Origin of the sequence: Nocardiopsis sp. EMB25, assembly GCF_026797795.1 — a bacterium.
GTDB lineage: Bacteria > Actinomycetota > Actinomycetes > Streptosporangiales > Streptosporangiaceae > Nocardiopsis > Nocardiopsis lucentensis.
Map to the genome: position 1 here is coordinate 2,588,446 of NZ_JAMTDN010000001.1, position 230,686 is coordinate 2,819,131.

The window sequence follows — 230,686 nt, forward strand, 5'->3', positions numbered from 1 at the left end:
GTGGCCGCTCGGCTCCTTCGGGGAGGTCGGAGACCGTGCCGTCCGCGCGAACCGCCACGGAGCGCCCGTCCAGTTCACCGAAGACCTGGTCGCCGACGGCGATCTCCGCTGCGAAGCCCGGCACGACGGAGCCGTCGCCGCTCTCCAGGTCGACCACGGTCGGGCCGTAGGAGGCCGTCCGTGTGCCGATCGGCCAGGACGCGTATCCCGCACCCTCGAGGTCGGAGGCGTCGACCTCGATCGCGGCGACCACGGCGCCGTTCTGACCGTCGTGGAAGGCCATGTGGCTTCCGTCGCCTTCGGCGGAGCGCCAGAGGACGATGACGTACTCCCGCAGGGCGGTGAGCACCCGGTCCATCTCGCCCGCCCCTTCCGGACGCTGGGCGTGGACCTCGGTCGAGCCTCCGTCCGGGTCGACCCACACCCAAGGGCCGTCCACGACCGCGGTGAGGACGCGATCACCCTCGGCCAGCATGGAGGCCGCGCCCCCGGGAACCTCGACCTCCCGGAGCTCACCGCCCACGGGAACGAAGTCGTCCTCGTCCGTGCGCACGAGCACGGACTCACCGGCGTACTGAGCCACCGCGTCGTCGGGCAGGTCGACGCGATCGGGGGCGCCGCCCTCCTCCGACCAGAACAGCAGGGCGTCGGCGGTCTCCAACACGACGGCGGGGGCACCGTCGTATCGCACGATGTGCGGGATGCCCAAGGACTCTCCCGTCTCCACGGGGAGGTCGGCCGCCCAGAGGCGCTCACCCTCGGCGTCGTACAGATGGAGTTGGTCCCCGGGAGCGATCACGGACAGCAGTTCGCCGTCCCTGCTGACCCTCGGCTCGGTCCCGGGCGCCACCTCGGCGTCGAACACGACGGTCCCGGCGAAGCCGGGGGGCGCGGGCCACGGCAGTGGTTCGGCGGCCTCCTCCGTGCCCCCGCTCGCGGGGGTGGCCGGTGCCTCCGGAAGGAAGCGCAGGGTCAGGGCGCCCGCGCCGACGATCAGGGCCAGCGCGAGTACGGCGGCCCCGGCGATCAGCGGGACCCGCCCGCGCCGACCGCGCCGTCCCTCCTCGGGGCGGGGGGCCTGTGGACGGCCGGGTTCGACCGTGTCGGCGGCCTGCACCACACCGTCGGGGGTGGCGACCAACCGCCAGAAGCCGTTGGCGTCACGGGCGTCGACGAGCACCGGCCGTCCGATCCCGGCGGCGTAGCCGGTGGCGACGTCCAGCGCCGCGCGTCTGGTCTCCCGAGGTGCCTGACCGGTGACGATCTGGCGGTGCCCCTCGATGGAGATCTCCGCGCTCCGCTCGTCGGGAGCGATGACGATGACGACGGTGGGCCGGGAGTGCTCCGGTCGGGACGCCCGGCTCATGGTGCCTCCGAAGGCATGGGAAAGGTGAACCTGTTCGTGTGACGGGTGACGGGTGACCTCGATCAGCTATGACGGTGGCTCGCGGCCTGGGGCCGCCAGGGGGCGCGTGTTGGTGAACACGTCGTCACTGCTGCACGAGATGATACTGACCGCCGGTGACCGTGCCGGATCGGGATGTGGATGGGGAATTCGGTCAATGGTGGCCGCGACAGCGGAGGCGCGCCGCGCATTTCTGCCATGACCTGCACATTCTCCTCTTCCCGGGGTCCAACACACGCCTCCAGAACATCCTCGACAGTGGATTGGACACCTGGGGAGGGCATTTGGTTCACACCGAAAATGGCCGGATCCGGCCAGCCCGTCAGCGGCCGTTCGCCTCGGAGATGGTGTCGATGACCGCCTTCTCCCGCCGCCGGACCAGGCGGTCGGCGCGTTCGAAACCGCGGTCGGCGATCTCCGCCCGCGCCGAGGCGGTGCGTACGGTCGGCCACATCGCGTCGATCTCGGAGTTGAGCGAGGAGCCGGCGAGGACCGCGACGGCCATGACGTAGAGCCAGGCCAAGATGGCGATCGGCGCGGCGAGGGACCCGTAGATGCTCACATCCCCCAGGGAGGCGTCCAGGTAGGCGCGCAGTCCGGCGGAACCGCCCATCAGCACGACCGTGGCGAGTAGCGCTCCGGGCAGGTGGCGCCACGGGGGTGTGCGCACCGGGACGCTGAGCGCGTACAGGAGTGTGACGGCGGTCGTGGCGAGCAGGCCGACCACCGGCCAGTAGAAGTGGTTGAGCCGCCCCACCGTCGCCGGGAGCAACTGGTGGACCAGGTCGGGGCCGGCGACGAGGACCGGTAGCACCAGGACCGCGAACAGCAGGCCGCCCAGGTAGGCGACGAAGGCCAGGATGCGCTGGCGCAACCACCCCCGGAGTTCGTCGAGTCCGTAGGCGATGGTGATGGAGCGGATGAACACGTTCATCGCCCGCGACCCCGACCACAGCGACACCAGGAAGGTCACCGACAGGAGGCCGCCACGCACCCCGCCGAGGAAGTCGTCGACGAGCGGTTCCACGACCGTGCTCACGGTGTCCGGGGTCAGCGCGCGGGCCGCCAGGTCCAGCATCCACAGGCGGATCTCCTCGACCATGTCCGGCCCGAGCACCGCCGCCAGCGGCCCCAGGGCGCCCAGGAGGCACAGCAGGAGCGCGGGCAGGGAGATCAGGGAGAAGAAGGCGGACTCGGCGGCCAGGCCGAACACCCGGTACCGGGAGAACGAGCGGATCGTGCGCAGGAACAGCAGGATGGCACCATGCGTGAACGAGTGCCGACGCAACCACGCGTCGATCGCGCCCCACAGGCTCTCCCAGAATCCCACCACGGGAAGAACGTTAGCGGCCGCGTGGGCTCGGGCGCCCGCCCCGGCACCGCCCGGGAGTGACGTGACTCACGTGCGGACGTGGCGAACGTGCCTGGACAAGGGGCCGGACCGCGTGCCATTCTCGATGCATGATCGCTGCTCTGGACCCCATGCTCTGCGTGCGCCGCCACGTGGACTTCCTTCGGGTCCGTAGCGCCATCTGTTGCAGCGTCGGTTGATCTCGCCGCCTTTGTGACGCACCCGTTATTCAGGGGTGCGCGCGGCCCCGGCGCTCGCCCTCTTCGATTCCCACACCCGTGGTTCTCCACCCGTCCGCCCAGCACGACGACGTGCGGCGCGATCGGGCCAGCGGTGCGGGCGCCGGGCCCGTGAGCACTCCGCGACCCTATCGGAGACACCCGCGATGCCTCCCTCTTCCGCGCAGCCAGGCAAGTCCGCGACGGCGGCCAAGCCCCGCCGCCGCCGTGGCGAGGGCCAGTGGGCCCTCGGCTACCGCGAGCCGCTGAACAAGAACGAGGAGAACAAGAAGAACGACGACGGGCTCAACGTCCGCGACCGGATCATCAACGTCTACTCCAAGGCGGGATTCGACTCGATCGATCCCGCCGACCTTCGCGGGCGGTTCCGCTGGTACGGGCTCTACACCCAGCGCGCCCCCGGTATCGACGGCGGCAAGACCGCCGTGCTGGAGCCCGAGGAACTCGACGACCGCTACTTCATGCTGCGGATCCGCATCGACGGCGGTCAGCTGTCGGTGGCCCAGCTGCGCGCGGTCGCTGAGATCTCCCGTGACTATGGGCGCGACACCGCCGACATCACCGACCGGCAGAACGTCCAGCTGCACTGGGTGCGGGTGGAGGACGTCCCCGCCATCTGGGAGAAGCTGGAGTCGGTGGGCCTGTCCACCACGGAGGCCTGTGGCGACACCCCGCGCGTGATCCTGGGCTGTCCCCTCGCGGGCGTGGCCGAGGACGAGGTCCTGGACGCCACGCCGGAGGTGCACCAGGTCTACGACGACCACATCGGCAGCCCCCTGTTCTCCAATCTGCCGCGCAAGTTCAAGTCGTCGATCTCCGGGTGCTCGTCGTACTGCACCAACCACGAGATCAACGACGTGGCCTTCGTCGGTGTGCGCGACGAGGCCGGTGAGGCGGGCTACGACCTCTTCGTGGGCGGCGGCCTGTCCACCAACCCGATGTTCGCCAAGCGCCTGGGCACGTTCGTCCGCCCCGACCAGGTCAGCGAGGTGTGGGCCGGGGTCTGCTCGGTCTTTCGCGACTACGGCTTCCGCCGTCTGCGCACCCGCGCACGGATCAAGTTCCTCATCAAGGAGTGGGGCCCGGAGAAGTTCCGCCAGGTACTGGAGGAGGAGTACCTGGGCTACGCGCTGGCGGACGGCCCTGCGCCGGAGCTGGACCCCGGGTTGGAGCGCGACCACGTGGGCGTGCACCGCCAGCGTGACGGGAAGTTCTACGTCGGCTTCGCACCGAAGGTGGGCCGGGTGTCGGGCAGCACGCTGCTACGCGTCGCCGACATCGCCGAGGCGCACGGGTCGGACCGCGTCCGCACCACCGCCGACCAGAAGCTGGTCATCCTCGACGTGGCCGAGGACCGGATCGACTCGATCAGCGCCGCTTTGGAGGCCGAGGAGCTCCAGGTCCGGCCGAGCACGTTCCGCCGCCAGACCATGGCGTGCACGGGCATCGAGTTCTGCAAGCTGGCGATCGTGGAGACCAAGGGCCGCGCCGCGTCCCTCATCGACGAGCTGGAGAAGCGGCTACCGGACTTCGACGAGCCGCTGACCATCAACGTCAACGGCTGCCCGAACTCCTGCGCGCGCATCCAGGTCGCCGACATCGGGCTCAAGGGCCAGTTGGTGATGAACGAGCGCGGCGAACAGGTGGAGGGCTACCAGATCCACCTGGGCGGCGGCATGGGGCTGACTGCGGCCTTCGGCAAGAAGGTCCGCGGCCTGAAGACCACCGCCGACGAGCTGCCCGACTACGTGGAGCGCGTGCTGCGCCGCTTCCAGGTTCAGAAGGAGGACGGGGAGTCCTTCGCCGCCTGGGTCGGACGGGCCGACGAGGCCGACCTGAAGTAGGACACGGACACCCGGCCCCGGAAGCGGGGCCGGGCCGACCACCAAGGAAGAAGAGGTGCGCCATGTCCGAGAGGGCCGCGCCCTACTACTGCCCGTACTGCGGTGACGAGGACCTGGTGCCCGAGGAGGGCGCCGCGGTCAAGGGCGAGGGATACCCCTGGGCCTGTCTTTCCTGTGCCCGGGTGTTCCGGGTGAAGTACGTCGGGTTGCGCTCCGCGTCGTTCTCCGCGGGAGGCGCCCCCTCCAGACCGACGGAAGGTAACGCATGAACGCCACCACCACCCCTGTGGGCGGTCCCGAACTCGCCGAGCGGGCCGCGCGTGAACTGGAGGAGGCCTCCACCCGGGAGATCATCGCCTGGGCCGCGGAGACCTTCGGCGACGGCCTGTGCATGACCTCGTCCATGGCCGACGCGTTGATGGTCGACCTGGCCTCCCGGGTCGTACCGGGGATCGACGTGATCTTCCTAGACACGGGGTACCACTTCGCCGAGACCCTCGGCACGCGCGACGCGGTCGAGTCGGTGTACGACATCAACCTCATCAACGTGGAGCCGAACCGCACGGTGGCCGAGCAGGACGGGGCCCTGGGGCCGCGCCTGCACGGACGCAACCCCGAACTGTGCTGCCACCTGCGCAAGGTCGAACCGCTCAAGCGGGCGCTGGCGCCGTACTCCGCGTGGCTGACCGGGTTGCGCCGGGAGGACTCGGTGACCCGCCGCGACACGCCGATCGTCCAGTGGGACCGGCGCCGCCGCATGACCAAGGTGAACCCGATCGCGCGGTGGACCCAGGACGACGTGGACTCCTACATCGCCGAACACGGTGTGATGGTCAACCCCCTTCAATACGACGGATATCCGTCCATCGGCTGTGAGCCGTGCACCCGGCGCGTGGCTCCGGGCGAGGATCCGCGCAGCGGCCGGTGGGCCGGGCTCGGCAAGACCGAGTGCGGGATCCACGTGTAAGCCGTGAGGCCACGGTGGCGGGACGACGCATCCTCGTCCCGCCACACCCAAGACCCAGAGAAGGAGGCGAGAGCTTCCTTCCCAGCCTGAAGGACGGGCTATCCGCCCCGAGAGGTCCATGAGCACGGAGATTCAGCACCGAGTGGAACGTGGAGCGATCCCGCTCCTGGCAGTGGCGCACGGCAGTGCCGACCCCCGGTCGACGACGGCCGTGTCGGCGCTGTTCGACCGGGTGCGCGCGTCGCGCCCCGACCTGGACGTCCGTGTGTCCTACCTGGACCACGTGTCTCCCGGCCCCGAGGACGCGCTGACCGACCTGGCCGCGGGTGGCGTGGGCGAGGTCGTGGTGCTGCCGACCCTGCTCACGGCGGCCTACCACAGCAAGGTGGACCTGCCCCGGGTCCTGGCCAAGGCCCGGGAGGAGAGCCCCTGGTTGCGCGTGTCCTACGCCGACACCCTGGGACCGCACCCGCTGCTGTTGGACGCGGTGGAGCGGCGCCTGGCCGAGGCCGGCGCGCGTCCCGCCCCGGACACGGCCCTGGTGCTGGTCTCGGCCGGTTCCAGCGACGCCGAGGCCAACGCGACGGTGCGGTCCCTGGCGGCCCGGTTGGCCGAGCGCGGGCCGTGGCGGGAGGCCGTCGCGGCGTTCGCGTCGGCGCAGTCGCCCGGTCCCGGCGAGGCGGTCGCCGACCTACGGGAGCGGGGCGCCGAGCGCGTGGCCGTGGCCAGCTACCTGCTGGCGCCGGGTTTCTTCTCCGACCGGGTCCGCGACCGGTCGACGGCGGCTGGTGCGTCGGTGGTGTCCGAGGCACTGGGTGACGCGCCCGAGCTGGCCAGGGTGGTGCTGGAGCGCTACGACGCCGCGGTGGCCGCACGGCACGCCCGCGTCTGACACGGCCGGGACAGGGGCGGACGCCGGGTCGTCCGCCCCGTCCACAGATCGCGGATTGGCACTTGTGACGGCCCGTGGCGCGAAGAAGAATCGTTGGCGCGGCGACCCGTCCGGGCCGCCGAAGCGATGAGAGCGAGCGGGGGCCGAGGTGTCGGAGCACGGTGATGAGCACGGGGGGATCCGGGAACTGCTGCGGGGGCTGCCCGTCTTCGCGGGTCCGATCGCGGAGTTCGACCCGTCGGCCGCGCCGGAGGATCCGGCACGGCTGTTCACGGACTGGTTCGCCGAGGCGGTGGCGGCCGGGGTTCGAGAGCCGCACGCGATGACGGTGGCCACGGTCAACGAGCGGGGGGAGCCGTCCTCCCGGGTGGTCATCATGAAGGACTTCACCCTCGAGGGATGGTGGTTCGCCACCACCACGGGCTCGCGCAAGGGGCGGGATCTGGCCAGGAACCCGGCGGTGGCGCTGTCGTTCTACTGGGGTGAGCAGGGGCGGCAGATCAGGGTGCGCGGGTTCGCGGAACTGGCCGACCCCGACCGGTGCGCCGCCGACTACCTGGCCAGACCCCTGGAGTCGCGGGTGGCCGGTCTGCACGGACGGCAGAGCGAGCCCCTGACCGACCTGACCGACATCCACCGCGCGGCCGACGAGAGCCGTGCGCGACTGGAGGCCGACCCGGACCTGGTGCCGTCGGACTGGGGACTGTACCGGGTGGCGGCGACCGAGATCGAGTTCTGGCAGGCCGACCGGGACCGACGGCACACGCGCCTGCGCTACACGAGGCCCACCGTCGATTCCGGGTGGGACCGCGAACTGCTGTGGCCGTGAGGCGCGGGTGATCCGGGTGGGTCGTGTTCCCGGTGTCGGACCGGGCCCGGGCGGGTGACGCGAGTACCGGGCCCGGGCAGTGCCTGTTCCATCGGTCGTGCACGTCGCGCCGGATGCCGCATCACCCCTCAACCGAACCCGGTTCGGTTGGAGCCCGGTGGCACAGGTTACGATTCCCGCACTCCCACCGCCGACCCACGGACGGAAAGGCAACGATGCCCGCCACACACAAGGTGTTCAACCAGGCCATCCCGCTCGGCGACTACGCCGCCGCGGACGATCCCGCGCTCCTGGAGGGGCTGCGCCGCGAGGGTGCCGGGTGGGCCGAGGCGGAGGTGCGCGAGGTCGGCACCGCCGCGGGCACCGAGCGAGTCCGTTCCTGGGGCGAGTCGGCCAACGCCTATCCGCCGGTCCTGCGTACCCACGACCGGTACGGCCACCGCGTGGACGAGATCGACTACCAGCCCGCCTACCACGTGCTCATGGAGCAGGCGGTGGAACACGGACTGCACGCGGCCCCCTGGGCGGACGAGCGGGCGGGCGCGCACGTGGCGCGCGCCGCCAAGTTCTTCCTGTGGTCGCAGCCGGAGAGCGGCCACGGCTGCCCGGTCTCGATGACCTACGCGGTGGTCCCGGCGCTGCGCCACGCTCCCGAACTGGCCGAACGATACGAGCCGCTGCTGACCTCGCGGACCTACGACTTCGGGCTGCGCCCGCCCCTGAGCAAGCGGGGCCTCATCGCGGGCATGTCGATGACGGAGAAGCAGGGCGGCTCCGACGTGCGCGCCAACACCACACGCGCCGTGCCCACCGCGGAGGGCCACCACCTGCTCACCGGGCACAAGTGGTTCACGTCGGCGCCCATGAGCGACTTCTTCCTCACCCTCGCCCAGGCGCCGGAGGGGCTGAGCTGCTTCCTCGTCCCCCGGGTGCTGCCCGACGGCACCCGCAACGCGCTGTACGTCCAGCGCCTCAAGGACAAACTGGGCAACCGGTCCAACGCGTCGGCCGAGCTGGAGTACGACGGCGCGGTCGCGCACCTGGTGGGCGAACCCGGCCGGGGCGTGCGCACCATCATCGACATGGTCAACAGCACCCGGCTGGACTGCGTGATCGGATCGGCGGCCGGGATGCGCGCCGCCGTGGTGCACGCCCTCCACCACGCCGAACACCGCTCCGCGTTCGGAGCGCGCCTGATCGAACAACCGCTCATGCGCAACGTCCTGGCCGACCTGGCACTGGAGTCCGAGGCGGCCACCACGCTGATGACCCGCCTGGCCGGGGCCGTGGACCGCTCGGTCCGGGGGGACGAGGCGGAGACCGCCTTCCGCCGTCTGGGGGTGGCCGTGGGCAAGTTCTGGGTGACCAAGCGCCAGCCCCCGCACGCGGCCGAGGCCCTGGAGTGCCTGGGCGGCAACGGGTACGTCGAGGAGTCGGGGATGCCCCGCCTGTTCCGGGACTCCCCGCTCAACTCCATCTGGGAGGGGTCGGGGAACGTGGCCGCGCTGGACGTACTGCGGGCGATGGGCCGCAACCCGGAGTCGGTCGAGGCGCTGTTCACCGAGTTCCGTGCCGCGGCGGGCGTCGACGACCACTTCGACGCGGCACTCAAGCGGCTGGAGCAGGCCCTGTCCGACCTGGACGAGGCGCAGTACCGTGCCCGATCGGTGGTCGAGCTGATGGCCCTCACCCTCCAGGCCTCGCTACTGCTGCGGCACGCACCGGCCCCCGTCTCGGCGGCGTTCACCGCCAGCCGCCTGGGCGGCGACTGGGGGCACGTGTTCGGCACCCTGCCCCGCGGGGTGAACACCGAGGCGATCCTGGAGCGCGCCCGGCCGCGGGGGTAGGCGGTGTTCTCCGGGGTCCGAGCCTCGGCCCGGGTACGGGCGGCCCGGCGGTGGCCCCCGGGTGGCCGCTCCGAAGAACGCACCCCGTGGCCGTGGTCGGGGCCACGGCCGCGGTGGTGTGTCGGGGTCGAGATCCGTGTGAGAACACACCGATAATTCCCACGAAAAGCCACAAATCGAGACAGTGCGCGAATGATCATCGCTCCTGGTCGGCATAATCCGGCGATCGGAGCGGAAGGAAGAAGGCGAAACCGACCGACCGCTTTCGGGCCGGGGTGGGACGCGGCACGGGCCCTTCGAGCTGGGAGGATCCCCGAACGCCCCCGCACCGGTCGGCGAAGGCCCCGACACCAAGAGACTGACGACGCCAATGGTGGAAGTCTGGCCCGGTAGTTCCTATCCGCTCGGTGCGACCTTCGACGGGTCCGGCACCAATTTCTCCCTCTTCTCCGAAGTCGCCGAACGGGTCGACCTGTGCCTGTTCGACGACGAGGGGGAGGAGACCCGAGTACCCCTCACCGAATACGACGGATTCGTCTGGCACGGGTACCTTCCCGGTGTCGGCCCGGGACAGCGGTACGGATACCGCGTCCACGGCCCCTACGCGCCCGAACACGGTCTGCGCTGCAACCCCAACAAGTTGCTCACCGACCCCTACGCCAAGGCCCTGAACGGCGAGCTCACCTGGCACGAGTCGCTGTTCAGCTACCATTTCGCCGCCCCGACGCGCCGGAACAACGCCGACAGCGCACCCTACGTGCCCAAGTGCGTGGTGGTCAGCCCGTTCTTCGACTGGGGAAACGAGTCCCGGCCCAGCACCCCGTACCACCGGACGGTGATCTACGAGGCGCACGTGCGCGGCCTGACCATGCGCCACCCCGGCATCCCGGAACACCAGAGGGGCACCTACTCCGGCCTGGCCCACCCCGCGGTGATCGACTACCTCACCTCGCTCGGGGTGACCGCGGTCGAGCTCATGCCCGTCCACCACTTCGTCCCCGAGCACGCCATGGTGGCCCGCGGACTGACCAACTACTGGGGGTACAACACCCTCGCCTACCTCGCCCCGCACAGCGGATACGCCGCGCTCGGTTCCCGGGGACAGCAGGTCCAGGAGTTCAAGGCGATGGTGAAGTCGCTGCACGAGGCCGGGATCGAGGTGCTCCTGGACGTGGTGTACAACCACACCGCCGAGGGCGACCACATGGGCCCCACCCTGTCCCTGCGCGGGATCGACAACCTGAGCTACTACCGCGTCAGCGACGAGGACCAGCGCTACTACCTCGACTACACCGGCTGCGGCAACAGCCTGAACGTGCGCCACCCGCACTCGCTCCAGCTCATCATGGACTCGCTGCGGTACTGGGTCCTGGAGATGCATGTGGACGGGTTCAGATTCGACCTCGCGTCGGCGCTGGCACGGGAGTTCCACGACGTGGACCGGTTGAGCACGTTCTTCGACATCGTCCAGCAGGACCCGGTGATCTCGCAGGTCAAACTGATCGCCGAACCCTGGGACGTCGGTCCCGGCGGCTACCAGGTGGGCAACTTCCCGCCTCTGTGGACGGAGTGGAACGGCAAGTACCGCGACACCGTGCGCGACTACTGGCGGGGTCAGCCGGTGTTGGGCGAACTCGCCTCCCGCCTGGCCGGATCCAGCGACCTGTACCAGGACGACGGCCGGCGCCCGGTGGCCTCCATCAACTTCATCACCTGCCACGACGGTTTCACCCTGGCCGACCTGGTCTCCTACGACCACAAACACAATGAGGACAACGGCGAGGACAACCGGGACGGCACGGACGACAACCGCTCGTGGAACCACGGTGTGGAGGGGCCCACCCGGGATCCCGCGATCATCACCCTGCGCCGCCGCCAGGTGCGCAACTTCCTCACGACCCTGTACCTGTCCCAGGGGGTCGTGATGCTCTCCCACGGCGACGAGGTGGGCCGCACCCAAGGCGGCAACAACAACGCCTACTGCCAGGACAACGAGATCGCCTGGATCGACTGGAAGGACGCCGGTCTGGACGGGGAGGACCCCGACAACGACCTGCTCGACTACGTCCGGGTGCTCGCCCGTCTGCGCCGCGACCACCCGGTCTTTCGGCGGCGCAGGTTCTTTCGCGGCAGCCCCGTCGAGGGCGGCCGGGGCGACGGGCGCGGACTTCCCGACATCGTGTGGCTGCGGCCGGACGGAAAGCCGATGTCGGGGCCGGACTGGAACTCCACGGGTCAGGCACTCGGTGTGTTCCTCAACGGCGACGCCATCACCGAGCCCGACCCGCGCGGGCGCAGGATCCGCGACAGTTCGTTCCTGCTGCTCCTCAACAGCGGCGCGGACGCGGTGGACTTCACCCTGCCCGGGACGGAGTACGGAATGGCGTGGGAGACGGTCCTGGACACGGCCGAGCCCGATGTGTCCGGGCGCCCGTCCGCGGCGGCCTCCGACCCCGTCAGGGTGATCGACCGGGCGCTGGTGCTGCTGCGGAGGGTCTCCCACCGGCACGGACGGCTGCCGTAGGCGCGGTGGAACCCGTCCGGGTCGGGAGGATGCCAAGCTAGGACATCATGGCTTCGAACACCGCACCGCCCGACCCCGACCCGTTCCACCAGCTCCTGCCCCACGGCGGCACGGACGTGGACCTGGCCTCCCTGTACGCCTATCCCGACGACCTGGACCGCCCATGGGTGCGCGCCAACATGGTCTCCAGCGCCGACGGGGGCGCGATCGGCCCGTCCGGGCGTAGCCGCGACCTGTCCTCCGCCTCGGACCGGAAGATCATGGGCATCCTGCGCGGCCTGTGCGACGTGGTGCTGGTGGGCGCGGCGACCGCCCGTATCGAGGGCTACGCGCCCGTCCGCCCGCGTGCGGCGTGGGAGCCGCTGCGGCGCGGACGGCCGCGGACACCGCCGATCGCGGTGGTCTCACGGACCCTCGACGTCCCTGAGCGGCTGCTGGCCCCGGGGCCCGAGGAGGCGCGCACCATCGTGTTCACCACGGCCTCCGCGCCCAGGGAGCGACGCGAGCGGGTCGGCGCGTGCGCCGACCTGGTCGTCGTCGACGGTGTCTCCGTGGGACCCGAGCACATCGTCAACGCCCTCGGCGAACGGGGCCTGTGCCGCGTGCTGACCGAGGGCGGCCCGCACCTGCTCGCGGAGTTCGTCGCGGCCGGGCTGCTGGACGAGCTCTGCCTGACCCTCAGCCCCCACCTGTTGGGGGCGGGCTCCCCCCGCGTGGTCACCGGGGGTCCCGGGACCCCGGGCGCCCCGACGCGGGCCTCGGTGAGGAACACACCCGTGCGCATGGCGCACCTTCTGGAAGCAGACGGAAACCTCTTCGCGCGTTACCTCCGAGAATAGGGAGGTTACTGGGGTTCGGCCGGATCCGGCCGGTTTCGGCTGCCCCACAACCACGCATGAACCGCCCCGCAACCGGACATACCCGATGTGTGCCATCCACTGGAAACACCCCCACTGGACACACCGCATTGACGGGGCTTGCCGGCTTGGCCCCCCGGGCGAGAGGATGAACGAGAGTGCCGACGTCCGACAACGGGTCCCCTCCGGTCTACCGGGAGATAGCCGAGGAACTACGCGGACAGATCCGCTCCGGGCGGTACGCCGACGGCGACCGCCTTCCCGGGGAGAACACCCTGATGGAACGCCATGGCGTCGCACGGGCCACCGCACGCCAGGCGCTCTCCGTACTCATCAACGACGGCCTGGCCGTGGCCGTGCGCGGCTCGGGCATCTACGTCCGGCTCTTCCGGCCCGTCCGAAGACACGGCGCGCGCCGACTGTCCCAGGAGCTCTGGGGCAACGGTCGGGCGATCTGGCAGACCGACAGCGCGGACCGCGGTTACGAGGTCGACTCCATCGACGTGACCGAGGCCGTGGCCCCCGACCACGTGGCCCGTGCACTGGAACTGCCCGGGGGAGCTCGGGTCCTGCGCCGCTCCCGCCGCTACCTCGTCGACGGCCGACCCGTGCAGAGCGCCGTCTCCCACCTTCCGCTGACCGTGGTGGAGTCCCGGACCGGCTCCCTCGCCGCGCGCCGCGTCCGCGAACACGACACCGGACCCGGCGGGATCTACGCGCGGTTGGCCGACCTGGGGTACGCGCCCGCCCATTTCACCGAGGAGATCCGGGTGCGCATGCCCACCCCCGAGGAGAGGTCGGATCTGGCGATCGCGGCGGGCACGCCCGTCCTGGAGGTGGCCCGCACCGCGCTGACCGGGGAGCATCGCCCGGTCGAGTTCAACGAGATCACCATGGACGGTTCGGCCTACGTGCTCCAGTACGACTTCGACGCCTGAGCCTCGAGCCCCGGCCCCACCGGTACACCACGATGGGAGGGGCGCGAACGCGACCCCTCCCATCGTTCTTCGGTACTCAGCGACCACCCCGCCTTGAGGCGAACACCAGATATGCCAGGACCAGGTACGCCACACCCACCGCGACCGCCCCTGCGGCTGCGAAGGGCAGGCTGTCGGACGCCGTCATCGCCCATCTGGCGATCCCGAGGCCGAGGACCAAGGCCACTCCCAGCGCGCACACCGCCACGACGGTGATGAAGGCGAGCAGCTTGCGGTCGTTCCACGGCTCCGGTCTGGCGGCGTCGATCCGCGCCGCGGTGGCGCGAGCGGTGAGCTCCGTCGCCCACCGCAGTTCCCGGCCGACGGCGACCGTTCCCATGGCCGCCGTCCTGGGCCAGCCCCGGACTCCCGCGGTGGCCTGATCGAGCCACCACAATCCGTATCTGATTCTCCCCACGCGCAGTGGTCGTCTGCGCACTACGAGTGATTCTTGTGTCGTAACTGCCATGCCACCTACCTCGGCGCACATCGACCACTGACCCTGTTCAAGGCCTACCCGCGGGTTAAGCAACCGAACGTAACAACGAGGGAGGTTAGGGCTTTGTGACACTACGGGATGATTTACGCCCCTAAACCGGGTGATGTGCATTCCATCCGGAACGTGGTCGAGACGGCACTCCAGCCGAAATACCGGTAGCGTCGTCAGCATGGCTGACGCAGCGGAGCAGAGCACCGGAGACGGAACCCCGGGGATTCCCCGGACCGACGCGGAATGGCGCGAGCGGCTCAACGCACAGGAGTACGCCGTGCTCCGGCAGGCGGGCACCGAACGCCCGTGGAGCGGCGCCCACGTCGACACCAAGACGGAGGGTGTCTACCGGTGCCGGGGGTGCGCGACCGAACTGTTCCGCTCCAACGAGAAGTTCGACTCACACTGCGGCTGGCCCAGCTTCTACGACCCCGCCGACGCCTCCGCGGTCACCCTGCACGAGGACTCCTCGCTCGGTATGGTCCGGACCGAGGTGCGGTGCGCCACCTGCGAGTCCCATCTGGGCCACGTCTTCCGCGGTGAGGGGTACGCCACTCCCACCGACGAGCGCTACTGCATCAACTCGGTCGCCCTGACCCTGGAGCCGACCGACCCGACGGAGTAGGTTGGCGTACCATCCTGGTTCCGGACAGGTACGCGGAGACCGTCCCCGACCATCCGAGGGGCGGTACCCGCGACTCGTCCACGACGTATCGGGGATAATCGCATCCAGCGCACCAACGGTCGGCTCCGCCAACCCGCGGAGCGCCGCGCGGCACAAGGCCCCCGGTCTTCGCGCACCCGCCCCGAGTCCGAGGGCAGCCCCACCATAGCGCCCGCAAGCAGGGCGAACCGACCCAAGCCGTGACGAAAGCGCTCGATGACCGACGACTCACCTTCCACCGCCGCCTCCCCCCGTCCTCCGGCCCGGCCGCGCCTGGGCATGGCCCAGGGGTCGGCTCCCTGGCTGCTGCCCGCCCTCGGCGCGGCGGGTGCCGCGGCCCTGGCCGCCCGGGGATCCCGCACACGCGGGGCGGCCGCCGTCCCGGTCATCGCCCTCGCCGCGGGCATGACGTGGTTCTTCCGCGACCCCGAGCGGGGTCCGGCCACCGGACGCGTGATCTCGGCGGCCGACGGCGTCGTCCAGAGCCTCGACCTCCAGACCGACGGCCGGACCCGGGTCGCGGTGTTCATGAACCCCCTGAACGTGCACGTCAACCGTGCGCCCCTCGCCGGAGTGATCACCCGGGTCGAGCACCGCCCCGGGGGTTTCCGCCCCGCATTCGACAAGGACAGCGAGCGTAATGAGCGCGTCATCTGGACCCTTGAAACCGAGATCGGTGAGATCACGGTCGTTCAAATCGCCGGCGCGATGGTCCGGCGTATCGTCCCGTATCTCGCTGCGGGGCAGAAGGTCGAGCAAGGCGAGAGGATCGGTCTCATCCGGTTCGGGTCGCGGGTCGACGTCTACCTTCCGGCCGGGGTCGCCCCGGCGGTGGAGGTCGGCCAGAAGGTCCGTGCCGGAGAAACCCGTCTTGACGCCGACTGAGCGGTCCGTCCTGGGCCCGGAGCACACGACCCCCCCGGACACCGGCGCCCCCCGGTTGCGCCTGGGGGTGGCGGACTACCTGACGCTGGGCAACGCCCTGTGCGGCTTCCTCGCGGTGTGGGCGCTCGCGACGGCCCAGTCCGCGCACGCGGCCTCCGGCGCCGCGGGACCCCTCCCCCGTGCCGCCATGGCCACGGTCGTCGGGCTGATGCTCGTGGCCGCGGCCCTGGACGTCCTCGACGGCCGCGTCGCGCGCAAGCTCGGCGGCAGCGGGATGGGCGCCGAACTGGACAACCTCGCCGACGTGATCAGCTTCGGGTTCGCCCCCGCGTTCTTCTTCGTGGTGTGGGGCATGTTCTCCGGGGGTCCGGCGATACTGCCCGTCGTCGGCGGGGGCGCCGTCCTGTTGGCGGTCATCGTGCGCCTGGCGCGCTTCTCCTGCCAGGCGCCGGGGTCCAGCTACTTCACCGGGCTCCCCTGTCCGTTCGGGGCGATGGCGGTGGTGACCGTGGTTCTGATGGACCCGCCGCTGTACGCGGGCGTCACCGCCGTGCTGCTCATCGCCTGGCTCATGGTGAGCCGCATGGAGTACCCCAAACCGCGCGGGCGCAAGATCTACGCGGTGCTCGGATCCCTGGCCACCGGTGTGGCGCTCATGGCCGCCTGGGGTCTGGGCCTGCCCACGGGCGACGTGCTCATCTACCTCATGAGCGCGGTGGTCCTGGGCTTCATCGTCACCATCCCGTTCTACGTCCGTTACGTGAGGGCGCGACCGGCCTCGGACTGACCGCAGGACCGACGCGACCGTGCCCCGGGCGGAGTCCCGCCCGGGGCACGGTCGCGTCGGCGCCGGTTACGGCAGGGCGTCGACGAGCTCGGCGACACTCCGACGGCGTCCGGTGTAGAAGGGGATCTCCTCGCGGGTGTGCAGGCGGGCCTTGGCGCCGCGCAGGTGGCGCATCAGGTCGACGATCCGGTGCAGGTCGTCGGCCTCGAAGGCCAGCAGCCACTCGTAGTCGTTGAGGCCGAAGGAGGACACCGTGTTGGCGCGCACGTCCGGGTACGGGGCGGCCATACGGCCGTGTTCGGCGAGCATCGCGCGGCGCTCGTCGTCGGGCAGCAGGTACCACTCGTAGGAGCGCACGAACGGGTACACGCACAGGTGGTCGCGCGGCTCCTCACCGGCGAGGAAGGCGGGCACGTGGCCGCGGTTGAACTCCGCGGGACGGTGCAGGCCCACGACCGACCACACCGGGGCGCTGGCGCGGCCCAGGCGGGTACGGCGGAAGGCGGTGTACATCTCCTGGACCTGCTCGGAGGTGTCGGCCACCCACCAGAACATGATGTCGGCGTCCGCGCGCAGGCCCTGCACGTCGTAGCTGCCCCGAGTGACGATGCCGCGCTCGGCGGCCTTGTCGAAGAGGGTCTGGAGCTCGTCGGCCGCCGCTGTCCGGTCGACTCCGTCGAGGCCCTCGACCTTGAAGACCGACCACATGGTGTAGCGGATGAGCGCGTTCAGGTCGGTGCCGTCCTTGTCGACGGCGGTGTTCTGCTGACCCGTCACGGGTTGACTCCTTGTTCTGTCGTTCCCGCGGCGTCGCCGCCGGGGGTGGTGTGACTGTCTCTGGGGAGGGTCTGCGCCAACCGCTCGGCCGCGCGGCCCGCGTCGGCCACGCACGCGGGGATGCCGACCCCACCGTAGGCGGCGCCGCACACCCCCAGCCCGGGACGGCGGTCGACGGCGGAACGGATCCGGTCGATCCGCGCGGTGTGCCCGACCCCGTACTGCGGAATCCCGTCCCGCCACCGGGTGACCCGGGTCTCCACGGGGGCGCCGGCCAGACCGGTGACCGTGGCGAGGTCGGCGACGGCCACCGCGGCGAGCTCCTCGTCGGAGCGCTCCAGGGCCGCGGTGTCGCCGCCACGGCCGATCGAGCAGCGCACCACGACCAGGTCGTCGCCGGGGTTGGCCGCACGCAGCGCGTCGGCGATCCAGGGCCACTTGTTGCTGGAGAAGGTGGCCGCCTTGATGGTGAGTCCCTCTCCGGCCGGGGCGAGGAAACCACTGCCCGTCAGCGGCTCGGGGAAGGCGGAGGCGGGAAGCGCGAGGGTCACCAGGGCCATGCTGGCGTACTCCACCCCGCCCAGCTCGTGGGCGGCCTCGGGCACATGCTCGGCGAGCAGGCGGGCCGCCTCGGGCGCCGGGCAGGCCAGGAGGACCGCGTCGCAGTCCAGCCGGTCGCCGGTGTCCAGGTGGACACGCCAGCCCTGGGGCAGACGGCGCAGGGAATCGACCCGCGTGCCGGTACGCACCCGGTCGCCGTGCCGGTCGGCCAGGGCGCCCACGAGTTCGGCGATCCCGCCGCGCAGCGAGGCGAAGACCGGTCCCGCGGAGGCGGACACCGCGCCGCGGCCCGCCAGGTCGGCGTGTACCGCGCGCATGAGGGAGCGGTCGTCACGGGCCATGGGGGCGATCTGCGGCAGCGCGGCGTCGAGCGAGAGCCGGTCGGCTCGGCCCGCGTACACACCGCCCAGCAGGGGTTCGACCAGGCGGTCGACGACCTGGCGCCCCATGCGCATGCCGACGTAGGTGGCGACCGGCACGTCCCCGCGCACGGGTGTGCGCGGCCAGACCAGGTCCAGCCCGGCGCGCAGGGTCCCCGTCCAGCTCAGCACTCCGCTGCGCGCGAGCTCGCGCAGGCTGCCGGGAACTCCCATGAGCTGTCCCTTCGGCAGTGGTCTGACCCGTCCCCGGGTGTAGACGCCCGCGGAGCCGGGCCCCGGGTGCACGATCCGATCGGCCAGACCGAGTTCGCGGATGAGGTCGAGTGCCTCGGGACGGCGGGCGAGCACTGACTCGGCCCCCGCGTCGACGGGAACACCCGCCACGGGTGAGGCGTGCAGTTTGCCGCCGGGTGTGTCCGCGGCCTCCACGACCGTGACGGCGGTCCCGAGTGCGGTGAGGCGGTGCGCGGCGGTGAGTCCGGAGACCCCTCCCCCGACCATGACCACGTGCGGTGCTTGTGCCATGCCACCAGCTTTCCAGATGCCCTGGGTCACACGGACCCACCGTCCCCGAAACACACCCGTGCGGCCACTCCCCGCGTGCCCCGTGCCCCACACGCCGGTTCCGGTCCGCGACCACCTCGTTGCCCGGTCGTTACCGGGGAACCGCAACGCCCACGGAACGGCCCACGTCGAAGGCACATGGCTACTACCACTTTCCCCCAGCGGTGGCGCGTCGCCGGGGCCGCTCTGCCACTCGGCCTGGCGGCCCTCGTACTGACCGCCTGCGGGGCGACGACCCAGTCCCTGACCGAAGGCGACGACGCGGGCGCCGCGTCCGTCGAGCGCGCCGATTCCGCCCAGACGGACGAGGGCGCCCTGGCCGAGGAGGAACCCCAGGGCGAAGGCGGCGGAGGGGCCCTCGGAGCGGACGTCGAGGCCGCCGACCGCGACCTCATCCACACCGCCACCATGAGCGTGCGCGTGTCGGACGTGCCCGAGGCCGCCGAACTCGCCAAGGAACTGACCATCGAGGCGGGAGGCTACGTGGCCTCCGAACAGCTCAGGACCCCGGCCGGTCGGGTGCCCACCGCCCAGCTGGCACTGCGCATCCCCAACGACGGCTACGAGGACGCGCTGGCCGATCTGGCCGAGCTCGGAGACCGTTCCGACCTGGAGCGCTCCGTCGACGACGTCACCGACGAGGTGGCGGACGTCGAGAGCCGCATCGAGACCGCGCAGACGTCGCTGGAGACCCTGCGCGGCTACCTGGAGGAGGCCGAGGACGTCGACGACCTGCTGCGGATCGAGCAGGAGATCCAGACCCGCCAGTCGGAGTTGGAGTCCTACCAGGCGCGGCTGGAGACACTGACCAACCAGACGACCTACTCCACCGTCCACCTGAGCCTGGACACCCCGGACACCTACGTCGAAGCCCCTTCCGGCGACGCCGTCGGGTTCCTGGAGGCCCTGAGGCAGGGCTGGGGCGCCCTGGTGGCCGTCACCCTGTGGATCGCCGTGATCGCGGGCTGGGCGCTGCCGTTCCTGGCGGTCGCCGCCGTCGTCGGTGTGCCGGTGTGGTGGTACCTCAGGAAGCGCACCCGCCGGACGCGCGGCGACTCGGCTCGGGACGCCGACCGCTCCGCTCCCGTCGCCGCGGCCGTCGGCGGCGGTCCCGAGGCAGGAGGCGACGGCGGGACCGACTCCGACGACAGCGGAAGCGGTCCCGGGAACGAGGACGGTTCCGAGGGCGCCCCCGGGCGGGACGGTTGACGGCACCACGTGTCGCGGACCGGCCCCGCCCCGGGTCAGCCCGCGGTCTGCTCGTGGACGAACGCGGTCAGGCGCGTGAGCATGTCCGGGTCCGTGCTCGGCAGTACGCCGTGGCCCAGGTTGAAGATGTGGCCCTCGGCCGCACGGCCTCGGGCCAGGATGTCGCGTGTCCGCTCGGCGACGACCTCCCAGGGGGCGAACAGCGTCGCCGGGTCCAGGTTGCCCTGGAGGGCCTTTCCGGGCCCGACGCGCCGGACGGCCTCGTCGAGCGGCACGCGCCAGTCCACACCCACGACGTCGGCCCCGGCCTCGCCGAGCAGACCGAGCAGCTCACCGGTACCGACGCCGAAGTGGATGCGCGGGATCTCGTACTCGGCGAGCTGACCGAAGATCCACGAGGTGTAGGGCAGCACGGAGGCGCGGTAGTCCTCCGCGCTGAGCGCACCGACCCAGGAGTCGAAGAGCTGCACGGCACTGGCGCCCGCCTCGACCTGGGTGCGCAGGAAGCCCAGCGTGATCGCCGCCAGACGGCGCATCAGCTCGTCCCACAGCTCGGGCTCGCCGTACATGAGCGCCTTGGTGTGCTCGTGGTTCTTGGAGGGCCCGCCCTCGATGAGGTAGGAGGCCAGTGTGAACGGGGCGCCCGCGAATCCGATGAGCGGCTTGTCGCCCAGTTCACCGACGAGCTGGCCGACCGCCTCGGTGATGTAGGGCAGATCGTCCGGCTCGATCTCGCGGAGCCGCTTGAGCCCGCCCGCGTCACGGATCGGCTCCGCGACGACGGGGCCGACACCGGGCTTGATGTCGAGGTCGATACCGATGGCCCGGAGCGGCACGACGATGTCGCTGAAGAAGATCGCGGCGTCGACGTCGTGGCGCCGGACGGGCTGCATCGTGATCTCGGTGATCATGTCGGGGCGCGAGCAGGCCTCGAGCATGGGGACGTCGGCGCGTACCCGGCGGTACTCGGGCAGGGAGCGACCCGCCTGGCGCATGAACCACACCGGGGTGTGGGGCACCGGGAGCCGTCGGCAGGCGCGGAGGAAAGGAGAGTCTTGAAGCGTCACACCTCGATCGTGCCATGCCCGTCCCGGTGCTCTCGCGCGAACCGGTCGGAGCGGAGTTCCACGGGCGCGGGTCGCGGTGGTTTCGGCGGCGCGCCGGTCCCAAGATCATCACAAAACACCGACACGCCGTGCTAACTCCGTACCGACGAAGGTGACTCGTGCCACGGTCGGTTCCGTTCCCATCAACCGACCCGCGCTCGGGTGTCGGTCGGCTGGGTATGCCCGAACGACCCCGGGACGTGATCACCACAAGATGAAGGCTGACGTTTCCACCATGCCTGATGTCGGTAGCGCCGAGAACGCGCACGAGACGTTCCGGCGAGCGGTCCAGGCGCTGCACGGCCCCTCCGTGCGCCCGGAGATCGCCGTGCGGGAGATCCCCGCTCCCCAGAGGTTGGCCCCCCACGCGGCCGCCGTGTCGGCCGAGGTCACCGTGCAGGGTGAGGAGGTCGCCTGGGGGCGGCTCATCATCCTGTACGACCCCGAGGGAACCCGGTCCTGGCCGGGTCCGTTTCGGGTGGTGTGCCAGGTCAACTCCGAGCTGGAGTCGGAGATCGCCACCGACCCCCTGCTCGGTCCGGTCGCCTGGAGTTGGCTCACCGACGCCCTGGACGCGCACGACGCCGCCCACCACACGCTGAGTGGCACGGTCACGCGCGCCACGACGGAGGGGTTCGGCACCAAGGCCGGCGAGGGCGCCACCACGGAGGTGGAGATGCGCGCCTCGTGGACACCGGAGTCGGACCGGTTGTCGGGGCACGTCGGTGCGTGGTTGGCGCTGCTCGCGTCGGCTTCCGGGCTTCCTCCGCTGGACGTCACCGACATCACCCAGCAGCGCTCGCGGTCCTGACCCCGGCCGGGCCCCGCGCTCCGGCGCCGGATCCGGCCCGTGTTCCGCGTCCGGTGGCCACAGCGCATACCGTAGTGGTGTGGCGAACGCGTTGAACTCCAAGACAGAACACCACGAACCGGGAAACGACGACGCTGAGAGGGCGCCTCTGCTGCGGGATCCGCGGGAGGGCTTGCCCGACGTCACCTCCGACGCCGACGCACTCGCCGACGTGGTCACGGCCGTGTCCGCCGGTACCGGACCGGTGGCGGTGGACGCCGAACGGGCCTCCGGGTACCGGTACGGCCAGCGCGCCTACCTGGTCCAACTACGCCGGGAGGGCTTCGGTTCGGCGCTGATCGACCCGATCGCCTGCCCGGACCTCGGCGCCCTCGACACCGCGCTGGACGGGGCCGAGGTGGTGCTCCACGCGGCCCACCAGGACCTGCCGTGTCTGTCGGAGGTCAACCTGCGCCCCCGAAGCCTGTTCGACACCGAGCTCGCCGGTCGGCTGCTCGGCTACCAGCGTGTCGGGCTGGGGTTCATGGTGGAGCGTCTGCTGAACGTGCGCCTGGCCAAGGAGCACTCGGCCGTGGACTGGTCCCAGCGCCCCCTGCCCGAGGACTGGTTGCGCTACGCCGCACTGGACGTGGAGATCCTCATCGAGTTGCGTGACGCGCTGGAGGAGGAGCTGGCCGAGACCGGGAAGCTGGAGTGGGCGCGCGAGGAGTTCGCGTCGGTTCTGGCCACACCGCCCAAGGAGCCGCGGCCGGACCCGTGGCGCCGCACGTCGGGGATCCACCGCGTGCGCAACCAACGGTCCCTGGCCGCCGTGCGCGAGCTGTGGTACGAGCGGGACCGCATCGCCCAGGAGCGGGACGTCTCCCCTGGACGGGTCCTCCCGGACGCCGCGATCGTGGAGGCCGCCGCGGCGATGCCGCGGACCCCCGGTGAGTTGTCGGGGATCCGGCAGTTCGGGATCAAACTGGCGCGCCGTTACCTCAACACCTGGATCCGGGCGGTCAACCGGGCGCGGGACATGCCGCAGACCGAGCTCCCCCGCCCCAACGCCCCGGGTGACGGCCCACCGCCGGTGAACCGGTGGGCGGACCGGGCACCGGAGGCCGCGCGGCGGTTGGAGGCGGCACGGGCGACGGTCACGGGGATCGCCGAGGACGTGGTCATGCCGACCGAGAACCTGCTGCTGCCGGACACGGTCCGGCGGTTGGCGTGGACGCCGCCCCGCGCGCTGGACCCGGACTCGGTGGCCGCGTTCCTGCGCGATCGGGGAGCGCGGAACTGGCAGGTGGGACTGACCGCGGAACCCCTGGCCACAGCCCTCCTGGGAGCCGAGAAGGCGTAGCTTTTACCCCGGCTTCACCCACTTAACCCCAACGTGACTGAACTCACCCCGATCCAGGGGTGGTTCATGCCTGTTCCCAGGCCTCGTGTCCGATTATGTTATGGAAATGTGCCCTGGAACCCCCGGGCATGTTCAACGAAGGCGAGGTTCCGCGGCGATGGTCGCCGCGGGAGGCGATCAGGGAGATGTGGTGAGTCTGCTGGCGTTCTGGCGTGCACTTCTGCGCGAAACCGGTCTGTCCCGCGCGGCCGGGACGCGTCCGGTGGATACCACCGCGCCCGCTCCCGTGGACCCACGCGGTGAGCCCGTGGAGGAGTACGTGCGGGTCCGGGTGGCGAGCCCGTCCGGAGCCGCCTCCGCTGACGCTCCGGCCGTGCCGGAGGCGTCGGCCGCCCCGACCGTGCCGGAGAGCGGGGCGGGCTCCGTGGCGACCGCCGACACGGCCGTCAGCCCCCTTCCGCGCCGGCCTGTCGCTCGGGAGGGATCCGCCGGGCGCAACGGGGGGTCGCGTGCCGCGTCGCTGGAGCGGACCCTCCAGTCGTTGGTGGAACGGCACGGCACCGAGCACCCGGACACGATCACCGCGCGCAACAACCTCGCGACCAAGTACGCGCAGATGGGCCGCCGCCTGGCCGCCGTGCAGCAGTTCGAACTGGCGCTGACCGAGGCCGTGTCGGTGCACGGGGACGAGCACCCGCGCACCGAGATCATCCGTGAGAACCTGGCGTGGGCGCTGGAGGACGCGGGACAGCCCGCGGAGGCCGCCGCCCAGTGGGAGGTCCTGCTCCGTGAACGCGAGGAGCAGTTCGGCCCGGCCGACGAGGACACCGTGGAGGCGCGCAGCCACCTGGCCGCGTGCTACCGGCGCGACGGCCGGTTGGACGCGGCGATCGCCCACTACGAGCGGGCGATCGAGGACGTCGCCTCCACCGAGCGGCGTGAGGAGCTGCGCCTCGGCCTGAGCATGGCCCTGAGCCAGTCGGGGCGCTGCGAGGCCTCGATCAGCCAGTTGCGCACGGTGCTGATGGCGCGTCGCCGCCGCCTGGGCAAGGGCCACCTGGACACGCTCGGCGTGCACCACCGGTTGGGCCGCGCCTTCACGCAGGCGGGACGGGCGGACGAGGCGGTCGAGGTGCTGCGCGACGCCTACCGCGTGGCGATGAACTCCTCGGGCGATCCGGAGGTGCGGCGGCTGACGCTGCGGCTGCGCCGTGACCTGGCCGGCGCCTACAACGCCGCGGGACGCCCGCGCGAGGCCAACGCCCTGCTCTGAACCCCGCACCGCTCCCGGGCGCGCGAACCCACCGGTCCGCGCGCCCTTTCCCGTGTCCGGACCAGCGGTGGAGCGGGTCGGGAGACATCGGGACGAAGGCCGGTGGCGACCCTCTCGGCGGACGCCTTCGACGTCATGCTCCCCTGGCGCTCGCGTTATTTGTTACTGGCGAGTAGCATGAGCTTGACAAGTCCGTCCCACCGCCTGAGAAGGAGGGCCCATCGTGCCGCGAACCGCACGCGATGTCGTGTTTGTCGACGGGGTCCGCACCCCGTTCGGCAAGTCTGGCAAGGGCCTCTACGCCGAGACGCGTGCCGACGACATGGTCGTCCGCGTCATCCGCGAGCTGCTGCGCCGCAACCCGGGTCTGCCGCCGGAGCGCGTCGACGAGGTCGCCATCGCCGCCACCACCCAGATCGGCGACCAGGGCCTGACCATCGGCCGCAGCGCCGCCATCCTTGCCGGGCTGCCGCAGAGCGTCCCCGGCTACGCCATCGACCGTATGTGCGCCGGTGCGCTCACGGCCGTCACCACCTCTGGCGCGGGGATCTCCTTCGGCGCCTACGACGTGGTGATCGCCGGCGGTGTCGAGCACATGGGCCGCCACCCCATGGGTGAGGGCGTCGACCCCAACCCCCGTTTCCTCTCCGAGAAGCTGGTCGACCCGTCGGCCCTCGTCATGGGCAACACCGCGGAGAACCTCCACGACCGCTACCCGACCATCACCAAGGAGCGCGCCGACGCCTACGCGGTGCGCAGCCAGGAGAAGGTCGCCAAGGCCTACGCCGACGGCAAGATCCAGCAGGACCTCGTCGAGATGGTCGTCCGCTCCCTGGAGAAGGGTTGGGGACTGGCCACCGAGGACGAGCCGCCTCGGCCCGGCACGACCATGGAGTCGCTCGCCGGTCTCAAGACGCCGTTCCGCTCCCACGGCAACGTGACGCCCGGTAACGCCGCCGGCCTCAACGACGGCGCCACCGGCGCACTGCTCGCCGCCGAGGACGTCGCCGCCGAGCTCGGCCTGGACGCGCGCATGCGCCTGGTCGACTTCTCCTTCGCCGGTGTCGACCCGGCGGTCATGGGCGTCGGCCCCGTCCCCGCCACGGAGAAGCTGTTCGCGCGCCAGGGCATCTCGATCGACGACATCGGCATCATCGAGATCAACGAGGCCTTCGCCGTCCAGGTGCTCGCCTTCCTGGAGCACTTCGGCGTCGCCGACGACGACGCCCGCGTCAACCCGTGGGGCGGCGCGATCGCGGTCGGCCACCCGCTCGCCTCCTCCGGCGTGCGCCTGATGATGCAGCTCGCGCGCCAGTTCGCCGAGCGCCCCGACGTCCGCTACGGCCTGACCACCATGTGCGTCGGCCTGGGCATGGGCGGGACCATCCTGTGGGAGAACACCAACTACGAGGGGGGCAAGTGAGCACCGCGATCGAGCAGGCAAGGGAACTCTTCAGCTCCGAGATCGTCACCAACGCGATCTCCCGTGACGTCCAGCTCCCCTACGGCGCGGGCACCGCGGTGCTGATCACCCTGGACAACGGGCACGACCACACCAAGCCGAACACCTTCGGCCCCGGTGGTCTGATGAGCCTGGACGCCGCGATCGAGGCCGCCAGGGCGCGCACCGACATCGTGGCCGTGGCCGTCACCGGCAAGCCGTTCATCTTCGCCGTCGGCGCCGACCTGACCGGCGTGCCCGCGCTCCAGAACCGCGAGCAGGCGCACGCCATCGGCAAGCTCGGGCACGACGTGTTCCGCAAGCTCGGCGAGCTGGACGTACCGACGTTCGCGCTGGTCAACGGCGCTGCCATGGGTGGCGGCGTCGAGGTCGCGCTGCACTGCACCTACCGCACCGTATCCTCGGGCGTCCCGGCGTTCGCGCTTCCCGAGGCCTTCCTGGGCCTCGTCCCGGGCTGGGGCGGCACCTACCTGCTGCCGAACCTGATCGGCGCCGAGAAGGCCTTGAAGCTGATCGTCGACAACCCGCTCGCCCAGAACAAGATGATCAAGGGCAAGCAGGTCTTCGAGATGGGCATCGCCGACGCCATCTTCGAGCCCGCGGACTTCGTCGAGGAGTCGCTGCGCTGGGCGGCCAAGGTCGTCAAGGGCGACGTCGAGGTCGAGCGCCCCGAGGTCGACAAGGGCGAGGCCTGGGACAACGCGGTCAACATGGCCCGGTTCGTCGTCGAGGGCAAGCTGCACGGCGCCGCCCCGGCCCCGGCCCGCGCGATCGAGCTGGTCGCCGAGGCCAAGAACCGCACGCGCGACGAGGGCTTCGCCGCCGAGGACGACGCGCTCGCCGACCTCATCATGAGCGACGAGCTCAAGTCCGGCCTGTACGCGTTCGACCTGGTGCAAAAGCGCGCCAAGCGGCCCGCGGGCGCGCCGGACAAGCAGCTGGCGCGCAAGGTCACCAAGGTCGGCGTCGTGGGCGCCGGTCTGATGGCCGGGCAGCTGGCGCTGCTGTTCGCCCGCCGCCTGGACGTTCCGGTCGTCATGACCGACCTGGACCAGGAGCGCCTCGACAAGGGCGTGGCCTACGTCCACGGCGAGGTCGACAAGCTCCTGAAGAAGGGCCGGGTCAGCCAGGACAAGGCCAACCGCCTCAAGGGCCTGGTGTCCGGTTCGCTGACCAAGGACGCCTTCTCCGACGCCGACTTCGTGATCGAGGCCGTCTTCGAGAAGATGGAGGTCAAGCAGCAGGTGTTCGCCGAGGTGGAGGCCGTGGTCTCCCCGGAGGCGATCCTGGCCACCAACACCTCCTCGCTGTCGATCAACGAGATGGCGGCCAAGCTCCAGCACCCCGAGCGGGTCGTGGGCTTCCACTTCTTCAACCCGGTCGCCGTCCTGCCGCTGCTGGAGATCATCCGCGGCGAGAAGACCGACGACGCCGCGCTGGCCACGGCCTTCGCCACGGCCAAGAAGCTGAAGAAGACCGCGGTGCTGTGCAAGGACGCCCCCGCGTTCGTCGTCAACCGCCTGCTCACCCTGTTCATGGGCGAGGTCCTGGCGGCTGTCGAGGAGGGCACCGAGCCCGAGGTCGCCGACCGCGCGGTCGCGCCCCTGGGCCTGCCGATGTCGCCGCTGATGCTCCTCCAGCTGGTGGGTCCGGCGGTGGCGCTGCACGTGTCCGAGACGCTGCACGAGGCCTTCCCGGAGCGCTTCGCGGTGTCCCAGCAGCTGGCCGAGGTGGTCAAGGCCGGCAAGACCCAGATCTTCGCGCCGGACCTCACCATCGACCCGGAGGTGAAGGAGCTGCTCAGCGGCGGGACCAACCCGTCCGAGGAGAGCGCCATCCTGGACCGGGCGCTGCGCGCGCTGGCCCGGGAGGTCCGGATCATGCTGGACGAGGGTGTCGTGGCCGAGCCCGCCGACATCGACCTGTGCCTGATCACGGGCGCTGGCTGGCCGTTCCACACCGGTGGTATCACGCCGTACCTGGACCGCTCGGGCGTGTCCGAGGCCGTGAACGGCAAGCCGTTCCACGAAGGCGCGCTCAAGGCGCTCTGACGGTCGTAGGACCCTGGACGGACCCCGCGGGCCCGGTCGCCGAGAGGCGGCCGGGCCCGTTCTTTCGTGTCATTTCCGCACGAAACCGAATTCCCGAATAATTCGATCACTCATTCATACTTATCAGTAACCCTGTGTAATATCTGGTGCGTGGCAATCTCCCCAGAACACCAGATCTACGCGGAGTTGTTCTCCGACTCCCCCGACATGGCCGTGGAGTTCCTGCGCGAGCGCGGTGTCCGCGTCCCGGACTACGAGCGCAGCGAGATCACGTCCTGCGACCTCGGGCACGTCGACCCGGTCGAGCGCCGCTCCGACGTCGCGATCATGCTCCGCGGCGAGGGTCCCGACGGCCCCCTCGACTCACTCATGGGCGTCATCGTGGAGGTGCAGCGAGACGGGAAGGAGCGCAAGCGTTTCACCTGGCCCGAGTACGTGGCATGCCTGCGGTCCCGGCACGAGTGCCCGGTCACCCTGTTGGTGATCTGCCCTCGTCAGCCGGTGGCCGACTGGTACGCCGACCCGATCCCGCTCGGCCACCCCGGCTTCGTCCTGCACCCGCTCGTGGTCGGGCCGAAGGACATCCCGGTGGTCACCGACCCGGCCACCGTCGCCGCCTCCCCCGCCCTGGGGGTGCTGTCGGCGGCGGCGCACGGGGCCACCAAGAAGGACGTCCTGGACGCCCTGCACACCGGCCTCGACGAGATCGATCCCGAGAAGGCGGCGAAGTACATTGGTTATTCGCTGCACCTGCTCGACGCCACCGACGGACAGAAAGCACTGGAGAAGCTCATGATGGCGGACACGTTCGAGTACACCAGCGCCTGGACCGAGAGCCTCCGGGCCGAGGGCGAGGCGAAGGCGATCCTGCGCTTCCTCTCCAAGCACGGTGTCGAGGTTCCCGAGGAAGCGCGTGAGCGCATCAGCCGGTGCCAGGACGCGGACACCCTCGACACCTGGTTGGAAAGGGCGATGACCGCGACTACGATCGACGAGCTCTTCGACGAGTAGCGAAGTCCCGGTGAGCCCGGCTCCCCTCTGGGACGCCGGGCCCGTCCGCGCGTCCGCCACCGATCGCTCCGCATTCCCTATGATCGTGTGCACCGACGATCGAGCTGGTGAGGGTGACCGATGACGGAGAATGCGGCCGGGTGGGACACCCCCATGTGGAACACCACCGGCTTCCGGTTGATCAAGCTCGGGGAACTGGCGCAGGCCACGACCGCGCGGATCTTCGAGCCGCTGGGGATCAGCGCCCGCCAGTTCCACGTCCTCGCGGCGGCCGACTCCATGGCCGCCCCCTCGCAGAAGGAGCTGAGCCGGGTCCTGGGTATCGACCCCAACGTCATGGTCGGCCTCATCGACGACCTGGAGGAACAGGGGCTGGTCGCCCGGGAGCGCAACCCGCGTGACCGCCGCCGGTACATCGTCACGCCGACCGAGCGGGCGCGGCGACACCTGGACGAGGCGCGCGAGGCCGTCTCCCGCGCCGAGGCCGAACTGTTCGCCCCCCTGGCCGCGGAGGAGGTGCGGGCGCTGCACGACCTGTCCGGCCGTCTGCTCACCACGCACCCCCGCGTCACCAAGGACGCTTAGTCGGACAGGCCGAACCGGGCATGGAACCGCGCCAGCGGCGCGGGCGCCCACCAGTTGGCGCGCCCGGCCAGGCGGGTGAACACCGGCACCAGCACGCCTCGGATCAGGGTGGCGTCCACCAGGATCACCGCCGCCATGCCGATCGCCAGCATCTTCAGGTACAGCACGTCGGAGAACGCGTACGTGGCGAAGGACGCCGCCAGGATCACCGCGGCCGCCGTGACCAGCGGACCGCTGCGCTGCAGACCGGCCGCCACGGCCGCGGTGGTGTCACCGGTACGGTCGTACTCCTCCTTGATCCGCGACATCATGAACACCTCGTAGTCCATGGACAGCCCGAAGGCGACGCAGAACATCAGGATCGGGAAGCTGACCTCCAGGGTCCCGTCGGCTGTGAAGCCCAGGGCCCCGGACAGATTCCCCTCCTGGAAGATCCAGACCATCACCCCGAACATCACCGCCAGACTCAGCACGTTGAGCACGATCGCCTTGGCCGGGAGCAGGATGCTTCCCGTCATCAGGAACAGGATGACGAAGGTGACCGCGAGGACGAGCCCGAACACCAGCGGAACGCGGTCGAGGAGCGCCTCACGGAAGTCCGTGAGGTCGGCCGGATAGCCACCGATCCGCGCCTCCCCGGGCGCCGGGACCGCTCGGATCCGCTCGATCAGGTCTGCGGTGTCGTCCAGGGCCCCGGCCTCGGGGACGGCGGAGAACCAGGTCTCCTCGAAGGATCCGAACCGGTCGGCGGCCCCGGGCTCGGGCGCCAGGATCCGTTCCCCGTCGGCGTAGCGCCCGGTGAGCGCGTCCACCTGGTACACACCCTCGACTCGTGAGAGGTCTGCGGCGTAGGCGTCGACGACCTCCTCGTCACCGCTCGGCAGGTCCACCAGGACCTGGACGGCGTCCATCTCCTCGTAGGAGAAACCAGCCTCGATCCGGTCCTGGACGTCGCGGCTGGAGACACCCTCGGGCAGGACCCGGGCGTCGGGCAGGCCGAAGTTCAGTCCGAGCGCGGGAGCGGCCAGCAGCAGGACCGCCGCCAGGGCGGGCACCCCGTACATCAGGGGGCGGCGCGCCATCCGCAGCGAGAGCCCGTGCCAGAACCCCGCGTCCGGCCCGGGCTCGCGGCGGGGGCGGACACGGTGGCCGAGCAGGGACAGAGCCGCGGGCAGGACCACCAGCGCGGCGAACACGGAGGTCGCCACGGTCGCCACACCGGCGTAGGCGAAGGACCGGAGGAAGGGGAAGGGGAAGAGCAGCAGGCACGACAGGGCCACCGCGACCGCCGCCCCGCTGAACGCCACGGTGCGCCCGGCCCTGGCCACGGATGTGGCGACCGCGTCCGCGACGGCGCTCCCCCGCGCCAGCTCCTCGCGAAAGCGCGTGATGACGAACAGGCCGTAGTCCACCCCCAGCCCGATCCCCATCACCAGGCTCAGGTTGGCGGCGAACGTGGACACCTCGGCCAGGTACGTGACCCCGCGCAGGACGGCCAGGGCGAGGACGACCGCGTACACCCCCGCGCCCAGCGTCAGGGCCGCCACCGACACCCGCCGGTAGAGGGCCAGCAGGAGCGCGAACACCAGGGGCAGGATGATCGCCTCGGCGAGGAGGAAGTCGGCACGCGCCTGTTCAGCAGCCTGACGGAAGATCTCGTCCCCTCCGCCGGCCTCGGCGCGGATGGTCCCGTCGTCGCGCGCGAGGCCCGGTGAGAGGTCGGCCAGAGCCGTCCGGGCTTCGGTGACGCTTCCGTTCATGCGGACGGTGATCAGGGCCTGGGACCCGTCGTCGGAGCGCATGGCCGGTGAACCGCCGCGCGACCAGTAGGAGGCGGCCTCCGCCACGGCGGGGTGGTTGTCCAGTTCCGCCTCCAGGTCGCTGGCGGCCTCGGCGACCTCGGGGTCGTCCACCGACCCGGAGCGCGCGGTCACCAGGACCAGGAAGTGGTGTTTCCCCTCGCCGAACGTCCGTTCGAGTTCCCGTTCGACCCGCAGGGACTCCGACCCGGGACTCTCGAACCGGCTGAGCAGCAGCCGTTCCATGGCGCCGGGGGCCAGGAGCAGGCCGATGGCCCCGAGGAGGGCCGCCGCGAGGAGCACGCGCCGGGGGTGGCGCGCGATCACGGCGCCGAGCCCGCCCAGCGGTCCGGCGCCGTTCGGTGGAGAGGCGTCCTGGGGCGCGCGGAGAGCTGTGGTCGGTGGTGTGGCCATGGTGTCCGCCTTCCGGTGCCGGGGGTCCGCGTCGGCACAAACGATAGGTAATTCATACGATCGATGAAAAAGATAGTATGAACTGCATATGATTTTCCACCGGTACCGCGCACACGACGAGGGGCCGCCCCTTCTGGGACGGCCCCTGTTCTCGGCTTCGGTGTCGCCGCGGCCCTACACGCGCTCGGGCACCCGCAGCGGCTCGGTCGGGGCCGCGGGTGCCTCTCCGTCGTCCTCGGCGCCGCCCTCGGAGATGCCCACCCGGTCGTGCAGCCAGCGCAACGGGCGCGGCAGCCACCAGTTGAGGTCGCCGAGCAGCCGCATGGTCGCGGGCACCATCACCGCCCGGACCAGGCTGGCGTCCACCACCACGGCGATGGCCAGGCCGACGCCGATGATCTTCAGGAAGAGCAGGCCCGAGGTGCCCATGGCCAGCAGGACGACCACGAGCAGGAGCGCGGCGCTCGTGATGATGCGCGCCGTGCGCTGCAGGCCCGTCGCGACCGCGTGCGTGTTGTCCCCCGTCCTGAGGTACTCCTCCCGCACCCGGCTGAGCAGGAACAGCTCGTAGTCCATCGCCAGGCCGAAGGAGACGATGGTGATGAGCACCAGGTAGGTCGGGTCGATGGTGCCCACGGCGTCGAAACCCAGCAGCCCGCCGAACGCGCCCTCCTGGAAGCCCAGGACCACCACGCCCAGAGAGGCGCCGAGCGACAGCGCGCCCATGAGCACGGCCTTGATCGGCAGCACCACGGAACCGAAGGCGAGGAAGAGCAGGACCAGGGTGGCCGTGGCGACGAAGACGACGGTCGTGGGGGCCGCGTCGACGATCGCCGTGACGTTGTCCAGTTGCCGGGCGGCCACCCCGCCCACCAGGGCCTCCTCGGCACCCTCGGGCAGCGGTTCGGCCCGGATGTCGCGCACCAGCCGCCCGGTCTCCGGGGCGTCGATCGCCCCCTCGTAGGCGACCAGCACGTGCGCGACGTCCTCACCGGTGCGCTCGACGCGGGAGAGCGCGACCCTGGACGACAGTCCCTCCAACCGTTCGGCGTACTCGGTCAGGTCGTCTTCCGCGACCTGACCGACGACGGCCACGTGCAACCGCCCCAGCCCACCGGCGGGGAAGTCCTCCTCCAGCGCCTCGGTGGCGATCCGGCTGGAGGCGTCCTCGGGCAGGTAGCGCTGATCCGTGGAACCCAGCTCGGTCGCCCACAGCCCCGAGCTCAAGACCAGCAGCACACCGCCGACCGCGACCAGGGACACCGCCGGGCCGCGCATCACCGTGCGGGCCAGACGCGCCCACGCGCCGGCCCCGTCGCGGACCGCCCCGGTGACGGTACGGGTCGGCAGGGGCAGCCGCAGCCGGTCGATGCGCCGCCCGACCACGGACAGCAGCGCGGGCAGGAACACCAGGGCCGCGAGCAGGTCGAACACGACGACGGCGATACCGCCCCAGCCGATCGACTTCAAGATCGGCTGGGGGAAGAAGAGGAGCCCGGCGAAGGCGATACCGACGGTGACGCCGGAGAAGGCCACGGTACGTCCGGCGGTGTCCACGGTGCGTCCGACCGCGTGGGGGATGGACGCGCCCCGGTCCAGCTCCTCCCGGAAGCGGCTGACCATGAACAGCCCGTAGTCGATCGCCAGCCCCAGACCGAGGATGGTGGCGACGTTGACCGCGAACACCGACACCTCGGTGACATGGGTCAGGGCGCGCAGCAGGGTGAGGGAGCCGAGGATGGCCAGGCCGCCGACGCTGAGCGGTACCAGCCCGGCGACGAGCCCGCCGAAGATGAGCACGAGCAGGAACAGCAGGACCGGCAGGGTGAACAGCTCGGCGCGGACGATGTCGCCCTCAGCAGTGGCCGACAGTTCGTTCTCGACGCCGACGGGACCGCCGAGGCGGGTCTCCAACGGCCCGGACTCCAGGACCTCGGCGACCTCCCCGTACTGGTGGAGCCGCTCGGCGTGGGTCTCCCCGCTCAGGGTCACGGGCACGTAGGTGGCGTGCTGGTCCTCGGAGACGAGCATGCCGCGCTCGATGTCGCCGAGGCTCTCGTCCGTGTAGACGTCGTAGGAGGCGACCAGGTCCTCGGGAAGGTCGTCGGTGACGCGCCCGACCGCGGCGGCGAAGGTGGGGTTGGTCACCCGCATCTCGTCACTGCGAAAGACGGCGACGATGTCGATGTCGTCGTGGCCGAGCTCCTCCTGGAGCAGTTCGGTGGCGCGTGAGGACTCGGCGCCCGGGTCCTCGAACCCGCTCTCACTGACGTCGGAGAAGACCCCCGCACCCCAGACGACGGCGAACGCGGCGAAGAGGCCGGTGGCCACCAGCACCCACCATCGCCGCCGGTGTACGGACAGGCCCAGTCGGCCGAAGAGGCCCGGGTGTGTCGGCATGCGACGCCCTCTCAGTGAACATGCTTCATGGTGGTGAACGGCGTTTGCTAACGGTGTTCACTAAAGCGTGCGCCCATTACGATGTCAATATCGCCGATGAGAACCACAGCGCCACGGACCTGGCGCCCTGAGACGGGGTGTAGTGCAGCACATGACGAAACCGCAGGTCGCCCGAGGCCGCGCGGAGCAGAGCACACTGAGCCGCCGCGAACGTGTGCGCGAAGCCACACTCGCCGAGATCAAGGCGATCGCCCGACGCCACCTCGTCGAACACGGCCCCTCGGGGGTCTCCCTGCGCGCCATCGCCCGTGAGATGGGGATGACCGCGCCCGGGCTGTACCGCTACGTGTCGGGGATCGACGCCCTGCTCATCGCCATCACGGCCGATATGTTCGACGAACTGGCCGACGCCGTCGCCGCGGCCGACGCCAGCGTCCCCGACAAGGACACCGACCGGCGCATCCTCACCTCACTGCGCGCCTTCCGTTCCTGGGCGATCGACCACCGGAGCGAGTTCGCGGTCATGTTCGGGCCGAGGGCCAGGTTGGATCCGAACGCGGACATCACCCCGGGGCTGGAGGCCGCGCGGCGCTTCGCCGCCACCTTCTACACGCTCTTCGACCGACTGCTGGTCGAGCGCCGCTTCACCCTGCCCGACAGCGAGCACGTCACGCCCGAGCTCGACCGTGAGCTGCGTTCCTTCGCCGAGAGCTGCGGGTTCTCCGCCCCGCACATCCCGGTGGAGGCGGTCATGGTGCTCACCTCGTGCTGGGTCCGACTCTACGGAGTGGTGTGTATGGAGGTGTTCGACCACATGAGCATCGTCATGAGCGACCTGGAACCACTCTTCGAGTCCGAGCTTCACACCGTGTTGGCGGACCTGGGCGTGCGATACGAGCCGCCGGGGGATAGCTCACCCTCCACCCTCAGCACTCCCGGTTAGACCCCATACTGGAGGTTCGCCGTGCTTGCCGGATTCGCCCGGGCGGGTCCGGCCATCTCCAGCGCGCGTCGGCACGAGAGGGAGGACGGACCCGTGGAGAACCAACCCGGCGGTGACGGCCCCGGGAGCGAGGAACCCCCGACCGAACGGCCCCACCCCGCCGACACCGCCCCCACCGAGAACCCCCAACCCCCCACTCCGGAGCCCTCCCCGAACCCCGCCGCCCCCGCACCCCAGACGCACACCCCCTTCCCCGGCCCCACACCACCCGCTCCCCCAACCGCTCCGCCCCACACCCCACCGACCGCCACAGGCGTCCGGACGCCCCCCGGCCCGCCGGCGCCACCCACGACCGCCCCCGGCCCCCACCCGCCGGTCGGCTACCCCCACGGCGCGCCCCAGGTCCTCCAGCCGACCCCCCACCCGTGGCCGGGCCCGGCTCCCCACCCGGGCGCCTACCAGGGTTTGGGCGCTTCGCACCCGCAGGGAGCTCCCCCCCATGGGGGGTGGGCACCGCAACAGGCCTGGGCTCCGCCGCACATGTGGGCCGCGCCGCAGCCTCCCCCGCGTCACCGCGGCGGTACGAGCGTGCTCTTCGGAACCTCCGTCGCGGCCGCGGTCGCGCTCGCGGCGCTCGCCGCCAGTGTCGTGACCGTGGTCAACACCCCCCGGGAGGACCCGTCGGCGGGCGGCGCCGACCTGGGGGCGTACTACGACACAGCGCTGGTCGCGGCCCCGAACCCGGTGGAGGTCGACCTCGTCGACCACCCCCTGTACGCGGTCGCGACACCGACCGCGGTCGAGTGCGACACCCCCGAGTTGGACATGGACTCGGACGAGTCGTGGGAGGAGTTCGCCAACGCGACCGGAACATGTCTGGACGCGCTGTGGAACCCGGTCATGGACGAGCTCGGGCTCTCCCCCGAGACGCCGGAGATCACCGTCACCCTCGAGTCACCCGACTCCGGTGACGAGGAGGGCTACACACTCGCCTACTACGAGGGCGACTACACGCGCATCACCGTCGTCCTGCCCAACGTCCGCGAGCTCGGCGCGTTCATCCCAGCGGAGGACCAGGAGGAGGTCTGGGTCGCCCTGATGGGGCACGAGTACGGCCACCACGTCCAGTTCGCGACCGGCATCCTCGACCTCTCCTACGACATGCGTGTCAAGGCCGAGGACGAGAACGAGGAACTGGACGCGCTGCGCCGCACCGAACTCCAGGCCGAGTGCATGGCCGGGGTCGGCCTGCGAGCGATCATGGACGGGGACGCGGACGCCCTGGACGTGGTCGACGAGCACTTCAACAGCGGTGGCGACCTGGACACGCACGGCAGCGCGGTCAACCGGTCGTTCTGGCTGGAGGAGGGCTGGTCGCGCGGGACCGTGGAGGGCTGCAACACCTACGGTGCGGACGAGGACCGGGTCTCCTGAGCGGAACCGCCGCCCCGACCGCCACCGCGGTGGCGGTCAGCCGCCCCCGATGACGTCGCGGTAGGCCCCCCAGCCGTGCAGTTTGACCCGTTCGCCGCGGTCCAGCTCCTCGGCCTGCTCGGCCTCGGCGCTGTCGATGCGCAGCCAGTCGCCGTACCCGCTGTGGACGATCCCGAGCTCGTCCAGCACCGTCTCCAGGGGGACCAGCTCGGACGCGCCCGACCGCAGCGCGGACGCGTCGTCGAGCAGGGAGCGGACGGTTCCGGCCGCGTCGGACTTGTTGGTCCCGATCACCCCGGTGGCACCGCGCTTGATCCACCCGGCCACGTAGTCTCCGCGGACCGGCCGACCACTCGGGTCCAGTACGCGGCCCTCCTTCTGCGGAACGGTCCGCTCGACCGGGTCGAAGGGCACGCCTGGCAGGGGGACCCCCGCATAGCCCACCGAACGCAGCACCATCCCGGTGTCGAGGACCGTGGTCTCCCCCGTCCCCACCAGATGCCCGTCCGCCCCCAGACGGGTGTGCTCCAGGCGGACGCCGGTGACCCGGTCAGTGCCCAGGATCTCCTCCGGGCGCACCCAGAAGTGCAGGTGGACGCGGCGCTCGCACCCGCGTGGAGCGCGCCGCGCCTGGTCCGAGAGCAACCGCAGGTTGGTGCGGGCCGCGCGGGCCACCTGGTGCAGTTCGGGGGCGGGGCCTCCCACGTCGGCGGGGTCGATGGCGACCTGGTCGGCGGGGACCATCACGTCGACGTCCGGTAGTGCGAGCAGGTCACGCAGTTCGGGCGCGGTGAACTTCGCCTGGAGGGGGCCGCGCCGGGCGAGCAGGTGGACGGTGCGGACGCGGCTGGCCGCCAGGGCCTCCAGGACGGGCTGGGGGATGTCGGTGTGCCGGAGTTCGTCGGCGGTCTTGACCAGGATGCGTGCCACGTCGAGGGCGACGTTGCCCGCCCCGACGACGGCGACCTCCTGCGCGCCCAGGACGAACCGCTCCAGTTCGCTGTCGGGGTGGCCGCAGTACCAGTTGACGAAGTCGGTGGCGGCGACGCTGCCGGGCAGGTCCTCACCGGGCACACCCAGGTGGCGGTCGACGCTGGCGCCGGTCGCGTAGACCACGGCGTGGTGGGTGCGGGCGAGGTGGGCGCGGGTGAGGGTGTCCCCGAACTCGACGCCGCCGACGAAGCGTACGTGCGGGTGTTCCAGGACCTTGCTCAGGGCGCGGGCCACGCCCTTGATCCTGGTGTGGTCGGGGGCCACGCCGTAGCGGACCAGGCCGTACGGGGTGGGCAGCCGGTCCATGACGTCCACCCGGACGGGGACGCGGTGCTGCCGGGTGAGCGCGTCGGCCGCGTAGATGCCCGCCGGGCCGGAGCCGATCACCGCCACCCGGAGCGGCTCGGTGTCCTCGGTGCGCTGCTGGTCGGGTTCGGGAGCCGTCATGCGCCCATTCTTGCAGCTCCGGGCCCGGTGGTCCGCACACGCGAAGGGCGCCCCGGCGTGGGGGCGCCCCTACGTCTGATTCCGGTGAGGCAAGCGGTCACCCCGAAGCGCCCGCCCCGCCGCGGAGCGGCCCCCGGGCGGTGGCGGGCGACGAAGCGGGGGGTACCGGAGCCGAAGGCTCTCCGTCGAGGGTGGTGGCGGGCGACGGGCGGGCAGGCATCCCTGGCCGCGTGGGCGCCCGAACACGGTCCGAGGCGAAGCGGCGAACCCAGGGGGTTTGTCGTTCGGGCGCCGCCAGGGTGCTGCAAGACGAGGCAAGCCGCGAGCGAGGAACGAGCGACAGGCGCCGCCGAGGATGAAGCATCCCTGGCCGCGTGGGCGCCCGAACACGGTCCAAAGCGAAGCGGCGGACCACATCAGGTACAGCCTAGGCCTTGTCTCCGGTCAGCGCGCGGCCGTCGGAGTCCTCAGCGGACTCGGTGTGGCGGGAAACGGTCTCGGTGAGCTTGCGGGACAGCTCCTGGGGGGTCAGGCCCTGCTGCTGGAGGATGCGGTCGCGCTTGGCGTGGTCGAGGAACTCCTGCTCGATGCCGAACGTGCGGACGGGCACGTCGACGTCGTGGTCGCGAAGCAGGCGGGCGACGGCGTCGCCGACGGCACCGGTACGGCCGTTGTCCTCGATGACCGCGACGACGCTGTGCTCGGCGGCCTCGGCGACCAGGGCCTCGTCCAGCGGTTTGACCCACATCGGGTCGACGACGGTGACGCCGATGCCCTGGTCGGCCATCCGGTCGGCTACCTCACAGGCCACCTGGGCCATGCTGCCGACACCGACGACGAGCAGATCCTTGGAACGGCCGCCCTCGGTGGCCCGGCGGAGCAGGTCCATGGAGCCGACCCGGCCGATCGCGTCCAGGTGCTCGGCGACCGCGCCCTTGGGGTAGCGCACGACCGTGGGGGCGTCCTGGACCGCGACGGCCTCGCGCAGGAGGCGGCGCAGGCGCTCGGCGTCACGCGGGGCGGCCAGGCGCAGGCCGGGCACGACCTGGAGGATCGACATGTCCCACATGCCGTTGTGGCTGGCGCCGTCGTTGCCGGTCACACCGGCGCGGTCCAGGCAGAAGGTGACGCCCTGCCGGTGCAGCGCGGCGTCCATGAGCACCTGGTCGAAGCACCGGTTGAGGAACGTGGCATAGACGGCGACCACGGGGTGCAGGCCGTTCATGGCCATGCCGGTGGCGGCGGTGGCGGCGTGCTGTTCGGCGATGCCGACGTCGAAGCAGCGGTCGGGGTAGGCCGCGGCGAACTTGTTCAGACCGGTGGGGTAGAGCATGGCGGCGGTGATGGCGACGACGTCCTCGCGCTCGGCACCGATCTCCACCATGGTCTCGCCGAAGACCGAGGTCCACTTCTCGACCTTGGGGCCGGGTTTGGCCTGGCCGGTGCTGACGTCGAAGGGGCCGGGGGCGTGGAACTGGTCCTCGTCGTGGTTCTCGGCGGGAGCGTAGCCCTTGCCCTTCTGCGTGATGCAGTGGACGATCACGGGTCCGCCGAAGTCGCGGGCGCGGCGCAGCGCCTTCTCCAGGGCGGGTTCGTCGTGGCCGTCGATGGGGCCGAGGTACTTGAGACCGAGGTCCTCGAACATCATCTGCGGCTGGATGGCGTCCTTGACGCCCTTCTTGAGGCCGTGGAGGGCCTCGTAGAGCGGCTGGCCGACCACGGGAGTCCGGTTCAGCGTGGACTTGGCCAGGTCGAGCGCCTGCTCGTATCCGGGCGTCAGACGCAAAGAGGCCAGGTGGTCGGCGATCCCGCCCCGGGTCGGCGAGTAGGAACGGCCGTTGTCGTTGACCACCACGACCAGGCGCCGGTTCTTGCGCTCCGCGATGTTGTTGAGCGCCTCCCAGGCCATACCGCCGGTGAGGGCTCCGTCGCCGATCACCGCGACGACGGTGCGGTCGTCACGGCCCCGGACCTCGTTGGCGCGGGCCATGCCGTCGGCGTAGGACAGGGCGGTGGAGGCGTGCGAGTTCTCGATGAAGTCGTGCTCGGACTCGGCACGGGAGGGGTACCCGGACAGACCGCCCTCGGACTTGAGGTTGGAGAAGTCGTGGCGACCGGTGATGACCTTGTGCGCGTAGGCCTGGTGACCGGTGTCGAAGAGGATGGGGTCCTTGGGTGAGTCGAAGACCCGGTGCAGGGCGATGGTCAGTTCGACCACGCCGAGGCTGGGTCCGAGGTGGCCGCCGGTCTGGGCACAGGAGTCGACCAGGAAGTCTCTGATCTCCCGCGCCAGCACTGGAAGCTGGTCGGCCGGGAGCTTCTTGAGAGCTTCCGGATTGTGTATCGACTCGAACAGTGCCACTGTCTCGTCAGTCCCCTCGTCCAACGTGTTCGCCTGAGTTTGCCGACCCCGGCCGCTGACCTGGCCAGAAATTGGCTACCGGCAGGTATACATACCCGAGTTTATGAGGCTGTGTCCACGGGTCGTACCCCGGATGCGGATGGGACAAGACCCTTGTCGCAGCCGGGTGCGGCCCCGGCACGCTCCGGGCGGACGATGTGTACGGGACATCGGCCCCACACGGGTTTTGGCGTAGATTACTCGCTCCGGAGCGGAGTATTGCCCTCCCCCCCACGACGCTAGCCAAGAAAAGCCTGCCCGAGCAGGCCGATCGCCGAGACCGTCACCACACAGAGCATCGCCACGCGCAGCCTCGCTCCGTCGATCCGACGGCGCACGACGTTGCCGAGGGCGAAGCCGGCTCCGACGAACGGGAGGGCGGCCACACCCACGACGGCCGTCCGGACGTCGAGCTGGCCGCCCGCCCCGAGCGCGGCCAGGGAGACACTCGCCCCGAGCAGGAAGAAGGCCGCCAGGGTGGCCCGCACGCGCGAGGGTGGCTCGTGCTGGTAGACCAGCGCCATCGGAGGCCCGCCCACGGAGGTCGCCGTGCCCGCGAACCCGGACAGACACCCCGCGACCACGAGGGAGACCGGGGTGACGCGCACCCGGAAGGACCACACCGACAACACGACCGCGGTGAGCACCATGGCGCCGACCAGTCCGGCCAGAGCCCGGGGTTGGAGGGTGGCGACGACCCACACACCCGCCAGCGTTCCGGGCAGGCGGGCGGGCAGGCCCCAGGCCACCCCCCTCCAGTCCACGTGCCCCCACTCCTGCACCAGCGTGAGCACGGGGAGCAGGACCGCGGCGATGAGCATCGCCCCCGGCATGAGGGTGGGGTCCAGGAAGGAGATGACCGGGGCCGCGACCAGGCCGAGACCGAGGCCGACCGTACTCTGCACGGCCGCGCCCGCGAGGACCGCGGTTCCGGCCAGGACGACGAAGACCCAGGTGTCCGCGTTCCCGAGGGGTCCGGCGGACACGGGTTCCAGGAGATCTGTGTACATGAGGGGGCTGACGCTACATGTCCACCCACCAGGTCGGAATTGCGAGGTCGGTTGATGGGATGATCAAGCGCGGCTGAGGTGGCGGACCCCGTCCGCGTACTCCATGGCCCGCTCCGGGTGCAGGAACCACTCGATGAGACCGCTCGGATCGCTGAAGGAGTTGGCGAACCGGTCGGCGGTCGCCTGGTCCTCCTGCGCGAGGCGGAACAGCTCCCACACGTGCCGGGGGCCGGAGAGCATGACCCTGCTCCACGCGGTCACGTGCCGCGCGTGGCGCCAGTAGGAGGCGAACGTGTCGCGCATGAACGCCTCGTCGAACGGCCGCGGACCGTGGTCGACGATCGCGCGGCGGTAGACGTCGGCGCACAGGGAGGCCATGTTGGCGCCCTGCGCGGTGACGGGGTCGTTGGCGACCACCGTGTCGGCCATCCCCAGGACCGCCGTGCCGTGGGGCAGCCGGGCGACCGGTTCGCGCACGACGGGCGCGTAGAAGGCGCGCAGAGCGGCCCTCGGGTCGGCGGGGACGGCGTCGGCGAAGCGCTCGTACTCCCAGGGCGCGTACCGACGGAGGACGTCCAGCAGACCCACGAGCACCGCCCCGGCCGAGGCGCCGGAGGGCACGGGCCGGTCCATGGGGCCGCCGGGCACGGCCTCGACCATCACCGCGTGGCAGGGTCCGGCGAGCGAGTACACGGGCAGGCTGACCACCTCGCCGAGCCCCGGAACCGCGCTGCGGCTGAGGACCGAGCCGTCGGGGTGGGGGTGGACCCCGGTGGCGTAGGCGACCGTCAGAGCGCGCTGGGGCGCGTCGAAGCGCGAGCGCGTCGTGTCACGGGGGAAGATCCGCGCCAGCTCGCCCCGTCCCGCGGCGACGACGGCCAGGTCGTGCTCCCGTGCGAGCTCCTCCAGTCCGTCGACGTCGACGCGGTGGCGAAGGAAGCGGCCGCCGCGCGCGACGAACAGGTCCAACCAGGCGGACAGCGTGAGCCGCTGGTCCACCGACTGGGCGGGTTCGTCCAACCGGCCCACCCAGGAGACGTCGGGGACTCCTCCCCCCGCGGGGTCGGCGACCCGGACGCCGACGCCCTCGACGAGGGGGGCGCGGTCGCGCCAGAGCGACAGGCCGTGCCGGCGTTCGCGCCGCAGCGCTGGTCCGAACAGGCACTGGGTGGACAGTACGGGCCCCGCGCGGAGTTCCTCCGGCCCGCTGGCACCGACCAGGGTGACGTCGTAGTCCTCCGCGAGCAGACCGAGGGCGAGTTGGAGGCCGGACTGTCCGGCGCCGACGACGAGGATCCTGCGCATGCTCTTCAATCTCCTGGAACGGGCGTCCCCCGTGACCCGCCGGATGGGGACGAACGGTATCCGGGCATGGTCGGGAGCCGCCTCGTGGGCGGGTGGTTCTTGGACTGGGTGATCGATCGCGACGAACCTAGCAGCGGCTTCGCGGGGGCCCGATCCACCCCGGGGAACGGGCCGACGGACCCTCGGGGCGGGCGCCTCAGCCCTCAGCCGGCCGTCGGCCGCGCTTGGTGTCGCGCGATCCCACCGGCACGGCGTCGGCGCAGTTCACGGCACCCGCGCGGCGGCGCCCCGCCGTGCGGACGCGGAGCGGACTCCAACGCCTCACCCGTCGGCCACCGACCCGACCGGCCGCGTCCGCGCGGCGTTCACCGCCTCGGACGCGGGGAGACGGAGTTCACAGAAAGGGGTGGGCCCCGGCCCGGCGGGAGCGGCCGGGCCGGGGCGTGGGGCGGCCGGGAGTGGAGTGAGCCGCCCTGGGGAGGGGAGGAGACGAGGCTCCTCCCGGAGGAATGGTGGGCTCGGGCGCGCCGGCCCCTTCTATGCGCCGCCCCGCGCGTGGGTCTTGCGGCCCCGTCGGGAGACCGCGTCCAGGATCACCGCGATGAGCAGCACCGCGGCGGTGATCATGAACCGGACCGAGGTGTCCATCTGGAGCAGCAGCAGACCGGAGGTGATCGCGCCCAGGACCAGCCCGCCGAGGAGGGCGGAGTAGGCGTTGCCGCGCCCGCCGAAGAGGCTCGTGCCGCCGATCACCGCCGCCGCGATGGCCATCATCAGCTCCGCGCCGCCACCGGTGGACACGCTCGCCGCGAAGTTGCGCGACGCCAGCATGATCCCGCCGAGCGCGGCCAGCGCGGAGGCGATACCGAACACCGACACGCGGATGAGGTCCACGTTGATGCCCGCGCGGCGGGCCGCCTCGGCGTTGCCGCCCACCGCGTAGACCATGCGGCCGTAACGGGTCTTGCGCAGGACCAGGTCCAGCACCGCCACGAAGCCGACGAAGATGAGGAAGGCCAGGGGGACGCCCTTGTACTGGTTGAGCATCCACACACCGCCGACCAGCGGGAGCGCCAGCAGAGCGGTCCGGGCCAGGACCTCGACCGGCGCCCGGTTGGGCAGCCCCGACCGGCGCCGCTTGCTCTCGACGGTCAGGACGGAGAGCAGGTACAGGGCCAGGACCACCAGCACGATGGCCCAGCCGACGACCGGAACGAAGTAGGTCTGGGTCAGGAGCGCGATCGGACCCGTCGAACTGGTGTTGATGGTCCCGTCGTTGCCCATGAGGTAGAGGTGCACACCCTGCCAGCCCAGCAGACCGGCGAGGGTGACGACGAAGGCGGGTACGCCGACCTTGGCGAAGATCACCCCGTGGATGAGGCCGATCACGAGGCCCACCCCGAGGGCCGCGAGGATCGCCAGCCATTCCGGGAGTCCGTACCGCACGGCGAGCACCGCCAGCACGGCGGCGGCCAGACCGGCGACCGATCCGATGGACAGGTCGATCTCGCCCAGCAGCAGGACCATGATCACGCCGGTGGTCATCAGGCCGATGGCGGCGATCTGCACGGTGAGGTTGGACAGGTTCTGTGGGGACAGGAACCGGTCGTTCATCGACTGGAAGACGATGCCGATCAGGATCAGCCCGATGACGACCGGGATCGGCCCGAGCTCGCCGCCGCGCACGTTGCGTCGCAGGACCTGGAGCCAGCCGCGCGGCGAGGCCGCGGTGACGAGCAGCCGGGGGTCGCGTGCGGCCTCGGCGGGGGCCCCTGCGGTGGTGGTGTCCTCTTGTGTGAGGTGTGTCTGCTGGGTCATCAGTGGTCCTTCGTGGCCACGGCGGAGGCGCCGGTACGTTCGGAGCGGCGGGTGACCGGGTTGTCCGCGGCGCCGGTGATAGCGGCCACGATCTCCTCGTAGCTGGTCTCCGCGATGGGGAAGTCCCCGGCGTTGCGGCCCAGCCGCAACACCACGGCACGGTCGGCGACCGCGCGCACGTCGGCCATGTTGTGGCTGATCAGTACCACTCCCAGGCCCTGGTCACGCAGGCGCTCGATGAGGTCGAGGACCTGCGCGGTCTGGGCGACTCCCAGCGCGGCGGTCGGCTCGTCGAGCATGACGACGCGGGGCTGTCCCAGCAGGGAGCGGGCGATGGCGATGATCTGGCGCTGACCGCCGGACAGGCCGGAGACGGGGACGCGCAGGTCGGGGATGCGCACCGAGAGGGAGTCCAGGAGTTCCCGGGCCCGGCTCTCCATGGCCACCTCGTCGAGGGTGCCCGGGAAGTGCAGCCGTTCGTTGCCGAGGAACAGGTTGCCGACGATGTCCAGGTTGTCGCACAGGGCGAGATCCTGGTAGATGGTCGCGATGCCGAGCCGCTGGGCGTCGGAGGGCGAACCGATGGTGACCGGCTGCCCGTCCCACGTGATGGTCCCGCCGCTGTCGGCGGGGTGGGCCCCTGCGATCACCTTGACCAGGGTGGACTTACCGGCTCCGTTGTCGCCGAGCAGGGCGACGACCTCTCCGGCACCGACGTGGAAGTCGACCTCGCTGAGGGCGCGCACGGCCCCGAAGGTCTTGGAGATCCCGGACAGTTCCAGGACGGGTGTGCTCATCGTGCTCGTGTCTCTTTCCTCGCCCCGGGGAGCGGGGCGGGCCGGTCGGCCCGCCCCGTCCTCCGCGGCGTCGCACCGTGGGTCTACAGGGCTTCTTCGCAGAACTCGGTGTCGGCGTAGTCGTCGGTGCAGATCTCCTCGATGCTGTAGACACCGTCCGAGACGACCGTGTCGCCGATGTTCTCCTCGGTGACCGCGATCGGGTCGAGCAGGATCGCCGGAACGGTCTCACCGTCGGCGTCCTCGACCTCGGTGAGGACGTACTCGCCCGCCTCGAGGTCCTCGCCGGTGGCCAGGGAGACCGCCATGGCCGCGGCGATCTGGGCCTCGGGGCGGATCGCCTTGTACACCGTCATGTACTGCTCACCGGCGATGATGCGCTGGATACCGTGCAGCTCGGCGTCCTGGCCGGTGACAGGCGGCAGGTCCTCGGTCTCCACGCCCGCGCTGCGCAGGGCGGAGATGATGCCGGAGGCCATACCGTCATTGGCGGAGTAGACGCCGATGATCTCGTCCACGCCCAGGGAGGTGATGGCGCCCTCCATCTGGCTGTTGGCCTGGTCGGGCGACCAGTCCGGGGTGTCGAACTCCTGGCCGATCTCGATCTGGTCGTCGAGGATCTCGTGGGCGCCCGCCTTGAAGTCGGCGGCGTTGGGGTCGGTGGGCGAGCCGTTGATCATGACGATCTGCCCGTCCCCGGAGGTGCCGTCCTGCTCGATGGCCTCCAGCAGGGCCTGGCCCTGGACCTGGCCCACGCGGACGTTGTCGAAGGACACGTACATGTCGGCGCCGCCCTGGGCGAGGCGGTCGTAGGCGACCACGGGCACGCCCTGGGACTGGGCCTCGTTGATCGTGCCCGCGGCGGCCTCGGAGTCGACCGCGCCGAGGACGAGAACGTCGACACCGTCGGTGAGCATGGCCTGCGCCTGCGTCTGCTGCTCGTCGACGTCCTGGTCGGCGTTGGCGTAGGAGAGCTCGCAGTTGGGGCACAGCTCCGCGAGGGCCTCCTCGAAGTAGGGCCGGTCGAAGGCCTCGTACCGGGCTGTCTGAAGCTCGGGCAGGAGGAGTCCGACGTGGAAGCCCTCTTCCAGGCTGTGGGTCTCCCGCTCGGCGTCGTCACCGGAGGTGGTGAGGGAGCCGCAGCCGGAGACGAGGAGTGCGAGGGCGGCGGTGGCCGCCGGGAGGGCCAGGGCGGCCGCTCGTGACGTGGAAGGGCGTCGTGTGCTCAACGCGGGGTGCCTCTCTGGACGGGGGATCGGTGTGGGAACTCGCGAGTGGTGGTGTGAAGTCAAACCTCACCGACGGCTTGCCGTCAACTGATGAACACATAACCGAAACATCACGAGCGTTGCGTTCACCCGTTAAAGATATTAAAAGCCCAGGTCAGAGCAGCAAAGAGGGCGTGTGACGCCATGTGAAGAATATTGCGAACGTTCCCGCGTTCACCCGGCCGAAGCGGCCCTGACCTCGTGCTTCACCGTATGCGAGACGAGGAGTGGGCGTCGCGTGAAGGCGGCGGAGGCGTCGGGGACGGCGACGGGGCGGATCCGGACGGCGAACGATGGGCGAAGGGGAAGTGCCGCAAGGGCTCGAAGACGGGGTCTCACAGGGCGACGTGCGCCGCGGTCCACAGCGCCCCGTACAGGGCCGCGTCCCGACCGAGCGCACCCGACATCAGGATCAGGTCCTCCCGCGCGCTGCCCAGGGCCCCGAGCTCCATCGCGCGCGCCATCGGATCGAGGAGCAGCTCCCCTGCCTCAGCCAGGTCGCCGCCGACGGTCACCCGGTCCGGGTTGAACAGGTTGGCGGCGATGGCCAGCCCCTGGCCGAGCGCCGTGCCCGCCTCCGCGATGACGCGCCGGCTTCCCAGGTCGCCGGAGCGCGCGGCCGCGACGACGTCGGCCACCCGGGGCCCGCCCGGGCCCCGCGCGACCTCGGAGTTCTGGGGCAGCATGTCCAGCAGGTAGCGCGCCCCGACGAAGGTCTCCAGGCAGCCCCGGTTGCCGCAGCGGCACACCGGACCACGTGGGTCGAGCGTGATGTGCCCGATCTCGCCCGCGGTGCCGCCCGCGCCGCGGAACAGCTCCCCGGACAGGACGATCCCCGCGCCGACCCCCTCCCCGATGACCAGGTGGATGAGGTGGCCAGCGCCCTCACCAGCACCGATCCGGCGTTCGGCCAGGGCCGCGAGGTTGGCGTCGTTCTCCGCCACCACGGGGACGCCGAGGCGTTCGCCGAGGGCCTCGGCCGGACGGAAGCCCGTCCAGCGGGGCACGCACGAGATCCGCCCGACCTCTCCCGTGCCCGGGTCGACCGGGCCCGGAACGGAGGCCACGGCCGAGGACACCGTGCGCAGGTCGATCCGCGCCCGTTGGAGGGTGATCTCGGCCAGCCACGCGGCGCGGCGCACCCCGCGCTCGGGGTCGGCGGCGACGTCGTAGCCGATCTCCTCGCGCGCCAGAAGGTTGCCGTCGCTGTCCCCCACACCGACCGCGACGCCGTCCACGGTGAAGTCGACCGCCAAGACCGCGCCCGGCGGGCGCAGCAGGGTGACCGCCCTGGCCCGCCGGCCGTTGGAGGCCGTGTCACGGACCGAGACCGTGCCCGCCGCGCGCAGCCCGCGCACGATGTTGGACACGCTCGCGGCGGACAGGCCGGTCGCCCGGGCCAGTTCCGCCTGGGTACGCGTCCCGTCCCGGCGCAGGACCTCCACGACGCGCCGTTCGTTGGCCTGCCGCAGGGCGGACTGGGATCCGGGCGTCACGGTGGCGTCGGTCACCCGGCTCCCCCTCGTGGTCGATCATCGGTCAGCGCCCCGCGCTGCTGTGAGGCATGCTACAAGCAGTGAACGCAAGCCGGAACACGGGGAGGCTGCTAGGACGTGGTCAGCGGCCATGGCCTAGGGTGCGGGATGTGTCAGTGGAACGTGTGCGGACCAGCGACGACCGGTGGGCCGACCGCCTGGCCTCGGCCGTGCTGGCCCGGGGCCGGAGGCGGCCTTTGCGCGTGGTCGCGGTCGAGGGGCGCTCGGGCTCGGGCAAGAGCACCGTCGCGGAGCGGCTGAGCGCCGCGCTGGCCTTGCGGGGCGAGCCGTCGGCGGTGCTGACCATGGAGGATCTGTACCCGGGGTGGGACGGGCTGTCGCTCGCCCACACGTTCCTGAGGGAGTGGGTCCTGGAGCCGCTCGCGCGTGGGGAACGCGCGGCCTGGCGGCGCTACGACTGGGAGCGCGGCGGTTTCGAGGAGGCCTGGACGGTGCTCTCCCCGGAACTGGACGACGGCGGCACCCTCATCGTCGAGGGCTGCGGGTGCGGGGCCCGGCCGGTGCGTGCGCACCTCGACCTGCTGGTGTGGGTGGCCGCGACCGACGCCGAACGGGGCCGGCGGCTGGACCTGCGTCGCGACGCCGCCCTGTACGCCCCCTACCGGACCCTGTGGGCACGGCAGGAGGACGAGTTCCACGCCGCGCACCGCCCCCGGGAGCACGCCGACCTGTGGGTGGACAACTCGGGGAGCGGCGCGCCCGCGCGGTGAGCGGCGGAGGGACACGCGGTCGGCGTCGTCGCGCAGGAGCGGGAAGGGCTGGCCGAGGGTGTCCGCGGCGTGGATGACCACGTCCCGGCGGCCCCCGCGGATCAGTCCGCGGTGCCGCCGTCCCGGTGCTCCCGGGTGTGGGCCCCGACGTACATGCCGACGAGCCTGGCGATCACGGTGGTGAGGAAGAGGGTCCCGGTCACGGCCTCGAGGGCCGCCAGGGAGCGCGTCCACGGAGCCACGGCGACGATATCCCCGTAACCCAACGTGGCCAGGGTGACGTAGGAGAAGTACACGAAGCTCTGCCAGGCCATCGGTTCATCGGGGTTCGCGCTGTCGGTGAAACTTCCGGGGACGAGGAGTTCGACCGCGCTGAACCACGTCGCGAACACGCCCCCGATGAGGAGGTAGGCGCTGATGGCGGCGACGATCACGTTCAGGCTGCGCGCCGGGCTGCGCCGGTAGACGAACTTGAGCAGTGAGTAGACGACGCCGGACTGAAAGGCGAAGAGCGTGGAGAACAGCCCGAGCAGCGCCACGCCGCGCAGAGGATCGACGGCGACCCACAGGGCGAAGAACGTCAGTGCCACGCCGACGACCAGGACGGGCAGCACCCGGTCGCGCTGATCCCGCACAACGAGCAGGCCGAAGCCGATCATCCCGACGTAGAGCAGCGTGTACAGGAGGGTCCAGCCCTGCCCCTGCAGCGTCATCGGGTAGCCGAACTGGAGCATCACCACGAAGAGCAGGAACAGGCCGAGGTTCGGACCGCGCTCGTCCACGCTCCCCTCCCCTCCCCGCCGTGCCTGCCGCCCGCCGCCGGCTCCGCCGCCGCACCACGATGATGCGGCAACGGTTCCGGTCACGTCAGCGCGACACCCCGGTGTGGTCGGGGGAGGTCACCCCCGTCGGCCTGGGGCCCGACCGCTGATCTCCTGGGCACGTCGCGGGTCGGCGTTGACCACGCCCGGCCCCGCGTGGAGCGTGGGCATCATCCCCGGCAGCTCCCCGAGCCGGTCCACCCCGCGCGTGCGCATGGTCCCGTCACCGTGCTTGTCGACGTCGGCGACGGTCAGGGCCACCAGGGCCGCCCCGAGCCGAGCATGGGGCACGTCGGGAAGGGCGGCGGACTGATGTCAGAGCCGGGCGTCTGCGACGTGACCACGGCGAGAAAGAGCATGGACCCGGCCTCCAGCCCCGCACCGACCCTCAGGCATCGGAACATGGTCCGCGCGCGCGGTCTCCTTCAGGGACGACGCGGTCCAGATCCGCCACGGCCCTCCCTCTCCCGTCGTCGTCGCGCGCCGGTCAGAGACCGCAGATCTCCCGCGCCCTGCGCAGATCGCCCCGGATACGCTCGACCCCGGCGGACAGATGCGGCAGCTGGACACTGGACTGTTGAAGCTCCCAAGCCCGTCGGGCGCGGCGCGGCGGGGAACCGCACACCACCCTCAGCGCGATGCCGGAGACCACCGCGCCGACCAGGCCGAAGACGCCGATCCAGACCAGGAGGTCCAGGACCCCGTCCGGGGCGAAGTCGAGGGAACCCAGGGCCTCGGCCATGATGAGTCCCGCGCCGACCGGAAGCGCGGAGAAGGCGAACCGGCAGTACCGCGCGGTGGTGTGCAGGCGTGTCTGGAGCGTGACCCTGCTCGCCAGTGCCCCGTGCTTCTCCTGAGCCGCGGCGAACCGCCCCTCCCAGTCGCGCCTCTGCGCCGCCAGGGCCCGCATCGTCGGCAGGGCACCGTAGACCGCGGCCGCGCATCCGGCGTTGACGGGGAGCGGGCTCCCCTCGACCCGGGTCCACAGGATCTCGACCCAGGCCGACAGTTCGCTGTCATCACCGGTGGCGGGGCGCACCATCCGCTCCGGGTGGAGCAGGAAGGTGAGGATGAGCGCGGGGTTGGCCTCGGCCCGGGACGCGTTCCATCCGGCCAGGTGGTCGACGAGCTGGCGGTGGAAGTCGATTCCGGCGCGTTCGGCCTCCTCCAGGTGGTCGGCGAGCTCGCGGAGCCGCCCGGGCTCGTCGGTGCGGTGTGCGTTCATGACACGCAGAACCTCGGGGCGGGCGAGCAGCGCCATCTCGTTGGCCAGGGGCGCACCGGTGAACAGCGGCCGAGGGTCGTTGAACAGGTCGCCGAGCTCGGCCGGCGTGGCTCCCCGGCCGCGAAAGACCGGGGGCAGTTCGGGGCACAGCTGGGCGATGAAGGAGGCGATGGCCAGGTTGGCGTCGTCGACCTGGCGACGGAACAGGGACCGGTCCACCGACGTGTCACCGAGGTCGTCCATGATCCACGCGCCCAGTGCCGCGCGCTCCTGGGGGTCGCTGAACACCCGGACGGCGGCGTTCCAGTTCTGCTGCATGGCGGTGGCGAGGGACCGGGTGTCGGTGAACCGAACGCCGACGAAGTGGTACGGGGGCACACCGTCGCGAAGGGGTGCGTCCGGCGGGTACCGCGCCCCGGTCGTCGGTCCCGTCGCGGGCGGCGGGGCGGTCGGGGCGGCGCGGGTGTAGGCGCGGGTGGGATCGGCCGTCGCGGCCGGGGCGACGCGGGTGGGGTCGATTCCCCCGGAGGGGGCGACGCGGGTCGGGTCCACCGGAACGGGTCGTTCGACACGGGTGGGGTCGACGGTGACGGGTCGCTCGACACGGGTGGCGGTGTCCGCCTCGACGCGCGCGGGCTCGGCGGCCGCGGGGGGCGGGGCCGGCCGGGACCCGTCGGAGGGCACCGCGACCAGCTGGTTGAGCAGGGTGGCGGCGTCCGGGCGACGGGCGGCGTCCTTGTCCAGACAGGTACGGACGATGTCCCGCAGGGCCCCGGTGAGCGCGCCGAGTTCGGGTTCGGCGCTGAGGATGCGGGCGATGCGGGAGGCCTGGGTCGGGCCGGGGAAGGCCTCGTGCCCGGTCGCGGCGTAGACCATCACCGAACCCCACGCGAAGATGTCCACGGCCGAGGTCAAACGCATGCCCTCAAGCTGTTCCGGGGCCATGTACCCGATGGTCCCGATCACCCCGCTGGCCGTCACCGACGTCGACTCCACCGCCTTGGCGATCCCGAAGTCGATCACCCGCGGCCCGTCCGGAGCCAGCATGATGTTCTCCGGCTTCAGGTCCCGATGCACCACACCGGCCGCGTGGATGGCCGCCAGCGCCGTGGCCGTGGAGACCGCCAGGCGGTGCAGTTCCACACCGGTCCGCGGGCCGCCCTGGGCCACCGCGTCCTGGAGTGTGGGGCCGTCGATGTACTCCGTGGCGATCCACGGCTCCTCCGCCTCGGGATCGGCGTCCACGATCGCGGCGATACAGAAACCACTCACCCGCCGCGCCTGCTCCACCTCCGCGGTGAAGCGGCGGCGCATCTCGGCGTCCCCGGCCCAACTGGCGTGCAGCACCTTGACCGCCGCACGGGTCCCGTCACCGGACTCGCCCAGGAACACCTCCCCGAACCCGCCGCGCCCCAACGAGCGCACCAGCCGGAAATCACCGACGACGTGTCCGGCCCGGTTTCGTTCCGATCCCGGCCCGTCCTGGTGCTGGGGGTCGTCCACATCCGCCCCGTTCCTTGGTTGATGGTCACATGGCCCTGGTCTCTCCCCATGACAGGCCCCAGGGAACTATAGCCACGTCACGCAGCCCGGGACGTGGCGGATCACATCGAGTCCGGAACCGGCCACGGAACCCGGTTCGATACGTTATCCGTCCGTCACCGCCCGCGCATGGTCAGCGGTGGTCACCGCGCTGGATCCGCTCGACGAGGTCGTCGGTGAGGGTACCGAAACCGGTGGCCGCCCACACGCTCTCCTCCGCGGGCACCTCGAAGTAGGGCACGGTGCGGTCGCCGTGCTCGACGGGCAGGGCGTTGGGCCGCATCCGGGCGCGCACCGCCTTCGCACACGTCCCGCACAGGGGCACCCGTACGGCACGCCTCGATCCCGTCTGCCGCCAGTCGGTGGGCCTGGTGTCGGTGCCGTGCAGCGGGTTGGCGTAGCAGTGGCGGCGCCGGAGGCCGCCGCGCCCGCGCCGGGCCATGCGCTCCTCGGCCAGGTCCAGCAGTACGAGGACGCCGACGACGTCGGCCAGGGAGCCGCCGTCGAGCCGGTCGTGGATCGCGCGGGCCGCGGCGTGCGCGTCGAGGGCGCCCCTCAGGGCCTCGGCCTCGGCGGCGGACCGGTGCTCCATCGCGCCCAGCCGTTCGCCGAGCTCGACCAACTCCTGGCCGGCCCTCCGCTCCAGCGTCTCCCGGTGCGCCTGGTCGACGTTGTCGAAGGCCGCGTGCTGACGGAGGGCCGGTACCGCGCGCGGCCGGGTCCACAGCAGGTAGCCGCCGCCGAGGAGGAGCAGGACCGCGACACCGCCGACGGCCCACGGCAACCACGCGGTCCCGGCCGCCCGCTCGGCGCCGTCCGCCGCGGCCGTGCCGTCCTCCGGGGCCGGGGGCGCGTCCTGGGAGTCGTCGCCCTGTTCCTCCTCGTACGCGCGCATCTCGCGTTCGTAGACGGCCTCCGGGTCGTTGGAGACCGCGGCGTCCACCGCCACCTCCACGAGTTCGGACAGGGGCGCGTCGTAGTCGGTCGCGTACGACGCCGCCAGGGCGGCGTAGTGGGCGCGGTCGGAGTAGGAGACGGCGCCCGAGGCGTCGAAGTCGCTGCCGCTCAGGCGGGGGCTGTCGAGGACGAGGTAGTGGCCCGCGCCGCCAACGCGGTCGTGGACGGCGGTGGCCAGGTTCCCCGGATCACCGCCCCACGTGTCGCCGTCCACCAACGGCACGAGGATGACGCGGACGGGCAGCCCGCTGTCCTCGATCGTCTCCTCCACCCGCGCGCGGGTCTCCTCGGGGAAGGCGCTGTCGTAGGCGGGGTCGACCACGACGGGAGAGGACTCCAGAGCGGTGGCGATCTCCTGGGCCGGACTGGGCGCGTCGGCCCGCGCGGTCGCGGGCGCGGCCAGGACGAGGCAGAGCCCGAGCGCCGCGAGCGGGGTCGGGCGGATGTCAGGACGCATGGGTCTCCTTCACGAGGGAGTCGGCGTCGAGTCCGCCCTGGGACCCGTAGCGCGTGCGCACCCAGGAGCGGTTCAGGGTCAGGTGCGGTACGCGCCGCCGCCCGTCGCGCACACGCAGGGGGAGGCGGGCCCGGTCCGCGGTCGTCAGGCACGACGCGCACATGGGGAGGCGGCTCTGGGACAGGGCGGTGGCGTCCTCCCCGACGGCGGGGCCGTGCAGGGGGTCGACCATGCACACGGACGCCTCCTGCCCGGAGTCGGATCGGAGCCGCCGCGTGACCCGGCGGGCCAGCACCGTGGCACCCACGAGGTCCAGTTCGTCGGGGTCGCCGTTGAGGACCAGCAGCGCGGTGTCGGCGTCGCGCATGGTATCGGCGGCGTTCGGGTGGTCGGCCGGAGCGGCGTCGACGGCCGCGACCATCCGGGCGGCCGCCCTCCGGGCGATCGGGCGCAGACGGCGGCCGGGCACCGCCCGGACCCGGCGCGTGAGCCAGGCGGCCAGGGCGAGAACGGAGTAGACGAGGGCACCGAAGAGCGGGCCCAGGAAGAACAGCGCCGGCCAGAAGTCCTCGCTGAGGAAGCGGTCCGTGCGCGACTCCGGCGGCTCCTCGTCGGCGCGGTACTCCGCCTCCCGGGGGACGGTGTCCTCGGCGTCCGGGTCCGGGCGCGCACCGTCGAGCCGGCCGAGGACGGTGAGGGTCGGGCCCCGCACCACGTCCTCGCTGTCCGGGTCCCAGGTGAGGCCCGTCAGGTCCCACGTGTCGACGCCGAGGTCGACGCCCAGCGCCGCGATGCCGACCTTCCCGCCGCCGACGTCGGCCACCAGGTAGAGGCCGTCCTCGTCCCTGGTGTGGGCCAGGGCGTGGGCGAGCACCTCCGCGTCCCCTCCGGCCTCGTCGGAGTCCGCCATGAGCACCACGGCGGCGTGGACGGGCACGGATGCCCCGGCGACGGCGTCGGACAGCTCCGCAATGGACGCGCCGTCCACGGGTGCCAGGGGGTCGACGTACACGGGGTCGTCCTCCCACGCCGCGACGACGCGGTCCACGCGCACGGTGGAGGCGACGTAGGGCGGGGCGGCGAGCGGGTCGGCGGCGTCCGCCCGCTCGTCGGGGCTCGCCGGGGGCCGGAGCACGTGGACCGCTCCCGCGCCGACGGTCGCGACGGCGATCACGGCGCACACGGCCAGGAACCGCACGGAGCGGCGCAGGGCCCTTCGGCGGACGGCGACCACCGGCGCGCCCGGTCGGCGGGACGCCGGCACGCGCCGCCCGCCACGCACGGGCGCCTGGGCCTGCGCAAGGCGGTACCCGCGCACGATGACGGCGGTGAGGCCGAGCCCCAGGAACCCGCCCCCGACCATGGCCACCAGGAACCCGGTGTTGGCCGGTCCGTTGTACGACAGGGGGTCCAGCTCCTCGACGAACTCCGCCCAGCCGGACGGCTCCTCCTCCGCCCTCTCCTGTCCGAAGGAGTCCCGCGCCGCGTCCGCGCGGGCGGCGATCTCCGGGTCGAGCAGCAGGTCGACGTAGCCCGCGGCGACGTCCTGGAGGCGCGAGGTGTGGTCGTAGGACTCGTCGCCCATGAGGGCCGTGGTGGCGTCCCCGGTCCTCAGGTCGACGCCGGGCGTGGTGAACGCGCGGACGACCGTGTGCCCGTCGTTCATGTGCACGTACAGGCCGTCCTCGCCCACGCGGTCCTGGAGGGAGGCCAGGAAGGTGTCGCTGCCCAGGTTTCCGGCCAGGTAGGGGGTGACGACCACGTGGTAGGGCGTGTCGAGGCGGTCGAACTCGGCGCGCAGCTCCTCCTCCAGGGCCGCCACGTCGTACTCCCCCGCCAGGAGCTCGCTGACCACGACCTCCCGCCCGTCCGGCTGCTCGGCCAGGAGGTCCGCCAGGTGGGCGGCGGCGGTGTCGGCGGGCGCGGTGTCGGCCCGGGCCGCGGGAGCGGCGCCGGACACCACCGCCACCGCGGCCACCAGGGCGACCAGGGCGAGGAGGAGCGTTCGGGGGGTCGACGTCCTCACGTGGAGGGGATGGGGCATGGGGCGAGCATATCGATTCGGTTCGTCCCCTCGCGCCCGGTGTGAACTGGGCCGTCGAAAGAAGGCGGGGCCGCCACCGTCGGTCGGACGGTGGCGGCCCCGTTGAACCGCGCTGCGCGCCGTGTGGGCGCCGGCGGAGTCCTGGGACTACTTCGCGATGAGCTGGCGCAGCACGTACTGCAGGATGCCGCCGTTGCGGTAGTAGTCGGCCTCACCCGGGGTGTCGATGCGCACCACGGCGTCGAACTCGACGCCGGTGTCGGTGCTGACCTTCACCGTGCTCGGGACGCGGCCCTCGTTGAGCTCGGTCACACCGGTGATGGAGAAGGTCTCCTCGCCGGTCAGGCCGAGGGAGTCGGCGGACTGGCCCTCCGGGAACTGGAGCGGCAGGACGCCCATGCCGATGAGGTTGGAGCGGTGGATGCGCTCGTAGGACTCGGTGATGACCGCGCGCACGCCCAGCAGGCGGGTGCCCTTGGCGGCCCAGTCACGCGAGGAGCCGGAGCCGTACTCCTTGCCGCCCAGGACGACGAGCGGAATGTCCTGCGCCGCGTAGTTCTGCGCGGCGTCGTAGATGAACGAGACCGGCGCCTCGGGCTGGGTGAAGTCGCGGGTGTAGCCGCCCTCGGTGCCCGGCGCGATCTGGTTGCGCAGGCGGATGTTGGCGAACGTGCCCCGGATCATCACCTCGTGGTTGCCGCGGCGGGAACCGTAGGAGTTGAAGTCGCGGCGCTCGACGCCGTGGGACTTGAGGTACTCGGCCGCCGGGGTGCCCGGCTTGATCGCACCGGCCGGGGAGATGTGGTCGGTGGTGACCGAGTCGCCCAGCTTGGCCAGGACGCGGGCACCGGTGATGTCGGTGACCGCGGACGGGGTGGTGGCCATGCCCTCGAAGTACGGGGGCTTGCGGACGTAGGTGGACTCGTCCTCCCACTCGAAGGTGTTGCCGGTCGGCGTGGGCAGCGAGCGCCAGCGCTCGTCACCGGCGAACACGTCCGCGTAGGCGCTCTCGTACATGTCCGAGGCGATCGCGGCGTCCATGACCTCCTGGATCTCCTCGGCGGAGGGCCAGATGTCGGCCAGGTAGACCGGCTTGCCGTCGCTGCCGACGCCCAGGGGCTCGGTGGTGATGTCCACGTCGAGGGACCCGGCCAGCGCGTAGGCGACCACCAGCGGCGGCGAGGCCAGGTAGTTCATCTTCACGTCCGGGTTGATCCGGCCCTCGAAGTTGCGGTTGCCGGACAGGACCGCGGTGACCGCGAGGTCGTTGTCCTGGACCGCCTTGGAGATCTCCTCCGGCAGCGGACCGGAGTTGCCGATGCAGGTGGTGCAGCCGTAGCCGACCAGGTTGAAGCCCAGCTTGTCCAGGTACGGGGTCAGGCCGGAGCGCTCGTAGTAGTCGGTGACGACCTTGGAGCCCGGGGCCATGGAGGTCTTGACCCACGGCTTGCGGGACAGACCCTTCTCCACCGCCTTCTTGGCCAGCAGGGCGGCGCCCAGCATGACCGAGGGGTTGGAGGTGTTGGTGCAGGAGGTGATCGCGGCGATGACGACGGCGCCGTGGTCGACCTCGGTCTCCGTGCCGTCGGCCATGGTGACCTTGACCGGGCGGTGCGGGCGCCCGTTGGCGGTCGTGGCCGGCGCGTCGGAGGCCGGGAAGGACTCTTCGCCCGCCTCGTCGTCGGAGACGTAGTTGTGGACGTCGTGGCGCCAGGTCGGCTTGGCCTCCGACAGGGCGATGCGGTCCTGCGGGCGCTTGGGGCCGGCGATGGACGGGACGACCTCGGCCAGGTCGAGCTCCAGGTACTCGGAGTACTCGGGCTCCACGGCCGGGTCGTGCCAGAAACCGTTGGCCTTGGCGTAGGCCTCGGTCAGGGCGACCTGCTGCTCGGAGCGGCCGGTCAGGCGCATGTAGCGGATGGTCTCGTCGTCGACCGGGAAGATCGCGGCGGTGGAGCCGAACTCCGGGCTCATGTTGCCGATGGTGGCGCGGTTGGCCAGCGGCACCGAGGAGACGCCCTCGCCGTAGAACTCGACGAACTTGCCGACCACACCGTGCTCGCGGAGCTTCTCGGTGATGGTGAGCACCAGGTCGGTCGCGGTGGTGCCGGGCTTGAGCTGACCGGAGAGCTTGAAGCCGACCACGCGCGGGATGAGCATGGAGATCGGCTGGCCGAGCATGGCGGCCTCGGCCTCGATACCGCCGACGCCCCAGCCCAGGATGCCCAGGCCGTTCTGCATCGTGGTGTGCGAGTCGGTGCCGACGCAGGTGTCGGGGTAGGCCTGGCCGTTCCGGCTCATGGTGACGCGCGCCAGGTGCTCGATGTTGGCCTGGTGCACGATGCCGGTGCCGGGCGGGACGACCTTGAACTCGTCGAAGGCGGTCTGGCCCCAACGCAGGAACTTGTAGCGCTCGTAGTTGCGCTCGTACTCGATCTCGACGTTGCGCTCGAAGGCGTCCGGGCGGCCGAAGAGATCGACGACGACGGAGTGGTCGATGACCAGCTCGGCCGGGGCGAGCGGGTTGATCTTGTCCGGGTCGCCGCCCAGGTCGCGCACGGCCTCGCGCATGGTGGCGAGGTCGACGACGCAGGGGACGCCGGTGAAGTCCTGCATGATCACCCGCGCGGGGGTGAACTGGATCTCCTGGCTGGGCTGGGCCTTGGCGTCCCACTCGCCCAGCGCGCGGATGTGGTCGGCGGTGACGTTGGCACCGTCCTCGGTGCGCAGGAGGTTCTCCAGCAGCACCTTCAGGCTGTAGGGAAGCCGGTTGGCGCCCTGGACGGCGTCCAACCGGAAGATCTCGTACGACTCGTCGCCTACACGCAACGTGTCACGGGCGCCGAAGCTGTTCGCGGACACGGTGTCTGCCTCCTGATCTCGCCACTGATGTCCCCGGCATCCTGCCCGATGGGCGGGTGCGGGTCCTACTGAGGCCGCCCTCACCGGATTCCGGGGCCTCGGAGAGCCACGGGGCTGCCCTCCGCCGCCACCGGCATCCTCAGGTCCACGCTGACCTGCGGCGACACCACTCGCCGCCGACCAGGCGGTCCGTTGACCGCGGGCGTCCACGATGTTTGGGGCCGGGCGCCGACAAGCGGTCACGTTCACACGCCCGAACCGGGAGCGGGCCGGGGGGAGTCCCGCTGTTATCTTGACGTCAAGGTATCCAACTTGTATCTCGATATCAAGTTATCGGGCGGTGGTCCGGCCCCCGCGGCCACCCCCCCGGGAAGGCGTCCGCCCTCAGTCGAGCTGCGGGACGACCTTGTCAGCCACCAGTTCCAGGTGGTCCAGGTCGGACATGTCCAGCACCTGGAGGTAGACGCGCTCGGCCCCGGCCTCCCCGAAGGCGCCGAGGCGGTCCACGAGCTCGTCCGGGGTGCCCGCCAGGCCGTTGCCACGCAGCTCGGGAACCTCACGGCCGATCCGCTCGGCACGCCGGGCGACCTCCGCCGCGTCGCGGCCCACGCACAGGACCTGCGCCGCCGAGTAGACCATGGGTGCGCTCCTTCCGGAGGCGCGCACCGCCGCCCGGGTGCGTTCGAAGGCCGCCGAGGTGTCCTCCAACGAGGCGAACGGCACGTTGTACTCGTCGGCGAACTTGGCGGCCAGCCGCGGGGTGCGCTTGGGACCGGTTCCGCCGATCAGCACGGGCGGGTGCGGTGCCTGCTCCGGTTTGGGCAGGGCGGGGCCCTCCGCCAGGCGGTAGTGCTTGCCCTCGTAGCGGAAGGTCTCCCCGACGGGGGTGGACCACAGGCCGGTGATGATGTCCAGCTGCTCCTCGTAGCGGTCGAAGCGCTCGCGGGCCGCGGCGGGGAAGGGGATCCCGTAGGCCGCGTGCTCCTCCTCGTACCAGCCCGCACCGAAACCGAAGTCGACCCGTCCGCCGCTCATCCGGTCGACCTGGGCGACGGAGATGGCCAGGGGCCCGGGGTAGCGGAAGGTCGCGGCGGTCATCAGCGTGCCGAGCCGGATACGGGAGGTCTCCCGCGCCAGTCCCGCCAGCGTGATCCAGGCGTCGGTCGGCCCGGGCAGCCCGCTGACGTGGTCCCCCATGTGCAGATAGTGGTCGGAGCGATAGACGGCGTCGAAGCCCAGCTCCTCCGCCGCGCGGGCGACGGCGAGCTGGTCCTCGTAGGTGGCCCCCTGTTGGGGCTCAAGGAAGATCCTCAGGCGCATACGCCCCATTTTCTCCCACGGCCGCGGGCGCGCGGACAACCGGCGCGCGGATACCGTCGAAAAGGCCTGCCCAGCGGCCCCGCCCCCATGAACCGATCACCTCCGCCGTCCCGATAGCCCCACCGTGAAGCTGTTCCGCCGCACGCGCCGCCGCGTGCCCCCCTATGGTCCCGAGAGCTCCGACCCGGAGTTGCTCGCCGCCGTCGCCGCCGGGGAATCCGACGCCCTGGAGATCCTGCACCGCAGACACGCGCCCTGGCTGCGCGCCCGCCTGCGCTACCGGTGTTCGGACTCGGACCAGCTCGACGCCGCCCTTCAGGAGACCTTCCTGGCGGTGTGGCGCAACGCCGGATCCTTCACCCCGCGCCCGGGCGACACCGATGCCGGAGCGTGGCTGTGGACCATCGCGATCCGCCAGTTGATCTCCCAACTGCGCAAACGGTCCAACCGCTGGATCGCCGACAGCGATCCCGAACCCTACGAGACCATCGGCGACGCCTCCGCTGAGGACACGGTCCTGCTCAACATCGAGCACGGCCCCCTGGGCGCCGCCCTGCACTCCCTCTCCCCTGAGCTGCGCGCCGCCATCCAGGCCACCGTGCTGGACGGGCTCACCGTACGGGAGGCGGCACAGATACTCCAGATCCCCGAAGGAACCGTGAAGACACGGGTGATGCGCGCCAAGGCGCGCCTGCGGGAGGCCCTGACATGACCTGGCACCTGACCCCTGCCCAAGTACACGCGTACGCGTCCCACGCCGTCGACGACGTCACGGCGATGTCCGTGGAGGCACACCTGATGCACTGCGCACCCTGCCGAACCCTCGTCCCCGCCGACGAGGAGTGGATCGACCGCGCCTGGGCCGACCTGCGCGACGTCGTCGACCGGCCGCGACCGCACCCGGTCGAACGCCTGCTGCGCGCCCTCGGGCTGCGCGACGGTACGGTCAAGCTGTTGGCCGCCACCCCGAAGCTGTACCGGGCGTGGCTGGTGTCCACGGTGCTCGTCCTGGTCTGTGCCCTGTTCGCCGCGTACGCGCTGCCGAAGGGATCACTGGTGTTCTTCCTCACCGCGCCGGTCATCCCCCTGGCGGGGGTCGCGCTCGCCTACGGACGCGGGGTGGACCCGGCGCACACCCTGACCTCGATCACGCCGATGGCCGGGCAGCGGCTACTGTTCCTGCGGACGTGCGCGGTACTGGTACCCGCCGTGGCGTTGTGCACCCTGGCCGCGTTGATGATGCCCGCACCCACCACCCCGTGGACGGCGGTCTTCTGGCTCCTGCCCTCGCTGACCCTGGTCGCCGGTTCGCTCGTCCTGTGCCGGTGGGTCCACCTGAGCCTGGCCAGCGGTGCCGTGGGGCTCCTGTGGCTGGTGTCCCTGGCCGTGCTCGGCTCCGGCGACCACCTCGCCCCGCTGGCGGCGGTCGCGCCGCACACCCAGCCCTGGTGGGCGGCGGCGCTGGCCGCCCTGACCGGCATGCTCCTGTTCCGTCTCCGTGTGAGGACCACGTGACCGACCCGACCGCTCCCGCCGTCCACGCGCGCGGTGTGACACGCCGCTACGGCAGCCGCACGGCGCTGGACGCCGTCGACCTCGACCTGGGACCGGGGGTGACCGGTCTGCTGGGCCGCAACGGAGCCGGCAAGACCACCCTGTTGCGGTGCCTGGCCACCGATCTGGAGGCCAGCCGGGGCGAACTGCGGCTGCTGGGCCGCGACCCCGGCCGCGCCCCCGAGCGAACCGAGATCCGGCGCCGCCTGGGGTACCTGCCGCAGAACCCCGAGTTCTACCCGCACTTCACCGCGTTCGGCCTGGTGGACTACGTGGCGGTCCTCAAGGAGATGGGCGGGCGCCGCGAACGCCACGACGAGGTGCGGCGCAACCTGGACCGGGTGGGTCTGTACGACCGCCGCCACAGCCGGGTGCGCCGCCTGTCCGGCGGGATGCGGCAGCGACTGGGGCTGGCCTGCGCCCTCCTCGGCGACCCCGAACTGCTGCTGCTGGACGAGCCCACCATCGGTCTGGACCCGGAACAGCGGATCCGCTTCCGCGACCTGGTCTCGGAGCTGGCGACCCGCAGCACCGTCGTCCTGTCCACCCACCAGATCGAGGACGTGGCGGCGCTGTGCCGCCGTGTCGTCTGCCTGGACCGGGGGCGTGTGGTCTTCGACGGCACGCCGGGCGACCTGGTGGAACGGGCGAAGGGCCGGGTCTGGGTACAGCGCGAACGCCCTCGGAGGGGAGTGACCACCTGGCGGCTGGCGGACGGCCGCCACCGCGTGCTCACCCCCGACGGGACGGAACCGTCGGGCGCGGACGGCGAGCGTGTCGAGGTCGATCCCACCCTGGAGGACGCCTACCTCCTGCTCACCGGTGTGGAACAGGGCGCCCGGTGAGGCGCGCCGTCGCCGTGACGCGGCTGACCGCCCTCAACGCCACGCGGATCGCGGCCAACCCGCTGCTGTACGTGGGGCTGGGAGCCACCGCGCTGTTCGCCCGCCACGCCCTGGGGCTCTTCCCCTACACCACCGCTCTGGACGTGCAGAACTCGATGGAGACGGCGGGGATCTTCGTCGCGGCCGTGATGTTCGTGGTGACGACCTTCCCCGCGGTCCGCGAGGCGCGTTACTCGCGGGTGTTCGTCGCCCCCGTGAGCCGGACCGAACGGCTGTGGTCCCTGCTGGCCGCGGCCGCCCTGGTGACCCTGGTCTCCCAGGCGGGCGTGGCCGCGGCCTGCCACTGGTTCGCCGACGGCCCCACGCACGGAACGGTGAGCCCGTACGCCCGCGCCGCGCCCTTCGTCCTCGCCCTGTGCGGCCCCACCGCCTCGGTCGCGGTGGCGGCGTGGACCCGCTCCTACGCCCAGCTGATCATCCCCGTGGTGCTCGTCCCGGCCTACTACCTGTACATGGGTACGGCGCTGAGCTCGATCGGTCCGCAGGTGGTCCACCGGGTGGAGAACCTGGCCCTCATCACGCTGGATCCGTTCGAGACCAGGTCGCCCCAGATCACGGTGCTCTCCCTCCTCTACCTCGTCTACCTCCTGCTGGTGTTCGGGGCGCTCGTCTCGGTCGCGCTGGCGGCGCGCCCGCGGCGGGGCCCGGCACGGGGCGCCGCGATCGGGGCGGCCGCCGTGTTCCTCTCCGGAGCGGTGGCCGCCCCCGCGTACGCCAACACCGCCTACGGGTGGGAGCACCGCTTCCCGGACGACGCCCTGTACGGCGGGGAGGACACCGAGTGCCAGGTCAGGGAGGGGATCACCTACTGCCCGCTGCCGGGGTTCGAACCGTGGGTGGACAGCTGGCACGAGGCGCTCAGCGCCCCCGTGGAAGTGCTGCCGGAGCGGGCCCGGGACGGACTCCCGGTGGTCTGGCAGGACGGTGGGGGCTTCACCCGCGCGACGGACTTCCCCCAGGAGCGCGGCATCAGGGTGTTCGTGTTCGGCGGCCCCGAGGACGCCTTCCTTCGGCTCGACCTGCGAAACCAGGTGTCCCAGTCGGCCTTCGGGCTGCGTGCGGAGTTCGAGGGCCCGTGCTGGGCCACGGGACAGGCCCGTCTCCCCCTCATGTACTGGCTGACGACGGTCGGCGCCGAGACCGTGACCGGGGGCGATGACCCGGTCCGGCAGACCGGCTACCACCTCGCCTCCTTCGGCCCCTCGGCGACCGACCTGGAGGTGGCTCGCGCCTTGGAGGAGACGCCCTCCGCACGGGTCGCGAAGATCCTGGCCGAACACTGGGAGGTGCTCACCGCACCGGAGACGCCCACGACCGACCTCGCGGAGCTGATCGGCCTCCCGCTCACCACGGACGCGAACCGGGTGGCCACCGCGACCGACTGGCACGAGCGCTACCCCCGATACGCCTTCGACCCGGAGTACGACCTCCCGATGGAGTCCGCGCCCACCTGCGCGTGACGGCGCCCCCTGTCGAGCCGGCCCCCGGGACGCCGCCGGTAGGTGACCCAGGTGACGGCGGCGCACAGGAGGTAGAAGGCGCAGAAGAGGACGAAGGCCGGGACGGCCGAGTCCATCCTGCCGAAGGACTCCCGCAGCGCGAGGTTGACCGCCACCCCGCCCAGGGCGCCGACCGCGCCGATCAGCCCGAGCAGGGTCGCCGAGGTCCGGTTGGTCTCAGCGCGCGCCCGCTCGGGGGAACGGCCCGCCGCCATCAGGTCCTGGGCCCGGGCCGCGTAGACGGCGGGGATCATCTTGTAGGTCGACCCGTTGCAGAGCCCGGTGAGGGCGAACAGCACGGCGAACACGGCGGTGAACAGCCCCACGTCAGACCAGGCCAGAGTCGGCACGACCAGGACTCCGGCCAGGGCCATCCCGAGAAAGGCGAGGATCGTGACGCGGGCTCCGCCGAGCCGGTCCGCGAGCCATCCGCCGAGCGGGCGGACCAGGGAGCCGACGGCCGGGCCGAGGAAGGCGATCGAGGCGGCCTCCAGGGGTTCTCGGCCGAACTCGCTCTGAAGCAGGACCCCGAACGCGAAACCGAAGCCGATGAACGAGCCGAAGGTGCCGACGTAGAGCAGCGAGAGGATCCAGAAGTGGCGTTCCCGCAGCGCGCGCACCTGGTCCCGGACCCGTGCGCGCGCGGGTGCCAGGTTGTCCATGAACCGCCATGCCACCCAGACCCCCAGCAGCAGCAACGGCAGGAAGAGGAGCGGCAGGGAGCGCCCGGCGTGGACGCCCAGGACGGCGAGTACGGCCAGACCGAGGAACTGCACCGTGGCCACACCGATGTTGCCGCCCCCGGCGTTCAGCCCAAGGGCGAGGCCCTTGTGGTGTTCGGGCCAGAAGTGATTGATGTTGGCCATGGAGGAGGAGAAGTTCCCTCCTCCCAACCCCGCCGTCGCCGCCAGGGCGAGCAGGACGGGGTAGGGCGTCTCGGGGCGGGAGACGAGGACGGCCGCAACCACGGTGGGCACCACGAGTAACGACACCGAGACCACGGTCCACGTGCGCCCGCCCACCAGGCCCGTGGCCAGCGTGTAGGGCACCCGGAGCACGGCGCCCGACAGCGCCACGGCCGAGAGCAGGAGGAACTTCTGCTCGGCGGTGAGCGAGAACCCGGCCTGGGGTGTCATGAACAAGACGAGTACCGACCACAGGCTCCACACGCAAAAGCCCAGGTGTTCGGTGAAGATCGAGGACCACAGGTTCCGGCTGGCCACGGACAGACCGGTCCGTTCCCAGAAGGCGGAGTCCTCGGGGTCCCAGCGGTCGATCCAGCGCGGACGGCGGTCGCGTACTTCGCGGTTCACGGGGGTTCCTCTCGCGGGGGTGCGGACGCCGCCGACGCTAGAAAGGCGCCGTTGCCCGGAGACTGCCCGTCGGTGACACCCCCGCTACGGGCCACTCACCCGTGCGCGGTCCCGTGGTGAGTTCGGACACCCGTCTGTAGTCGGGACATTCCGGTCAGCCCGGGGCTGGTTAGGATGGCATCCGTGAACACTCACCGGCACCGCGTGCTTCCCCCTCCGTGCGCCTGAACGGGCGCACGGACCGAGCCTGACCCACCCGACGTCCCCTGCTCGAGGGCCGGGACGTCCCTCGTCGCGCGCCCGTCGCCGATCCCCGATCCATCGACGACGGAGAGTTCACGACCGTGCCGAACCACACCACCCTGCCCGCGCGGCGCCGCATGGCCCGCGGCCCCCTGCCCGTCCTGGGCGCCGCCGTCCTGTGGGGCACCACGGGCACCGCGAGCTCCCTGGCCCCGGACGGCGCCCACGCCGCGGCCATCGGGGCGGCGGGGCTGACCCTGGGCGGTCTCCTGCTGTTCCTGACCGGGCGCGGGTCGCTGGCCCTGGTCCGCGCCACCGACACCCGCACCCGGTGGGTACTCGCCCTGGGCGCCCTCGCGGTCGCCGGATACCCGCTGTCCTTCTACCCCGCGGTCGACCAGGCCGGGGTCGCGGTCGCGACCGTGATCACGCTGGGCAGCGCACCGGTGTTCTCCGGGCTGCTGGCCTGGTGGACCGAACGGGTGCGCCCCACCCGCCGCTGGTCGGCGGCCACCGTGGCCGCCGTGGCCGGATGCGCGGTCCTCGTGTTCGGGTCCGAGGCCGCAGGAGACGGCGCAAACGCCGCGGGCGTGTTCCTGGCCCTGACCGCGGGGGCCTCCTACGCGCTGTACGCGGTCATCGCCGGGGCGCTGATCCGGCGAGGCCACCCGTCCGGCGCGGTGATGGGCGCGCTGTTCGCCGGTGGCGGGCTGGTCACGCTCCCGGTCCTGTTGTCGGCCGACACCGCGTGGCTGGCCACGGCCGGCGGCGCGCTGGTCGCCCTGCACCTGGCGGTGCTCACCGTGTTCGTCGCCTACCGGTTGTTCGGGATGGGACTGCGGCACACCCCGGCGTCGGTGGCCACGACCCTGACGCTGGCCGAGCCCGCCGTCGCCGCCCTGCTGGGCGTGGTCGTGGTCGGCGAACGCCTGTCCGCGGCCTCCTGGGCGGGGATGGCGGTGCTCGCGCTGGGGCTGGTGATCCTGCGGGCGCCCGAACGGCGGCGTTAGGGGCCGTCCGGGCCCGGGGGACGCGCCCCGGGCCCGGACGGCCGCGCGCGGTGGCGGCGCACCGGATCGGTAGGCTCGCGCGCATGGGTGAGGCGTGGGACGCGGTCGCGTGGTCGGAACTGGAGCACAACCACGGGTCCGCGGAGGACGTGCCGGACCTCCTACGGCGGTGCGCGGCCCCGGACCCGGACGACGCCGACGAGGCGGCGTTCGACCTGTTCGACCACCTGTTCCACCAGGGCGGGTGGATCTGCCCCGCCGCCTCGGCCGCGCTGCCGTTCGTGGTGCGCCTGGCGGCCTCGCCGCACGTCCCGGCGCGGGACACCCTGATGGAACTGGTCGCCCGACTGGTGTCGGAGTCACGCCTGGTGGAGGAGGGGTTCCTCGATCCCGCCTGGCCCGCCGCGTGGGAGAGGGCCCTGCCGAAGGTGCTGGACCTGCTCCGGGATCGGCGACCACGCATCCGGCGGGCGGCGGCCGAGGTGGTCAGGGAGTGCGCCGACCCCGGCGAGGCCGTACTGGAACCGCTGCTGCGCTGTTGGGAAGCGGAGACCGACCCCGTCACCCGCCTCGACCTGCTCCTCGCCCTGGGCGCGGCGGCGCACCGGGAGCCGGTCGGTGAGCACGGCGGGCGGGTGCTGGCCCTGTTGGACGGATTGCTCGACGCACCGGACCCCCAGTCCCGGCTGGCGGCCGTCCACGCGCTCGCGCCCGGGGACCCCGATCTGCCCACCCGGAAGCTGGAACAGGTCCTGACGGCACTGCGGGATTCCAGCGTCGGGATGTGGCGGCACACCACGCTCGAGTGCGGTGCGCGCGGTCTCCAGCTCCTGACGGCGGGTCTGCTGACCCCGCCGTCCACCGCCTACGCGCTGGGGCTGCTCGCCGACCACCCCGACGAGGAGCAGCGGGTCGGCGGTCTGGCCCACGCCGCCGAGGTCCTCGGGGAGTGGCGCTCCCCAGTACCCGACCTGCTGCCCGCGATCGCCGCGCGACTGGACGACCCGACCCCCGAGGTCCGGTACCGGTCCGTCGAACTCCTGGCCTGCCTGGGCACGGCCGCCGCCCCGTACGCCGACCGGATCGCCGCCCTGCTCGACGACCACGCGGTCCGGGGCACACGGGTGGGGCAGACCGTGGGCGAGGCGGCCCTGTGGGCGCTGGCCCGCCTGAACGACCCGCGCTGCACGCCCAGACTCGTCGACTCCCTGCACGCCGAGCGGTCGGGGTTCTCCCGGGCCTTCGACCACTACCCCGCCTCGCCCCACACGGCCGTCCTGCCCGCCCTCCCGGAGGTGCTGGCCCGGCTCCCGGAGCACGTCGACGCGCTGCTGCCCGCCGTACGCGAGCTGCTGCTGTCCAGCTCCGACCAGCAGAAACGCGCCTCGTTCTGCGAGACGCTCGACGTGTGGGGCGCGGCGTCCGCTCCGGCCCTGCCGGAAGTCCTCGACCTGCTGGCCGATGGCGATGAATGGGCCGTGCGAGCGGCGGCGTCGGCCGTGGCCGCCACGGGAACGGCGGCCCGGGACGCCGCCGAGGCGCTGCTGGCCAGGGCCTTCGACGACGACCTCGGCGGAACGCACGCCGCTTGGGCCCACTGGCGGGTCACCGGCGACCCGGACCCCGCGCTGCGGGCACTGGCCTCCGCCGTCGCCCGCGACCACCCCCACCCGGCTCTGCGCCTCCTGGCCGAACTCGGCCCCCTGGCCTCCGGGTTCGCCGACTCCTGCGTGTCCCTCGCCGTGTCCGGCGCGCCACCGTCGGACTGGACCCGGGTGGAGGCGGCGCACGCCCTGTGGCGGATCACCGGCGACCCCGAGCGCGCCCTTCCAGTCCTCCTCGGAGCCGTCGGGGAGCTGCCCCGGGGGCGGTACCTCCCGGTCCACCTCACGGCGGTGCGGTACCTGGCTCGGATGGGTCCGGCGGCCCGTCCGGCCGCCGACCTCCTGCGCTGTCTTCCGGACATCGACCGACGCCTGCGCTACTTCGGCGCCTGGCGCGGTTTCATCGAGGACGAGGAGATCCGCGCCGCCGTGCGGGACCTGCGTGCCGCCGTCCACGGCGGGGGGCCATCCGGTTGAAGCCTCAGAGTGCCCCGCCCCACCACGAAGCGCCAGGTGGAGGGGCCAAGGCCCGCCCTACTCCGCCTCGCGGTGGCGGCGCGCCTTGCGCACCGGTTCCAGGACCGCCAGGCACTCGACGTGGTGGGTCATCGGGAAGGCGTCGAAGGCTCGTAGATCCACCAGCGCGTACCCGGCCCGGTCGAACTCGGCCAGGTCCCGCGCGAGCGTGGCGGGGTCGCACGACACGTACGCGACCGCGCGCGGCCGGGTGCCCGCGATCAGGCGCACGACCTCAGCGCCGGCCCCGGTGCGCGGCGGGTCCAGGGCGACCACGTCCGCCCGCACGTCCGCCCACTCCCGCAGCTGGGCGGCCACGTCGCCCTGCTCGATCCGGGCCTGCTCCAGACCCTTGAGGTTGTACCGGGCGTCGCGCACGGCCTCGGCGCCGCTCTCCACTCCCATCGTCCGCCCCTGCGGGCCCACGGCCTCGGCGAGCGGCCGGGTGAACAACCCGGCACCGCAGTACAGGTCCAGGGCGGTCTCCCCGAGCTTGGGCGCCAGGGCGTCCATGACCGCGGTGGTCAGCGTCTCCCCCGCAGCCGGGTGCACCTGCCAGAAACCGCCCGCGCTGACCCGGTACTCGTGTCCCCCGACGGTCTCCCGCACCCCGCGGCGCCCGCGCACGGCCTGGACCCTGCCCCCCTTGAAGCGCCGCAGGACGGCACTGGAGGCCTTGAGTTCGGGCAGGGGACCCAGCTTCGCGCGGGTCGGGGTCACGACGACGGCGCGGTCGGCGCAGGTCGCGGAGGCCACCGCCTCCACGTCCCGGACGTCCTTCCAGACGGCGTCGGTCACCCCCAGTTCGGTCACGCCGGGGTGGGCGATCAGGCACTCGTCCACCGGCTCGATGTCGTGGGAGCGGTGGCGGCGCAGACCGGGACGACCGTCCCGGTCGACGGCGAACCGGACGCGGGTGCGCCAGCCCAGGCCGTCAGGGTGTCCGGGCAGTTCCTCGACCGTGATCTGGCGGTCGATCCCGGCGATGCGGTGCAGCTGGTCGGCGACGACCTTGGCCTTGATCCGGCGCTGGGCCTCCAAAGAGGCGTGCTGCCAGTCACAGCCGCCGCACTTCCCGGGGCCGGCGAACGGGCACGGCGCCTCGACCCGGTCCGGGGAGGCGGTCAGGACCTCGACGGCCTCGCCTCGCAGGAAACGCGAGGTCTGCTCGGTGACGCGTACCCGGACGCGCTCACCGGGCAGGGCGTGGCGGACGAACACCACCTGGTCGTGGTGGCGCCCCACGCACCACCCGCCGTGCGCGACGTCGTCGACGGTGAGTTCGAGCTCGGTGCCCACACGGGTCATCAGGGAGTCCTCGGAGAGTGTCTGGGGTTCGGGTCACGGGTGACCCTGCGCGCACAGCCACCAACCGCACCCAATCTAGCCGACCTGAGCGGCCGCCCGGACGGCTCCGACCTCGCGCGCCGGTTGACCGGGGCGGTCGCGCGTGTCGGTGCGATCTGTGCCAAGGTGTGACCGTGGGCGCACGACGCCCACCGGGTCGAACGGCGATCTCGACGGGAGTACGGGCGAGGTGCACATCGTGATCATGGGGTGTGGACGCGTGGGTTCCACCCTCGCGCACACACTGGTGGACCTGGGGCACACGGTCGCGGTGATCGACCAGGACCCCGAGGCGTTCCGGCGGTTGCGCGGCACGGTGGCCAAGCACGCCGTCCGCGGCGTCGGACACGACCGCGAGGTCCTGCTCGCGGCGGGAATCGAGAACGCCGGGGCGTTCGCCGCCGTCAGCAACGGTGACAACTCCAACATCATCGCCGCCCGGGTGGCGCGTGAGACCTACGGCGTCGAGCACGTGGTGGCGCGCATCTACGACCCGCGCCGTGCTGAGGTCTACCAGCGCCTGGGTATCCCGACCGTGGGGACGGTGCGGTGGACCGCCGACACCATCCTGCGCCGGATGGTCCCCGGCGACGAACGGCTGGCGGCCGGCCCCGAGTGGCACGACGCCTCCGGCACCCTGGCCATGAACGAGATGACGCTCCCCCGCGGCTGGGCCGGGCGCCGGGTGGCCGACCTGGAGTCACGGGCTCCGGTGCGGGTCGTCTACCTGACTCGGGACGGTGGGATCCTGCTCGCGCGTTCCGACGAGGTCCTGGCCGAGGGCGACGTCCTGCACGTGGTCGCGCGTGGCCGCGACCTGGACGCGCTGCGGTTCGACAACGGCGACGAGACGGGACACGAGTGAGATGCGGATCGCCATCGCGGGAGCGGGCAGCGTGGGCCGCTCCATCGCCAACGAACTGGCCGCCAGCGGCCATGACGTCCTGCTGATCGACCGGGACACCCGGGCGATCGGGGTCGACGACCTTCCCCAGGTGGAGTGGCTGCTCGCCGACGCCTGCGAGCTGGCCAGCCTGGAGGACGCCCGGTTGGGCGACGCCGACGTGGTGATCGCCGCCAGCAGCGACGACAAGGTCAACCTCGTGGTGTCGTTGCTGGCCAAGACCGAGTTCGGGGTGGACCGGACGATCGCCCGGATCAACGAGCCCGACAACGAGTGGCTGTTCAACGAGTCGTGGGGGGTGGACCTGGCGGTCTCCCCGCCCCGGCTCATCGCCGACCTGGTGGAGGGCGTCACCGACGAGGAGCTGGCCGAGGAGGGTGCGCTTCCTCCGCTGCCCGGCGCGGAGATCGCCGAGTCGGTGCTGCACGCCGAGAGCCCCTTCGTGGGCGGGCCCGAGAGCGTCCTCAGCGCCGGCCTCCCCGAAGGTGTGGCCCTGGTGGCGGTCGTCGGCCCGGGAGGCGTGCGCCCGCCGGACGCCGAACGGACGCTGTCGGTGGGCAACACCGTCGTCTTCCTGGCCGAACCGGAGGCGCTGGGCCCCCTGGAGGAACTGCTCGGCCGCGTCGACGCCACGGCCCCCGGCGAGGACGCCTGACCGCGCGGCCGGCGCGGCTCAGCGGTCGTCGTCGCCCGCGGCGCCCTCGGCGGTGTCCCCGGTCCCGCCCTCTCCGGACCGTGCCGGGGCGTCGTCGCCCAGGGGGGTGCGGCCGCGCGCGAGCAGCCACACCATGGCCGCGAAGGCGGCGACCTGGAGCGGCCAGCCCATCGCGATCTTGGACAGGCCGAGCAGGGCGAAGGTGTCGGCGACGTCGAGGTCGTTCAGCAGCCACAGCGGGTACTGCACGAGCACGCGGATGACGCAGGGCAGCACCAGCAGCCACGTGAGTCTGGAGGCGAGCCGGACCACGGCCGGGTTGGCCCGCCAGGAGGTGAAGTCCTCCTTGTTGCCGATGAACGGCCCGATCATCAAGCCGATCGCGGGCCAGCGCACCAGCACCGACAGGGTCAGCACCACCGCGTAGACGGCGTTGTAGATGATGCCCGGGAGGAACGCGTCGGCGGCCTCGCCGCTGCGCATCGCGAAGATCGCCGCGATGCCGATCCCGAACAGGCTCGTGACGACGTACTGCACGGATGAGCGCTGGAACAGCCGCACCGCGCCCAGCACCAGGGCGGCGACCACACCCGCGATGATCGACTGGCGCAGGTCGGACAGCACGATGTAGGACACGGTGAAGGTCAGGGTGGGCACGGCCGCCTCGACCATGCCGCGCTTGCCCCCCAGCGCCTTGGCCAGCTGCGAGCGCACGAGCGCCTCGACGGTGTCCTCGGTGACCCTGGGCGTGTCCGCCCCGTCGCCGTTCCCGGTCGGCCGGGCGCTCTCCTGCGAGGCCCGCTGCTGCTCAGTCATCCCGCTCCCGGGGTCGGTGCTCGTCGTGTCCGGTCGGAGCCGCCCGCGCTCGGGTCCGGCGTCACCCGTCCAGCCTAGTCGACACCGCGCCGGGGCCCCTGGGCGAACAACGGACACGGCCGGAACCGCGCGCTCCCGACGCCCCCTCCCATCCCGGTTCGTCCGCCCTTGACCTGTGCCCGGTGTCACACATGGCGATCGTCGTACGAAGTCCGTACGCTGGCGCCGTCGTCCACGTCGTGAGGAGCCCCCATGCGGTTGTCCGTCCCGCCGAGACCCGACCACCTGGAGTTCGCCGCAGCCCTGGACCGGATTCTGGCCGCTCCGGACGACTCCCACGTGTGGTCACCCCACTCGGTGGGAATGGCGCTCGGCCTCCTGGCCACGGCCGCGGTGGGCCGGACCCGGGACGAGTTGGAGGGGTTGCTCGGTGAGGAGGTGGCGACCCACCTGGACGTCCTGGACGAGGCCGTGGCGACCGCGACCGGCCTGGACCTGGCCACCCTCAACGGCCTGTACGTGCCCGACGACCTGCGGATACGTCCCGAGTTCGCGGACCGGACGCGCGAACGTCCCGGTGCCGAGGTGGAGAAGGCCGACTTCGCCCACGATCCGGAGGCGGTGCGCCAGCGGGTCAACGGCCGCGTGTCGGAGGTGACCCGGGGCCTGATCCCCGAACTACTGCCCCCGGGCGCGATCTCCGCCGCCGTGCGCATGCTCCTGGTCAACGCCCTGTGGGTGCGGATGGTGTGGACGGAGCCCTTCGAGGCACACGCCACGCGCCCCCGCGTCTTCCACGCCCCGCACGGCGGCCGCGAGGTCCCCACCATGCACTGCCGGAGGGACATGCCCTACGCCGAGGCGGCGGGGTGGCGCATGGTCGGGTTGGCGGGTGAGCACGGCCTGACCCTGGACGTGCTGCTGCCCGACGACCCCGCGTCCGCGCCGCCCGGGCCGGACGCGGCGGCGCTGGCCGACCTGTACCGGGCACGCCGCTTCCGCGAGGTGCGGCTGGCCCTGCCCCGGTTCTCGGTGGAGACCGACACCCCCCTCCTCGATCCCCTGGCCGAACTGGGCGTCACCGAGCTCGCCACCGCCGGCGCCCGGTTCGACGGGATCAGCCCGGAGCCGCTCAGGGTGGACAGGATCCTGCACCAGTCGGTGTTGCGGGTCGACGAGAAGGGCGCCGAGGGCGCCGCGGCCACCGCCGTGATGATGCTGAGGTCGACGGTGGTCACTCCCGAGCCGATCCCGTTCACCGTGGACCGGCCGTTCGTGTTCGTCCTGCGGCGGGGCGAGGCGATCCTCTTCCTGGGCCGCGTCACCGACCCCGCCGACCCCGGCCCCGCCACCTGACCGTCCCACCCCGACCCGCGAAGGACGAGCATGACCGCACCAGCCTCCCCCGCCACCCATCGCGACCACGCGTTCCTCGCCGCCCTGCTGGACTGGGCGGTGACCGCCCCGGGACGCTCGCACGTGTGGTCGCCCCAGTCGGTCGGCACCGTGCTGGCCCTCCTCGCCTCGGCGGCCGGGGGTCGGGCACGCGACCAACTGTGCAACGTGCTCCTGGCCGACAGCACGTTCCCCGCACCGCCCGGGGCCGACGCCGCCGTGGCCGCGCACCTGGACCTCCTGGACACGGCCGTGCGCGTGGGGGACACGGAGAACATCGTGGCGACCACCGCCCTGTACACCGCCGAGGGGCTGCGGTTGCGGCCGGAGTTCGAGGAACGGATGCTCGGGCTGGTCGGCTCCGAGGTGGCCACGGCCGACTTCGCCCGCGACCCCGAGGGAACCCGGACCGCGATCAACGCCGCGATCGCCGACGCGACCCAGGGGCTGGTCCGCGCCCTCCTGCCCCCGGGGTCGGTCACCCCGCAGACCCTCGCGGTGCTGGCCACCACCCTGTGGGTCCGTCTGCGCTGGGTCATGCCCTTCGATCCGGAGGAGACACGCCCCCGCGTCTTCCACGCGCCCGAGGGCGACCGGGAGGTGCCGATGATGTGGTCCGACGCGTACCTGGAGCACGCCCGTGCCGCCGGGTGGAGCATGGTGAGCCTGGAGGGCGACCAGGACCTGACCCTCGACGTGCTCCTGCCCGACGACCCCTCCGGTGAGCTGCCCGCCCTGACCCCCGACACACTGGCCGAACTGCGTGGGAACACCGTCGACCGCCCGGTCGACCTCTCCCTGCCGCGCTTCCGGTTGGAGCACAGCGTGGACGTGCTCACCGCCCTGCGTGAACTGTCCTTCGACGCGCTGGCCGAGGCCGCCCCCGACCTGCCCGGGATGTGCGACCGACCGGCACGGTTCGACCGCATCCTGCACCGGTCCGTGGTCACCGTGGACGAGGCCGGGGCCGAGGCGGCGGCCGCGACGGCCATGGTGGCGGTTGCAGGGGTGCCGGACGCGCTGCCCGAGCCACCCCCGCCCGTGGAGTTCACCGCGGACCGGCCGTTCGTGTTCGTCCTGCGGCGGGGCGAGGCGATCCTCTTCCTGGGCCGCGTCACCGACCCCGCCGACCCCGGCCCCGCCGCGTCCTGAGCGGCGGACGGGCTCAGGCGTCGAAGACCTCGAACTCGGTGGCCAGCGCCGTCCCCACGCGGCCGCCCGCCTCCGCGGCGGCCTTGGACAGGAAGGACTTCTGGTCGAAGCCGTCGAGGTTGGCCAGGTACACCTCGTGCGCGTCCAGGGAGGCGATCCCCGCCGCCAGGTCGGCCTCGCCCAGCTCCACGTAGTGCGTCGGCCTCGGCGAGGCGCCGAAGGCCACGAACCGCACCCCGGACCACGGTTCGACGCCGTCGCCGAGCTGGTCGGTGAACACCCACCGGTTGGCGGCGTCGCGCACCGCGTCCAGCAGGGCGGGGCCGAGCACCCGGTGGTCGGCGTGGTTGAAGGACGTTCCGCCCGGGAAGGCCTCGCGGAAGTTGATGGAGACGATGACGTCCGGGCGGTGCCGCCGGATCGCGTCGGCGAGCGCGCGCCGCAGCGGCAGGCCGTACTCCAGGGCGCCGTCGGCGAAGTCGAGGAACTCCACCGCCTCGGCGCCCACGGCGGTCGCCGAGGCGCGCTGTTCGGCCATACGCAGGGGGCCGCACTCCTGCGGCGGGAGGCTGTCGATGCCCGCCTCGCCCCGGGTGACCATGAGCTCGACCACGCTCTTGCCCTGGCCGGTCCAGCGGGAGAGCGCCGACGACACCCCGAATTCCAGGTCGTCCGGGTGGGCGACCACCGCCAGGGCACGGTTCCAGTCCTCGGGGAGGGGCCGGGGGGCGCTGTTTTCGTTCATGTCCGTCATGGCATTCACCCTAGAGCGCGCGCCTCCCCGGCACACCGAAAGACGGCCTCAGGAACCGGTGGCACCGCCGGGCGCCGACCCGGCCTGGCCGCCCGGCGCCGAGCCGTTCGGGGAACTCCCGGCACTGCCGTTGCGGGCCGCGCGCTGCTGCGCCGCGCGCGCCTTGACGGCGGCGGCCATCTGCTCCTGGAGCTGCTTGGGCACGGTGATCTCCAGCAGCTCACTGGGCGGTACCGGCTGTTCGCCGCGGACCACCACGATGTTGGCGAACAGCTGCTCGGCCTCGGCCATCACCTCGGGCTTGACGGCGCCCTCTCCGCGGATCACGCCGCGCAGCACCCAGCGCGGACCGTCCACGCCGATGAACCGCACGCGCTGGCCCAACTGCCTGCCGTCCTCGGTGGTCTTGCCCTTGACCGGGACGACCGCCTGGAGTTCGGGGCCGAAGGTGCCCTCGTGCTCCTCGCTCTTGCCGCCCTGCTTGGTGACCTGCTCGCGCAGCTCCTCCCGCATCTCGTCCCACAGCCCGGAGGACTTGGGGGCGGCGAAGGGCTGCACCTGGAGCGCGGTCTTGCCCCTGACGAGGGTCACCCCGATGATCTTCTGCTTGCCCTGGGCGTCCTGGGCGACGTTCACCTGGATCTCGGTGCCCTGTTCCATCGGCAGCCGGATGCTGCCCAGGTCCATCCGCCGCGCCTCGGGGAATTCCTCGGTGGAGTCCCACGGGCCGGTGGCACGGTACCGGTCCGCGTCCTTGACGATCCGCTCGGTCGGTTTGGCGGGCTCGACCTCGTTGTCGAAGGAGACCTCGCCCGCGGCACCCGTCCTCCGGGGCGCCGCCCCGGTCTCCGCGCCTCTCCCGGCCTTGTCGTCCCGCTTCTTACGGCGGCGTCCAAACACGCCCTCACCTCTCCGCTTCCGTTGATCCCGGGTCGCGCCGGGGTTTCGGGGCACCGTCACCGCAGCGCGGCGTGGCCCCCGGTCGAACCGAAACCGCCCACACCGCGCACCGACTCGGGCAGGGAGTCCGCCTCGACGAACTCGACCCGTTCCACGCGCTGGACGACCAGCTGCGCGATGCGGTCACCACGGGACAGCCGCACGGGGGTGTCCCTGTCGGTGTTGATGAGTGTCACCCTGATCTCGCCGCGATACCCCGCGTCGACGGTGCCCGGAGCGTTGACGATCGTCACCCCGCAGCGCGCCGCCAGACCCGAGCGCGGGTGCACGAAGGCGGCGAACCCGTCGGGCAGGGCGATCGCCAGGCCCGTGGGGACCGTGGCCCGCTCCCCCGGCGCCAGGTCGACGTCGACGGCGGTGTACAGGTCGGCGCCCGCGTCACCGGGATGCGCGTATTCGGGCAGGGGAAGACCGGGGTCCAGACGGCGGACCGTGATCGGGATCCGGCCGTCTTCCAGGGATGAGGTACTCACAAGCGTTGAGCCTATCGCTCCCGGGAGGCGGGTCCTGTGTCCGACGGCACCGAGGCGTGGGACGGCGCTCCGAAGCGCGCCGGCGGTACCCGAACGGTTCGTTCGAGTGCCGCCGGCGCGTCGGTTCACTGGTCCTCGGTCGGCTCCGGCAGCGTCACCTCGACGGTGAGTTCGGCCTCGTCGGTGGCCTCGAAGTCGATCCCGGCGGCGCGACCGGCGGCAGCGATGTCACCGCTGGCCGCACGGGCCGACTCGACCTGCTTGCCCGACACCCGGACGCGCTCGACCTCGGCGCGCATGGACAGCTTGGCCTCGGACTTGGCCTTGCGTACCGCGCGCAGGACCTCGGCGGTGGCGGCGAGCACGGCCGGGTCGCCGTCGGCGGCGGCGGTGCGGTACTCGGCGGCGTCCGGCCAGGGCTGGGTGTGCACGGACCCGTCCTGCCACCAGCTCCAGACCTCTTCGGTGACGAAGGGGACGAAGGGCGCGAACAGCCGGTGCAGGGCCCCCAGAGCGATGAGCAGGGCCGCGCGCGCCGAGGCGCCCTGGGGCGACTCGGTGTCGTAGGCGCGGGCCTTGACCAGCTCCAGGTAGTCGTCGCACAGGTCCCAGAAGAAGCGCTCGGTGCGCTCCAGGGCCCGGGTGTGGTCGTAGGCGGCGAAGGCGGCGGTGGCGTCCTCCACCACGTCCGCCAGGGTGGCCAGCATCGCCCGGTCCAGGGGCTCGGTGACCGCGGCCGGGTCGGTGACCGCGCCCTCGCCCGCGACCGACATGACGAACTTGCTGGCGTTGAGGATCTTGATGGACAGCCGTCGGCCGACCTTCATCTGGCCCTCGTCCATGGCGGTGTCGGTGCCCAGACGGCCGCTGGCCGCCCAGTACCGGACCGCGTCGGAGCTGTACTTCTCCAGCAGCGCGATCGGCGTGACGACGTTGCCCTTGGACTTGGACATCTTCTTGCGGTCCGGGTCCAGGATCCAGCCGGAGATGCCGGTGGTGTTCCAGGGCAGGGTGCCGTTCTCGAAGTGGGCGCGCACGACCGTGGAGAACAGCCAGGTCCGGATGATGTCCTGTCCCTGGGGGCGGAAGTCCATCGGGAAGACGCGCTCGAACAGGTCGGGGTCGCGTTCCCAACCGGAGGCGATCTGCGGCGACAGGGAGGAGGTCGCCCAGGTGTCCATGACGTCGGGGTCGCCGATGAAACCGCCCGCCTGGCCGCGCTGCTCCTCGGTGTAGCCTTCGGGCGTCTGCGAGCTGGGGTCGACGGGCAGCTGGTCCTCACCCGGGACGATCGGCTCGTCGTAGCGCGGGTTGCCCTCGGCGTCAAGCGGATACCAGACCGGGAACGGCACGCCGAAGAAGCGCTGGCGGCTGATCAGCCAGTCGCCGTTGAGGCCGCCGACCCAGTTCTCGTACCGCGAGCGCATGTGCTCGGGGTGCCAGACGAGCTCACGGCCGCGCTGGATGAGCTGTTCGCGCAGGTCCTCGTCACGACCGCCGTTGCGGATGTACCACTGGCGGGTGGTGACGATCTCCAGGGGCTTGTCGCCCTTCTCGTAGAACTTCACCGGGTGGGTGATCGGGCTGGGCTCGCCGATCAGGTCGCCGCTGGCGCGCAGGAGCTCGACCATGCGCTCGCGCGCGGTGTGCACGGTGGCGCCGACGAGTGTGGCGTAGGCCTCACGCCCCTCGGGGGACTCCAGACCCTTGGGCGGGTCGGCCATGATGCGGCCGTCCCAGCCGATGATGGGGCGGGTCTCCAGCTGGAGCTCGCGCCACCAGGTGACGTCGGTGATGTCGCCGAAGGTGCAGATCATCGCGGCGCCGGAGCCCTTCTCGGGATCGGCGAGGCGGTGCGGGCGGACGGGGACCTCGACGCCGAAGACCGGTGTGCGCACCGTGGTGCCGAACAGGTCCTGGTATCGCTCGTCGTCGGGGTGGGCGACCAGGGCGACGCAGGCCGCGAGCAGCTCGGGACGGGTGGTCTCGATGTGGACCGGCTCGCCGTCGGGCTTGTGGAAGGCCAGCTTGTGGTAGGCGCTGGGGCGCTCCCGGTCCTCCAGCTCGGCCTGGGCGACGGCGGTGCGGAAGGTGACGTCCCACAGGGTGGGCGCCTCGGCCATGTAGGCCTCGCCGCGGGCCAGGTTGCGCAGGAAGGCGCGCTGGGCGGCGGCGCGGGAGTTGTCGTCGATGGTGGCGTAGGTGTGCCGCCAGTCGACGCTGAGCCCGAGGCGGCGCCAGATCGACTCGAAGACCTTCTCGTCCTCTTCGGTGAGCTGGTCGCACAGCTCGATGAAGTTGCGGCGGGAGATGGGGATCTGCCGCTTGGGGTTGGGCTTGGCCGGGGGCTGGAAGTCCGGGTCGTAGGGGATCGACGGGTCGCAGCGCACGCCGTAGTAGTTCTGGACGCGGCGCTCGGTGGGCAGACCGTTGTCGTCCCAGCCCATCGGGTAGAAGACGGCCTTGCCGTTCATCCGCTGGAAGCGCGCGACGGTGTCGGTGTGCGTGTAGGAGAACACGTGGCCGATGTGCAGCGAGCCCGAGACGGTGGGCGGCGGGGTGTCGATGGAGTAGACGTCCTCGCGGCTGCGGGTGCGGTCGAAGTGGTAGACGCCGGACTCATCCCATACGTCGACCCACTTCGCCTCGATACCGTCCAGCGAAGGCTTGTCGGGCATGCGGAAGGAATGAGAGCGGTTGGTCATGGGGCAATGGTAGTCCGCCGACGACCGTGATCGTTCCGCTTCTTCGCGCCTTCCACAATGACGTCAATACCCCGCCGGGGTGTCATGCGTGCGGGGGGCGTCCGTGAAAAGATCCCCGTACGGATACGACGCGCGCCGGTCGCGCGTCGTCGAAGCCCAACGGAAACGGTGAACGAGACAACATGGCCAAGAAGGACGGCGGTGAACTCGCCCCCGCGCTGCTCGGATTCGTGGCGGGGTTCGCCGCGGAGTACGTCACCCGCAAAGCCCTGACCTTCGCCTGGACACGCGCCACCGGAGAGGAGCCCCCGACGGACCTGGAATCGCCCGAGGTCGGTCTCGGCCGCGCGCTGGGGTGGGCCGTGGTGGCCGGCGTCGGCGTGGAGGTCGCCCGGGTACTGGCCGTGCGCACCGCGCGCAAGGGGCTGGCCCGGTCCGACCGTGACGAGATCGAGGCCTGACCACGCTCCCGGGGCCGTTCGGGCTCCGCCGGGGTTTCTCAGGGCGCGCCGAGCCGCGAGCGAGCGACGAGCGTCAGGCGAGGACGAGCAATCCCCGCTTTCGGGGCGCCCGACTGGAGCGGGCGCCGCGCCGCGGTCGTCCGTTGGTGGCGACGGTCGGGGCGGGGCGAGGCGGCGGACCCGAAGCGAGAACGCCCCGGGAGAGCACGCGGTGGACGGCCCACCGCACGCTTCTCGCGTGTGGTCGGCCGTCCACCGCCGTGCACGTCGTCAGCACCGCCGTGCGGGCCCCAGAACGGGGAGCGGCGGTGTCGCCGCGGACGGGGACGGTGGTCCGCCCCGTCCGGTCAGACGCATTCCTTGCAGATCAGCTGCCTGTCGCGCTGTTCGGCGAGCTGACTGCGGTGGTGCACCAGGAAGCACCGCGCGCAGGTGAACTCGTCGGACTGGCGCGGGAGGACGCGGACCGCGAGCTCCTCGCCGGACAGGTCCGCGCCAGGCAGCTCCAGACCCTCGGCGACCTCGTCGGGGTCGGCGTCGATCGGCCCGGCGCTCTTGTCCGCGCGCCGCGCCTGCAACTCCTGGAGACTGTCCTCGTTGATTTCCTCGTCAGTCTTGCGCGGGCTGTCGTAGTCGGTGGCCATCTCTGCTAACTCCATCCCCCTCGTTCAGTGCCTCGTCGCGCGGGTGTAACGCTTGAGAGACCTTCGTTGTGCCCGGTTCGGCCAATGAGTTTTTCCGACCCCGGCGAACCGTGCCCCCTCCCGGGTCACCGTCCACAGGTCAGCAGCACTCCCGTGGAATCGTGGCCGAAGACGGCCACAGCGGCCGCGCGTCGGCCGGTTCCCCGTGTACTACCCAGCGTCGGGGTTCCCGATAGACCTGAAAACCCTGCTTCCGCCCATCACGGACGAGCGCGGAACACTCCCCCACCGGTGGGCAAGAACCAAGACATGCCCACGTCAGGAGGGATTCCCTCCGTGTCCACGCCCGGGGAAGCATACCCACCCGGAGTCGACGCTCGTGACAGGGGTGGGCGTGTCTTCGGACACGTATAGATACCACGAAGCGTGGCCACGCGCAGCTCGGGTCCGGACCTCAGCGGCGGTCGGCCACCTCACCGGGAGGAACCGGCAGGCACACGGTGACGACGAGTCCGCCGCCCGCGCGCGGCCACGCGGTCACGACGCCGTCGTGGGCGCGCACCACGGACCGGACGATGGACAGTCCGAGGCCGGCGCTGCGCCCCGACCCGACGCGGTCACCGGAACCGCGGCGGAACGGTTCGAAGAGTCCCTCGATCTCGTAGGCGGGGATCACCTTGCCCGAGTTCTCCACCTGGATGGCGGGCCTGCCCTCGTACATGCCGCTGCGGACGGTGATCTCACCCTCGGCGACGTTGTACTTGAGGGCGTTCTCCACGAGGTTGCCCACGAGCCGTTCCAGAAGGACCGGGTCGCCCTCCACAAGCGCTGGGCGCAGGTCCAGGCGCAGCTGGAGGGCTGACTCGGACAGGTCTCCGGCCAGTTGGCTGAGGACCGTCTCGGCGACCTCTCCGAGGTCGACGCGGGTGCGCGACTCCAGTTCCCGGTCGCTCTTGGCCAGGAAGAGGAGGCCGTCGATGAGTCGTTCGTGCCGCGCGTTGGTCTCCAGCAGGGTTTGCCCGACGCTCTTGAGGTCAGCGGAGACGTCCGGCGCGCTGAGCGCCACCTCCAGGAGCGTCCGGTTGATCGCCAACGGGGTGCGCAGCTCGTGTGAGGCGTTGGCGACGAACCGGCGCTGGCCGTCGAAGGCGCGGTCGAGCCGTTCCAGCATCCCGTCGAAGGTGTCGGCGAGTTCGCGGATCTCGTCGTCGGGGCCGGACAGGGCGATGCGTTCGTGCAGGGAGCGTTCGGACAGCCGCCGGGCGATACGGGTGATCTTCTGGAGCGGGGAGAGGGCCCGACCGGCCACCGCGTACCCGAGGGCGACCGCGAGCAGCCCCACCAGGAACAGGGCGAGCAGGGAGAATCGCGTGACGTGGGTGAGCACCTCCTCGATGAGGTAGCTCTGCGTGGCCAGCTGCGAGGCGCTGTCCTCCGCGAGAAGGGCATTGAGCAGGACGGTGACGATGAGGTAGTTCACCAGGACCAGCACCGAGCCCGCGGCGAAGAACAGCATCCCGTAGATGAGGGTGAGCCGCGAGCGCAGGCTGAGGTTGTCCGTGAAGCGGTGCACCCGCTCGGCGGCGGCGGAGCGCTCCGTCCCCTCACCGGAGGGGGCGACGGTGTTGAGCCTGCGCCACGTACCGGTGTCCCCCGGGCGGGTGGGCTCGACCTGGCCCGGTTCCGGCCGTTCCGCCGGTCTCACAGCCGGTACCCCGCACCGGGGACGGTCTGGATGACCGGTGGGTCGCCGAGTTTCTTGCGCAGGGTCATGACCGTGACCCTGACGACGTTGGTGAACGGGTCGGCGTTCTCGTCCCAGGCCTTCTCCAGCAACCCCTCGGCGCTGACCACGGTGCCCCGGGCGCGCATGAGCACCTGCAGGACGGCGAACTCCTTGGGGGTGAGCGGCAGTTCGCGGCCTTCCCGGTAGACCCGGTGGTTGGCGGGGTCGAGCGTGATGCCGTGCCGTTCCAGGACGGGGGGTAGCGGAGGGACCGCGCGGCGGCCCAGGGCGTGCACACGGGCGACGAGCTCGGCGAAGGCGAAGGGCTTGGCCAGGTAGTCGTCGGCGCCCAGGGTCAGCCCGTCCACCTTGTCCTGCACACCGTCGGAGGCGGTGAGCATGAGGATGCGGCCGGTGTAGCTGTCGCCGACCAGTGAGCGGGCGACGTCGTCGCCGTGGGTCCCGGGGAGGTCGCGATCGAGGACGACCACGTCGTAGTCATTGACCGCGACGTACTCCAGGGCGGTGTCACCGTCGTAGACCACGTCGACCGCCATCGACTCGCGTCGGAGCCCGACCGCCACGGTGTCGGCCAGGATCCGTTCGTCTTCGACCACGAGTACGCGCACGTTGACCTTGACCTTCTCAACCTCTGCTGCATGGGAAAAGAAGAGGGGCCGCTGCCGGCGCATCCCCCAACACACCGGCAGCGGCGTTCGTGGCCCCGGCCGCGTCATCCGTTCTCCCACACTCGGGGTAAGGAGGCGGTAAACCCGCCGCGGAATCCGCCGCGGAGGTCCACCTTCCTCACCCCGTGGAGACACGGGCGCTGGGCCGGGGGCATTGCTTCCCTGCTTCGCACGGGGAGCCGCCGCCGACGAATCCCCCAACCGTCGGCGGCGGCCCAACCCCGCACATCTCAAATCTGACACATCAAGAATAAGAAACAAGTAAGCCCCAGGCCCACAAGGAAAATGTGTCATGTGACACCCGCCTGTGCACCGTCATGGGGTCGTGCCCGGGACACGGACTCCGATGACGCGAAACCGGGGGTGGTGGTTTGGTTTGGCTTCCGGTGCGGTAGGGGTAGTAGACGCACGCGTGGACACCGGCCCCGGGCCGGACCGCGACGGGCACCGCGCCACACCGATGTGGCGTCATCGCATCGCGCGGACACGCTGTCGTGCGCTGACGGCTTTCCACCAGGGCATCCGTATGCCCTGGTGCCGACCCCTGAAAGAGGTGTCATGGGCGAGTTCCTCGCAGAGATCAAGGTCCGGATCAACGAGACCTCCCGGTCGCTCCGCTCGGCTCAGGCCGCCGGGGACGACTTCCTCGCCGACACACACGCGTCGGAGCTGGAGGACCTGTACCGGATCGCGGCTCGCAACGGCATCGACACCCGCTGCTGACGCGGGTTCGACGGCCCTGAACCGGACCCCCCGGAAGGGCCACGTACTCGGGGCGGGGTGGACCGCGGTCCGCCCCGCCCCTCGTGTGTCGCCCCGGGGCCGGAGCGCCCCCGGCCCCGGACCCCTCAGCCGTCCGTGTCGGCGCCCAGCGGGGCCAGCAGGCGGTCGAGGGCCTCGTACAGCTCGGGCCGCGCCGCGATCACCAGATCCCCGCTGGGCGGCCCGCCCGCGACCCCGCCCACGCGCACGCCCGCCTCACTGGCGACCAGCCCGGGCGCGGCCCAGTCCCAGGGGTTGAGCCCGCGCTCGTAGTAGGCGTCGCAGCGGCCGGTGGCCAAACCGGTCAGGTCCACGGCGGCCGCACCACAGCGCCGGATGTCGCGGACCCGGGGAAGCACCTCCAGCAGGACCCTGGCCTGCTGGGCCCGCCGCTCGGGGGAGTACCCGAAACCGGTGGCCACCAGGGCCCGGTCGAGCGGAACCGCGTCCGGAGCGCTCAGGGCCACCCCGTTGCGGCGGGAGCCGTGCCCGAGGACCGCCTCGAACATCTCCGCGCGCGAGGGCACGTTCACGGCCCCCGCCACGACCCGGCCGTCGACCTCCGCCGCGATCGCCACCGCCCAGTCGGGGCTCCCGTACAGGTAGTTGACCGTCCCGTCGATCGGGTCGACGATCCACCGCACACCGCTGGTGCCGCTCTCGCCACCGCCCTCCTCGCCCAGGATCGCGTCGTCGGGGCGGGCCTCCAGCAGACGCGTGCGGATGAGCTCCTCAGTGGCCCGGTCCATCTTGGTGACGACGTCGGTGGGGCTGGACTTGGTGTCGAGTACGGTGACGCCCTTCTGTCCCTCGGCGGCGAGCTCTCCCGCCTCGGCCGCCACGCGCACGGCGAGTGCGCGCAGCTCCTCGGGGTCGGGCGGATGGTGGGTGGTACTCACGTGTGGTCCCCCGTTCGTGGGTCGCGTGCGGTGTGGAGCGCGGTCGGGGCGTGCGCGGGCACGCCCCGGGGTCGGGCCGCGGGCCACGTCCTACAGGAGTCCGGGCCTGGTCCACTCCTTGCCGTGGACGTGGTGGTCCAGGAAGGCGAAGATCGTCTCGTACCAGATCCTGGCGTTGCCGGGTTTGAGGATCCAGTGGTTCTCGTCCGGGAAGTAGAGGAACTTGGCGTCCACCTCGTGCAGGAGCAGGTCGCGCCACAGCCGCATGCCCTCCGAGATGGGCACGCGGTAGTCCTTGTCGCCGTGGATGACGAGCATGGGCGTGCGGATGCGGTCGGCGTGCAGGTGCGGTGAGTTCAGCGTGTAGCGCTCGGGTTGGGCGAGCGGGGTCCCGAACTCCCGCTCCCACGCCGCCGGGTGGTCGGTGACGCTGCTGAAGCCGTCCAGTGCCCACAGGGAGGCGTGCGAGATGATGGCCCGGAACCGGTCGGTGTGTCCGGCGATCCAGTTGGCCATGTACCCGCCGAAGGAGCCGCCCATCATGGCGGTGCGGTCGGCGTCGATGTCCTCGCGCCCCTCGGCGGCGTCGGTGATGGCCATGACGTCGGCGTGGGTGCGCGGCCCCCACGCCCCCCAGGCACGGCGCAGCATCCGCTGCCCGTACCCGGTGGACAGGGCCGGGTCCGGCAGCAGGACCGCGTAACCGCGCGCGGCGAGCAGCCACGGGTTCCAGCGCCAGGACCATCCGTTGAAGCTCATGTAGGGACCGCCGTGCACCCAGAGCATCAGCGGTGCGGGGGATTCGGCCGAGGCCTCCTCGGGAAGCACGAGCCAAGAGCGGATCCGCTCGCCGTCGTCGGCCGTGGTCTCGATCTCGGTCAGGGTGCCGGGCATGGTCAGCTCGGATCCGGGCGTGCGCAGGGGCTCGGGGGCGCTGTCGGTGGCCGCCGCGTCCAGGCGCACGGGCGCGGGCGGCGCGTCCCAGGCGTCGCGCAGCGCGAACACGTGGCGGCCGTCTGGCGAGGGGTTGAGCGCGCTGTAGGCGCCGTGGTCGCCCGTGAGGCGGGTCAGGGCACCGGTGTCCAGGTCGACGCGGAAGACCGGTCTGCGGCCGTTCTGGTCAGCGACGAGGAAGACGGCCCGGGAGTCGGGCGCCCACGCGTAGTCGCGCGGCCAGAGCTCGTGGTCGGGCAGCAGGTCACGACCCTCTCCCGTGGCGAGATCGACCAGCCAGAGGGTGTGGTCGCGGGGTTCGCCGTCGTAGCTGCCCGCCGAGCCGCGGGTGAGGAGGACGTGGCGGCCGTCCGGGGAGACCCGTGGTCCGTCGAAATCGTACTCGGGGTCGCTGGCCAGGACACGGCGCTCGCCGGTGGCGGTGTCGACGGCGACGACGTCGGTGCGGTCGGTGCCCCGTCCGGTGGGGACACACCACTCGGTGATCAGGGCCGACCCGTCGGGGGTGAGCTCTCCGGAGGCGTTCAGCAGGGCCATCCCGGCGTCAGGGGTCAGGTCCCGGTGCTCGCCCAGGCCCGACTCGTCGTCGGCGGGCGGTCCGGCGACCAGGTAGCGGGGGTGGTCCGGGCCGATGTCGCTGTCCCAGTAGCGAATGGGCAGGGCCTCGTGGAGGATCGCGGTGACCCCGGCTTCCTCACGGGCCTTGCGCGCCTCCCGGTCGGCCTCGGCGGTCTCGCTGCCGGGGTGGACGTCGGCGGTGAAGGCCACCAGGCCGGAGTCGCGCGCGACGGTGAAGGAGGAGACACCGCCGGGGCGGGAGGCGACCTGACGGGCCTCGCCGCCCCCGGTGGGCAGCAGCCACAGCGCGGCGCCCGGGGCGCTGTCGGAGGCGGCGTCGGGGTCGGGGCGGCCGGAGGTGAACAGGACGGACCCGTCGGGGAGGAACCCGGCGGCGCTCTCTCCCTTGGCGGAACGGGTCAGCCGCCGGGGCGCGCTCCCGCCCTCGGACTCGGGGGCGACGTCGATCTCCCACAGGGCGCTGTGGAAGGACGTGCCGTCGGGGGCGAGCCCGCTGACGGGCGCCACGAGGCGGGTGCCGTCCGGGGACAGGCGCAGCCCGTTGACACGGCGGAGACGGACGTATTCCGGTAGTTCATACCAGGAACGAACCAAGGCGAATCCTCCTGAACCGTCGACTTGTGGTCTGGAGCCGACCCTATCGGGCGTCTCCCCGCCGACGGCTGGGGCGATCGCCGAACCCGCCCCAGGGGGCGGTTCGGGCGCCGCCGGGGTCCGCGAGACGAGGCGAGCCGCGAGCGAGGAACGAGCGGCGGGCGAAGCCAGAGGGGAGACCGCGCCGCAGGCGTCCGTTGGGGGCGGTGGAGGGCGACGAAGAGGGAGGTACCGCGCCGCAGGCGTCCGTGGAGGGTGACGAAGAGGGAGGTACCGCGCCGCAGGCGTCCGTTGAGGGCGGTGGAGGGTGACGGGCGGGCAAGGATCCCTGGCCGCGTGGACGCCCGAACAAGCATGGCCGGGGCGGAGGACCGGGGCCCTCCGCCCGCGTCGGATCAGCGCTGCCGGCAGCAGGCCTGACCGCCCTCCACGCACCGCGGCAGACCGCTCATCCGCACCACTTCCCCACGGTCGGTGTACTCGCGGACGAGCTCGGTCACCATGGACACGAAGCGCGGGTGGGTTCCGGGGCTGAGTGCGCGCTCGTAGCCGATGCCCAGCTTCTGGGCGGTCTCGCGGGCCTCCACGTCGAGGTCGAACTTGACCTCCATGTGGTCGGAGACGAAGCCGTGCGGGACGACCACGACCGCGGGGACCCCCTCCTTGGCCAGCTCGTCGATGCGGTCGTTGACGTCCGGCTCCAGCCAGGGCTGGCTGGGCGGGCCGCTGCGGCTCTGGTAGACGACCTCGTAGGGGTACTCGCCGTCGAGCCGCTCCGCCACCAGCTGCGCCACCTCGGCGAGCTGGGCCCCGTAGGCCCCCTCGGGCCCGAACCCCTGGTCCGGGCCGCCGCTGGCCTCGGCCATCGCGGTGGGGATGGAGTGCGCGGAGAACAGCAGGCGCGCGCCCGCGCGCTGATCGGCGGGGAGCGCGGCCAGGGCGGCGGCGGTGTGCTCGACCAGCGGCTCGATGAAGCCTGGATGGTCGTAGAAGGGACGGATCAGGTCGATCTCGGGCGCGTCGTCGCCCAGCGCGGCCCGGGCCCGGTCGATGTCCTCGTGGTAGGCGGTCCGGCTGGACCAGTTGCAGTACGCGGAGGTGGGCAGAGCCAGCACCCGGCGCACGCCGTCGTCCCGCATCCTGGCGAGGGTGTCGGTGAGCATCGGCTCCCAGAACCGGTTGCCCCAGTAGATGGGCAGATCCACCCCGTTCGCGGCGAAGTCATCGGTGATCGCGGCGATCAGGTCCCGGCACTGCTGGTTGATCGGGCTCACGCCACCGAACAGGAAGTAGTGCTCTCCCACCTCGGCCAGCCGCTCGCGGGGGATGTTGCGCCCGCGGGTGACGTTCTCCAGGAAGGGGATGACCTCGTCCTCGCCCTCCGGTCCGCCGAAGGAGATCAGCAAAAACGCGTCGTAAGGCCTCATGGGACCTATCAAACCAGCCCTGCGGGCACCCCCTGGACCGCCCCCGCCGCGGCGCCCCGTGTTCTTCGGCTCGCTTCGTCCCGCCCCCCTCTGGCCACATAAGTGACTGGTGGGTAATGTCACGTCGCATGACTGACGTGTTGTGGACCACATGGGCGGGTACTCACCAGGCGCGCCCCCGGCGGACGGCGGCCCCGAACAACACCGAGGAGGTCGCCGCGGCCGTCTCCTCCGCCGCGGCGGAGGACCTGCGGGTCCGGATGGTCGGGTCCGGCCACTCCTTCACCGACGTGGCCGTCACCGACGGCCTCCTCCTCTCCCCCACCTCTTTGACCGCCGTGCGCTCGGTCGACCCGGCTGCTGGGACGGTCACGGTCGAGGCGGGGCTGCCCCTGTGCGACCTGAACGACGCTCTGGCGGAGCAGGGGGTGGCCCTGTCCAACATGGGCGACATCGCCGTGCAGACCGTGGCGGGAGCCGTGCAGACCGGCACGCACGGGACCGGGCGCGACGCGGGCGGGCTGGCCAGCCAGGTGGTCGGGTTGGAGATGGTCCTGGCCGACGGGTCGGTCGTGGAGTGCTCGGCCGAGCGGGAACCCGACCTGTTCCACGCGGCCCGGGTGGGGCTGGGCGCGTTCGGTGTGGTCACCGCCCTGACCATGGCGGTGCGCCCCGCTTTCCTGCTGCACGCCCGCGAGGAGCCGATGCCGCTGGACGAGGTCCTGGAGCGGCTGCCGGAGCTGCGCGCGGGCAACGATCACTTCGAGTTCTTCTGGTTCCCGCACACGGGCAACACCAACACCAAACGCAACAACATCACTGAGGGCCCGGCCCAGCCGCTGTCGGACTTCAAGGCCTGGCTGGACGACGACTTCCTGTCCAACACGGTCTTCGACCGGGTCAACCGGCTGTGCAGACGCTTCCCCTCCCTCGTTCCGGGGGTGAACCGGATCAGCTCGCGCGCTCTGTCAGCACGTACCTACACGGACGTGTCGCACAAGGTGTTCGCCTCGGTGCGCGACGTGCGCTTCGTGGAGATGGAGTACGCGATCCCGGCCGAACACGTGGTGGACGTGCTGCGCGAGGCGCGGTCGATCGTCGACCGGGGCGACCACCGGGTGAGCTTCCCCGTGGAGGTGCGGTTCGCCCCGGCCGACGAGGTGTGGCTGTCCACCGCCCACGAGCGGGAGACGGCGTACGTGGCGGTGCACATGTACGCGGGGATGCCGTACGAGGCCTACTTCGCCGACCTGGAGGCGGTGTTCACGTCCGTGGGCGGCCGTCCGCACTGGGGCAAGATGCACACCCGTGACCGCTCCTACCTGGAGAAGGTGTACCCGAGGATGAGCGACGCGCTGGCCGTGCGCGACCGGGTGGACCCGCACCGGCGGTTCGGCAACGCCTACCTGGACAGGGTGTTCGGCTAGGGCCTGTTTCCTGGAACGGTCACCCGAGGGGGTTACCGTTCGGGCGCCGGCGGGGTTCTGCGAGACGAGGCGAGCCGCGAGCGGGGAACGAGCATGAATCGGGCCGCGCCGTAGGCGTCCGTTGAGGGTGGCGGCGGGCGACGGGCGGGCCGAAGCGAAACGGAGGACCCCGAAGACACCGCCTAGGGATTCGTGCCCGGGGAGTCGTCGGCGGTGGGCGCCTCCCCGTCCGGCGCGGTCCCCTCCGAGGTGCCGCCCTCTCCCTCCGCGGGCGGAGTGGGCTCGGTGGTCTCCCCGCCCGTGCCGGTGTCACCGTTTCCGGTGTCACCGGGGTCGGGTGTGGGGGTGACGGGGAGCTGACCGTCTCCGGCCCCCTCCTCCGTGCCGGTCTCCCCCGTCCCGTCGGTCCCCTCCGTGGCCCCCGTGTTTTCCGGGCCGCCCGTGGTCCCCTCCGTCCGCCCGTCGGCGTCCTCGGGCACGTCCACGGTGGTCTCGGGGGTCTCGGGCTCCTCCTCCTGCGCGGGTGGCGCCGAGGTTCCGCCGCCGAGGATCGAGGGTGCGGTGGGTTCGTCGTAGCCGTTCATCCACGCGGTCATGGAACGCCCGGTGAACAGCTCGAACGCCAAGATCACCAGCATGACCAGGGTGAACACGACGATGGCCGGGATGAGGACGGCACGCCAGCCAAGCTTTGTCGGTCGCTTCGCCGCCTCGCCCTCCCCGTCCTCGGTCACCGTGGGCAGGGCCATCGTGCGGGTGGGGTCGGTGTCCCCAGGCTCCGCGCCGTCCGTTTCCACGGCCACGCGCGCGATCGCCATCGTCCGAGTGGCGTCGGCCGCGCCCTCGTCCGCGTCGGGGGGCGGTACGGGCGCGGCGACGACCGTGACGCCGACCGCCCGCTCCGCCAGGTGCTTGGCCTGCTCACCGCTGCGGGAGAACCAGTGCTGGAGCAACGGGCTGGCGACCGTGCTCAGCACGGCGATCACGGCCGCGCCGATGACCGTGCCGTACACGTTCAGGTAGGAGGCCGCCGTCGCCGCGGTGAGAGTGGCGGCACCGGCCCCGGCGACCTGGGACACGCTCAGATCGATCCGCTTCTTCGCGGGTGCCTCCCCCTCATCGTGTGACTCGTGGTGTCCGGTCCGACCCATCCGGTCGTCCCCCCTTCTCTGGCCGCGCGGGGGCGCGGCGGGAACTCGATGGTGATCGTGAGTCGGGCGGCGGATGGACTCCAAATCCTCAATTCATCACAAACCGCCCATAAGTGAAGAACTTAGACTAAGCGCGCTCAGTGCCCGATAACGCCAGGAGTTAAGAAGGGTCACTGGACGGTGGACGTCGGCGTGTCGAGTTGCGCATCGAGTCATCCTGTGCATGGCCCAGGTCCGAGATCGGAGTTTTCCACAGCCCTGGGGTGATTCGGCACCCGCGGGATACCATCGCGGCGGAGCCTTGGCGCGGGAGAGAAGACATTCCGCGAGCGACCGCTCCCGGTCGGAGCAGGGTCCGCGTGTCAGGATTGGCACCGGAGACGACCGTGAGGGCCCCGGGCCTCCCCGGGGCGGCTCCCAGCCGCGGCGAGACCGCGGACGGGAGGCGGGCACACAGTTCGGACATGCCAAGCGCGGTACTGGCCGAACCGTTGTCGGCCGACCAGACTTGGAGAACGCGGGGGTTGGCCGCCGAACCTGCCCTCGACGGGACACGAAAGGGAGGGCGATGCACGAGCTTCGCCTCGTGGCCGTGAGCGAGGACGGCACCTACCTGGTGCTCGCCAGCACAGGCCGTGGAACCCGCTTCATGCTGCCCGTCGACGACCGCCTCCGCGCCGCCGTACGCGGCCAGTTCTCCCGGCTCGGCCAGTACGAGATCGAAGTGGAGAATCCGTTGCGCCCCAAGGAAATCCAGGCCCGCATCCGGTCCGGCGAGACCGCGGAGGCCATCTCCGAGATCTCCGGGATCCCCATCGAACGGGTGCGCTGGTTCGAGGGCCCCGTGCTCCAGGAACGCGAGTACATCGCCCAGCAGGCCCAGCGCGCCACCGTGCGCGCCTCGGGCGACGCCACCCCCGGCCCCTCCCTGGAGGAGGTGGTCACCAAGCGGATCGGCGCCCACCAGCTGGAGACCGGTGACGCCTCGTGGGACTCCTGGAGGCGTGAGGACCGGACCTGGCAGATCAAGCTCGTCTTCCTCCACGGGGGCGACGAGCGCGTCGCCCACTGGCTGTACGAGCCCAGACACAACAGCGTCACGCCCGCGGACGAGGAGGCCGCCCGGTTCTCCGAATCCCCCTCCGCCGTCCCTCTGGCCCCGCCGGACGCGACGGTCACGCCGTTCTCTCCCCGACGTCCCGAGGGGGCGGTGGAGCGGCCGCGGCCGGCACCCGAGCCGCCCTCGGAACTCCGAACCGACCCCGCCCCGCCCGCCCGGCGGCTGTCCTCCGCACCGGACACGCTCCCGGACGAGCCGCTGCGCGCCGCGGACCGGACCCGACCCGACCCCTTCGACCCTCCCGTGCGCGACGAGCGCCACCAGCGACCGCAGAACCCGCTCCCGCCCCGGGAGGCCCCGCGGGCCGACCCTGCCGCGAACCACCGCGCACCGGAGCGGCGGGACAGGCTCGTCCCCGACCACCTCACCGGGCGTGCGGCCCCGGCGCACACCTCCGGCCCCGCTCCCGCCGCCGAACCCGACAGCGCGCCCCCGCCGGCCGAACCGCCCGCCCAGCCCCGTCCCGCGCGGCGGCGCCGGGCCACCATCGACCTCTCCGACGCCGGACCCACGCGTCGCGCCGCACCCGAGCCGCCCTCGGCCCCGGCCGCCGCGGGCGGTGCGGGCGGTGCGGGCGACCACACCGCATCCAAGCGCAAGGGGCGCGGCCGCCGTGCCTCGGTCCCGTCGTGGGACGAGATCATGTTCGGCTCCAAGAAGGGCGATTGACCGGACCGCCGTGGTGACGGGCACGCCACCACGGTCCGGCCGACGCGGCCGCGGCGGGGAGTGACCCCGCCGCGGCCGTTTCGTGTCCGGAGCGCTCCATGCCTCCCCGAGGCCGCGTGTCAGCGTTCTGTCAGACCGGATCGGCACACTTGAGACCGAACGGTAGAAACGGAGGCATGATGACTGACGCCATCCGCGCGGAGGGCCTGGTCAAACAGTTCAAGGGCAAACGCGCCCTGGACGGGGTGGACCTGACCGCAAGGACGGGGGCCGTGCTGGGCGTCCTGGGGCCCAACGGATCCGGTAAGACCACGACCGTGCGCATCCTGTCGACACTGCTGCGGCCCGACGGGGGCCACGCCGAGGTCGGGGGCTTCGACGTGGTCAGGCGGCCACACGACGTGCGCCGCCTGATCGGGCTGACCGGACAGTACGCGGCGGTGGACGCCGAACTGACGGGCACCGAGAACCTGATACTCATCGCGCGCCTGCTCGGCTTCGGCCGCGCCGCCGCGCGCGCCCGGTCAGCCGAGCTGCTGGAGCGCTTCGAGCTCACCGACGCCGCCGGACGCCCCGCCAAGACCTACTCCGGCGGCATGCGTCGGCGCCTGGACCTGGCCGCGAGCCTCGTCGGCCGCCCCTCCCTGCTGTACCTGGACGAGCCGACCACCGGCCTGGACCCGCACAGCCGCAACGGCCTGTGGGACGTGGTGCGCGGACTGGTGAACGACGGAGTCACCGTGCTGCTCACCACCCAGTACCTGGAGGAGGCCGACCAGCTCGCCGACGACATCGTCGTACTGGACCACGGCAGGGTGATCAGCCGGGGCACGCCGGAGGAACTCAAGAACCACGCGGGCAAACAGGTTCTGGAGCTGCGCACGGTCGACCCGGAGCAGCTCGACCTGGCCGTCCGGATCGTCGAGGCGGTCACCAGCAGCCCGGTGACCGCCGACGGACTGGGCGCGAGCGTCCCTGTCACGGACGCGGCCGTCCTGCCCGAGGTGGTCCGCCGCCTCGACGAGCAGGAGGTCGCCCTCGCCGAACTGTCACTGCGCAAACCGAGTCTGGATGAGGTCTTCCTCGCGTTGACCGGCCACTCCGCCGAAGACGAGCCCGCGGGCGAGACCGTGGCGAAAGGGGTCTCAGCATGAGCGACGCGACCACCCTCAAGTCCTCCGCCGGGAGGCGTGAGGACGCGGCCGTGCCGGAGGCGCCGCGCGGGATCGACCCGCTGACCACGGTGAGCAACGGCCTCCAGCTGGCCTGGCGCAGCGTCCTGAAGATCAAGACGAACCCCGAGGAGGTCCTCGGGCTCCTGTTCATGCCGATCATGTTCGTGACGCTGTTCGTCTTCGTCTTCGGGCAGGCGATGATGGGCGACTGGCAGACCTACCGGGACTTCCTCATGCCCGGCATCATCGCCCAGTCGGTGGTCTTCGCCACGCTGGGCACCGGGTTCACCCTGTGCCAGGACGTGGAGAAGGGCATCTTCGACCGCTTCCGGTCCCTGCCCATCGCCCGTTCCGCTCCACTGATCGGCGCCATCCTGGGTGACCTGGTCCGGTACACGATCACCGTGGTGATGGTGCTGCTGGTCGGCCTGGCCATCGGGTTCCGCCCCGACGGAGGTGTGGTCGGCGTGGTCGCCGCCGCGGCGCTCATCCTGCTGTTCGCGTTCGCGCTCTGCTGGATGTCGGCGTTCGTCGGCATGATGGTGCGCACCCCGATGGCCGTGCAGAGCTTCGGAATGATCCTCATGTTCCCGCTGACCTTCGGCAGCTCGGCCTTCGTCGACCCGCAGGCCATGCCCAGCTGGATGCGGGTCGTCGCGGAGAACAACCCGATCACGCACGTGGTGAACGCCATGCGAGGTCTGATGATCGGCGGCGACGTCGCCGCCCCGGTGACCTGGACCCTCGTGTGGACCGCGATCTTCATCGGGATCTTCGGTCCGTTGGCCGTGTGGGCCTACCGGCGCCGCACCTGACCCGCGCGACCACCGACGGGCGATGTCGTCTCCGCACCCCCGGAGGCGGCACCGCCCTGGTCGGGCCGGCCGACCGGCTCCGCCTGACCGGACGACGGTACCCCGGTCACAACGTCCATCCGAGGTCCTCGACGTCGTCGGGCACGATCGGGGCCAGCCACTCGCTCACGCGGGCACGGATGTCCACCGTCCGCTCCTGCCCCGCCACGGCGACCAGGCGAGCGAGCTCCGCCCCGCCCAACCCCTCCGTGAGCTCCTCCCTCGCCCGGCGCACCAGCGGGCTCGCCACGTCGGACATCCCGCGCAACGCCCGCGCGTAGCCGAGCAGTGTGGCGGCCCACTCGGGGTCCCGCGCGGTCGCGAACGGGCCCAGGACCTCCAGCACGTCCGCGCAGATCGGATCGAGCCCGCGTACCGCGCGCCACCAGGCCCGCCCCGCGTCCCGCCAGGCGCGGTCGGTGTCCCCCGCCCTCCAGGCGACCGAGGCGGACACCAGCAGCCACTGCGGTTCCACGTAGACCGGCGCGAACCCGCCCAGCCGCGTCACGAGCGGCCCCAGGTCGTCCACCGCCTCCCGAGCGCGCTCCAGGTCACCGGACTCCCGCAGGAGTCGGGCCTCGACCAGGCGCGCGATGACCATGTGGTCGTCCTCACGCGGTGGGCCGTGCTCGGCCGTCGACTCCAGGTCGCGCCGGGCCCCCTCCGTGTCCCCGAGGCCGATGAGGACCTCGGCGCGCTTGATCCGGAGCAGCATCGCGATCGAGACCAGGCCCGACCGGTCCGCCAGTCGGATCCCGTCCGCGAGCAGGACACGGCAGCGGTCCAGGTCGTCGAACCGGTGCAGGTCCGACAGCTGGATGAGAGCCTGGAGCTCGCCCCAGCTGTCACCGACGTCGCGGAAGCCCTCCCGTGCGTGGAGCGCGCGCTCCATGGCCCGCTTCGCGTCGCCGAAGACGGCGTCGAGCAGGGCCAGCATCAGCAGTACCATCGCGCGCGTCCAGGGGGCGCGCTGGTCGGCGGCGCGTTCCACGCGCTCGCGCGCGGGCCCGTCGGGGCCCTCGGTCAACGCCTCGTAGACGAGACCGTACAGGAGCGCGGGATGGTCCTCGGGTCGTTCCCCCGCCTCCCGCAACACCTCCCGGACGGCGCGGAAGTTGTCCAGGACCGTCTCGGGGGTGAGTCCCCCCTCGGGGTGCGTGTGGAACAGGCAGCTGGCGTAGGCGATGGCCCGCCCCTCCGGTACCCGGCCGCCGACCAGCGACAGCACCTCCGAGCACCAGCGCCCGAACTGGTGCCAGCCGCCCTCCAGGATCCAGTACCACTGGGTGTACTCGACCAGGTCCAGAGCGAGGTCGACGTCGCCGCACCGCACCGCCCAGCGAACGGCGGCCCCGCAGTTGTCCGACTCGGCGTTCAGCCGAACGACCCACTCCGTCTGGCGGGGCCCCCGCAGCAGCGGGTCGCCCTCACGCCACAGATCACGCACGTAGCACGCGTGCGCGTCGCGGATCAGGTCCTCCTCACCGCTGTCGGTGAGGCGTTCGGCGGCGTAGGCGCGAACGGTCTCCAGCTGGCGGTACCGGGGCGGCGCGTCCTCGCGGACGGGGTTCTCCGCGATCACGAGAGACTTGTCGACCAGCGTGAACAGCACGTCCCACGCGTCGCGGCCCCCGACCGTGCCCTCCTCGCCCGGATCGGCGCAGATCTTCTCGACGGCCTCCAGAGTGGCGCCGCCCGCGAAGATGGACAGGCGACGCAGGAGCCGACGTTCGGGTTCGTCGAGCAGTTCCCAGCTCCAGTCGACGACGGCGCGCAGCGTGCGGTGGCCCGGGCGGGTGGAGCGGCCGCCCCCGGTCAGGAGACGGAAGCGGTCGGAGAGCCGGCGGACGAGCTGGGCCGGGGTCATCGACCTGAGGCGGACCGCGGCCAGTTCGAGGGCCAGGGGCATGCCGTCCAGGTCCCGGACGATACGCACGACGTGTCCCACGTTGTCGGGGGTGACCGCGAAGTCGGGGCGCACGGCGCGGGCGCGTTCGGTGAACAGTTCGACCGAGGCGTATCCCGCGGCCCGCTCGGCGGTGGCGCCCTCGGGAGGCAGGGACAGCGGGGGGACGGGGATGAGCCGCTCGCCCTGGACCCCGAGCGGTTCCCGGGACGTGGTGAGCAGCCGCAGCCCTGGGCAGCGGGCGAGAAGGGGTTCGACCACGCGTGCGACCTCGGCGACGAGGTGCTCGCAGTTGTCGAGGACGACCAGGGCCGGGCGGTCGGCGAGGAAGGCGGCGACGCGGTCCTCGGCCGGCCCCGCGGGCGCGCTGGAGCGGGCCTGGACGATGGCGTGTTCGCGCAGGTCCAGGGCGGCGGCCAGCGCGTCGACGATGTCATCACCGGAGCCGATGGGGGCGAGTTCGACGAACCAGCCGCCATACGGGAGCAGCTCGGGTGCGCGGTCGGCCAGGGCCGTGACGGCCTCGATGGCCAGCCGGGTCTTGCCCGCCCCTCCGGGGCCGATCAGGGTGACCAGCCGGGATCCGGTCAGCTGCGCCACGGCGGTGTCCACCTCCGCCTCGCGAGGGACGAAACTGGTGAGTGACGTGGGCAGGCGGAGTTGGGGGGCCGGTGTGGCGGCGCGCCGGACGCCGCTGGTGGAGTGGTCGCCACCGTCCTTCCGGCTCGGGGGTCCCTCGACGGTGAACTCCCCGCGCAGCACGCGCAGGTGGACGTCGGCCAGTCGTGGTGAGGGGTCCAGGCCCAGTTCCTCGGCGAGCCGGTCGCGAAACCCGTCGTGGACGTCCAGGGCGTCGGCGGTGCGGCCGGTTCCGGCGAGCGCACGCATGAGGAGTTCGACGGGGCGTTCACGGTGCGGTTCACGGCGGGCCAGGGCCTCGGCCTCGGGCAGGGCGTCGTCGGCCCGGCCCAGTTCGAGCAGGGCGGTCAGATGATCCTCGACGAGCGCACCGTGTGTCTCCGCCAGCCGAAGCGCCGTGTCCTCCGCCACACCCCGTGACGTGAGCTCGGGGAGGGCCGGTCCGCGCCACAGGGCCAGGGCGTCGCCGAATGTGGTGACGGCGGCAGCGTACTCACCCGCGGCGAGCTGGGACCGGCCGCGCTTGGCCAGGGTGTCGAACTCCGCCAGGTCCACCTGTTGGGGGTCGATGGCCAGCCGGTAGCCGGAGGCGTCACCCTGGATCTTCGTTTCCGGTCCCAGGGCCCGACGCAGCCGCGAGACCAGGGCCTGGAGCGCGTTGCCCGCAGATGACGGCGGCCCCTCGGCCCAGATGGCGTCGGTGAGTTGTTCGGTGGGGACCCGTTGGCCGGGTCGGAGCAGGAGCAGCATCAGCAGGGTGCGCAGGCGCGTGCCCCCGATGGTGACAGGCCGTCCGGACGCGTCGTGCACCAGGAGAGGACCGAGGATGGAGAACCGCACGGGTCCATGATCACCCATCCGGTCACCTGGTGCCCGGAATAATCCGTCCGAACAGAGCGTCGGGCGGGCACGGGCGAGGATCAGCGACGGATCAGGACGCGGACCGCAGTAGGGTTCGCTCAGGAACGCGCGTCGGCGAACCCCGAGGTGTCCGCGCACGCCCCCGCGGGTGCGGTACGGGGTCGCTTTCGACGCCGTTCCCCCGTACGTCAAGTTGTGCCCCACCGGCACGAAAGCCCAGCAGGAGTTCCATTGTTCCCGGCCCTCCCTTCCTCTTGGATCACCAGCGCGCGCAGCGCGTCCCGCAGGTCCGCGCTCCGGGGCGCGGGTGTGGTCGGAGCGGGCGCCGCCTTGGCCCTGGCCACCGGGTGCGGCGTGCTCTCACCCGGGCAGAACGGCGACATGCCCACCGACATCAGCGTCACGAGTGCGCTGATGCAGCAGGGAGAGCCGCTGCCGGACGCCTACGTGTGCGGCGGTGAGGAGTCGGAGGGTGACGGGGAGGCCGTGTCCCCGCCGGTGCGCTGGTCCGGCCTCCCGAACGGGGTGGGTTCGATCGCGCTCGTCGTGGACGATCCCCAGGCGGCTGAGGTGTTCTGGGTGGTCTTCGACCTGGACCCGCAGCTGGTCGAGTTGCGCCAGAACACCGTTCCGGCCGACGCCAAACAGGCCCTGAACAGTGCGGGGGAGGCACGGTACGGGGCCCCGTGCCCCACCGACGGCGACGTCCACGAGTACCGGTTCACCGTCTATGCCCTGGACGCCCCCTTGGACCTGCCTGACGGCGCCGAGCTGAGCCGGGCGCTGGACGCGATCGCCGACCAGGCGGTCGCGCGGGGGTCGCTGGTGACTACCAGCGAGTAATCGGGGCATCGGTCGGATGACGCGCCCCACAGGCGGTTTCGCTCCCCGTCGGCTCCTGACGCACCGAGTTCGACACGAGGAAGCTCGTATCGCCCTCTGCACACGGAGCACGACAAGGCATACAGTGGGGCCGTGCCCCTCACCCCGTTTCAGATGACCGTTATCCGTCCGCCCGCCGCTCAGCACCCCGAACTGAGACCGCACCGGATCGCCCGCGTCGCGTCAGGCGCGCGGGCCTGGCAGCCCGGACGAACGCGGCCCCGGGCAGCCGCCGTCTCCCCTCGGCCAGCCCTCGCCAGGGCGGTCCACGGTGTGCTCCGGGTGCGGCCGACCTCTCCAAGGTAGTGCGTACAACATGACCGTCACCGTCATCATCATCATCGCCATCATCGTCGTGCTGGCCGTGCTGGTGCTCCTGCTCTTGGGCATGCGCGCGTTGAGCACGGGCTCGTCCGAGGACGCCCGCGGCGACGACCACGAGTACGAGGACCGCGAGGACGCCGAGGCCGAGGACCGGGGTCGAGGCCGCGGGGGCGAGGCGCCCCGTCGGTCCCGGCGCGCGCGGACCGACGGGGACGGCGGATCCGGACGTCGTCCGCGGAGCGGGCGGCGGCGCGGTGTGGCCTGGGACGACGACTCCGACCTGGCCGACAACGGATTCTGGTCGAGTCTGGACGGTGAGGGCCGGGACGAGCGTCTCGACGACGAGACGCCGGATCCCCGTGCGGCGAAGGCCGAGGCCTACGACGATGTCGACGCCTACGGGGACGGCTACGACGACGGTTACGAGGACGGATACGACGACTACGACGAGGGGTACGAGGACGAGCGCGGCCCCGCTCCGGAGCCGGTGCGAGGCGCCGGGGGGAGCGGCGCGGACGCGGCGGCGCACCCGTCGGACGTGACCGCTGGCCCCACCGACGATCTCGCCGTCCTGGCCAGTCTCGGGCAGAGTGCGGGACCGGTTCCCGCCGAGCCCCGGGAGAGCGAGCCGCGCCCCCGGGCCGAGTCGGCGGGGCCCGAGGCTCCGCGCGACGACGACCCGCTCGGTACCGGACCGTGGACACCCAGCCGGGGGCTCCCCTCCGCGGCCGCCCCGGAGCCGTGGTCCGGGGCCACCGACCGCGATCCACGGGGCGGCGCGGGTTCGGTCCCCCCGGGTTCGTTCGGCGGTCACGGCACGGGGGACCCGCTCAGTTCCCCGTATCCCGGCACCGCGTCTCCGGGGACCCCGTCCCACGGCACTCCGGGCTCCTCGTACACCGGTTCCCACTATTCGGGTTCCTCCTTCGCGGCACCCTCCGCCTCCGGGGAGGCGTCGAACGGTGCACCCGCCCAGGGCGACCCGCTGTCGGGACCGTCGGGGTACGGCTCGGGCGCCCCCACGTTCGGCGACCCCCTCGGATCGCCCCGATCGGACCGCGCCGGGTCCAGCGACCCCCTCGACCCCGGCTTCCGGCCCTCGCCCTCCGGCGAGGACGCGGGCTCACCGATATGGTCCAGCATGGACACGGGAGCCCACCAGCGTCCGGCCGCGCGGCACCCGCTCGGTTACGGGCAGCAGGACGGCCCCGGAGCCTCCGGCGGCCACGACACCGGCACGCACCGGCGACCGGCCCACGACACCGGGGCCCACGCACACGGGAACCACGGCGCACCGCCGCGCCCCGAGTACGACACCGGAGCCCACAGCGCCCCCGCCCCCTATCGGCCCGAGTACGACACCGGCTCCCACGCACACGGGAACTACGGCACACCCCCGTTCCCCCAGTACGACACCGGAGCCCACAGCGCCCCCGCCCCCTATCGGCCCGAGTACGACACCGGCTCCCACCGGCACCGGTCCCACGACACCGGATCCCACGCACGCGGCTCGTACTCGGGCGACGCCCTGTGGGGCGGGACCGATGCGGGACTCGGCGGGCCGAGCGCGCCCACCGGCCCCGGGTCCGGCTACGCGTCCGGTGGTTTTGGCGGCGACCACACCGCTCCCACCCCGCCCGGCCACGCGCCGTTCGACACAGGGGGGGACTCGCGGTTCCCCGTCGACCCGCCCGCTCCGGGCGGCGCCTTCCCCGGGGGGCCTCAGGGCTTCCCCAGCGGCGGTTATCCGGTGGGACCGTACTCCGGGGACCACCCGGCGCCGAGCCGTCCCCCGGCCGACCACGGCGCCCGGCCACCCCGGTTCCCCGAGCCCTACGGCGGTGTGCCCTCCACCTCCGACGCCCTCCACCCCGATATGCTGGACGGCCACCCCCAGCAGCCCGGCCACGGAAACGGCTACCCGCCCGCCGACGAATGGCAGCGGTGGGAGAACGGGCGCAACGGGACCCCGCCGCCGCCCGGCCACCCGAACGGCGCTCTCCCCGGAACACCGTACGGGCCCCCTCCTTCTTCTCCCGACACGCTTGACCCACGCGGAACACGTGACCCGTACGGCCGGGAGTACTACGAGGGCGGATACGAGGACGGCCGTTTCCTCTGAACCGGAGGGCGCCGCGAGTCGGCGCCGTCCGTGACTCGGCGTAGCGACATATCGGGACCTTCCGGTCCGCCCGCCTGACCGTTTCACACCGCCGGGGCGACGAAACACCACCGTCGCCCCGGCGGTTCTCCTTTCCCCGCGCCCCCGCGCGGTGTGAAACCAAGAAAACGGTTACCAAAACCGCGACAGTCCGTCACATCGCATGCCCCGCGTTGACTACAGTTGGTGACTAACTGCGGACTCTTCGCGTCCACAGTGCCGTTTCGCGTTCTCACGCGCATCCCCCGTCCGGACACCGACGTCCGCGTGCACCGCCACCCGACCGCCTGGTCCGACCCGAACGGAGCAACCATGCGCACCGATACCCAGGGAACACCGACCGCGTCGCCGCCCCCCACGGCCTCCCCCCGGCGCCTCCCCGACCGGAGAGCCGTCATGGCCGACGTCGGGGCCTCCCTCGTCGTCTTCCTGGTCGCCGTCCCGCTGTCCCTGGGCATCGCCGTCGCCGCGGGCGCGCCCCTCATCGCCGGTCTGACCGCGGCCATCGTCGGCGGTATCGTCGCCGGATTGTTCGGCGGGTCGATGGTGCAGGTCAGCGGGCCGACCGCGGCACAGACGATCATCGTCGCCGAGCTGATCACCACCTACGGCTGGCGGGTCACCTGTCTCATCACCGTCCTCGCCGGACTCCTCCAGGTCGCCCTCGGCGCCGTCCGCATCGCCCGCGCGGCTCTGGCCGTCTCCCCCGCGGTCATCCACGGCATGCTCGCCGGCGTCGGCGCCACCATCGCCCTCGCCCAGCTGCACGTGGCGCTGGGCGGGGCGCCACAGAGCTCGGCGCTCAGCAACATCACCGACCTGCCGCACCAGGTCGCGCACAACCACACCGCCGCCGTCGCGGTCGGGGTCATCACGATCGCCATCATGTTCGGCTGGGGCAAGCTGCCGTCGATCGGCCGGATCCGCCCCTCGGTCGTGCCCGCCTCCCTGGTCGCGGTGGGCACGGCGACCGCCATCGCCACCCTGGGCCGCTGGGAGGTGCAGACCGTCTCCCTGCCCGACTCCCTCGTCGACGCCTGGTCCGGCCCCGCCCTGCCCGAGGCCGGACAGTGGCACGGCGTGGCCATGGCAGTGGCCGCGGTGGCGATGGTCGCGAGCGTGGAGTCCCTGCTGTCGGCGATCGCCGTGGACCGCGAGCACGGTGGGCGCCGCGTGCGGCTCAACCGTGAGCTGTTCGGCCAGGGCGCGGCCAACACCGTCAGCGGGGCCCTGGGCGGGCTGCCCGTGGCGGGCGTGATCGTGCGCAGTACGACCAACGTGCGCGCCGGAGGCCGCACACCCCTGTCGGCGGTCCTGCACGGTGTGTGGATCCTGGTGTTCGTCGCCCTGTTCGCGCGCGTGGTCGAACTCATCCCGATGGCCGCGTTGGCCGCGCTGCTGGTCTTCGTCGGGGCACGGATGGTCTCCATCGCCCACCTTCGCGACCTGCGCCGCCACCACGAGGGCAGCGTCTACCTGGTGACCCTGTTCGGTGTGGTCTTCCTGGGGCTCCTGGAGGGGGTGTTCCTCGGGTTCGCCCTGGCGATGATCGTGTCACTGAGGCGTCTGACCCGGTTCACCGTCCGCACCGAGGAGCACGGCGGTCGGGTTCACGTGTCCGTGCACGGGTCGCTCACCTTCCTGGGCGTGCCCCGGCTCGCGCATGTCCTGCGCACGATCCCGTCGGGGGCCCGGGTCGACCTCGACCTGCACGTCGACTTCATGGACCACGCGGCCTTCGAGTCCATCCACGCCTGGCGTGTGGACCACGAGCGCGGCGGGGGCAGCGTCGACATCGACGAGACCCACGAGCAGTGGTACACGCGCAGCTCCGCACGGACCGCCCCGGCCGCCAAGACCTCCCCTCACGGGCCGGGGCGGTGGTGGGCGCCCTGGGAGATGCGCGGGGAGGCCGACGGCGAGGTGAACGCGCTGGGACTGCTGACCGCCGGGGCCCGTGAATACCACGCCAGCACGGCCGACCGGATGCGGTCGGTGATGAGTCGGCTCGCGCACGGCCAGTACCCGACCGCGCTGTTCGTCACGTGCGCCGACTCGCGGGTGGTGCCCAACGTCATCACCTCCAGCGGCCCCGGTGACCTGTTCACCCTGCGCAACGTGGGCAACCTGGTGCCGCCCTCGGGCACCTCCGGGGACGGGTCGGTGGGAGCCGCGGTCGAGTACGCGGTCACGGTGTTGGGGGTGCCCTCCATCGTCGTGTGCGGGCACTCCCACTGCGGTGCGATGAAAGCCCTGCTGGAGGGCGCCCACACGGACGCGGAGGAGGCCGGCACCACGCACATGTGCCGGTGGCTGGCCAACGCGGCGCCGAGCCTGGCGCGTATCGACGTTCCGGAGAGCCCTCCGGAGAGCACGCCGACCTCGGAGACCCTGTGCCGCCTGGCCCGGGCCAACGTCGAGGAACAGCTCGGCAACCTCATGAGCTACCAGGTGGTGAGGGAACGGGTGGAGTCGGGGACGCTGACGCTGACGGGGATGTACTACGACCTGGAGACGGCCAGGGTGCACCTGTTGGACGCCGAGACGGGGCGCTTCTCCCCCGTGCGCGGCCTCCAGGACGTCACCGGTCCCGTCCCGCCGCCGCGCACGGGCGGGGGTCAGCTGATCGACGAGTCGTCGTCGGGGGCGTCGTCACGACCGTCCTGCTGAACACCCGAGGCCTGGTAGGCGGCGAGCGCGATGATCACGACGATCGCCAGGCCCGGCAGGCCGAAGAGGATCACCCAGAAGATGGTGGAGTCGAACAAGAGTCACCCATTCCCGTGGACGCCGATGCCCGTTGGGCCGCCGACCTCGCGGCCCACGGGCGGACGCGCTCCGGGCACCGCCCGGGCACGGAGCGCAGAGCCAATCTTCCCACGGACACGGGGATTCAGCCATCACCCGAGGGCTGTAGCGCCGTACCGGCGGCGGCCTCGCGTCGGACCTCCAGGACAACCGCCGTTCCCGCCACGGGCCGGGCTTCGTACACGGTGATCATCCGGCCGGGCCGAAGGCGCCGCCACCGCGAGGCGTCGCGAGGAGCGGGTCGCGCCGTGGCTCGCGCACCGGGTTCCAGAGAGGCGGCTTCCAGCGACGCGGGGGCGTCCACGCCCTCGATTATGGGCCACGGCCCCACTCCGCCGACCGGCCCGGAATCCGGAACACGGCCGACTCTCGGACGCTGAGCGCCTGGTCAGGAGGGTGTGAGGGAGGGAGTCGGCCGGTAAGCCGGATTCTGTCGGTCCGAAGGGACCGGACGGCCATCCATCTGGGACCGCCGTTGCCGACGGCCTCGGTGCGGTCTACCCGCGAACTCGGGCGGGCCGCCCTCGAACATCCGCGCGGGAGCCCGAAGGCTCCTTTTTTGACCTTGCTCCGGGTGGGGTTTACCTAGCCGGCCGGATCACTCCGGTCGCTGGTGGTCTCTTACACCACCGTTTCACCCTTACCACCGCGAGCGGTGGCGGTCTGTTTTCTGTGGCACTGTCCCGCGGGTCACCCCGGGTCGGTGTTGCCGACCACCCTGCCCTGTGGAGTCCGGACTTTCCTCGAACCCGTACCGCTGGCACGGGGCCGCGACCGTCTGGCCGACTCCCCCTCACCCCGCATTCTACGCCCGTTCGCCGGGGCTTCCGTCCAGATGGGCGGTGTCGTTCAAGGAACGCACCACCATGGGTCCGTCCGCGTAGCAGTCCACCTCGGTCAGGCAGGCCGTGTCCAGGAACATCCGGTACAGGGCCGTCACCGGAGCGAGCATCGCCTGCTGCACGACCACCTTGATCGGGGTCACGTGCGTGACCACCAGGACGGTACGGCCCGGGTACCGGTCGAGGAGGGCCGCGCGCGCGGCGCCGACCCGCTCCGCCGCCTTGGCGAAGCTCTCGCCTCCCGGCGGCGCCGTCTCCGGGTCGGCCAGCCACGCGTCGACGGCGCCGGGCGCCCGCTCGCGCGCCTCGGCGAAGGTCATACCCTCCCAGTCGCCGAAGTCGGTCTCCACGAAGCCCTCGTCGACCTCAATCGGCAGTCCGAGCTCCTCGGCGGTGTAGGCGGCGGTGTCGCGGGCCCTCCGGAGCGGAGAGGAGACCACCACGTCGATCGGCCAGGCGGCCAGGCGGCGAGCCGCCGACCGGGCCTGGGCGTGACCGTGGTCGGTCAACGGGAAGTCGCCTCGCCCGGCGAAGCGGCGCTCCACGGACAGCGGGGTCTGCCCGTGGCGCAGCAGCACCAGTCGGGTCGGGTGCTCCTCGGCGGACGCCCAACCGGTACTCACTGCGCGGTCTGGGCGCCCAGACCCGACTCCTCGGTGCGGACCAGGATGCGGCGGCAGTCCTCGCAGCGAACGACCTCGTCGGCGGGGGTCGCGCGGATCTCGTTGAGCTCCACCGTGCTCAGGGCGAGCTTGCACCCACCGCAGCGCCCGTACCGCAACGGCGCGGCGGCCAGCCCGTCGTGCTGCCCGCGCAGCTTGTCGTACAGGGCCAGCAGGTCGGCGGGCACGTCGGCGGCCACGCGCTCACGGTCCTGGAGCACCCGGGTCCGGTCCCACTGGATCTCGGCGGCGGCGGTGTCGCGTCGAGCGGTGGCCGCGGTGTACTCGGCGGCCTTCTCCTCGTGCTCGGTGACCAGGCGGGCGGCCTCGGCCTCCAGGCCCTCGGCGCGCTCCATCACCTCCAGCACGACCTCCTCCAGCTCAGCCTGGCGACGGCCCAGGGAGGCGATCTCCGACTGGAGGTTCTGCAGCTCCTTGGCGTTGGTGATGACGCCCGACTCCAGACGCTGGGAGTCGCGGTCGGCGCGCGCCCGCACCTGGTCGACGTCGCTCTCGGCCTTGCGCTGCTCGCGGCCCACGTCGGAGATCCGTGTCCGCACGGCGATCAGTTCGGCGTCGATCTCGTCCACGCGCTCCTTGAGCTCCGCCGCCTCGGAGACCTCCTTGAGGGTCCGGGCACGGTGGTCCAGACGCTGGAGCTCGGTGTCCAGGGCCTGGAGGTCGAGCAGTCTGGCCTGTGCGGCGGGTTCGGCTTTCACTTGTCACGTCTCCTGGAGTGGCTGGGGAAGGCGGGGTCGCCGTCCGCGCCCGTCTCTGTGCAGTTGGGTTCGACCGCCCGGTGGGACGGAAGAGGGGTCTTCAGATGTGGGAGAAGGCCCGCGACCAGGTGTCCGTCACGATCGTCGACACCCGGATCTCCACGTTAGCCCCATCAGAGCCGTTCGCGCGCGCGAGTGCGTCAGCCAGGTGGATCGCCCCGTCCGCGAGCCAGGGCCACTCGCTGGCGAAGTGCGGAGTGTCGATGAGGGCGGGACCGGGGTCCTCGACGAACTCCGAGGCCGGGTGGTGGCGCAGGTCCGAGGTGACGAACACGTCCACACCCGCCGCCCGGGCGGCGCCGAGCAGGGAGTCACCGGCCCCGCCGGACACGGCGACGGTGGTGACCAGGCGGTCCAGGTCACCCGCGACGCGGATCCCGGGAGCCGTCGCGGGTAGCCCCTGGGCCACCTGCGCGGCGAAGTCGTGCAGGATCATCGGCTGGTCCAGGGTGCCGATCCGTCCGATGCCGCGCCGCCCCTCGGGGTCGGTGGTGTCAGGGTCGAGGGGGCGCAGATCCCCGTTGAGGCCCACCGCGCGCGCCAGGGCGTCGGACACCCCGGGCGCGGCCGTGTCGGCGTTGGTGTGCGCCGTGTACAGGGCGGATCCGGCGCGGATGAGCCGGTGCACGACGTTGCCCTTGGGGGTGTCGGCGGCCACGCTCGTGACGCCGCGCAGCATGAGCGGGTGGTGGGTGATGATCAGGTCCGCGCCCCACTCCAGGGCCTCGTCCACGACCGCGGCGACCGGGTCGACGGCGAACAGGACACGTCGCACGCTCTGTCCGGGGTCCCCGCACACGAGACCGACGGCGTCCCAGGACATGGCCCAGCTCGGTGGGTACATCCCCTCGAAGGCGGAGATCACGTCGGCCAGGCGGTGGGGTGGCGTCGCGGTGTTCACGGCCCCGACACTAGCGCTTCGGCGGACCGCCGCGCGCGGGAGGGGAGATCCGCGAGTCGACCGCCCACGGAGCCGAGACGATCCACGACCTCCGGCGGCGCGTCGAGGTCGAAGTCGGCGTCGAGGGAGAGCACGGCCATCGTGTACTGGCAGACCAGGTCGAGCGAGTCGGCGCTGATCCGCACCGCGCAGGAGTCCGCTCCCGTGGCCTCGATCGCGCCCGGGATCGGCCCGTACAGCCGGGAGCGCACGGTCTCGGCCGACAGCCCGAGGACGATCCGCGCGGTGTGGCGGTGGATCGCCCCGGCGAAGGAGCGCACGACGTACTCGGCGGGGTCGGCGGCGGGCAGCTCCCTGGGCGTGAAACGGCGGTGGGTGCGCCGGATGCCGTCCATCCGGTCCACCCGGAAGGTGCGCCAGTCCCCACGGCCGGTGTCGTGCGCGACCAGGTACCAGTGTCCTCCGTGGTCGACCAGGTGGTGGGGCTCGACCCGGCGCTCCCCCGTACGGCCCGCGCGGTCGCGGTAGTCGAAGTCCACGACCGCGTACTCGCGGCAGCACGATCCGAGCATCGCCAGATCGCGGGGGCTCACGCTCGGGACTCCGTCACGGCGCACCGCCATGGTGGTGCCGCTGACCGCGGTCAGCCGCGGACGCAGCCGGGTGGGCAGCACCCGCTGGAGTTTGGCCAGGGCCTGCGATGCGCTCTCCTCGACGCCGGAGACGGTCACCAGGCCGAGCCCGATGGCCACCGCCTCCTCGTCGTTGAGCAGCAGCGGCGGGAGGTCGTGTCCGGGGACGAGCCGGTAGCCGCCCGCGACCCCGGGGACCCCCTCCACCTGGTAGTCGAGCGACCGGAGCCGGTCGACGTCGCGGCGCAGGGTGCGGGCGCTGACGCCGAGGCGTTCGGTCAACTCCGCGCCCGCCCACTCGCGTCGACTCTGCAACAGGGACAGCAGGCGCAGCAGCCGCTGCGGCATGCCCTTGCGGACCGATGCGTCGTACATGCGCTCAGAATGCCAGGAATCGCGGCCATGGTGTGGCCGCATCGCCTCCTAGGTTGGCCGCATGACGCAGACGACGCAGGATACGAACGTGATGCGGGCGCTGGTCACGCGGGTCTCCGGACCGGTGCTGTCACCGGCGCGGGACGGATACGACGCGGAGCGCACGGGGCTCCAACTGCTGGGCGGGCACCGGCCCGCGGCCGTGGTCGGCGCGACCGACGCGAAGGACGTCGGAGCGGCCGTGGCCGCGGCCGCGGACCATGGGCTCCGGGTCGCGGTCCAGGCCAGCGGCCACGGTGTGGGGGTTCCTCTGGACGGGGGCGTGCTGATCAGCACCCGCCGCCTGGCGGAGGTGCGGGTGGACCCCGACCGGCGCACGGCGTGGGTGGCCGCGGGCGCGCCCTGGGCCCGCGTCATCGCGGCCGCCGCCGAGTACGGGCTGGCTCCGCTGTCCGGGAGCGCCCCCGGCGTCGGCGCGGTCCCGTACACGCTGACCGGCGGTGTGGGCCTGCTGGGCAGAACCCACGGATACGCCGCCGACCACGTGAGACGGCTCGACGTGGTGACCGCGGACGGACGGTCGCGCCGCGTCTCGGCGGAGGAGGAGCCGGATCTGTTCTGGGCCGTGCGCGGCGGTGGCGGCTCCTTCGGCGTGGTCACGGGGATGGAGATCGCGCTCTTCCCGGTCGACCGGTTCTACGGCGGCAGCCTGTACTTCGACGTCGACGGGGCTCCCGAGATCCTGGACGCCTGGCGGGAGTGGACCGCGACGGCCCCGGAGGAGCTGACCTCGGGCCTGACGAAGCTGGTCCTCCCCGACGTGCCGGGGGTGCCCGAACCGCTGCGGGGCAGACACGTCGCACAGGTGGCCCTGGCCTGGGCCGGCCGACCCGAGCGGGGACCGGCCGTGGTGGAACCGCTGCGCGCCGCCGGGCCGATCCTCATGGACACGCTGGGCGAGATCCCCTACGCGGAGTCGGGCGGGGTCTACGCCGAGCCCGACCATCCGCACGGCTACCGTTCCCGCAACCTCCTGGTCGACGGACTGGACCCGGCCGCGACCGCGCGACTGACCGAGCTGACCGGCCCCGGTCTGCCGTTCACCACGGTGGTCGGGCTCCGCCACCTGGGTGGCGCCCTGGCACGGCCGCCGGAACATCCCGACGCGGTCGGCCACCGTGACGCCGCCTACTCGGTGACCGTGCTCACTGTCGGCGGAGACGACGGGGCCGAGGCGCGTGCGCTCCGGGACGGGGCCGCGTCGCTGTTCGACGGCCACGTGCTCGGGCGCTCACTCGGTTTCAGCTTTGGTCCGCTCACCGACGCCGAGGTGCGGGAGGCCTTCGCTCCGGAGGACTTCCACCGCCTGTCCCGGATCAGGGCCGCCCACGACCCGCATGAGGTGGTCCTGGCCAACCATCGGATCCCGCCGCTGGTGTGAGTCACGGGTCCGGTCGCGCTCCGCCCGGCGCGACCGGACCCGTGCCCACCTGCGTCTAGGCTGTTCACCGCTATGAACAAAGAACAACAGCGGCCCGAGTCCCCGGTCGGCGCGCACGTGCCGGTCGCGGGCGGGATGGCGACCAAGGGTCTGGCCTACGCCGAGGAGATCGGCGCCGAGACAGTGCAGGTGTTCGTGTCCAACCCGCGCGGGTGGGCGACCAACGGGGGCGACCCGGAGCAGGACGCGCGCATGCGCGAGCGCACCGACCTGCCGCTCTTCGTGCACGCTCCCTACCTGATCAACCTGGGCACGCCCAGCGACGAGACCGCGGAGAAGTCGGTCCGGTCCTTGGAGCACGCCCTGGTCCGAGGTGGTGAGATCAACGCGCGCGGCGTGGTCGTGCACACCGGGTCCGCGGTCTCGGGCGGCCGGGAGGCCGGTTTGGAGCGCACCCGGGACCGGCTGACGCCGTTGCTGGAGCGGCTCGGCGACGACGTCCCGCCGGTACTCCTGGAGCCGATGGCCGGGCAGGGGCAGGTGCTGTGCGCCACCGTCGACGACCTGGTTCCCTACTTCGAGGCCCTGGACTGGCACGAGAACGTGGGCGTGTGCCTGGACACGGCGCACATGTTCGCCGCCGGACACGACATCTCCACTCCGAAGGGCATGTGTGAGGCCCTGGACCGCTTCGGCGAGGTCGTGGGCGGGGACCGGTTGCGGGTGATCCACGTCAACGACTCCAAGGAGCCGTGCGGGAGCAAGAAGGACCGCCACGAGAACATCGGTGCCGGCCACATCGGCTCCGAGCCGTTCGGCGAGCTGTTCACGCACCCGGTGACCGCGGGGGTTCCGCTGATCCTGGAGACGCCCGGCCCGGCCAAGCCGCACGCGGCCGACGTGACCACGCTCAAGGGGCTGCGCGCAGACCGTTCGTAGGCGCCGCGGGGGAACGGGACCGGATTCCCGTGCGCCCAAGGATGGGGGACAATGGTGGCGCCCGTGGCCGGGCGCGGTGTGGGACGAGGGAAGGGAGCCGCCCGATGGAGCCGGTGTCAATGGTGGTCGGAGCGGTCATCGCGGTGGTCGGGTTCGTCGCCGGACGCCAGGTGACGAGGCGCCAGGCGCGTGCCTCCCTCACCCAACAACGCCAACACGAACAACAGCGGGCCGTGCAGGGCGGACACCAGCAGCCGCAGCCGCTCTGCGGATGCGGCCACCACCTGGTCTTCCACGACAAGTCGACCAAGAAGTGCCAGACCCAGGTGGTCATCCCCGGCCGCTGGACGGGCCAGGCCGGTTCCACCTACCGCCAGTGCATGTGCCAGGGCTACCGGGGCCCCATCCCCCTCGACGAGTACTACGCCCCCGACCTGACCGAGGGGAACAACCCGTAGGGCGGCGTCTCCCCCTCGCTGTGCCACGCACGGCACCCACCCTCAGGCCGCCGCCCTCCGTGGCACCGAGGACCGGGCCGTGTGCGGGAAGCTGGGACACGGACCGCTCCGGGATGACAACCGTCCGTCCCGCCGCGACAATGGCCCAGCACCGAAAAGCCAGAGAGTGGACGCTTACCAGTGACGACCCCTGCGACACCCACGATCGACCAGCGCATCGCCGAGGAAATCGGCGTGGGCGCGCACCAGGTCACCTCCGCCGTCGAACTCCTCGACGGCGGATCGACCGTGCCCTTCATCGCCCGTTACCGCAAGGAGGTGACCGGCGGGCTGGACGACGCCCAGTTGCGCACGCTGGAGGAACGCCTGCGCTACCTGCGTGAACTGGCCGAACGCCGGACCGCGATCCTGGAGTCGATCCGGTCCCAGGGCAAGCTGGACGAGGAGTTGGAGGCGCGCATCAACGCCGCCGACTCCAAGGCCCGTCTGGAGGACATCTACCTCCCCTACAAGCCCAAGCGTCGCACCAAGGCCCAGATCGCGCGTGAGGCCGGGCTCGAACCGCTGGCCGAGGGTCTGCTGGCCGACCCGTCGCGGGACCCGCAGGAGTCCGCCGCCGCCCACGTGGACGCCGACAAGGGCGTGCCCGACGTCAAGGCCGCCCTGGACGGAGCCCGCGCCATCCTCGTCGAGCGCTTCGCCGAGGACGCCGACCTCACCGGCCTCCTGCGCGAGCGGTTGTGGAACCGGGGCCGCCTGGGATCCGCCGTCCGCGAGGGCAAGGAGGAGTCGGGCGCGAAGTTCTCCGACTACTTCTCCTTCTCCGAGCCCCTGACCGAGCTGCCCTCGCACCGAGTCCTGGCCCTGTACCGGGGTGAGAAGGAGGAAGTGCTCACCCTCAACCTGGAGCCGGAGGAGGCGCCCGCCGAGAACCCCGACGGCACCACTCCCCGCAGCTCCTACGAGGACGCGATCGCCCACCACTTCGGCGTCGTCGACCGCGGCCGCCCCGCCGACCGCTGGCTTCAGGACACCGTCCGCTGGGCCTGGCGCACGCGCATCCTGGTCCGGCTGGACATCGACGTGCGCATGCGGCTGTGGCAGCGGGCCGAGGACGAGGGCGTGAACGTCTTCGCGGCCAACCTGCGCGACCTGCTGTTGGCCGCGCCCGCGGGCACCCGCCCCACGCTGGGCCTGGACCCGGGTCTGCGCACGGGCGTGAAGGTCGTGGTCGTCGACGGCACCGGCAAGGTGGTGGTGACCGACACGATCTTCCCGCACGCGCCGCGCAAGGACTGGGAGGGCTCCCTGGCCACGCTGGCGCGCCTGTGCGCGGCACACGGTGTGGAGCTCGTCGCCATCGGCAACGGCACGGCCTCGCGCGAGACCGACCGCCTCGCCGCCGACCTGCTCAAGCGCCACCCCGAGCTGAAGCTCACCAAGGTGATGGTGTCGGAGGCGGGCGCGTCGGTGTACTCGGCCTCGGCCTACGCCTCCGAGGAGCTCCCCGACCTGGACGTGTCCCTGCGCGGCGCCGCCTCCATCGCCCGCCGCCTCCAGGACCCGCTGGCCGAGCTGGTCAAGATCGACCCCAAGTCGATCGGCGTCGGCCAGTACCAGCACGACCTGGCCGAGGCGAAGCTGTCGCGCTCGCTCGACGCGGTGGTGGAGGACTGCGTGAACGGTGTGGGCGTGGACGTCAACACCGCGTCGGTCCCCCTGCTGACCCGGGTGTCGGGTGTGACCTCCACACTGGCGCGCAACATCGTCGCCCACCGCGACGCCAACGGCCCCTTCCGGAGCCGCGAGGAGCTGCGCTCGGTCCCCAGGCTGGGTCCCAAGGCCTTCGAGCAGTGCGCGGGCTTCCTCCGCGTCCCCGGCGGCGACGACCCGCTGGACGCCTCCGCCGTGCACCCGGAGGCGTACCCGGTCGTGCGGCGCATCCTGGACCGGGTCGGCACCGACCTGCCGTCCCTGATCGGGAACAAGGCGGCCCTGTCCAAGGTCCGCCCCCAGGACTTCGTCGACGACACGTTCGGTCTGCCGACCGTCACCGACATCCTCGCCGAACTGGACAAGCCCGGCCGCGACCCGCGCCCCGCGTTCACCACCGCGACCTTCAAGGAGGGCGTGGAGAAGCTGGAGGACCTGGAGCCCGGCATGATCCTGGAGGGCGTGGTCACCAACGTGGCCGCCTTCGGGGCGTTCGTGGACGTGGGCGTGCACCAGGACGGCCTGGTCCACGTGTCGGCGCTCTCGCACAAGTTCGTCGAGGACCCGCGCGACGTGGTCAAGCCCGGTGACGTGGTCCGGGTGAAGGTCCAGGACGTCGACATCCAGCGCAAGCGCATCTCGCTCACCATGCGTCTGGACGACGGGACGGGCTCCGGCGGCCCGCGCGGTGACCGCGGTGACCGCGCGGGCCGGGACGAGCGCGGCGGACGCGGTGAGCGGCGCCGTGGGGGCGGCGGCAACGGCAACGGCCGCCGGGGAGGCGGCGGCCGCGGCAACCGGAACGAGCGCGACAACGCGCCGTCGGGCGCGATGGCCGACGCCCTGCGACGCGCCGGCCTGACCAAGTAACCCCCTCCGCTCGGTGACCGGGACCGCCTCTCGGGGTCCCGGTCACACGTGGTCTCGGGGGATCACCGAGGCGAAGATCCTCGTCATCACGCGCCTGTCGCCCTCATAGGCGTCGAGTGTGGCGTGCACGTGGAAATCGGTCTCCGTCGACGTGAGCACCGTGCGGGTCCTCGTCTCCACGGACCAGTCCCCGCGGGCGAAGCCCATCGTCCAGTCCGTCTCGCCCCTGACGGTGCCGTAGTCGTCGCCGACCCAGCTGTAGATCTCCTCCGCCCGCCGGGTCACCTCCAGGCCGATGTCGTCGAAGCGCACCGTCCCGAGGTCCTTGACCACGTTCAGCGAGGCCCGGTAGTGCACGAGGTCATGAGCCAGGTCCCACCGGTGCTCCGGCGGCGAGAGCTGGCTCGTCGTGACCGGGGCGGTGCCCTCGGGCTCGCCGAAGGCCGCCACCGGAGGATCCTCGACGCCGGTCAGGCGCACCGGGAGCAGCACCCTCGTGTACGTGCCCGGGTACACGGCGAGCCGCACCGGCTCGGGCGAGGGCCAGGCGAGCGGCCAGTACGAGGTGGAGACCGAGATCCGGATCCGGTGTCCGGGCGGGAACGCCTGCGCGACGCCGTTGAGGGTGACCGAGACCCGGTACCTGCGCCCGGGCACGAGTTTCCCGGGCGCCTCGTGGCCGTCGGCGTGCGTGAGGTTGAGCAGCCCGTAGGTGACGCGGGTGGCCTCCCCGCCGGGGGTGACGTCGTTCAGGCGCACCGCGACCATCGCGTCGGGCCGGTCCACGGAGAGTTCGAGGTCGACCACCGGGGACCCCAGGATCTCCAGCCGTTCCGGGAGCGGCACGCTGTCGAAGACGATCGAACCGCCGTCGTCCTCCCTCTGGTCGTGGGGCAGGTCCGGAGGCGCGTTGTAGGAGCACCACTTGCCCGCGTGCTGCCCGGTGGACAGTGGTGAGGACAGGGTCAGGACGGTACCGTCACCGGGCTCCTCCCCCTCGCCCAGCACCCGGCCGTGCCCCAGGGAACGGGACACGGGCACGATCGCCGACGAGGGCCACTCCTGCGCTCCGACCCAGCGCCCCGGCCGCTCGTCGTAGGAGGTGGAGGGCGGCACGCTCTCCTGCATCCACGCCCGCAGCATGGGCACGTCCATCACATCGTTGTCGATGTCCTTGAGCCAGCGGTCCCACCAGCGCACCACCTCCTGGAGGAAGCCGATGGCGGGTCCGGGCTGACCCAGGTGGGGGTACTTGTGCGACCAGGGACCGAGGAGTCCGAGCCGCGGCACGCGCAACCCCGACAGGAGTCGGAACACGGCGTTGGAGTAGCCGTCGGCCCACCCGCTGACGGCCATCACGGGCACCTGGACCGCGTCCAGGTCCTCGGCGACCGACCCGTGCCTCCAGTAGTCGTCACGGTGCTGGTGGCGCAGCCACGTCTCCAGCCAGAGCCCGCTGTGCTCCAACCGGTCGTGCCACATGCGCCGCCACCGCTCACCGACCAGCGCCGGGTCGGGAGGGCAGGAGTTGTAGGCGAACATGGTGGAGGCCCAGGAGAGGTTGTCGACGAGCAGGCAGCCGCCCATGTAGTGCACGTCGTCGGAGTAGCGGTCGTCGGTGGAGCAGGCGGTCACGATCGCGCGTAGGCTCTCGGGGCGCCGTGCCGCGACCTGGAGGGCGTTGAACCCGCCCCAGGAAATCCCCATCATGCCGGTGCGGCCGTCGCACCAGGGTTGGGCGGCGAGCCAGGCGAGCACCTCCTCAGCGTCCAGGAGCTCCCGTTCCAGGTACTCGTCGGTGAGCACGCCCTCGGAGTCGCCGCTGCCGCGCAGGTCCACCCGGGCGCACGCGTACCCGTGCCCGGCCATGTAGGGATGGTGCACCGAGTCGCGCTGCGCGGTGAGGTCGCGTCTGCGGTACGGGATGAACTCCAGGACCGCGGGCACGGGGCGCTCGTCGCTGTCCGCTGGGCGCCAGAGGCGCGCGGCGAGCCGGGTGCCGTCACTGAGCGGGATGAGGACGTGAACGTCCTCGCGCACCTCGTTGGGCAGTTCGCTGACGGTTCTCATCGTCTCCGGGTCCTCTCCGCGGTCGGTCCTCTTCCTCGACGCCCACGATGGTGAAGGACAGTTCCCGCGCACAGGCGTGGAACTCGCGCTCGCACTCCTCGGCGTCCCGCCCCACCACGAAGACGTCGGCGAGTTCGAAGCTGTAGCTGTCCTGTATCGGCAGCTCGGAGAGCCAGCGGCCCGCACGCGCGGTGACCTCCACCCTCGCCCCCGGGACCCGTGCCTCGGCGCGCGCGACGTCTTCCGGTGCGGGGACGGCGGACAGGAAGCCGTCTCGGAAACTGCGCACGAACCACTTGGCGGCCATCGCGCCCCTCCCCTCACGCTCCAGGACGGGTTCCTCTCCGAGCGCGATCCGCAGGGCGATCTCGTGGTTGGACACCCCGCGGACGAACTCGAAGAGCCGGGCGTGTGACTGGGAGTGGCGGGGGTTGATCTCCAAGAGCGTGACGGCGTCGGTCTCCGGGTCGTGGAAGTACTCGACGTTGAAGGTCGTGTCGTCGAGCCCGACCCGGGTGATCACCCGGTCGGTCAGATCGAACAGGCGGTCGCGAACCCACTCCGGCGCCCGTGACGGGTACTCGTAGCACAGGAAGCTCGGCGTGCCGGGGTAGAGGAGGGAGTCGACGAGCGCGTAGGAGTGGGGCACCCCGTCGCGGACGTAGCCCTCGACGGTGAGCTGGTCGCCCGTGGCCTCCTCCTCCGCGAGCCCGGCCGTGCCACCGACGGAGCGGATCGCCGAGGGCGCCCGGATCTGGTCCATCACCCATTGGAAGGGCGCGCCCACCCGTGCGGCGCCCTCCCTGATCCGCCCGACCGCCGAGGCGTACTCAGCGCTGTCGGTGACGCGGAACGCGAGCTCGGACGAGAAGGACTTCACGGGCTTGACCCACAGCGGGTAGGAGAGGCCCTCGGGCTCGACGGGGGACCGGAGGTCGATCACGGCGAACCTCGGCACCGCCTCGGGTACGGCGGCCCGCTGCTCCAGGCGGCTCCAGTACTTGTGCTCGCAGCGGACGACGGCCTCCAGGGGCGCGCACGGTAGTCCGCGCGGTCGGCACAACAGGGGTACGAGTGAGCTGACCGGGAAGTCCCAGAGGCCGATGATCGCGTCGACCGGGCCGTCGAAGGAGTCCAGGCGCCGGGAGGCGAGCGAGAGCAGAGCGGGCATGTCCATCTCCCGCTCCTGGCCGATCTCGTCGAGATCGAGCAGGGTCAGGAACCGATAGTCCCCGGCTCCCGGCAGTGCGCGTAGTATCTCGCGGTTCGGCTCGTCCAGCCCCACGACAAAGACGTTCGCGGTCATCGCTCACCTCCGGTGGACGCTGCGATCCCCGACCGTCCTCATCAAGCGTCCTACCGGGGATCCGGCGCACCGAAACACCGTCGTCGCCCTTCTCGACGGCGGCTTCACCGGAACCCGCGCACCCGCGCGCGTGGTGCGCGGGCACTTTCCACAAGCTTTGCCCGGCGCCGTGGCGCGCCAGCCGCCGGAGGCGCGTCCGGCAACGCCCCGGGGGGCACGGCTCCCCGGGGCCGCACGGCCTACCTGGGGTCGAAGGACACGTCCGCCCACAGTCGGCGCACGGGCGAGACATCGTCCGGGTGGAGGTCGTCGACGAGGTCCCACACCCTGACCGGTGTCGCGTCGGCGGTCACCCGGGGCCAGCCGGGGTCGCCGGAGGAGGCGAAGGCGCTCCAGGCTCCCGAGAAGCGATCCGACAGCGACCGGTGGGCGTCGGTGACCGTGTCGTCCAGCAGGAACCGGGCCAGGTCCGACTCGAGCGTGCCGAAGGCGAAGGGCAGGTCGAAGGCGTGACACGCGCCGAGCCTGCCCTCCATGACGGTCGTCTCGGCGGCCAGGCGAAAGACGTGCGACCGCCCTCCCCCGGCGGCGTGGGCCTCGGCGAAACGCACCGTGTACCGCGAGAACAGGGCGTCGCCCATGATCTCGTCGTAGAGCTCCGCCACCGAGGCCTTGGGGTGGATCGCCCGGTAGTCGTCCACCGCGCCCTCCGGCAACCCCGCACCGACGGCGGCCTTGGCCAGTGCGGCCTCGTCGTCGGCTCCGGCACCGCCCAGACCGGTGAACAGGCGGTATTCGTGCGTGTTGTGGCCGATCAGCAGGTCCACGCCGCGTGTGACGCCTTGGGCGGCCGCCCTGAGCGGAGCGACCGGGAGGTCCGCGCCGCCGACCACGGGCGCGTAGCACGTGAGCGTCCCCGGACGGCGGCGCAGGACCTCGTCGGTGGCCGCCAGGATCCGTTCCGGTGGCAGGGCGGCCAGGGCTTCGGGGTCCAGCGGCGCCCCCGCCGCGTCGGCGACCCGTTCGGAGACGGCCAGCGCGGACGCCCGGCTCACCATGTCGGAGGGGACGCTGTGCGCGATGGCCCGGTGGAAGAGCCCCCGCGCCAGGGGCGAGGTCATCAGGCACACGACCGCGCCCGCGCCCGCGGACTCCCCCGCGACCGTGACGTTGTCCGGGTCCCCGCCGAAGGCGGAGACGTTGTCGCGGACCCAGCGCAGGGCGGCGATCTGGTCGAGCATGGCCCGGTTGTCCGGACGCCCGGGCACGTGGCCGTAACCCTCGAAGCCCAGACGGAAGTTGACGCTGACCACGACGAGACCGCGCTCGGCCAGCCGGGTTCCGTCGTAGATCGGTTCGGCGGCGGAGCCGACGATGTAGGCGCCGCCGTGGAACCACACGAGGACGGGCGCGCCCTCCCCCGGGCGGGCGCCGGTCCACACGTTGAGGGTCAGGCAGTCCAGTGAGGTCTCCGAACTCCAGGGGCGCGCGCCCACCATGCCGGGGGTCTGCGGAGCGGGCGGACCGAAGTCGGCGCAGTCGCGCACACCCTCCCACTCCGCTCTGGGGCACGGTGCGGCGAACCTGTTCTCCCCGAAGGGCGGGGCCGCGTAGGGCAGCCCCCGGAAGACGGTGACGCCCCCGTCCGCGGAACGGGGTGAGGGTGTGCCCCGGACCCGTCCCGCCTCCGTCGTCACGATCCGCTCGTCGTCCACGTGTGGCCTCCCGTTCGGCGTTCGACCCCACTTTCCTAACAACGTCAGGTTTAGTGCGCAAGGGTCGCGTGGGCACGATGCCCATCCCGGGGGTGACGTGCCCACCCATGCGACGCGTGACATACCATCCGGTCGGTACGTCCCTATGAGCGGAGGCCATCATGCGCGCCATCCAGATCACCGAGTTCGGCGGACCCGAGGTCCTGACCCCCACCGAACTGCCCGACCCACAGCCGGGTCCGGACGACATCCTCGTCGAGGTGTCCCGCGCCGGGGTCAACTACGCCGACACCCACCAGGCGGAGAACAGCTACCTCGCCCCCTCCTCACTGCCCATGGTCCCCGGCGGGGAGATCGCCGGACGCACCGCCGACGGGCGCCGCGTCGTGGCCCTGACCGCGTCGGGAGGCTACGCCGAGCGTGCCCTGGCCACCCCCGGCACGACCTACGACATCCCCGACGACGTCTCCGACGAGGCCGCGCTCGCGCTGATCGTCCAGGGGGCCACCGCGTGGGTCCTGCTGCGCAGGAACGCGCGGATGGAGCCGGGCGAGTCCGTGGTCGTGCACGCGGCGGCGGGCGGGGTCGGCACGCTCGCGGTCCAGCTCGCCAAGGCCTTCGGGGCGGGCCGCGTCATCGCGGTGGCCAGCAGCGAGGCCAAGCGCGACCTGGCCCTGGAACTGGGCGCCGACGCCGTCGTGGACTCCGCGGCGCCCGACATGACCGAGGCGCTGATCGCCGCCAACGGGGGCCGCCGCGTGGACGTGGTACTGGACATGGTCGGCGGCCGGGTGACCGACGAGAGCGTCCGGGCCCTGGCGCCGTTCGGCCGCCTCGCCTTCTACGGCATGGCCTCGCGTGAGGAGCCCAAGGCCGTGAGGCTGCCCAACCTCATGCGCTTCTCCACCACCGTGAGCGGGATGTGGCTTCCGCACGCCTGGCTCCTGCCCGGCGACGTGGTCGGCCAGGCCATGGCGGACATGTTCGCGATGGTGGCCGACGGACGCCTCCGGCCGATCCTCAGCGGAACCTACCCCCTCTCCGAGGCGCGCCGCGCGCACGAGGACCTGCGGTCGCGCGGCACCGTCGGCAAGCTCACCCTGGACCCGTCGAAGTAGCGTCCGGGCGCGGAGGCCGGCCCCCGTGACGGGGCCGGCCACGGCGGCGGACGAAACCGGGGTGACGGCCCGCCCCGCTCACCCCCGCTCGGCCCGCACGGCCTCGCGGACGGCCGGGACCACCTCGGCGGCGAACCGCCCCACCTGGGCGACCGGGTCCGTCGCCGGGCCGAACACGAACGTGTCCATGCCGTACTCGACCACCAGCTCGGTGAGCTCGTCCACCCACTGGTCCGCCGGCCCCTCCAGGAACCCTCCGGAGGGGCCGGCGGTGATGGTGCCCCAGACGTTGTACGCGCGCCGGATCGACGCCGGGTCGCGACCGGCCTCGGCCGCGCCCGCGTCGATCCGCGCGTGCATGTCCCCGAGCTGGTCGGGGCGGGCGTAGCCGCTGGAGGGCAGCCATCCGTCGGCCACCCGGCCCAGTTCACGCAGCAGCCGCGGCCCCAGGACGCCCAGCCAGATCCCGACGTCGTGGGCGGGCGCGGGCCCCGGCCGCGCCCCGGAGAGCCGGTAGTGGTCCCCCTCGAAACGCACCGACCGGCCGCCCGACCACAGCAACCGGATCACCTCGACCGCCTCCAGGAGGGCGTCGGCCGCCTCGCGCGGTGAACGCCGCCCGCCGCCCATGGCCTCCACCGCCTCCCAGAACGCGCCCGCCCCGAGCCCCAGTTCGAAGCGTCCCCCGGAGAGCACGTCCAGGCTGGCCGCCGACTTGGCGATGATCGCGGGCGAGCGCAGGGGCAGGTTGGCCACGTCCGGGAAGACCCGAATCCGCTCGGTGCGGGCCAGCACGGCGGCCATGAGGGTCCAGGTGTCCAGGTGCGCGCGCTGGTAGGGGTGGTCCTGGATCCCCACGAACTCCAGTCCGCCGTGCTCGGCCGCGGCCACGACCGCCCACAGGGTCCCCAGGTCGGCGGCGTCGGGCGTGGGGAAGACCCCGAAGGAGACGTCGCGCCCGTAGTCGGTCACCTCTCCCCCTCCTCCTCGGGAGCCCGGTAGACCAGGTCCGCGTACTCGCGGTGGCGGGCGATCCAGCCCTTGACGAAGGGGCACAGCGGCAGGACCGACAGCCCGCGCGACCGGACGTCGTCCAGCGCCCCGCGCACGAGCTCCCCACCGACGCCCCGCCCCTCGAAGGCCGGATCGATCTCGGTGTGCGTGAAGGTGACCAGGTCGCCGGTGCGTATGTACTCGGAGAACCCCGCCACCTTCCCATCGACCCGAATCTCGTAGCGGCGTTCGTCCGGCGCCTCGGACACCTCGGTTGCCATGGAATCCCCATTCCCGCGTTGACGTTCGTGTTCCGGACCGGCGCGGCCCAGCGCCATTGTCGCCCGGCGCCCCGAGACGCCCCTTGCGGCGCGCCCGGGAGTCCACGTAGAGTCCCCCACATACATACCGACCAGTCGGTCTAAGGAGAACGAGATGACTTCCCGGTTCGGCGGACGCACCGCCATCGTCACCGGTGCCAGCCGCGGCATCGGTCTGGCCATCGCCCGGCGCCTCGTCGACGAGGGCGCCCGGGTGTGCGTCACCGCGCGCGGGGCCGAGGCCCTGGACGAGGCGGTCCGCACCCTGGGCGGCCCCGACCACGCCATCGCCGTAGCCGGCAAGGCCGACGACCCCGAACACCAGGACGCCGCGATCGCCGCCACCCTGGAGGCCTTCGGCGGCGTGGACCTGCTGGTCAACAACACGGGCATCAACCCCGTCTACGGCCGCATGATCGACCTCGACCCGGCCGCCGCGCGCAAGATCGTCGAGGTCAACGTCCTGTCGGCGATCGGCTGGGTCCAGCGGGCGCACAAGGCGTGGATGGGCGAGCACGGCGGCGCGATCGTCAACGTCTCGTCCGTGGCCGGGATCAAGCCCGCGCCCGGCATCGGCTTCTACGGCGCCACCAAGGCGATGCTCAGCCACATCACCACCGAGCTGGCGCTGGAGCTCGCCCCGAACGTGCGCGTCAACGGGGTCGCTCCGGCCGTGGTCAAGACGAAGTTCGCCTCCGCCCTGTACGAGGGCCGCGAGGAACAGGTGGCCTCGGGCTACCCGCTGGGCCGCCTCGGCCTCCCCGAGGACGTGGCCGGAGCCGTGGCCTTCCTGCTGTCCGAGGACGCCGCCTGGGTCACCGGCCGCACCCTGGTCCTGGACGGCGGCAACACGCTCACCGGAGGTATCTGACATGGAGCTGAAGGGACGGGGAGCCGTCGTCACGGGCGCGGGCAACGGGATCGGCGCGGCGCTCGCCCGCCGTCTGGCCGAGGCCGGGGCGCGCGTGGTCGTCAACGACCTGGACTCCGCCGCGGCCGAGGCCGTGGCCGCCTCGGTCGGCGGGGTGGCCGTGCCCGGCGACGCCGCCAGCGAGGAGGGCGTCACGGCGCTGATCGCCGAGGCGGGCGCCCACCTGGGCGCGATCGACCTCTACGTGGCCAACGCCGGTGTGGGCACCGGGTTCGGTCCCGAGGCCCCCGAGTCGGACTGGGAACTGTCCTGGCAGGTCAACGTGATGGCGCACGTGCGCGCCGCGCGCGAACTGCTGCCGGGCTGGCTGGAGCGGGGCCAGGGGCGGTTCGTGTCCACGGTCTCGGCCGCGGGACTGCTGACCATGCTCAGCAGCGCGCCCTACTCGGTGACCAAGCACGCCGCCCTGGCCTTCGGCGAGTGGATGTCGGCGACCTACGGGGACCGCGGCGTCACCGTGCAGTGCGTGTGCCCGATGGGAGTGCGCACCGCGATGCTGGAGGCCAGCGGGGACACCGGGAAGGCCCTGATGGAGGACGACGCGATCACCCCCGAGGAGGCCGCCGACGCGGTCATGGCGGGGCTGGCGGACGGGCGCTTCCTCATCCTCCCCCATCCGGAGGTCGCGCAGTACTACGCGGCCCGGGCCACCGACACCGACGGCTGGCTGTCGGCGATGCGGCACCTGAGGTCGAAGGTGTTCACCGAAGAGGGAGAGGCATGACCGGGGAGCTTCCGGGGCTGGACCCGGAGCGGCTGCGCGCGTACCTGGACAGCGTGGTGCCCGGACTGGTCTCGGGCCCGTTGGAGGGCCGCGTCATCGCGGGCGGCAAGTCCAATCTCACCTACGTCGTCACCGACGGCGCGGGCAGCTGGGTGGTGCGCCGACCGCCCCTGGGACACGTGCTCGCCACGGCGCACGACATGCCGCGCGAGTACCGCGTCATGACGGCGCTGCGCGACACCCCCGTCCCCGTGCCGCGCACCTACGCCCTGTGCGAGGACGCCGACGTGCTCGGAGCCCCCTTCTACGTCATGGAGCACGTGGCGGGCACCCCCTTCCGCACCCGCGACGAGATCGCGGTGCTGGGCGCCGAGCGGGTCCGCGCCGTGGCGGAGTCGCTGATCAGCACTCTGGGCGCGCTGCACGCGGTGGTGCCCGAGGAGGTCGGGCTGGGGGACTTCGGCAGGCCCGCGGGCTTCCTGGAGCGCCAGGTCCGCCGGTGGGGCAAGCAGCTGGACGCCTCGCGCAGCCGTGACATCCCCGGGATCGACGAACTGCGCGACGGGCTCGCCGGGACGATCCCCGAGCAGTCGGCCCCCGCGATCGTGCACGGCGACTACCGGCTCGACAACGTCCTGGTCACCCCCGAGGGCGATCTCACGGCCGTCCTGGACTGGGAGATGGCCACCCTGGGGGATCCGCTCGTGGACCTGGGGCTGATGCTCGTCTACCGGGAACAGGCCGCCGACGTGGGCGGCGACTCCGCTCCCGCGACCTCAGCCGAGGGCTTTGCGACCTCCGCCGAGCTGGTCGAGCTGTACACGGCGGCCACCGGTCGTGACGTGTCCCGGCTCGCCTGGTACGTGGCCTTCGGCTGCTTCAAGCTCGCGGTGATCGCCGAGGGCATCCACTTTCGGCACAGCCGGGGCCTCACCGTCGGAGCGGGTTTCGACCGGATCGGCGCGATGGTCGCGCCGCTGGTCGAGCGCGCCCACGCCACCCTGAAGGAGCAATGATGGATTTCACCTTCGATGAGGAGACCGAGCAGCTGCGCGCGCGACTGCTCGCCTTCATGGACGAGCACGTCTACCCGGCCGAACCGGTGCTGAAGGCCCAGCTCGCCGAGCGCGACGACCCGTGGTCGACCGCGCCGGTGGTCCGCGAGCTCCGGGAGAAGGCCCGCGCGCAGGGTTTGTGGAACCTCTTCCTGGCGGGCCACCCCGAACACGGGGGCGTGCCCAACCTCACGTACGCGCCGCTGGCGGAGATCACCGGCCGCAGCCCCCGGCTGGCCCCCGCCGCGCTCAACTGCGCCGCCCCCGACACCGGGAACATGGAGGTGCTGACGATGTTCGGCACCGAGGAGCAGAAGCGGCGCTGGCTGGAGCCGCTGCTGGAGGCGCGGATCCGCTCGGCCTTCGCGATGACCGAGCCGGACGTGGCCTCCTCCGACGCCACCAACATCGCCACCACCATCACCCGCGACGGGGACTCCTACGTCGTCAACGGCCGCAAGTGGTACATCACCGGGGCGCTGAACCCGGACTGCGCGATCCTCATCGTCATGGGCAAGACCGATCCGGACGCCGAACGCCACCGGCAGCAGAGCATGGTACTCGTGCCGCGCGACACCCCGGGGGTGACCGTCCGGCGCGGCATGGGCGTGTACGGCTACGACGACAGCGACCACGGCGGCCACGCCGAGGTCGTGTTCGAGGACGTGCGCGTGCCCGCCGACCACCTCATCGGCGGCGAGGGCGACGGGTTCGCGATCGCCCAGGCCCGCCTCGGTCCCGGACGGATCCACCACTGCATGCGCGCCATCGGCATGGCCGAACGGGCCCTGGAGCTGACCTGTCGGCGGGTGTTGGACCGGGTGGCGTTCGGGCGTCCGCTGGCGGACCAGGGGGTGGTGCGCGAGTGGATCGCCGAGGCGCGTGTGCGCATCGAGCAGCTGAGGCTACTGGTGCTCAAAACCGCCTACCTGATGGACACGGTGGGCAACCGGGGCGCCCACACCGAGATCCAGGCGATCAAGATCGCCACGCCGCGCACGGTGGAGTGGGTCCTGGACCGCGCCATCCAGGCGCACGGGGCGGCGGGCGTCAGCCAGGACCTGCCACTGGGCGAGTGGATGGCGGGCGTGCGCTCGCTGCGGCTCGCCGACGGCCCCGACGAGGTGCACCTGCGCTCCCTGGCCCGCGCCGAACTGGCCCGGTACCGGTAGGGGCCGGGGCGCGTGCGCCCCTACCCCGCCTCCGCGGGGCCCGGACACCCGGTCGGACCGGGCGTTCGGGCCCCGCCCGTTCTCAGTCCCGCGGGCGCAGGCCGCTGATGAGCATGTCGGCGAAGTACCGGGCGACGTCCTCCCCGGACAGGGCGCCGTCCTTGCGGTACCAGGTGCCCAGGTGGTGCACCGAACCGAAGAAGTAGTCGACGACCAGGTCGGCGGGCACGTCGTCGCGGAAGGCGCCCTCACGCTGCCCCTGCTGGACGAGGTCGCGGAAGTGCTCGTGGTAGCGGCGCCGCTCGGCGCGCACGGTCCGCTGCTTGTCCTGGTCCAGCTGGTGCATGGAGCGGAAGAAGATGACGGTGTCGTCGAGGTTGGCGACACTGGTGACGATGACGTCGGCCGCCGCCTCGCGGACGCGCTCGACGACCGGAGTGTCCTTGGCCGCGATCCGGAGCAGGTGCTCGGTCTGCATCCGCAGCACACGCGCGTAGACCTCGTAGAGCAGGTCGTCCTTGGAACCGAAGTAGTGGTACATCGCGCCCTTGGTGACCCCGGCCGCCGCGACGATCTCCTGGACCGAGGTCCCCTCGAACCCCCGCTCGGCGAACAGCCGTGTGGCCACCCCGAGCAGGCGTTCGGGCACGGCTCCGCGTTCAGGCGCGGCCCCGTCTCCGGAGTCCGTTCCGACCGTTCGCTGTACTCGCGCCATGTCCAGCCTCACTTCGCGTCCCCGCCTCCGGGGACGAACCGCAACCGACCAGGACAGCATACCGACCGGCTGGTACCTCCTGCACGTGCCGACGCACACCCTCCCCGGGACTCAACCGCGTAGGAGCTCCCGGGCTCGGGCGTACTTGGCGCGCAGGCGCGCGGCCCGGTCGGGAGGGAGCGCGGCCAGGCGGCACTCGTCGGAGTTGTGGGCGTTGTCGGCCAGTTTGACGAGCCGGCCCAGGGGGTCGGCCGCCGCGCGGCGCACGAGGTCGTCGTAGGACTCCTCCGGCCCGCGCGTCACCGACTCCACCGCGCGTACGACCGCCTCGGGGACCCCGTGGCCACGCAGGTCGTCGGCGGTCAGCGGGGTGTCCTCCAACACGTCGTGCAGGACCCCGGCCATCTGGGCGTGCTCTCCGTGCCCCGCGAGCAGGTCGCGCACGGCGAAGACGTGTTCGGCGTAGGGCCGCCCGGCCTTGTCGGTCTGTCCCGCGTGCGCCCGTTCCGCCAGCCGCGAGGCCTCCTCCAGTCGCATGCGCGCCTCCTTTCCCTCGTGTGGCCCTCGGAGCCATTGTGCTCCGAGCGCCGCGGCCGCCGCCGGGCCCGGCCCCCTCAGCCGCCCGTGTACTGGTCGGCGAACGCGGCCGAGGGTTCGATCGGCGTGATCACGTCGACGAGGACGCCGGCGGGGTCGGCCACGATGAAGTGCCGCTGACCGAACTCCTCACTGCGCAGGGGCAGCTCCGGGGTGAGCCCGCCCCGCTCGACCAACCGCTCCCACTCCGCGTCCACGTCCTCCACCTCCAGGTTGAGCAGCAGGCCGCGCACGGGGGCACGGTGGGCCTCGGGCAGCGTGGGGTGGGTGTGGTCGAGGAGGGCGAGCTCGTAGGCGGGCGGACCGGGGCGGCGCAGACTCACGTACCAGTCGGCGGCGAAGGTCACCTCGAAGTCGAACAGATCCGTGTAGAAGGCGCGCGTCTCCTCGATCCGGGACGTGCAGATCACCGGGTAGAAGCTGGTCAGGCGCATGGTCGACCCCTTTTCACATACTCTTGGTATGTGAAGGTACGCTATTGGCGTACCGAAGGTATGTCAATAGCGGGGAGGGAACCGATGGCCGCGACCGCCCGTGCGCACCAACGCGAACGGACCCGGCGGGCACTGCTCGGGCACGCCCGCCGGCTGTTCGCCGAACACGGATACGCCGAGGTGGGCCTGGCCGAGGTCGTGGCCGCGGCCTCGGTGACCAAGGGCGCCCTCTACCACCAGTTCGACGGCAAGAGCGACCTGTTCCGCGCGGTCCTGGAGGAGGTACAGGCCGAGGTCTCCGCCCGTGTGGCTAAGGCCGCCGACGCCCATGACGATCCCTGGGCCCGGCTCACCGCGGGGTGCCGGGCGTTCCTCACCGCCAGCACGGACCCGCGTGTACAGCGGATCATGCTGGTGGACGGCCCCGCCGTACTGGGCTGGGCCGCCTGGCGGGCCATGGACGAAGCCGGATCGGCCCGCCACCTGACCGAGGCGCTCACCGAGCTCGCCGAGGCTGGACTGCTGCGCCCGCAGCCGATCGCCCCGCTCGCCCACCTGCTCTCCGGCGCGATGAACGAGGCCGCCCTGTGGCTGGCCGCGTCTGGAGCGGACGGCGACCCGGAGGAGGTGTGGACGGCGCTGTCGGGGATGCTCGAGTCGCTGCGGGCCGACCCGGCGGCGACCACGCGCGGTGAGCGATAGGCTGGCCCGCATGTCGGAGAGCGAACGGGAGGAGCGGGAGTTCAGGGCCGACTTCGTCCGGCGCTTCTCCGAGTACTGGCAGTCGCAGGGCCGCCCCCGCGCCGAGGGGCGCATCGTGGGCTTCCTCCTGGTCGCCGACCGCGAGGCGGTCACCGCCGAGGAGGTCGTCGAGGGCGCCCAGGTCAGCCGCGGTTCGGTCTCGCAGTCGGTGCGCCGCCTGGCGGACCTGGGCTTCGTCACCCTGACCGAGGCGCCCGACCGACGCTCGCGGCTGATCACCATGGACGAGGACGTGTGGGGCGGGTTCCTGCGCAACGAGCGCGGCTACCTCAGGCAGCAGCGTGATCTGGCCAGGTCCGCCCTCGACCGGCTCCCCGCGCTGAGCGCCCCGTCCCGCAACCGCCTGCGCAACATGTACGACTACATGACCTGGCTCGACGACTACCACGACACCCTCCTCGCCCACTGGGAGGAGTACAAGGCGCGGCGGGACCGCTGAGCCGGGCGGGTGCGGGCCGGGCGGTCCGCCACCCGGCCCGGGCGTGCGACCCGCGGCGCGGCTCAGGGCCGCTCGTGCGGGATGACCAGCGGAGTCCTCGTCCGCGGGTCCGGCACCACATCGCAGGCCAGCCCGAAGACCTCCCCCACGAGCCGTGCGGTGACCACGTCCTCGGGCAGGCCGTCGGCGACCACACGGCCGCCGGACATCATCACCAGGCGCGTGGCGAACCGGGCCGCCTGGGCCAGGTCGTGCAGGACCGCCACGATGGTGCGGCCCTTCCGGTGCAGGTCGGCGAAGAGCTCCAGCAGCTCGTACTGGTGCGCGATGTCCAGGTAAGTGGTCGGCTCGTCCAGCAGCAGCACACCGGTGTCCTGAGCCAGGACCATCGCCACCCACGCTCGCTGGCGCTGCCCGCCCGACAGCGATCCCACCTGGACTCCGGCCAGGTCGGCCATCCCCGTGAGCTCCAGCGCCTCGTCGACGGCCTCCTCGTCACGCGGGCTCCACTGCCGCAACAGGGTGTGGTGCGGGAAGCGTCCGCGCGTGGCCAGGGCGCGGACGGTGATGCCCTCCGGCGCCAGCGGGCTCTGCGGGAGCAGTGCCAGGCGGCGGGCGACCGCCTTGGCACGCTGGGCGCGGATGTCGCGGCCGTGCAGCAGCACCCGACCCGACACCGGCGGGTTCACCCGGCCCAGCGCTTTGAGCAGGGTGGACTTACCGCACCCGTTGGGGCCGACGATGACGGTGAACTCCCCCTCCGCCACCTCCAGGTCGAGGTCGCGCACGACGGGGTCGGACCCGTACCCCAGGGTGAGGCCCTCCGCGGCCAGCACCGGACCGTTGCCCTCACTCACAGAACACCCTTTCGCCATTCACGAACCAACAGACAGCCCAGGTACACGCCGCCCAGCGCCATGGTCAGGATGCCGACCGGCAGACCCTCCGCCGCCGGGGCCTGCTGCACGACCAGATCCGCCGCGGCCAGCAGGAGCGCCCCGACCAGCGCGGACACCGCCAGGTTCGGGCCTGGCGCCCCGGTGGTCCGGCGCGCGATCTGCGGGGCGGTCAGGGACACGAAGGAGATCGGCCCCGCGACGCTGACCGCGGCGGCCGACAGCACCACCGACAGCGTGATCGCACCCGTACGGGTGCGTCCGGCCCGGGCCCCGAGGGAGTCGGCGAGCTCGTCGCCCATCTCGTTGACCGCGACCGGTCCGGCCAGCGCCGCGGCGAACGGCACGGCCAGGGCGACCGCGATCCCGATGGTGGCGGCGTGGTCCCAGGAGCGGGCCCCGAGGCTGCCGTAGATGTAGGAGTGCAGGACGGAGGCCTCGTCCCTGGCCAGCACCGCGACGACGTACTGGGTGAAGGCGTGCGCCATGGCGGCCACACCGATACCCGCGACGATGAGGCGGCCTGGGTGGCGCAGCCCGCTGCCGGTGGCCAGGGCCACGGCCGCCATGGCCAGCGCCGACCCGGCCAGGGCTCCGAGCGGGACGGGGACGGCGCCGGGCAGCAGCAGGGCCGTGACGGCCGCTCCGGCCCCGGCGCCCGCGCCCAACCCGATCACGTCCGGGCTGCCCAACGGGTTGCGGGTGACGGACTGGAACAGGGCGCCCGCGATGCCCAGGGCGGCTCCGGCTCCCAGGGCCACGGCCAGGCGCGGCCCGCGCAGCCGTTCCAGCACGAAGGTCTCGGTGCCCTCCCCCGCGCCCGCGATGACGGCGGGCAGCCGGGTGAGCGGGACGCCGAGGCGGCCCAGCGTGAGGGTGAGGGCGGCGATCCCCACCAGCAGGAGGACGTACAGCGCGGCCCACAGGAGGGCGCGCGGGTGGAGCGGCAGTGCGATCACGCGCCCGACCCTCAGCACGGGACCCGCCGGCCCCCGGCTTCGCGCCGACCCGCGGCTCACGCCGTGCCCCGCATCCGGCGGACCACGTACAGGAGCACGGGCGCGCCGACGAACGCGGTGACCACGCCGACCATGAGCTCGATCGGCCGGGCGATCGTGCGGCCCACGACGTCGGAGAGCAGCAGCAGCGTGGGGCCGACGAGCAGGGCGAAGGGCGCTTGGAGGCGAAAGTCCACGCCGACCAGGCCCCGGACGATGTGCGGCACGGCCAGTCCCACGAACGCGATCGGCCCCACGGCCGCGGTCGCCGCGGCGGCCAGGACGGTGGCCGCGACGAGGGCGCAGGCGCGTACCAGGACGGTGTTGGCCCCGGTGGACACGGCGGCCTCCTCTCCCAGGGCGAGGGCGTTGAGTCCTCCGGTCGCGAGCAGGGCCGCGACCGTCGCGGCGGCCACGACGGGAAGCACCGTCACGGCGACGTCGAGGTCCCGTCCGGCCAGGGAGCCGACGACCCAGTAGCGGTAGGTGTCGAACACCTCGGGCATGCTCAGCGAGACCGCCTGGACGTAGGCGTTCAGGACGGCCGAGACCACCGCGCCGGCCAGGACGAGGCGGGCCATCCCGCCGTCACCGCCCCGGCTGCCCACGGCGTGGGCGGTCAGTCCGGCCAGGAGCGCGCCGGGCAGTGCCCACCACAGGGCTTCGGAGGTCGAGAGCGATCCGAACAGGGCGGTGGCCGTGACCACCGCGGCCGCCGCTCCGGCGTTGACGCCGAGTAGTCCGGGATCGGCGAGCGGATTGCGGGTGACGCCCTGCATGAGGGTTCCCGCCAGAGCCAGCGCGGCCCCGACGAGGACGCCCACGGCGGTGCGCGGGACGCGGTTGGCCACCACGGCGGCGGTGAAGTCGTCCGCCTCACCGGTCAGGACCGCCCACAGTTCGGCGGGTGGTGTGGGCCGCCCGCCGAGGACGAGGCTGAGGACGACCGCCCCGGCCAGGGCCGCCGCACCCGCGCCGAGCGCGACGGTGGTGCGTGCGGGACCCCTCCGGGGCGGCGCCGGGAGTGTGTTCACGATCGGTGCTTCGGTCGGGTCAGCCCTCGGCCTTCTCCGCGGCCTCCTGGATCAGGGGCACGTAGCGGTCGATGACCCAGGGGACGGTGAGCGGGTTGATGATGGAGGAGGCGGTGACGAAGGAGGTGTCGTCGCTGGCGACCACGGAACCGCGCTCGATGGCCGGGATCGCCGCGTAGAGGTCCTGCGCCTCGATTTCGGCGCGGGTCTCGGCGTCGGTGTAGAAGGTGAAGATCAGGTCGCTGTCCTCGAGCTGGTCGGCGTTCTCCAGACCGATGAGCGCCGAGTCGGTGCCCTCGGTCTCGGGGAGGGTCTCCACGACCGGGTCGACGGTCAGACCCATGTTGCTGACCATGGCCACGCGCTGCTCGGTGGGCATGAGCACGCCGAGGGTGCCGGGGCCGTCGGTGTAGACGTAGGAGAAGACCAGTTCCTCGAACTCGGGGTGCTCCTCGGCGACCGCGGCGAACCGGCCCTCGATGTCCTCGATGAGTCCCTGGGCCTGCTCGGGCCGGCCCAGCGCCTGGCCGATGACCTCGATCTGCTCGTCCCACTCGGCGTTCCACGCCTCCTCGGCGTAGGCGACCGTGGGCGCGATGTCGGTGAGGATGTCGTACTGCTCCTGGGTGATCCCGGACCAGGGGGCCAGGATGACGTCGGGCTCCAGTTCGATGACGGCCTCGAAGTCGATGTCGTCGGCTCCGGTGAACTGGGTGGGCAGCTCGTCGCCCGCCTCGGTGACGGCCTCGTGGATCCACGGCAGGTAGCCGGTCTCGTCGCTGCCCCACTCATAGCTCTCGATGCCGACCGGGGTCACGCCGAGGGCGATCGCGGTCTCGGCCGATCCCTGACCGAGGGTGACCACGCGCTCGGGCGCCTCGGGGATCTCAGCCGAGCCGAGGGCGTGCTCGATGCTGACGGGGAAGGCCCCGTCGCCCGGGGCGGTCTCCCCGCCGTCTCGACCGGCGGGCTCGGCGCCGCAGGCGGCCAGGCCCACGGCCAGGAGGGCGGTCGTTCCGATACCGCCCAGGCGGCGGAGAGTGGAGTCCATGCTGACGCTGCTTTCTTCGTGACGGGGAGGAGGTCGCCTCGTGTCCGGGAGGCCGCGCGGGGTGGGGACCCCAGGGGTGTCGCGGAGGACAGAACAGGACAATCCTGGTGAGAACCAAGGTTAGTCTAACCTCACTTCTCACCTATTTCAAAAAATCTGAAACCTCTGGGCGCGCCAACTCCCCACCTCAGCGACGTTCCACCCGCCACACGGGGACCTGTGCCAGGGTGGATCCGGACAGGCCCGCGGCGCGCGGCCGGGCCCGGGACGGACGAGGGGGAGACATGTGCCTGTGTGGAACCGGTGAGACCGTTCGCTCCCGTACCGGCGAGACGGCGGCGGACGTGCCGCCGTCGGCGGCCCCGGCGGTTCCCCGCCCCTGGCCGAGCGGCCACCAGCGGGTCGCCGACCTGAGCCACGTGGTCTCACCGACCATGCCCACGTTCGACGTCGAAAAGCCGCACCGGGAGCCGACCGGCCCGCCTCCGGCGGAGGGCGAGTTCGGCTTCTGGTTGCAGCGGTGGACGTTCACCGAGCACACCGGCACCCACCTGGACGCGCCCGGGCACGTGATCGGCGGAGGCAGGACCGTCCCGGAGATCCCGCCGCACGAGCTGGTCGCCCCCGCGGCCGTCATCGACGTCCGGGACCGGGCGGCCGAGGATCCCGACACGGTGGTGACGGTGGACGACGTGCTGGCCCACGAACGGGTCCACGGGCCGATCCCGCCCGGGGCGGCGGTGCTGATGAACTCCGGCTGGGACGCCCGGTGGACGCGGGGCGACGAGGCCGTCCGGGGCGTCGGCGAGGACGGGAGCTGGCACTTCCCCGGGTTCGGTCCGGAGGCGTGCGAGTTCCTCGTGGCGCGGCGCGGCGTGGCCGGGGTCGGGGTGGACACCCTGAGCACCGACCCGGGGAACTCGACGGAGTACCCGGCACACGAGGTCGTCGGTCGAGCCGACCGCTGGGGCCTGGAGTGCCTGCGGGGTCTGGACCAGCTGCCGCCGAGCGGGGCGACGATCGTGGTCGGCGTGTTCCCCGGCCAGGACGCCTCGGGCGGCCCCTGCCGGGTCCTCGCGCTCTGGTGAGTCAGGCCAGGCGGTCAGCCGGTGTGCTTGTGGTGCTTGCCCGTCACCGGCTTGGCGCGCGGCGGCGGCGCGCGGCGCGCGTCCGACCGGCCCGCCTCGAAGGCCCGGCGGTCACGCGCCAGCCGTACCAGCCCGCCGCCGACGACGAGGGCGGCGGCACCCAGCAGGATGTGGAACACGATATCGACCCACAGCGCGGCGGCGCCCCCCACACCGGCCGACGGGCTCAGCACGGTGTACAGCCACGGGGAGCCGAGCAGGACGACCAGGCTCGCGAGGACGGCGACGGCCATCCCGGTGGACTGGGCGAACACCTCGCGGGCGTACCGCCAACCGAAGACCGCGACGGCGGCCGCGGCCCCCAGCATGAGGGCGTCCCACACGGTGAGCACCGTCAGCAGCCCTGGACCGGCCGCCGCGGGCGCGGAGACGAACAGCATCGAGGCGAGAAGATAGGCCAGGAGCGCCACGACGGCGACGACGGCGACGACGGCTCCGGCCCTGAGCAAGCGCGGCACGGGAACTCCTCCTCGGGCAGGGCGCGACCGGGTGGGAACGGCCTGACCCGACACTCGACTCATACCCGTTGACCTGGCCCGTCATCCGTGTTGGGCTCGCATCATGGACAGCTTCGTCCCCGTTGAGACCGACGCCTGGGCGGTCGGCGCCCCCGGACCGATCGGCACTCGCCCGCTCCGCCGGGTGCGGCGGACGGTCGGACCGCCCACCGGGCGTCGGGTCGTGGTGCGGGTGCGGGTGTGCGCCGTCTGCCGGACCGACCTGCACCTGGCCGAGGGCGACCTGCCGCCCCGTGCGCCCGGCACGGTACCGGGCCACGAGGTCGTCGGAGACGTCGTGGCCGTCGGGGAGTCGGCGCGGCTCCTGACCCCGGGCACCCGCGTCGGCGTGGCCTGGCTCGCCTCCACCTGCGGCGAGTGCCGCTACTGTCGGCGCGGGGACGAGAACCTGTGCCCCGACTCCACCTACACGGGCTGGGACACCGACGGCGGGTACGCCCGGTACCTGACCGCCGACGAGCGCTACGTCCACCCCCTGCCGGAGGGGCTCGCGGACCGGACCGCCGCGCCGCTGCTGTGCGCGGGCATCATCGGGTACCGTGCGCTCGCCAGAGCGGAACTGCCCGGGGGCGGGACCCTCGGAATCTACGGGTTCGGGGCCTCGGCCCACCTCACGGCACAGGTCGCGCTCGCCGCCGGGGCCCGGGTCCACGTCATGACCCGCTCCGAGCGGGCACGGGAACTCGCGCTGCGGCTGGGCTGCCACTCGGCGACCGGAGCCCGCGGAACCCCGCCCGAGCCGTTGGACTCGGCGATCCTGTTCGCCCCCGTCGGCGACCTGGTCCCCACCGCCCTCTCGGCGCTGGACCGAGGCGGGACACTCTCGATCGCGGGGATCCACCTCACCGACGTCCCACCCCTGAACTACCAGCGGCACCTCTTCCAGGAGCGCACGATCCGCAGCGTCACCGCCAACACCCGTACCGACGCACGCGAGTTCCTCGCCCTGGCCGCCGAGCACCCGCTGACGGTCGAGACCACGCCCTACCCCTTCGAGCGGGCCGACCACGCTCTGGCGGACCTGGCCGCCGACCGGGTCGACGGCGCCGCCGTCCTGACCGTGGGAGACAGTTGACGACGGCTCCCGGGAAGCCGGGCTCAGACCCGATGGGCGACCAGGACCGGGCACGGCGCGTGGTGCAGCAGCGCGTGCGCGACCCCGCCCAGGGCCAGCCGGGCGAACCCCCGGGTGCCCCGGGCCCCGACCGCGATCATCCGCGCGCCCGCCGCGGCGTCGATCAGTGCGTTCGTGGGCTGCCCCCGTACGACCCGGCGGACCACCTCCACGTCCGGGAAGTCGGACAGGTGACGCGCCAGGACCGCGTCCAGGGCCGCCCCCTGCGTCTCGGACATCTCCTCGTCCACACGCGCCCACGGGCCGAGCCCGGAGGAGGAGAACACGGGAGGCGACCACGCCCACACCGCGCAGACCCGGTCACCGTGGTAGGACGCCGTACGCAACGCCGCCACCACGGCGCAGTCCGCGTGCCGGGATCCGTCCACGCCCACCACGATCCCGCTGGCCTCCGGGGCACTCCCCTCCTCCCCCACGACCAGCACGTATCCGGGGGCGTGCGCCGCCACCTGGTAGGCCACCGATCCGATCCGCATGCCGGGGAAACCGCCCCGGCCGCGGCTTCCGACGACGATGACGTCGAACTCCCGCCCGTGCCTGAGCAACTCCTCCGCGGGCGATCCGGTGACCACACGCACGTCGACGTCCAGGTCGGGCCAGTGCTCGCGCACGTACGCACCGGCCACATCAGCCGCCGCCACCGCCTCACGCTCCAACAGGTCCGAGGGCCAGCGCGACGCCGAATCGGCCAGGCCGACTTCGTAGACGGTCATCAGCGTCAGTCCGCCCGCCCGGTACACCGCTTCCCGGGCGGCGCACTCGACGGCCCGCAGACAGGGTTCCGAGCCGTCCACCCCTACCAGGATCGATCCCACGAGCGTCCCCTCCGTCGTCCTCGGCTCTCATCGTCTCCCGGGCACCGCGCGCCCGTCACCGCGACACGACGGCGCCCCGGACGTCGAACCCTACCCAGAAACGGCACACGTGGCCTCCCCTTTACCTACGACACGGCCACCGGCGCGTATCGTCGAACATGGGGCCGTGCCACTCGACGTGACATGGGGAGGGGCCGTGTCCGACACGACCGCGCGGCGTGAAGACACCTCAGACCGCGCACCGGGGCTCGGGGACCTGGGTGAGGAACTGCTCCGGACGATCCGGGCGGTGGGCGCCCACGCCGGAGCCGTCTACCTGTGCGAGCCCGACGACTCCACACTCGTGATGTCCGTGCTGTCGGGGGTGGCGCGCGACCTCGTGCGCTCCTGGTTCCGGGTCGCCCTCACCACCGGCCTCCCGGTCGCCGAGGCGGCCCGGGAGCGGCACCTGGTGTGGCTGCCGAGCGGCGAGGAACTGGCCCAGCGCTTCCCACGTGCGGCGATCACCGTTCCCTACGACTTCGCGACGATCGCCTACCCGCTGGTGAAGGACAAGGAGGTGCTCGGCGGGTTCTTCACGATCGGACGGTCCGACCGGCCGGGGTTGTCGAGCACCGAACGCCAGGCCCTGGCCGAGAACGCGCGGGCGATGGTCGACGTCCTGGAACGCGCCCGGTCCATGGGGCAGCCGATCCATCCCACGCCCTCGCCCTACATGCTGCGGCCCCCTCCCCAGTCCTCGGACCCCGGCGAGGCGCTCGCCGCACTGGTCGAGCGGCTGCCCGAGGGGATGTGCTCCCTGGACGTCAACGGCCGTGTCACCCTGGTCACCGACGCCGCGGCCAAACTCCTGGGCAGGCCCCGTGAGGAGATCATCGGCCACCGGCCCTGGACCGCGCTGCCGTGGCTCGACAACCCCGTCTACGAGGACCGGTACCGGGCGGCGGTGCTCAGCCACCGGTCGACGGAGTTCGTGGCGTTGTGCCCGCCGGACCACTGGCTGTCGTTCCGGCTCCACCCGGGTGAGACGGGTATCAGCGTGCTGATCGCCCCGACGGAGGTCGAGTGGGAGGGCGAGGAACCGCACGCCCGGCAGGCGCCGACTCGGGCCAGCGTGCTCTACCACATCCTCCACCTGGCCTCCGCGCTGACCGAGGCCGCGAGTGTCAACGACGTGATCGACCTGGTCGCCGACGAGATCGTCCCGGCGGTGGGCGCGAGCGCGCTGGCCCTGTTCACCAACGTCCACGAGCGGCGGCGGCTGCGCCTCATCGGCCAGCGGGGGTTCGACCCCGCGTTCGTGGCGGGCATCGACGGTGAGTCCGCCGACGCCAGCGCCCCCGCGGCCCGGGCGGCGACCACCGGTGTGCCCGGGTTCTTCCGCTCCCTCAAGGAACTGGAGATGGTCTATCCGTCACCTGACGTGCACGTCCAAAAGGACATGGAGGGATGGGCGTTCCTGCCGCTGGTGGCGTCGGGGCGCCCGGTCGGCGCGTGCATGCTCGGCTTCACCCGGCCGCACAACTTCACGGTGCAGGAGCGGGCGGTGCTCAACTCCCTCGGGGGCCTCATCGCCCAGGCGCTGGAGCGGGCCCGGTTGTACGACCTCAAGCTCGACCTGGCGCGGGGCCTCCAGGCCGGGATGCTCCCGCGCTGGCTCCCGCGGGTCGACGGGTTGGCGAGTGCCGCCCGCTACCTTCCGGGGACCGAGGGCATGGACATCGGCGGCGACTTCTACGACCTGATCCCGCTCAGTCCGGGCCGCGTCGCCGCGGTGATCGGAGACGTGCAGGGACACAACGTGACCGCGGCCGCTCTGATGGGGCAGCTGCGCACCGCGGTCCTGGCCTACGCGACCGCCCGGGACGGGCGTCCGGGAGAGGTGCTCACCCAGACCAACCGACTGCTGTGCATGATGGAGTCGGAGCTGTTCGCCAGCTGCCTCCTGCTGCGTCTGGACATGGTGTCCGGGCAGGTGTGCATGGCGCGGGCAGGACACCCCGAACCGCTGGTGAGCGGCCCCGGAGGGGGCCGTGTCCTGGAGTCGCCGGACGGGCTGCTGCTGGGGATCGACCCGGACGCCGAGTACCCGGAGACGGTGTTCGACCTGCCCACCGGTACGACGCTGGCGCTGTACACCGACGGGTTGATCGAGGCGCCGGGCAGCGATCTGGACGAGGCCAAGACGGAGATGGCCGAACGGCTCGCGACGCTCCACCAACTGCCGGTCGACCAGGCCGTCGACGAACTGACCTCCGACGTGAACGCCGTCGCCCACCGCAGGGACGACACCGCGCTGCTGCTCCTGCGCGCCATCCCGTGAGCGCGTGCGCCGGCGCCGCGGACGGCGCCGGTCAGCCCGCGCCGCCGCCGATCCGGCGCCGCAGCCAGTCCGGCGTGTGTTCGGCGTCGCGGGGGAAGTACAGGGCGTCGGCGACGTAGCCGGCGTCCCCGGGATCGAGGCCGAAGGCGGGTTCGTCGTCGTAGGAGTAGCGCACGCGGTAACGGCCCGGGCGCGTGACGACGTACTCCGCACCGAACCAGGTGCCCCTACCCGGGGTGTACACGCCCTCCCGCAACCGGGACAGGGCGCGGTGCGCCCGGTACGGCCTCGGGAGCGGTGTGACCTCGCCGGACGGGCCGACCGCGCGGTACTCCACGCCCTCGTATCCCAGCAGGGTCCGATAGGAGAGGCGGAGCTCGCGCCAGTCCTCGGGAGCCTGCTCGACGAGTTCCCGGCCGATCTCGACCAGGACCTCCTTCTGCTCGTCCGGGGACAGGGACCGGAGGGGGGCGCTGGGCGACCCGCCCGGCTCCACCGTGAGGGCGGGCGGGGACCAGCGCGCCTCCTCCGTGGCGAGACGCGCCCACTCCGGGCGCCATCGGGGTGCGCGTGCGCGCACCTCCTCGACGACCGTGTCGGGCCAGACCCGGCCGCCCGACGGATCACGTGGCGGGTGCCAGTGCGGCCAGTGGTCGTAGGCGCGGTCCACCTCCACGGTCTGCGCCGTGACGACCATCCGGACGAAGAACCACCGTCCGTGCTCGGGGTGGGCCTCCGCCTCGCGCAGGGCCTTCAGGAGTGGGAGCAGGTCAAAGCCCATGACCTGCTCACCGGACTCCCTGGTGATCCGCCAGCTGGCCAGTAGTGAGTAAGTGAGCGTGGTGCCGGCGCCAGGGTCGAGCGCGTTGCCCCGGATCCAGTCCGCGACCCGGTCCAGCTCCGGGCTCGGCGCGGGGGTAGGCCGCTCCGTCTCCCCCGCGCGGCGCATCGCGTCACCGATGAGCAGCCCCCACTCGAAGTCACCGATGGCCCGAAGCGCGGGCCGTTCGGGCCTGCTGAGCCCGGCGGCCATGGCGGGGCGCTCCGTTCCCGGCGCCAGTCCGGTCCGCCGGGCGATGTCCATGGCGGCGTCCACGTCGTGCTCGTCGGGTGCGACGAGTTCGCGAACCGCCGTCACGTCAGCGCGGTCGATCGCGCCGGACTCCGCGCCGAGCAGCACACGCCGGACCGCCGCGCGCACGGCGTCGTGGGTCGCCTCCGACGACCGTCCCCTTCTCAGATGGTTCGTCAGAGCGGCCACGGCCTCGTCGGTGGCGACCAAGCCCCCGAGGAGGATCGCCAGTCCGTCGTCGCCCAGGTCGTCCGGATAGGGTGCGCGCGCCCACACGCCGTCCCACCAGTAGACGAACCCGACCTGTTCGGCGGCCTCCAAACCGCCGACCCACTCCCAGGGCAGCCAGGCCGGGGCTCCCCGGAGCAGATCGAGGGAGTCCGGCAGGAGTTCGAGGGTGTCACTGCACTCGTGGTCGTAGCCGACCAGGACGGCGCGGTTCCCCTCCACCCAGGTCAGACGCCAGGTGTTACCGCCGCCGTCGTCGTAGAACAGAACGCGTCCGTCGAGGCTCAGGGGGGTCCAGCAGCCGACCTCGGCCAGGGCCGCCATCGCCGCGGCGCGCGCCCACAGCAGGTGGGCAGGGGGGAGGTCGTCAGGGCGTCCGGGGTAGTGGAACGGCACGGGGGCTCTTCCTGTCGTCGGTTCTCCGGGAAGAGTAGGGGCGCGGAGGGACAAACCGCGCGGACCCTTCCGTACCGTGGGCGAGGGCGGCGGCCGTCAGTCCGTACGGGTGAACTCGAACGTGGCTCCGTCCGCGTTGTGGGAGACGTACTCGACCGAGTAGGTCATCAGCTCCGCGGACTCCCCGGGGCGCAGGGTGGCCGACTCCTCCTCGTCCCGGCGGGTGCGCTCCTCCTCCCGCTCCACGGTGACCTCGGCGCTCTGGTCGTCGGCGACCGCGATCTCGAACTCGAAGTCCACGCGCTTCGTGTCACGAAGGTCACCGGAGTACTGTGCGCCGACGACCACCACGGTGCAGTCGCCGTTGCGGCACTGTCGGCTGTTCATACCCGAGCAGGAGGTCGAGGCGAGCGCCACGAGGAGGGTCACGCCACAGGCGGCGAGTGCGCGCGGCTTCATGTCTGTCATGCCCTTCCGATCCGGTGCCGGGGGATTCCCGGTCGATGAGCGGGGCCAGGCTAGCAGCACGGGCGGGAACGCCATCTCACGAACGTCCGGATCTCAGCGCGCGATGACGGCAACGCGAAGCGCCTCCCCCTCATGTCCTGGGTGAGGGGGAGGCGCGCGGGACTTCGACCGTCTCGGCGGCTCAGGGACGCTGCGGCGGACCGGTCAGGGGCGCCTTCACCGGCGCCGCCAGCCCGACGAACACCACCATCTCGTGACCGCCCGGGTTGGTCAGACGGGGCCGCATCTGCCAGTTGTTGGCCAGCCAGACGTTGCCGGACGGGTCGATCTGGATCCCCGTGTTCCGCAGGAGCGCGTCGCTGGTGTAGCCGGTCTCCGCGGGGGAGATGGGTTGGCCGGTCCGGTGCCCGGGCGGGCAGGCGGAGGTGTCGGCGCCGCACAGGTGGGCCACCCGCTGACCCCCGAAGTTGGCGACCCAGACGTTGTCGTCGCCGTCGACCGCGACGCCCCACGGGATGTGCAGACCCCCGTTCTCGAAGGGGCTGTTCGGCGTACGTCCGTTCGCGTCCACCATGGTGACGGAGGGGTGCTCCCCGGGGTCGAGGATCGACTCGAGGAAGTCCTCGACGCTGACGTCCCCGCAGGGCGGCTGGATGATGTCGGAGTTGGCCACCCAGACGTTGCCGAGGCTGTCCGAGGCGATACCCATGGGGGCGTCGATGCCGCCGCCGTCGACCGAACCGACCGGGGTGCCGTCCGGGGCGAGCACCAGGACACTGGAGGTCCTGTTGCTGGTCACCCAGGCGCGACCGCGGGTGTCGACGGCGATGTCGAACGGTTCGGCCAACAGGTCGGAGCCCGGGTCGATGTTCTCCGCCGCGCGCGGCTCCCCGCCCGGGATCCGGGTCACGGTGTCGTTGCCGCAGTTGGCGACCCAGATGCCGCCGTCCTCATCGGACACGGTGCCCTGGGGGCGGTCGATGTCGCCGAAGCGCCAACCGTTGGGCGGGGACAGGGGACGTCCGGCGGGACCGAACTGCGAGACGCTGCGGGAGAGCCGCTCCTGGTCCTTGTCACACCCCCGCCCCTGGAACCCGAAGTTGCCGACCCACACGTCGCCCTCCGGGTCCAGGGTGACGCCGTAGCCCGCACCGTAGACACCGCCGCCGGAGAACGGGGCGCCGGGAGCGTCCCGCCCGTCCGGGGTGAGCTTCGAGACCTGTTCACCGCCGCAGACCGTCTCGGTGGGGTCCGCGCCGAACTCGTAGTTGTTGATGATCCAGGCGTTGCCGTCGGCGTCGAAGGCGACGTTGCCGGGCCCGTCGAGCTCGCGCCCGTTGCCGACGTAGCTCAGCGCCAGTGTCCACGCGTCCGGCGCCGACCCCAGGTCGGGAGCGAACACGTCCTGCGTCCGGGAGGCCTCGAACAGGGCGTCGACGCGATGGCCCGGGGCGCGGGCGATGTTCAGCGCGGCCTGGAGGGTGTCGCGCGCCTGGGGCCGTCCGTCGGGGCTCGACAGACGGAAGAGCTGTCGGCACGAGGGCTGGTCGGCGCAGACGGCCAGCAGGTTGGCCAGCGAGTTGAAGCTCCGCAGGGTGGAGGTGCGGTCACCGTTGGGCGGTGCGGCCAGGACCCGGGCGATCCCGCCGGTCCTGACGTCGGCGAGGTTGTGCGAGGTCAGAGCCGCGTTCTGCGGCCCGGGGTAGGGGCCGGCGATGTGCGGCCCCTCCATGAACTGCGCCATGGCGAAGGCGGTGGCCACGGTCGTCCGCTCGTTGACCACCACGCGGGAACGGCCGGAGGACGGCATCACCGCGCTCATACGGACCGGCTCGTGGCCGTCCGTGCGGTAGCCGTACCCGTCGCCCCTCGCAGCCCCCTCGGCCACCAGGTAGAGCACCGCGTCCGGGTCTCCTGGACGGTGGTAGGAGATGCGGAAGCGCCCATCGGAGTCGCTGCGCGCGGACCCCAGCACGGTGGCGCCGGCCTCCCACCCGTCTCCGGCCTGGTAGAGCTTCACCTCGGCGCCGCCGAGGGGTTCTCCCCCGTTGGTGATCGTCCCGCGTTGGTGGACGCTGCTCCGGTCCGGACCGTCGTCATGGGTGCTGGCGGCTGAGGTGGTGGTCAACGCGGCGAGGACCGCCCCGGCCACGAGGACACAACGACGACGCATCCGGACTCCGATCCACGGCGGCGACTTCCGGGTGTCTCCTGCGGCCAGGAACACCCAGCGACGACCGTACACCGAGAGTCTTTGTCTAATTACTAATAGTAGTATTCCGGAGTGGCGACACCCAGGAAGGGAAACCCGTGGCCGAATCTGGGGGAGCGGAACCGGTGTCAACGGCCGGAGCGGCCGACCCGCCCGGTGAGGGCGGGCGGGTCGGCCGGCATCCGGCCGGTTCTGTCACTGTTGGCCGGATCGGTTACAGGTCGACCTCCCTACCGCCGATGGTCACCACGAGGCGGCCGTCCGAGTCGAAGCGCCAGTCCAGGGCCCCGGAGTACTGAGAGCACCGGGAACCGTTGGAACCGTCCCAGAACTGGTTCGAGTCATCGGCGTCGCCCCTGGTCCGGTCGGTCGAGCCACCGTCGCAGGAGGTGTTGTCGCGAAACACCGAGTCGCCACCGTCGAACTGGAAGTTGCGCTCCTCGTTGCCGACGCCCAGGTTGTTCGAGACCGTCATGCCGCCGGGGTTCGAGTTGTAGGTGAACCCGTGCTTGCCGTTCTCGAAGGCGATGCTGTGGTGAATGTGGTGGTCCACCTCGATGCCCGAACCGCCGAGCTTGAACCCGTTGCGGTCGCCGTCCGAGTGCTGGGAGCCGTCCGAGAGCGAGCCGTTGCCGAACGCCAGCGAGTGCTCGATGGTCACCTCGCCGATCGGGCCCGTGTCCGACTTGGTGAACAGGTCGTAGCCGTCGTCGATGTTGTTGTACGCCACGGTGTACCGGAACACGTTCCCGTCCCCGACGGTGAGCTTGGGGGCGAACCCGTCGGCGTCCTCACCGTCGGAGTCGGCGTTGTCGTGCGAGACCGTGCTGACGATCAGATTGTTCGAGGGCCACTGCGACCGGGGAGCCCCGGCGGTGTACCGCGACAGCTGCAGCCCGGTGTCGTGGTTGTACCGGGTGGTCACCCGCTCGATGATGTTGTCGTTGCCGCCCAGCAGGATTCCGTTGTCGCCGGCGTGCTCGACGATGATGCCGTTGATGTGCCACCAGTCGCCGCCGACGGCGAGTCCCCTGTTGGAGGAGTCCTCGCTCTGGGCTGAGAAGTTCAGCACGGGGGTCTCACCGGGGTGGGCGAACAGCTCGTTGCGGTCGCTCGACAGACCATCGTTCCCCGGCGCGATGTGAACCGTCTCGGAGAAGTCGTAGGTACCGCCGCGCATGTAGATCGTCCCGCCGGGCTCGATCCGGTCGATCGCCGAGGTGAGCGTCGTCGGGTCGGACTCGGTTCCGGGGGCGCTGTCGCTCCCGTCCGGAGCCGCGAAAAGCTCGTCGCCCGAGGGCGGCGGGGTGTCGCCTCCACCGTCGGGCGGCGAACCGGCGTAGGTCTCGAACTCGGCGACGCGGGGGGTGCCGTTCGAGCTGGTGATCTCGAAGTCGATCTTGCGCAGCGCCGTCGCCTCGAAGGCGATCACACCCGCTCCGCTACCGCTGGTCAGGACGGCGCCGGTGTCGTGGTCGACGACCTGCCACGAGCCGATGTCGCCTTCGGCTCCGGCCGCCTCGCGGATGTTGATCGCGGACACCGTGGTGTCGGAGCCCCACTTGACCGAGATGCGACCGGTCGAACCGCTCGGCGACCAGTAGGTGCTCATGTCGCCGTCGACGACATTCCCGTAGCTGGTCCCGCCGGCCTTGCTGGAGCCGTCGGCGCCGGCCCCGATGCTGAGGTTGGTCCCGTCGGGAGGATCAGTCGGATCCGGGTCACTCGGATCCTGCGCTTCGCAGTCGCCGTCCGAGACCCGGTTGCCCTGGCCCGCGCCCGCGGTCTGGTCCAGCACCTCCGGCACGCAGCCGGCGTCGTCGAGCTCGTAGGAGTACGGAATGCTCACCGACGTGTTGGACCGCGGGTCGGGTCCGGCGGGGTGGTTCTCGTCGCCCTGGCCGGACCAGGTCACGTTGTCGAAGATGTTGCCGCTGACCTCCCAGAAGCCCCTCTCATTGGTGTAGAAGGTGCCCAGGACGTCCTTGGAGTCCTCGAAGTGGTTGTTCTCCACCTTCGCGCTGGCCCCGGCCCGAGAGTTGATGCCGGACTTGTTCAGCCCCACGTAGTGGTTGTTGTACATGTGCCCCGTGCCGCCGCGCAGCAGGGGGGCGCGCGAGTCGATGTTCTCGTACCGGTTGTGGTGGTACGTGACGTAGCCGTTCGAGAGGTCGCTCTCGCTGGACCCGACCAGGCCGCCGCGTCCGGAATCGCGCAGGACGCTGTAGGAGAGGGTCACGTACTGGGTGTTGTTCTTCAGGTCGAAGAGGGCGTCATAGCCCTCCGACTCCCCGCCCGACGCCTCCAGGGTGACGTGGTCGACCCAGACGTTGCGGACGTCCTTCTCCATCCCGATGGCGTCACCGCCGTTGGACGTGGGCGAACCGGACTTCTTGACGTTCCGGACGGTCACGTTCTGGATGATGATGTTGCGGGACTCCCGGATGTGGATGCCCAGTTGGTCGAACACGGCTCCGCCACCGCTGCCGACGATCGTGACGTTGCTGATCTTCTTGAGCTCGATCACGTCGTCGGACGTGTCGCAACCATCGCCCGACACCTTGGAGGTGTTGCCGTGGTTGATGGTCCCTTCCACCTCGATGATGATCGGAGTGCTGGTGCTGGGCCGGTCGCACAGGGCCTGGTGGATCTGGGTTCCGGTCGTGGCCCGTACCGTCTGTCCGCCCGCGCCGCCGGTGGTCCCGCCGTTCTGAGTCGCGTAACCCGTAGCGCCATCGGCCTGCGCCGACGCCTGGTACATCGGTAGGGCCAGACCAGCCGCCACCACGGCCGCAGTGGCCAGCGTCGACACGAGTCGACGCACGATTGATCGTCTCACCGCTTACCTTTCCTCGTAGAGGATGAGCGCTGACGCGCTCTCACCCGAGAGTAAAGAAAGCGCTTTCCATGTCAAGAGGGGTTCGTGCCGCCATTTCCGGAAGGCCGAACACTCCGACCGCCCCTCATCCCTGTGTCCTGCGGCTTCATCGGCATGCGACGTCGATTTCGGAATCGGGCGCCTCAAGGCGCGCGGCCGATGGGACCGTCCCGTCGACAACGCGCCGGTCGGCCACAGGCGCCCGTCGCGGTCGGGGAAGCGCCATGGCGAGGCGGGGAGAAGACCTTCGGCCGCACCAGTGCGCACGCACCCCTCCCCCACTCTCCGGACGCCTCCCCGCCCCGGACGGCGGATGCTCCAAACCGCGGCGAAACGGGACGGTCGTGCCGCCACGGGCGACCGAGGAAAGCGCTCTCACATGGGTGGCGCGCCCTGGACGAAGAGGTCCTTCCCGGTCCAGCGCCCAGACCTTCCGACGGGCCCGGAAACGGTGACGTCCCGCCCGACCGAACGGGTCGGACGGAATGTCACCGCCGACACACCGCCGCGTGCGCGCGATCGGATCGGAATCGGCCAGGTCTCCCGGCTGGCCTGAACGCGGGAGCGCGGGCGGCGCCGCCGGCACCGCACCGGCCAGCCCCCTCCGTGCCCCGGGTCACAGAACGTCGTCGAACGTGTGACGCGCACCACTGCGCAGAAAGCGCCTCGCGTCGAACCCCGTTCGACGACAGCGCGTGTTCTCCGCACCGTGAGCAGGGTCTGTTGAAGCGTGCCGTCGATGTGTCAACCATGGCCCGCCAGCGGAAGCACGCTCTGACGACCAGCTGTGAAGCTACGTCGTGCCTGCGAGACGACCCCGGCATCCCCCGCGTGCCCGCACACGACAAGGAGCAAACGTATGGATGCGCTGAACAGTGCCATCGGTAGCCTGAACGACGCCTTGTGGGCCTACCTGGTCATTCCCCTGCTGGCCATCGTCGGCATCTACTTCACGGTGCGCTCCCGCGCCGTCCAGCTCAGGCTGGTGCCCGAGATGCTGCGCACCCTGCGCAGCCACCCGGAGTCGGCCCCCGACGGCCGGAGGGCCATCTCGGCGTTCCAGGCGTTCTCGATCTCGGCGGCCTCCCGGATCGGGACGGGCAACATCGTCGGAGTGGCGGTCGCGATCGCCCTCGGCGGCCCCGGGGCGGTGCTGTGGATGTGGCTGATGGGCATCGTCATGGGCTCGGCCGCGTTCGTCGAGTCCACCCTCGCCCAGCTGTTCAAAGTCAAGGACGAGACCGGATTCCGCGGTGGTCCGGCCTACTACATGACGCTCGGGCTCAAGGCTCGATGGATGGGCGTGCTGTTCGCCGTCGCCATCATCTTCACCTTCGGATTCGCGTTCAACGCGGTGCAGGCCAACAGCATCGCCAGTGCCGTGAGCGGTTCGGTGTCGACCGCGACCGGCGCGCAGGCCCCGGGGTGGATCGCGCCCACCGTGGGTGTCGCGCTGGCCGTCCTCGCCGCGCTCGTGATCTTCGGCGGCGTGCGCCGCATCGCCCACGTCGCGCAGACCGTGGTGCCGTTCATGGCACTGACCTACCTCGTCATCGGCCTGGTCGTGGTCGGAATGAACGTCGACCAGATCCCCGTCGTGCTCACCGACATCGTGAGCTCGGCGTTCGGCCTCCGCGAGTTCGGCGCCGCCGGCGTCGGCACGGCGATCATGATGGGCATCCGCCGCGGCCTGTTCTCCAACGAGGCGGGCATGGGCTCCGCCCCCAACGCGGGGGCGACGGCCTCGGTCAGCCACCCGGTCAAGCAGGGCCTGGTCCAGACACTCGGTGTCTACTTCGACACCCTCGTCATCTGCTCGGTCACCGCGTTCATCATCCTGGTCTCCAAGCCCGTGTACGGCGACGAGGTCGGCGCCGAGCTCACCCAGAAGGCGCTGGAGGCGAACCTCGGCGCCTGGTCCCTGCACCTGCTCACCGTGATCATCTTCCTGTTGGCGTTCACGTCGCTGGTCGGCAACTACTACTACGGCGAATCCAACCTCAGGTTCCTGACCAGCCTGCCGACGGCCCTGCCGGTGTACCGCGCGGTCGTGGTCGCCATGGTGTTCCTGGGCGCCGTCGCCTCGCTCGACCTGGTGTGGAGTTTCGCCGACACCACCATGGGGTTCATGGCCGTGATCAACCTGGTCGCCATCGCCCCGCTCGGCACACTCGCCCTGCGCCTGCTCCTGGACTACCAGCAGCAGCGTGAGCAGGGACTGAACCCCGTCTTCACCCGAGACCGGCTGCCCGATGTCGAGGGCATCGAGTGCTGGGAGCCCCAGCCGGCCGACGAGCACGATCCGCGGTCCGCTCCGGGCGTTCGTTGACCCGGTCCCCCGGGCGAACCCCACCGACCGCTGCCGGGACGCGGTCCGTACCCGCCACGAGCGGGTCCGGTCCGCGTCCCGACCCAGGACTCTCCGAGGCGAGAAGGACACGATGAGCCAGATCGTACTGATCAGCACTGGCGGGACGATAGCCAGTCGCCGAACCGGGAGCGGGTACACCGCCACGCGGACCGGGCCCCGGCTCCTCGATGGGACCAGCGTCCCCCACGGCCTGCGGGTCCAGGTGCGGGACCTGTTCACGGTGAACAGCTCAGCGCTCACCACGGCCCAGCAGCTGACCCTGCTGGGCGCCGTGCACGAGGCGCTGGCCGATGACCGGGTCGACGGCGTCGTGGTGACCCACGGCACCGACACGTTGGAGGAGTCGGCGTTCCTGCTCGACCTGCATCACCATGACCGCCGACCGGTGGTGTTCACCGGCGCGCAGCGACCGCCGGACCACGACGACAGTGACGCGCCGACCAACCTCCGCGACGCCCTGGCCGTCGCCGCCTGCGGACACGATCTCGGTGTGCTGGTGGTGTTCGACGGCTTGGTGCACGCCGCGCGCGGCACCGCGAAACAGCACACGCTCGCCGTCGACGGGTTCGGCGACCCGTCCGGCCCGCGGATCGGCGACGTCTCCCAAGGCCGTGTGCTCGTACGGCGTCGGCCCCCGCGGCGGCCGACGCTCGCGTTGCCGTCACCCGACGTCCCCGTGCCTCGGGTCGACATCGTCACGCACCACACCGGCGCCGATCCGCTGCTGCTGCGGGCGGCTGTCGCGGCCGGGGCCCAGGGCGTCGTGCTGGCCGGTACCGGCGCCGGCAACGCCACCCCGGCGTTCGTCGGCGCCGTGGCCGAGGCGGTCTCCGCCGGGGTGCTCGTCGCGCTCACCAGCCGGGTGCCCGCCGGCCCGGTCACCGGGATGTACACCGGCGGCGGTGCGGTCGACCTGATCGCGGCCGGAGCGGTGCCGAGCGGAACACTGCGCGCCCCGCAGACCCGGATGGCCGTGCTCTCCGCCCTGCTGCACCACACCGATCCAGCGGAGCGCACCGCGACGATGCGCCGACTGCTCTCCGACGGACCGAGATCCTCACACCTACCGACGACGGACGGAGCCCTCCGATGACCCCGACCCCGAGAAACGGGCACCGTGCGGAGCACGACCTGCTCGGATGGCGCGAGGTGCCCGCGGACGCCTATTACGGCATCCACACCCTGCGCGCGGTGGAGAACTTTCCCATCACCGGTATCCCCCTGTCAGCCCACCCGGAGCTGGTGACCTCGCTCGCGGCGGTGAAGCTCGCGGCCGCTCGCGCCAATCGCGACCTGGGACTGCTCGTCGGCGACAAGTCGGCCGCGATCGAGAAGGCGTGCCTGGAGATCCTGGAGGGCCGCCTGCACGAGCAGTTCGTCGTCGACGTGATCCAGGGCGGGGCGGGCACCTCGTCCAACATGAACGCCAACGAGGTGATCGCCAACCGCGCGTTGGAGCACCTCGGCCATGCCAGGGGCGACTACCGCCACCTGCACCCGCTGGAGGACGTCAACGCCGGTCAGAGCACCAACGACGTCTATCCGACCGCCGTCAAGATCGCCCTGCACCTGTCCGCCCGCCGGTTGTCGGACGCCATGGAGCACCTCGGGTCGGCCTTCGGCGCGAAGGCCGCCGAGTTCGGCGACGTGCTCAAGGTCGGCCGGACCCAGCTCCAGGACGCCGTACCGATGTCCTTGGGCCAGGAGTTCGGCGCCTATGCGGTGATGCTCGTCGAGGACCGGTCGCGGCTCTCCGAGGCGTGCTCCCTGCTGCACGAGATCAACCTCGGCGGGACCGCGATCGGCACCGGGCTCAACGCCCACCCCGCCTACCCCGCAGCCGCCTGCGAGCACCTGGCCGCGCTGCTGGGGATCCCGTTGACAGTGGCTCCCGACCTGGTCGAGGCCACCCAGGACGCCGGAGCGTTCGTGCAGCTGTCGGGCGTGCTCAAGCGCATCGCGGTGAAGCTGTCCAAGACCTGCAACGACCTGCGGCTGCTGGCCTCCGGCCCGCGCGCGGGGCTGGGCGAGATCACCCTGCCCGCGGTGCAGGCCGGATCGAGCATCATGCCAGGCAAGGTCAATCCGGTCGTCCCCGAGGTGGTCAACCAGGTCGCGTTCGAAGTGATCGGCGGCGACCTGACCGTCACCATGGCCGCCGAGGCCGGTCAGTTGCAGCTCAACGCCTTCGAGCCGATCATCGCGCACCGCCTGCTGTCCGGTCTCGCCCAGATGGGCGCTGCCTGCCGGACCCTGGCCGACCGCTGCGTCGCGGGGATCACCGCCAACCGGGAGCACCTCGCCCGGCAGGTGGAACAGTCCATCGGCCTGGCCACCGCGCTCAACCCGCACCTCGGCTACGAGCAGGCCACCGCCATCGCCACGGAGGCGCTGACCACCGGAGCCAGCGTGCCCGAGATCGTGCTCGCCAAGGGCCTGCTCACCGAACCGCGGCTGCGCGAGATCCAGACCGGCTTCACCGCGACCGGGACGTCCACCGCGTCGTCTCCCCAGTGAGAGCCGCCCCGGGCGTCCCGCGCCCTGTCCCCCATCACGCGGGTCCCGTCCCCTACGTGGTTCGTATCATAAGGAGTTATGGCCGCCGCAATCGAACTGGACGCGATCGACTGGGCCATCCTCGAACAGCTCCAGAAAGACGCCACCATTCCCAACAAGCAGCTGGCGGAACAGCTGGGGATCGCCCCGTCGACCTGTCTGCTGCGCGTCCGTCGGCTGCGCGAGAGAGGCGTCATCACCGGGATCCACGCGCACGTGTCGTCGACGGCCATCGGGCTGGCGATGAACGCGATCCTCGCGGTGCAGGTCCGGACGCACACCCGTGAGGTGTTCACCCGGTTCGTCGACTTCGCCGTCGCCCTACCGGAGACCCGTTCGCTCTACCACGTCAGCGGCGCCGAGGACTTCCTGATCCATGTGGTGGTCAGCGACGCCGAACACCTCCAGCAGCTCGTGCTCGACGTGATGTCGCAGCGCTCCGAGGTGACCCGGGTCCAGAGCTCGATCGTCTACGAGCAGACGGAGTTCCACGGTCTGCGCTCACCCGACTCGCGTCAGCGCCGACCACCTCTGATCGCGCCCCGCCTCCGCGCCCGTCCCAGCGCGCGCCAGGACACTCCGCCAAGGTAGTCCCCGACGGGCCCGGCCCCGGAACGCACGGGCATTTGGAGAGCCCCGGCGGAGACGACGGAATGCCCCGGCGAGGCGGCCGAAGGCCCCGAGCCGGGTCGTTCCGGGGTGCGGTGGACCCCGGGCAAACCAACGACACCCCGGTCCGGCTCGCCACCGAGCTCGAAGCCGTCCTCCGCGAGCTGCCCGCGCCGACGGTACCCCTCCCCGAGCTCAAGAAGCCCACGAAGAAGCCGGGCACAGCGAAGCGCCTCAAGCCCCATGAGATCAACGAGCTGATCGCCGCCTACCAGGCGGGCACGAACGTCTACAAGCTGGGAGAGCGCTTCGGCATCACCCGGCAGACGGTGAGTGCCATCCTCAAGCGCCACGGTGCACAAATCCGCAAACGTGGCTTGAGCGAGGAAGAGATCGACGAAGCAGTACAGCTCTACAGGCAGGGCTGGTCACTGACGCAGATCGGGAAGCACTTCGAAGTGGATAGCCGAACGGTGAGGAGTCGGCTGCTGGAACGAGGGGCGAGAAGACACACAAACTAGAGCGGTCTACACAAAGCCCTGGCATACTGAGATGATCTCAGCGATCCTGAATCAGGAGATAAAAGCCGAAGAGGGCAAGCGTTGCATCTGGGGGGCGAAATCCCGTTCCCCCGGCACAGGCGTGGAGCCCCAGGTAGAAGGCGAGGCACCGGATCTCCGCCGGACCACCGTGAAAGGCTCCACGTGGCTCCCGATACTGCAATCCTTGACGTGCCCCGGGACACCGTTCTTCACCTGTCAGCACTTCTGGCTACCGAACGCTCACGCCGCGGCACCCGCACAGGTACCCGAGCCCTGACCTGTTGCAGGCAGGCCGTCCTGGTGCTGCGCTGGTTCCGCGACAACACCACCGTAGGTGCTCTGGCCACAGACAACCTCATCTCCCGCGCCACCGGCTACCGCTACATCGACGAGGGCATCGCGGTGCTCGCCGCCCAAGTCCCCGACCTGCACGAGGTCCTCGAACAAGCCCGCCACACCCCGGACGGGTTCCTGGTCCTGGACGGCAAACTCTTCCCCAGCGATCGCTGCGCGGAACCGGGCCCAACCGGCCGAAGCGACCTGTGGTGCAACGGCCACAAACGCCACCACGGAGGCACTGTCCAGTTCTTGGCTGATGCTATCGGAGAGCCCTTGTGGGTGTCCGATGTCGAACCCGGCTCCACATCAGACATCACCGCCGCGCGTATCCACGTCCTTCCCCTGCTGCACAAGGTCACGGCCGAGGGACTGGTGGTGCTGGCCGATCTCGGCTACGACGGTGCCGGGGTCGGGGCCCGTTCCCCGATCAAACACCCGCCCGAGGTGGACGAGTACCGCTGGGACGCCGACAACAGGTCCCACAACCTGCTCCTACGCAGCCTGCGGTGCGTCGGCGAACGTGCCATGACGGTGTTCACCGGCAGGTGGCGGGTACTGCACCACACCGCGATGAGTCCGTCCAAGATCGGGGTGATCGTGCAAGAAGTGTTGACCTTGACCGTTACCGATAAAAATCGCTGAGATCACTCACTGGGTTTGTATTGTGGCATCTACAAAAAGAGAGAGGGTAGAGAGCTGAGATCAAAAGCTTTACTAGCTGCCATAATAGCGCTCGTAGCGATTATGGCTAGCGGCTGTACACTGACGGGAATGGGCCGTACTAGGCTCACCGACCCAGACACTGGCGTTGTCGTTGAGGGGGACGCCAGCGCAGTGGAGGGCGACATCACGTCGTCCCAAGTCGCTGTCGCTGACATGCCCGAGATGCCGGCTCCGTTCGAGCCCATCGGACCGCTGACCCACATGGAGGGGGAGCTGTCTGGCACGGTGACGGTAACGTTGCCGATTCCGTCATCTGTCGAAGATGATGCTATCGACGCGCTGATGGTCATGCGCTACGACGAAGTTGAGGGAGCGTGGCGGGCAATTCCGCCGCAGGTCGACCGCCAGGCTCGCACGCTGAGCGTGCCTACGACCGAGTTTTCCACCTGGGGGATCAGTTCCTGGGAGCTCGAGCAGGCAATTGCCGACTTCGAGACGTGGCTGGGTAACCAGCTGAGTACTGGAAGCAGTATTTGGCTAGTCGATCGTGTTGCTCGCATCACGACCAACGTCTCTCGGCCGGAGTGTCGCTACGACAGCCTGACGCTGGACCTCGATACCGACGAGTTTGTGGACAACAACTATTTCTGTGTTAAGTACGCAGAAGAGGTGCCTACTGTCGGGGGACCCGACGGGAGGACTGAAGGTCAGAGGCCGTATCGGCTACATATCAGCAACGGGATGAACTTCCCGGTGAGGCTGGAGCTGCCTGAGGGCGTACGGGTTATTCAGGTTGTGCCGCAGCCTGCAAACCCAGTGAGTCAGCTGTTGTCGCAAATCGTGGGGCCGCAGCAGGGCTTTACGATTTTACCCGGAGCCGCCCAACTGGTACTTGAGGTCGATCCCGAGGTTATCAACGACCGGGGAACACTGCGTGTCACGGGGACGCTGGACTTCAGTGGTGTGGTCATGGACCTGAGTTTGGGTGTGATCCAGAATGTCACCGGGTTTTTCCCCGAAGACACGGCGACACTCGCGGCCTCGGCCAGCTTCATGACCCTTGCTGGATGTGTTGCAGATAAGTCTGAGGCGATTGCCAACGACCCCAAGCTCGCAACGATGACCGTGGGCGAGCTGATGAGCACCCTGGTGGTCGCGGCACAATCTTGCATGTCAGACGATGTCGTCATGGCGGTGATTGGCGAGATCTATGACAACCACCGCGCTTCTGGTGACTTCACGGAGAAGGTCGAGCAGGTGGCGAGGCGTGTCATCACAGTTGCGGGTTCGCTCGGGTATCTTACCGAGGCGATCTCAACGGTGATCGCGGTAGCGAGTGGAGACATCACCTATCGCCTGGACATGACGGTCGACAACCCCACGAGCCGACTGCCAGAGGCGTTGCCTGAGCCTGACAGCGGCGGGTTTGACGACGCCGGCTCCGCACCTGCCTTCGGTGGTTATTTGGATACCGTGGGCACTCCCTGCCACTATCAGCAACAGCCTCCGCCTTGGGTAGTCGCATTGTCACAGCCAGGCGAACACCTGGCGCAGGGCCAGTACGACTACCAGGGTTCGACCGCCATGGTACGGGTTGCGTACGTGGGGGAGTACAAGTCGGAGGTTCGCGACACTTTCGAGTTTGTGCACAGAAATGCCGAACGGTGCGAGAGTGGTCGAGCGGGTGTCGACGCTCATTTTATTGACGTACGCCCCGTGAGGCTTGACCTGCCCTACGGAGTGCGATTCACTGCGTACAGCGGCCGTTCTGGCTGGCTCGACGGAAGTGATGGTGCGCCGATTGCACATGTATCGGTGTACGATTCCGCCCAGGGGGTGGTTACGCAGATAATGCTTCTGCGCACGAGTGGTGCAGATGATATCCCTGACGGCGATGTTGAGGATGCGCTGGAGTACGTCTTGAACAAGCTGGACTTGACGCTGGGCACGTCATACACGATCCCTCGTTGAAGTACAGACGATAAGGTGTGCGTTCAGAAGGATAAAAAAACTGGATAAGTGAGCCTTTTTCATCCTGTCTCGCGTAGCTGAAGCACGAGCACGGCCCGGGTGATCGCTCCTGCTCGTTGTGGACAGCAGCGGAGCTTGCGCAGGATGCGCCAGTTCTTCATCTGGGCGATGGCACTCTCACCGGGGCTGCGGTGCCGGGCGTGCTCGGAGTTGGCGTCGTTCTTCCACTGCGGCTTGCCCCGGCCCTTGAACGGGCAGAACACCACGTCCGAGAGCCCTACGTAGCCCTTGTCGGCCAACGCCACCAGGTCGGCGGCGGCGATGCGCTCGGCGACCCTCCAGGCCCGGGCGGCTCTGACATCGTGTACCGCGCCGGGCAGGGACCAGGAGGTCCATAGCAGTGACCCGTCGGGAGCGGCCACGATCTGGATGTTCATGCCGTGCTGCTTGTACTTGCCCAAGTAGAACGGGCGGTCGGCCGCGACTCGGTCGCAGGCGAGCAGGGTGCCGTCGATGATCACGTATTCCGAGCCCTTGCGGCGCGCGCGGCGCAGCGCCTGTTCGAGGGTGGGCGCCTGCTGGGCGAGGAGGCGGATGGTCTCGCGCACGTACCGCCTGGCGGTCGTGGTGCCTACCTCGAAACCGGCCGCGATCTGGGCGAACGGTTCGCCTTTGTACAGGTGGACTCCCGCGAGCAGGGCCTGGGCGGCCGGATCGAGCCGCCGCCACCGGGACCCGGTCTTGCTCCGGTGGGCGCGGATGGTGCGGGCGGCCAGGTTCAGGGTGCGGCGTGACAACGGCACGGCGGCACGGTAGAACAGCATGTGGAGCCTCTGGTGCTGGGTTTTCTTGGTCGTTAACTCCTCTACCAGGGGCTTCTTGCTGTCCGGGGTGGTTCCGTCAGGCCGGTACGGGGCTGTGACCTGCATCCTCAGGATGAAAAGGCTCAGTACATGTACTTCTTCTGTATCGCCAACCAGACCGACCGCTGCCACACCCCACACGTGAACGTGGTGCGTCTGGAGGAGGCGGTCGAAGCCCATTACGCCACCGTGGGATTCACGCCCGCCTTCCTCGAGGAGGTACGCGCCCACCTGGAACAGGCCATCGCCAAGCAGCAGGAGGCGACGCGCCTGTTGCACGACCAGCTCCGCCAGCAACTCCGAGAGGTGGACGTCGCCGAGGACAACCTGCTCGCTTTGGCCGGCGACGCGGAGATCAACCGCGACAAGATCCGCGAGCAGTTGCGCAACCTCCAGGCACGGCGCCGCCGCCTGAACGCGCGCCTCGAACACACAGAGGAAGACCTCTCCGGGGCCGCGCGCCTGGTCGAGGTGGCACTGCGCCTGCTGGAGAACCCCCGAGCGCTCTACCTGCGCTGCGACGAGGAACATCGGCGGACGCTCAACCAAGCGATCTTCCGCGCGCTGTACGTCGAGGAGGGCAGGGTCACCGGCCAGGACCTCAAGCCGCCCTTCGACGGGCTGCACGCCCTGCAGGATGGCCGCACACGCCTTGTCACCACCGAGGGCATCGGTACACCCCCAAGCAGCCCGGAAGCCCCCTCCGATAGCGGAGAGGGCTTCCTATCGCTGTCCTCGGTGGACGAGCTTCTCGAATCCCTGGCATTGGGTAAGGGTTCTAGTAAGCCGTCCAGGGTGGGCGCGAAGGGACTCGAACCCCTGACCTATTGCTTGTAAGGCAATTGCTCTAACCAACTGAGCTACGCGCCCCGCGTCGCAGGCGATCATACCGCCTCACAAGGGTCGTCGCTCCTCAGTTTCCGGTGAGCGAACGCAGCTCCCGAAGGTAGGCGTCCACGTCGCGGGGCTCGGAGACCGCAGTGGTGACCGTCCAGCGGACGACCCCCTCGGCGTCGACGAGGAAGGTGCCGCGCCGCGCGGTCCCCCGGGCGGCGTCGAAGACCCCGTAGGCGTCGGCGACGGCGCCGTGCGGCCAGAAGTCCGACAGCAGCGCGAACGGGAAGGACTCCCGGTCCGACCAGGTGCGCAGGGAGAACACCGAGTCCACGGACACGGCCAGGACCCTGGCTCCGAGATCTTCGAACTCCGCGTGCCGCGCGCTCAGCTCGGCGAGCTCGCCCGAGCAGACGCCGGAGAAGGCCAGCGGGTAGAAGACCACCAGGACGGGGCGGCCCCGCAACCCGCTCAGGGTCGTGTCCTGCCCGTACTGGTCGTGCAGCGTGAAATCGGGCGCGTGGGCGCCCTCGGTGATGATGTCGTTCATGTTCGTCGGCGGGCGCTTCTCAGCGCCGCGCGCCCTCCTTTGGGACGCGCGGCACCGGATGCCCCCACCCCGTCGGGGTGGAGTCCGTCACCGCTTGGGAACGACCATACGGGTGCACGACCAGTCAGAGCCGACGCTGATCGCACTGGTCTGCGACAGGCCGGACGTGGTAGCCGCTTCGGAGACGTCGCCCGGGGACACGTGCAGTTCGCGCCCCGCCTTCGGCGTCAGCACCAGGATGATGCCGCCGTCGGCGATCAGGGGCACCGTGTCCATCAGGGCGTCGGTGAGATCCCCCTCCTCGTCGGACCGCCACCACAGCAGTGCCGCGTCGACGTCACCGTCGAAGTCCTCGTCGACCAGCGCCTCGCCCGTGAGTTCGGCGATGGATGCGCGCAGTCCCTCGTCGACGTCGTCGTCGAAACCGAATTCCTGCACCACCTGACCCGGCTTGAATCCGAGTCGGTCAGCCAAGCCGCGTTCGCTCTGTGCCTGGCCCGCGGTCGCGCTCACGAAAGTTCTCCTCCACAGATGATTTTTCTCAATCTTGCCTGCACGAAGCAGTTGTCACAACGATGCCGGGCCATTCGAAACGCCCGTCCCGTGGGTCCGTAACCATCGTTGATCGCCTAGTTCACACGCTAGTGGCATCTCCCGTCAACGCACCGCCCAACCCGGATCCTTCCTGGTTCCCGTCCTCATGCCGACGTCAGGAACGACAACCGCACCTGCCGGTCGGGGTTGTCGATGTTGAGGTCGACCACCGCGATGGACTGCCACGTCCCCAGTTCGAGCCGTCCGGACAGCACCGGGACGGTGGTCTGCGGTGCGACGTAGGCCGGCATGACGTGGGAGCGCCCGTGGCCCTGGGAGCCGTGCTTGTGCCGCCACCGGTCGTCGGCGGGCAGCAGGTCGTCGAGCGAGGCCAGCAGGTCGTCATCGGACCCGGCGCCGAGCTCGATGATGGCCACACCGGCGGTCGCGTGCGGGACGAACACGTTGAGGAGCCCGTCGCCTCCGTCGGCGACGAGGTCCGCGCACTCACGGGTGATGTCCGTGATGCTCTCTGAACCTCCTGTGTGCAGCTCAAGGATCTGTGTCCGCATAGCGCCACCTTCGCGCAGCCGGGGCGCTCGTGCAACCATCTTCGGCCGAGCTGTGGATGACGGTGGGGCTCCGAAACGCCATACTCGTCCACGACGTGTGAGAACCTGGGGCAAAAGAGGGGGAACGATGACTGTCTCGTTACGTCTGGGGCCCCTGTTGCGACATGTGGATCCGACCAGCGCGACGGTATGGGTGGAGACCGACGCCCCGTGCCGAGCGCGGATCCTCGTCGACGGCCGCGAGGCCGCTTCGGCGCCCACCTTCACCGTGCACGGGCACCACTACGCCGTGTGCGAACTCACCGGTCTCCAGCCAGGATCACGGCTGCCGTACGAGGTCCTGCTCGACGACACACCCGTCTGGCCCGAGCCGGACAGCCCCCTTCCGCCCAGCGTCGTGCGCACTCCGGCCCCGGACGCCCCCACCCGTCTGCTGTACGGCTCCTGCCACACCCCCACGGGCGACAGCCCCGAGGGCCTCGTCCGACACGGGCCCGACATGCTCCGCGCCACCGCCCGGCGCCTGGCCCGCGAACCCGTCGAGGACAACCTCCTGCTGCTGCTCATCGGCGACCAGGTCTACGCCGACGAGGTCCAGGAACCCATGCGCGAACTCCTGCGCCGGGTGCGCGAGGAGGATCCCGCCGACGGCGCCCCCGACGACGAGGTCGTCCGGTACGACGAGTACGCCGAGCTGTACCGGCAGGCCTGGAGCGACCCGCAGGTGCGCTGGCTGCTGTCGACCGTCCCCACCCTCATGGTCTTCGACGACCACGACATCCGCGACGACTGGAACACCTCCGCCGCCTGGCGCCGCGCCATGGACGCCCTTCCCTGGTGGCACACGCGGATCACCAGCGGCCTGGGCGCCTACTGGGTGTACCAGCACCTGGGCAACCTGTCCCCCGCCGACCGCGACGCCGACCCGGTGTGGGCCCGGATCCGCGACCGCGGTTCCGACGCGGGCGACGTCCTGGACGCGTTCGCCTGGCGGGCGCACGACGAGCCCTCGTCCTACCGCTGGAGCCACCGCGTCGACGCGGGGTCCGTCCGCGTCCTGGTCACCGACACCCGGTGCGGCCGCGCCCTGGGCGGGCAGGAGGGGCCGGAGCGGTCCATACTCGGTCCCGACGGGCACGCGTGGCTGGACGCGCACCTGACCGGCGGCCACGAACACGTCGTGGTCGCCTCCACGGTTCCGGTCCTTCTCCCCCCAGCGGTGCAGCACCTGGAGGCGTGGAACGAGGCGGTGTGCGAGGGCGCGTGGGGCGGCTGGGCGCGAGGGCCGGCGGAGCGGGTGCGCCAGGCCCTCGACCTGGAGCACTGGGGCGCCTTCCAGCACTCCTTCCGCCGTCTGGGCGAGGGGGTCCGCGCGCTGTGCGGAGGTGAACGCGGCCCGGCGCCGTCCACGGTCCTGTTCCTGAGCGGCGACGTCCACTTCTCCTACCTCGCCCGCACGGACGGCGCGGAGGGCGACCTTCCGGCCGGGAGCCCGGGCGGCGCCGCGCCCGCGCCGGACGAGCGCCGCACGCGCGTCGCCCAGCTCGTCTCCTCGCCCTTGTGCAACCAGCTGCCGCTCCCCCTGCGCCGGAGCGCACGGCTGTCCGCCAGCTGGCCGTTCACCGCCGCGGGGAGGGTGCTGACGTGGTTGGCGCGGGTTCCCCGCCCCTGGCTCCGCTGGCGCCTGGACGGTCCCCCGTACTTCGGCAACACGATCGGCGAGGTGGTCTTCGACGGCCCCGACGCCGAAGCGGTCTGGTACCACTGCCCCGAGGCGGGGCAGGACGTCCTGCCGCACGTGTACCGGCGCGTGGCCGTGTGACGGGTCGCCGCGCGCCGACCCGTGGACGGTCCGCGCCTGGACGCCTCAGCGCTTGGGCGTGCTCGGACGCCGCGTCGATCGCGCGCCGTGGCGCTCTCGGCCGACGGTCCGCAGGGCGCCGCCGCTCTCGATGACGCGCCGCGCGGCGCGGTGCACGGTGCCCCCCGTGCCGCTGGCGGTGATCAGCCGTCCCACGGTGCCGCTTCCGGTACCGGCGCCGGTACCCCTGACGGCCTCCTGAGCGGCCGCCGGGTCGTCCGGGGAGGTGTCCCGGCCGTTCTCCGACCCGTCGGCCCCGGCCTTCTCCTCCTTGCTCTCCTGCGCCGCGCCGCGCGCCCGGTCGCGCTCGTCGCGCCACCGCCGCCAGGCGCCGGCCAACGGTGTGGCCACCGGCCAGGTGACCTTCGCCGGGCGCGACAGGGCATGCCACAGGTAGGCGGTGGTGCCCCACGCCTCCATCGCGCGGCGTGCCCGCGTGATGGTGAAGAAGGTGGGCATGGCCATCAGCATCTGCGGCCAGGACAGTGCCAGTGCGGCGAGGAGCGGGTACAGACCGCCGCCGACGAGCGACGCGGTCGCGCCGAGCGCCACGGGAACGAGCGCGAGGCAGACCCGCAGATGGGTGAACTGCCGGAAGCGGTGCAGGGACCGGCGGGCGGAGACCTGGGGCGAGAGCCCCTCCGGCAGCGGTGTGGGCTGGACGACCAGCGTGAGGAGGAGGGTTCCCACTCCCATGGAGGTGGCCAGGAGTATCGTCCATCCGGGCGCGGAGAGGTCGCCCCCGACCGCGAGGGAGACCAGCGCGAGTACCGGGATCGGTACCGGGACCCAGAACAGGACGCGTCTGCGCAGCTCGCCCTCCTGTGTGGGTTGGAGAGCGGCCTCGGTCACCGTCTCGATCAGCCGGAAACTCTTCCTCGGTCGCTCGACCACAGCCTTGACCCCCCAAGAACGTCGTGTCGGAGCGGTGCGGGGACCTCGCCCGAGGCATGCCCTTCCTCGCGGTCCCACAGGCGTCCCGCCCACCACAAAGCTATCCCTTTTGGTGCGGTCCCCGGGCGCACACGGTCAGTTACAGACATACCCGACCGGCGTGAAACATCCATAAGTAGCCAGGTACGACACACAACGATCAGGTTACGGATAGGTTCGTGGCGCTGATCACGCCGTCCCTTCACCGTCGACGGCGGTCGCGCGAACGGCCCCTACTCCGCTCCCGCCAGGCGCCCCAGGGCCACCGCCACCCTCAGCACGAACGACCCGCGCCCGTCCGCGGGCATGTGCCCGGTCAGCTCGGCGATCCGGCTGAGGCGGTACCGGACGGTGTTGGGGTGGACGAACAGCATCCGGGCCGTGGCCTCCAGCGACGAGGCGTGCTCCAGGTACACCGACAGTGTGTCCAGGAGCGGCGACCCCGCCCCGGCCAGCGGGACGTACACCTCCTCGACCAGCTCCCGGCGCGCGTCGGCGTCCCCGTGCAGCGCGCGTTCGGGCAACAGGTCGTCGGCGCGTACCGGGCGCGGCGCGTCGGGCCAGGCCACCGCCGCCCGCAGGCCGCTGACCGCCGCGCGTGCCGAGGCCCCCGCGGCCCTGAGGTCGGGCACCGCCGGGCCGACGACGACCGGGCCCGGTCCGAACAGTCCGGCCAGCGGCTCGGCGGCGGCGAGGGGCAGCTCCTCCCGCGGGTAGCGGTCCCCGACCCCGACCACCACGACCACCCGGGAACCCTGGCGGCCCGCGAGGACGTCGTGTCCGAGACGGCGGGCGGCCGCGCGCAGGTCGTCCAGGACCTTGGCTCCGGACTCCCCCTCAGTCCCGCCCGCGACGGCGATCACCGGAGTGTGCGACCACCCCAGGGCCGACCCCCAGGTCTCCAGCCCCTCCTCCCGGTCACCGTGCAGCAGCGCGTCGACGATGAGGGCTTCCAGGCGGGCGTCCCAGGCCCCCCGGGCCTCGGCCGCGCGCGCGTAGACCTTCGCCGAGCTGAACGCGACCTCCCGCGTGTACCGCAGCACCGCCTCACGCAGCTGCTGGGCGCCGCCCGGCGCGGCCAGTTCGTCGACCTGGGCCTCGACCACCTCGATGACCACGCGGATCATGTCGACGGTCTGCTGCAGCGACACCGACCGCGTGAGTTCGCGCGGAGCCGTGCCGAAGACCTCCACCGTGATGGCCGGGCGGCCGCGCACCGGGTTGCGGAACCAGTCGACGAAGGCCGCCACCCCCGACTGCGCCACCAAGCCGATCCACGACCGGTCCTCCGCCGACATCCGGCGGAACCAGGCGAGCCGCTCCTCCATGCGCGCCACGGCCGCCGTGCCGAGCGCGCCCATGGAGCGCTCCAGTCGTCGCACGGTCTCCGCGCGCACGCGATCCTGCTCGGCCTGGCCCGTGTCCTCGCCGTCGGAGTCTCGGGCATCCTGGTGTCGGGTGTTCACACCCCCAGGGTCTCATCCCGGGTCCGTCCGGGAGGCGGCCCGTTCCACGTCGGAGGCCCGCGAGGGGGCGCGGCCACCCCTCTCCGCCCCTGCTGGCGCGCTCCCGCGGCCCCGGAGAGTGATCTCCCCCACCCGGGGTACGGGCGAAGACCCGACCCCGACGCCGCCTTTGTGGAGGGCCTACAAACGACCCCGAGGTAACTTCGTGTGCCTCCCCCTCTGACTGGTGATCTCCTACAGGGCAAGGTTGATGCTGTGCTTGTAATCGTTGCTCCCGGCCAAGGCGCCCAAGTCCCCGGCTTCCTCTCCCCGTGGCTGGAACTGCCCGGTGTCCCCGAACAGTTCGCCGCGTGGTCCGAGGTGACCGGTCTCGACCTGGTCCGCTACGGCACCGAGGCCGACGCGGACGAGATCCGCGACACGGCCGTGGCCCAGCCCCTGCTGGTCAGTGCCGGCATGGCCGCCGCCTCCGCCATCCTGGGCACGCTCTCCGCCCCCGGTCCCGGGCTACCCGCCGACCACTCCTTCGTGGACGCCGTCGCCGGCCACAGCGTCGGTGAGTTCACCGCCGCGGCGGTGACCGGTGTCCTGTCACCGGGCGACGCGCTCGCCCTGGTCGCCGAGCGCGGTCGTGGGATGGCCGACGCCGCCGCCCGCACCGAGACCGGTATGACCGCCGTCCTCGGCGGAGTGCGCGAGGACGTGCTCAAGGCCGTCGCGGACGCCGGGCTCACCCCCGCCAACGACAACGGTTCCGGGCAGATCGTGGCCGCCGGGACCACCGAGCAGCTCGCCGCGTTCGCGGAGAATCCGCCCGCCCGCGCCCGGCTGCGCTCCCTCTCGGTCGCCGGGGCGTTCCACACCGAGCACATGGCCCCGGCCGTGGAGCGCGTCCGGGCCGCCGCGGCCTCCCTGTCCCCGCAGGACCCCTCGACCCGGCTGCTGTCCAACGCCGACGGCGCCGTCGTCGGGAGCGGGTCGGAGTACCTGGACCGTCTGGTCTCGCAGATCTCCTCCCCGGTCCGATGGGACGCCTGCACCCGGACCCTCGCCGACCTGGGCGTGACCGCCCTGATCGAGCTGACCCCCGCCGGAACCCTCACGGGGCTGGCCAAGCGGGCCCTGCGCGGTGTCGAACTGCTCGCGGTGAAGACGCCGGACGACATCGACCGCGCCACCGCCCTCATCAAGGAGCACGCCGGGGTCACCGCCCCGGCGGGCGCCGACCAGGAAGGCTGATCATGTTCAAGACCCCGAGCGCTCCCGTGGGCGCGACCATCGTCGCCTTCGGTGAGCACCAGCCCTCCAGGGTCGTGACCAACGCCGACCTGGAGGCTCGGGTCGACACCAACGACGAGTGGATCCAGAGCCGCGTCGGTATCCGTGAGCGCCGCATCGCCGGTCCCGAGGAGACCGTGGAGAGCATGGGCGTGGCCGCGGGCGGTAAGGCACTGGCCGCCAGCGGGCTGTCCCCCAAGGACATCGACCTCGTGATCGTCGCCACGTGCACCGTGACCGACCAGATCCCCAACGCCGCCGCGACCGTCGCCGACCGGTTGGGGATCACCGCTCCCGGCGCCTTCGACGTCAACGCCGCCTGCGCGGGCTTCTGCTACGCGCTGGGCGTCGCGTCGGACGCGGTGCGCGGCGGCAGCGCGCGCAACGTCCTGGTGATCGGCTCCGAGAAGCTCAGCGACTGGGTGGACTGGGACGACCGCTCCACGTGTGTGATCTTCGCCGACGGAGCCGGGGCCGCCGTGGTCTCCGGAGCCGAGGAGCACGGCATCGGCCCCGTGGTCTGGGGATCCGACGGCGGCCGCGCCGACAAGATCTACCTGCGCGACCACAAGTACCTCTACCAGGAGGGCCAGGCGGTGTTCCGCTGGACCACCACCGAGCTGTACAAGGTCGCGCTGGAGGCCCTGGAGAGGGCTGGGGTGGAGCCCGGTGAGCTGACGGCCTTCGTGCCGCACCAGGCCAACCTGCGCATCGTGGAGTCCATCGCACGAAAGCTGGGTGCGCCCCAGGCACTCGTGGCCCGCGATATCGTCACCGCTGGCAACACCTCCTCCGCGTCCATTCCCCTCGCGCTCTCGCGCATGGTCGGACGCGGGGAACTGCCCTCGGGGAGCACCGTGCTCACCCTGGGCTTCGGGGCGGGACTGGCCTACGCCGCTCAGGTGATCCGCATCCCCTGATCCCGTCCCTCGGCCCGCGGTCACACCCACGAGCCGACCCCGTACCGCGGGGACGTCCCCGCGACAGAAGCGTCAAGCAAGGAGATACACGACATGGCTCACAGCGAGCAGGAGATCCTGACCGGCCTCGGCGAGATCATCGAGGAGATCGTCGGGACCGAGCCCTCCGAGGTCACCCCGGAGAAGAGCTTCGTCGACGACCTGGACATCGACTCGCTGTCCATGGTGGAGATCGCCGTCGCCGCCCAGGACAAATTCGGCGTCGAGATCCCCGACGACCAGCTCAAGGACCTCAAGACGGTCCAGGACGTCATCACCTTCATCCAGAAGTAGCGTCTCCGGGCCGCCGGGGCCACACGCCCCGGCGGCCCGAACCGCGTACCGCGGCGGCCACCCGCCGCCCGGTTCCGTCCAGATATCCGCCAACGCCTCCCGGCACCCCGCGGCCGGGTACGACCCACGAGAAGGGCGATCGGATCATGTCCAAGACCGATGTCGTCGTCACCGGCCTCGGTGCCACCACCCCCCTCGGGGGTGACGTCGCGACCACATGGTCCGCGCTCCTCGACGGCCGGTCCGGTGTCACCATGCTCGACCCCGACTGGCACGAGACGCTCCCGGTGCACTTCGCCGGGCGTATCGCGCAGGAACCCTCCGAGAAGCTTCCCCGCCCGAGGCTGCGCAGGCTCGACCGCACCCAGCAGTTCGCCCTGATCGCCGCAGAGGAGGCCTGGGCCGACGCGGGCAGCCCGGAGGTCGACCCCATCCGCCTCGGTGTCGTCGTCTCCAGCGGTATCGGTGGCATCCTCACCATCCTCGAGCAGTACGACACCTTCCGTGAGAAGGGCTGGAAGCGGGTCTCCCCGTTCACCGTGCCCATGCTCATGCCCAACAGCCCCGCCGCCGCGGTCTCCCTGGAGTACGGCGCCCGCGCCGGTGCGCACGCCCCGGTCAGCGCCTGCGCCTCCAGCGCCGAGGCCATCGCCAACGCCGTCGACATGATCCGCGACGGCCGCGCCGACGTCGTGATCGCCGGCGGCACCGAGGCCGCGATCCACCCGCTCAACATCGCCTCGTTCGCGTCCATGCGCGCCCTGTCCACCCGCAACGACGACCCGCAGGGCGCCTCCCGCCCGTGGGACAAGGACCGTGACGGGTTCGTCATGGGCGAGGGCGCCGGGATCGTCGTCCTGGAGTCGGCCGAGCACGCCGCCAAGCGCGGTGCCCGCGTGTACGCGCACGCCGCCGGCGTGGGCTACACCGCCGACTCCTACGACATCGTCCAGCCCGACCCCGAGGGCGCGGGGCAGGCCCGGGCGATCGACCTGGCCCTGGCCGACGGCGGCCTCGCACCGGACGACATCGTGCACGTCAACGCGCACGCCACGTCCACGCCCGCCGGGGACGTCGGTGAGACCCGTGCGATCCGCACGGCGCTGGGTGAGTCCGCGGCCGACCAGGTCGCCGTGACCTCGACCAAGTCGATGACCGGCCACCTCCTGGGCGGTGCCGGAGCCGTGGAGTCGATCGCCACGATCCTGGCGCTGCACGACGGCCGCATCCCGCCGACGATCAACATCAGCGAGCTCGACCCGGAGGTCGTCGTGGACATCGTCCGCGACAAGCCCCGGGACATGCCCGCCGGTGACGTGGCGGCCATCAACGAGTCCTTCGGCTTCGGCGGCCACAACATCGCCCTGGCCTTCCGCCGCGCCTGAACCGGCGTCCCACGGACGTCACGGTGTCCCCGTGGCGTCCGTCCCCTCCGGTGGTCCCCGCCCCTCACGGCGCGGACCACCGACCCGTTTCGGCCGGGGCCTGCGAGGGGCGCGGAGCATGACCGTCGTCGCGGTGTCCACGACGACATTCCGCTCTGGTCAGGGCCGGACCTGGTTTCGGGCCGTTTCGGCGCGAGGTGACCGTCCGTGCCGGGGCGGGTCTTCGCGCAGGTGAAGGTCTGCTGAACAGCAGCGCACAGACCTTTTTCCCGGGTTCCGGGCCCGCCACCATGGACACGTGTCTGTCCACTCGCCCCAGCAGCTCGCCGAGAGCCCCCGAACCGACAAGAGCGCTCCGGCGCCCCGACGTCCCTCCGGCGCCGTGACCTACCGGCCCGTCGTGGACCTGGACTCCGGTGCCGTCGTGGCCGTCGAGGTCGTCACGTCCCTTCCGCCTACCAGCCGAAACGGCATGGCCGAGGTGACCGCCCGTGAGCAGATGGTGGTCGCCGAGTGGCTGTTGACCCTGGTCAAGGAAGCAGCCAGCACGGAGAGCCTGCTTCCGCTCGTTCTGCCCCTGCCCGCACGCACACTGACCGCGGGCGACGAGTTCGTCTCGCTGCTCGACAGCCGGCTGCGCCAGGCGGGCCGACGGCCGCGCGACATCACGTTCATGCTCACCGCCGACCTGGCCGACCTGCCCCGCCAGACCGTCACCTCCGGGGTGGCCCGGCTGCGGGCCACCGGGTTCCGCTGCGGCTTCGGTACCGCGCTGATCCGCCCGGACCTGATCCTGGAGACCACGCCGTTCCTCATCCGGCTCGACCCCACGATCGTGTCGGACGTCTCCTCCGACCAGCGCAGGACCACCATCGTCGAGGGCTTGGCCCGGCTGGGCCGGGGCAGCGGCGTCTACGCGATGGCCGCGGGCGTGTCGAGCGTCGAGGACGTCATCCGTCTGCGCCGCTGCGGCCTGCGCGTAGGGACCGGGACGTTCTTCGCCGACGACGGCTGGCGGCCGGGCGAGCGCGTGACCCAGGTGCCCGAACCCGCCACCACCGACCAGGACGCGAGTGAGTCCGGTCCGCAGATCACCGAGTTCATGCTTCCCCCGGTGGGTTTCGACTCCGACTCCACGGCCGAGGAGATCCTGGACGCGTTCACCGGGGACCCCGCGCTCAACAGCGTCATCCTCATCGACCACCGCGACCGTCCGCTGGGGGTGATCGACCGGACCCGGTTCCTGCTGTCGGTGACCGGACGGTACGGGCACGCGCTGCACGCCAAGAGGCCCTCGATGCGGCTGGCCGAGCCGCCGCGGACCGTGCCCTCCTGGATGTCGGCGCTCGCCGCGCTGCGGGTGGCCGGTCAGGACAACAGCCGCGTCTACGAGGACCTGATCGCGACGAACTCCTACGGGCAGGTCGTCGGCGTGGTCCACGTGTCCGACCTGATCCAGTCACTGTCGCGCAGCTGACCGGGACCGGCGGGCCCGCCCGCGCGATCGCTCCCGCGTGGACCGGCCCCGCCCACGCCCCCGCTAGTGGCTGGGTGTGGGTCCCTTGGTGCCCGAGGGGCTGCTGGTCGGGGCGCCCCCGTCCACCGGATCGAACCGGCCGGGTTCCACGCCCCGTTCGATGTCCCGCGCCATCCGCGCCCGCGTCGTCTCGTCGTGCAGGTAGTCCAGGGTGGGGCGCTTGGGCAGGCGTCCGTCACCCGAGGAACGGCCCAAGGCACGGCGGCGCAGCCACGGCACCAGGTACTGGCGGGCCCACCGGCGGTTCTCCCGGCGGCGCAGAATGCGCGGCAGCTGCCGGGGAGGGGTGCTCCAGGGATCGGTCCACGACTCCCGGGGACCCATCGGGAAACCGAGCAGGTCGGCGACGCGGGCGGCGACGATCTGGTGGCCGGTGCCGTTGAGGTGCAGCCGGTCGTCGCTCCAGGCGCGGGAGTCGGTGAGCGCGTTGAGCGCCCACAGGTCCACGATCTCGGTCCCGGTGCGCTCGGCGACGGCGCGCATGTGCATGCTGAACACCGCGATGCGACCGCGGTAGTAACGCAGGACGGGGATCCATCCGGTGTCGTGACCGGACAGGATCACGACGCGGATCCCGGCGTCGCTCAGGCGGCGGATACCCTCCTCGAACTGCTCGGCGAGCTGGTCGAGGTCGCCGCCGGGACGTAGGACGTCGTTGCCGCCCGCCAGGACGGTGACCAAGTCCGGCTTCCACTCCAGGGTCTGGTCGAGCTGCTCACCGAAGATGTGCCGCATCCGGCGACCGCGCACGCCCAGGTTGGCGTAACGGAAGTCGGGCGTGTACGAGCCGAGGTGCTCCGCGAGGCGATCGGCGAAACCGCGGTACTCGCCGCCGGGGCCGCTGTCGTCCTCCATCCCCTCGGTGATGCTGTCGCCGATCGCGACGTAGGACCGGATGGCGTCCGGTCTGATGGCTCGCGCGGCCGCTGGGGGATTCGTCTCTACGTCTGTCACGTCAACCAATCGTCCGGCTCGACCGTCCCACGCTCGCGAGGCGCCGAGGGCGCGCGGGAACGGAAGTCTGGCAGGGGCCGCGATGCCGCCACCCCGATCCGAACACCGTCGACCCAGGTCGGCCGCTGGGCGGCCACCCGACCGAAGGGCGTTCGGACGAGGACAGTGCCCGCCCAGCATACCGTTCCCATGGGTGTTGGCCGAGGTCGACCACATCACCCCGAACCAGTCCGTTCCGGTGGCCCCGCGTACTCGTGGGTGGCGACGGCGAACGGCAGGACAGGGGCGGCTCCCGACCCGTGTCGGCCCCGGTCCCGAACGGGATACACACACCGTCGGACTGATATGAGGTGGATCACACACGAAGCCGTCGCCTCGTCCGTGATGGCCCTTGTCACCGTCACCACACGAGCGGGTCACAGACATGTCCGCCGAGACCGGGGCGTCCTGGGGGTACCCATGTGGCTCCCGGCCACGTACGATCTCCGACAAGTACTCACGGCGCCCCTGTCCCCCGGCATGCCGTGCCCACTGGCGGTGCAACCGATCGGCGCCGCCGGTCCGGCCCCCGATGGGTGAAGGGCGCGTACTGTGGTGCATCGAACCGAAGGCCCGTGCGGTTCCTCCCCAATTCACGTGCAGTCACCAGGAGGTCGAGGTCCCCAGCGGATGAACGCCGTCTCCCCGATCTGCCTCGTCGACCTCGCCCCCGCCCTGCGGTGGTCGCGTTCGCCGGACGTGGCACCCCTGCTCCACCACGACCGGCTCATCGACGGCTGGTGGCACTCGTTGCCCGTGGCCCGGGTGCTGGACATCGCCGGGCCGCCCTGGCTCGCGCACGGCATCGCCCGACTGGCCACCGAGCAGTGGAGCCACGTCCCGCTCGGCGAGTTCCTGCCCAGCCTGCGCACTCAGTCGGTGGACTGCTCCGACCTGGCCGAACCGGTACGAGGCGCGATCACCTCCACCGCGGGCGACTGGGACCACCTCATCTCCGCCACCCCCCAGGAGATCCGTGCGTGGCCGATCCCCGGCTGCGGTGTCCTCGACATCGTCAGCACGGTCGCCTGGCGGGCCCTCCAACCCTGCTGCGAACTTCCCGGCGGCCCCACCCCCTCCCCCGCGCTGATGCTCGAGGCCGTCCGCACGGTCTCCCACTGGCTTCCGGACTCGGCCCCCGAACACGTACGCAACGCGCTGGAATACCTCACCGCCGCCACCGGCGTGGCCGACGGGTCGGAGGTCTCCGAGGGTGCCGGACTCGACCCGGCACCTCCGCAGACCCCGGCGACCCGCGCCATCCGCACCCTCAGGGCGCTGCGCGCCCAGCGCGCCGAGGAGCACCCGGGCCCGGAGGTGAGCGGCCCGGCCGAGACCTCCGCCGTCGGCCACGACGCCGCGCCCACCGGTATGGTCAGCTCCGCCGCGATGATCCCCGGCGGTGCCCAGGGCGCCGAGGCCACGGCCGCCGAACCCGTGACGGCGGAGGGGGTCGGGGACCTGCGGTCGCAGTTTCGCAGCTCCCTGCTGGGCCCCGGCCGCACCCTGCGCCGGCCCTCCTTCGGCCCGCCCAAGGCGATGCGGTCCGAACCCGTGGAGGAGCCCCCGGCTCCCGCCCTCGGCGAGCATCCGCTGGTGGACCTGGTCGACGGCATGTTCCGCTCCTGGCCCGACCTGGAGCGCACGGTGGCCGCCGAGCGCCTCTTCGCCACCGACCCCATCAGCATCCGGGTGCTCTCGGAGCAGATCACGGTGGACGTCACGGAGATCCGCGCGGCCCAGCGCAGGGTCGAGGAACGCCTGCTGCAGTGGCTCAACTCGCCAGAGGGCGCTCCGATCACCAAACACCTGCGCGAGCTGTCCGAGCAGCTGGGGTCGGCGACCACCATCGACCGGCTGATCAACGCCCACGCCGACCACCCGGTGAACGTGCCCACGCTGCACACGCCCCTGTGGCGGGTGGTCATCACCCTGTTCACCGACCGGCGGATGCACAACGGCTGGCTGATCGCCGACGACCCCAACCGCCTGCGCTGGCAGACCCGCGAGCTGCTGGGCGACGGGCCGAGTCTGACCGACGCGGGACTCCGTCTGAGCCGGATCGGCATCCGCCAACAGGAGCTGCGAGCCTGGCTGCTGAGCACACCGGGCGTGAGCCTCAAGGACGGGTACGTGTTCGTCGACCCGTCAGTGCCGATGGAGGCGCCCACCAACCAGTCCGGCGCTCCGGACTCCTCGGGGGCGCGGACCGAGAACGGGCTGCCGATACGGCGCCGCCCCGACGGCCCCGCGCACGAGGAGACTCCGGCCCCCCACCAGTACAGACCAGCGCACGACCGGCCTCCGACGGCCGCGGTCCCCGACCCCGTGCCCTCCGGTCCGATCCCGACCGTCGCGCCGCCCCCGCCCCCCGCGGCCTCGGGCGACCCCGCCATGGCCGCGCGCTGCTTCCGCGCCCCGGACGGGCGCTGGTGGCACCGGGTCGACATCACGGCCGACCACCTCAACGGCGCGCCCGTGGCGGTCCCGGCGGGCTACGCGACGCACCTGGGCCTCCAGCCGGGTCGGCTGCTGTGTCTGACCGCCCCCGGCGCGGACCTGCTCGTGCTGGTGTGGCGCGACCAGCCCGCGTTCGACTCGCTGCGACCGCTCCTGCGCCGGCAGGCGGCCCAACCCGGCGACCGGGTGTTCATCACCGTCTCCGGAGACCGGCTCGACGCGCGCAAGCTCCCGGCCTCCGACCTGAGCGGCTTCTCCCCCGCCGCGCGGGCCCTGCACCTGAGCGGCTACACGGCGCACGCCTCCACCGAGGATTCGCTGCGGATCCTGGCCCGCCGGATCAGCGACGACGACGCGGCGTTGCTGGACCCGCAGGCGCTCGTCGACCGGCTGGAGCTGCGCGGGGACGCCGACATCGCCGGGGAGCTGCGCTCCGGGCTCTTCGCCGCCCGCTGACCACCCCACACCGTCACCTCATCAGGCCCCCGGGCTCTTCCCCGGGGGCTTCGTCGTATCGGAAGCGTCCAGGACTACCACCCCCAACGGAAAAGCATGTAGGTTAGCCTTACCTAAGAGAGTTGAGGTGATCCTCATGCGTGCGTCCCACCGTGCCCTGGAGCCGTCCCCCGCCGAACGGGCGCGTTCGGTCCTGGCCCGACCCAACCCCGCGACCGTGACGGCCTCCGAGCTGTCGCTGGACCTGGCCGCCCCCGTCTGCCATACCGGCCCCGGCGACGAGATCACGCTGCTGGTACCCGACGACCACCGGCTCCTGGTCGAGATCGGCCCGGACCCGCTGGAGGCGACCGTCGAGTTCGTCGACACCGCCCCGCTGGACCTGCGCGACCCCACCCGCTCCCTGCTGTGGATCAGCGGTGCCCTGAGCGTCCCGGAGCCCGACGAGGCGCGCGACCGCGCACTGGAGGTACTGGCCAGGGACCCGGACGAGCGCCTCCTGGACCTGGGGCACGGACACACCATGGTCGTCCTGGTGCCCCACCTGGTCGTGCACTCCGCGCAGGACGGCTGTCATCTGCTCCACCCCGGCGAGTTCGGCCGCGCCCACGCCGACCCGTTCGGCCGTTGGGAGGGGCCATGGCTGCGCCACCTGGAGCAGGATCACCCCGACGTCCTGTACGCCCTGGTGGACCGTTGCCCCCTCCCCCTGCCGGACGGCCGCCCCCGCCCGCTGGGGGTGGACCGCTTCGGTCTGCTGCTGCGGCTGGAGTCCGCCGACGGCGACCACGACGTGCGCATCCCGTTCCGCCGACCGGCCCGGACGCCGCACGACGTCGCCCACGAGGTCCACGTCCTGGCCGGGATCGACCACCGCCACTGAGTCGCCCCGCCCTCAGGTGACGGCGGGCCATCAGGCCGAACCCATGATCGGGAGGTTCTCCTGGCGGGATCGTCCGTCAGGCCGGTCCGATGATCGGCGCGACGACGAAGGCCGTGACCCCGCAGCCGACGAGGAAGAGCACCACGGCCCAACCGAGGACCCGCCCCAGCACACGCCGGAGGCGGCCGGACCGCCCCAGGCAGACCAGTACCAGGTGGACCGGGGCCACGACGGCGGCGACCGCGGCTGCCGCGCCGTGGATCCCCAGGAACGCGTACATGACGGGGTCCGTCGCCCCCGACATGACGAGGACCAGCCCGGCCAAGCCCAGGGCCCAGTACCCCGTGCACACCACGACCACGGCGGTGGCGAACCAGGCCGCGATCCGCCAGGCGGCGGAACCCTCCCAGGGGGAATCCATGCCCGCATCGTCCCGTGCGGACGGCGGAGCCCGCATGAGTACCGCCACTCAGCGCAGGATCCCGGCGAGCACCCGCACCCCCTCGTCGATCTCCTGGGGGCCCGCGGTGGCCGCGAAGCTGAGCCTCAGGTGCGGCCCGGTCGGTTCGGCCGGGAAGTAGACGTGGCCCGGGGCCACGGCGACTCCCGAACGGAGCGCCTCCGTGACGACCTCGGCCTCGTCCGTCCCCTCCGGCAGGGGAAGCCACAGGTGGTAGCCGCCCAGACGCGAGACCGGCTGCTCCCGGTCGGGGAGTTCCCTCAGCAGGGCGGTGCTCATCGCGCAACGGCGCTCGGACAGGCCCGCCGCGAGAGCGCGCAGGTGGCGATGCCAGGAGGGGGAACCGACCAGTTCCAGGGTCGCCTCCTGGAGGGGGCGCGGCACGAAGAAGCTGTCGACCACCTGGATGGCGCGCAGACGGCGCAGCACCGGCCCCCGGGCGGCCAGGGCGCCCACCCTCAGGCTCGGCGAGGTGGACTTGGTCAGGGAGCAGACGTGCACGACGGTGCCGTGTTCGTCGTCGGCGACCAGCGGCGGTGGCAGGGGGCCGGCGTCGGCGTGGGCCAGACGCCGGGCGAAGTCGTCCTCCACGACGAACGCGCCCGCTTCCCGCGCGATGCGCAGGACCTGCGACCTGCGTTCGGGCGCGAGCACGGCCCCAGTGGGGTTCTGGAAGAGCGGCTGGCAGACCAGCACACGCGCTCCGGTGGCTCGGAAGGCTCCCTCCAGCAACTCCGTGCGCAACCCGTCGGTGTCCACGGGCACGGGAACCGGACGCATCCCGGAGGCGCGCGCCACGGCCAGGAGCCCCGCGTAGGTGGGCGACTCCACCAGGACGGATCCGCCGGGCGGGGCGAGGGCGCGCAGCGCGGTGGTGAGCGCGCTCTGCCCTCCCGCCGTGATCAGGACGTGGGAGGCGTCCAGGTGCCCGGTGGGACCGGTGATCTCGCGAGCGAACCAGCCTCGCAGCTCCTCGATCCCCCCGATCGGCGGCTGCTCCCACACGCCCGGTCGGCGCGCGGCGCCCGCCAGGGCGGAGGCCAGCGCCCGGTCGGGCCGGAGCGAGGGGTGCAGGTAGCCGCCCTGGAAGGAGATCGTGCCGGGCGGCGGCGCGGCGAGCGTCGCCAGGACCCCGGCGTCCTCGACGGAGCGGGGCACCGAACCGCCCGGTCCGGTCGCGGTCTCCGCGCTGAGCGCGACCTCCTGCCACGAGGTGTCCCCGCCGGGCCGGACCGGCGCGGACCGCTCGGCCCGGAAGGCCCCAGCCCCGGGCCGGGTGACCAGCACCCCCTCGGCCGCCAGCTGGGCGACGGCGCGCGAGACGGTCACCGGCCCCACGCCGTAGCGCTCCACCAGCGCACGGCTCGACGGCAGCTTCTCCCCAGGCTGGTAGCGCTCGAAGTCGCGACGCAGCGATGCGACGAGAACACCCACACTGCTACTCTCATTCATGAGAGTACAGAATAGCGCTACCAGTACGAAGCCGGTAGCGGTCCGCACCGGCACCGCACTCGCCGCCCTGGGCGTCCTCGGCTTCTCGTTCAGTTTTCCGGCCACAGCCTGGGCGCTGGACGGATTCGGCCCCTGGACCGTGACGGCCGTGCGTTGCGCCCTGGCCGGACTGCTGGCCGCCGTGGCGCTACGGGTGGCACGGGTACCGCTACCCGACCGCCGACAGATCGCACCGATCCTGGTCGTGGCCCTGGGGTGCGTGGTGCTCTTCCCCCTGCTGAGTACGCTCGCCCTCCAGACCACCTCCACCGGGAACGCCGCGGTCATCGTGGGCGCCATGCCCATCGCCACCGCCGCCTACGCCGCCGTGAGCACGGGCGTGCGCCACTCCCCCGTGTTCTGGGCCGCCGCGGTGGCCGGGACCGCCGTGGTCGTCGCCTTCACGTTCCTGCGCAGCGGCGGCGTCCCCTCGACCGGGGACCTGTACATGATCGGCGCGGTCGTGGGCGGCGCCGCCGGGTACGCGGAGGGCGGACGGCTGGCCGCACGGACACCCGGGTGGCGGGTCATCGCCTGGGCGCTGGTGTGCTCGCTGCCGGTGTCCGTCCCGGCCTCCGCTCTCGCCCTGGCGCTGGAACCGGCGCACCCCACCCCGACGGCGGTGACCGGACTGGCCTACCTCGTGCTCATCAGCCAGTTCGCCGGGTTCGCGGCCTGGTACGGCGGGATGGCGATCATCGGTGTGGCCCGAGGCAGCCAGCTCCAGCTCGCCCAACCCGTGCTCACCCTGTCGTGGGCGGTGCTGCTGCTGGGCGAACCCCTCACCCCCAGCGCTCCGATCGCCGCCGTCGCCGTGCTCGTCTGCATCATCGTCACCCAGAGAGTGCGGTAGGTGAGAACACGAAGCGGGCCGGTCCCCCGAAGGGGTCACCGGCCCGCCCGTAGACTCCGCTCGTTCCTCAGACGTTGAAGCCCAGCATGCGCAGCTGGTCCCGTCCGTCGTCGGTGATCTTGTCCGGACCCCACGGCGGCATCCAGACCCAGTTGATCCTGACCTCGCGCTCGAACTCGTCCAGGGCGCTGGTGGCCTGGTCCTCGATCACGTCGGTCAGCGGGCACGCCGCACTGGTCAGGGTCATGTCCAGGGTGATGACGTCGTCATCGGCGTTCACCCCGTACAGCAGTCCCAGGTCCACGACGTTGACGCCCAGCTCGGGGTCGATCACGTCCTTGAGCGCCTCGCTGATCTCCTCGACCAGCTGCTCGGCTTCCGGGGACAGGGGGGCGGCGGTCTCGGCGCCCTCGTCGGCCCCGGCCTTCACCGTCTCGTTCTCGCTCATCGGGCGCCTTCCTTCTCCAGGGACTTCGCCACAGCGTCCTTCCAGGCCATCCACCCCAGCAGGGCACACTTGACCCGCGCGGGGTACTTCGACACGCCGGCGAACGCCACGGCGTCCTCCAGCACGTCCTCGTCGGGTTCACCCTGGCCCTTGGACTGCATCAGCTCCGTGAAGGCCTCCAGGGTACGCATACCCTCGGCGACCGTGCGCCCGATCAGCAGGTCGGTCAGCACCGAGGTGCTGGCCTGACTGATCGAGCAGCCCATCCCCTCGTAGGAGACGTCCTCGACGACCGCCTGGTCGTCGAGGGCCGCCCCGTCGGCCGGGGCCAGCGCCACCCGGAGCGTCACCTCATCCCCACAGGTGGGGTTGATGTGGTGCGCCTCCGCGTTGTGCGGGTCCCGCAGCCCCTTGTGGTGGGGGTTGCGGTAGTGATCCAGGATGATCTCCTGGTACATCGCGTCCAGCTGCATGGTCAGGCTGTTCCTCGCTCGCTTCAGGGCCGGGTTCCGAAGAACCGCTGCGCGTCCTGGATCGCCGACACGAGCGCGTCCACGTCCTCCAGGGTGTTGTAGAGGTAGAACGACGCGCGCGTGGTCGCCGGGATACCGAGCTTGCGGTGCAGCGGCCAGGCGCAGTGGTGGCCCACCCGCACCTCCACACCCCGGTCGTCCAGGACCTGGCCCAGGTCGTGGGGGTGGATGTCGTCCACCACGAACGACACCGCGCTCCCGCGGTCCACGGCCTCGGTGGGGCCGACGATCCGCACGCCCTCGATGGCGCCCACCCGCTCCAGCGCGTACTCCGTGATCCGGTGCTCGTGCTCGGCCACCCGGTCCATGCCCACCTCGCTGAGGTAGTCACAGGCCGCGGCCAGACCGACCGCCTGCGGCGCCATGGGCACCCCGGCCTCGAACCGCTGCGGCGGCTCGGCCCAGGTGGAGTACTCCATGTGCACGACACCGATCATGGAACCGCCGGTGATGAACGGCGGCATGGCCTCCAGCAGCTCCCGCCGGGCCCACAGGACACCGATCCCGTTGGGGCCGAGCATCTTGTGCCCGGAGAAGGCCAGGAAGTCCACATCCAGCTCGGCGACGTCCACCGGCATGTGCGGGACCGACTGGCAGGCGTCCAGCAGCACCAGCGCGCCGACCTCTCGGGCACGGGCGACGATGGGCGCCACCGGGTTGACCGTCCCCAGCACGTTGGACTGGTGGGCGAAGGCCACCATGCGGGTGCGCTCGTTGACCAGGTCGTCCAGGTCGGACAGGTCGAGACGGCCCTCCTCGGTGACCGGGAACCACCGCAGCGTCGCGCCGGTGCGCTGGCACAGCTGCTGCCAGGGCACCAGGTTGGCGTGGTGCTCCATCTCGGTGACGACGATCTCGTCCCCGGGCCCCACCTGGAAGCGGCGGAGCCCGTCGTCGGCCGTGGCCGCGTTGCTCATCGCGTAGGCGACGAGGTTGATCGCCTCGGTGGCGTTCTTGGTGAACACCACCTCACCGGGGGCCGCCCCGACGAACCGGGCGATGGTCTCCCGGGCGGCCTCGTAGGCGTCGGTCGCCTCCTCCGCGAGCTGGTGGGCGCCGCGGTGCACTGCCGCGTTGTGGCGCTCGTAGAACTCGCGTTCGGCGTCCAGTACCCGTCTCGGCTTCTGGGAGGTCGCCCCTGAGTCGAGGTACACCATGGGGCGCTCGTCGCGGACGGTCCGGGAGAGGATCTCGAAGTCCTTCCGGATCGCCTGGGTGTCGAGCAGACCCGTCTCGGGCCGACCGAACTCGCGGAGGGTCACGGTTACGCGCCCGCCTTCACGAACCGCTCGTAGCCCTCGGCCTCGAGCGTGTCGGCCAGCTCCGGACCACCGGACTCGGCGACACGGCCGTTGGCGAAGACGTGGACGAAGTCCGGCTTCACGTAGTTGAGGATGCGGGTGTAGTGCGTGATGAGCATGACGCCCATCTCACCGCCGGCCTTGGCGCGGTTGACGCCCTCGGACACGACCTTGAGCGCGTCGACGTCGAGGCCGGAGTCGGTCTCGTCGAGGATGGCGACCTTCGGCTTGAGCAGCTCCAGCTGGAGGATCTCGTGGCGCTTCTTCTCACCGCCGGAGAAGCCCTCGTTGACGCCGCGGGCGGCGAAGGTCGGGTCGATGGACAGGTCCTTCATCGCGCCCTGGAGCTCCTTGGAGAACTGGCGGAGCTTGGGAGCCTCGCCGCGCACCGCGGTGACGGAGCTGCGCAGGAAGTTGGACATGGACACGCCCGGGACCTCGACCGGGTACTGCATGGCCAGGAACACGCCGGCGCGGGCGCGCTCGTCGACGCTCATCTCCAGGATGTTCTCGCCGTCGACGAGGACCTCGCCCTCGGTGATCTCGTAGCGGGGGTGACCCGCGATCGCGTAGGCGAGGGTGGACTTGCCGGAGCCGTTGGGGCCCATGATGGCGTGCGTCTCACCGGAGTTGATGGTCAGGTCGACGCCCTTGAGGATCTCCTGCCGCTCGTCCTCTCCGATCAGGACGTCGGCACGCAGACCGCGGATTTCGAACTTCGTCATATCAAGCCTCAGGAATTCTTCTCATCCAGCGACACGAGCACGTCGTCGCCGTCGATCTTCACGTCGTAGGTGGGAACCGGCTGGGTGGCGGGCGGGTTGATCGGCGCCCCCGAGCGCAGGTCGAAGCAGGAACCGTGCAGCCAGCACTCGATGGCGCCGTCCTCGACCTCGCCCTCCGACAGGCGGACCTCCGCGTGCGAGCACACGTCCCGCACCGCGAAGACCTCGCCCTCGGAGCGAACCAGCGCCAGAGGGGTCTGGTCGTCGAGCTCGATCCCCAGGGCCCCCTCTTCGGGGATCTCGGCGAGCTCGGCGACCTTCACCCACTGCCTGGTCTCACTCATGGGCCGCCAGCTTCCGCTCGACCTTGGCCATGATGTCGTCGCGCAGCTGCTCGACCGGGATCCGGTTGATGAGCTCCAGGAAGTAGCCGCGGATGACCAGGCGGCGGGCCTCGTCCTCCGGGATACCGCGCGAGCGCAGGTAGAACAGGTGGATGTCGTCGAGGCGGCCGCTGGCGGCGGCGTGCCCGGCGCCCTCCACCTCACCGGTGAAGATCTCCAGGTTGGGCACCGAGTCCACGCGGGTGTCGTCGGTGAGCTGGAGGTTGCGGTTGTGCTCGTAGGAGTCCGTGCCGGTGGTGCCCTCGCCGATGATCACGTCACCGATCCAGACACCGTGCGCGTCCTTGCCGCTGAGCGCGCCCTTGTACTCCACACGGGAGCGGGTGTGCGAGAGGTTGTGGTCGATCAGCGAGCGGTGCTCGTGGTGCTGACCGTCTCCCGTGAAGTACAGGCCGTGCAGCTCGGCGTTGCCGCCGCGCCCGGTGTAGGCCACCTTCGGGGAGAGCCGGACCAGGTCACCGCCCAGCGTGACCACGATCGACTTGAACGTGGCGTCCTTGGCGACCTGGGCGTTGTGCTGCGTGACGTCGACGGTGTCGCCGTCCCAGTCCTGGACGCTGACCAGTGTGAGGCGGGCGCCCTCGCCGACGTGGACGTCCACGCTGCCCGCGCGCACACCGGTGCCGGTCTGGTTGAGGACGATGACCGCCTCGGCCAGCGGCTTGACGTCGATGACGTACTGGTCGAAGCGGGTCCCGCCCTGGGCCTCGCGGTCGATGGTCACGTGCCGGTCCAGGGCCTTGCCCTGGGCGACGGTGACGACCGTGGCCTCCTCGAAGGAGGTGTGGGCCTGGGCGACCACGCGGTCAGCGGGGAAACCGGCCTTGCCGATGCGGGAGTCGTCGCGGCCGACGCGCTCCACCGTGACGCCCTCGGGGGCGTCGACGTCGAGCTTGTCGGTGCCGTCGGCGACGGCGCTGCCGTCGTGCAGGCCCTTGAGGCGGCGGATCGGGGTGAACCGCCACTCCTCCTCGCGGCCGTTGGGGACGGGGAAGTCGTTCACGTCGAAGGACCCGTGGGTGGCCAACTTGGAGAACGGGATGTCCCCGAGACCGTGACTGTGGGCCTTGGGTTCGATGCTCGGGCTGGTCAACTTAACCAACCGCTCCTTCCATCTGAAGCTCGATCAGCCGGTTCAGTTCCAGCGCGTACTCCATGGGCAGCTCGCGCGCGATGGGCTCGACGAACCCGCGCACGATCATCGCCATGGCCTCGTCCTCGTCCATCCCCCTGCTCATGAGGTAGAACAGCTGGTCCTCGCTGACCTTGGAGACGGTCGCCTCGTGCGCGAGCTCGGCGTCGTCCTCGCGCAGGTCGTTGTAGGGGTAGGTGTCCGAGCGGCTGATGGTGTCGATCAGCAACGCGTCGCACTTGACGGAGGACTTGGCGTGGTCGGCGCCCTCCTGCACCTGCACCAGACCCCGGTAGGAGGCGCGACCCCCGCCGCGTGCCACCGACTTGGAGATGATGGTGGAGGAGGTGTTGGGCGCGCAGTGCACCATCTTGGAACCGGTGTCCTGGTGCTGGCCCTCACCCGCGAAGGCGATCGACAGGGTCTCGCCCTTGGCGTGCTCGCCCATGAGGTAGACGGCCGGGTACTTCATGGTGACCTGGGAGCCGATGTTGCCGTCGATCCACTCCATGGTGGCGCCCTCTTCGGCGACGGCACGCTTGGTGACCAGGTTGAAGACGTTGTTCGACCAGTTCTGGATGGTCGTGTAGCGGCAGCGCGCGTTCTTCTTGACGATGATCTCGACGACCGCGGAGTGCAGCGAGTCCGACTTGTAGATCGGTGCGGTGCAGCCCTCGACGTAGTGGACGTAGGCGCCCTCGTCGACGATGATCAGCGTCCGCTCGAACTGGCCCATGTTCTCGGTGTTGATCCGGAAGTAGGCCTGGAGCGGGATCTCCACGTGCACGTTCTTGGGCACGTAGATGAAGGATCCGCCACTCCACACGGCGGTGTTGAGCGCGGCGAACTTGTTGTCGCCGGGCGGGATCACCGAGCCGAAGTACTCCTCGAAGATCTCGGGGTGCTCCTTGAGGGCGGTGTCGGTGTCCAGGAAGATGACACCCTGCTCCTCCAGGTCCTCACGGATCTGGTGGTAGACGACCTCGGACTCGTACTGCGCGGCGACACCGGCGACGAGGCGCTGCTTCTCGGCCTCGGGGATGCCCAGCTTGTCGTAGGTGTTCTTGATGTCCTCGGGCAGGTCCTCCCAGGAGGCCGCCTGCTTCTCCGTGGACCGCACGAAGTACTTGATCTTGTCGAAGTCGATCCCCGACAGGTCCGCGCCCCAGTTGGGCATGGGCTTCTTGTCGAAGAGCCGCAGAGACTTGAGGCGGAGCTTGGTCATCCACTCCGGCTCGTCCTTCTTGTCGGAGATGTCGCGAACGACCTCTTCGTTGAGACCGCGACGGGCCTTCGACCCGGCCTCGTCGGAGTCGGCCCAGCCGTACTCGTAGTTGCCGAGCCCCTCGAGCTCGGGGTGCGCGATAGACGTCATGCGCGGACTCCTCCTGGACTCAGACGTCCTTGTGGTGTTCCGAGCCGCCCGCCCCCTGGCGGACGGCGTTGGTCGCGGGGGTGCCGTCGCCCCCGTCCGCCCCGTCTCCCCTGGGGGTGACGTGCGTGGTGCACACACCGTCGCCGTGGGCGATGGTGGCCAGCCGGCGCACCGGGGTGCCCAGAAGCCGCGAGAAGGCCTCGATCTCGGCCTCGCAGAGCTGCGGGAACTCGGCGGCGACGTGGGCGACGGGGCAGTGGTGCTGGCACAGTTGGTCGCCGCCCCCGGGTGCGGGCGCCCGGCCCGCGGTGGCGGCGTAACCGTCGTTGGACAGGGCCTCGGCCAGGAGCCGGACGCGCTGTTCGGGAGCAACAGCGTCGAGCTGCGGCTTGTAGCGCCTCTCCAGGTCGGCGACCTGACGCTGGGCGAACTCGCCGACGGCCTCGGGGCCGGCGGTCTCCGCCAGGAAGCGGAGCGCGCTGGAGGCGAGGTCGTCGTAGGCGTGGACGAAGGCGTCCCGCCCGGCCTCGGTGATGGCGAAGACGCGTGCCGGGCGACCCCTGCGCCGGCGTCCGCCGACGGGTCGTGCGTCACGGGCCTCGACCATGCCCTCGCTGGTCAGGTTGTCGAGGTGGCGGCGGATGGCCGCCGGGGTGAGTCCGAGCCGTTCCCCCAGGGAGGAGGCGGTGATCGGACCCTGTTCGAGGATGAGCCGCGCCACCCGCGCGCGGGTGCCGTTCTCGCCCCCGCGATCGGGGCCGGACATGGGACGGGGCACACTGGACGCGTTGGGCACAGCGTTCCCCTCCCTTCTCCGGACGCCGCTCGTGTTTTAGACAACATCAGTGTGGCCTAAATAAGTCCGCGTAGGCAAACCCGCATTCATGCCCTTCATCACGAAGGTCAGCCTTGCCTAACAGCGGATTCACACGACGGCCATCGGCACACCACAACGCCGACCGGCGCCACGACAGTCCCAATTCCCACATTCTGAGACGCGCGACCGCGATGCGGACACCTCGGGTGTCCGTTCCCGCATCCGCGCGCGGACCCGCCGTCCCGGGCCGGTGACCCGCCTCGCCGGGCCGCACGTAGACTCATGGCCCATGGACACAGCCGCGGTCGAGGTCGTCGACCTGGTCAAGCGCTACGGCACAACCACCGCAGTCACCGACCTCACGTTCACCGCGCGCAGGGGCGCGGTCACGGCGCTGCTCGGCCCCAACGGAGCGGGCAAGACGAGCACCATCGAGATCTGCGAAGGGTTCCGCCGCGCCGACGGCGGACGGGTGCGTGTACTGGGCATGGACCCGGTCGCCGACGCGTCCGCGCTCAAGCCCCGGGTCGGTGTGATGCCCCAGTCGGGAGGCGTTCCCACCGGCGCCCGCGCGGGCGAGTGGCTGCGACTGATGGCCTCCTTCCACGCACGGCCGATCGACCCCGACCTCCTGCTGGAGCGCCTCGGGCTGACCTCGGCCGCCGCCACCCCGTTCCGCCGCCTGTCCGGAGGCCAGCAGCAGCGCCTCTCCCTGGCCTGCGCCGTGGTCGGACGCCCCGAACTGGTCTTCCTCGACGAGCCGACCGCCGGGCTCGACCCACAGGCGCGCATGGCCACCTGGGACCTCGTGGCCTCCCTGCGGGCGGCCGGGGTCGCGGTGATCCTCACCACCCACCACATGGACGAGGCCGAGCGGCTGGCCGACCATGTGATCGTCGTCGACCGGGGCTCCGTGGTCGCCGAGGGGAGTCCCCGCGAGTTGACCGGCGAACGGCGCGAGGTGCGCTTCGCCGCGGCCGAACCGCTGGACGCCGAGGCGCTGCGAGCCGCACTGCCCGAGGGCAGTCGGGTCGGGTCCGCGACCGCCGTGGGCGGCGGGCACGAGTACGTGATCAGTACCGACGACCCCGACGCCCTGGGGCCGGAGTTCCTGGCCACGGTCACCGCCTGGTGCGCCTCGGCCGGGATCCTCGCCGAGGACCTGCGCGTACGGCGGCGTACCCTCGAAGACGTCTTCCTCGAACTCACCGGCCGGGAACTGCGCGACTGATGACCGAGCACACCTCCAGCACCCCCGCGGCCGCCCTCGTCGGCCGCTCCGCCGACGGCGACGCCGACCTGTTCCGCCCCGATCCGGGGGCCGCCCCGACCTGGCGGATGGTCGCCGCCCAGGCGGGGATGGAGCTGCGGATCATGCTGCGGCACGGTGAGCAGTTCCTGCTGACCATGGTCATCCCGGTCCTGCTGCTCGTGGGCTTCAGCCTCACCTCCGTCCTGGATGTGGGCGGTGGAGCCCGCGTCGACGCCCTCACGCCCGGCGTGCTGGCGCTGGCGGTCATGTCGACCTCGTTCACCGGGCTGGCCATCGGAACGGGCTTCGAGCGCCGCTACGGGGTACTCAAGCGTCTGGGCGCGACCCCGCTGTCGCGCTTCGGGCTGCTGGCCGCCAAGACCCTGGCCGTGCTCGGCGTGCAGGCGATCCAGGTCACGGTGTTGTGCGTGGTGGGCCTGCTGCTGGGCTGGTCGCCGTCGCTGGACCCGGTCGGCGCGGTGGCCGTGCTGGCCCTGCTGCTGCTGGCCACGGCCGCGTTCAGCTCACTGGCGCTGTTGATGGCGGGCACCCTGCGCGCGGAGGCGACGCTGGCCGGGGCCAACCTGGTCTACGTGCTCATGCTGGGGATGGGCGGGGTGCTCTTCCCGACCAGCAGCTTCCCGGGGCCGTTGGAGCAGGCGGTCTCGGTCCTGCCGATCACCGCGCTCACCTCCGGTCTGCGGACGGTACTGGTCGACGGCTCCCTGCCCGGCATCGCCGCCTTCGCGGTACTGGCCGTGTGGGCCGCGGTGGGCGCCCTGCTGGCGAGCCGTCTCTTCCGCTGGGAGTGAGCCGCGTTCGTCGCGGGCCCCACCACCCTCGACGGACGCCTACGGCGCGGCCCCATCCATAAGAACCCCGCCGACGCCCGAACCGTGTCCGCCTTGGTCCTCCGCTCCGCTTCGGACCGTGTCCGGGCGCCCTCAAGGCAGGGATTCTTCCTCCTCGGCCACGCCTACCGCTCGTCCCTCGCTACACGGCTCACCTCGTCGTGCAGAACCCCGCCGACGCCCGAACGGTGACCCCTGGGGTGACCCCCGCCCCTCAGCTCAGGGGGAGCAACCGCCACTGCTGGTGGGCCTGGCCCGCGTCGGCGGCCTGGGTGACCAGTGTGCCGTTGTCCGGCGCGCCGCCCTGGCCCTCCAGGGCCTGCCCGGTCGCGCGGTTGACGATGCGGATCACCCCGGCCCCCACCTCGACCAGGGACCACTGCTGGTTGGGCTGTCCGGTCCGGGTGAGCAGCGACGCTCCGGGCCCCGCGTCCGGTCCGGTGGGGATCTCCAGGAGCTTGTTGGCACCGATGGCCTCGATCTCGTAGAACCCGCCCTCCACGGGAACGAAGCGCCAACGCTGGTTGTCGCCGTCGTGGCGGTCCCACAGGTGCACGGGGGCCCCGTTGGCGGTGGCCGCCTGGGCGACGTCCATGACGCGGCCGCCGTGGACGTTCTGGAGGACGTAGACGGTCTCGGGGTCCAGGCCCGCCGGGTGGGTGGGCTCGGCGGAGGGCTCCTCGCTCGGTTCCTCGGAGGGCTCCGGTTCCGGGGCTCCCGGAGGCTCGACGAGGATTCCCGAGGCAACGGTCATCTCCGGTTCCTCCACCGGCTCCCCTCCCGGGAACAGGAGGCCGCCCGTGTACCCGGCGATGATGACGACCAGGACGAGTGCCAGCGCGCCGACCGTGATCGGCCAGCGGGGGACGTGTCGGTCGGACAGGGAGTCGGTTCGAGGGGACATGCGTGGGTGCTCCAAGGCGGCGGGAATCGGGCCGTCTCGGCGACGACCCCGAACTATTTCACACCACACGCACCGATTCGCGCATGTTGGCCGGTCGACGCGCCCCTCGCACGGTTCCCGATAGTGTCGGCCGCCATGGAGGCCATCGGAGTTCCCTGGTTCATCGTCGTCCGCCACCTCGGACCGCCCTTGTTCCTACTCGTCGCGGGTGGGGCCCTCCTGCTGTGGCGGCGCCCGGCGCGGCGCGCTCTGGCCTGGGCCGCGCTGGCGACCAACCTGGTCGCGGCGGCGCTGCCGTACGCGTGGATCGGCGCGCAGGCCCTCACCGAACAGGCCGAGCGGACGGTGTACGGACTGGTCATGACACTCCTCCAGCCGGGCCTGGTGGTCGTGGCCTGGTCCCTGCTGCTGATCGCCCTCGTCGCGCCGGGGCGCCGCGAGGGGGACGGGAGACGGAGTCACCGGGAGGGCGACGGGAGGAAAGCGGCCGTCGACCGACGGGACTCCGAAAACGTAGGATGACTGTCCATGAGCTCCTCGTCGGATCGTGCGGGCCTCTCCCCGCGCGCCGCGGTGGCGTCCGTGCCACCGGTCTGGTTGGTCCTGGTCAGCATCTCCTCCGTGCAGATCGGCGCGGGGGTGGCCAAGAACCTGTTCGAGGCGCTTCCCCCCGCGGCCGTGGTCTGGTTGCGACTGCTCACCTCGGCGGTCCTGCTCGTCCTCGTGGCGCGGCCCGCCCTGCGGGGACGCGACCGCACCGACTGGACCGTGGTCGTCGGCTACGGCGTGGCGCTGGCGATGATGAACTTCTTCATCTACCAGGCCTTCGCCCGGATTCCCCTGGGGATCGCGGTGACCATCGAGTACCTGGGCCCCCTGACCATCGCGATCCTCGGCTCCCGCCGCCGCGTCGACCTGCTGTGGGCCGCGCTGGCCGGGCTGGGCGTGGTCGCGCTCGGCCTGGAGTCGGCCTCCCTGGACCCGTGGGGCATCGTGTTCGCCGTGCTGGCCGCCGCGTCGTGGGCGGGCTACATCCTGTTGAGCGCGGCCACGGGCCAGCGGTTCAGCGGCGCGTCGGGACTGGCGATCGCCAGCGTCGTCGGCGTCGCCCTCCTGGCGCCCGTGGGCGTGGCTCAGGGCGGCGCAGCCCTGCTGGACTGGCGCCTGCTCCTGTTCGGCCTGGCCGTCGGCGTCCTGTCGTCCGTGGTGCCCTATTCGCTGGAGCTCACCGCCCTGCGCAGGATGCCGCCGCGCGTGTTCGGCGTCCTGATGAGCCTGCAGCCGGCCGCCGCCGCACTGGTGGGGCTCGTACTGCTGGGCGAACTGCTCACCGTGTGGCAGTGGCTCGCGGTCGCCTGCGTCATCGTGGCCAGCGTCGGGGCGACACGCACGTCGACCCGGCGGGGCAGGGGTGATCGTGAGGCCGATTCCTCCCCCTCCCCGCCGCACCGGAGCGAGTGAGGCCCCTCACACGAGGCCTCGGGAACATCGGTGGAACCGGACACATCTCACGCATGTCATCCGATCCCCACTCCGTGTCACCCGTTTGGAGCCCCATGTACCCCCACCAGCCCCACGGCCACCCCCAACCTCCCAGGAGGGGGATGTCCACCGGAGCCAAGATCGGTATCGGCTGCGGTGTCGCGGCCGGAGCGGTGGTGGCCCTCCTCGTCGCGCTGGTCGTCGTCGGCGGGATGCTCGTCCGGAACGCCGAGCCCACACCGGCGCAGCCGCCGGAGGCGTTCGACCCCAGCGACTTCCCGACACCCGACGTCCTCAGCGACGAGACCGTACCCGCCAGCGACACCACGGTCGGCCTGACCGCCGCCCCCGGGACCCTCGAGCCCAGCTTCATGTTCGACGACGGCGACTACGTCACCGTGGAGGTCACCGTCGTCAACAACACCGACGAGCCCGTCAGCGTCGCCAGCATGTACTTCACCCTCGTCGACGACGGCGGTGAGGAGCACGTCGCGGGCGCGGGCCTGCTGATGGACGCCGACGACATCGACGTCGTCGAACTGGCGCCGGGCCAGGAGATCACCGGCAACGTGAGCTCCTCGGGCACCTTCACCCCCGTGACCGTCCAGTTCCAGAGCGGCTCGTTCGGCACGACCTACACCGCCCCCGTGGCGTGACTCCGGGGCCCCGGGGGCCGATCGGCCCCACCCCCGGCCGACGGGCCCCGACGCAGGTCGCGCCGGTCGACCGGGGGTGAGCACCGGTGGCCGGAACCATGTACTACGCTCTGTCGTATGCTTGCGCTCCCGGCCACCGCGACCACGGCCCCGCCCCCGCTCCCCGCACTCGCGACGGAGACCATCGAGATCCTCGGCGCCCCGCTGTGGGCCTGGCAGATCGCCTTCGCGGCCGCCGGGGTCCTGGTGCTCGTCCTGTTGGCCCGCACCATCTGGACACCGACCCCGCGGTCGTTGCGCGCCTGGGCGCTGGGCAACGTCGTGGTCAACGCGGGGATCGCCGTCACCGGCGCCACGGTGCGCGTCACCTCCTCCGGGCTCGGCTGCTCGGAGTGGCCGCGGTGCACGCCCGACAGCTTCGTGCCGCTCGAGACCGAGCACGCGGCGCTCAACGCCGCGATCGAGTTCGGCAACCGCACGCTCACGTTCCTCGTGCTCGCGGTCGGCCTCATCACCCTGCTGGCCGTCCTGCGGTCCCGGCCCCGCCGCCGTGACCTGACCCTGCTGGCCGTGATCATCCCGTTCGGCGTGCTCGGCCAAGGGGTGGTCGGCGGCATCACCGTGTGGACCGATCTGCACCCGGCCTCGGTCGCCACGCACTTCCTGCTGTCCATGGTGGTGACCTTCCTGGCCGTGGCGCTGTACGTGCGCTGCCAGGAGCCCGAGGGAACGCCCCGGGTGTCGGTCGGCCCGATGCTGCACGCGCTGAGTATCGGCCTGGTGGTGATCGGGTTCCTGCTACTGGTCGCCGGGACCGTCGTCACCGGCACCGGCCCCCACGGCGGCGACGCCGAGGCCCCGCGTTGGGACCTGGCCCTGAGCGCGGTCACGCGGGTGCACTCCGCCCTGGCCTGGCTGACCCTGGCCGCCGCGGGCCTGGCCGCCGTCATCGCGGTCCGCGGCGGTGCGCGGCGTCCCGTCAAGGTCAGCGCCACGTCCCTGGTCGTGGTGGTGCTCCTGCAGGGGGTCCTGGGCTACACGCAGTACGCGCTCGCGCTGCCCGAGGGCCTGGTGGTGCTGCACGTACTCGGTTCGACCCTGACCTGGATCGCGATCTGCCGCCTGTACTTCTCCACCACGCGGCTCGTCCCGGCGGCCGAGGGCCTCACCGGACCGGACGCTGACCGTGACGGGGAACGTAGTCCTGTTGAGCCCGCGCCTGGGCGATGACGTGCGCGAAGTCCGATCTGCGCAGGAAGCCTGAGTCCGTCGGGCTCTCCGCCCAGCCGGGGGACACCGGCTGGGGCAGCCGCCCCAGGAAGGTGTCGCGCGCCACGTGCATGAGAGCCAGGAACGAGTCCCGGCGGACCTTCCAGTCGTCGCGCGGCAGGCCGGCGTCCAGCTTCTTGTGCAGGAGCGCGAGCTCGGTCGCGGCCAGCTGGTACTCCTTCATCGCCCTTCGCCCGCGGCGGCCCGCGTTGCGCGAGGCCCACTCACGGGCCTGACGCCGCCCGCCCATGGTGCCGAGCATGGTGATGTCGGCCGGCGTCACCAGCCCGGTGGGGATGTACTGGGGTAGGTAGTGGGCGATGGCGCTGATCTGGGCGTGCCGGTCGCGCACCGTCGTGGCCAGGAGGCAGAGGAGCACGAAGAAGAGCACCAGGTAGGCAGCGCCGAGCCCCAGCCAGCCATAGCGGGTCGAGGCGTTCCACATACCGTGCAGAACGACCGCCAGCCCCCACCCGGCGATGGGCGCGAACAGGCGGACCACGCCCGTGTTCATGGCCGCGTAGGCGACGCCGACGCCGATCATCGCGGTGTAGATGGGGTGCCCGAAGGGGGCGACGAGCCCGCGGATGGCGAAGGTGGCCACGAGGGTGTCGTCGAAGAACGCGCTGAGGAAGTACAGGACGTTCTCGGTGAAGGCGAAGCCGGTGGCGACCATCGCGCCGTAGATCACGCCGTCGGTGAAGGTGTCGATCTCGTGGCGGCGGCGCCACAGGAGGATGAGCAGGACAGCGCCCTTGGCGCTCTCCTCGACCACGGGCGCCACCACGGAGGTGGCGAGGTAGTCACCCAGGTCCTGGCCGTACAGGGGGACGGTGAGGTTGTTCATGCCCCAGGTGTTGAGCAGGAGCGACGCCACCACGGCGACGCCCGCGCCCCAGACGAAGGCGAAGAACAGGACCCAGCCGGGTTCGGGCTCGAACCGGTCCAGCATGAGGATGAGGGGCACGAGGACGGTGACCGGGATGACCGCGGCGATCAGGCTGACGACGAAACCCACCGCGCCGTCGATGCCGGCGGCCGCACCGCCCGCCATGGCCAGCAGCCACAGGTACACGAACATGCCGAACAGGCACACCACGCTGACCGAGATGCCCACGATGAGGGTGAGCGAGTAACGGGAGCGACGACCCTGGAGGATGGCCTTGCTGTCGAGACGGGGCATGGGCACCGATCGTATCCGGCCCCGGAGGGTGGAACGCGCCGTCGTCCACAGGCATCGTCGCTGATCTCCCGCAGTGCCGCGAAATACGGCAAGATCGTGGTGACTCGCCCGGTCGGCTCCCGACGGACTCGAGCGCCGCCTCCGGAGGACCGACGCCCCACCCCCAGACCGGAAGGCCCGACATGAACACCACCACTCCCCCTCCGACCGCCCTGTGGGCACTGCGAGCGACGGTGCTCCTGCACCTGGCCGCCGTGCTCTGGGAGGGCGCCACCGCCGGACAGCTGGTGACCTTCAACACCGAGGCCCTGCCCCTGCACTACTACGGCGCCTTCGGGGTCCACCTGGCCGCGGGTGCCCAGGTCCTCGCCGCGTGGTGGGTGTGGTCGGGCACCGGCCGTGGCCCGGAGGCGCCCCGGACGGTGCTGGCGGTGAGCCTGGTCGCCTTCGTCCTGGGCTTCGGGCAGGCGGCCATGGGCAGCTACGGACCGCTCCAGGCCCACGTGCCCGTCGCTCTGGTCCTGACCGGGCTGGTGGTGTGGGCCGCCGTCCTGTCCTGGTCGCGCGGGCTCCACAGGGTGCCCGTGGTGGGCTGACACCCGCCACCGGGACGAACCCCGGCGCGGTCGCGCCCCGGGAACGCGTGTGGCGGCGTCTCGCGCGAGGCGCCGCCACCACCGTGCTCCCGCTGGATCAGCCCAGCAGGTTGGCGATCAGCGGGTCGACGGTGACCGCCACGAACAGAAGCGCCAGATAGGCGTTGGACAGATGGAAGAAGCCCATCGTCTTGAGCTTGGCCCCGGTCACCCCGGCCATCGAGCGGCTCAGCAGGCGGTGCGCCTGACCCACCAGCAGCGCGCCCAGCACGAGGGCGACCACACCGTAGAACCAGGTGGCGTCCGCCACCGGCCAGAAGATCAGCGACACGGCCACGGTGGCCCAGCTGTAGAGCACGCACTCCAGCAGGACCCGGCGGTCGCTCGCCACCACGGGCAGCATCGGAACCTTGGCCGCCGCGTAGTCCTCGCGGTAGCGCATGGCCAGCGCCCACGTGTGCGGGGGCGTCCAGAAGAACACCACGAGGAAGAGCACGAACGGCGCCCACGACAGCCCGTTGGTGACGGCCGCCCAGCCGATGAGGACCGGCATGCACCCCGCGATTCCGCCCCACACGACGTTCTGCGCGGTGCGGCGTTTGAGCAGCATCGTGTAGACGAAGATGTAGAACACGATCGCGAAGACCGACAGCGCGGCGGAAAGCCAGTTGACCAGGACCGCGAAGCCCACGGTGGACCCGACCGCGAGCACCAGCCCGTAGGTGAGGGCGCCGCGTGGGGTGACCAGGTCCATCGCCCCCGGACGCTGGCGGGTGCGACGCATCTCACGGTCGATGTCGCGGTCGATGTAGCAGTTCATCGCGTTCGCGCTGGCCGCCGACATGGTGCCGAACAGCAGGGTCGCCACCGCGGTCCACAGCGGCGGGACGCCTCCGGCGGCGACGAACATCACGGGGATGGTGGTGATGAGCAGCAGCTCGATCACGCGGGGTTTGGAAAGGGCGACGTAGGCGCGCACGTGATCGCCGAAGGAGGCCTCGCGGGGGGCCTGGGGAGCGGCGGTGTCGGCGGCGCCGGTGTGCGGGGAACGGTCGGCGAGGGCCATCAGCACCGTGCCCCCGGTCGGCTCGCTGGCGTCCCCTGGTGGGGTACCGGCTCGATTTCGGACACGCGGATACCTCGACAAGTCTAAGGGTCTCGACACTGCTCGCCATGCGGGGTCGAGCGGACCGACAAAGCGTCTGGATCGGCGGAAACCCCGTCAACGACATACTGTAGTACTTCCTCGCGGACCCCGAGGACGAGCCCCCGAACAACGGAAAGCGCCAGGCCCACGCCGTACCTGGCGGCGGGGGCCCGCCAGGTGTAAGCAGGGTCGCACACGCCCGCGCGCGCTGCCAGCGTGCCACGCTCCGCCCCGCCCCGCGCGCCGGCGGCCTCCGTCAGCACGGCACCACCTGGACGTCGACGCCCTGGTCACGGATCCTGCCCAGTTCGGCCCGGGGGATGCCGTCGTCGACGATGACGTGGTCGAAACGCGTCAGCGGAGCGAGCGCGTAGAGGCCCTCCCTGGCGAATTTGGTGTGGTCGACCAGCAGGACCCGGCGGGCCGCCGCGTCCATGAGAGCGCGCTTGACGTGCACCGTCTCCTGCGACTGGTGATAGCAGGTGCCGTGCGTGATCGCGGTCGTCGACATGAACAGCACGTCGGCCCGGAACGAACTCACCGCGTCGGCGGTGTGCATACCCAGGAAGGCGTCGTAGGCGGGGTAGTAGGCACCGCCGAGCGCCACCACGTCGATACCGGGCACCCCGGCCAGCGACTTGAGCGCGGTCAGGAAGTTGGTGATGACGGTCAGCGGCGCCCGCCGGGGCAGCCGCTTGGCGACGTACAGGGCCGTCGTGCTCTCGTCGAGCATCACCGACTGCCCGGGCGAGACGAGCCGGAGGGCGGCGGCGCTCAGCCGGTTCTTCACCTCGGACATCGCGGCCCTGCGCTGTTCGAGGTCGCCGTGGAACACGGCCGAGGTCTGGGTCGTCGCACCGCCGCGGACCTTGCGCAGCCATCCCTGCGACTGGAGCAGGTCGAGATCGCGGTGGATCGTCATGGGGCTGACGTCGAACTCCTCGGCGAGCGCCTCCACACGCACGAACCCGGCGTCGGCGACCCGCTCCCGGATGGCCAGCTGTCGCGCGTGGCGTCCGCCACCGCGTGCCCCGGTGTCGCGGTCGGTCGATGCACGGTGCGCCATCGCGCCCCTCCTCGCACTCCTCCCCATCGCCCTCACGACCTCCGCGTCGCGCGCCTGGAAGCGATGTGAGATCTCACAGTATCTAACACTGGAGAAATCTCTGGGAATCCCCATTTGACAGCGGCTGATTCCCGCGACCGTCACACCCGACCGCGGCATACGTGTGATGAGTCTGCGACAAAGTCTTGTGGCCTATAACACGCTGACTCTTTCATGGGCCTTGTAAGCGATACCGCACCAGGTCCGACGGTCGGCCCCTGAGGACCGTCCACGACGAAAAGAGGTGACCTCGATGTCCGGCACGCAACACGATCCGCGTCCGGTGGCGGAGCCCGCTCCCCGCCACTGGACCGAGCGGATCGGCATCCCCCGACCGCTGGCATGGGGCTTCTTCGGCGTACTCATCTTCATGATCGGCGACGGCATCGAAGCCGGCTATCTGTCGCCCTATCTGCTGGGCGAGGGCATCCCCGCCCAGCGCGTGGCCCTCGTCTTCAGTGTCTACGGGGCCACCGCGAGCGTCGCGGCCTGGTTCTCCGGCGCGCTCTCCGACATCTGGGGACCCCGACGGGTGATGTGGCTGGGCCTGTCGATCTGGCTGGTGTGCCACGCGCTCTTCCTCACCGTGGCCCTGACCACGGTCGACTACCGTCTCATCCTGCTCACCTACGGCCTGCGCGGATTCGGCTATCCGCTGTTCGCCTTCGGGTTCCTGGTGTGGGTCTCGGCGGTGACCCCGCGTCAACGACTGGGCACCGCCGTGGGCTGGTTCTGGTTCGCCTTCACCGGCGGCCTGCCGACTCTGGGGTCGCTGGTCGCCAGCGGCCTGGTGCCGTGGATCGGCGCCTACTCCACGCTGTGGGTCGCCCTCGGGCTCATCTGCGTCGGCGGCCTGATCACGCTGCTGCTCGTCCGCGAACCCACCGGTGCCCGGCGACTGGCCCCCGAGGGCGAGCGCCCACTCATCACGCTCCTGGGCAGTCTCACCATCCTGTGGCGGCGTCCGCGGATCGGGGTCGGCTCCGCCGTCCGCGCCATCAACACCGCCTCGCAGTTCGGGTTCCTGGTGTTCCTGCCGGTCTTCTTCACCGAGACCGTGGGCTTCTCCCTGGAGCAGTGGCTGCGGCTGCTCACCGTCATGTTCGCCACCAACATCGGATTCAACCTCGCCTTCGGTGTCATCGGCGACCGGCTGGGGTGGCGTCGCACGGTGGCCTGGTGCGGTGGCGTCGGCTCGGCGATCAGCGTTCTGGCCCTCTACTACGTTCCCGTCGCGGCCGGCCCCCAGTACGCGCTCGCCCTCCTGGTCGCCGCGTTCTACGGCGCCACGCTGGCCGGATACGTGCCGCTGTCCGCGCTGATGCCGTCCCTGGCCTCAGAGCACAAGGGCCAGGCGATGGCCGCGCTGAACCTCGGCGCCGGCGTCAGTGTCGTCGCGGGCCCCGCCATCGTCGCCGTGTTCCTCGGCCCGCTCGGCGTGGTCGGGGTGATGTGGATCTTCGCCCTCCTGCACCTGGCGAGCGCGCTGATGACGGCCTTCCTCAAGCTGCCCGACACGGAGAACCCGGACCGGACGGCACACACGCGAACCGAGGGGCAGCAGTCCGACACGCCCGCCACACAGCGGGAATGACCTGCGGTAACAGGCACCACCCCTACCGATTCGCCCGATGAGAGAGCGCCGGCGCCCCCCGGGGGGGCGCCGGCCAGACCACCGACAGGAGGACCCGATGGCGGTCATCACCGTCGATGTCGGCACCTCGATGATCAAGGCCGTCGTCTTTGACGATGACGGAAACGAGGCCGCCGTCGCCCGCCGCGCCACGGAGGTACGCCGCCCGCGGCCCGGACGGGCCGAGCAGGACATGGACGACGTCTGGCGCATGGTGGCGGCCGCGATCCGCGAGGTCCTCGAGCGCACCCGCGCGACGATCGACCTCCTGGCCGTCACCGCCCAGGGTGACGGCTGTTGGCCCGTGGACGACACCGGCCGACCGACCGGACCGGCGATCCTGTGGTCGGACGGGCGCGCGGCGGCGATCGTCGAGGAGTGGCGCGCCGACGGTGTCCTCGACACCGCGTTCCGCCGCAACGGCTCGCTCACCTTCGCCGGCCTGCCCAACGCACTGCTCACCTGGCTGTCCCGCAACGACCCCGACCGGCTACGGCGCACGGCCGCCGTCCTCACCTGCGGCGGTTGGATCTTCCACCAGCTCACCGGCGCCATCGCCGTGGACGAGTCCGACGCCTCGGCCCCCTTCCTCGACCTGGGCTCCCGTGGCTACGACCCCGCCTGCCTCGATCTGTTCGGCCTGGGCTGGGCGGCCGACCTCCTGCCCGAGGTTCGCGGCGACGACCGCCGTACCGGTGGGCTCACCCCCGCCGCCGCGACCGAACTCGGCCTGCCCGCCGACCTCCCGGTCGTCATGGCCCCCTACGACATCGCCGCCACGGCCCTGGGCATCGGCGCCGTCACCGACGGCCAGGCGTGCAGCATCCTCGGTACCACCCTGTGCACCGAGGTGGTCACCAGTGCGCCCGACACCACCGGCGACCCGAGCGGGCTGACGATCGCACTCGACTCCTCCGGGCACCTGCTGCGCGCCTTCCCGACCCTCGCCGGAACCGAGATCCTCGGCTGGGCTGCCGCGCTCCTCGGCACGGACGGCCCGGCCGAGCTGGGCGACCTCGCGATGGCCGCCACCCCGGAGCCCGGCGGTCCCCTCTTCCTCCCCTACCTGTCCCCCGCCGGGGAGCGGGCGCCGTTCCTCGATCCCCACGCGCGGGGCACGTGGTGGGGGCTGTCCTTGGAACATGACCGGGCGCGGGTGGCGCGTTCGGTGTTCGAGGGGCTCACACTCGTGCTCAAGGACTGCCTGACCGCCTCTCGGATGCCCGTCACCGAGCTGCGGCTGAGCGGAGGCGGAGCCAACAGCGATCACTGGTGCGCGCTGATCGCCGACGTCACCGGTGTGCCCGTGGTCCGGTCCGCCGACACCGAGGTCGGCGCCAAGGGCGCTTTCCTCAGCGGCCTGGTCGCCACCGGACGCGCCCCCGACCTCGCCACGGCCGCCGCGGACCACGTCCGTCTGCGCTCCGTCCGCGAGCCCGATCCCCACCTGGCCACGTTCTACACCCACGCCTACGAGCGATTCCTGGACCTGCGCGACCTCGCCCGGCCCGGGTGGCGGCGGACGGCCTCCGGCCCCGCGATCACATCCACCGGGAAGGAGAACCGACGTGGCTGACACCCCGACCGACCCCGTGTGGGTCGGCATCGACCTCGGCACCCAGAGCGTCCGGGCACTGGCCGTGGACGACACCGGGAACGTTCTCGGCGCGGCCCGTGAACCCATGCGCGGCCACCGGGACGGCGGCCGTCACGAACAGGACCCCGAACGCTGGTGGACCGCGGTCGCGGACGCGTGCCTCAGCGCTCTGCGCACCGTCGCGGCGCACCGGGTCGCGGGGGTGGCCGTCGACGGCACCTCGGGAACCATCCTGCTCGCCGACGGCCACGGCACACCGCTCACCCCCGGGCTGATGTACGACGACCGGCGTGCCGCCGCCCAGGCCGTGCGGGCCGACGAGGCCGGCGCGAAGGTCTGGGCGGATCTGGGGTACCGCCGTATGCAGGCGCCGTGGGCACTGCCCAAGCTGCTCTGGTTGCTGGACCACGACCGCCGCGCCCGGTCGAGAGACGCCGTGCTGCTGCACCAGCCCGATCTCATCACCTGGCGGTTGGCCGGGCGCCGCACCGCCACCGACGCCAGTCACGCCCTCAAGACCGGATACCACCTCGTCGAGGAGCGCTGGCCCCGGGAGGTGATGGCCGAGCTCGGTGTGCCCCCGGCGCTGCTCCCCGACGTCGTACGGCCCGGCACCGTGCTGGGGGAGGTGTGCGCGGAGGCGGCCGAGCGCACCGGCCTGCCGCGCGGCGTCCCGGTCATCGCCGGCATGACCGACGGATGCGCGGCACAGCTGGGAGCGGGGGCCCTGGCGCCCGGCGCGTGGAACTCGGTGCTGGGCACCACCCTCGTACTCAAGGGCGTGACCCCGCACCTCCTGCGCGATCCCGGCGGTGTGGTCTACTCGCACCGCTCTCCGACCGGGGACTGGCTGCCCGGCGGAGCGTCGAGCACCGGCGCCGGGGCGCTCACCCACGCTCTGCCCGGCCGCGACCTGGACGAGTTGTCCGCCCGCTCCGCCGAACGCGGCACCACGTCCACCGTCGCCTACCCGCTGGTCTCGGCCGGGGAGCGGTTCCCGTTCAGCGCTCCCGAGGCGGAGGGGTTCCTCCTCGACGCTCCCGTTGACGAGACCGACCACTACGCGGCCCTGGCGCAGGGTGTCGGCTACATCGAACGGCTCTGCTTCGACTACCTGGACCTCCTCGGCGCCCCCGCCGACGGCCCGCTGAGCCTCACCGGCGGAGCCGTGCGCAGCCGCTACTGGTGCCGGCTGCGCGCCGACATCCTGGACCGCCAGGTCACCGTGCCGGCCAACGCCGAACCCGCGCTGGGCATGGCACTGCTCGCCGCCTGCCGAGAGCGCGATCCGGTACGGGTCGCCACCGAGATGGTGCGGGTGCGCGCGACCATCGATCCCCGCGACGACCCCCACGAGGCCGAGCGCCTGCGCGAGGGCTACCTGCGGCTCGTCGCCGAACTGCGGGACCGCGGCTGGCTAACCCACCACGTGGCCGAGCACGCCGAGGCCCGCGTCCGGTGAGGAAAGGAGGTGAACGGTCCATGGGACGCACCGGGTAGCTCCGAGGAGACCCACCCTGAACGGCGAAGACGCGCTGCGGACAGCGGCGCGACCACGGACCCGTCGGGCACACGACCCGATCGGGCGGCGAGAACGGAGTGCGAAGTGACCGACCTTGTTCTGGCGCGGCACGGAGAGACGACCTGGCACGTGAACAACCGCTACGCGGGCTCCAGCGACATCCCGCTGTCGGCGCGTGGCCGGGCCCAAGCCGAGGCGCTGGCGGCCTGGGCCGGCGACGCGGGGTTGGACGCGGTGTGGTGCTCCACGCTCTCCCGCGCCCAGGAGACCGCTCTGCCCAGTGCACGGGCCATCGGCGCCGAGCCCCGCCCGGACGAGCGGCTCCGGGAGATCCACTTCGGGGAGGGGGAGGGCAGGACCGCCGCCGAGATGGAACGGCTCTTCCCACAGCGCCGGGCCGCGTTCGTCACCGACCCGGTGACACACCACCTTCCCGGAGGTGAGGATCCGCACCTGACCGTCAAGCGTGCTGTGAGCTGCTTCGACGACATCATCCACAGCCACCCGGAGGGACGTGTCCTGGTCGTCACCCACACCACGCTCATCCGCCTGGCCCTGTGCCACCTGCTCCACCTCCCGTTGCGGGAGTACCGCCGTCTCTTCCCGAGCGTGCGCAACACCGGCCTGACGACTCTGCGCCTCAGCGGGGGGCATGCGTCGTTGATCGACTTCAACGTCCCGCCGGGGGCCGCCGCCGCGCACCCGCTCGTCCCGCGCGAGCCATGAGCCGACGGCGGTGTCCTGCGGACCCGCGCCGACCCTGACTCCACCCAGACGAGGAAACCCAGAGGAATCCCCATGACCACCACCGTCCTCGCGGCAGGCGACCGCTTCGTGCTGCCCAGGCTGCTGTCCGACGCCGTCCGTGCCCGTGCGGACGCCGACATCGGCGTGCGCGAGCTGGAACTGCCGTGGCCGCACGTGCCCTTCGGCCCCGTCGCCGAGGTCCAGGAGGCGTCGGGCACCGAGGAGGAGCTCATCGCGGCCCTGAGCGGTGTACGCGTCTGTGTCACGCAGATGGCGCCGCTCACCGAGCGCGTCCTGGCGGCCTGCCCCGACCTGGAACTGTTCTGTGTCAGCCGGGGCGGCCCGGTGAACGCGAACCTCGACGCGGCCACCCGGCACGGCGTCGCCGTCTGCTTCGCGCCCGGACGCAACGCGGCGGCCACGGCCGAGCACACCCTCGGCCTCATCCTCGCCGCCGCCAGGCACATCCCCGACCTGCACACCGACTTGAGGGAAGGGCGCTGGCGCGGCGACTTCTACGACTACGACAACTGCGGCGTGGGGATCGAGGGAACCGCCGTCGGGCTCGTCGGCTACGGCGCCATCGGCCGCCGAGTCGCCGCGGCGCTGTCCGCGCTCGGAGCTCGGATCCTCGTGCACGACCCCTATGTGACCGAGGACGCGCTGCCGGAGACGGCCACCAAGGTGACCCTCGACGACCTGCTGGCCCACGCGCGGATCGTCTCGCTGCACGCCCGCCTGACCCCCGAGACCAGGGGCATCATCGGGACGGACGAGATCGCCGCGATGCGACCCGGCGGTGTCCTGGTCAACTGCGCGCGCGGTGGACTGGTCGACTACGACGCCGTCCGCCGCGCCCTGGAATCGGGTCACCTACACGCGGCGGCGTTCGACGTCTACGCCGAGGAACCCGTCCCGCCGGACTCCCGACTGCTCAAGGCTCCGAACGTCGTCCTCACCCCGCACGTGGCCGGGGCGAGCCGCCAGGTCGCGCACAAGGCGGCCGACCTCGTCGCGGCCGAGGTCCACCGCTTCCTCGACGGACGACCGCTCGCGCACTGCGCCAACCCGGCCGTCCTCGACACCGATGGGGTTCTTCGAGGAAGGAAGGGGCGCGGGGAATGAGCGATGCGGCTCCCCACGGGCCGCCGCGGTTTCGGATTCGACACGAACCCCGCCGACGAGATCTCAGCCACGTCGAGCCGTTCGACCAGCCCGCGACGAGGCTCGCCCCGCCCCGGCGAGGTGTGGAGCACACCCCCGACGAGGCCGGACCTGACCGGTGGTGTTACCAGACGGTGATGAACGGTGTCGGGTGCCGCCCTACCTGGGCGTGGACGATAGGCTCACAGTTGGCCGAACCTGTCGGGATTCCCTCGGCCGTCGCGACCGTTGCAATGGGTGACCTCGCGGCCGGGGGCACCGCACGCCCCGCTCCGACACCCTGGGTGGTCCGTCCCCCCGCCAGGTCACCGGTCCGCCCCCTCGGCGGGCCGCGCCGGACACCGCCGGTGCCCGGCGACAGTACGCCAACAACCTTGCGCACACCGTGTCGAACGGGTGCCCGAGAAGGAGAACGAAAGTCCGTGAACGCCCACACGCCGCACGAACTTGAGTGGTCGGACCTCGACCTCCGCGCAGTCGACACCGTCCGAGCTCTGGCCATGGACGCGGTCGAGAAGTCGGGTAACGGACACCCCGGCACCGCCATGAGCCTCGCGCCCGCCGCCTACCTCCTGTTCCAGAAGGTCATGCGGCACGACCCGACCGCCCCTGAGTGGGTGGGCCGCGACCGCTTCGTGCTCTCCTGCGGCCACTCCAGCCTCACCCTTTACATCCAGCTCTACCTCGCCGGATACGACCTGAGCCTGGACGACCTCAAGTCGCTGCGCCAGTGGGACAGCCGCACCCCGGGCCACCCCGAGTTCGGGCACACCGCGGGTGTGGAGACCACCACCGGCCCGCTGGGCCAGGGCATCGGCAACGCGGTCGGCATGGCCATGGCCGCCCGCCGCGAGCGGGGTCTGTTCAACCCCGAGGCCGGTCCCGGCTCCAGCCCCTTCGACCACCACGTCTACGCCATCTGCTCCGACGGTGACGTCCAGGAGGGCGTCAGCCACGAGGCCAGCGCGCTCGCCGGGACCCAGCGACTGGGCAACCTCATCGTGATCTGGGACGACAACCGGATCTCCATCGAGGACGACACCCGCGTCGCGCACACCGAGGACGTGGCCGAGCGCTACCGCGCCTACGGCTGGCACGTCGAGGAGGTCGACTGGGCCGCCTCCGGCGAGTACGCCGAGGACGTCCACGCCCTGCACGAGGCGATCCTGCGCGGCAAGGCCGAGACCGACCGTCCCACCTTCATCCGCCTGCGCACCATCATCGGCTGGCCCGCGCCCAACAAGCAGAACACCGGCGCCATCCACGGCGCGGCCATCGGCACCGCCGAGATCTCCGCGACCAAGGAGATCATGGGCCTGCCCGATGAGCCGTTCGCCGTCGAGGACGCCGTCATCGAGCACACCCGCCGTGCCCTGGACCGGGGCCGCCAGGCACGCTCCGAGTGGGAGGCCGCCTTCCAGGCCTGGCGGCGCAGCGCCGGTGAGCACGGCGACCTCTTCGACCGGCTCCAGTCCGGCAAGCTTCCCGTGGGCTGGGAGGAGAGCCTGCCCTCCTTCGAGGCCAGCGAGAAGGGCATGGCCACCCGCAAGGCCAGCGGCGAGGTGCTCAGCGCCGTCGCGCCGGTCCTGCCCGAGCTGTGGGGCGGCTCCTCCGACCTGGCGGGGTCCAACAACACCACGCCCAAGGGTGAGCCCTCCTTCCTGCCCTTCGACCGGGCCAGCACCATGTTCCCGGGCAACCCGTACGGCCGCGTGCTGCACTTCGGCGTGCGCGAGCACGGCATGGGCTCGATCCTCAACGGCATCGCCCTGCACGGCCCGACCCGCCCCTACGGCGGCACGTTCCTGGTGTTCAGCGACTACATGCGCCCCGCCGTCCGGCTCGCCGCGCTGATGAAGCTGCCGGTCACCTACGTGTGGACGCACGACTCCATCGGCCTGGGCGAGGACGGTCCCACCCACCAGCCGGTCGAGCACCTGTGGTCGCTGCGCGCGATCCCCGGTCTCGACGTCGTCCGCCCGGCCGACGCCAACGAGACCGCGGTCGTCTGGCGCAAGGTCCTGGAGACCACCGACCGCCCGGCGGCGCTCGCCCTGACCCGCCAGAACCTGCCGGTCCTGGACCGCACCGAGTACGCGCCGGCCGAGGACGCGGCCCGGGGCGGCTACGTGCTCGCCGAGGCGGGCACCGGGACTCCGGAGGCGATCATCATCGCCACCGGCAGTGAGGTCCCGATCGCCCTCGCCGCCCGCGAGGATCTGGAGGCGGCGGGTACGCCCACGCGCGTGGTCTCCATGCCCTGCGTGGAGTGGTTCGAGGCCGAGAGCGAGGAGTACCGCGAGAGCGTCCTGCCCTCCTCCGTGCGCACCCGCGTGTCGGTCGAGGCCGGGATCGCGATGGGCTGGCGCGCCTACGTCGGCGACGCGGGCGAGTCGGTCAGCCTGGAGCACTTCGGCGCCTCCGCGCCCTACCAGACCCTGTACGAGAAGTTCGGCCTCACCTCCGAGGCCGTGGTCGCGGCGGTGCGCGGCAGCGCCGCCAAGGCCGGACGCTGACGTCGCGGGCCCCGCGCCGGGACCTGGCGCGGGGCCCGCTCCCTGTGTGTAGCGGGCGCCAGACGCCCACGAGGAAGGCACGAGACACCATGAGCCACACACCACTGAAGGCCCTCTCCGAGGCGGGCGTGTCCGTCTGGCTGGACGACATCAGCCGTGAACGGCTGCGCACCGGCAACCTGGCCGCCCTGATGTCCACCCACCATGTGACGGGCGTGACCTCCAACCCGACGATCTTCGACAAGGCGCTCGCCGAGGGCGACGCCTACGACGAGCAGGTGCACGAGCTCGCCGCTCGCGGCGTGTCGGTCGACGAGGCCGTCCGTCTGCTCACCGCCTACGACATCCGCTGGGCCGCCGACACCCTGCGCCCGGTCTACGACTCCACCGGCCGCGTCGACGGCCGGGTCTCCTTGGAGGTCGACCCGCGGCTGGCCCGCGACACCGAGCGCACGGTCGCCGAGGCCAAGGCGCTGTGGTGGCTGGTCGACCGCCCCAACCTGATGATCAAGATCCCGGCCACGGCCGAGGGTCTGCCCGCCATCACCCGCGTGCTGGGCCTGGGCATCAGCGTGAACGTGACGCTGATCTTCTCCCTGGAGCGCTACCGCCAGGTGATGGACGCGTTCCTGGCCGGCATGGAGCTGGCCCGCGTCAACGGCCACGACCTGTCCCGGATCCAGTCCGTGGCCTCGTTCTTCGTCAGCCGCGTCGACACCGAGATCGACAAGCGCCTCGAGGCCGTCGGCACCGACGAGGCCAAGGCCCTGCGCGGCCGCGCGGCCGTCGCCAACGCCCGCCTGGCCTACCAGGAGCACGAGGAGGTCTTCTCCTCCCGCGAGTGGAAGGCCCTGGCCGACCTGGGCGCCACTCCGCAGCGCCCGCTGTGGGCCTCCACCGGCGTGAAGGACCCCGCCTACGAGGACACCCGGTACGTCACCGAACTGGTCGCGCGCGACACCGTGAACACGATGCCGCAGGCGACCCTGGACGCCACCGCCGACCACGCGGTCGTCACCGGCAACACCATCCTGGGCACCTACGAGCAGGCCGAGGCCGACTTCGCCGCGCTGGAGGGCGTCGGCGTCAACCTCACCGAGGTGTTCGGGGTCCTGGAGGACGAGGGCGTGAGCAAGTTCGTCGACTCCTGGGAGAGCCTGCTGGGCGGCTTGGCCGCCAAGCTCGACCAGGCCTCCTGAGCCCCGGCACGCCACGCGGAGCCGTCCCGCGGGCGAGGCGGCCCGTCAGTGACGTAGGGGCGCCGCGGTCCACCGGCCGGGGCGCCCCGGCCCGAGCCCCCGTCCCCACCCGGACGGGGGCTCGGGTGCCCAGCCACCATCCACCGGCCACTCTCGACAGAAGGACGAGATCTCGTGAAAGAACCGGTGATGCCCGGAGCGGTACCCAACCCGCTCCGCGACGCCCAGGACCGCCGCCTGCCCCGCATCGCCGGGCCCAGTGTGCTGGTGCTGTTCGGCGTCACGGGCGACCTGGCGCGCAAGAAACTGCTGCCCGCCATCTACGACCTCGCGAACCGGGGCATGCTTCCTCCGGGGTTCGGCCTGGTGGGCTTCGCCCGCCGGGACTGGGAACACCAGGACTTCGCCGCCCAGGCGCACGAGGCGGTCCGCGCCCACGCGCGCACCCCTTTCCGTGAGGACGTGTGGCGCCAGTTGAGCGAGGGAATCCGCTTCGTCCAGGGCGACCTCGGCGACGACGACGCCTTCGACCGCCTGGCCGACACGGTGCGCGAACTGGACGCCCAGCGCGGCACGGGAGGTAACTACGCCTTCTACCTGTCCCTGCCGCCCAAGCTGTTCCCGACCGTGGTCACCCAGCTCAAGCGGTCCGGCCTGGCCGAGGCCAAGGAGGGCGAGGGGCCCGGGGGGAGCACGCCGTGGCGGCGGGTGGTCATCGAGAAGCCCTTCGGCCACGACCTGGACAGCGCCCGGGAGCTCAACACGGTCGTCGACGACGTGTTCCCGCCGTCGTCGGTGTTCCGTATCGACCACTACCTGGGCAAGGAGACGGTCCAGAACATCCTGGCCCTGCGCTTCGCCAACACCCTGTTCGAGCCGCTGTGGAACCGCAGCTATGTGGACCACGTGCAGATCACCATGGCCGAGGACATCGGTGTGGGGGGCCGGGCGGGCTACTACGACGGGATCGGCGCCGCCCGCGACGTCATCCAGAACCACCTGCTGCAGCTGCTGGCCCTGGTCGCCATGGAGGAACCGGTCTCCCACGACGCGGACGCGATCCGCGCGGAGAAGGAGAAGGTCCTGTCGGCGGTCTCACTGCCCGACGACCTGTCCACCGGGACCGCGCGCGGCCAGTACGCCGCCGGCTGGCAGGGCGGCGCGGCGGTACCCGGCTACCTGGAGGAGGACGGCATCCCGTCCGACTCCGGGACCGAGACCTACGCGGCGCTCAAGCTCATGGTCGACACCCGCCGTTGGTCGGGCGTCCCGTTCTACCTGCGCACGGGCAAACGGCTGGGGCGGCGCGTCACGGAGGTCGCACTGGTGTTCCAGGGGGCCCCGCAGCAGCTGTTCCCCCGCACCGACATCACCGAACTGGGGCAGAACGCCCTGGTCCTGCGCATCCAACCCGACGAGGGGGTGACGCTGCGCTTCGGGTCCAAGGTGCCCGGCGCCAGCATGGAGGTGCGCGACGTCAGCATGGACTTCACCTACGGCCAGTCCTTCACCGAGGCCAGCCCCGAGGCCTACGAGCGGCTCATCCTGGACGTGCTCATCGGTGACCCGCCGCTGTTCCCCCGGCAGGAGGAGGTCGAGCTGTCCTGGCGGATCCTGGATCCGGTCGAGGACTTCTGGGCCAAGTCCGGCCAGCCCGAGCAGTACGGCTCCGGCACGTGGGGACCGGAGTCGGGTGAGGTCCTGCTCGCCAGGGACGGCCGCCAGTGGCGGCGCCCGTGACCGCCCACGACCACGCCGGAGGGATCCGCGGATGACGCTCTACCTGCCGAACACCACGACTGCGGCGATCACCGAGGCGCTCATGGCCGAACGGCACAGTGTCGGCGGCGGCGCCATGAACATGGTCCTCACCCTGGTCATCGTCACCGACGAGGCCGACCACTACGACGCCGTGCGCGCGGCCACCGAGGCCGGACACGAGCACCCGTCGCGCGTGGTGGCGCTGATCCGGCGCGACCCGCGAGCGGAGCCGGCGATCGACGCCGAGATCCGCCGCCCGGGCACCTCGGGGCCGGGCGAGGCGGTGCTGCTGCGACTGTACGGACCGCTGGGCGAGCACCCCGACTCCGTGATCACCCCGCTCCTGGTGCCGGACGCGCCGGTCGTGGCGTGGTGGCCCGGGGCGGGACCGACCGACCCGGGGTCCGACCCCGTGGGGCGCCTGGCCCAGCGGCGCATCACCGACGCGCTGCGGGCCCAGGACCCGCTGCGGGATCTCCAGGAGCGGATCGAGCACTACACCCCGGGCGACACCGACCTGTCCTGGACCCGGTTGACACCGTGGCGGTCGCTGCTGGCCAGTGCCATGGACCAGCCGTGCGGCTGGGTGACCTCGGCGAGGGTGACCGCCGAGGAGCACTACCCGAGCGCCGACCTCATGGCGGCCTGGCTGACCGACCGGCTGGCGGTGACCGTGGAGCGCGCCGTCTCCGACGGTCCGGGACTGACCGAGGTCCGGCTGACCACCGACCACGGGGACGTCGCCCTGACCCGGGTGGACGGGCGGGTGGCCACATTGTCACGGCCTGGCCAGCCGGATCAGACCGTGGCGTTGGAACGGCGCGGGGCGGCCATGGCGCTGGCCGAGGAACTGCGCCGTCTGGACGCCGATGAGACCTACGCGAGCGCCGCCCGCCAGCTGGGGTCGTCGCTCGCTGGAAGCGGAGCACAGTAACCATGAGTGAACCGGAGATCCTCCGTCACGAGGACGGGAACCGGCTCGCGGACGCGGCCGCGCGGCGGCTGGTCGACATGATCGCCGAGGCCGCGCGGGAGGAACGGGCGTTCCACCTGGTGCTGACCGGCGGCGGGGTCGGGATCACGACCCTGCGGGCGGTGGGCGACCGGGCGGAGGCGGTCGGTCTGGACTGGTCGCACGTGCACCTGTGGTGGGGGGACGAGCGCTTCCTGCCCGAGGGCGACGGCGAGCGCAACGAGACCCAGGCGCGGGAGGCGCTGCTGGACCGGGTCAAGCTCCCGGTGCACCACGTGCACCCGATGCCCGCCTCCGACGGGATGGACGGGGACCACGTCGAGCACGCGGCGACCCGGTACAAGCGGGAGCTGACGGCGGCGGCGCGCGGTGAGGCCCCGGTGCCCCGGTTCGACGTGTGCCTGCTGGGCGTGGGCCCGGACGCGCACGTGGCCTCGCTGTTCCCCGGACTGCCCGCGGTGTGCGAGGACGAGTCGGCCGTGGCCGCGGTGCACGACTCACCCAAGCCGCCGCCGCGGCGCATCTCGCTGACGCTGCCGTCGATCCGGTCGGCCCGCCAGGTGTGGGTGCTGGCCTCCGGTGAGGGCAAGGCCGAGGCGGTCCGGCTGGGCCTGGCGGGCGGGGACCCGTGCGAGGCGCCCGTGGCGGGTGCGCGCGGCGCCGAGCGGACCCTGTTCTGGGTGGACGAGGCGGCGGCCTCGCGTCTGTGAAACGCAGCGAATTCGCCCCCGGCCGGACAGGTCGGGGGCGACTTCTTTGCCGACGGGTTCAGTCGAAGAGGTCCTCGGCGCGTTCCACGGCTGCCACACGGCGCGCCCAGCCGTGGAGCTCCTCGAGATCGGTTGAGGACGTGATCCGCTCGCGAACCTCGTCGCTGACCCCGATCCCCCTGGAGTCCAGGAATTCGAGAACCGCCTCGGCCAGTCCCTCGGCCTTGCCCTTGGCCTCGCCTTCACGGAAGGGGCGGCCGATCAGTTCGGTCTTGAACTCGTAGTCGCGCAGTTTCACGATCTCCTCCAGGGATCCTCGGGCCGCTGCGGACAGCGCCGCGAGCACGTAGTCAGAGTACAACGAGGAGTTCGACGTATCGAGGCTCCTCAGGGCCACGTACAGGGCTTCGAGCGCGGCCCGGTCCTCGGTCGGGTTGGCGGCCATGGCCAGGATGGTCAGAAGGGGGTGGGCCGCGGCCGTCTTCTCGTCGGTGACGGGAGCGAGTCCGTCGAGCGAGGACACCACCGGCTGAACGTGGCCGCACCCCAGGTCGATGGGGTCGCCGTACCTCCCTGCCAGAGCGGAGTCGGGTGTCAGGACCAGCAGGGCGACCGGGCACTTCAGCCGCAGGCGCGTGTACGCCACGTAGGCGGGCCAGGAGTGGTGCTTGCGCGGGTCCCAGGATCGTTGGGGCTCGGTGATGATCGCGAGAACCGCCACGGGTTCGTCGCCTTCGTGTGGCAGCGGCGCGCGCGCTCGCACACCACCACGTTGTCGGAGTTCAACCTGCCTTGACCCCGGCTCTTCAAGGCCGGGAGGAATCGCCGCACAGGCCGCGTTGAGCCCTTCGGTGACGAGGGTCACTTCGCGGGCATCCGCCTGCGTTCTGTCACACCCCCGGTACACACTGGTGGGCGTGTCGACGATCACCGTGCAGCTCAAGCTCACACCCTCGCCGGAGCAGGCGGCGGTGCTGGGCGCGACGCTGCGCGCGCTCAACGACCACGCCACCCACGTGTCCCAGACCGCCCACCGCGAGGGTGTGGTCAAGAACCACCCTCTGCGCAAACTCACCTACCCAGGTCTGCGCGCCGCCGGAGTCGGGTCCCAGGCGGCCCAGTTGACCATCAAGAAGGTCGCCGACGCCTACACCACCCGCACCGCCAACCTGAAGGCCGGAAACCACGGCCCGCCCGGCTCCAAGCGGCGGCGACGCATCGAGTCGACCCCGATCTCCTTCCGTCCCGAGGCGGCGCAGCCCTATGACGCGCGGAACCTGTCCTTGGCCCTGGACCAGCGCACGATCTCGCTGTGGACCCTCCAGGGACGGTTGAAGGACGTCCCGTTCGCGGGCTCGCCGGACCAGCTCAAGCTGCTGGCCGACCACGAACGCGGCGAGTCCGACCTGCTGTGCCGGGACGGCGTCTGGTTCCTGCTGGTCAGCGTCCAGGTCCCCGACACCCCGGAGTACGCCCCGGACGGGTTTTTGGGGGTGGATCTGGGGATCGTCAACATCGCGACCACCTCCGACGGTGAGATCCTGGCCGGGCGCGGGCTCAACCCGTACCGCAGACGGCAGCAGCGCCTACGCGCCAAGCTCCAGACCAAGGGCACCAAGAGTGCCAAGCGGCTGCTCAAACGCCAGCGCCGTAGGGAGTCCCGCCGGGCGCGGGACGCCAACCATGTCATTTCCAAACGCATCGTGGCCGAGGCCGAACGCACCGGACGCGGCATCTCCCTCGAGGACCTGAGGGGGATTCGCGCCCGGGTACGGCAGAGGAAGCCCCAACGGGCCGCGCTGCACAGCTGGTCGTTCCACCAGCTCGGGAGTTTCATCACCTACAAGGCCAAACGGGCCGGTGTGCCGGTGGTGCAGGTGAACCCCGCGCACTCCTCACGGGAGTGCGCCGAGTGTTCCCACACCCATCGACACAACCGGATCTCCCAGGCCCTGTTTACCTGCCGGTCGTGTGGCGTCGCCCGCGCACGCAGACCGGAACGCTTCCCGTGTCCTGGCCCGCCGTGGCCAGGCCGTGTGGAACGCGGGGCGGCAGTCATCCGCCCCTGACGATTCCTAGGGAGTTGTCTGGACGCGGGAGGTCGATCCGGCAGCCAGCCGGGCGCCTACGTCCCTTCAGGGCCGAGAAGCTGACGTACGGCAACGCGGTACTCGTGGCCTCGGCGGCGTCGCACCGCACCCGGGTGTAGGCGGGCAGGGACTTGCCGGTGACCTCGTGCAGAAGCTCCGCCGCGAACTCCGGATCGTGCCGGATCAGGTCGAGGGGGAACTCGTGTTCGTGTGAGGGCATGGCGGAAAACTATGGCCCATGCCACCATCTCCGCAGCTCAACGACCAAACGTCCACATAAGACCCATCCGCCCCGGTCTGTTCGACCCCGGAACCGCGCGCACGAGCGCCCCTCCGGACCGCCGTCGCGGTCCGGAGGGGCGCTCGTGTCCTGTCGGGCGCTGTGTCAGGCGACGGTCGAACTCCTCCAGAACACCGGGATGAGGATGGCCGCCGCCAGGACGTGGGTGAACACCAGGACCGCCTCGGTGGCGGCACCGCCGCCCACCGACACCGACGGCACGCACGACACCGCGGTGAACACGACCGCCACGACCGTCCACAGCAGGCGGCCCCGCGCGCCGAGGAGGCGTTCGGCCAGGGCGAGCGCGCCCCAGCCGATGAGGCCGAAGAGCGCCGTCCACAGGACGAAGGCGGGTACGGGGACGGGGCCGGGTTCCATACCGGGCATCTCGATCACCATGTCGACGCCCAGGAACGGGGCCAGGCCGCCGACGACGGCGGTGGCGACGCTGGCGGCGGCGATCGCGCCCAGGCGGGGCTTCCAGGCACCGCGGCGGGTGCGGGTGGTGCGGGTCTCAGGGGATGTCGCGGTCATGACGGCTTTCCTCGTGTCTCGAAGGTACGGATACGACCGTACGGACCTCCGGTGAGACTTCCTATGCGCCAGACGCTCTCCTGTTTACGTGATCGTCTCCTGTCGGGCCTGTCCGAGGTACGCTCACCGCATGGACGTACTCAGCGACGTGGTCGGGACGATCCGCTCGGGACAGCCGCGCGCGGCACGGGTCGAGTGGCACTCCCCCTGGGGCATGCGGTTCCCGGAGGTGTCCGGGGCGGGTTTCCAGGTGGTGCTCCAGGGCTCCGCCTGGCTGCGGGCCGAGGGCGTCGACCCGCTCCGACTGGGTGTGGGGGACGTGGTCTTCCTCCCGCACGGCCACGGATACGCGCTGTCCGACCGGCCGGACGCCCCGATCGACGAGCTGTCATGCGTGTCGGCCCTGGACGGGCGGAGGAACGGCGCGCCGGTCGGTGAGTTCGTGTGCGACGCCCGGGGAGCCCGGCCCCACCCCCGCTTCGACTCGACCGCGCTCGGCTCCCCGGACGGGGACCCGCCCTCGTGCGTCACCGTGGGAGGGGCGTACAAGACCCACGCCAGCCGCCCGCACCCGATGCTCGTGGAGCTTCCGCGCGTCGTGCACCTGCCCGCCCGGGTGGGACAGCACCCGGAACTCACCTCGGCGGTGGAGCTGTTGGGACGGGAGTTGGACACCTCGCACCACGGTGTCGACACGGTGGTCCCGGCCCTGCTGGACATCCTGCTGATGTACATCCTTCGGGCGTTCCTGGAGGAGCACCGGCCCGAGGCGGCCTGCGGCTGGATCGGCGCGCTGCGCGACCCGGCGGTGGGCGCGGCGGTGCGCGCCGTCCACGGGGATCCGGCGCACCCGTGGACCGTGGCGGAGCTGGGTGAGCGTGCCGGGCTGTCCCGGGCGGCGTTCTCGCGGAGGTTCACCGCGATGGTCGGGCAGGCGCCGCTCGCCTACGTCACGTGGTGGCGGTTGACCCGGGCCAGGGCGCTGCTCCAGGAGACGGACGCCCCGATCAGCGCGATCGCGGCGCGGGTGGGGTACGGGTCGCAGTTCGCCTTCGCCAACGCGTTCAAGCGCGAGTTCGGGACCTCGCCGGGGCGGTACCGGTCGGGGGTCGCCGACGCGTCCTGAGCGCTCCGCCCGGGCCGCCACTCGGCTACTCGTCGAGGTACCGGTACCTGTCGTCACCCGGCGAGACGACGAGACGACCGTTCCGGAGCTGCCACTCAGTCATGCCGTCGACCTCATGGCTGACCAGGAACAGGCCCGTGACGCGGTCCCCGTCGTCGTCGGAGGCCGGGATCCGCGCGATCTCCCTCATCTGTTCGACGAGCCCGTCCAGGGCGGAGGCACGGACGTCTGCACCGTAGAAGACGTAACGGGTCCAGTTGACGTGCTGACGAGGCAGGCCCCAACCGTGGGAGTGGTGGCCGTCCTCATGCGAGGAGATCACCTCCCGGACGGCGACGAGCTGTTTCTCGTCGCACTCCAGCCATCCCCTGACCGCCACGTAGACGCCCACGCCCACCCCCTCCTCGGCGGGTCAGGATACGCGGGGTCACACGGCCCGGCACGCATCAGGCCACACCACCGGACGGGCCGAGCCCGAGCTCATCCCGGTACGGCCGCCCTGAGCACGTCCTCGCACCACCGACGGAAACCGGTGGGCGCGGGCTCGGGGATGCTCGGTTCTCGGGCGCACCGCTAATCGTCCTCACCATCGCCTGGCCGCGGCAGTCCCGTTCGATGGCCACAGCGGCGCTCGTCCGGGCCGCGGCGGACACGGCCGAGGACGCAGCCCGAACCCCCACGCCGATCGCGACACCGCAGGACGGGGCTTGATAGGCAAGGAATCACTTGCCTATAGTGAAGGCATGGCCGACGACGTCTTCAAGGCCTTGGCCGACCCCACACGCCGGAAGATCCTCGACGAACTCGCCGAGCGGCGGGGGCAGACGCTCTTCGAGATCTGCTCGCGCCTGACCATGAAGCACCAGATCACCATGTCCCGCCAGGCGGTCTCCCAGCACCTCGCCGTGCTGGAGGCGGCGGGACTCGTCGAGAGCAGACGCGAGGGGCGCAACAAGTTCCACGACCTGAACACGGCTCCGCTGGAGCACATCGCCGAGCGATGGATCAGACACGACCCACCGGAGAACTCATGAGAATCCACCTGTCCAGTGTCTTCGTCGACGACCAGGACAAGGCCTTGCGCTTCTACACCGAGGTGCTGGGCTTCGTGAAGAAGCACGAGGTCCCGCTCGGCGAGGACCGCTGGCTGACGGTCGTGTCCCCCGAGGACCGGGACGGTACCGAGCTGCTCCTCGAACCCAGCGGCCACCCCGCGGTCAAGCCCTTCAGGGAGGCCTTGGTCTCGGACGGCATCCCCTACACGCAGTTCGCCGTCGACGACGTCCGGGCCGAGTTCGAGCGGCTTAGGACGCTGGGGGTCCGGTTCACCCAGGAGCCCGTGGAGATGGGCCCGGTCACCACGGCGGTGTTCGACGACACCTGCGGCAACCTGATCCAGATCATCCACCAGAAGTAGCGGCGGCATCGCCGTGCCCCCGAACCGGTCCGGTCCGGGGGCACGTGTCACGTGCGGGTCAGGCCACGCTCGGGCAGGACAGGCCCGCCTCGGGCGCCTCACCCGTGAGCAGGTAGGCGTCCACCGGGTCGTCCACGCACTCGCTCTTGTCGTTGCCGTAGAGCGTGTGTCCGGCGCCCTCGTAGGTCACCAGGGTCGCGGTCTCCAGCTGACCGGCGAGCTCCTCGGCCCAGGTGTACGGGGTGGCCGGGTCGCCCACGGTGCCGATGACCACCACGGGCGGGGCGTCGGGGGCGGTGAACCCGGTCGGCGCCTCCTCAGTGTCCGGCCAGTACGCGCAGGGCAGCTGCTCCCACACCAGGTCGGCGCCGAACAGCGGCGAGGCGTCGCCGGCCCGGTCCACGGCGTCCCGGTAGGCGAGGATGTCCGTCGGGTCGTTGCGGTCGGCGCAGTTGATCGCGGTCAGCGCGGCCTCGGCGTCCAGCTCCTCCTCGCCGGGCTTGAGCTGCACGGGCTCCTCGTCCTCGTAGAGGCCGTAGGTGTTCTCGTACAGGTAGCCGAGGTAGTACTCGGTCTCCTCGGCGTCCCCGCTGTCGATCGCCGTGAGCAGGTCGGTGAGGTAGTCCCAACTCTCCTCGTAGTACAGCTCCATGCCGATCATCGACACCAGGGTGGCGCCGTCGATCGTGACGCCCTCCACCACGGGCGCCTCCCGGTCGAGCGTGGCCATGATGTCCGCCATCGCCGCGTCGGCGTCGTCGGCTCCGGTGAACGGGCAGGCGTCGCCGGTGGCCGCACAGTCCTCAGCGAACAGCCCCCACGTTCCCTGGAAGCCGAGCGCCTGGTCGTAGGCGACCTCGACGTTGGGCCGGTCGGTCTCCACGGCGCCGTCCAGGACCAGGGCCCGGGCGTTGTCCGGGAACATCTCGGCGTAGAGCGCGCCGATGTAGGTGCCGTAGGAGTAGCCGACGTAGGTCAGCCGCTCGTCGCCCAGGGCGTCACGCAGCACGTCGAGGTCGCGGACGACGTTGACCGTGCCGATGTTGGCGAGGAACTCCTCGCCCACCGTGTCGACGCAGTCGTCCGCGTAGGTCCGGGCGGTCTCCGCCAAGGGCTGGAGGTCCGCTTCGGTCAGGTCGGCGGGGTCGGTGTCCCCGAACCCCTGTCGGGCCTCGACCATGGCGTTCCAGTTCCCGCAGGCGAAGCCGCCGCTCTCCCCCACGCCGCGCGGGTCGAAGGAGACCAGGTCGAAGGAGGCCCGGATCTCGTCGGAGAACGACGGGTAGTCCAGCATGTCGAGGCCGGTCACACCGGGGCCACCCGGGTTGACCACCAACGACCCGACGCGCTGGTCGGCGTCGCCCTGCGCCGGAGCCCGAATCACGGCGAGGTCGAAGGTCTCACCGTCCGGCTCGTCGTAGTCGAGCGGGACGGTGACCGTTCCGCACTCCAGTGCCTCGACCCAGTCGGGCTCCGACCCCCATTCGACGAGTTCGTCCACCTGCTCCTGGTCGTAGCAGGTCGACCACTCGATCGTCTGACCGGCGAAGGCGGCCGTGACACTCGCCGTCTCCGCTGTCTCTGCCGCCTCCGACTCACCCGGTGTCGGGACACACCCCGCGACCAGGGCGGTCACCGCCGCCACCGTTCCGGCACCCAAGACCGGGACTCCCCACCGCACCCGCGGCTCCGTTCTGTCCACGCGTCGCACTCGACGCGCTGATGCCCATCTCCATGGCGCGCCGTCCGGTGTCCTCCGGAGCGGCGCACGGGGGATGGGACGGACCGAACCCGGTTCCGGTTGCGTGAAACCCCTACCGGAGACCGTGATGCCCGACACAGGAACCGGGAAGCCGCCATAGTCCCCCTCACCCCTGGAACCACACGCCGTCGAGCCACGGAAGAGCCACCACGTGCACCGGCGCCATGACTGATGCGGCCGGCGCCAAGCGGAACGTCCGGACATGAGTGGGTGGCGGGTTCCGGCCACGGGACGCAGCGGACCTCACAGACGGCTGACGTCGGTGTCGAACAGGTCCGGAAGCGCGTCGGGCGACGCCGTGGCGACCACCGGGCGCAGTGGTTCCCCGAACGCCAGGCGGGCGGACCCCCCGTCCTCCTCAGGTGCGGTGTGCGCGATCCAGGCCACGAGTTCGCGTGCCCGGCCCACGTCCCCGCCCGGTCGGGTCAGCGCCACGACCACACCCGCGACGTCGCAGCGCAACTGGAGGTGCACGGTGGCGGCGAACACGCTCTGCGCCCACGCCCCCGGCGTGACCTCGTGCGACCGGCCGTCGTGCGCGCGGCGCCGTCGCCAGGCGGGCGCGGCCAGGCCGACCGCGCGGTCGTCGAAGGTGAGCACCAGGCTCGGCCGCTCCTGCGCGGTCAGGCACGCCTCCGGATCGGTGAGCGTGGCGTCCATCCACACCCCGACCGGACCGCTGGCCGCGCGTACGAGCGCCGCGCGCGCCGCGTCGACCAGGGCCGTGTCGACCTGGCCGCGCGCCGCCCGGCGGGCGCGGGCGCTGAGCGGCCCGTCGAGCGGGACGTACCCGGGAAGGACGAGGGGCCAGTCGACGGCGGCGCGGCCGGTGAGCGGAAGCACGCCGTGGGTGCGGCACACGACCGCGCGGTCGGCGGGCAGCTGGTAGGTGACGCACGCGCCGGAGCGGAGGGCGGCCAGGGCCAGGCCGAGGCTCATCGCCTTGGTGCCGGTGGTGATGTCGGCGACGACCGGGGGCGCGGGGACGGTGTCGGCGGTCTCCTTGGCGATCCAGTCGTGGGCGACGGCGGCGACGGCCTCGGCGTCGGAGCCGTCGACCGGATCGGGGGTCAGCCGCACGCGGTCGCGGTATCCGGCCTCTCTGAGGAGCACGGCGTCGGCGGGCGCGGCGTCGGGGTGTTCGACCGCGTGGAGGGTCCGCGCGGCGGACACGCGCACGTTGTCGCGCAGGCTCTGCGCCGAGGGCAGCACGAGGGCGCGGGCGGGCCGGTGGGCGTGGACCGCGGTCAAGGTACCCAGGCGACTGCCGCCCAGGGAGGTGACGAGGACGGGACGGTCCTCCGGCCCGGGATGGTGGGGTGGAGGGGGCCCACCGTGCGCCCCGAAGGGGTGGTCCAGCGCCGACCCCTCGGGCACGCGGCCGCGCGGGGCCGGGAAGAACGCCTTGCGCAGGTCGTCGAAGGAGGTGAGCCTCCTCAGCAGGTCGTCCAGGTTCCACACGTGAACGAGCCGGGCGGAGAGCGCGGGGTTGTAGTCGGTGATGCTCTCGCGCAGCCCCGGGACGACGGGGCCGGTGTAGACGAACAGGACCTGGGCGGCCGCGCCGAAGACCCTTCGGGCCTTGGCGACGGTCCACCCGGCGCGGGCGACGACGTCGCCGGGCCGGGTCTTGGCCTCCACGCACAGGACCCGGTGACGGTGGCGGACCACGGCGTCGAAGTCGGCGACGGAGCCGGTCGGGTGGACGGGGTCGGCGACTTGGCGGGCGCCGAGGACCTCGGTCTCCGGCTGGCGCCGCAGGTGTCGTCGCAGGTGGGACAGGACACGCCCCTCGGCGACCACACCTCGTCTGACGGACGGGGACATGTCCGGGTAGCGGGCCAGGAGCGCCTGTTTCCCGCCTTGGGCGAAGAGGCGGACGGGTTCGGGGTCGCGGTCGTCGACCCACCGGGCGCCGTGGACCTCGGCCAGGGTGCGCAGGTCCACCCCGGCCGTGGAGAGCGGCAGCCCGGGGCGGGTGGGGTCGGCGGTGCGCAGGACGTCGCCCGCGGCGTCGAGGTAGTGGCGCCACCGGCCGGCGTGGGGAAACGCGCGTTCGTGGCAGAGGGCGGCGGCCACACTCATCACCTTGGTGCCGCCGGTGTAGTCGAGGAACCAGGGCCGCCCTCCGTGGGCGCGGTGGAGGTCGTCGAGGGTCCCGGCCACGGCGGAGAAGTCGTGGGGGTCGGGCCCCACGCTCAGGGCCCGGACGGAGGCGGGGGCGGCGATCCGGTCGGCGGCGTCCGCGACCCGCAGGGCGATCGGCCGCGTCCCGTCGCTGCACAGCAGGACGAGGTGGGCGGCGGGGAGGGTGAGACAGGACAGCAGCGCGGGGGTGGGGTTGCGGCCCACGAGGACGACGGCGGTACGGGGAGTGTCCACGGCGCCCTTCCGCGACGGGTGCTCCTGGGGTCTCCACGCTAGATCAGGTGGGTCCGATCCTCCAGGGGGCGCGGACCGTATGTGGTTTCGGAAGAACACACGGTCGTGGCGGGGAGAGGCTGGCGTGACCGGCGGCACCGGGCTCACCGTCCCGCCAGCTCCGGCCGGGGGGACACCGGTGAGCCGCTGACGACGAACGACCGGCAGGCGGTGACCACTCCGCGCCCGTCCCGGACGAGGTCGGAGGGGACGAGCAGGTCGTGGCGCTCGGGGTGGGCCGAGCCGACGACCGAGGAGACGATGAACCACACCCCCTCCTGTGGTTCGGGCAGGTCGGCGCGGGTACGCCGCTCCGCCACGAGGGGGACCCCCGCGGGCACGCCGTCCGCCTCGGGTATCGGTACGCGTACGGCCTCCACACGCGCCGGGCGCTCCGCCCGGGGCCAGCTCCGGATCACGCGTGAACGCTCGTCGACGACTGTCACCACATGCGGCGTCAGGTTGACCACCGACATCCGGCGACCTCCGTTCCTCTCGCTCCGCGACGGCCTCCGCGCGGTCGCGGACGGCCGTGCCCCACCCTGTCGGGGGGTGCTCATCGCCGTCTCTCGGACACACCGGCGCGCCCTGCCCGGACGTTCCGGTACGACCGGACCTGTGACGGGTGGGACTGGTGTCTGCTATGTAACCCCGGGTGCCGAAGAGGGGGCTTCGGGACCGGGTCCGACCGTTGACAGTCCGCACACGACCGCCCTACTTTGTGGTCAGACCTCCCGTTAACGCGGGGGTGTCAGCCACAGTCTCATCGACTCTCACACACGCTTTCCCGGAGGGCTGGGAGAGCGACCCGGCCCCGGACCACCCGGGGAGAAGAGTTCGTGAGCACGCACCACTGCTCCGCCTGGGAGCTGTTCGGCTCCGCCGCCTTCCTACGCGCGTTCACCCGCGTGGTGGGGTGCGGGCCCTGCTCCGCGGACGGAACCGCGCAGGGCTGCACCGGTCACTCCGAGCAGTTCTGCGACTACGTCGACCTGTGCGCCGAGCACTGCCCGTGCCCGGTGCACGGAGGCGATCCGACCAGTGTCATCGCCGTGCGCATGGCGCGCGCCGTACCCACGGCGTCCGGTGTCGACCGCACCGCCGCCCACCGGCTGCGCGACGCCCTGGACGACGTGCGCCGTGACCGCTCGTACAAGAACCTGCGCCGTGTCTACCCGCAGCCGGCGGCGGGCGGGCGGACCCGGTGCGCCTTCTCCGAACGGCCCCGCCGCTGGGCCCAGCGCCGTGACGTCGCCCGGGTGGCCGCAGACGTGGTCGACCAGGAGGCCCTGGCGCTGCTGGTGCTGACCGCGGGGTGGGGCAACCCCGCCGCCGACCTGCCCGAGGACATCCACCCGGGCGAGACCGTCTCCTTCACCGAGGACGGCAGCGCCGTGCCCATCGCCGACCTACACGGCCGCCCCGTGTCCGAGGCCAAGGAACCGCCCCTGGTCTCCACCGCGACCGGCGACTATCTGTTGCGCAAGCTCGCCGAACTGGCCGCGGGACGCGACGCCGACCAGGGCCGCACCCCCGACCAGCGGCGTCGGTTGCACCTGCGCGAGATCCTGCCCGGGCTGAGCGGCGAGGACGTCGCCCGCCGCCTCACCGGGGTGCTGGGGCGCATGGCGGTGGACATGCCCGTCCACTTCCGCCTCGTGCAGAGCGCGCGGGGCCGCGCCCGCAGCGCCCCGTACGCCCCGGTCTCCGAGACCCCCGCGACGGACGAGGACACCACCGGTCGGCGCGAGGTCCTCGCCCCCGCGGAACAGGCGTGGCTGAGGGACACCGGCCGGGACCTGGCCGAGCTCGCCCAGGCTGGGCGGAGAGCCTTCGACGCCGACCCGCGTGGCGCCCTGGACGGCCTGCTGCGCGCACTGCTGGAGGAGGGTTCCGGCGTGCCCGAACGATGGTCCGGTGCCCAGGACGACCCCGACCTGCGCGCCGACCTGCTGGAGGCGCTGGCCGAGATGATCGAGGGGTGAGACCGGCCCCGACGGTGACAGGGCGTGCCACGGCCCCGGGTCCGCGCCCAACCGCCCCGGCGCCCCTCACCACTCCTCGTCCCGTTGCCCGGTCATGCCGAACCGGACGGTCAACGGCGGCAGGACGGGGTACTCGGCGAACTCCCTCAGCGACATCACCGCCGTGCGTTCCCACGGCAGCCGGTCGCGCCATCGGCTGGCCAGGCACACGTCCACGGCCTGGTCGACCTCGCGCCACCGCTCCGGGCGCGGCTCTCCGGGCAGCCTACGGGCCACCAGCGCCGCGCCGAACGCGTCCAGGAACCCCTGGACCCGCTCCGGCCCGGCACGTGCGACACCGGCGGCGGGGTCGAGCGACACCGCCCGCGCACGCCGGTCGACCAGGTACAGCTCCGGACGCAGGTGCACGCTCCCCATCCCCAGCGACTTGCCCATACCGACCTTGTGCGCGTGGGCCGGGTCGGCGGGATCGCCGCCGTCGACGGGGTTGTCGAGCAGCAGGGCACGCAGCAACGCCCCGAGTTCCCCGTCGGTGAGGTTGGTGAAGGCCAGGCGCGAGCGGAACGTGAGCCCGTCGCGCACCGGCACGACGTCGCGCTGGGTGTCCCGGACCTGCTCGGCCCGGTGGCCGCGGGCCACGACGGCGATGCCCAGCTCCTCCTGGGCGCGGTCGTCGTAGCGCACCGGTCGGCCCAGGTCCGCGCGGTGCCGGTGCAGGTAGGTCTTGTAACCGCCGAGTCGGACGCGGCCCTCGTGCGACCAGGTGACGATGTCGGGACGGTCCCCCTCGGCCGCGTCGGGGCCCTGGACGAGGTAGTTGGCGAAGCAGCCGCGCTGCGGGGAGAGCAGACGCACGCGCAGCGCGGCGCCGTCGGGATAGTCCGGCTCGGGGTCGGTGCTGAGCGCGTGGCCGAAGGACACCCTCCCCTTCGAGGCGCCCGCCTCCCCGGCGAAGGTGTCGGTGTCGCCGAACATGGCCCGGCACACGTCCACGGGGCGGCCCGCCAGGGCGGCGCGGTCGGGATCACCGTGCTGGGGCCCCAGGACCCGGGCGGGGACGGCACGGCGGACGGGGTTGTCGTCGCTGACGGCGATCCGGTAGCCGCCCGACCGGCCGAAGGAGACGACCTCACCGGACATGTCGACATCGAACCAGACCGGTTCGAGGCCCTTCCTGGGCAACCCTCCGCCGCTGGCCCCGGCCACCGGGGGGCGACCGGGGTCCCCGGCGCACGCCCCGAGGCCGTCGGGGAAGGCGACGCGCTGGTAGCCGGTGATCTGCTCGGCCGACTCGAAGAGCGCCACCATGGCGTCGGGGACCGGTGCGCGCCCTCGCCGCAGGTCCGGCGGCCGGGGGAAGAGGTAGGCGTTACGGCGCTCCCCCGCCGCGACACCGGTCAGGACGGTCAGGCACGGGACGATCCCGCCGCGGTCGCCACCCACCGGGTGCGGGGAGCGGGAGTCGAGGTAGTGCCGGGCCTCACGCGCGGTGGGGGCCACGGCGGCCACGCGCCTCTCCCCCGGCAGGTGGACCGCGTGCACCCAGCGGTACTGGAGACGGCCGTGCTGGTCGTGCGTGGTGGGGACGTAGGTGCCCGAGCGCGGCGGATCGGGGAAGTCCGCCACCCCGAAGTCCCAGGCCCGCAGGCTCTCCCGGAGGACGTCGAAGGACACCCGCAGCGCCTGCCCGGCCTCGGCGGTGATCGGGGTGGCCGGGACCTCGACGACGTACCACCGGTCCTCGGTCGAGGAGTGGAAGAGGAAGCCCTGTTTGGTGCGCAGGCCCGCACGGCGTTTGCGGTAGTGGGCGTGCTGGTGGGACATGACCTGGCGGGCACGGGTGGACAGGGTGCTGTCGGCGCTGTCGGGGTCGATGCGCACGGGGGCGCGGAAGAACAGCATGGGGGTGTTGACCGGACCGGTCTCTCCACCGGTGAGCATGCGCACGGTGTTGCGCACCAGGCCGCGCAGGGTCGGCCCTGGGATGGCCGGGAGAGTGCCGTCGCCGTACGGGAAACGGGTGGAGACGTTGACCGCGCCCCGGTCGAGGGTCTGTCCGACGAACGTGGGGGTGAGCGTGGTCAGGGTGAGTTCGATCCAGCCCGAGTGGGTGCCCTCCACCGTCCGGTCGTGGCTGCGCAGGAGGTCGCCGGTGACGAAACCGGCGTGCAGGTCGGCTGCGGGCATGGGGGTGTCGGCCAACCGCACGAGGCCGTAGGGGGCCGTGGCGTGGTACCCGTCTCCCCCGCGCGGCGAAGGTCCGCGCTCCCGCCCGTCACCGCCACCGCACGCGGCGGACCCGTGCGGCGCGCCCATCAGTGCGCCGCCCCCGGGATCTCGTCACCGGACCCGACGTCGATCTCCGGACCCGTGGGCTTGAGCCCTGCGGACAGGCCGGTGAGACGGTGGAAGGCGACTCCGACGGCACCGGTCGCGGGATCACTCGCCCAGTACTCCCGGACGGTCAGCCAGGTGCCGCGGCTCTCCAGGGCCGTGCGTCCGCCCGGGACCGGCCGGTGGCGCCCGGAGAAGTCGGCCCACTCCACGGGAAGTACGGCCTCGGAGCCACCGGGTTCGGTGGTCACGGACAGGGGTGCGCGGGCGTCCGCCGTGTAGCTGTGCCCGGGCCCGTTCCAGCCCTGGAGCAGGAACGAACGGTCGCGCGGACGCAGCCAGTCGGGGACCTCGCCGGGGGCGTCGGCGCTGATCCAGCCAGCCTCGGCGCGCTCGCCGAGGCGGATCTGCGCGCGGGGACCGAAGACCAGGACCTCCAGGATCCGCCAGCGGTCGGTGTCCGGATCCACGGCCGGCCGGGCCGGGAGCGCGCCGGACGCGGCGCCGGGGAGGGTGTCGGACCGGTACCAGCGGTCGCGGTGGCAGGAGCCGGTGACGCGGACGTCGCCGAGTTCGGCGAGCAGCCACTGGGGATGGCCCGGTGCCGCGGGGAGGCCGGCCACGCCCGTGTCCAGGAGGCGGCAGCGCGCGGCGCGGTCGAACACGTCGGTGAGGACGCCGTGGATCTGTTCGGGGGTGAGCGGCCGGACGGCCAGGCCCGCGGGCTGTGGGGGACGATCGCTCACCCGTCACCTCCGGTCGGCTCGTCGGGGGCGAGTCGGTCGTGCAGGGCGGCGAGCCAGCCGCGGGCGATGGCCGCCTCGGAGCTGGTGGGGGCGAGCACAGCGGTGAGGAGGTCGAGCGTGCGCGGCGGGCCGCCGTCGCCGGGGTGGACGGTGACGGCGGCGCGGGTGGCGGTGAGACGGCCGTTGCCGCCGCCGGAGCCCGCGCCGAGGGTCTCGAAGGGGATCGTGGCCAGCTCCCGGACGATCAGGGCGAGCAGGCCGAGCAGGGCGTCGTCGGGGTCGCGCACATCCAGGACGACGTCGGCGGCGCCGCCGCAGTGGAGGTCGGTGGTGAACAGGCGTCCGTCGACGGCGTCACCGAACAGGGAGTCCACGGTCAGGCGAGTGGCGGTCAGCGGCGCTCCGCCGGACAGCGCGGGGGTGGAGCGCAGCCGTACGCGGGAGGGGCGGGGGATGGCGGTGCCGCGCTCAGTGTCGCGTTCGGTGTCGGCACCCCACCAGTGGGTGTGCCAACGCCGCCATCGTGTGACCGGCCCGCCCAGGTGCTCGGCGGTGTCGCGTACCAGGCGGGCGGCGATGCGTTTGAACAGGGAGAACAAGGCGGTGTCACCGAGGACGGGAGCCAGGCGCACGTCGGTGGGCCCCGTGGAGGCGGTCGAACCGGCAGGACCGCTGAGGGCACTGGGGCCAGGGGGACCTGTGGGAGTAGCGGGGTCGGCGGGGAAGGCTGACGCACCCGGGAAACCATCGGCGCCGGTGACGACCGGGCGGTACCGGTGGGCACGGTCCACCTCCCCGATCCGGTCGCCGACGGGCACATCCCCGACCATGAGCAGACCGGGGCGCGGCTCCGGCGCCCCGTCGGCCCCGGGCGGCGCCGCGCGTTCGGCGACGGCCAGGGTCAGGTGGAGCTCGGCCCGGTGGCGACGGTCGGCGACGGCGGACCGGGCGACCAGCTCGGCGACGGCCGCGTCACGCCCGTGGACGACCAGTGCCCCGCCGAGGGCGTCCGCCAGACCGGCCGCGTCCCCGTCCGCCGCCGCGTCCCCCGACCAGCGCTCGGCCCACGTGCGCGCGTGGTAGGCGAACCACCCGTGCTCCTCGGACAGGTCGTGGCGGAGCACGGACCAGCGCTCGGCCCGCACCGACCCGTATCCGCGCCCGGACCTGCCCCCGACACGCGCCCCGGGCCCCGCGCCGTCCAGACCTCCCGCGGCCAGGACGAGCAGCGCCAACAGCCGCGGTTCGTCCTCCGGGGCGGGAACGGCCAACCGCAGGTGCGCGGTGAGGACCGTCCCGGAGGGCAGGACTTCCCACTGCCACGTCCGGCCCGGGAGCACGGCCCCGGCCGCCGGGTCCACGCGCGTTCCCACCCGGACCGCGACCGCGGCCCCCTCCGGCAGTTCGGCCTGGGCGTCGTCCAGGTCCAGCGCGCTGGGGACGGGAGGCGGCACCTCCTGGCCGACCTCGTCCCGGGGCTCTGAGGCGCCGAGGAGCGCACGGACCCCTTCCGGGTCACCGGTGCGGTCGGCCAGTTCGTGCCGCAGGATCCCGGCCAGGGTCGTGGCCCGCAGACGCGGCAACCCGGTGCGCGGGTCGCGGTCCAGACACAGGTCGACATCGGTCTCCGCGGCATGGCGGGGCGTGGCCTGGGCCGCTCCGACATGGGTGTCGGAGAGCAGGCGCAGCCGTGCGGTCACCTCCCAGACCAGTGCGGGCGGAAAGGGCGGCGGGACGGGGTCGGGGCTCACCGCCGACCTCCCCGTTCACGGGGTGCAGGGCCGTCGGGCACGGAGCGCGCGGCCCGGGCGGCCTCGGCCAACCAGGAGGCGACCAGCAGCAGGCACAGACGCGCTGACGCACGGCGCTCCCAGGACAGGGCGGACTCCGACAGCCCGCTCGGACGGGTCCGTGGCGGGCGCCCGTCGAACAGGGTCAGGTCCACGGCGGCGACGGCCTCGGCGTAGGCGGGGTCGTGGTCGGGGTCGGGCCGGTTGTCGGCCCACCAGGCGGCGGTGCCGTCGGCGAGTCCCTCCAACCAGGCGCGGACGCTGACGGTTCCATGCCGACCGGGGCGGAGGAGGCGGGCTCGTTCCAGGGCGCGCACGGCTCGGTCACGCAGGACCCCGCGCGCTCCGGAGCGGTCGTCGTCGTCCGAGCCGCGCGGGGGACGGCCCGCGACGGTGCGTTCGAGGGCGGCCAGGGCGTCCTGCGGGGTGTGGTGGGGGTGGGCGACGACCTCGCGCAGGCGGCCCAGCAAGCTCGGCGTGAGCGGTGTGAGCAGGTGCGCCGAACCCTGGGCGAGCTCTCGGGCGTGGGCGCGAACGGGTGGGGCCGCGGCGTTCCAGAGCAGGTCGTCGAAGAGGGCACGCACTCGGTCGTCGTCCTCCGGGGCGGGCGGAGCGGGGGCGGTCCCGCCCGTCAGCGGCACGGCCACCGGCGCGAGGGGTTCGGGCTCGGGCGGCGGCGGACACGCGAGAGTGAACTGGCCGTGTCCGTCGACCACCCGCTCCCCCAGCGGGTGCGCCTCCAGCATCCGCGCCCCCTCGGTGGTCAGGTCCCGGTCCAGGCGCAACCGGACGACGGAGCCGGGCCGGGCCGCCCAGCGCTGTGCCATCGGCCCCCGGTAGCCCCGGTGGTAGGCGCCGACGGCCTCGGCCTCCACGTGGCTGGCGAGCACCTCGGCGCGGGTGCCGGGCAGGACCCGGGCCAGCAGGGCGAGCACGGCGGGGACCAGGAACTGGGGGCGGTGCTGGCCGTGGTCGTCCACGACGAGCGCGGGCGAGAGCAGGAGGAGGTCGACCGGGGCCCCGGCGGGCCGGGAACGGTCGGGGTCGGCGGGGTCCACGCGGTCGGGTGAGAGCAGGCGGTCGGGGTCGGCGGGGGCGACGCGGACCCCTCCGTGGGCCCGAGTGCCGCCCGATCCCAGGGTGAGGGTGCCGTCGGCCTCGGCCAGGGCGGCGACCACGCGTTCGGCCAGGGCGTACAGGGAGTCGGGGTCGGGGGCCCGCAGCTGCCAACGGGCCTCGAAGACCTGGCCCGGGTCGAGGGTGGTGGTGAGGAAGGGCAGGCCCTGGCGGCCCGCTCCGACACGGGACCGCCCGAGGTACTGCTCGGCGGTCGTACGCACCTGGGCGCGGAACGTTCGATCGGGGGTCACCGGGTCGCGGACCGCGCGGTAGGGGGTGGCGGGGTCGGTGGGACCGAAGACGTCGACGGTGGTGTCCCCGTTCTTGCCCGGCGTGTACAGGTAGGCGGGCGGCGGAAGGGCGACAGCCGCGCGTTCCAAGCGCCCGGAGACCGGATCCGCGCCGGGTTCCAGCCTGGGGTGGGCGGGGGCGAAGCGCACGATGTCGCCTCGGGCCACCCAGGCGTCCAGGTCGTCGTGGCGTCCGGCGCGTCGGAGGGCGGCGGCGAGCATACCGCGCTGGGCCCGGCCGCTGATGACGTGGTCGGAGTCGATGCTCAGGGGGTCGTAGGACGTACGCACGGCCAGGGTGTCGGTGAGGACGTAGCGCAGCGGCAGGTAGGCGCTGTGGAGGGTGGGGTCGGCGGTCACCGGGCCACCTCCGATCCACCGACGGCCGGGGCGGGCGGGGCGGCCAGCCGCAACGTGGTGGCGTGCGGGTCCTCCGCTCCGGGGCCGGCGAGTCGGACGTCGACGCGGCCCCGGCCGCGCGCGGCCCTCGCCCCGATCCGCGTCGTGGCCAGGCAGGCGCGGGCGAGGATCCGCCAGTGCTCCTCCCTCGGAGGCTCGGCCCAGGTCAGCGCGGCGGTGAGGGTCAGCCCCGGCAGCAGGACGCGATGGGTGCGCAGCCGCCCCGGTTCGGGAGCGCCTCCGGGGCCGACCTCGACCCCCGACTCCAGGGTGGTGTAGGCGTCGGTGACCGCCCGGCGCAGGGTGGTGCGCAGGGGCTCCTCGCGCCCGGCCAAAGCCCGGGCGACGGCGGCGCGCACACCGTCGCCGAGGACGGCGTGGCCCACGCGCAGCATGCGGTCGGCGCCGTGGGACCGGTCCCGGCCCAGGGCCTCGCGGGCGGCACGGGACAGCTCCGGAGCGACGGTCAGGGCGCTGGCCGCCCCCTCCCGCAGACGGGCGGCCAACCGGTGCCGAGGCAGGCGGGGCAGACCATGGTCATCGGTGACCACGTCCGTGTCCGCGCCCGTCCCGTCCGCGCTGGCACCGACGAACAGAGCCGGTGAGGCCAGGTACACGGTGACGCGGTCGGGGCGGCTCACCGGGGCGGGCCCTTCACCGACGGGGCCGCGCCGGGGCGGTTGGAGGGCTGGGGCAGGTGCGTGGGCAGGGCCTCGGCCAACCGGGGGTCCAGGTACAGGTCCATGACCCCGACCGCGTCCAACAGCCCTCCGGGCGTCCACCCCGGGGGCAGATCGACGGCGGCACCGGTCACCCGGGCGCGGCGGTCGAGTTCGGGTGCGGGATCGGAACCCGACTCCAGGAGCGGGACGAGGGCGGAGAGCAGCCACCCCCGGTGGCGGGTGTCGCCGTCGGAGAGCAGGCTGCCCGGCGCCCCGGACAGATAGCGGTCCACGAAGCGCGCGAAACCTGAGCCGGTCAGCGGGAGTTCGGTGCGCGGATGGGGCGCCAGGGCCGCCTGGTCGAGCCCGCGCAGGACGCGGTCCACGCCGTCGAACCGGAGGGTCCAGGCGATCGCGTGGTCGTCGACGACGGTGGGATCGGCTTCGGCGCGGTCCACCCGGTACCGCTTGGCGCGGCGGCACATCGCCTCGCACAGGTCGTACCCCGACGACAGCGGGGCCCCGACCGGCTGGACCGCGATCCCCACCCCGACCGTGGGCACGTACGTGGTGTGGACGCCGCCGTCAGGCCCGGTGACCGTGCGCCCGCCACCGGGGCCGTGGTCCGGGGCACCGTCGTGGGCGTCGGCGAGCACCCGGTGCAGTGCCACCCGGGGGTCGCGGGGGTCGGCGATCCGAGCGGGGTCGGCGTCCAGCCAGTCCAACGCGTACCTGGCCAGGCTCAGGGCGAGGCGGGCGTCGCACAACACGGTGAGGTCGTCGCCCGCCACGACGATCGGGCGCACCGGCACCCGGACCCGGTCGAACGGCCCCTGGAAGAGCGAGACCGGCCCCGCGGCTCCCGTACCGGGGATGTGCGGACGCCGACCCGGCTCAGCGCGCACCGTGGCGGCCACCGCGCGTACCAGGACACGGGCCAGCCCCTCGGTGAGCCAGGCGATGCGGGTGGACAGGCGCCGCTGGGCCACGGCACCCGACCCGGGGATCTCGGGGTCGGCGACGCGCTCGCGGTAGTCACCGAGGATCACACCCAACCCGTTGACGTCCACGTGCACGACGGCCAGGCGGCTGACGTCCCCGTGGTCGCGGCCGAGCCGGTCCACCTCCATCGGCAGCACGAGCTCGGGGCATCCGGTGGCGGTGGCCGCCCCGTCCAACCACGCGGCACCGCTGTCCCGGTGCCAGCGGCGGCCGACGCCGCGCGCCCGCGCCACGTCGGCCGTCACCCGTTCGTGGATGCCCGCCTCGCCGTCCTCGGCGCGGCTGCTGTCCACGACCTCGGCGGGGCCTCCGCTGACGGCGCACACCGCCGTGATCCCGTAGCCGTGGGCGGGGGTGTGCAGAGCCGACATGCGGCGCCGCGCCTCCCGCAGCCGTGCGGGCAGGACCGCCAGGGCCTCATCCACCCCCGCCGGGACCGGCTCCGGGTCGGCGGCCCCGGCCGTCCGGCCGTAGGGGACCAGCGCGACCACGGGGGTGAGCTGACCGGCGAGGTCGCGCAACCGCCGTGTGTAGCGCCCCGTGAACTCGCGTGCGGACGGGAGGTCGGGGAGGACGACGGTGAGCGCGCCGCCCGCGTCGCGCAGGACGACGTGGTCGGGCGGCAGGAGGTCGGCGACACCGTTGCGGGCGTCGGAAGTGTCGGTCAGCTCCGCGACCAGGGCCGCGCGTCCGACCGCGTCGAGGATGCGCCGCCCGCTGAACACGAAGGACTGGATACCGCGCAGATCGACACCGACCACCACACCGCCGGAGGGGAGGACCCCGGTCCCGTCCCCGGGGGAGAGCTCCGGCGCCGCGCCGGAGTCCGGCGCCGCGGGCGACGACGAGAGGGGGGCACCGTGCTCGGAGGCCGTCCGTCGGGGGGCGTGGGGAGTGGCGGGAGGGCGGTGGAGGGCGACGGGTGGGACGATCACCGGGTCGGCTCTCCTTCTGGGCGGGGGCACGGATCTGGCCCGGACGTGCGGGCGTCCTGGTGACCTCTCTCGGACGGTGTCGGCCAGGCCGCGGACGACGGTCCCTCACCGATACCAGCAACGGCGCCCGTCCGGCACCCTCACCTCCCCGGTTGGCCCGTTCCGGTCACCGGAACCGCCGCCCGGGACACAGTGTCCGAGAGAGCTGGATGCGCACCCCGCTTCCCCTCACGGAGGTCCCACCATGACCCGGCACGTACCGGAACCCGCGGTGCCCACCCGGCCCGCCACGGCCCCGGCACCGACCGTCCCGGCGCCGTTGACCGCCCAGGACCTGGTCCCCCACCTGCGGGGGCTGGCGCGGGCGCTGCGGGAAAGTCGCGCGGACCCGGCACGGCGGAACCGAGGCGGTCACATGTGAGGCACGGGAGGCGGCTCCCGCCCCCGTCCACGGGGTGGGAGCCGTCACCAAGCCCCCCGCGCGGAGGGGACCGGCCCCCGCCCGCCGTCCTCGGGCGGGAACCGGCGCTTCGGGATCAGTCGAAGAGCGTCCCGCTGAACTCCTCGGTCACGACCCGGGGGCGGGTGTCTCCCACCCGCGGGGGTGTCCGCCGCCCGGCCCGCCCCTCGGCACGGCGCGAACCCTGGACGGGTACTCGGGCGGCCGTCCCCACGCTGGTCACCGTGTCCACGTGGACCGCACCGAAACCCTGGGCGGTGTACTTTCCCACCCCCGTCAGCTCGACGAGCTCCAGGAGCGCGGCGAAGGCGTCCGCGTGGCGGCGCTCACCGCCGACCAGGTCCAGGCGCAGTCCGCCCTCCCACCCCAGAACGGTGCGGTTGTCGGCGTGGTGGTGCTCGGCCAGGCGCACGTCCTCCCCGGGAAGGGGAAGGCGCCGGACCCGGGCCAGCCCGCCGAACACGAGGTCCAGCCACGGTTCGGCCAGCACGGTGGGGGCGAAGCGGGCGACGGCGCCCACCGCCCCGCTCCCTCCGACGATCCCCCCTCCGGACCGGTGCACCGCGCCGAAGAGGCGCCGGGGGTTGGGCCACACGTGCGGGATGCGCTCGCCCGTGGCGTCGCGCGTGGTCATGACGACGGGAGTCCGGCTGCGGACCGCCGCCGAGCGCACGGAGGACGGCCCGCGTGCGGCGGTGAGCATCCGGGAGTAGGAGACGTCGAAGGTGCGGGTCACCGACAGCGGTTCCAGCAGGTGGTCACCGATGCGCTGCGGCTGGCCGACCAACTCCTCAGGGTCGACCGGGGGCGGGACCGCGTCGTCCAACCAGGTGAGCGTCCAGTGGTGCAGCCGGTCGCCGAGCGGAGCCGGCCACCCGTTCATCGACCAGCGTTTGGCGGCGGTGTGCTCCTCGGGGGGCTGCGGCCACCAGTGGTTGAGCAGTCCGTGGCAGTCCTCGGGCCGGATCGGCCGCGCGGTGTCCGCCAGGTCACGCAGGATCACGGTCCAGCGTCTCGGCACGGGCGCCACCCCTTCTCACGTGGTCGTGACGGCGACGGGTCCGCGCCGTCCTCGGTTCACCGAGGACATCTCTCGGACAGTCGGCGGGGGTGGGGCCCGGTCAGCCCTTCGCCATCTCCACCAGACGGAGCACGGTACGCCAGTTGCGGCCCGTGAGGAAACCGTCGGCGTGCCGGGCGACGATGTCGGGCACCTTGGCGTGGCGGACACCCCGTCGGTGGTCGGTGTAGGCCTCGGTCGCGGTCACGGCCAGGCGTTCCTCGGGCAGGTCCGACAGGTCGAGCGCGCGCAGACCGGCCACGTCCAGGCTGCCGGAGCAGAACAGGACCAGGAACCGGGCGGGGTCGGGGACGTCCAGGGGGTTGGCGGCCACGGCGGCGCGCAGCCGGTCGGCCGTGCGCACGACCGTCGGGACGTCCATACCCGTCTCGCGGTGGATCGCGTCACGGATCCGCTCGGCGACGTGTGCGGGGTCCTCGTCCGGCGCGGACAGGACCACGTTGCCGCTCTGGAGGTGGGTGGCGACGTCGGTGTACCCGAGGTCGGCGGCCAGTGCCCGTAGGTCGGCCATGGCGATGCGGCGGTGGGCGCCCAGGTTGATTCCGCGCAGCAGCGCGACGTACCTCGTCATGTACGCCATTCTCACGCGACCGAGACAGTTCGCACAAGTTTTCGATTTTGACCGTGTCGACGCGGTGTGCGCGTACCCTGGTCCCCGTCAACGCACGGACCGCCCCGGGCGCCCCCGCGTCCGACCGCCCTTCGGAGATGCCTTGTCTCGTCTGAGCCACGTCCTCGACCTCGCCCCCGTGGACAGGGAGGTGGTCACGCGGTCGGTCGCCGCCGCGCACGAGGTCGTCCGATCGTGCCGGTTCGACGGTCGGGGATGGCTGCGCACGCCCGACGCTCCCACCCGCGAGCGGCTGGCCCGGCGCGCCGAGGAGCTGGGGCTCGTCGATCGCGAAGGGGGCGAACGGCGGGAGCGGGCCCGGACCGCGCAACACACGGGCGAGGAAATCGACGGCGCTGCGGAACGCGTGACCACCACCGCGCTCCAGCTGCAGTCCGGACGGCACCTGGCGCCCCGCAGCCACTACCTGGTCGCCGAACTCACCCCCGACGGCGTCCCGCTGGAGCCGAGCTACGAGGAGCAGGGGTGGAGCAGCACGGGGCTGACCGTCACCGCGTGGGACGAGGCGGACACCTGCGCCCTGGAGTACGCCATGCCCGACGGCGTCGGCACGGGCGAGCCCCCGGTGACGTCGGGGACGGTGAGCCACGACGCGTCGGGCGTCCTGACCGCGACGATGCGGATCCGGCTGCCCGGACGCTTCCCCCGCTGGCGCACGGCCAGCGGAACGCTCACCGTCGACACCGGCGCCTGGTACGCGGCGCTGGACGGCGCCGCCGCCGGGCCCCCCGTCCGGCTGTCGGCGACCCACGCGCTGGCGAACGTCGAGGCCTGGCTCTCCCCCACCATCCGCGACGACGGCCGGTGGGAGGTGTCGGCGGTGCTGGACGTCCGGGGCCGGGGCCTGATCGCCCGACCGCTGGTGGCACTGGTGGTCTGGGCGGTGCGCGGGTCCTTCCGCAGGGAGGCCCGGCGCGAGCGGCGGGGCCACACCACCGAGGTCGTGAGCCCGCGTGAGCGACTGGACCGGTTCAGGGACTCCTGGGACCGCGCCGCGAGCACGGCGGGGCGCCTGCCCGACTACTTGCGCGACGTGGCC

General features: G+C 71.9%; 192 protein-coding genes, 1 tRNA gene, 1 other RNA gene and 1 pseudogene (2 of these 195 running past the window's edge). 96 read left to right on the forward strand and 99 right to left on the reverse strand.

Annotated features, from left to right (window positions below):
* Together KIK06_RS11105 and KIK06_RS11110 are read right to left on the reverse strand one after the other, a co-directional pair.
* A protein-coding gene (locus KIK06_RS11105) for a hypothetical protein (protein ID WP_017598268.1) crosses the window boundary here: on the reverse strand, positions 1-1,366 show its 5' portion. 68 nt of this gene lie to the left of the window's left edge; only the first 1,366 of its 1,434 coding nucleotides appear in the window; the start codon lies at positions 1,364-1,366; its stop codon lies beyond the left edge, outside the window.
* 361 nt (positions 1,367-1,727) lie between these two features.
* Positions 1,728-2,738 carry a YihY/virulence factor BrkB family protein gene (locus KIK06_RS11110; RefSeq protein ID WP_268643106.1) on the reverse strand — a complete coding sequence of 337 codons (1,011 nt, stop codon included), beginning with the start codon at positions 2,736-2,738 and terminating at the stop codon, positions 1,728-1,730.
* Between the two features lie 403 nt (positions 2,739-3,141).
* Here KIK06_RS11110 and KIK06_RS11115 point away from each other — a divergent pair, with 403 nt between their 5' ends.
* The 9 genes from KIK06_RS11115 to KIK06_RS11155 all read left to right on the forward strand — a co-directional run bounded on the left by KIK06_RS11115 (position 3,142) and on the right by KIK06_RS11155 (position 13,693).
* On the forward strand, positions 3,142-4,839 hold the full coding sequence (locus KIK06_RS11115; RefSeq protein ID WP_268643107.1) for a nitrite/sulfite reductase: 1,698 nt from the start codon (positions 3,142-3,144) through the stop codon (positions 4,837-4,839).
* 62 nt (positions 4,840-4,901) lie between these two features.
* Positions 4,902-5,108 (forward strand): hypothetical protein, encoded by a 207-nt coding sequence (locus KIK06_RS11120; RefSeq protein ID WP_268643108.1) that lies wholly within the window; start codon positions 4,902-4,904, stop codon positions 5,106-5,108.
* Positions 5,105-5,806, forward strand: coding sequence for a phosphoadenylyl-sulfate reductase (locus KIK06_RS11125; RefSeq protein WP_017598272.1), 702 nt, complete (start codon positions 5,105-5,107; stop codon positions 5,804-5,806). Before KIK06_RS11120 ends, KIK06_RS11125 begins: the two co-directional genes overlap by 4 nt.
* Positions 5,807-5,924: 118 nt before the next feature.
* The gene (locus tag KIK06_RS11130) at positions 5,925-6,698 is read left to right on the forward strand and encodes a sirohydrochlorin chelatase (protein ID WP_268643109.1); all 774 of its coding nucleotides are present in this window, start codon (positions 5,925-5,927) and stop codon (positions 6,696-6,698) included.
* A 148-nt stretch (positions 6,699-6,846) separates the two neighbouring features.
* Positions 6,847-7,527 carry a pyridoxine/pyridoxamine 5'-phosphate oxidase gene (locus KIK06_RS11135; protein ID WP_268643110.1) on the forward strand — a complete coding sequence of 227 codons (681 nt, stop codon included), beginning with the start codon at positions 6,847-6,849 and terminating at the stop codon, positions 7,525-7,527.
* 215 nt (positions 7,528-7,742) lie between these two features.
* A complete protein-coding gene (locus KIK06_RS11140) occupies positions 7,743-9,374 on the forward strand; it encodes an acyl-CoA dehydrogenase family protein (RefSeq protein ID WP_268643111.1) in 1,632 nt (543 codons plus the stop codon).
* 370 nt (positions 9,375-9,744) lie between these two features.
* Positions 9,745-11,898, forward strand: a complete 2,154-nt coding sequence (gene glgX, locus KIK06_RS11145) for a glycogen debranching protein GlgX (RefSeq protein WP_017598276.1) — start codon at positions 9,745-9,747, stop codon at positions 11,896-11,898.
* 47 nt (positions 11,899-11,945) lie between these two features.
* On the forward strand, positions 11,946-12,737 hold the full coding sequence (locus KIK06_RS11150) for a pyrimidine reductase family protein (RefSeq protein WP_017598277.1): 792 nt from the start codon (positions 11,946-11,948) through the stop codon (positions 12,735-12,737).
* A gap of 176 nt (positions 12,738-12,913) precedes the next feature.
* A complete protein-coding gene (locus KIK06_RS11155) occupies positions 12,914-13,693 on the forward strand; it encodes a GntR family transcriptional regulator (RefSeq protein WP_017598278.1) in 780 nt (259 codons plus the stop codon).
* A 76-nt stretch (positions 13,694-13,769) separates the two neighbouring features.
* Here KIK06_RS11155 and KIK06_RS11160 read toward each other — a convergent pair whose 3' ends face one another.
* Complete coding sequence (locus KIK06_RS11160) at positions 13,770-14,150, reverse strand: hypothetical protein (RefSeq protein ID WP_268643112.1); 381 nt, start codon at positions 14,148-14,150, stop codon at positions 13,770-13,772.
* A gap of 250 nt (positions 14,151-14,400) precedes the next feature.
* On the opposite strand from KIK06_RS11160, the gene msrB reads away from it, so the two are divergent.
* From msrB to KIK06_RS11175, 3 genes are all read left to right on the forward strand, one after another.
* A complete protein-coding gene (msrB, locus tag KIK06_RS11165; protein WP_268643113.1) occupies positions 14,401-14,847 on the forward strand; it encodes a peptide-methionine (R)-S-oxide reductase MsrB in 447 nt (148 codons plus the stop codon).
* 255 nt (positions 14,848-15,102) lie between these two features.
* A complete protein-coding gene (locus tag KIK06_RS11170) occupies positions 15,103-15,771 on the forward strand; it encodes a phosphatidylserine decarboxylase (RefSeq protein ID WP_268643114.1) in 669 nt (222 codons plus the stop codon).
* On the forward strand, positions 15,758-16,558 hold the full coding sequence (locus tag KIK06_RS11175) for a CDP-alcohol phosphatidyltransferase family protein (RefSeq protein ID WP_026127543.1): 801 nt from the start codon (positions 15,758-15,760) through the stop codon (positions 16,556-16,558). The genes KIK06_RS11170 and KIK06_RS11175 overlap by 14 nt, the downstream gene beginning before the upstream one ends.
* A 66-nt stretch (positions 16,559-16,624) precedes the next feature.
* Here KIK06_RS11175 and hemQ read toward each other — a convergent pair whose 3' ends face one another.
* Both hemQ and hemG read right to left on the reverse strand, forming a co-directional pair.
* Positions 16,625-17,335: a hydrogen peroxide-dependent heme synthase gene (gene hemQ / locus KIK06_RS11180; RefSeq protein ID WP_017598283.1), complete on the reverse strand. Its 711-nt coding sequence runs from the start codon at positions 17,333-17,335 to the stop codon at positions 16,625-16,627.
* Entirely contained in the window at positions 17,332-18,801 is a 1,470-nt protein-coding gene (gene hemG / locus KIK06_RS11185; protein ID WP_268643115.1) for a protoporphyrinogen oxidase, read from the reverse strand. The genes hemQ and hemG overlap by 4 nt, the downstream gene beginning before the upstream one ends.
* Positions 18,802-18,978: 177 nt before the next feature.
* Between hemG and KIK06_RS11190 the strand changes: the two genes are divergently transcribed.
* Positions 18,979-20,049, forward strand: a complete 1,071-nt coding sequence (locus KIK06_RS11190; RefSeq protein WP_268643116.1) for a DUF4349 domain-containing protein — start codon at positions 18,979-18,981, stop codon at positions 20,047-20,049.
* A 35-nt stretch (positions 20,050-20,084) separates the two neighbouring features.
* Here KIK06_RS11190 and hemE read toward each other — a convergent pair whose 3' ends face one another.
* A complete protein-coding gene (gene hemE, locus KIK06_RS11195; protein WP_083924167.1) occupies positions 20,085-21,116 on the reverse strand; it encodes a uroporphyrinogen decarboxylase in 1,032 nt (343 codons plus the stop codon).
* Positions 21,117-21,390: 274 nt separating this feature from the next.
* Between hemE and KIK06_RS11200 the strand changes: the two genes are divergently transcribed.
* From KIK06_RS11200 to KIK06_RS11230, 7 genes are all read left to right on the forward strand, one after another.
* Positions 21,391-21,966 (forward strand): DUF3000 domain-containing protein, encoded by a 576-nt coding sequence (locus KIK06_RS11200; protein WP_017598287.1) that lies wholly within the window; start codon positions 21,391-21,393, stop codon positions 21,964-21,966.
* Between the two features lie 79 nt (positions 21,967-22,045).
* Positions 22,046-23,308, forward strand: a complete 1,263-nt coding sequence (locus tag KIK06_RS11205; RefSeq protein WP_268643117.1) for a ribonuclease D — start codon at positions 22,046-22,048, stop codon at positions 23,306-23,308.
* A 199-nt stretch (positions 23,309-23,507) separates the two neighbouring features.
* Positions 23,508-24,581 (forward strand): tetratricopeptide repeat protein, encoded by a 1,074-nt coding sequence (locus KIK06_RS11210; protein WP_268645938.1) that lies wholly within the window; start codon positions 23,508-23,510, stop codon positions 24,579-24,581.
* Positions 24,582-24,804: 223 nt separating this feature from the next.
* Positions 24,805-26,004 carry a thiolase family protein gene (locus KIK06_RS11215; RefSeq protein ID WP_026127547.1) on the forward strand — a complete coding sequence of 400 codons (1,200 nt, stop codon included), beginning with the start codon at positions 24,805-24,807 and terminating at the stop codon, positions 26,002-26,004.
* Positions 26,001-28,094 (forward strand): 3-hydroxyacyl-CoA dehydrogenase NAD-binding domain-containing protein, encoded by a 2,094-nt coding sequence (locus KIK06_RS11220; RefSeq protein ID WP_268643118.1) that lies wholly within the window; start codon positions 26,001-26,003, stop codon positions 28,092-28,094. Before KIK06_RS11215 ends, KIK06_RS11220 begins: the two co-directional genes overlap by 4 nt.
* Before the next feature lie 150 nt (positions 28,095-28,244).
* Positions 28,245-29,105: a hypothetical protein gene (locus KIK06_RS11225; protein ID WP_268643119.1), complete on the forward strand. Its 861-nt coding sequence runs from the start codon at positions 28,245-28,247 to the stop codon at positions 29,103-29,105.
* A 120-nt stretch (positions 29,106-29,225) separates the two neighbouring features.
* Complete coding sequence (locus KIK06_RS11230) at positions 29,226-29,690, forward strand: MarR family winged helix-turn-helix transcriptional regulator (RefSeq protein ID WP_026127549.1); 465 nt, start codon at positions 29,226-29,228, stop codon at positions 29,688-29,690.
* Here KIK06_RS11230 and KIK06_RS11235 read toward each other — a convergent pair.
* Both KIK06_RS11235 and KIK06_RS11240 read right to left on the reverse strand, forming a co-directional pair.
* Complete coding sequence (locus tag KIK06_RS11235) at positions 29,687-31,903, reverse strand: MMPL family transporter (RefSeq protein WP_268643120.1); 2,217 nt, start codon at positions 31,901-31,903, stop codon at positions 29,687-29,689. The two genes, KIK06_RS11230 and KIK06_RS11235, sit on opposite strands and share 4 nt — an antisense overlap.
* Before the next feature lie 174 nt (positions 31,904-32,077).
* Positions 32,078-34,303 (reverse strand): MMPL family transporter, encoded by a 2,226-nt coding sequence (locus KIK06_RS11240; RefSeq protein WP_268643121.1) that lies wholly within the window; start codon positions 34,301-34,303, stop codon positions 32,078-32,080.
* A 151-nt stretch (positions 34,304-34,454) separates the two neighbouring features.
* Between KIK06_RS11240 and KIK06_RS11245 the strand changes: the two genes are divergently transcribed.
* Positions 34,455-35,246 carry a TetR/AcrR family transcriptional regulator gene (locus KIK06_RS11245; protein WP_268643122.1) on the forward strand — a complete coding sequence of 264 codons (792 nt, stop codon included), beginning with the start codon at positions 34,455-34,457 and terminating at the stop codon, positions 35,244-35,246.
* Positions 35,247-35,834: 588 nt separating this feature from the next.
* Complete coding sequence (locus tag KIK06_RS11250; protein WP_017598298.1) at positions 35,835-36,680, forward strand: neutral zinc metallopeptidase; 846 nt, start codon at positions 35,835-35,837, stop codon at positions 36,678-36,680.
* Positions 36,681-36,716: 36 nt separating this feature from the next.
* On the opposite strand, the gene KIK06_RS11255 is transcribed toward KIK06_RS11250, so the two are convergent.
* The 8 genes from KIK06_RS11255 to KIK06_RS11290 form a co-directional block, all read right to left on the reverse strand.
* A complete protein-coding gene (locus tag KIK06_RS11255; RefSeq protein WP_268643123.1) occupies positions 36,717-38,120 on the reverse strand; it encodes an FAD-dependent oxidoreductase in 1,404 nt (467 codons plus the stop codon).
* A 427-nt stretch (positions 38,121-38,547) separates the two neighbouring features.
* A complete protein-coding gene (gene dxs / locus KIK06_RS11260) occupies positions 38,548-40,482 on the reverse strand; it encodes a 1-deoxy-D-xylulose-5-phosphate synthase (protein ID WP_017598300.1) in 1,935 nt (644 codons plus the stop codon).
* Positions 40,483-40,760: 278 nt separating this feature from the next.
* Positions 40,761-41,531: a sulfite exporter TauE/SafE family protein gene (locus tag KIK06_RS11265; protein WP_017598301.1), complete on the reverse strand. Its 771-nt coding sequence runs from the start codon at positions 41,529-41,531 to the stop codon at positions 40,761-40,763.
* 63 nt (positions 41,532-41,594) lie between these two features.
* Complete coding sequence (locus KIK06_RS11270; protein WP_017598302.1) at positions 41,595-42,836, reverse strand: styrene monooxygenase/indole monooxygenase family protein; 1,242 nt, start codon at positions 42,834-42,836, stop codon at positions 41,595-41,597.
* A 537-nt stretch (positions 42,837-43,373) separates the two neighbouring features.
* Entirely contained in the window at positions 43,374-44,654 is a 1,281-nt protein-coding gene (locus tag KIK06_RS11275; protein ID WP_268643124.1) for a sugar ABC transporter permease, read from the reverse strand.
* On the reverse strand, positions 44,654-45,451 hold the full coding sequence (locus KIK06_RS11280) for an ATP-binding cassette domain-containing protein (RefSeq protein WP_268643125.1): 798 nt from the start codon (positions 45,449-45,451) through the stop codon (positions 44,654-44,656). Before KIK06_RS11280 ends, KIK06_RS11275 begins: the two co-directional genes overlap by 1 nt.
* 83 nt (positions 45,452-45,534) lie before the next feature.
* Positions 45,535-46,680, reverse strand: a complete 1,146-nt coding sequence (locus KIK06_RS11285) for an ABC transporter substrate-binding protein (RefSeq protein ID WP_268643126.1) — start codon at positions 46,678-46,680, stop codon at positions 45,535-45,537.
* A gap of 374 nt (positions 46,681-47,054) precedes the next feature.
* A complete protein-coding gene (locus KIK06_RS11290) occupies positions 47,055-48,230 on the reverse strand; it encodes an ROK family transcriptional regulator (RefSeq protein ID WP_268643127.1) in 1,176 nt (391 codons plus the stop codon).
* Between the two features lie 134 nt (positions 48,231-48,364).
* Here KIK06_RS11290 and KIK06_RS11295 point away from each other — a divergent pair, with 134 nt between their 5' ends.
* The gene (locus KIK06_RS11295) at positions 48,365-48,985 is read left to right on the forward strand and encodes a uridine kinase family protein (RefSeq protein WP_268643128.1); all 621 of its coding nucleotides are present in this window, start codon (positions 48,365-48,367) and stop codon (positions 48,983-48,985) included.
* A 101-nt stretch (positions 48,986-49,086) separates the two neighbouring features.
* On the opposite strand, the gene KIK06_RS11300 is transcribed toward KIK06_RS11295, so the two are convergent.
* The 7 genes from KIK06_RS11300 to KIK06_RS11330 form a co-directional block, all read right to left on the reverse strand.
* Positions 49,087-49,767: a potassium channel family protein gene (locus tag KIK06_RS11300; protein ID WP_017598309.1), complete on the reverse strand. Its 681-nt coding sequence runs from the start codon at positions 49,765-49,767 to the stop codon at positions 49,087-49,089.
* 117 nt (positions 49,768-49,884) lie between these two features.
* Positions 49,885-50,097, reverse strand: coding sequence for a hypothetical protein (locus KIK06_RS11305; RefSeq protein WP_268643129.1), 213 nt, complete (start codon positions 50,095-50,097; stop codon positions 49,885-49,887).
* A gap of 196 nt (positions 50,098-50,293) precedes the next feature.
* Complete coding sequence (locus tag KIK06_RS11310; RefSeq protein ID WP_268643130.1) at positions 50,294-52,534, reverse strand: serine/threonine protein kinase; 2,241 nt, start codon at positions 52,532-52,534, stop codon at positions 50,294-50,296.
* A 172-nt stretch (positions 52,535-52,706) separates the two neighbouring features.
* On the reverse strand, positions 52,707-53,987 hold the full coding sequence (locus KIK06_RS11315) for a hypothetical protein (RefSeq protein ID WP_268643131.1): 1,281 nt from the start codon (positions 53,985-53,987) through the stop codon (positions 52,707-52,709).
* Entirely contained in the window at positions 53,977-56,031 is a 2,055-nt protein-coding gene (locus tag KIK06_RS11320; RefSeq protein ID WP_268643132.1) for a hypothetical protein, read from the reverse strand. The genes KIK06_RS11315 and KIK06_RS11320 overlap by 11 nt, the downstream gene beginning before the upstream one ends.
* Before the next feature lie 147 nt (positions 56,032-56,178).
* Positions 56,179-58,893 (reverse strand): aconitate hydratase AcnA, encoded by a 2,715-nt coding sequence (acnA, locus tag KIK06_RS11325; RefSeq protein WP_017598314.1) that lies wholly within the window; start codon positions 58,891-58,893, stop codon positions 56,179-56,181.
* Positions 58,894-59,277: 384 nt separating this feature from the next.
* Positions 59,278-60,213, reverse strand: coding sequence for an LLM class F420-dependent oxidoreductase (locus tag KIK06_RS11330; protein ID WP_017598315.1), 936 nt, complete (start codon positions 60,211-60,213; stop codon positions 59,278-59,280).
* 124 nt (positions 60,214-60,337) lie between these two features.
* Between KIK06_RS11330 and KIK06_RS11335 the strand changes: the two genes are divergently transcribed.
* Genes KIK06_RS11335 through KIK06_RS11350 form a run of 4 tightly spaced genes read left to right on the forward strand, consistent with a single transcriptional unit; the run spans position 60,338 to position 64,132 of the window.
* The gene (locus tag KIK06_RS11335) at positions 60,338-60,925 is read left to right on the forward strand and encodes an RNA polymerase sigma factor (RefSeq protein WP_017598316.1); all 588 of its coding nucleotides are present in this window, start codon (positions 60,338-60,340) and stop codon (positions 60,923-60,925) included.
* Positions 60,922-61,728, forward strand: a complete 807-nt coding sequence (locus KIK06_RS11340) for a zf-HC2 domain-containing protein (protein ID WP_268643133.1) — start codon at positions 60,922-60,924, stop codon at positions 61,726-61,728. The genes KIK06_RS11335 and KIK06_RS11340 overlap by 4 nt, the downstream gene beginning before the upstream one ends.
* Positions 61,725-62,612, forward strand: coding sequence for an ATP-binding cassette domain-containing protein (locus tag KIK06_RS11345; protein ID WP_268643134.1), 888 nt, complete (start codon positions 61,725-61,727; stop codon positions 62,610-62,612). The genes KIK06_RS11340 and KIK06_RS11345 overlap by 4 nt, the downstream gene beginning before the upstream one ends.
* Positions 62,609-64,132 carry a hypothetical protein gene (locus KIK06_RS11350; protein ID WP_268643135.1) on the forward strand — a complete coding sequence of 508 codons (1,524 nt, stop codon included), beginning with the start codon at positions 62,609-62,611 and terminating at the stop codon, positions 64,130-64,132. The genes KIK06_RS11345 and KIK06_RS11350 overlap by 4 nt, the downstream gene beginning before the upstream one ends.
* Here KIK06_RS11350 and KIK06_RS11355 read toward each other — a convergent pair.
* A complete protein-coding gene (locus tag KIK06_RS11355; protein ID WP_268643136.1) occupies positions 64,066-65,484 on the reverse strand; it encodes an MFS transporter in 1,419 nt (472 codons plus the stop codon). The genes KIK06_RS11350 and KIK06_RS11355 overlap by 67 nt on opposite strands.
* A gap of 344 nt (positions 65,485-65,828) precedes the next feature.
* Here KIK06_RS11355 and KIK06_RS11360 point away from each other — a divergent pair, with 344 nt between their 5' ends.
* Together KIK06_RS11360 and KIK06_RS11365 are read left to right on the forward strand one after the other, a co-directional pair.
* Positions 65,829-66,737 carry a DMT family transporter gene (locus tag KIK06_RS11360; protein WP_442789762.1) on the forward strand — a complete coding sequence of 303 codons (909 nt, stop codon included), beginning with the start codon at positions 65,829-65,831 and terminating at the stop codon, positions 66,735-66,737.
* An 83-nt stretch (positions 66,738-66,820) separates the two neighbouring features.
* Positions 66,821-68,818, forward strand: a complete 1,998-nt coding sequence (locus KIK06_RS11365) for a HEAT repeat domain-containing protein (protein WP_268643137.1) — start codon at positions 66,821-66,823, stop codon at positions 68,816-68,818.
* Between the two features lie 57 nt (positions 68,819-68,875).
* Here KIK06_RS11365 and KIK06_RS11370 read toward each other — a convergent pair whose 3' ends face one another.
* The gene (locus tag KIK06_RS11370) at positions 68,876-70,165 is read right to left on the reverse strand and encodes a class I SAM-dependent RNA methyltransferase (RefSeq protein ID WP_268643138.1); all 1,290 of its coding nucleotides are present in this window, start codon (positions 70,163-70,165) and stop codon (positions 68,876-68,878) included.
* Positions 70,166-70,394: 229 nt separating this feature from the next.
* Here KIK06_RS11370 and KIK06_RS11375 point away from each other — a divergent pair, with 229 nt between their 5' ends.
* Positions 70,395-71,069 (forward strand): potassium channel family protein, encoded by a 675-nt coding sequence (locus KIK06_RS11375; RefSeq protein ID WP_268643139.1) that lies wholly within the window; start codon positions 70,395-70,397, stop codon positions 71,067-71,069.
* Between the two features lies 1 nt (position 71,070).
* Entirely contained in the window at positions 71,071-71,763 is a 693-nt protein-coding gene (locus KIK06_RS11380; RefSeq protein ID WP_017598325.1) for a potassium channel family protein, read from the forward strand.
* An 18-nt stretch (positions 71,764-71,781) separates the two neighbouring features.
* On the opposite strand, the gene KIK06_RS11385 is transcribed toward KIK06_RS11380, so the two are convergent.
* Complete coding sequence (locus KIK06_RS11385; protein WP_017598326.1) at positions 71,782-72,579, reverse strand: DUF3159 domain-containing protein; 798 nt, start codon at positions 72,577-72,579, stop codon at positions 71,782-71,784.
* A 252-nt stretch (positions 72,580-72,831) separates the two neighbouring features.
* Here KIK06_RS11385 and KIK06_RS11390 point away from each other — a divergent pair, with 252 nt between their 5' ends.
* Complete coding sequence (locus tag KIK06_RS11390) at positions 72,832-73,935, forward strand: serpin family protein (protein WP_268643140.1); 1,104 nt, start codon at positions 72,832-72,834, stop codon at positions 73,933-73,935.
* Between the two features lie 30 nt (positions 73,936-73,965).
* Positions 73,966-75,126 carry a serpin family protein gene (locus KIK06_RS11395; protein WP_268643141.1) on the forward strand — a complete coding sequence of 387 codons (1,161 nt, stop codon included), beginning with the start codon at positions 73,966-73,968 and terminating at the stop codon, positions 75,124-75,126.
* Positions 75,127-75,139: 13 nt separating this feature from the next.
* Here KIK06_RS11395 and KIK06_RS11400 read toward each other — a convergent pair whose 3' ends face one another.
* The 4 genes from KIK06_RS11400 to valS form a co-directional block, all read right to left on the reverse strand.
* The gene (locus KIK06_RS11400) at positions 75,140-75,880 is read right to left on the reverse strand and encodes a PIG-L deacetylase family protein (protein ID WP_017598329.1); all 741 of its coding nucleotides are present in this window, start codon (positions 75,878-75,880) and stop codon (positions 75,140-75,142) included.
* A gap of 48 nt (positions 75,881-75,928) precedes the next feature.
* A complete protein-coding gene (locus KIK06_RS11405) occupies positions 75,929-76,780 on the reverse strand; it encodes a DUF3710 domain-containing protein (RefSeq protein WP_017598330.1) in 852 nt (283 codons plus the stop codon).
* 56 nt (positions 76,781-76,836) lie between these two features.
* Positions 76,837-77,313, reverse strand: coding sequence for a dUTP diphosphatase (gene dut, locus KIK06_RS11410; RefSeq protein WP_017598331.1), 477 nt, complete (start codon positions 77,311-77,313; stop codon positions 76,837-76,839).
* A gap of 125 nt (positions 77,314-77,438) precedes the next feature.
* The gene (gene valS / locus KIK06_RS11415) at positions 77,439-80,018 is read right to left on the reverse strand and encodes a valine--tRNA ligase (RefSeq protein WP_017598332.1); all 2,580 of its coding nucleotides are present in this window, start codon (positions 80,016-80,018) and stop codon (positions 77,439-77,441) included.
* A 182-nt stretch (positions 80,019-80,200) separates the two neighbouring features.
* Here valS and KIK06_RS11420 point away from each other — a divergent pair, with 182 nt between their 5' ends.
* Positions 80,201-80,479 carry a DUF4235 domain-containing protein gene (locus KIK06_RS11420; RefSeq protein WP_017598333.1) on the forward strand — a complete coding sequence of 93 codons (279 nt, stop codon included), beginning with the start codon at positions 80,201-80,203 and terminating at the stop codon, positions 80,477-80,479.
* Between the two features lie 347 nt (positions 80,480-80,826).
* Here the strand turns inward: KIK06_RS11420 and KIK06_RS11425 are convergent, their stop codons facing one another.
* The 3 genes from KIK06_RS11425 to KIK06_RS11435 form a co-directional block, all read right to left on the reverse strand.
* Complete coding sequence (locus KIK06_RS11425) at positions 80,827-81,123, reverse strand: DUF4193 domain-containing protein (protein ID WP_017598334.1); 297 nt, start codon at positions 81,121-81,123, stop codon at positions 80,827-80,829.
* A gap of 454 nt (positions 81,124-81,577) precedes the next feature.
* Positions 81,578-82,828 (reverse strand): sensor histidine kinase, encoded by a 1,251-nt coding sequence (locus tag KIK06_RS11430; RefSeq protein ID WP_268643142.1) that lies wholly within the window; start codon positions 82,826-82,828, stop codon positions 81,578-81,580.
* A complete protein-coding gene (locus tag KIK06_RS11435) occupies positions 82,825-83,478 on the reverse strand; it encodes a response regulator transcription factor (RefSeq protein ID WP_017598336.1) in 654 nt (217 codons plus the stop codon). Before KIK06_RS11435 ends, KIK06_RS11430 begins: the two co-directional genes overlap by 4 nt.
* 618 nt (positions 83,479-84,096) lie before the next feature.
* Here KIK06_RS11435 and KIK06_RS11440 point away from each other — a divergent pair.
* Positions 84,097-84,261 (forward strand): hypothetical protein, encoded by a 165-nt coding sequence (locus KIK06_RS11440; protein ID WP_017598337.1) that lies wholly within the window; start codon positions 84,097-84,099, stop codon positions 84,259-84,261.
* A gap of 125 nt (positions 84,262-84,386) precedes the next feature.
* Here the strand turns inward: KIK06_RS11440 and KIK06_RS11445 are convergent, their stop codons facing one another.
* From KIK06_RS11445 to KIK06_RS11455, 3 genes are all read right to left on the reverse strand, one after another.
* Positions 84,387-85,199, reverse strand: coding sequence for an inositol monophosphatase family protein (locus KIK06_RS11445; protein WP_268643143.1), 813 nt, complete (start codon positions 85,197-85,199; stop codon positions 84,387-84,389).
* Between the two features lie 90 nt (positions 85,200-85,289).
* Positions 85,290-87,326, reverse strand: a complete 2,037-nt coding sequence (locus KIK06_RS11450) for a S9 family peptidase (RefSeq protein WP_268643144.1) — start codon at positions 87,324-87,326, stop codon at positions 85,290-85,292.
* A gap of 395 nt (positions 87,327-87,721) precedes the next feature.
* Positions 87,722-88,753, reverse strand: a complete 1,032-nt coding sequence (locus KIK06_RS11455; RefSeq protein ID WP_040688992.1) for a ferrochelatase — start codon at positions 88,751-88,753, stop codon at positions 87,722-87,724.
* A 128-nt stretch (positions 88,754-88,881) separates the two neighbouring features.
* Here KIK06_RS11455 and KIK06_RS11460 point away from each other — a divergent pair, with 128 nt between their 5' ends.
* Positions 88,882-90,180, forward strand: a complete 1,299-nt coding sequence (locus tag KIK06_RS11460; RefSeq protein WP_268643145.1) for a D-arabinono-1,4-lactone oxidase — start codon at positions 88,882-88,884, stop codon at positions 90,178-90,180.
* A gap of 182 nt (positions 90,181-90,362) precedes the next feature.
* Here KIK06_RS11460 and KIK06_RS11465 read toward each other — a convergent pair whose 3' ends face one another.
* Positions 90,363-91,331, reverse strand: coding sequence for a hypothetical protein (locus KIK06_RS11465; protein ID WP_268643146.1), 969 nt, complete (start codon positions 91,329-91,331; stop codon positions 90,363-90,365).
* 568 nt (positions 91,332-91,899) lie between these two features.
* Between KIK06_RS11465 and sepH the strand changes: the two genes are divergently transcribed.
* From sepH to KIK06_RS11480, 3 genes are all read left to right on the forward strand, one after another.
* Entirely contained in the window at positions 91,900-93,120 is a 1,221-nt protein-coding gene (gene sepH / locus KIK06_RS11470) for a septation protein SepH (RefSeq protein ID WP_268643147.1), read from the forward strand.
* Positions 93,121-93,299: 179 nt separating this feature from the next.
* Positions 93,300-94,274 carry a daunorubicin resistance protein DrrA family ABC transporter ATP-binding protein gene (locus KIK06_RS11475; protein WP_026127556.1) on the forward strand — a complete coding sequence of 325 codons (975 nt, stop codon included), beginning with the start codon at positions 93,300-93,302 and terminating at the stop codon, positions 94,272-94,274.
* Positions 94,271-95,110 carry an ABC transporter permease gene (locus tag KIK06_RS11480; protein WP_017598347.1) on the forward strand — a complete coding sequence of 280 codons (840 nt, stop codon included), beginning with the start codon at positions 94,271-94,273 and terminating at the stop codon, positions 95,108-95,110. The genes KIK06_RS11475 and KIK06_RS11480 overlap by 4 nt, the downstream gene beginning before the upstream one ends.
* Positions 95,111-95,216: 106 nt before the next feature.
* Here KIK06_RS11480 and KIK06_RS11485 read toward each other — a convergent pair whose 3' ends face one another.
* Entirely contained in the window at positions 95,217-98,534 is a 3,318-nt protein-coding gene (locus KIK06_RS11485) for a BTAD domain-containing putative transcriptional regulator (RefSeq protein ID WP_268643148.1), read from the reverse strand.
* Between the two features lie 252 nt (positions 98,535-98,786).
* On the opposite strand from KIK06_RS11485, the gene KIK06_RS11490 reads away from it, so the two are divergent.
* The 3 genes from KIK06_RS11490 (at position 98,787) to KIK06_RS11500 (ending at position 104,592) form a co-directional block, all read left to right on the forward strand.
* Positions 98,787-99,398: a YbhB/YbcL family Raf kinase inhibitor-like protein gene (locus KIK06_RS11490; protein ID WP_017598349.1), complete on the forward strand. Its 612-nt coding sequence runs from the start codon at positions 98,787-98,789 to the stop codon at positions 99,396-99,398.
* Positions 99,399-99,753: 355 nt separating this feature from the next.
* Entirely contained in the window at positions 99,754-101,883 is a 2,130-nt protein-coding gene (locus KIK06_RS11495) for a hypothetical protein (protein WP_268643149.1), read from the forward strand.
* 351 nt (positions 101,884-102,234) lie between these two features.
* Positions 102,235-104,592 (forward strand): bifunctional SulP family inorganic anion transporter/carbonic anhydrase, encoded by a 2,358-nt coding sequence (locus KIK06_RS11500; RefSeq protein WP_268643150.1) that lies wholly within the window; start codon positions 102,235-102,237, stop codon positions 104,590-104,592.
* Here the strand turns inward: KIK06_RS11500 and KIK06_RS11505 are convergent.
* The 6 genes from KIK06_RS11505 to KIK06_RS11530 form a co-directional block, all read right to left on the reverse strand.
* Positions 104,541-104,690, reverse strand: coding sequence for a hypothetical protein (locus tag KIK06_RS11505; RefSeq protein ID WP_017598351.1), 150 nt, complete (start codon positions 104,688-104,690; stop codon positions 104,541-104,543). The two genes, KIK06_RS11500 and KIK06_RS11505, sit on opposite strands and share 52 nt — an antisense overlap.
* A 443-nt stretch (positions 104,691-105,133) precedes the next feature.
* Positions 105,134-105,520, reverse strand: an RNA gene (gene rnpB / locus KIK06_RS11510) — RNase P RNA component class A.
* A gap of 15 nt (positions 105,521-105,535) precedes the next feature.
* Positions 105,536-106,195: a histidine phosphatase family protein gene (locus tag KIK06_RS11515; protein ID WP_017598352.1), complete on the reverse strand. Its 660-nt coding sequence runs from the start codon at positions 106,193-106,195 to the stop codon at positions 105,536-105,538.
* Complete coding sequence (locus KIK06_RS11520) at positions 106,192-106,953, reverse strand: zinc ribbon domain-containing protein (RefSeq protein ID WP_268643151.1); 762 nt, start codon at positions 106,951-106,953, stop codon at positions 106,192-106,194. Before KIK06_RS11520 ends, KIK06_RS11515 begins: the two co-directional genes overlap by 4 nt.
* Before the next feature lie 100 nt (positions 106,954-107,053).
* A complete protein-coding gene (locus KIK06_RS11525) occupies positions 107,054-107,914 on the reverse strand; it encodes a Nif3-like dinuclear metal center hexameric protein (protein ID WP_268643152.1) in 861 nt (286 codons plus the stop codon).
* A complete protein-coding gene (locus KIK06_RS11530) occupies positions 107,911-108,921 on the reverse strand; it encodes a helix-turn-helix transcriptional regulator (RefSeq protein WP_268643153.1) in 1,011 nt (336 codons plus the stop codon). Before KIK06_RS11530 ends, KIK06_RS11525 begins: the two co-directional genes overlap by 4 nt.
* Positions 108,922-108,982: 61 nt before the next feature.
* Here KIK06_RS11530 and KIK06_RS11535 point away from each other — a divergent pair, with 61 nt between their 5' ends.
* From KIK06_RS11535 to KIK06_RS11550, 4 genes are all read left to right on the forward strand, one after another.
* The gene (locus tag KIK06_RS11535) at positions 108,983-110,362 is read left to right on the forward strand and encodes an FAD-binding oxidoreductase (RefSeq protein ID WP_268643154.1); all 1,380 of its coding nucleotides are present in this window, start codon (positions 108,983-108,985) and stop codon (positions 110,360-110,362) included.
* A 72-nt stretch (positions 110,363-110,434) separates the two neighbouring features.
* On the forward strand, positions 110,435-111,301 hold the full coding sequence (locus tag KIK06_RS11540) for a deoxyribonuclease IV (protein ID WP_268643155.1): 867 nt from the start codon (positions 110,435-110,437) through the stop codon (positions 111,299-111,301).
* 104 nt (positions 111,302-111,405) lie between these two features.
* On the forward strand, positions 111,406-111,759 hold the full coding sequence (locus KIK06_RS11545; RefSeq protein WP_268643156.1) for a hypothetical protein: 354 nt from the start codon (positions 111,406-111,408) through the stop codon (positions 111,757-111,759).
* A gap of 180 nt (positions 111,760-111,939) precedes the next feature.
* The gene (locus tag KIK06_RS11550) at positions 111,940-114,342 is read left to right on the forward strand and encodes a Tex family protein (protein WP_268643157.1); all 2,403 of its coding nucleotides are present in this window, start codon (positions 111,940-111,942) and stop codon (positions 114,340-114,342) included.
* A 42-nt stretch (positions 114,343-114,384) separates the two neighbouring features.
* Here the strand turns inward: KIK06_RS11550 and KIK06_RS11555 are convergent, their stop codons facing one another.
* The 3 genes from KIK06_RS11555 to KIK06_RS11565 form a co-directional block, all read right to left on the reverse strand.
* A complete protein-coding gene (locus tag KIK06_RS11555; protein ID WP_268643158.1) occupies positions 114,385-116,412 on the reverse strand; it encodes a CocE/NonD family hydrolase in 2,028 nt (675 codons plus the stop codon).
* A complete protein-coding gene (locus KIK06_RS11560; RefSeq protein ID WP_268643159.1) occupies positions 116,345-117,718 on the reverse strand; it encodes an ATP-grasp domain-containing protein in 1,374 nt (457 codons plus the stop codon). Before KIK06_RS11560 ends, KIK06_RS11555 begins: the two co-directional genes overlap by 68 nt.
* A 239-nt stretch (positions 117,719-117,957) precedes the next feature.
* Positions 117,958-119,433, reverse strand: a complete 1,476-nt coding sequence (locus tag KIK06_RS11565; protein ID WP_268643160.1) for a carboxylesterase/lipase family protein — start codon at positions 119,431-119,433, stop codon at positions 117,958-117,960.
* Positions 119,434-119,594: 161 nt separating this feature from the next.
* Here KIK06_RS11565 and KIK06_RS11570 point away from each other — a divergent pair, with 161 nt between their 5' ends.
* Positions 119,595-120,551, forward strand: a complete 957-nt coding sequence (locus KIK06_RS11570; protein WP_017598362.1) for a quinone oxidoreductase family protein — start codon at positions 119,595-119,597, stop codon at positions 120,549-120,551.
* A 78-nt stretch (positions 120,552-120,629) separates the two neighbouring features.
* Here KIK06_RS11570 and KIK06_RS11575 read toward each other — a convergent pair whose 3' ends face one another.
* Together KIK06_RS11575 and KIK06_RS11580 are read right to left on the reverse strand one after the other, a co-directional pair.
* Positions 120,630-121,523 carry an LLM class flavin-dependent oxidoreductase gene (locus tag KIK06_RS11575; RefSeq protein ID WP_268643161.1) on the reverse strand — a complete coding sequence of 298 codons (894 nt, stop codon included), beginning with the start codon at positions 121,521-121,523 and terminating at the stop codon, positions 120,630-120,632.
* Positions 121,520-121,825, reverse strand: a complete 306-nt coding sequence (locus KIK06_RS11580; protein WP_017598365.1) for a GNAT family N-acetyltransferase — start codon at positions 121,823-121,825, stop codon at positions 121,520-121,522. Before KIK06_RS11580 ends, KIK06_RS11575 begins: the two co-directional genes overlap by 4 nt.
* A 154-nt stretch (positions 121,826-121,979) precedes the next feature.
* Between KIK06_RS11580 and KIK06_RS11585 the strand changes: the two genes are divergently transcribed.
* Genes KIK06_RS11585 through KIK06_RS11600 form a run of 4 tightly spaced genes read left to right on the forward strand, consistent with a single transcriptional unit; the run spans position 121,980 to position 125,746 of the window.
* Positions 121,980-122,735, forward strand: coding sequence for an SDR family oxidoreductase (locus tag KIK06_RS11585; RefSeq protein ID WP_268643162.1), 756 nt, complete (start codon positions 121,980-121,982; stop codon positions 122,733-122,735).
* A 1-nt stretch (position 122,736) separates the two neighbouring features.
* Positions 122,737-123,519 (forward strand): SDR family oxidoreductase, encoded by a 783-nt coding sequence (locus KIK06_RS11590; protein WP_268643163.1) that lies wholly within the window; start codon positions 122,737-122,739, stop codon positions 123,517-123,519.
* Positions 123,516-124,535 carry a phosphotransferase family protein gene (locus KIK06_RS11595; RefSeq protein ID WP_268643164.1) on the forward strand — a complete coding sequence of 340 codons (1,020 nt, stop codon included), beginning with the start codon at positions 123,516-123,518 and terminating at the stop codon, positions 124,533-124,535. Before KIK06_RS11590 ends, KIK06_RS11595 begins: the two co-directional genes overlap by 4 nt.
* Positions 124,535-125,746 (forward strand): acyl-CoA dehydrogenase family protein, encoded by a 1,212-nt coding sequence (locus tag KIK06_RS11600; protein WP_268645942.1) that lies wholly within the window; start codon positions 124,535-124,537, stop codon positions 125,744-125,746. Before KIK06_RS11595 ends, KIK06_RS11600 begins: the two co-directional genes overlap by 1 nt.
* An 82-nt stretch (positions 125,747-125,828) precedes the next feature.
* On the opposite strand, the gene KIK06_RS11605 is transcribed toward KIK06_RS11600, so the two are convergent.
* The 3 genes from KIK06_RS11605 to KIK06_RS11615 all read right to left on the reverse strand — a co-directional run bounded on the left by KIK06_RS11605 (position 125,829) and on the right by KIK06_RS11615 (position 127,492).
* On the reverse strand, positions 125,829-126,461 hold the full coding sequence (locus tag KIK06_RS11605) for a TetR/AcrR family transcriptional regulator (RefSeq protein ID WP_026127560.1): 633 nt from the start codon (positions 126,459-126,461) through the stop codon (positions 125,829-125,831).
* A 111-nt stretch (positions 126,462-126,572) separates the two neighbouring features.
* Positions 126,573-126,998, reverse strand: coding sequence for an HD domain-containing protein (locus tag KIK06_RS11610; protein WP_268643165.1), 426 nt, complete (start codon positions 126,996-126,998; stop codon positions 126,573-126,575).
* Positions 126,999-127,075: 77 nt separating this feature from the next.
* Positions 127,076-127,492, reverse strand: a complete 417-nt coding sequence (locus KIK06_RS11615; RefSeq protein WP_268643166.1) for a VOC family protein — start codon at positions 127,490-127,492, stop codon at positions 127,076-127,078.
* Between the two features lie 84 nt (positions 127,493-127,576).
* On the opposite strand from KIK06_RS11615, the gene KIK06_RS11620 reads away from it, so the two are divergent.
* Complete coding sequence (locus KIK06_RS11620) at positions 127,577-128,194, forward strand: TetR/AcrR family transcriptional regulator (protein ID WP_017598373.1); 618 nt, start codon at positions 127,577-127,579, stop codon at positions 128,192-128,194.
* A 10-nt stretch (positions 128,195-128,204) separates the two neighbouring features.
* Entirely contained in the window at positions 128,205-128,693 is a 489-nt protein-coding gene (locus tag KIK06_RS11625) for a GbsR/MarR family transcriptional regulator (protein ID WP_017598374.1), read from the forward strand.
* A 62-nt stretch (positions 128,694-128,755) separates the two neighbouring features.
* On the opposite strand, the gene KIK06_RS11630 is transcribed toward KIK06_RS11625, so the two are convergent.
* Genes KIK06_RS11630 through KIK06_RS11645 form a run of 4 tightly spaced genes read right to left on the reverse strand, consistent with a single transcriptional unit; the run spans position 128,756 to position 132,672 of the window.
* Positions 128,756-129,550, reverse strand: coding sequence for an ABC transporter ATP-binding protein (locus KIK06_RS11630; RefSeq protein ID WP_017598375.1), 795 nt, complete (start codon positions 129,548-129,550; stop codon positions 128,756-128,758).
* Positions 129,547-130,566, reverse strand: coding sequence for a FecCD family ABC transporter permease (locus tag KIK06_RS11635; RefSeq protein WP_442789763.1), 1,020 nt, complete (start codon positions 130,564-130,566; stop codon positions 129,547-129,549). Before KIK06_RS11635 ends, KIK06_RS11630 begins: the two co-directional genes overlap by 4 nt.
* A gap of 38 nt (positions 130,567-130,604) precedes the next feature.
* A complete protein-coding gene (locus tag KIK06_RS11640; RefSeq protein ID WP_268645944.1) occupies positions 130,605-131,624 on the reverse strand; it encodes a FecCD family ABC transporter permease in 1,020 nt (339 codons plus the stop codon).
* Between the two features lie 16 nt (positions 131,625-131,640).
* The gene (locus tag KIK06_RS11645) at positions 131,641-132,672 is read right to left on the reverse strand and encodes an iron-siderophore ABC transporter substrate-binding protein (protein ID WP_268643168.1); all 1,032 of its coding nucleotides are present in this window, start codon (positions 132,670-132,672) and stop codon (positions 131,641-131,643) included.
* Positions 132,673-132,956: 284 nt separating this feature from the next.
* On the opposite strand from KIK06_RS11645, the gene KIK06_RS11650 reads away from it, so the two are divergent.
* Positions 132,957-133,760: a cyclase family protein gene (locus KIK06_RS11650; RefSeq protein WP_268643169.1), complete on the forward strand. Its 804-nt coding sequence runs from the start codon at positions 132,957-132,959 to the stop codon at positions 133,758-133,760.
* A gap of 14 nt (positions 133,761-133,774) precedes the next feature.
* Here KIK06_RS11650 and KIK06_RS11655 read toward each other — a convergent pair whose 3' ends face one another.
* Positions 133,775-134,278, reverse strand: coding sequence for a hypothetical protein (locus KIK06_RS11655; RefSeq protein WP_268643170.1), 504 nt, complete (start codon positions 134,276-134,278; stop codon positions 133,775-133,777).
* A gap of 103 nt (positions 134,279-134,381) precedes the next feature.
* Between KIK06_RS11655 and KIK06_RS11660 the strand changes: the two genes are divergently transcribed.
* Positions 134,382-135,413, forward strand: a complete 1,032-nt coding sequence (locus KIK06_RS11660) for a zinc-binding alcohol dehydrogenase family protein (RefSeq protein WP_268643171.1) — start codon at positions 134,382-134,384, stop codon at positions 135,411-135,413.
* A gap of 23 nt (positions 135,414-135,436) precedes the next feature.
* On the opposite strand, the gene KIK06_RS11665 is transcribed toward KIK06_RS11660, so the two are convergent.
* Positions 135,437-136,288: a universal stress protein gene (locus KIK06_RS11665; RefSeq protein ID WP_268643172.1), complete on the reverse strand. Its 852-nt coding sequence runs from the start codon at positions 136,286-136,288 to the stop codon at positions 135,437-135,439.
* Positions 136,289-136,484: 196 nt separating this feature from the next.
* On the opposite strand from KIK06_RS11665, the gene KIK06_RS11670 reads away from it, so the two are divergent.
* The gene (locus KIK06_RS11670; protein ID WP_017598381.1) at positions 136,485-138,611 is read left to right on the forward strand and encodes a SpoIIE family protein phosphatase; all 2,127 of its coding nucleotides are present in this window, start codon (positions 136,485-136,487) and stop codon (positions 138,609-138,611) included.
* Positions 138,612-138,642: 31 nt separating this feature from the next.
* Here the strand turns inward: KIK06_RS11670 and KIK06_RS11675 are convergent, their stop codons facing one another.
* From KIK06_RS11675 to KIK06_RS11690, 4 genes are all read right to left on the reverse strand, one after another.
* Positions 138,643-140,307, reverse strand: a complete 1,665-nt coding sequence (locus tag KIK06_RS11675) for a hypothetical protein (protein ID WP_268643173.1) — start codon at positions 140,305-140,307, stop codon at positions 138,643-138,645.
* A gap of 96 nt (positions 140,308-140,403) precedes the next feature.
* Positions 140,404-140,775, reverse strand: coding sequence for a hypothetical protein (locus KIK06_RS11680; protein ID WP_268643174.1), 372 nt, complete (start codon positions 140,773-140,775; stop codon positions 140,404-140,406).
* 181 nt (positions 140,776-140,956) lie between these two features.
* Positions 140,957-142,948 (reverse strand): hypothetical protein, encoded by a 1,992-nt coding sequence (locus KIK06_RS11685; protein ID WP_268643175.1) that lies wholly within the window; start codon positions 142,946-142,948, stop codon positions 140,957-140,959.
* A 253-nt stretch (positions 142,949-143,201) separates the two neighbouring features.
* Entirely contained in the window at positions 143,202-145,826 is a 2,625-nt protein-coding gene (locus KIK06_RS11690; protein WP_268643176.1) for a pectate lyase family protein, read from the reverse strand.
* Between the two features lie 898 nt (positions 145,827-146,724).
* On the opposite strand from KIK06_RS11690, the gene KIK06_RS11695 reads away from it, so the two are divergent.
* The 7 genes from KIK06_RS11695 to KIK06_RS11725 all read left to right on the forward strand — a co-directional run bounded on the left by KIK06_RS11695 (position 146,725) and on the right by KIK06_RS11725 (position 154,916).
* A complete protein-coding gene (locus tag KIK06_RS11695) occupies positions 146,725-148,194 on the forward strand; it encodes an alanine/glycine:cation symporter family protein (protein WP_268643177.1) in 1,470 nt (489 codons plus the stop codon).
* Positions 148,195-148,306: 112 nt separating this feature from the next.
* Positions 148,307-149,329 carry an asparaginase gene (locus KIK06_RS11700; RefSeq protein ID WP_268643178.1) on the forward strand — a complete coding sequence of 341 codons (1,023 nt, stop codon included), beginning with the start codon at positions 148,307-148,309 and terminating at the stop codon, positions 149,327-149,329.
* The gene (locus KIK06_RS11705; protein WP_268643179.1) at positions 149,326-150,753 is read left to right on the forward strand and encodes an aspartate ammonia-lyase; all 1,428 of its coding nucleotides are present in this window, start codon (positions 149,326-149,328) and stop codon (positions 150,751-150,753) included. Before KIK06_RS11700 ends, KIK06_RS11705 begins: the two co-directional genes overlap by 4 nt.
* Positions 150,754-150,831: 78 nt before the next feature.
* Positions 150,832-151,383, forward strand: a complete 552-nt coding sequence (locus KIK06_RS11710) for an Lrp/AsnC family transcriptional regulator (RefSeq protein ID WP_268643180.1) — start codon at positions 150,832-150,834, stop codon at positions 151,381-151,383.
* Between the two features lie 113 nt (positions 151,384-151,496).
* Positions 151,497-151,922, forward strand: a complete 426-nt coding sequence (locus tag KIK06_RS11715; protein ID WP_268643181.1) for a hypothetical protein — start codon at positions 151,497-151,499, stop codon at positions 151,920-151,922.
* Positions 151,923-152,243: 321 nt separating this feature from the next.
* A complete protein-coding gene (locus tag KIK06_RS11720) occupies positions 152,244-152,924 on the forward strand; it encodes a transposase family protein (protein ID WP_268643182.1) in 681 nt (226 codons plus the stop codon).
* A gap of 234 nt (positions 152,925-153,158) precedes the next feature.
* Complete coding sequence (locus KIK06_RS11725; protein ID WP_268643183.1) at positions 153,159-154,916, forward strand: hypothetical protein; 1,758 nt, start codon at positions 153,159-153,161, stop codon at positions 154,914-154,916.
* 59 nt (positions 154,917-154,975) lie between these two features.
* Here KIK06_RS11725 and KIK06_RS11730 read toward each other — a convergent pair whose 3' ends face one another.
* From KIK06_RS11730 to KIK06_RS11750, 5 genes are all read right to left on the reverse strand, one after another.
* Complete coding sequence (locus KIK06_RS11730; protein ID WP_268645946.1) at positions 154,976-155,740, reverse strand: transposase family protein; 765 nt, start codon at positions 155,738-155,740, stop codon at positions 154,976-154,978.
* Positions 155,741-156,575: 835 nt separating this feature from the next.
* A tRNA-Val gene (locus KIK06_RS11735) sits at positions 156,576-156,649 on the reverse strand.
* A gap of 43 nt (positions 156,650-156,692) precedes the next feature.
* On the reverse strand, positions 156,693-157,163 hold the full coding sequence (locus KIK06_RS11740; protein ID WP_268643184.1) for a peroxiredoxin: 471 nt from the start codon (positions 157,161-157,163) through the stop codon (positions 156,693-156,695).
* An 87-nt stretch (positions 157,164-157,250) separates the two neighbouring features.
* Entirely contained in the window at positions 157,251-157,676 is a 426-nt protein-coding gene (locus KIK06_RS11745; protein ID WP_017598390.1) for a DUF3052 domain-containing protein, read from the reverse strand.
* Between the two features lie 185 nt (positions 157,677-157,861).
* Positions 157,862-158,269 carry a secondary thiamine-phosphate synthase enzyme YjbQ gene (locus KIK06_RS11750; protein WP_017598391.1) on the reverse strand — a complete coding sequence of 136 codons (408 nt, stop codon included), beginning with the start codon at positions 158,267-158,269 and terminating at the stop codon, positions 157,862-157,864.
* A 127-nt stretch (positions 158,270-158,396) separates the two neighbouring features.
* Between KIK06_RS11750 and KIK06_RS11755 the strand changes: the two genes are divergently transcribed.
* A complete protein-coding gene (locus tag KIK06_RS11755) occupies positions 158,397-160,091 on the forward strand; it encodes an alkaline phosphatase D family protein (protein WP_268643185.1) in 1,695 nt (564 codons plus the stop codon).
* Positions 160,092-160,136: 45 nt separating this feature from the next.
* On the opposite strand, the gene KIK06_RS11760 is transcribed toward KIK06_RS11755, so the two are convergent.
* Both KIK06_RS11760 and KIK06_RS11765 read right to left on the reverse strand, forming a co-directional pair.
* On the reverse strand, positions 160,137-161,024 hold the full coding sequence (locus tag KIK06_RS11760; protein ID WP_442789764.1) for a hypothetical protein: 888 nt from the start codon (positions 161,022-161,024) through the stop codon (positions 160,137-160,139).
* A 272-nt stretch (positions 161,025-161,296) separates the two neighbouring features.
* On the reverse strand, positions 161,297-162,529 hold the full coding sequence (locus KIK06_RS11765) for a PucR family transcriptional regulator (protein ID WP_017598394.1): 1,233 nt from the start codon (positions 162,527-162,529) through the stop codon (positions 161,297-161,299).
* Positions 162,530-162,784: 255 nt separating this feature from the next.
* Between KIK06_RS11765 and KIK06_RS11770 the strand changes: the two genes are divergently transcribed.
* The 5 genes from KIK06_RS11770 (at position 162,785) to KIK06_RS11790 (ending at position 167,922) form a co-directional block, all read left to right on the forward strand.
* Entirely contained in the window at positions 162,785-163,768 is a 984-nt protein-coding gene (locus KIK06_RS11770) for an ACP S-malonyltransferase (RefSeq protein WP_083924172.1), read from the forward strand.
* 2 nt (positions 163,769-163,770) lie between these two features.
* Positions 163,771-164,727, forward strand: coding sequence for a beta-ketoacyl-ACP synthase III (locus KIK06_RS11775; RefSeq protein WP_017598396.1), 957 nt, complete (start codon positions 163,771-163,773; stop codon positions 164,725-164,727).
* 93 nt (positions 164,728-164,820) lie between these two features.
* Complete coding sequence (locus KIK06_RS11780; RefSeq protein ID WP_017598397.1) at positions 164,821-165,060, forward strand: acyl carrier protein; 240 nt, start codon at positions 164,821-164,823, stop codon at positions 165,058-165,060.
* Between the two features lie 146 nt (positions 165,061-165,206).
* Entirely contained in the window at positions 165,207-166,445 is a 1,239-nt protein-coding gene (gene fabF, locus KIK06_RS11785; protein ID WP_017598398.1) for a beta-ketoacyl-ACP synthase II, read from the forward strand.
* Between the two features lie 298 nt (positions 166,446-166,743).
* Positions 166,744-167,922, forward strand: coding sequence for an EAL domain-containing protein (locus tag KIK06_RS11790; protein WP_268643186.1), 1,179 nt, complete (start codon positions 166,744-166,746; stop codon positions 167,920-167,922).
* A gap of 63 nt (positions 167,923-167,985) precedes the next feature.
* On the opposite strand, the gene KIK06_RS11795 is transcribed toward KIK06_RS11790, so the two are convergent.
* Positions 167,986-168,936 carry an SGNH/GDSL hydrolase family protein gene (locus tag KIK06_RS11795; RefSeq protein WP_017598400.1) on the reverse strand — a complete coding sequence of 317 codons (951 nt, stop codon included), beginning with the start codon at positions 168,934-168,936 and terminating at the stop codon, positions 167,986-167,988.
* Positions 168,937-169,605: 669 nt separating this feature from the next.
* Here KIK06_RS11795 and KIK06_RS11800 point away from each other — a divergent pair.
* Positions 169,606-171,891, forward strand: a complete 2,286-nt coding sequence (locus KIK06_RS11800) for a hypothetical protein (RefSeq protein ID WP_268643187.1) — start codon at positions 169,606-169,608, stop codon at positions 171,889-171,891.
* Positions 171,892-172,027: 136 nt separating this feature from the next.
* Positions 172,028-172,774 carry a DUF2470 domain-containing protein gene (locus KIK06_RS11805; protein ID WP_017598402.1) on the forward strand — a complete coding sequence of 249 codons (747 nt, stop codon included), beginning with the start codon at positions 172,028-172,030 and terminating at the stop codon, positions 172,772-172,774.
* Between the two features lie 76 nt (positions 172,775-172,850).
* Here KIK06_RS11805 and KIK06_RS11810 read toward each other — a convergent pair whose 3' ends face one another.
* Entirely contained in the window at positions 172,851-173,195 is a 345-nt protein-coding gene (locus KIK06_RS11810; protein ID WP_268643188.1) for a hypothetical protein, read from the reverse strand.
* A 48-nt stretch (positions 173,196-173,243) separates the two neighbouring features.
* On the reverse strand, positions 173,244-174,686 hold the full coding sequence (locus tag KIK06_RS11815; RefSeq protein WP_268643189.1) for an aminotransferase-like domain-containing protein: 1,443 nt from the start codon (positions 174,684-174,686) through the stop codon (positions 173,244-173,246).
* Here KIK06_RS11815 and KIK06_RS11820 point away from each other — a divergent pair.
* Positions 174,685-175,578 carry a DMT family transporter gene (locus tag KIK06_RS11820; protein ID WP_268643190.1) on the forward strand — a complete coding sequence of 298 codons (894 nt, stop codon included), beginning with the start codon at positions 174,685-174,687 and terminating at the stop codon, positions 175,576-175,578. The genes KIK06_RS11815 and KIK06_RS11820 overlap by 2 nt on opposite strands.
* A 67-nt stretch (positions 175,579-175,645) precedes the next feature.
* Here KIK06_RS11820 and KIK06_RS11825 read toward each other — a convergent pair whose 3' ends face one another.
* From KIK06_RS11825 to KIK06_RS11860, 8 genes are read right to left on the reverse strand one after another with little or no spacing between them, the layout of a single operon-like run.
* On the reverse strand, positions 175,646-176,026 hold the full coding sequence (locus KIK06_RS11825; protein ID WP_017598406.1) for a metal-sulfur cluster assembly factor: 381 nt from the start codon (positions 176,024-176,026) through the stop codon (positions 175,646-175,648).
* The gene (gene sufU / locus KIK06_RS11830) at positions 176,023-176,499 is read right to left on the reverse strand and encodes a Fe-S cluster assembly sulfur transfer protein SufU (RefSeq protein WP_017598407.1); all 477 of its coding nucleotides are present in this window, start codon (positions 176,497-176,499) and stop codon (positions 176,023-176,025) included. Before sufU ends, KIK06_RS11825 begins: the two co-directional genes overlap by 4 nt.
* Positions 176,500-176,522: 23 nt before the next feature.
* Complete coding sequence (locus tag KIK06_RS11835; protein ID WP_017598408.1) at positions 176,523-177,821, reverse strand: cysteine desulfurase; 1,299 nt, start codon at positions 177,819-177,821, stop codon at positions 176,523-176,525.
* Positions 177,822-177,823: 2 nt separating this feature from the next.
* Positions 177,824-178,585, reverse strand: coding sequence for a Fe-S cluster assembly ATPase SufC (gene sufC, locus KIK06_RS11840; protein ID WP_017598409.1), 762 nt, complete (start codon positions 178,583-178,585; stop codon positions 177,824-177,826).
* 8 nt (positions 178,586-178,593) lie between these two features.
* Positions 178,594-178,929 (reverse strand): non-heme iron oxygenase ferredoxin subunit, encoded by a 336-nt coding sequence (locus tag KIK06_RS11845; protein WP_017598410.1) that lies wholly within the window; start codon positions 178,927-178,929, stop codon positions 178,594-178,596.
* Complete coding sequence (gene sufD / locus KIK06_RS11850; RefSeq protein WP_017598411.1) at positions 178,922-180,082, reverse strand: Fe-S cluster assembly protein SufD; 1,161 nt, start codon at positions 180,080-180,082, stop codon at positions 178,922-178,924. The genes KIK06_RS11845 and sufD overlap by 8 nt, the downstream gene beginning before the upstream one ends.
* 1 nt (position 180,083) lies before the next feature.
* Positions 180,084-181,496 (reverse strand): Fe-S cluster assembly protein SufB, encoded by a 1,413-nt coding sequence (gene sufB, locus KIK06_RS11855; RefSeq protein ID WP_017598412.1) that lies wholly within the window; start codon positions 181,494-181,496, stop codon positions 180,084-180,086.
* Between the two features lie 19 nt (positions 181,497-181,515).
* Positions 181,516-182,262, reverse strand: coding sequence for a helix-turn-helix transcriptional regulator (locus KIK06_RS11860; RefSeq protein ID WP_017598413.1), 747 nt, complete (start codon positions 182,260-182,262; stop codon positions 181,516-181,518).
* A 340-nt stretch (positions 182,263-182,602) separates the two neighbouring features.
* On the opposite strand from KIK06_RS11860, the gene KIK06_RS11865 reads away from it, so the two are divergent.
* On the forward strand, positions 182,603-183,544 hold the full coding sequence (locus tag KIK06_RS11865; RefSeq protein ID WP_017598414.1) for an ABC transporter ATP-binding protein: 942 nt from the start codon (positions 182,603-182,605) through the stop codon (positions 183,542-183,544).
* Positions 183,544-184,377 (forward strand): ABC transporter permease, encoded by an 834-nt coding sequence (locus KIK06_RS11870; protein ID WP_017598415.1) that lies wholly within the window; start codon positions 183,544-183,546, stop codon positions 184,375-184,377. The genes KIK06_RS11865 and KIK06_RS11870 overlap by 1 nt, the downstream gene beginning before the upstream one ends.
* Positions 184,378-184,630: 253 nt before the next feature.
* Here the strand turns inward: KIK06_RS11870 and KIK06_RS11875 are convergent, their stop codons facing one another.
* Positions 184,631-185,320, reverse strand: coding sequence for an RICIN domain-containing protein (locus KIK06_RS11875; protein WP_268643192.1), 690 nt, complete (start codon positions 185,318-185,320; stop codon positions 184,631-184,633).
* Between the two features lie 135 nt (positions 185,321-185,455).
* Between KIK06_RS11875 and KIK06_RS11880 the strand changes: the two genes are divergently transcribed.
* The 4 genes from KIK06_RS11880 to KIK06_RS11895 all read left to right on the forward strand — a co-directional run bounded on the left by KIK06_RS11880 (position 185,456) and on the right by KIK06_RS11895 (position 188,688).
* A complete protein-coding gene (locus tag KIK06_RS11880; protein WP_017598417.1) occupies positions 185,456-185,842 on the forward strand; it encodes a hypothetical protein in 387 nt (128 codons plus the stop codon).
* Positions 185,843-185,848: 6 nt separating this feature from the next.
* Entirely contained in the window at positions 185,849-186,781 is a 933-nt protein-coding gene (locus tag KIK06_RS11885; RefSeq protein WP_268643193.1) for an EamA family transporter, read from the forward strand.
* 143 nt (positions 186,782-186,924) lie between these two features.
* On the forward strand, positions 186,925-187,458 hold the full coding sequence (locus KIK06_RS11890) for a DUF4352 domain-containing protein (RefSeq protein ID WP_268643194.1): 534 nt from the start codon (positions 186,925-186,927) through the stop codon (positions 187,456-187,458).
* Positions 187,459-187,575: 117 nt separating this feature from the next.
* Entirely contained in the window at positions 187,576-188,688 is a 1,113-nt protein-coding gene (locus KIK06_RS11895) for a COX15/CtaA family protein (protein ID WP_268643195.1), read from the forward strand.
* On the opposite strand, the gene KIK06_RS11900 is transcribed toward KIK06_RS11895, so the two are convergent.
* A complete protein-coding gene (locus KIK06_RS11900) occupies positions 188,624-189,910 on the reverse strand; it encodes a PrsW family intramembrane metalloprotease (RefSeq protein WP_017598421.1) in 1,287 nt (428 codons plus the stop codon). The two genes, KIK06_RS11895 and KIK06_RS11900, sit on opposite strands and share 65 nt — an antisense overlap.
* Positions 189,911-190,092: 182 nt before the next feature.
* Between KIK06_RS11900 and KIK06_RS11905 the strand changes: the two genes are divergently transcribed.
* Positions 190,093-190,506 (forward strand): hypothetical protein, encoded by a 414-nt coding sequence (locus KIK06_RS11905; RefSeq protein ID WP_017598422.1) that lies wholly within the window; start codon positions 190,093-190,095, stop codon positions 190,504-190,506.
* A 97-nt stretch (positions 190,507-190,603) separates the two neighbouring features.
* On the opposite strand, the gene KIK06_RS11910 is transcribed toward KIK06_RS11905, so the two are convergent.
* Positions 190,604-191,572, reverse strand: coding sequence for a heme o synthase (locus KIK06_RS11910; RefSeq protein ID WP_026127566.1), 969 nt, complete (start codon positions 191,570-191,572; stop codon positions 190,604-190,606).
* A gap of 337 nt (positions 191,573-191,909) precedes the next feature.
* Complete coding sequence (locus KIK06_RS11915) at positions 191,910-192,719, reverse strand: DeoR/GlpR family DNA-binding transcription regulator (RefSeq protein ID WP_268643196.1); 810 nt, start codon at positions 192,717-192,719, stop codon at positions 191,910-191,912.
* 292 nt (positions 192,720-193,011) lie between these two features.
* Between KIK06_RS11915 and KIK06_RS11920 the strand changes: the two genes are divergently transcribed.
* The 10 genes from KIK06_RS11920 to pgl all read left to right on the forward strand — a co-directional run bounded on the left by KIK06_RS11920 (position 193,012) and on the right by pgl (position 206,580).
* The gene (locus KIK06_RS11920; RefSeq protein ID WP_268643197.1) at positions 193,012-194,352 is read left to right on the forward strand and encodes an MFS transporter; all 1,341 of its coding nucleotides are present in this window, start codon (positions 193,012-193,014) and stop codon (positions 194,350-194,352) included.
* Positions 194,353-194,449: 97 nt separating this feature from the next.
* Positions 194,450-195,967, forward strand: coding sequence for an FGGY-family carbohydrate kinase (locus KIK06_RS11925; protein WP_268643198.1), 1,518 nt, complete (start codon positions 194,450-194,452; stop codon positions 195,965-195,967).
* Entirely contained in the window at positions 195,960-197,450 is a 1,491-nt protein-coding gene (locus KIK06_RS11930; protein WP_268643199.1) for an FGGY-family carbohydrate kinase, read from the forward strand. The genes KIK06_RS11925 and KIK06_RS11930 overlap by 8 nt, the downstream gene beginning before the upstream one ends.
* Before the next feature lie 144 nt (positions 197,451-197,594).
* Positions 197,595-198,236, forward strand: a complete 642-nt coding sequence (locus tag KIK06_RS11935; protein WP_268643200.1) for a histidine phosphatase family protein — start codon at positions 197,595-197,597, stop codon at positions 198,234-198,236.
* A 72-nt stretch (positions 198,237-198,308) separates the two neighbouring features.
* Complete coding sequence (locus KIK06_RS11940; RefSeq protein ID WP_268643201.1) at positions 198,309-199,382, forward strand: 2-hydroxyacid dehydrogenase; 1,074 nt, start codon at positions 198,309-198,311, stop codon at positions 199,380-199,382.
* Positions 199,383-199,843: 461 nt separating this feature from the next.
* Positions 199,844-201,937: a transketolase gene (gene tkt, locus KIK06_RS11945; protein ID WP_017598426.1), complete on the forward strand. Its 2,094-nt coding sequence runs from the start codon at positions 199,844-199,846 to the stop codon at positions 201,935-201,937.
* A gap of 89 nt (positions 201,938-202,026) precedes the next feature.
* Entirely contained in the window at positions 202,027-203,136 is a 1,110-nt protein-coding gene (tal, locus tag KIK06_RS11950) for a transaldolase (protein WP_017598427.1), read from the forward strand.
* A 189-nt stretch (positions 203,137-203,325) separates the two neighbouring features.
* The gene (zwf, locus tag KIK06_RS11955) at positions 203,326-204,876 is read left to right on the forward strand and encodes a glucose-6-phosphate dehydrogenase (protein WP_268645948.1); all 1,551 of its coding nucleotides are present in this window, start codon (positions 203,326-203,328) and stop codon (positions 204,874-204,876) included.
* A gap of 31 nt (positions 204,877-204,907) precedes the next feature.
* The gene (locus tag KIK06_RS11960) at positions 204,908-205,831 is read left to right on the forward strand and encodes a glucose-6-phosphate dehydrogenase assembly protein OpcA (protein ID WP_026127569.1); all 924 of its coding nucleotides are present in this window, start codon (positions 204,908-204,910) and stop codon (positions 205,829-205,831) included.
* Positions 205,832-205,833: 2 nt separating this feature from the next.
* On the forward strand, positions 205,834-206,580 hold the full coding sequence (gene pgl / locus KIK06_RS11965) for a 6-phosphogluconolactonase (protein ID WP_017598430.1): 747 nt from the start codon (positions 205,834-205,836) through the stop codon (positions 206,578-206,580).
* Positions 206,581-206,638: 58 nt separating this feature from the next.
* Here the strand turns inward: pgl and KIK06_RS11970 are convergent, their stop codons facing one another.
* A complete protein-coding gene (locus KIK06_RS11970; protein ID WP_268643202.1) occupies positions 206,639-207,301 on the reverse strand; it encodes a hypothetical protein in 663 nt (220 codons plus the stop codon).
* Positions 207,302-207,488: 187 nt separating this feature from the next.
* On the opposite strand from KIK06_RS11970, the pseudogene KIK06_RS11975 reads away from it, so the two are divergent.
* Positions 207,489-208,659: pseudogene (locus KIK06_RS11975) on the forward strand (RNA-guided endonuclease InsQ/TnpB family protein).
* Here KIK06_RS11975 and KIK06_RS11980 read toward each other — a convergent pair.
* Positions 208,636-208,890 (reverse strand): hypothetical protein, encoded by a 255-nt coding sequence (locus KIK06_RS11980; RefSeq protein ID WP_017598433.1) that lies wholly within the window; start codon positions 208,888-208,890, stop codon positions 208,636-208,638. The pseudogene KIK06_RS11975 and the gene KIK06_RS11980 sit on opposite strands and share 24 nt — an antisense overlap.
* Positions 208,891-209,055: 165 nt before the next feature.
* Positions 209,056-209,487 carry a DUF6069 family protein gene (locus tag KIK06_RS11985; RefSeq protein ID WP_017598434.1) on the reverse strand — a complete coding sequence of 144 codons (432 nt, stop codon included), beginning with the start codon at positions 209,485-209,487 and terminating at the stop codon, positions 209,056-209,058.
* Between the two features lie 130 nt (positions 209,488-209,617).
* Here KIK06_RS11985 and KIK06_RS11990 point away from each other — a divergent pair, with 130 nt between their 5' ends.
* Positions 209,618-210,613, forward strand: a complete 996-nt coding sequence (locus tag KIK06_RS11990; RefSeq protein ID WP_017598435.1) for an AraC family transcriptional regulator — start codon at positions 209,618-209,620, stop codon at positions 210,611-210,613.
* A 25-nt stretch (positions 210,614-210,638) separates the two neighbouring features.
* Here the strand turns inward: KIK06_RS11990 and KIK06_RS11995 are convergent, their stop codons facing one another.
* Positions 210,639-211,004, reverse strand: coding sequence for a hypothetical protein (locus KIK06_RS11995; RefSeq protein WP_026127570.1), 366 nt, complete (start codon positions 211,002-211,004; stop codon positions 210,639-210,641).
* 352 nt (positions 211,005-211,356) lie between these two features.
* Between KIK06_RS11995 and KIK06_RS12000 the strand changes: the two genes are divergently transcribed.
* Together KIK06_RS12000 and KIK06_RS12005 are read left to right on the forward strand one after the other, a co-directional pair.
* The gene (locus KIK06_RS12000; RefSeq protein ID WP_017598437.1) at positions 211,357-211,647 is read left to right on the forward strand and encodes an ArsR/SmtB family transcription factor; all 291 of its coding nucleotides are present in this window, start codon (positions 211,357-211,359) and stop codon (positions 211,645-211,647) included.
* Entirely contained in the window at positions 211,644-212,030 is a 387-nt protein-coding gene (locus KIK06_RS12005) for a VOC family protein (RefSeq protein WP_017598438.1), read from the forward strand. Before KIK06_RS12000 ends, KIK06_RS12005 begins: the two co-directional genes overlap by 4 nt.
* 58 nt (positions 212,031-212,088) lie before the next feature.
* Here KIK06_RS12005 and KIK06_RS12010 read toward each other — a convergent pair whose 3' ends face one another.
* From KIK06_RS12010 to KIK06_RS12020, 3 genes are all read right to left on the reverse strand, one after another.
* Positions 212,089-213,690 (reverse strand): alpha/beta hydrolase, encoded by a 1,602-nt coding sequence (locus tag KIK06_RS12010; RefSeq protein ID WP_268643203.1) that lies wholly within the window; start codon positions 213,688-213,690, stop codon positions 212,089-212,091.
* A 345-nt stretch (positions 213,691-214,035) separates the two neighbouring features.
* The gene (locus KIK06_RS12015) at positions 214,036-216,174 is read right to left on the reverse strand and encodes a CRISPR-associated protein (protein ID WP_268643204.1); all 2,139 of its coding nucleotides are present in this window, start codon (positions 216,172-216,174) and stop codon (positions 214,036-214,038) included.
* A gap of 143 nt (positions 216,175-216,317) precedes the next feature.
* A complete protein-coding gene (locus KIK06_RS12020; RefSeq protein ID WP_017598441.1) occupies positions 216,318-216,689 on the reverse strand; it encodes a hypothetical protein in 372 nt (123 codons plus the stop codon).
* A 363-nt stretch (positions 216,690-217,052) separates the two neighbouring features.
* Between KIK06_RS12020 and KIK06_RS12025 the strand changes: the two genes are divergently transcribed.
* Entirely contained in the window at positions 217,053-218,198 is a 1,146-nt protein-coding gene (locus KIK06_RS12025) for a hypothetical protein (RefSeq protein WP_268643205.1), read from the forward strand.
* A 66-nt stretch (positions 218,199-218,264) separates the two neighbouring features.
* Here KIK06_RS12025 and KIK06_RS12030 read toward each other — a convergent pair whose 3' ends face one another.
* From KIK06_RS12030 to KIK06_RS12055, 6 genes are all read right to left on the reverse strand, one after another.
* Positions 218,265-220,385, reverse strand: a complete 2,121-nt coding sequence (locus KIK06_RS12030; RefSeq protein WP_442789822.1) for a TIGR03986 family type III CRISPR-associated RAMP protein — start codon at positions 220,383-220,385, stop codon at positions 218,265-218,267.
* A 128-nt stretch (positions 220,386-220,513) separates the two neighbouring features.
* Positions 220,514-221,278, reverse strand: a complete 765-nt coding sequence (locus tag KIK06_RS12035) for a hypothetical protein (RefSeq protein WP_268643207.1) — start codon at positions 221,276-221,278, stop codon at positions 220,514-220,516.
* On the reverse strand, positions 221,275-223,029 hold the full coding sequence (locus KIK06_RS12040) for an RAMP superfamily CRISPR-associated protein (RefSeq protein ID WP_268643208.1): 1,755 nt from the start codon (positions 223,027-223,029) through the stop codon (positions 221,275-221,277). Before KIK06_RS12040 ends, KIK06_RS12035 begins: the two co-directional genes overlap by 4 nt.
* Positions 223,026-224,837, reverse strand: coding sequence for a hypothetical protein (locus tag KIK06_RS12045; protein ID WP_268643209.1), 1,812 nt, complete (start codon positions 224,835-224,837; stop codon positions 223,026-223,028). Before KIK06_RS12045 ends, KIK06_RS12040 begins: the two co-directional genes overlap by 4 nt.
* Entirely contained in the window at positions 224,834-225,517 is a 684-nt protein-coding gene (locus KIK06_RS12050) for a hypothetical protein (protein ID WP_268643210.1), read from the reverse strand. Before KIK06_RS12050 ends, KIK06_RS12045 begins: the two co-directional genes overlap by 4 nt.
* On the reverse strand, positions 225,514-227,304 hold the full coding sequence (locus KIK06_RS12055; RefSeq protein ID WP_268645950.1) for a hypothetical protein: 1,791 nt from the start codon (positions 227,302-227,304) through the stop codon (positions 225,514-225,516). The genes KIK06_RS12050 and KIK06_RS12055 overlap by 4 nt, the downstream gene beginning before the upstream one ends.
* A 415-nt stretch (positions 227,305-227,719) precedes the next feature.
* On the opposite strand from KIK06_RS12055, the gene KIK06_RS12060 reads away from it, so the two are divergent.
* Positions 227,720-227,896, forward strand: coding sequence for a hypothetical protein (locus KIK06_RS12060; RefSeq protein ID WP_268643211.1), 177 nt, complete (start codon positions 227,720-227,722; stop codon positions 227,894-227,896).
* A 115-nt stretch (positions 227,897-228,011) separates the two neighbouring features.
* On the opposite strand, the gene cas6 is transcribed toward KIK06_RS12060, so the two are convergent.
* Complete coding sequence (gene cas6 / locus KIK06_RS12065) at positions 228,012-228,965, reverse strand: CRISPR system precrRNA processing endoribonuclease RAMP protein Cas6 (RefSeq protein ID WP_268643212.1); 954 nt, start codon at positions 228,963-228,965, stop codon at positions 228,012-228,014.
* Between the two features lie 91 nt (positions 228,966-229,056).
* Positions 229,057-229,587 carry a DUF1697 domain-containing protein gene (locus KIK06_RS12070; RefSeq protein WP_327084644.1) on the reverse strand — a complete coding sequence of 177 codons (531 nt, stop codon included), beginning with the start codon at positions 229,585-229,587 and terminating at the stop codon, positions 229,057-229,059.
* A gap of 142 nt (positions 229,588-229,729) precedes the next feature.
* Here KIK06_RS12070 and KIK06_RS12075 point away from each other — a divergent pair, with 142 nt between their 5' ends.
* Positions 229,730-230,686: the 5' portion of a hypothetical protein gene (locus KIK06_RS12075; RefSeq protein ID WP_268643214.1), read on the forward strand. It continues 30 nt past the right edge of the window; only the first 957 of its 987 coding nucleotides appear in the window; it begins with the start codon at positions 229,730-229,732; the stop codon falls past the right edge of the window.

Excerpts from the sequence above, each read along its gene's own strand:
- KIK06_RS11115 (WP_268643107.1), top strand. The coding sequence starts at position 3,142 with ATGCCTCCCTCTTCCGCGCAGCCAGGCAAGTCCGCGACGGCGGCCAAG.
- KIK06_RS11120 (WP_268643108.1), top strand. The coding sequence starts at position 4,902 with ATGTCCGAGAGGGCCGCGCCCTACTACTGCCCGTACTGCGGTGACGAG.
- KIK06_RS11125 (WP_017598272.1), top strand. The coding sequence starts at position 5,105 with ATGAACGCCACCACCACCCCTGTGGGCGGTCCCGAACTCGCCGAGCGG.
- KIK06_RS11130 (WP_268643109.1), top strand. The coding sequence starts at position 5,925 with ATGAGCACGGAGATTCAGCACCGAGTGGAACGTGGAGCGATCCCGCTC.
- KIK06_RS11140 (WP_268643111.1), top strand. The coding sequence starts at position 7,743 with ATGCCCGCCACACACAAGGTGTTCAACCAGGCCATCCCGCTCGGCGAC.
- glgX (WP_017598276.1), top strand. The coding sequence starts at position 9,745 with ATGGTGGAAGTCTGGCCCGGTAGTTCCTATCCGCTCGGTGCGACCTTC.
- KIK06_RS11150 (WP_017598277.1), top strand. The coding sequence starts at position 11,946 with ATGGCTTCGAACACCGCACCGCCCGACCCCGACCCGTTCCACCAGCTC.
- msrB (WP_268643113.1), top strand. The coding sequence starts at position 14,401 with ATGGCTGACGCAGCGGAGCAGAGCACCGGAGACGGAACCCCGGGGATT.
- KIK06_RS11170 (WP_268643114.1), top strand. The coding sequence starts at position 15,103 with ATGACCGACGACTCACCTTCCACCGCCGCCTCCCCCCGTCCTCCGGCC.
- hemG (WP_268643115.1), bottom strand. The coding sequence starts at position 18,801 with ATGGCACAAGCACCGCACGTGGTCATGGTCGGGGGAGGGGTCTCCGGA.
- KIK06_RS11190 (WP_268643116.1), top strand. The coding sequence starts at position 18,979 with ATGGCTACTACCACTTTCCCCCAGCGGTGGCGCGTCGCCGGGGCCGCT.
- KIK06_RS11200 (WP_017598287.1), top strand. The coding sequence starts at position 21,391 with ATGCCTGATGTCGGTAGCGCCGAGAACGCGCACGAGACGTTCCGGCGA.
- KIK06_RS11230 (WP_026127549.1), top strand. The coding sequence starts at position 29,226 with ATGACGGAGAATGCGGCCGGGTGGGACACCCCCATGTGGAACACCACC.
- KIK06_RS11235 (WP_268643120.1), bottom strand. The coding sequence starts at position 31,903 with ATGGCCACACCACCGACCACAGCTCTCCGCGCGCCCCAGGACGCCTCT.
- KIK06_RS11240 (WP_268643121.1), bottom strand. The coding sequence starts at position 34,303 with ATGCCGACACACCCGGGCCTCTTCGGCCGACTGGGCCTGTCCGTACAC.
- KIK06_RS11245 (WP_268643122.1), top strand. The coding sequence starts at position 34,455 with ATGACGAAACCGCAGGTCGCCCGAGGCCGCGCGGAGCAGAGCACACTG.
- KIK06_RS11255 (WP_268643123.1), bottom strand. The coding sequence starts at position 38,120 with ATGACGGCTCCCGAACCCGACCAGCAGCGCACCGAGGACACCGAGCCG.
- KIK06_RS11265 (WP_017598301.1), bottom strand. The coding sequence starts at position 41,531 with ATGTACACAGATCTCCTGGAACCCGTGTCCGCCGGACCCCTCGGGAAC.
- KIK06_RS11270 (WP_017598302.1), bottom strand. The coding sequence starts at position 42,836 with ATGCGCAGGATCCTCGTCGTCGGCGCCGGACAGTCCGGCCTCCAACTC.
- KIK06_RS11275 (WP_268643124.1), bottom strand. The coding sequence starts at position 44,654 with ATGACCCAGCAGACACACCTCACACAAGAGGACACCACCACCGCAGGG.
- KIK06_RS11280 (WP_268643125.1), bottom strand. The coding sequence starts at position 45,451 with ATGAGCACACCCGTCCTGGAACTGTCCGGGATCTCCAAGACCTTCGGG.
- KIK06_RS11315 (WP_268643131.1), bottom strand. The coding sequence starts at position 53,987 with ATGCGTCCTGACATCCGCCCGACCCCGCTCGCGGCGCTCGGGCTCTGC.
- KIK06_RS11320 (WP_268643132.1), bottom strand. The coding sequence starts at position 56,031 with ATGCCCCATCCCCTCCACGTGAGGACGTCGACCCCCCGAACGCTCCTC.
- KIK06_RS11330 (WP_017598315.1), bottom strand. The coding sequence starts at position 60,213 with ATGCGCCTGAGGATCTTCCTTGAGCCCCAACAGGGGGCCACCTACGAG.
- KIK06_RS11340 (WP_268643133.1), top strand. The coding sequence starts at position 60,922 with ATGACCTGGCACCTGACCCCTGCCCAAGTACACGCGTACGCGTCCCAC.
- KIK06_RS11365 (WP_268643137.1), top strand. The coding sequence starts at position 66,821 with ATGGGTGAGGCGTGGGACGCGGTCGCGTGGTCGGAACTGGAGCACAAC.
- KIK06_RS11370 (WP_268643138.1), bottom strand. The coding sequence starts at position 70,165 with ATGACCCGTGTGGGCACCGAGCTCGAACTCACCGTCGACGACGTCGCG.
- KIK06_RS11380 (WP_017598325.1), top strand. The coding sequence starts at position 71,071 with ATGCGGATCGCCATCGCGGGAGCGGGCAGCGTGGGCCGCTCCATCGCC.
- KIK06_RS11385 (WP_017598326.1), bottom strand. The coding sequence starts at position 72,579 with ATGACTGAGCAGCAGCGGGCCTCGCAGGAGAGCGCCCGGCCGACCGGG.
- KIK06_RS11390 (WP_268643140.1), top strand. The coding sequence starts at position 72,832 with ATGCGGTTGTCCGTCCCGCCGAGACCCGACCACCTGGAGTTCGCCGCA.
- KIK06_RS11395 (WP_268643141.1), top strand. The coding sequence starts at position 73,966 with ATGACCGCACCAGCCTCCCCCGCCACCCATCGCGACCACGCGTTCCTC.
- KIK06_RS11400 (WP_017598329.1), bottom strand. The coding sequence starts at position 75,880 with ATGACGGACATGAACGAAAACAGCGCCCCCCGGCCCCTCCCCGAGGAC.
- valS (WP_017598332.1), bottom strand. The coding sequence starts at position 80,018 with ATGACCAACCGCTCTCATTCCTTCCGCATGCCCGACAAGCCTTCGCTG.
- KIK06_RS11420 (WP_017598333.1), top strand. The coding sequence starts at position 80,201 with ATGGCCAAGAAGGACGGCGGTGAACTCGCCCCCGCGCTGCTCGGATTC.
- KIK06_RS11425 (WP_017598334.1), bottom strand. The coding sequence starts at position 81,123 with ATGGCCACCGACTACGACAGCCCGCGCAAGACTGACGAGGAAATCAAC.
- KIK06_RS11440 (WP_017598337.1), top strand. The coding sequence starts at position 84,097 with ATGGGCGAGTTCCTCGCAGAGATCAAGGTCCGGATCAACGAGACCTCC.
- KIK06_RS11455 (WP_040688992.1), bottom strand. The coding sequence starts at position 88,753 with ATGAGGCCTTACGACGCGTTTTTGCTGATCTCCTTCGGCGGACCGGAG.
- KIK06_RS11460 (WP_268643145.1), top strand. The coding sequence starts at position 88,882 with ATGACTGACGTGTTGTGGACCACATGGGCGGGTACTCACCAGGCGCGC.
- KIK06_RS11465 (WP_268643146.1), bottom strand. The coding sequence starts at position 91,331 with ATGGGTCGGACCGGACACCACGAGTCACACGATGAGGGGGAGGCACCC.
- sepH (WP_268643147.1), top strand. The coding sequence starts at position 91,900 with ATGCACGAGCTTCGCCTCGTGGCCGTGAGCGAGGACGGCACCTACCTG.
- KIK06_RS11475 (WP_026127556.1), top strand. The coding sequence starts at position 93,300 with ATGACTGACGCCATCCGCGCGGAGGGCCTGGTCAAACAGTTCAAGGGC.
- KIK06_RS11480 (WP_017598347.1), top strand. The coding sequence starts at position 94,271 with ATGAGCGACGCGACCACCCTCAAGTCCTCCGCCGGGAGGCGTGAGGAC.
- KIK06_RS11495 (WP_268643149.1), top strand. The coding sequence starts at position 99,754 with ATGACCGTCACCGTCATCATCATCATCGCCATCATCGTCGTGCTGGCC.
- KIK06_RS11500 (WP_268643150.1), top strand. The coding sequence starts at position 102,235 with ATGCGCACCGATACCCAGGGAACACCGACCGCGTCGCCGCCCCCCACG.
- KIK06_RS11530 (WP_268643153.1), bottom strand. The coding sequence starts at position 108,921 with ATGTACGACGCATCGGTCCGCAAGGGCATGCCGCAGCGGCTGCTGCGC.
- KIK06_RS11535 (WP_268643154.1), top strand. The coding sequence starts at position 108,983 with ATGACGCAGACGACGCAGGATACGAACGTGATGCGGGCGCTGGTCACG.
- KIK06_RS11540 (WP_268643155.1), top strand. The coding sequence starts at position 110,435 with ATGAACAAAGAACAACAGCGGCCCGAGTCCCCGGTCGGCGCGCACGTG.
- KIK06_RS11545 (WP_268643156.1), top strand. The coding sequence starts at position 111,406 with ATGGAGCCGGTGTCAATGGTGGTCGGAGCGGTCATCGCGGTGGTCGGG.
- KIK06_RS11555 (WP_268643158.1), bottom strand. The coding sequence starts at position 116,412 with ATGAGAACCGTCAGCGAACTGCCCAACGAGGTGCGCGAGGACGTTCAC.
- KIK06_RS11560 (WP_268643159.1), bottom strand. The coding sequence starts at position 117,718 with ATGACCGCGAACGTCTTTGTCGTGGGGCTGGACGAGCCGAACCGCGAG.
- KIK06_RS11570 (WP_017598362.1), top strand. The coding sequence starts at position 119,595 with ATGCGCGCCATCCAGATCACCGAGTTCGGCGGACCCGAGGTCCTGACC.
- KIK06_RS11580 (WP_017598365.1), bottom strand. The coding sequence starts at position 121,825 with ATGGCAACCGAGGTGTCCGAGGCGCCGGACGAACGCCGCTACGAGATT.
- KIK06_RS11585 (WP_268643162.1), top strand. The coding sequence starts at position 121,980 with ATGACTTCCCGGTTCGGCGGACGCACCGCCATCGTCACCGGTGCCAGC.
- KIK06_RS11590 (WP_268643163.1), top strand. The coding sequence starts at position 122,737 with ATGGAGCTGAAGGGACGGGGAGCCGTCGTCACGGGCGCGGGCAACGGG.
- KIK06_RS11595 (WP_268643164.1), top strand. The coding sequence starts at position 123,516 with ATGACCGGGGAGCTTCCGGGGCTGGACCCGGAGCGGCTGCGCGCGTAC.
- KIK06_RS11600 (WP_268645942.1), top strand. The coding sequence starts at position 124,535 with ATGGATTTCACCTTCGATGAGGAGACCGAGCAGCTGCGCGCGCGACTG.
- KIK06_RS11605 (WP_026127560.1), bottom strand. The coding sequence starts at position 126,461 with ATGGCGCGAGTACAGCGAACGGTCGGAACGGACTCCGGAGACGGGGCC.
- KIK06_RS11610 (WP_268643165.1), bottom strand. The coding sequence starts at position 126,998 with ATGCGACTGGAGGAGGCCTCGCGGCTGGCGGAACGGGCGCACGCGGGA.
- KIK06_RS11615 (WP_268643166.1), bottom strand. The coding sequence starts at position 127,492 with ATGCGCCTGACCAGCTTCTACCCGGTGATCTGCACGTCCCGGATCGAG.
- KIK06_RS11620 (WP_017598373.1), top strand. The coding sequence starts at position 127,577 with ATGGCCGCGACCGCCCGTGCGCACCAACGCGAACGGACCCGGCGGGCA.
- KIK06_RS11625 (WP_017598374.1), top strand. The coding sequence starts at position 128,205 with ATGTCGGAGAGCGAACGGGAGGAGCGGGAGTTCAGGGCCGACTTCGTC.
- KIK06_RS11645 (WP_268643168.1), bottom strand. The coding sequence starts at position 132,672 with ATGGACTCCACTCTCCGCCGCCTGGGCGGTATCGGAACGACCGCCCTC.
- KIK06_RS11650 (WP_268643169.1), top strand. The coding sequence starts at position 132,957 with ATGTGCCTGTGTGGAACCGGTGAGACCGTTCGCTCCCGTACCGGCGAG.
- KIK06_RS11660 (WP_268643171.1), top strand. The coding sequence starts at position 134,382 with ATGGACAGCTTCGTCCCCGTTGAGACCGACGCCTGGGCGGTCGGCGCC.
- KIK06_RS11680 (WP_268643174.1), bottom strand. The coding sequence starts at position 140,775 with ATGACAGACATGAAGCCGCGCGCACTCGCCGCCTGTGGCGTGACCCTC.
- KIK06_RS11685 (WP_268643175.1), bottom strand. The coding sequence starts at position 142,948 with ATGCGTCGTCGTTGTGTCCTCGTGGCCGGGGCGGTCCTCGCCGCGTTG.
- KIK06_RS11695 (WP_268643177.1), top strand. The coding sequence starts at position 146,725 with ATGGATGCGCTGAACAGTGCCATCGGTAGCCTGAACGACGCCTTGTGG.
- KIK06_RS11700 (WP_268643178.1), top strand. The coding sequence starts at position 148,307 with ATGAGCCAGATCGTACTGATCAGCACTGGCGGGACGATAGCCAGTCGC.
- KIK06_RS11705 (WP_268643179.1), top strand. The coding sequence starts at position 149,326 with ATGACCCCGACCCCGAGAAACGGGCACCGTGCGGAGCACGACCTGCTC.
- KIK06_RS11710 (WP_268643180.1), top strand. The coding sequence starts at position 150,832 with ATGGCCGCCGCAATCGAACTGGACGCGATCGACTGGGCCATCCTCGAA.
- KIK06_RS11725 (WP_268643183.1), top strand. The coding sequence starts at position 153,159 with ATGCCCGAGATGCCGGCTCCGTTCGAGCCCATCGGACCGCTGACCCAC.
- KIK06_RS11730 (WP_268645946.1), bottom strand. The coding sequence starts at position 155,740 with ATGCTGTTCTACCGTGCCGCCGTGCCGTTGTCACGCCGCACCCTGAAC.
- KIK06_RS11740 (WP_268643184.1), bottom strand. The coding sequence starts at position 157,163 with ATGAACGACATCATCACCGAGGGCGCCCACGCGCCCGATTTCACGCTG.
- KIK06_RS11750 (WP_017598391.1), bottom strand. The coding sequence starts at position 158,269 with ATGCGGACACAGATCCTTGAGCTGCACACAGGAGGTTCAGAGAGCATC.
- KIK06_RS11755 (WP_268643185.1), top strand. The coding sequence starts at position 158,397 with ATGACTGTCTCGTTACGTCTGGGGCCCCTGTTGCGACATGTGGATCCG.
- KIK06_RS11775 (WP_017598396.1), top strand. The coding sequence starts at position 163,771 with ATGTTCAAGACCCCGAGCGCTCCCGTGGGCGCGACCATCGTCGCCTTC.
- KIK06_RS11780 (WP_017598397.1), top strand. The coding sequence starts at position 164,821 with ATGGCTCACAGCGAGCAGGAGATCCTGACCGGCCTCGGCGAGATCATC.
- fabF (WP_017598398.1), top strand. The coding sequence starts at position 165,207 with ATGTCCAAGACCGATGTCGTCGTCACCGGCCTCGGTGCCACCACCCCC.
- KIK06_RS11800 (WP_268643187.1), top strand. The coding sequence starts at position 169,606 with ATGAACGCCGTCTCCCCGATCTGCCTCGTCGACCTCGCCCCCGCCCTG.
- KIK06_RS11805 (WP_017598402.1), top strand. The coding sequence starts at position 172,028 with ATGCGTGCGTCCCACCGTGCCCTGGAGCCGTCCCCCGCCGAACGGGCG.
- KIK06_RS11810 (WP_268643188.1), bottom strand. The coding sequence starts at position 173,195 with ATGGATTCCCCCTGGGAGGGTTCCGCCGCCTGGCGGATCGCGGCCTGG.
- KIK06_RS11820 (WP_268643190.1), top strand. The coding sequence starts at position 174,685 with ATGAGAGTACAGAATAGCGCTACCAGTACGAAGCCGGTAGCGGTCCGC.
- KIK06_RS11815 (WP_268643189.1), bottom strand. The coding sequence starts at position 174,686 with ATGAATGAGAGTAGCAGTGTGGGTGTTCTCGTCGCATCGCTGCGTCGC.
- KIK06_RS11825 (WP_017598406.1), bottom strand. The coding sequence starts at position 176,026 with ATGAGCGAGAACGAGACGGTGAAGGCCGGGGCCGACGAGGGCGCCGAG.
- sufU (WP_017598407.1), bottom strand. The coding sequence starts at position 176,499 with ATGCAGCTGGACGCGATGTACCAGGAGATCATCCTGGATCACTACCGC.
- sufC (WP_017598409.1), bottom strand. The coding sequence starts at position 178,585 with ATGACGAAGTTCGAAATCCGCGGTCTGCGTGCCGACGTCCTGATCGGA.
- KIK06_RS11845 (WP_017598410.1), bottom strand. The coding sequence starts at position 178,929 with ATGAGTGAGACCAGGCAGTGGGTGAAGGTCGCCGAGCTCGCCGAGATC.
- sufB (WP_017598412.1), bottom strand. The coding sequence starts at position 181,496 with ATGACGTCTATCGCGCACCCCGAGCTCGAGGGGCTCGGCAACTACGAG.
- KIK06_RS11860 (WP_017598413.1), bottom strand. The coding sequence starts at position 182,262 with ATGTCCGGCCCCGATCGCGGGGGCGAGAACGGCACCCGCGCGCGGGTG.
- KIK06_RS11865 (WP_017598414.1), top strand. The coding sequence starts at position 182,603 with ATGGACACAGCCGCGGTCGAGGTCGTCGACCTGGTCAAGCGCTACGGC.
- KIK06_RS11870 (WP_017598415.1), top strand. The coding sequence starts at position 183,544 with ATGACCGAGCACACCTCCAGCACCCCCGCGGCCGCCCTCGTCGGCCGC.
- KIK06_RS11875 (WP_268643192.1), bottom strand. The coding sequence starts at position 185,320 with ATGTCCCCTCGAACCGACTCCCTGTCCGACCGACACGTCCCCCGCTGG.
- KIK06_RS11880 (WP_017598417.1), top strand. The coding sequence starts at position 185,456 with ATGGAGGCCATCGGAGTTCCCTGGTTCATCGTCGTCCGCCACCTCGGA.
- KIK06_RS11885 (WP_268643193.1), top strand. The coding sequence starts at position 185,849 with ATGAGCTCCTCGTCGGATCGTGCGGGCCTCTCCCCGCGCGCCGCGGTG.
- KIK06_RS11890 (WP_268643194.1), top strand. The coding sequence starts at position 186,925 with ATGTCCACCGGAGCCAAGATCGGTATCGGCTGCGGTGTCGCGGCCGGA.
- KIK06_RS11895 (WP_268643195.1), top strand. The coding sequence starts at position 187,576 with ATGCTTGCGCTCCCGGCCACCGCGACCACGGCCCCGCCCCCGCTCCCC.
- KIK06_RS11900 (WP_017598421.1), bottom strand. The coding sequence starts at position 189,910 with ATGCCCCGTCTCGACAGCAAGGCCATCCTCCAGGGTCGTCGCTCCCGT.
- KIK06_RS11905 (WP_017598422.1), top strand. The coding sequence starts at position 190,093 with ATGAACACCACCACTCCCCCTCCGACCGCCCTGTGGGCACTGCGAGCG.
- KIK06_RS11910 (WP_026127566.1), bottom strand. The coding sequence starts at position 191,572 with ATGGCCCTCGCCGACCGTTCCCCGCACACCGGCGCCGCCGACACCGCC.
- KIK06_RS11915 (WP_268643196.1), bottom strand. The coding sequence starts at position 192,719 with ATGGCGCACCGTGCATCGACCGACCGCGACACCGGGGCACGCGGTGGC.
- KIK06_RS11920 (WP_268643197.1), top strand. The coding sequence starts at position 193,012 with ATGTCCGGCACGCAACACGATCCGCGTCCGGTGGCGGAGCCCGCTCCC.
- KIK06_RS11925 (WP_268643198.1), top strand. The coding sequence starts at position 194,450 with ATGGCGGTCATCACCGTCGATGTCGGCACCTCGATGATCAAGGCCGTC.
- KIK06_RS11940 (WP_268643201.1), top strand. The coding sequence starts at position 198,309 with ATGACCACCACCGTCCTCGCGGCAGGCGACCGCTTCGTGCTGCCCAGG.
- tal (WP_017598427.1), top strand. The coding sequence starts at position 202,027 with ATGAGCCACACACCACTGAAGGCCCTCTCCGAGGCGGGCGTGTCCGTC.
- zwf (WP_268645948.1), top strand. The coding sequence starts at position 203,326 with ATGCCCGGAGCGGTACCCAACCCGCTCCGCGACGCCCAGGACCGCCGC.
- KIK06_RS11960 (WP_026127569.1), top strand. The coding sequence starts at position 204,908 with ATGACGCTCTACCTGCCGAACACCACGACTGCGGCGATCACCGAGGCG.
- pgl (WP_017598430.1), top strand. The coding sequence starts at position 205,834 with ATGAGTGAACCGGAGATCCTCCGTCACGAGGACGGGAACCGGCTCGCG.
- KIK06_RS11980 (WP_017598433.1), bottom strand. The coding sequence starts at position 208,890 with ATGCCCTCACACGAACACGAGTTCCCCCTCGACCTGATCCGGCACGAT.
- KIK06_RS11985 (WP_017598434.1), bottom strand. The coding sequence starts at position 209,487 with ATGACCGCGACATCCCCTGAGACCCGCACCACCCGCACCCGCCGCGGT.
- KIK06_RS11990 (WP_017598435.1), top strand. The coding sequence starts at position 209,618 with ATGGACGTACTCAGCGACGTGGTCGGGACGATCCGCTCGGGACAGCCG.
- KIK06_RS12000 (WP_017598437.1), top strand. The coding sequence starts at position 211,357 with ATGGCCGACGACGTCTTCAAGGCCTTGGCCGACCCCACACGCCGGAAG.
- KIK06_RS12005 (WP_017598438.1), top strand. The coding sequence starts at position 211,644 with ATGAGAATCCACCTGTCCAGTGTCTTCGTCGACGACCAGGACAAGGCC.
- KIK06_RS12020 (WP_017598441.1), bottom strand. The coding sequence starts at position 216,689 with ATGTCGGTGGTCAACCTGACGCCGCATGTGGTGACAGTCGTCGACGAG.
- KIK06_RS12030 (WP_442789822.1), bottom strand. The coding sequence starts at position 220,385 with ATGCCCGCAGCCGACCTGCACGCCGGTTTCGTCACCGGCGACCTCCTG.
- KIK06_RS12060 (WP_268643211.1), top strand. The coding sequence starts at position 227,720 with ATGACCCGGCACGTACCGGAACCCGCGGTGCCCACCCGGCCCGCCACG.
- KIK06_RS12070 (WP_327084644.1), bottom strand. The coding sequence starts at position 229,587 with ATGACGAGGTACGTCGCGCTGCTGCGCGGAATCAACCTGGGCGCCCAC.